Consider the following 230,686-nt stretch of genomic DNA (forward strand, 5'->3'; position numbering starts at 1 on the left):
GCGGACCCGCCCCCTCCGAGTCTCCACCACCTCTTCGAATCCATACTTACTTATCGTGGCCGTTCCCCCCCCCCACCACCCCCCCCACTTCTGGTGTGTTCACCAGCTGGACACGGTCATCGGCAGGCCGTCCCGCATGCGCAACGTGAGCATCGGCTCCGGCACCGCCGCACGTCCCGGCACCCCCGTGAGCTTCAACGCCCTGGTGACGGTGGCGAGCACGAACGTCGCCTCCATCATCCCGAGGTGGTTGCCGACGCAGTACCGCGGGCCGGCGCCGAACGGGATGTAGGCGTAGGTGGGCCTGCCCGCCGCGTCCCCCATGAAGCGACCGGGGTCGAACCTCTCGGGGTCCGGCCAGAACGCAGGGTGCCGGTGCAGCGTGTACGGGCAGATCAGCACGTCCGCGCCGGCCTCCACGCGGTATCCGCCGATGACGTCGGACTCCCTGGCCTGGCGCGGCAGGATCCACACCGGCGGGTACAGCCGCATGACCTCCTGCAGCACGGCCGACGTGTAGGGCAGGACGTGCAGGTCCTCGAACACCGGCATGCGGTCCCCCAGCGCGCCGACGACCTCGTCGTGCACAGCGGCGGCCACGTGCGGATGCCGGTCGAGCAGGTGGAACGCCCAGCTCAGCGTGCTCGCCGTGGTCTCGTGACCGGCCAGCAGCAACGTCACGAGCTCGTCGCGCATCCGGCGCCGCCCGACGGCCGGGTCCGTCTCCGCGCGGGTCGACTCGACGAGCCGCGACACCACGTCGTCGCTGCCCGACCGTGCCCCGTCGGCAACCAGCCGGTCCACCACGCGCTGCAGATCAGCCCGCGCCCGCCGGAATCTGAGCTGACGTCCCAGCGGCACCCAGGTCGGCACCGCGCTGAGCGACATCATCTCGAACATCGCCTGGTCCTGGACCGCCTCGAACGACGCCCCGAGCGTGTGGAACTCACTCAGGTCCGCGTCGAGCAACACCCGGCCGAGCACCCGCAACGTCAGCTCGGTCATCTCCGCGCGGACGTCGACGGTCTGTCCGCGCGCCGAACCCAGCCGTGCGGCCAGGTCCTCCGCCTCCTGGGCGATCACCCCGGCGTACCGCGCCATCCGCTTGGCCTGGAAGACCGGCTGGATCACCTTGCGCTGCTTGCGCCACAGCTCACCGTCGCTGGTGAGCAGGCCGTCACCGAGCGCGCGCCGGGCGTGTGTCAGGCCGATGCCCTTGACGTAGTTCGCGGCGTGGTCGGCGAGCACGTGCTTCGCGTGGTCGGGATGGTTGAAGTAGTTCAACGTCTTGGGGCCCAAGGGCAACCGCACGACGTCGCCGTAGTGCGCGGACATGGACGACATGACGCTCAGCCGGTTCCTGGCCATCTTCGCGAGCACCGCGAGGGTCGCCCGCCGCGGTGGACCAGGGGCGAGTGCCGACGTCATTCGGTCACCAGGTGCGAGACCAGGGGCAGGACACCGTTGCGCGCCGATGTCTCACCGTCCGGCGACGGCGCCCCGTAGGACACGTCGACGCCGCGTTGCCGGGCCGCCCGCACGATCGCCGGCACGGCGCGTTCGGCCAGTGCCGCGATCGTCATGGCGGGGTTCACCGTCAGCGCGCCGGGCACCGCGGATCCGTCGGTCACGAAGATGCCGGGATGCCCGCGCAGCTCGTGGTTGTCGTCCAGCGCCGAGGTCGCCGGGTCGTCGCCGATGCGGCACGACGACAGCGGGTGCACGGTGTACGCGCCCACGACGTCGTTCGTCCACGGCATCACGCGGGACATGCCGTCGCGTTCGAGGATGTCGCGCACGGCCTCGTCGGACTCGGCCCAGCCGCGCAGGGTGTTCTCGGTCGGCTGGTAGCTGATCGTGCCGCGGCCGAGCATCTGCTGGGAGATGCGGTGCGCGTTGCCGGTCGGTGGCGGCGGGCCGAAGACTCCCTCGTTGTCGTCCTCGGACATCGTGAAGACGGTGAGCCACGACTTCCACCGGCGCAGGATCTCCTTCTTCTCCACGCCGAACCAGCTCGGCCCGGTGGCGTCGGGCGCCTGGGCGAGGATGGTGCCGAGGCCGGGCGGGAAGTACAGCTGTTCCAGCGAGAACCGCGAGTACTCGGGCAGCGAGCCGTCGAGCCGGTCCCAGCTCGCGACGCACGGGCCGCGGCCGATCTGGTTGGCCTGGTAGGTGACCGCCTCGTCGACGCTGATGCCCAGCACCTCGCGCACCCTGTCCTCGTTGAGGATCGCGGTGTTGAGGCGCTCGCCGTTGCCGGAGAAGTACCTGCCGGCGGCGTGGGGCATCGCGCCGAGCGTGGGCTCGGACCGTTGCAGGATCACGGGCGTGGCACCGGCGCCGGCCGCCAGGATCACGATCTTCGCGTCGATCGTGCCGCTGCCGGTGGACACGCGGTAGTCCTCGCCGTCGATCACGTTGTAGTGCACGCGATAGCCGCCACCGTCCGTGATGGACAGTTGCTGGACCTCGTGCAGCGGCCGGATCTCCGCGCCGTGGGCCAGGGCGGCGGGCAGGTAGTTCAGCAGCAGGGAGCGCTTCGCGTCGAACTTGCAGCCGGACATCATCCAGTTGCAGTTGGTGCACAGCGCGGTGTCGATGGCGGCGGGCACCGGGTTCGCGGTGTGGCCGGCGTGGGCACAGGCCGCGCCGAAGAGTCCACCGCCGTAGGTCATCGTGTCCCAGTCGGTGGTGCTGATCGGCAACGCCTCGGCGACCCGGTCGTACCACGGTTCGAGGCTCTCCCTGGTGATCGCGGCGGGCCACATCCGCCGGCCGATCGAGCCCTGGCGGTCGAACACGAAGCGCGGCGCCCGCGGCATGGCGGCGAAGTAGACGACGCTGCCGCCGCCCACGCAGTTGCCGCTCAGGACGCTCATGCCGTCACCGACGACGAAGTCGAACACGCGGGTGGAGGACGAGCCGAGCCGGAAGTCGTGGTCGAACTCGTCCGCCTGGAGCCAGGGCCCCCGCTCGAGCACGACGACCCGCGCGCCTCCGGCCGCGAGGTGGTAGGCGGTGATCGCCCCGCCGAACCCGCTGCCGATCACCACGATGTCCGTCTGCTCCACTGTGGACGCGGTCATGCCGGGCTCCCTGAAGAAGTCGTGTCCGGGTGGCGGCGCGCGAGCGGCTTGCCATAGGTGTAGTCGGGAAAGCGCCACACCCCGTCGGGGTCCGGCGGGGCGAACCCGATCGTCAGCAGGCCGGGATGACCTGCCGCGATCGCGTCGGTGGTGTGCATGTGGGCGCCGGTGTCGAAGGCCATGTTGCTGAACAGCGCGATACCGACCCAGACCTCCTTCTCCGGGTGACCGGGTGTCGTCAGCAGCTGCACCAGGGCGGTGCGGTCCGCGAACGGCAGTGCGACGAAGGCCGGCAGCGCCGGGTCGAGTTCGACGTCGTGCTCGGCCGCGTACGTGGCCGCGTGCGTGTTCAGCAGGCCCGCGAGCGGGTCCAGCAACGCGGCCATCCCGCCTTCGGGCATGCGCAGCAGCTCGATGGCGCCGGCCGCGACGGCACCGGGACCGGCGCTCGCCCCCGCGACCGCGACGTCGTCCGGCCACCTCTTCTCGCCGGGCACGATCGTGTCCGCGAACGCCTCGAACGTCATAGTCGTGACGTCGATCTGCGGAGTCTCCGTTTCGGTGGCGGTCACGTGCGCGTCCTCCTGTCCTCTTGGGTCGGGCGAACGCCCGGCGATGGTGCGAGCAATGAATTTCACCGGCCGAACAACCCGTTCGGCGGAAGACACGGAAGGCAGTCAATGCACGACCAAGGCTTTCCGCGGACTCCATTCTCGCGAGCGTCATCCGAACGGCGCATCTCCCTGATTGCGGTCTCGATGAATTGGAGATCAACTCCCTGAGTGGGATGATCCCCATTGCGCACGGAGGGCAACAAACAGCGCGACACCCCTGGGAGCGGACCCACAACTCCAAGCGGCCCATCTCACTGGACCGCCCAGAGCAACCCGCGTTGTTCCCCCGCGCCGCACGACCGTGCGTTTTGGATATAGCCAAAACGCAGAGGCGACATAAAGGACCTCAATCGCCTACCCAGAGTGAGGAAAAGAGCAGGTCGCTATGCCGGAATCGCACCTTGCCTGGCGTTTTGCCCGCTGCTAGCTTCGGTCGGGATGATTCCAACGCACTTTCCCAACAACTGGAGAATCCACCACAGTCACCACAACGGCGGAATCGGGGGACCTAATGGACAAGCTCGGTGAACAAGCAGTGGCCAGAGTAGTGGATGCCATGCAGACGAACCTCGGCGAGCGGATAACCATCGACGACATGGCCAAGGTCGCGATGTTCAGCAAGTTTCACTTCACCCGAGTGTTCCAACGGGTTACCGGGGTTTCGCCGGCGCGTTTTCTCTCGGCGTTGCGACTGCAGGAGGCCAAGCGGTTTCTCGTGGCGACCGATCTGAGGGTCACTGAGATCAGCCACCGGGTCGGTTACAACAGTCCCGGCACGTTCAGCTCGCGGTTCAAAATCAGCGTCGGGCTCTCCCCCACCGAGTACCGCCAGCTGCGTGGCCGCACGACGCGCATCCCGGTCGACAACCGCAAGAACATCGTGCTGCGCCGCACGAGTTCGGTCAGCGGGCGGATCTACTGCCCGGCCGAGTGCGAGCCCGGTCCCACGTTCGTCGGCTTGTTTCGCGACCCGATCCCGCAGGGCGCGCCGGTCAGCTGCGCGGTGCTGCCGGGGCCGGGTCACTTCGTGCTGGAGAACGTGCCGGAGGGCGCTTGGTACCTGCTCATCCACACCGTCCCTGCGGGCAGTGAGCACACGGCAGACCGCATGCCTTCCGTGGGCTCCCACGGGCCGTTGGTCGTGTCGAGCAGCACGATGGCACACGTCGTGGACGTCGTCCTACGTCCTATGTCGGCCATCGACCCGCCAGTGCTCATGGCGTTGCTCGACGTCCGCACCACCGCGCTGGAGACTCCGCGGGCGAGCTGAGCAGGACGAGAAGAAGGCGGGTCGCCAGTGGCGGCCCGCCTTCTTCTCGTCTGGCTCAGGTACTTCAGGCCGACAGACCGGAACGCTCCAGCGCGTGGAAGGCGCCGTTGAGGAACAGCAACGCGTTGCGGCCGGCCGGGCCGTCGGTCGCGAGGAGGCGGCCGAGGAAGATCGTGTGGTCGCCGCCGTCGTAGGTCCGCCACAGCGCGCACTCGAACCGGGCGAGCGCGCCGCCGATCAGCGGCGCGTCGATCCGGCTGCCCGGCACCCAGTCCACCGCGTCGAACTGGGCACGGCCCGCCGGCCGCCACCGGCTGGCGAAGTGCCGCGCGACGTCCTCCTGGTCCGCGGCGAGCACGGACACCCCGAACGCCCCCGCGGCGGTGAGGTGCCCGTGCATGGACGCGTCCCGGCCGACGCACACGAGCACCAGCGGCGGGTCGAGGGACACGGACGTGAAGGAGTTCGCGGTCATGCCGTGCGGTGACGCGCCTCCGACGGTGACCACGGTGACGCCGGTCGCGAACGTGCCGAACACACGCCGCAGCGTCTTCGGGTCTTCGAACTCGTCCATGCAGGTCTCCCCCGTCATGATCAGGCCGCCACCGGCGCGTACCGCTCGAGCGCGAGACGCAGCGAGTCCGGCACCCGCGCCGGCCTGGTCGCGTTGTTCGGGCCGCGCATGCACGCCACCCGCTGGGCTCCCCGCGCCACGAGCTTCTCCACTCCGCCCGCGCCGATCAGGACGTAGTCGAAGCCGAACTCGACCTGCGTCTGTGCCAGCTCGACCAGCGTCATCCTGACCGCGAGCTCGTCGAACGCGGTGAGCTCGGCGTAGAACTCGCAGTCCACCTTCAGCGTGAAGAGCTTCAGGTCGTCCTGGAGCTCGGTCAGCACGTCGGGGGCGTGCCGCACCAGGAACATCTCCCGGCACCGTCCCTGCCAGCGCAGGTAGTTCACGTAGTACACGTTGCCTACGAGGTTGGTCTCCTCGAAGCCGACCGTGTGCCTGATCTCGAAGTACGACTCCACGTCAGCTCCCCTCCACCATCAGCACGGCCGCCACCACGGGACTCGCGACCCCGCGCAGCGACGTCACCAGCGTCGCGATCCGCAGTCCCGGCGCCGTGAAGACCCGCCAGCCCTGCGGCCCGCCCGGTTCCGGCGTGAGCGGTGTGTCGAGAGAGAGTCCCGCCTTCTGCAGGCACTCGACGGCCGACCACACGCGCGTGGCCGCCACCGCGAACGGCTCACCGGCCTCGGCGAGCAACGCCGCCGTGCGGTGCCGGCGACCGAGAAGCCCTTGCCACACCTGGTCCTCCTGCTCGGCTACGTCCTGCAGGTCGCAGGCCGTGGCGCGATCCGCCGCGACGCAGAGGGTGACGCCGGCGGCGTGCGACGCCGACACGATCAGCCCGCCGTCCACCTCCGGCCGTCCGTCGGACCGGTAGCGGACCTCGGTCTCCCGCCCCAGCAGCCGGCTCACCGCGAGCGCGGTGCTCCTGCGCCTGGTGGCCCGGTCGGTGCCGGGTTCGCGGTCGGGCTCCACGACCACCGCGACCCGGTGGCCCAGCAGGGGCTCGACCTCCCGCTCCAGGTGGGAGCCCAGCAACGGGGCCACCCACGGACCGGCGGATCCCTTGCGCCGCACGGCACGCAGGTGCAGGCCCTCCCACCGCTCCACGACCTCGTCGCCGTCGAACACCGCGATGTCGTAGACGTAGGTGTCGCCGTCGCGGTGCCGTTCGGTGGCACGCATCCGCACCTCGCTCGCGCCGATGCCCGCGCCCACCGGGTACAGGCGGTCGATCCGTTCCGGCAGCAGCGTGCCGTCCGGGACGCAGACCTGGTTGCCGTGCATCAACGCGTCCCGCATGCCCGGGTCGGCGAGCAGCAGCTCGGCGGGCAGGTAGCCCGCGAACCCGTCCGGGTGCGCGCTCACCGCCACGTCGGCGTCGACGTCGCGGGCGCGGGCCTCGTGGAAACGCCGCAGCCGCTGGAACCTCGCGCCCTGGAACATGGTGTCGCCGTACAGCTGGGTCGCCGGGTCGAGCGCGACGGGCGGCAACCCCGCGTCCGGGACGATCTCCCCCAGAGGCGGGGTCTTCCCATACGACAGCCTGGCCACGAAGTGGTCGGTCTCGAACGCCGTCTCCGAGCTGCGGATCGCGACGTCCACCACGTCGTCGGCGGTGACCACGGCGGCGATCCGGATCGTCGTGGACCCGCGTGGCGGCACCACGATCGGCCGCAGGAACCGGATCCCGGACAGCACGGGCGTCGACTCGTGTCCGGTGACCGCCGCGGCGACCTGGGTCATCGCCTCCATCCCGTAGACGGCGGGGAACAACAGGTTGCCGTCGAGCAGGTGGTCGGCGAGGTAGAGGTCGGTGCCCGCGTTCAGCTCGACCTCGGTGACGAGCTCGACGCCGTGGTAGCGGACCAGCGGTTTGTCCACGAACCGCAGCAGTGGCAACGGGGGCAGGTCGTGGCGCACGGTGTCGACGCCTTCGGTGCGCCCGCTGACCACGACGACTTCCGGCGTCTCGGGGTCGACGAGCAGCCGCCGCAGGATCCGGACACCCTCGTCCGGCGGGATGGGCGCGACGCCGTCCCGGGAGAGCGACTCGACCACGGCCAGCCGCTCCCCCATGCCGACACCGGACCACACCGACCACTCCAGGCACAGGGCCCGGCAGGACGGGTGGCCGTCGGCGAACTCGCGGGTGAGCGCCGCCAGCCAGTCGTTGGCGGTGCCGTAGTGCGCCTCGCCGCGCAGGCCCGAGCGGCCGATGATGCTGCCGAACGTGACCAGCAGCCGCAACGACCCCGCGTCGACGGCGCCGAGCACCGCGCGCAACCCGTCGATCTTCGGTGCCATCGTGGACCGCAGCCGATCGGCGTCCACTGTGGACAATGCGGCCGGTTCGTTGCGCCCGGCGCCGTGCAGCACGGCGGTGACCGGGCCGAGCACGGCCTCCAGCTCGCCGACAGCGGCACGCATCCGTTCCGCGTCGGTCACGTCGGCCACCGCGTAGGCGACCTCGATGCCCCTGGCCCTCATGCGGTCGAGGTTCGCGGCCAGCTCGGCATCGGCGGAGGGCTCGGACCTGCCGAGCACGGCCAGCCGCACACCCCACTCCTGCGCGAGCGAGAGCGCGCACTCGGCGGTGATCCCCTTGCCGCCACCGGTGATCAGCAGCACGTCGGTGTCGGTCAGCGGCGGGATCTCGGCGGACGGCGACACCGGCAGTGCCCGCATCGTCGGCACCGTGCGCGTCATCTGCCTGTCGTAGCGGACTTCGCTGAACGCCGTCGTCGCCAGCACCTCCGGCAGCACGACGTCGGAGCTCGCGCCTGCCGGCAGGTGCACGACGGTCACCCGCACGCCCGGCGCTTCCAGCCGCAGCGTCTTCGCCATGGCCGCCGCACCCGCGTCGTGCTGCACCAGCACGAACCTGCCGTCACCGCGTGCGGCCGCGGACTTCGCGCCCCGCAAAGCCAGCTCCAGGTGCCGTTCCTCGCACACCTCGGGCAGGCAGACGAGCACACCGTCGCCCGCCGCGCCGCGTTCGAGGTCTCGCCGCAACCGTTCCGCGAACGGGTGAGAATCCTCGGCGTAGAGCTGCCATTGGCCGTTGTCCTCGTGAGCGGCGACGGGCCGCAACGGCACCGGGTCGTCCTCCACGACGAACGCCCGTGCCCACGGTCCGGCACCCGTGACGACGGCCGCCGCGGTGTCGGTCTCCCTCGCGGTCGCGTTCAGGTCGTCCAGCGCGTCGGCCAGTTCCCGCACGGTCGCGGTGGCGAAGTTCGTCGGCGCGCTGGCGGGCGGCACGCCGAGCCGCTGGGCCGCCTCGTTGACGAGCTGGCCCACGGTGATCGAGCTGAGGTGCAGGTCGTCGAGCAGCCTGCTCTCCGGGGCGACCGCTTCGCTCGGCAGTTCGGCCCGCGCGGCGGCCATCTCGCGCAGCACGTCCACCGTGGACGTCGCGGTGCCGACCACGGTCATGCCCGCGACGGCCGTGACGACCAGGTTGCCGGCGCCGACCGACAGTTCCGGCGCCTGTTCGCACGGACTCGCGAAGAACGAGAACTCCTGGCCGACTCGCAGCGGCCGCACCAGCCGGTCCGCGAACAGGGCGGCCGGGTTCAGCGCGGCTCCGGTGACGTGCGCGGCACCGACGACGCCGAGCAGCGACACCAGCGACTCGTCGTCGGTGTCCAGCGCGACGACCGGCACCTGCCCGACGTCGGCGGCCAGCGTCGTGAGCACCCGGCCGGGACCGACCTCGACGAGCAGGTCCGCGTCCTTGGCCGCGACACCGATCGCCTGCGAGAACAGCACGGGATCGGTGATCTGGGCACGCAGCAGCTCGCGGATGTCGGTGTCGGCCGCCAGCGTCTCACCGGTCACGGTGGACACGACGTGCCCGCTGATCTCCGTGAACGTCTCGGCAGCGAGCTTCGCGTGCAACGCGTCGGCCGCCGGTGCCACGAGCGGCGAGTGGAACGCGTGCGAGACCCGCAACGCGGTGCCGCGCACGCCTTCCCGGGCCGCCGCCTCCACGGCGGCGGCCACTCCCGCGTCCGTTCCCGCCACGACCGTCTGCTTCGGACCGTTGAACGCGGCGATCACCACCGGCAGCTCGCGGACGAGTTCGCTCACCTCCTCCGCCGACGCGCCGAGGCTCGCCATCGTGCCGGAGGCGCTGTGCTCGGCCATGGTCGCACCGCGCACGGAGGCCACGCGCAGCAGCGTCCGTTCGTCGATCGCCCCTGCCCAGTGCAGCGCGGTGATCTCGCCGAGGCTGTGCCCCACCGCGACGTCCGCGGTGACACCGAGACCGGCCAGCACGCGCAACCCCGCGAGCGACCCGGTGACGATCCGCGGCTGGGCGACGGACGTGGCGACCATGTCACCGGACGTCGGCAGCGCGGCCCGTTCGTAGACCTCCCGCGCGGCCGCGAACCGCCGCCGCATCGCGCCGCCGCTGGTGCCCTGACCGGATCCCTGGCCGGGGAAGAGGAACCCGACCGTCGCCGGTTCCGTGACGTGGCCGAGGAAACCGCGGCCGTCCGGCGCGAACCACGTGACGGCACCGGAGGCGGCCGCCTCCAGCACGCGGTCGAGCCCGCGCACGGCGTCCTCGGGCGACCGCGCCACCACGGCGGCGCGGTACGGCCGGTCCGCCAGCTCGGTGTGCAGCGTCGCCGCGAGGTCACCCAGTTCCGCGTAGGACACCCGTGCCGCGAACTCGGCCAGCTCGGTCAGCCTGGCCCGCAACGACTCCGCGGACTCGGCGTCGACCAGCAGCACCTCGGCGTCCTGCGCGGCGGCGGAGATCTCCAGCGCACGGGTGTCGGGTGCCCGCAACGGCGCGGACGACTCCAGCACGACGTGGGTGTTGATGCCACCGAAACCCATGGCCGTGATGCCGGCCCGCAGCGGAGCACCGGCGGGCCACGGTTCGGCGTTGCGCAGGACCCGCAGGGTCGCCGCGTCCTCGGTCAGCACGGGGTGCGGGTCGACGCAGCCGATCGTCGGCGGCAACGTCTGGTGGTGCAACGCCAGCGCGGCCTTGATCAGACCGGCCACGCCCGCCGCCGCCTTGGTGTGGCCGATCATGCCCTTGATGGTGCTGATCGCGGCAGGGGACGCCGCCGGGTCGGCGTCCGCGCGGGCCTGCGACAACGCCCGCAGCTCGGTCGCGTCACCGACCTCGGTGCCGGTGCCGTGGCCCTCGAACAGCGGCACGGTGTCGACGCCGAACCCGGCCCGTTCGTAGGCGCGGGCCAGGGCGAGCCGGTACCCGCTCACCTCCGGCCGGGTCATGCCGCCCCAGCCGTCGGAGGAGACGCCCCAGCCGGCGACGGTCGCGTAGACCCGTTGGTGCGGCTGCACGTCCTGCTCGCGCATCAGCACGACCATGCCGCAGCCCTCACCCGGCCAGAAGCCGTTGGAGCCGCGGTCGTACACCCGCATCTCCGACCGTGCGAGCGCTCCGGTCTTGGCGAACCCGACGATCTCGAACGGGTCGATCGACAGGTCGACCCCACCGGCGACGACGACGTCGAGGTCGCCGTCCACGAGCCGGCCCGCTGCCGTCGCGACGGACAGCAGCGACGACGAGCAGGCGCCGTCGACGGTGTAGCCGCCGCCGTTGAGGCCGAAATAGTTGCAGACCCGGCCTGCGATCGTGTTGGCGAGCCCGCCGGCGAGGCTGTCCTCGTCGATGGCGGGGAACGGGCTCTTGTACGTGGCCTCCAGGTCGGCGAGGAAACCTTCCAGCTCGCTGTCCGCCCAGCCGCGGGCCTTGAGCGACGCCGCGACCGTGCGGCGCACGTACGGCCACCTCAATCGCATCAGGTTGGCTCTCGCGAACTCCCCTGTGAGCGTGTTGCCGACCACGACACCGGTGCGTTCGCGAGGAAGCCCCTCACCACCGGCGAACCCCGCGTCGCTGAGCGCCCTGCCCGCCGTGTCGAGCGCGAGCCAGTGGGTCAGGTCGGTGGAGCGGTAGGTGCTGCCCGCGATCCGGTGCGCCACGCGGTCGAACTCGTAGCCCTCGATGACGGCGGCGGTGCGGGCGTAGAAGCGGTCGGGCGTCGAGGGGTCCGGGTCCCAGTAGTCCTCCAGCCGCATCCGCTCGTCCGGGAGCCGCCGGAACGCCCTGCGACCCGCCAGCGCGTTCTCCCAGAGCTCCTCCGCCGACACCGCGTCCGGATAGCGGCAGGCCACACCGACGATCGCGATCCTGGTCATGCCGGTACGACCTCCTTGCCCAGTGTCGAGGGAGGCGAGACGACCTTGCCGTTCTCCGTGGTGCTCCCGGCTTCCTTCGCCAGCGCCTGGGCTGCCTCGTGCTGCTCACGCGCCTTGTTCACGAAGTGGATGCCCCACAGGAACATGCCGCGGATCAGGCACACCAGCGCCGTCGCGAAGAACAGGCCGTAGGCGATGTGCACGCCGGTGAAGAAGCCGTACGCGAGGGCCACGCCGCCTCCGAACGCGATCTGCGAGATCGGCTTCGACGGGCTCGTGCCGGGGTCGGTGATCATGTAGTTGGTGAACAGCACGAACGCGACGCCGGTCATGGTGAGCAGGGCGCCGGGGATCGAGGTGCCGAACAGGATTCCCCTGACCACCGACTGGACCACGAAGAAGAACAACCACGACAGGATCAGCCACATCCGGCCGGTGAGCTTCGCGTTCAGCATCGTGCCGGCGGTGACGATGATCGCCGGGATCAGCCAGTCGAACAGGCCCGTGACGTTCTCGGTGAAGTGGTAGGGCGGCACGATGCTCGCCCACGGGAAGATCAGCAGGATGATCGCGATGCCGAAGTTGGAAGGGTTCATGTAGTGCCGCAACCGGCCGCGGACCGGCGCCCGCAGCACCCACTTGGCCCCGACGGCGACGACGACGCCGAAGATCATCACCCAGACCTGGTCGTTGACGTAGATGAGCATGTTCATCGCGAGACTGGTGATGTGCGCCGGGTAGAGGAACTCCACCACGCCGCGCACCCCGTTGCCGAGGAACCTGGGTGGCCGGCCGTCCGTCCTGGCCCCGACGAGTTCGAGCCCGATCTCGACGGTGTAGCCGGTCAGCAGTGCGATGAAGGGCCAGAGCCACGGTTGCTCGAACCCGAGCACGGAGTAACCGATGATGTTGAACACCGTCATCGACATCGCGAAGTTGCGCAGTGCCTTGACGACCTTCGGGTCGTGCCGGGGCACGTTCGCCGCCACGTCCGTCACGTCCGTCACCTCTCCTTAGCCTGGGAGCCGAGTTCGATCAGGTGCCTGCCGGGGGCGAGCGTCAGCGTCTGCTCGCGGGTCTGTCCCGAGCGGTCGCGCCAGTTGAGCCGCACCTCGACGGGCCCGCCGGTCTTGCCGAGTCCGATGTGGACCTCGTGGCCGCGTTTGCCGGAGTGCCCGCCACCGCCGTCGACGTGGCCGATGAACGTGCGTCCCTCCTTGGTGGTCGCGGTGACCTGGGTGCCGACCGCGGGCGATCCGCCCTCGTGGCACAGCCGCAACGTGAGACCGCTGCCCTGCGACGGGCCGGAGTTGCGGTAGAACACCGGTTCCGCCCACTGCCGTGCCACGGCGAAGTCGAGCTTGCCGTCGCCGTCCGCGTCGCCCGTCGCGATGCCGCGGGTGGGCACCGGGACGGCGAGGCCGAGCTGGTCGGCGATGTCGACGTACCGGTCGCCGTCCTTCACGTAGAACGCGAGCCGGTGGTTGCCCCCGACGTCGTCGCCGACCGTGACGCGCGGCCAGGAGACGGGGTGGCGCAGCGCGAGGTCGTTGGCCGTGGCCAGCTCCTGCAGCTGGGGCCACCGGTTGACCTGGCCGCGGACGAAGCCGGTCGCCTGGGCGATCGCGGGTTCGCCGGAGTTGGCGAAGTCGGCGATCTTGACGTCCCAGCCCCAGCCCGACCACGCGGTGCCGGCCGGCGCGCTCACGTCCTCCCACGGCGCCTCGTTGTTCGCGAGCTTGGCGCGCAGCACGTTCCGGTCGCCGGTCTGCGACAGGAACTGGAAGTTGCTCTCCTGGATGCCGTACGACGTGGTGATGTTGCTGACGAACATGTCGTAGACGCCGTCCTGGTTGAGGTCGCCGAAGTCGACCCCCATGCCCTTGAACGAGTCGTGGCCGACGACCTTCGACTTCGGGGTGAGCGCGGTGCGCACGCCGTGCACCAGTGCCAGCTCGATGCGGCCCGGCGTGGACCTGTTGTGGTACATGCGATCCGGGCCGAAGTCGTTGGCCAGGTAGAGCTCGGGCAGCAGGTCTCCGTCGAGGTCTGCGGCCGCGGCGCCGAGTTCCCAGCCCTTGGAGGCGTCCAGGCCCTGCACGCCGTCCTGGACCTCGTAGCGGGGCACGCCCGCCGACGTGGAGTTCCAGCGCAGGAAGTAGTTCTCGCCACCGTTGTAGGCGGCTGACATCGAGTCGTTCATCTCGACCCCGCCGCTGACGGAGGGATCGAGCACGGGGCCGTGCGGGAAGTAGTTGCCGATGAAGATGTCGTCGTGGCCGTCACCGTCGAAGTCGGCGACCGCGGCGGCGTTGGTGTTCCACTGCGGACCGGTGTAGCGGCCGGACGTGGCGTTCGCACCGGGCACCAGTTCGGTGGCGGTGTAGGAGCCGGCGGTGAGCTTGTCCTGGCCGTCCCCGGCGATGTGCGCGATCGGGGTGCGGCCCCACATGTAGACCAGCAGGTCCATGCGGCCGTCCTCGTTGAAGTCGCCGGGCACGCAGCCCATCGGCGCCATCACGTCGTTCATCGGCAGGGTGCCCGGTGAGAGCGCGAACGCCTCGTAGCGCTCCTCCTTCGCGCCCGGCGCCGGCGTCACGACGACCTGGTCGATCCGCGGGTCGACGACGCACAGGTCGTTGTCGAGGCCGTCGCCGTCGAGGTCGTTCATCGCGATCGCCGCACCGACCGAGGAGATCCAGGCGTCGATGTGCTGGTAGTCCTTGTTGACCTTGCGGATCGTCTGCTGGTCGAACCCGCCGGGGAGCGAGATCGACATCGGGGTGAAGCCGTAGCCGCTCGCCACGTCGCGCTTCTCCGCCTGCGACGCAGCGGGCAGCCGGGCCATCAGGAAGGTCACCATCACGAGAACGAGCGCCAGGATTCCCGGCAGCTGTTTGCGGGTCCAGCTCACTGCTCCACACCTCCTGAGTGGACGTACTGATCGGCGAAGCCGCGCCGCCACAGCTCGTAGGCGGGCACGTCGTCCCGTCCAGGCCCGGCCGGCTTGAGTGCGCGGACCCGGTGCACGGCCTCGTCCGCGCCGGTGCCGCACAAGATGTCGGTGGCGACGTGCGTGTGGTCGACGGTCAGACCGGCGAGGGCGCGGGCTTCCGCGGCGAACGCGCTGCCCTGGGCGACCACCGCGCGGTGACGTCCCGCGTGCTCGGCGAACCAGCGCAGTTCCTCGGGTCCCGCACCGCCCGCGTAGGTCGCGGCGAGGCCCGCACCCGCGTACAGGTCGGCCCGGCGCGTGTCGGGGAAGCCATCGATCAGCTCGGCGACCTGGGCGGCGTCCGCTCCTGCGACGAACCAGAGCGCACGCCCGATGCCCTGGTCGATCGCGCGGTTCGCGTACCAGGCCGGGCCGCTGAACGGCCACGGGAAGTCAGGTTCGCGGTAGTGCCGGTGCACGTACTTCTCCGTGTGGAAGTACGCCTGGTGGAAGCCGTAGCCGTCCATCAGGAGCCACTGCAGCAGCTCGTCGTCCACCGCGAGCTTCGGCCAGCGGAACCTCGGCACGCGGGCCATCGCCCAGCCGACCCCGACGTAGACCATGTAGACGTGCTTCCCGCCGGCTCCCGCGAGGAACTCCGCCACCCGGCCACCGCCGCCGAACGGCAGCGCGTCGAGCGTGGCGAACCCCATGCCCGCGCCCTCGTAGGCGAAGCCGCGGAACTGTGGAGGCACGGTGTCGAGGAGCCGCTCCGCCTCCGCGGGTGCGCGCGCCTCGACAGCGGTCGCGAACCCGAAGAGGAAGTTCCGGCCGATGCTTTCCAGCAGTTCCTTCGAGGCTTCGTTCTTGTGGTGAAATCCACGTACTGCGAGCGTGGCCTCCGAACTCCTCGGCGTCAGCAATCGACGCCGCAAAGCGCGCAATCCCGCTTTGGTCACGATGCACTCTCCCCAACCGGACATATTCCCGACATCATTCTTTGCGTCACCGCAGCGGGATGACATCTTCCAGCATGCTCGAACACGCCTGCTTTTCTCACGCAGTGAAATGCGCTTTGATGCGACTGCGCCAGAGTTCGTATTCCGGCTCTTTCCCCGTCTCGCCGGTGGGCACGGAGGCGGTCTCGACGACGGCGACCGCGGCGGCCGGGCTCAGGTCGCTCAACGCGTGGACCGCCTGTCCGGCGCGGTCGTCGACGCAGCCGGCCGCCGCCTTGGCCATGATCGCGAGGCTCGCGCCGAGCGCCAGCTCCGGCCGCTGGTCGCCGGCCTCGGCGCGCAGCCACGCCAGGTCGTCCGGTTCGGCGCCGCCCGCGAACGTGGCGGCGAGCCCGACGCCGCTCCACAGGTCGGGCTGCCGGTGGCCGGCGAACGCCCGCACGGCGGCCGCGACGGCCTTCACGTCGGCGCCGTGGATGAACCACAGGGCGCGGCCCAGCCCCTGGTCGAAGGCCCGCGGGAAGTACGAGGGCGTGCCCTGCCACGGGAAGGGCCTGGGTGGTTCCTGCTCGGCGACCCAGCGCTTCGGGTGGAAGTAGGCGCGGTCGAAGCCGTAGCCGTCGACCGCGAGCCAGGTGATCGCCGGGTGGTAGCGCACGCCGTCGAGATCGGGCACCACCTTGCGCCACAGCGGCCGGGGCAGCCGGGCCATGGCGAACCCGATGCCGATGTAGGCGAGGAAGAGGTGTGGCAGGCCGGGGCCGCGCAACAGGTCACGGGTGCGCTTGCGGCCGTCCATCGCGTCCAGGACGGTGCACGCCATGGTCGCGCCCTCGTAGGCGAACCCGCGCAGGCCGGGCGCGACGAGCGACAACCTGCGCTCCAGCTCCCACAGGCTCCGGCAGTCGATTCCCCATTCGAATCCCGCGATCACGGTCTGCGGGATCTGCTCGAGCGCTCTGGTCGTTTCCGATTCAGGAACAGAGAATCCGCGAGCGGAGAACGTGACGTCCGCGAGTTTCGGAGTGAACACGAGTCTTCTGATGGAACCGAGCACCGTCGACATCAGCGCTCCTTTTGTCGGCTCCCTCCATCTTCGACCGAACCTGTGGCAATTTGCATCTTTCCAATTGCGGTGCAGTCAGTCGTTCTCGGCCATGAGCTCGTGGCCGAGTCTGCGGGCAGCGGTGAGCGCCACCGTGCCCAGCACCACGGACACCAGCAGCCGTTCCGCGCATTCACGCGTCGCACCGGCGCCACGCGCCTGGTCCGCCTCCGCCCGCGCGACCGTCGCCCCCGCCCTCAGGTAGGCCTCCAGCAGCGCGTCGTCCGGTGCGTGTCCCGCCAGTTCCAGGCCCGCCAGCACGCCGGCCAGCTCGGTCGCGGCGGCGTTGTCGCCCGCGACGCTCCGGCCGTCCCGGGCCAGCACCTCGTCGATGCGGTCACGCCACTTCGCCCGCGCTTCCCCGGTGGCGTCGGGCGGGGCGTCGCGGGAGATGGTGGCGAGCACGTCGGGCACGTTCCTGCCGCCGGGGCGGCCGACGAGCTCCGCGACCGCGGCGACCGACAGGCCACCGCGGTCGATGAGAGCGCGCACGACGCGGAGCCTGCGCACGTGGCTTTCGTCGTAGCGCATCTGGTTCGGCCCGGTCCGCTGTCCCGCGTGCAGCAGACCGGATCGCAGGTAGAACTTGATCGTCGGGATGCTGACCTGCGCGAGCCTGCTCAGCCCCGCGATCCGCAGGCCCGCGTCGCTCACGCCCATGGCGCCGTCGGGTACCACGGGATCAGCTCGCGCCGGGCGAGCAGCCGCACGTCCCAGTACAGGAAGGTGAAGACGCCCATGGTGATCAGCGCGACGCCCGTGATCACCGCGAGCCGCACCGGCTTCTCCGTCAGCCAGCGCCGGGCCCCGGTGCCGAGGAACGCCGCCGTCGCGACGAGCGCCAGCGCGAGCACCGCGATGTTGCCGAGCGACTGCAGGCAGAACGCGGCGGCGCCGTAGAGCGGGTTGCCGCTCTCCGCCGCGTCGCGGAACAGCTTCCGGAACAGGCCGAACGGGCGGCCGATCAGGAACCCGCCGATGAGCACGCCCATGAACACCATGGGCGCGTTGGGAAAGCGCTTCGCGATGCCGGCGAACGGGTCGCGCACCACGCCCAGCGCGGCCAGACCGAGGTAGGTCATCACCACGCCGATCACGCCGAACACGATCAGCGACTGCACGCTGCGGCCGTTCAGCGTGCCCGCGACGGCCTGCGCGGTCGAGAACTGGGGCATCGAGGTGCCCACGAGTCCGACGATCACGCCGTAGACCGCCGACACCGAGAGCATGCCGGCGGACAGCCACACCAACGGCTTCAGCGCGCCGCGGATCCGTTCGGACCGGCTGCTCGAACCGCCCAGCATCGGTGCCATCGCACCGAACGCCGCGATGTTGCACGCGGTGAAAGTGCCCGCGAGACCCGTGACGAACGCGAACGCGATGCCGGCGGCGACACCCGCGATCGGCGTGGCCTTGGCGTCCTGGCCGAGCAACGTGTTCGCGACGTTGTCCCCGATCGTCGAGTCCACGAAGTGCGCCGACCACACGACCGTCAGCCCGAAGCCCGCGAGCGCGCTCAGCAGGACGATCAGACCGGGCCTGCGTGGGAAGTGGCCGTTGACGAACGCGGACGTGGCGATGGGCCGCGCCTTGGTGAGCGCGGGTTTGTCCGTCGACATGGGTGTGCTCCTCCGCCGCCTGCATTGGTCCACAAAGGACAGGCGCTGTTGCGCCCATCACAGGATGAGTCGGGGTGGCGTCGATCGCTTATCCCAGAGTGCGGGGTTGCGCCGGGGCGGACATCGCACTCTGGGATAAGCACCCCGGCTGCGGCGAAGGCAGGCTGGTGATCGTCGTCGCGGCGAACGGGGTGCTGATGCTGGTGAGCGTGACCGGAGGGACGGGTTTCGTCGGATCGCACTCGGTCGCGGCTTTCGTCGCGGCAGGGCACCGGGTCCGGCTGCTCGCGAGGAACCCGCAAGTCGTGCCGGAGGTGCTGCGCCCGCTGGGAGTCGATCCCGCCGCCGTCGAGGTGGTCGCCGGTGCCGCGACGGACGCCGGCAGGGTCGCGGAGCTGGTGCGCGGTGCGGACGCGGTGCTGCACGCCGCGGCCGTCTATTCGTTCGACCCGCGCAGGCGCCAGGAGATGCGGCGCACCAACGTGATCGCCACCGAGACCGTGCTGGGGGCGGCGCGGCGAGCGGGGGCCGGACGGATCGTCCACGTGTCGAGCTTCGTGGCACTCGGCGGCTCGACGCTCGACGAGAACTCCGCCGTGGCGAAGTCTTCCGAGGCGTACACGGCGTCCAAGGCCGCGGCGGAGATCATCGCGCGCGACCACGACGCCGTGATCAGCTACCCGCCCGCGTTGCTCGGGCCGCACGACCCGCGGCTGGGTGACCAGACCGCACGGCTGCGGGCGACGTTGCGAGGGCTCATGCCGATCTGGCCGACCGGTGGCTTCCCGCTGGGTGATGTCCGTGACACGGCGGCGATGCACGCCCGTCTGCTCACAGGCGGCCCGCAGCGGTGCTTCGGACCGGGGCGGTTCGTCTCGACGCGCGAGTACCTGCGGACGTTGCGCGAGGTGACTGGGCGCCGGTTGCCCGCCGTGTTCCTGCCCGCCGCGGCCCTGGCGCCGGTGGGACTGGCCGCCGACGCGCTGCAGCGGGTGTGGCCGTGGCCCGTACCGGTGCAGGGCGGCGCGATCCGCACGTGCCGGAACGCTCAGCGCTTCGTCTCGTCCGAACTGGCCCGGCCGCTGGCGGAGACCATGGCCGACACCGTTCGCTGGCTGGCGGGGAGGACGGCGTGACCGACCTGTCGGAACGTGCGCTCCGGCCGATCGACCTCGTGCCGGTCGCGGTACCCCGCCCCGCGCCGGCACCGGAGTCGCGCTCGATGAAGTCCGTGCTGGACGAGTCCGACCGGCTGCGGGCACGCGTCCTCGCCGGCGACGAGAACGCCGTCGCCCGTCAGCACGCGCTCGGCAAGCACACCGCCCGCGAACGGCTCGACCTGCTGCTCGACCCCGGCTCGTTCACGGAGATCGACCTGTACCGGCGGCACCAGGCGCGGGGCATGAAGATCTCCGAGAACCGGCCGCACACGGACGGGGTGGTCGCGGGTTCCGGCACCATCGACGGACGCCGGGTCTTCGTGTACGCGCAGGACTTCTCGGTGTTCGGCGGGTCGCTCGGCGAGGCGCACGCGTCGAAGATCCACAAGGTGATGGACCTGGCGATCTCCGCCGGGTGCCCGTTGATCGGCCTGAACGACAGCGGCGGCGCCCGCATCCAGGAGGGCGTCATGGCCCTCAACGCCTACGGCGGGATCTTCCGCCGGCACGTGGCGGCCTCCGGGATCATCCCGCAGATCAGCGTAGTGATCGGCCCCTGCGCGGGCGGCGCCGCCTACTCCCCCGCGCTGACCGACTTCACGTTCATGGTGCGCGGCACGGCGAAGATGTACCTGACCGGACCCGACGTCGTCGCCGCCGTGAACGGCGAAGTGGTGACGCACGAGGAACTCGGCGGCGCGGACGTGCACGGCAGCCAGTCAGGCGTCGCGACGTTCGTGCACGACGACGAGGAGACCTGCCTCGCAGACGTGCGATACCTCGTGTCCTTGTTGCCCGCCAACAATCTCGACGGTCCTCCCTGCGACGAACCGGCCGGTGCGACCACGGACGAACGGCCGCGTCTGGCCCAGCTCGTGCCGGTCGAACCGAACAAGCCGTACGACATGCGCTCGGTCATCGCCGAGGTCGTCGACGACGGCGAGTTCATCGAGGTGCACGAACACTGGGCGGGCAACGTGATCTGCGCGCTGGGCCGCGTCGACGGCCGGACGGTGGGCCTGGTGGGCAACCAGCCGCTGGTGCTCGCGGGCGTCCTCGACTCGGCGGCGGCGCAGAAGGCGGCGCGGTTCGTGCGGTTCTGCGACGCCTTCAACATCCCGCTGGTCACACTGGTCGACGTGCCCGGCTTCCTGCCCGGCACCGCACAGGAGCAGGGAGGCGCGATCCGGCACGGCGCGAAGCTGCTGTACGCCTACTGCGAAGCCACCGTGCCCCGCATCCAGGTCATCATCCGCAAGGCGTACGGCGGTGCGTACATCGTGATGGACTCCCGTTCGATCGGCTCGGACCTCTCCCTGGCCTGGCCCACCAACGAGATCGCGGTCATGGGGGCCGAAGGCGCGGTGAACGTGTTGTTCCGCAAGGAGCTCACCGCCGCGGCCGACCCGCTGACCTTGCGCGCCGAACTGATCGCCGAGTACACGGAGCAACTCATGCACCCGTACTACGCCGCCGAACGCGGCCTGGTGGACGACGTGATCGACCCCGCGCAGACGCGGGCGGCGATCGCCCGCGGCCTCGAGATGCTGAACACGAAACGCGCCTCCGCCCCGGCGCGCAAGCACGGGAACGTGCCCCTGTGACCGCGCCCGACCACCTGCTGTACCGGCGGGTCCGGCTCGACATCGGCCTGCTGGCGACGCCGCGGGTGGCTGACGCACCGGTACCCGCGTGTCCGGAGTGGACGGTCACGGACCTGGTGGCGCACCTGCTCGAGGTGGCGGGGAACGTGGCGGCACGGCTGGGATCGCCGGTCGGCACGGCACTGCCCCGGCAACCCGGCGTCGAACTCGGCCTGCGGGAGTGGGACCGCGTCTCCCACGTCCTCGAGCCGCTCGTCGAGCTGGAGGGCCCGCGCTCGGCCGGCCGCATGGTGATGGACGCGTTCACCCACCTGCTGGACCTCCACGCCGCCCTGGACGTCCCGGCCGACCCCGATCACCCCGCCTACCGCAGCACGCTGGACCTGCTCGCCGGCGGCTTCTCCGCCTCCGTGCGGGCACACCACCTGCCGGCGTTGCGGATCGAGAGCCCGACGACGTCCTGGACGACGGGGGACGGGCCGGTGGTCCGCACTCTACGAGCCGACAACCACGACCTGCACCGCAGCCTCGCGGGCAGACGTTCCCACGCGGAGATCGCCGCTCTCGACTGGGACGGCCCGCCCGGACCGTGGCTGCAGGCCTTCACCTGGGGACCGTTCATCCCGCCTGCTGACTGAGCTCCCGCTCGGCCCGGCGCCGCGACGCCCGCACCGACCGGGCAGCCAGTTCCGGCCGATCCCCCGCTCCCACCATCAACGCGACGAGCTGAGGATCGAACAACGCCTCACCGTCGAGCGGTGCCGCCAGGTACCCGCCCAGTTCCAGGGTCACCAGTCCGTGGGTCGCGATCCACATCTGGTGGGCGACGTGCGCGACGTCGGCTTCCCCGAAGCGGCCCGCCGCGACGCAGTTCGCCACGCACTCGACGACGCCCGTCAGGGTGTACCGGCCGTGCTGGCGGTCCTCGTCCGTCAGCGAGAACCCGCTGAGCGACGCACCGCCGAACATCACGCTGTACAGGTGCGGGTTCGCCAGCGCGTTCAACCGGTACGCGCGGCCGAGCAACGCCAGGTCCGAAACCGGGTCGGACGTCGGGCGCACCGCGGTGAGGTGCTTCTGCAGCCGCTGGAAACCCTCGTGCACGATTTCCCGGACCAGGCCGCTCATGCCGCCGAAGTAGGTGTAGACGGCCATCGTCGAGGTGCCGGCCTCCGCCGCGATGCGACGTGTCGAAAGAGCCTGGGGCCCCTCGGTGGCGAGCAACGCGGCGGCGATCTCGATCAGGGCGGTGTGCGTGCGCGGGTCCGTTCGACGTGGGCTCACCTTTGACATTGTTGCATAACAGCGATATGTTTAGGACAACACTGTTATGCAATGGTCGGAGGTGCGACCGTGGAAGCACTGCTCGTCGAAGGCTCGTTGCCCGCGAACCTGCGCGGCCGGTTCCTGCAGTCCATCCCCCACCCGGCACACGGCGCCGATCCCGTCTCCATCACCGGTGTCCGCCTCTCCGACGGCACAGCGGCCTGGCACCGCGCCCGCACCGACCACTCACTGCTGGGCACCGTGCCGAGCCTCGCCCCGGCGGTGCGCGACGGCCTGCGCATCGCCCGCCCGGTGCTGGATCCGCGCACCGGCGAGTGGCACACGATCGCGACCAGGCCAGGCTCCCCCCTGGCCGAGCACGTGACGATGAGCGCCTCGGGCGCGGTGCGCCGCGGCCGTTGTTTCGTGCTCAGCGGCCCCACGCGCATCGACACCGTCGCCCTGACCCCTGACCACGTGGTCGTCTTCGACGTCTCCGTGGTGCACGACCGCGCAGCGGAACTCGTCGGCCTGCGCACCCCCTTCTCCTGGCGATCGGCCAAGCAGGCTCGGATCGGCCTCCTGCCACGACGTTCCCGCGGCAATCCCCTGTGGTTCCCGGTCTCACCGTGCTTCGTGCCGGACGCGGTCAACGCCTTCGAGAACAGCCAGGAGGTGGTGGTCGACGCACTGCGGCAGACCTCGCCCGACGGACCGCGTGAGCTGACCCGCTGGACCCTCGACCTCGGCACGGGCGAGGCGGACGAAGAGTTCCTCACCTACGCGGAATCCGCCATCGCGCGCGCTGAGGGCCACGGACGGCGGCATCACGAGATCTACGGAACCGTTGGCACCACGGTGTTCCGGTACGGCGACGGCGCCTACTCGTTCGGCGCCGGTCATCGCCTCGGCCAGCCCGCACTCGCCGGCGAGTGGCTCGTGATCCCGGTGCGTCACGGCGCTTCGAGCGACCTGGCCGTCTTCGACGCTGCCGACCTCGCCGCCGGCCCTCATTCCGTCGTCCGGTTGCCCGTCACCGTGCCGGTGGCCACCCGCACCACGTGGCAACCTCTCACCCACCCGGTCCGGTGAGACCGGGAACACTCAGGGCACGGCAACGCCTCGAGCACCGTCGCCACTGATCGCTGCGGACCCGGCATCGACTCCGGCGCGTCATCCGGAGATGGGCGATGATGCACGAGACGCGCGCGGTACATCCACACCGCCACGGCCCCGTTCCACCGCGGAGGTGCCGCATGCCGGTCGACGTCCGGCCCGAGGTGCTCGTCCGCCGGTCGCGCTCCGACGTCGCCGCGTTCATGTTCGACCCGGCCAACGATCTCCAGTGGACCGGCGGGATCACCTCCAGCCGGCCCGCGCGGCCCGGACCGCTCGTGAAGGGCGCGACCGTGGAACGCACGGCCCGGTTCCTGGGACGTGAGTTCGTCTACGGCTACGTCGTGACCGAACACGATCCGGACCGGCTGGTCGAGTTGAAGGTGGACCGGCCGTTCCCGATGACAGTGCGCTACGAACTGACGGAGGCACCAGCCGGCACGGTTGTCGCGATACGTGCCAGTGGCGCGCCGGGCAGGTTCTTCGGCTGGGCCACGCCGTTCATGGCGCGGCAGGTGCGCAAGAGCATCACCGCCGACCTCGAGCGGTTGCGCGCCTGCCTGGAGTCGTGAGGAGCAGGTCTCCCGGTTGCGGGCCGGCGACGGAAGCCGGTTCCCGCCGAATGGGTGCGCGATTACCGGGCAGTTACCGCCGCAGGCGGAGGAGTGGGGCGTCGGTGGGTGCGTCGCCCTATTCTGGATTTATGATCTGCCCAAAATGCCAACACGCCATGCACACCTTCGACCGGAACGGGATTCACCTCGAGCAGTGCGAGAACTGCCGGGGAATCTACCTCGACAACGGCGAGTTGGAGCAGATCCTGCTGTCCTACCGCACCCATCTGCAGTCGGCTGAGTTCCGTCAGACCTCCTCTCCCCTGCAGGCCCCACCGCCGTACCAGCCTGCGCCGATGTCGGCGCCGCACCACCCGGCACCGCCGTCCCACAAGAAGAAGGACGACTTCTGGGGCGACGACGATGACGACTTCTTCGGCGACGGCAGGGACTCTCGCGGGAAGAAGAAGAAAAAGGACAAGTGGGGATTTCTCGACGAAATCTTCGGCTGAGTTCCTTCCCGCAGGTTCCTGCAGAAGCGCCGCAAAGCTCAAGTGGCGCGCGATCGCGCGCCTTGGACCGAAACAACTTCGGAGTTGCAGATGTGTCGAGCCGAGCGACGCAAAAGAGCGCGCGGGCACCACACGCGCGTTCGGACCTCTTGCCGCAGCCGTGTCGCGATGGTCGTCGCATGAACAGCCGGGCGGCGGGATACGCGACGATCTTCGTGTCGTGCCTCGCGCAGCTGATCGTCACGGTGGACATGACCGTGCTGTACCTGGCGGTGCCCGAGCTGACCGTTCAGCTCGGTGCTTCCAGCGTGTCGATGCTGTGGATCGTGGACATCTACGGGTTCACGATGGCAGGCCTTCTGGTCACCATGGGCAACCTGGGCGACCGGGTGGGGCGACGAAGGATGCTGGTGTGCGGTGTCATCGCGTTCGCGGTGGCGTCCGTGCTGACGGCGTACGCGCCGACCGCTGAACTGCTGATCATCGCGCGGGCTTTGCTGGGCGTGGCAGGGGCGGCGATATTGCCCGCGACGACGTCCCTGTTGCGAGTCGTGTTCACCACGCAACGGGCTCGCACGGCCGCGGTGGGCGCCAGCGCGGGCGTTTCCGCGGCGGGCTTCGCGGTCGGGCCGATCCTCGGCGGCGTTCTGCTGAACGAGTTCTGGTGGGGTTCGGTGTTCCTGGTGAACGTCCCGATCGCCCTGTTGATCCTCGCCGCGGCCAAGTTCATACCGGAGTCGCGCGCGCCGCATCGGCTGCGACTGGATCTCGCCAGCGTGCTGCTGTCCGTGATCGGCGTGGTCTCGGTGGTCTACACGATCAAGTCCATCTTCCACGTGGGTCTGTGGCAACCGGACGTGCTGAGCGCTCTGCTCCTGGGCGTTCTCACGCTGGGACTGTTCGCGCGGCGCCAGCTGCGGCTGCCCGTTCCGCTGATCGACCTGCGGCTGTTCCGCAGCCGCGAGTTCACCGCGTCCGTGGGATCGAACCTGGTCGCGGTGTTCACCCTGTCCGCGTTCGGTTTCATCATCAGCCAGTACTTCCAGCTGGTCCTCGAATGGACACCGCTGAAGGCAGGACTCGCCTACGTACCGGGAGCGCTGGCGGCCGTGGTGGCGGGCGGCCTGCTCGCCGCGACGGCGATCAACAGGCTCGGCCGCGGCAACGCGGTGGCACTGGGGCTGGTTCTCGCCGCGATCGGTTTCGGCATGCTCGGCACCGTCCAGGCGTCCTCGCCGTACACCTTGGTCGTCGTCGCGCAGATCGCGGTCGGTGCGGGCGCGGGTCTCACCCTGACGGTCACCGGTGACACGATCCTCGGCACCGTTCCCCGAGATCGCGCCGGAGCGGCCGCCGCGATCTCGGTGACCGCGTACGAGCTCGGCGGTTCGCTCGGGATCGCCATCGTCGGAAGCGTCATCTCCGGGATCTACCGAGCGCAGCTCGTCCTACCTCAGGGTGTTCCGCAGGCGGTCGCCGAGCGAGTCCAGGAGTCGTTCAGCGCGGCCGTCGCCTCCGGCCTGCCGGAGCCGGCCGCCACAGCCGTCCAGGCGGCCGCGACCGAGGCGTACCTCGGCGGCATCCGGACGAGCATGATCTTCAGCGCCGCCATCACGGTTCTGCTCGCTCTCGTCGTCGCGAGGTTCCTGCGCGGAGTCCCCAAGGTCATCGAACAGGAAACAGCGCGCGAACAGGACTCCCCGCTCGGCACCTGAGCAGTCCGGGCCACGAAGGAAACCATGCCGAAAGTAGTGATCCCAGCAGAGCGGCGGAAAGCCGTCGGCGATGCGGTGGTTCGGATCATGATCCGAACCGGTGTCGAAGGCGCGTCCCTGCGCAACCTCGCGGACGAGACCGGACTCTCCGTCGGAGCCATCCGGCACTACTTCGAGAGCCACGACGAGCTGGTGGTCTTCACGATGCGCGAGGTCGGCCTGCGCATCAGGCAGCGAGCGGCCACCCGCTTCGGCCGACTGCCCGCCGACGGTCTCAGCAGCGCTGTGCTGGTCGCGGAACTGCTGGCCGAGCTTCTTCCGCTGGACCGGGCGCGCCGCGAGGACATGGCCGTCTGGCTGGCCTTCATCGGTGTCGCGCGGACGAAGCCCTCACTCCACGAGGTCGCGGCGGAACACCACGAGCACACGCGCCGCTTGATCAGCAGAATCCTCGACCGGGCCGTCGACCGCGGTGGACTGCCCGCGGAGCTGGATCTCGGCATCGAGTGCTTCCGGCTGAGCGCGCTGTTGGAGGGACTCACCATGCAGGCGGTCCTGCACCCGCAGCGCTCGACGCCGGATCTCCTGATGGACGTCCTGCGACGGAACGTGCACTCGCTGACGCAAAGCTGAACGCCGGGCCGCGTGGGGGTGGGACGCGGCCCGGCGTTCAGGGTTTCGCCGGGTCATCCAGCCCGGCGGTCGGTGAGGTCGAGTCCCAGCCGGCCGAGCCATGCCCGCGCCCGTTCCTGCTTCGACGCCCGCTCGGCACGGGGGATCTGCTCGGCGACGACGTCGCGGACGAGCAGGTGCCGGAACCCGTACTCGATCTCGCCGGTCTCGCTGTTGCGGCCCTGACGGCGCAGGAAGTCCCGCTGTTCCAGCAACTCCAGCGCCTTGGCGACCTCGAAGGCGTCGCGTTGACCCGTCGCGGCCACCGAGCTGGGTGACACGAGGCCACCGGTGAGTGCGGCGTCCTGCAGAACCGCCTTCACCTCGATCGGCAGCGAGTCGAGCTGAGCGGTCAGCACCCCTCGCACCGAGGACGGCACCGGCAGCGAGATCTCGTTCTGCGGCCACGACGTGCGCGGGTCTGCCACCATGCCGGCGTATTCGGTGGCGAACAGCGGGTTGCCACTGGCGCACGACACGAGCGTCTGCCACAGCTCGGACGGCAACTCCCGTGCCTGCAGCAGTGAGTTCAGCAGTTGACGAGTTCCGTTGTGGGACAACGGTTCCAGGCTGATCGTGGTCGCGTTGCGCTTGCCGCCGAACCACGAGGGCCGGCGCTGCAGCAACTCCGGTCGCGCGGTCGCGATCACCAGCAACGGCACGGAACCGGCGTTTTCGCTCAACTCCTCCACGAAGTCGAGCACCACGTCGTTCGCCCAGTGCACGTCCTCCAGCAGCACGATCAGTGGTTCGGATTCCGCGACCTCCTCCAGGAACCGCCGCCACGCCGGGAAGTCCGGCCGCACCTCGGTGCCGGGATCGTCCAGCCAGGCCAGGCTCGCGTGCAGCCGGTCGGCGAGTTCACCGACACCGACCAGCCTCACGAGGTCGGCGTGCAGGGTCGGGAAGGAGGAGAACCCGCTCACGACGTCGGCCAGCGGCCCGTAGCCGTGGTCGTCGCCGAAAGCCGTCGCGGTGCCACGAAAAGCCGGCGTGCTCGAGGTGGCGAGTTCGTTGACGAGCCGCGTCTTGCCCATGCCGGCCTCGCCGAGCACGGTCACGAAGTGCGGGCGGCGACGCGTGCGGACCTCGTCGAGAAGCCCTTGCAGCACCAGCAACTCGCGCTCGCGTTCCACGAACGGCACGGCGGCCTGCGGGCGGCGGGTCGCACCACGCGGTGACACGCACGAGATCGCCTGCCAGCCTCCCGCCGGGGCGCTGTCGTCCTCCCAGATCACGGAGTCGGCGGCGTCACGGGTCGAGTCGCACGCACGCACCGCACCCAGTGGTGCCGACGCCATCAGCTGACGGCACTGGTCGAGCAGGACACCACTGGCGGTGGGTACGCCCGTCGACGGCAGCCGCACGAGAGCGTTGCCGGTCGCCACGCCGATCTGCACCCCGGCAACGGCATCCAGCCGGCCGCGGATGGCGACGGAAGCACGAACGGCGCGGTCAGCGTCGTCCTCGGCGGTCCTGGGCACGCCGAAGAGGGCCAGGAACACGGAGCCGACGCTGCCGCCGACGACACCACCCAGCCGGGACACTTCGGCGGAGACGACGGAAGCGACCTCCTGGTGCACCGCGTCGACGTCCTCCGGGTCACCGTCACCGGCCGCGAGACCGAGCTGGGCGGACACCATCACGACGCTCACGAGCTTCCGCTCCGCGGTCGCGAGGTCCGGCGCGTCCACGACGACCGCCGGAGCGACGGGCTCCTCGGCGGGCCGCGTGATCACGACAGGCGCGCGCACGGGATCGGGGTCCTGGCCCACGGCGAGCAGATGCCTGCGTTGCACCGACGACGGAAGATCCAGCGTGGGCGTGTGGTCGAGGATCGCGCGCTCGAGTTCTTGCAACTCGCGGCCCGGTTCGAGGCCGAGTTCCGCCACCAGTGCCGCCCTCGTGCGGCGGTAGACGCTCAGCGCGTCCACCTGCCGGCCACACCGGTACAGCGCGAGCATCAACTGGCCGCCCAGCCGTTCGCGGTACGGCTCCAGCTCGATCAACGACTCGAGCTCGCCGATGATCTCCCCGTGCCTGCCGCAGGCGAGCTCCGCCTCGAAGCAGTCCTCCTGCACCGCCAGCTTCCAGTCCTTGATGGCGGTCAGCTCCGGCCAGTTGATCCCGGTCTCGGCGAGGTCCGCCAGCACCGGTCCGCGCCACAGGCCCAGTGCACTGCGGAGCACCTTCCCGGCAGCGGTCCAGTTGCCCGCGGCGAGCTCGCCCCTCCCCTGTTCGGCCAGCTGCTGGAAGCGCGACAGGTCGAGCGAGTTCTGGTCCACGCGCAGCAGGTACCCCGGCGCGTGGGTCAGCAGCATCGGGGCCCCTTCGGGGCTACCACCATGCGACGCGAGAACGCCTCGCAGCCCTGAGACGGCGTTCTGGAGCATCTTGCGCGCCGTCGGCGGGACGTCCCGTGGCCACAACGCGTGGAGCAACTTGCTCGTGGCCACCACCCGGTTGGCCTGCAACAGCAGGAACCCCAGAGCCGCGCGCTGCTTGACGCCGCCCAGAGGCACGGGTAAGTCGCCGTCGAGAACTTCCAGTGGGCCCAGCAGGTGGAATCGCATGGTTCTGGCCTCCATCAATCGTTGTCCGGACACGGAGGAGAGGTCAGCCCCAAGGGGTGTCGCCGCGCTGCGAAGAGTCTCCGTTGATCGGAAGGCCAGAAGTCCGGATGGACCGTCCCCACGGGGTGTCGGTGAATGTGACCGCACCCCAGGGCGTGTCTCCGTCGGCGGCGATGTGAGTCCACCGTGCGTCGCACTCGACGCCATCAGTCCGCCGGGTGTCGTCGGCCTGCGCGGTGCCGGCGAGGAAGGTCATCGTCAGCACCGCCGGGACAGCGGAGAGGACGAGGGCGGCAGCGGTCGCCTTGCGGAACATGTCGGTCTCCTATTGCTTGATCGGGTCTCGGCCCGAGTCGTGATGCAGCACCTCCGTGCGGCACCTGAGAGCGAAGTTAGGAGTGCCGCCCATCGTCGTTCTATCGCGAGCCCCCATCGCGTATCAATTGGCCGCGATGGCGGCGGTCAACGAGCCGATGCGTTACCGCATAACTGACTCGCCAGTCAGCCCACCGCCGATACCGCACCGCCGGCCGCAATCCGGAGAATGCGTTGCAGCACAAGCGACAACCGAAAGGCTCGGCGATCCGAACGAACAGCCTGTGCCATGCGATCCAGCGGCGATGAGGCGTTCAGACCACTCGGTGGCGGGCCGCACAATTACCGTGCAGCCGGTCTGAGCAGCGACGAGTCCGGGTAGTGCGTGGCGAGTTAATATGCGGTGACATCTTGGCCATGATCATGTCCAAGTGAGATGCGCCTTGGGGCCGAGCGCATTGCGGTGGATCGCGTATTGATACACAAGAAGATCTTGACAGCTTTCACGTCCGGCGTTAACTTCGGACAGGTCAGACGCTGGATGCGAAGATCGCTCACATCGGATTCAACTCATTCACATGACCCCCCGCAGAACCGCTTGCGCAATATCGGCTTTCCTGATCAGAAAAAGGCAAAGCGACCGACATACCGCAGATAGAGGCACGAGGGGTCGCCGATCATGAGCCTCGCCCCTGACGAGGGATTGATTTTCAAGCTGTTGGGAACGATCGAGGTGGTCGGGCCGAAAGAGCAGATATCGATGCCGCCGCGACGTCAGAGGACCGTCCTGAGCGCGTTGCTGCTCGAAGCCAATCGCGTCGTCGGGATGGACCAGCTGATCGACGCCGTCTGGGAGCACACCCCGCCGTCGACCGCGCGGGCGCAGATCCAGATCTGCGTGTCCACGCTCCGGCGGGAGTTCAAGAGAGCCGGTGTCGACGCCCAGATCGAGACCCGTCAGCCGGGCTACCTGCTGCGAGTCGCCGCGGACAAGGTCGACCTCTTCCTGTTCGAGCGCCGCGTCGCCGTCTCCGAGCTCGCCGTCCGCCAGGGCCGCCTGGAAGAGGCTTCGACGGTGCTGCGCTCGGCGTTGGCCCTGTGGCGCGGACCGGCACTCAGCGGGGCCGGTACCACGTTGCAGAACAAGGCACTGCGACTCGACGAGAAACGCCTGTCGGCGCTGGAGAACTGCGTCGAAGTCGAATTGTCGCTCGGCCGCCACCACGCCCTCGTCGACGAATTGCAGAGCATGGTGACCGAAAACCCGCTGAGAGAGCGCTCTCGCGGCCAGTTGATGCTCGCGCTCTATCGCTCCGGCCGGCAGTCCGAAGCTCTCGAGGTCTACCGCGCGGGCCGCGACCTGTTCATCGAACGCCTCGGGCTCGAACCGAGCGACCAGCTGCGCCAGCTCGAGACGGCGATCCTCACCGATGACCGGGGGCTGCGACTCGATCAGGAAGAACCGGCTCCGGCCACGGCCCACAACGTTGTGTCACCGCACCAGCTTCCGGCCACGACCTCGGACTTCATCGGCCGCCAGGACGTGGTGGCGCGTGCCGAGAGCGTGCTGTCCGGCGACAGCGCGACGATGCACGTGGTGAACATCTCAGGCAAGGCGGGCATCGGCAAGAGCGCTCTCGCGGTCCACGTGGCCCACCGCGTCGCCACCGACACCTACCCGGACGGCCAGCTGTACTGCGATCTGCGCGGTACCCAGGCCCAACCGGCCACACCGGCCGAAGTTCTCGGCCGCTTCCTCTCCGCTCTGGGCGCTGCGGGCTCGACCTTGCCCGACGGCGTCGACGAACGGGCGGACATGTACCGCAGCATGCTCGCGAAGCGCCGCGTGCTGGTCGTTCTGGACGACGCGGGCAGCGAGTCGCAGGTGCACCAACTGCTTCCGGGCTCACCGACGTGCGGCGTCATCGTCACGAGCAGGGCCCGTCTGACAGGTCTGGCCGGATCTCATTTGGTCGAGGTCGACTTCATGAACTCCGACGACGCGCGGGAACTGCTGGGGCGCATCATCGGCAGGCAACGACTGGAGAACGAACCGGCCGCCGTCCAGGCGTTGATCGACGTCGTGGGAGGGCTCCCACTGGCGCTGCGCATCATCGGCGCGCGCCTCGCCGCCCGTCCCCACTGGTCTCTCGCTTCGATGGTCGATCGTCTCGCCGACGAGCGCCATCGCCTCGACGAACTCGTGCACGGCGACATGGTCGTGCGCGTCAGCCTGTCACTCACCTACGACAGCCTCAAACCCGACGCACGCCGGGTGATGCGGCTGATGTCGTTGCTCGAAGCGGAAAGTCTCCCCGTCTGGACGGCCACGGCTCTCACCGGCGACCTGCACAACAGTTTCGACCTCGTGGAGCGCCTCGTCGACGCACAGCTGCTGGACGTGGTGGGCAGCGACGTCACGGGCCTGCCGCGGTATCGCTTCCACGACCTCATCCGCTTGTACGCCAAGGAACAGCTCGCCGCGCACGAGGCCCCGGCCACGCAACTGGCGTCCGTGGAACGGGCCGCCGGTGGCTGGCTCGCGATGGCCGAACAAGCACACCGACGCCTTTACGGCGGCGACTTCACCCTGCTGCACGGCCAAGGGAAGCGCTGGCAGCCACCCGCTCCGTACGTCGACCAGGTGCTGCAGGATCCGATGGGCTGGCTGGAAAGCGAGCGCGCGAACCTCTGCGCGGCCGTCCTGCAGACCGCGGACGCGGGCCTGGACGAGCTCAGCTGGGACCTGGCGATGACGCTCGTGACGTTGTTCGAGACCCGCAGCTGCTTCGACGACTGGCAGCACACCCACGAACGCGCCCTGGACGCCGTGCGCGAGGCCGGCAACAAGCGCGGCACCGCTGCCCTGCTGTGCTCGCTCGGCTCACTGCACCACAGCCAACGGCGCATGGACGCCTCCCGTGCCGCGCTGGAGCCCGCGCTGGAACTGTTCACCGAGCTCGACGACACCCACGGGCTGGCGTTGACGCGCCGCAACCTCGGGCTGCTGGAGTACACCGAAGGACGTCCCGAGGTCTCGCGGCAGATCTTCGAGCAGTCGCTGGCCGGCTTCAAGCGGGTGGGCGATGTCATCGGCCAGGCCCATGTCGTGTCGCACCTCGCACAGCTGTCGCTCGACCGCGGCGAGCAGGAACTGGCGTTCGGCCAGCTGGGCGAGGCCCTCGGCATGTGCCGGAAGGTCTCCAGTCCGCGGGTAGAAGCCCAGGTGCTGTACCGGCTCGGCGGTGCGATGCTCGCGCAGGGGCGGTACGACCAGGCGCAGCAGCTCATCACGTCGGTGCTCACGATGGTGCAGCGCTCCGGTGACACCGTGGGCGAGAGCTACGCGCTGCACTCACTCGGCCTGATACAAGGCCGCATGCGCATGTTCGCGGAAGCGGGGCGACTGCTGCGGCGCGCGATTCGGCTGTGCGAGGAGAACCTCGACCGGCTCGGGGCCGCGCGGATCCAGCTCGACCTCGCGCAGCTGGTGTCGCAGCGCGGGGACACGTTCTACGCCATCGCCATCGTGGAGCAGGCTCTGATGACGTTCCAGGAGCTGCGGCTCGCGTTGTGGGAGAGCAAGGCGCTGGCCGTGCTGGAGAAGATCACGGCGGAGAATCTGCTGTCGGCCGCCGGCACGTCGAACGGCGGTTGAGCACCGCCAGGCGGTGTGGACGAGAGGAATCCTCCACTCTTCCGCAACACATCGGCGTGCAAGAAAGCACTACTCAGTTCTGCGGTTACCGCGCAGTGGGCGGGAGGTGGGGTTTCATGCAATAGCCTGTTTTGCAATAGTCGTTTGGGAGGAGTTTGTTCCGATGTCGGCAAAATTATTCGCCCCGGACGTCACTCTTACTTTTGACGAGCTCGAACAGCGCGCTCTTTGCGCGGCCGACGTGCTGCGCGGCCGAGGACTCGGCCTGGGCGACCGCGTCTTGTTGAAGGTCGACAATTCCGTTTCCTACCTCAGCACGCTTCTGGCACTGATGCACGTGGGCGCGTCGGTGGTGCTCGTCGATCACCAGCAGAAGTCCGATGACACAGCGCAGGCCTGCACTCGTTCATCCGTGAAGATGGTCATCGTCGACGACGACGCTCCCATTTCGGATCATCAGGAGATCGTCCACTGCTACGAGCTCGCGGTCGGTGCGTGTGGCCGTGAACCGGCCGACGCGGCGCTGGACTTCTCGGCGTGGTGCGGGCTACCGGACAGCATCATCATGTGGTCTTCCGGCTCGACCGGCGAGCCCAAGGGCGTGGTGAAGAACGGTGCCCGGTTCCTGAAGAACCTGCAGCGGAACGCCGATCTCGTCGGACACCGTTCCGACGACGTCCTGCTCCCGCTGTTGCCGTTCAACCACCAGTACGGGATCTCGATGATCCTCATCGCGTGGCTCGTGCGGTGCTCGCTGGTCATCGCCCCGTACCGCCGGCTCGACCGCGCACTGCGGCTCGCCGGAATGGTGGGCGCGACCGTGGTCGACGCGACACCCGCCACCTACAAGAGCATTCTGAACATCGTGGAAAGGCGCGGTGCGTTCGCCGACGCCTTCAGCGACGTCCGCATGCTGTGCAGCGGTGCCGCACCACTCGACCCGGCCCTGTCCCGGCAGGCGCTCGAGGTGTACGGCCTGCCGTTGCTGGACTCCTACGGCAGCACCGAGATGGGCAACGTCGCGTTCGCGACGCCGGACAACCCGATCGGCACGGGACGACCGGTCGAAGGCATGTCGGTGCGGATCCGCGGAGAGGACGGCGCGGAGCTCCCCGCAGGCCAGATCGGTGAGATCGAGGTGCTCGACCCGGACCTCATGGAGGGGTACCTCGGACCGGAGGGCACGGTCACGCCGGTAGCGCGGGAGTGGTACGCCACCAACGACTTCGGCTATCTCGACACCGATGGGAACCTGTTCGTCGCCGGCCGCAAGACGGCCGTGCACCGCAACGGGTACACGTTGCACCCCGAGATCATCGAACACACGCTGGCCGCGCACGGCTGCGTCGCGATGATCGTGGCGTTGCCGTGTGACCGACGCGGCTCGACCCTCGTGTTCTACGTGGAGGACGAGCAGAACCGCGATCCGGCCCACTGGCGTGAGCTGATCAACACCGTCCTGCCGAAGTACGAGCAGCCGAACCGGGTGAGCGTGCTCGAGCGGTTTCCGTTGAACCGGAACGGAAAGCCGAACCGCAAGGAGCTGGAACAGCTCGCTCTCGCGAAAACCTCGTAATACCGCGGCGGCCGGCGTGCAGGGGGATCCTGCGGCGGCCTGGCCCGCCCGCGGATGCGTGACCTGCCCTCGAGCCCAGCGGTACTGGACGACGCCGCTGGGTCCTGGCGTGTCCGGACGATGCGGGCCGATCCGGTCGTGCCCTGTTTGACTCTCTCGCGTTCTGCCCGGTTCGACCGAAATCGCCAGGTCCGGCGAGGCCGTTCGGGTGCACAGATACAGCGAGACGGCCGTACTCGGAACTCCACCTGGAGTGCGTCGAAGGTCGGACATCGCGAATCGGGCGAAACCCGGGCGAAATATCACGGGTGTGCGGTATCGGCCGTCGCGTTTCACGGGTGTTTCATCAGACCGTGAGCCCGAACCTCCAGGGGAATCAACGCAGTGCGGCCGGGTTCGTGCCGGCGGACGTCGGCCTGATGGCGAAATCGCCGGCGCTGATCAACACTTTCTTCTCCGCGTACGGTCATTTCCGCGGCGAAGGGACTTTCACTCCGGACGAGCAGCAGGTCCTGTTCCTGTCCAACGCGGTGGCGAACCGCAGTGAATGGGCGGTCGCGTTTCACACGCTGGAAGCTCTCGCGGAGGGTGTCGAGCCGTCCGCCGTGGAGGCGATCCGCCAGGGCATGCTGCCGAGGAATCGGCGACTGGCGGCGCTGTCCGCGTTCACCCAGGCAGTGATCGAGCTGCGCGGACAGGTGGACGAAACGGAGCTGGCGGCCTTCCAGGCGGCAGGCTTCACGACCGAGCAGGTGCTCGAGGTGATCGCAGGGGTGGCCATTTCGGCGATGTCGAACTACGTCACCAACATCGCTCGCCCGCCCCTGGAGGACGCGGCGCTACCGCACTCCTGGAACGCCAGGGAGCTGACAGGTTTCTAGGCCGTCCCAAGGCGACCACGCACTGAGCCGCCGATGCCGGAGGCGGCGAAGCCTGCGGCATCGGCGGCGACCCGGCGTTCCGGCTCACTCGGCGACGCGAGTGCGTCCGATCCAGCGGAACACCACCTCGGTGCGCCCGTCGAGCGTGGCGCCGTCCCGTTCGAAGTGCTCGTGCCCGCCGTAGTGCGGGATCTTGACCTTCTTCTCCTCGCGGTGCACCCGCTGTGCTCGCGTCTCGTGCGGCAGGTCGGCGGGGCCGCCGTGCAGCACCGCGTCGACGAGGTGGCCGGAACTGCCGTCAGCGACGACAGCGGTGTTGGTGGTCTGCACACCCTCGGTCATGGTGGATCCCTTCGCTGGGTTCGTGAACTTCGCGTGCGACGTCCTCACTGCTGCCTGCCAGAGCTGGAGATCGACCGGGATGGGCCGGCCGCTCAGGCGGCCATCCTCCTGCGGACGACTTCCAGGATCTCCGGCACTCGGTCGTCCAGGTAGAAGTGGCCGCCGGGGTAGGTGAACAGCGCCGAGTCCGCGGACAGCTCCTGCCACGCGGCCAGTTCGGCGTGCCCGGCGCGGGGGTCGTCGATCCCGCCCAGCACCGTCAGGGGAATCGGCAACGGCGGTCCGGGGACGTGGCGGTAGGTCTCGTTCACCGTCATGTCCGCGCGCAGCAGCGGGAGGAACATCTCCAGCAGCGAGCGCTCCTTCAGCAGGACGTCCGGGAGGCCGCCGAGCGCCCGCAGCTCCCCGACGAGGTCGTCGGTGGGCAGCGCGCGCAGTTCCCTGCGAGTGTTGGGCAATTGTGGCGCCGGCCGGCCCGACACGAACAGGTGCCGGGGTGGCGGCCCGCCCTGGTCGACGATCCGCCGGGCGACCAGGTAGGCGACCAGGGCTCCGACGCTGTGCCCGAACAGGGCGTAGTCGCCGGTGAACTCACGGCCCAGCCCGCTGAGCACGTCGTCGGCCAGCGCTTCGGGATCGTGGTGCGGGGTTTCCCTTCCGCGTGCCGCGCGGCCGGGAAGCTGCACCGGGCAGATCGCCAGGTCGCCGTTGCCCGCGGCACGCCAGCCGGCGTACACCGCCGCGCTGGCACCCGCGTGCGGGAAGCAGAACAACCGGGTCCCGGTTCCGGTGCCGCCGTAGGGCAGCCACTGCCCGGTGATGCTCGCCGTGGTCACTCGACGACCACCTTCAGGTACGCGGGAGGCGGCTGGATCTGCTCGAGGCCCGACTCCAGCACCAGGCGGTTGTCGTCGCGGACGATCTCGCTGAAGCCCGCGAACGCGTAGGTCACGTACATCACGCGGTTCCGCCCGGTCTCGACGAAGTCCGCCCGCAACCTGGCACCGTCCGCCTTCGCCAGCCGCATCACGTGGTTGAGCAGCACCGTGCCGACACCGCGAGCCATCACGCGGCACGACATCAGCATCATCCGGAGGTGCCACGCCGGCTGCCCGCGCTCCACGAGCGCGAGACCGATCTTGCCGTAGCCGCCGTACTTGTCGGTGAGCGACGCGACCAGCAGCAGGTGGTCGGGCGAGGTGCGCAGCGCGTCGAGCTCGTCGTAGGAGTACGTGCGGCCGGTCGAGTTCAGCTGGTTGGTGCGGACGGTCAGCTCCTCCGCGCGCTGCAGGTCCTCCCGCCTGGCCCGGCTGATCGTGAACACCATGTCCAATGTGGACAGGAACGCCTCGTTGGTGCCGGTGTAGTCGACCTCGGCCTGGTCGCGCACCACAGCCGCGCGGTAGAGGTCGCGGCGCACACGGGACTCGTCGGTGACGAACCTCGGCCGGAACTCCTCCGAGGCCAGCTCCTCAGCGATCTGCGCACTGTCGACCGTCTTGACCGCGGGCAGCGCGTGCGCCACCTCTTCCAGCTCGAACGGCTGGTCGTCGACGAACGCGACGGCGTCCAGCCCGATGTTGAGCTCCTTGGCGATCCGCTCGACCGACTGGGACTTGGGATTCCAGTTGATCTGCGGGTACAGGAAGTACTCGTCGAGGCCTTCCGCCTTCAACCGCGCCATGGCGGCGTCGTGGTCGTTGCGGCTGGCCACGGAGTGCAGGACGCCCAGAGCGTCGAGGCGTTTGATCTCCTCCACGACCTCGGGACGCACGCGCACCGCGCCGTCCTCGAGCAGGGTGCCGTCCCACAGGGTGTTGTCCAGGTCCCACACCACACATTTGATGCGGCCGCGCTTCGGCTTGGCCGAAACGGCGACGTCCGTCTGCGTCACTGCGCCACCTCTCGATATGCCTCGGCCGCGATCGTCAGCTCCTGCACCTGGGTGCTGCCTTCGATGACCTCGGTGACCTTGCTGTCCCGGTACAGCCGCCCGACCGGGTAGTCGGGGCTGAACCCGTTGGCACCGTGGATCTGGACGGCGTCGCCCGCGGCCTGCACGGCCGCCTTGGAGGCGTGGTACTTCGCCACCCACGTGGCCATGATCGTCGCCGGGTCGCCCGCGTCGTTGAGCGCGCCCGCCCTCTCGCACAACAGCCGGCCCGCGTCGCGGGCCGTCACCATGCCGGTCATCATCTGCCGCACGTGCGGCAGATCCCGCAGCTGCACACCGCCGGCCGACCGGACCGACGTGTACTCCGCGCACGCTTCGATCGCGGCCCGGATGATGCCGACCGCACCGCACGCCACGCTGTAGCGGCCCAGGCCCAGGGCGTTGGTCATGACCGTCCCCGCCGCCCAGCCCTGCGGGCCCAGCAGAGCGGACGGTTCCAGGCGCACGCCGGTGAACTCGATCTCGGCGAGCATGCTCGCCGTGGTGCCCGACACGTGCGGCAGCGCAGTGACCCGGACGCCCGGCCGGTCGGCCTCGACCAGGAAGGTGCACATACCGCTTTCGGTCCCCGCGAACACCATGAAGAGGTCGGCGATCTGCCCGCCGGTGATCCACTTCTTCCTGCCGTCGAGGACCCACCCGTCCTGGTCCCGCACCGCCGTGGTGCCTTCCGCGGTGGCGTCACTGCCACTGCGGTCGGGTTCGGTCAGGCAGAACGCGCCGAGCTTCTCACCGCGGGCGAGCGCCCGCAGCCACTTCTCCTGCTGTGCCTGGTCGCCCCAGCGGTGCACCGACGCGCTGACCATCGAGTGCACGGTCAGGAGGCTGCGCAAGGAGGAACAGCCCCGGCCGACCTCCTCGTGCACGCGGCCGAGCGTGACCATGTCCATGGCCGCGCCGCCGAACTCCGTGGGCAGGAACGGTGCCCACAGGCCCAGTTCGGCCACACGGGACAGAACTTCCCGCGGGATCCGCTCCGCCCTCTCGAAGGTGTTGGCGTGCGGCGCGATCTCCAGATCCACGAACCGCCGGACCTCGGCGAGGCCGGCCGGTCCGCTCAGCGTCTCCGCTTTCATCACCGCTCCGCTCAGCCCACGGCGGCGGACGTCTGCCGCGCCACCAGGTCGGCCATCAGCGCGACGGACCGGAAGTTGCCCAGGTGGAGCTCCTCGTTCGGGATGCGGGTACCGAACGCCTTCTCGATGAACATCACCAGCTCCATCGCGAACAGGGAGTTCACGAAACCGAGCGCGAAGATGTCCTCCTCGTCGGAGAAGGTCACGTCGGGGAACTTGGTCGTGATGAAGGTGCGGATCCGGGTGCGGGCGTCGTTCGACATTTCTGGACCTTTCTCGACTGGAAACGCTGGAACCGAAGGGCGAGATCAGCCCATGCTCTGGTAGACGTAGAAACCCTCGCCGCTCTTGCGCCCGTGCAGACCGGCGTCGGTCATCTTCTTGAGCAGCGGGCAGGGGCGGTACTTGCTGTCGTTGAACTGCTCGTAGAGCACCTCGACGCTGTAGAGGATGGTGTCGACTCCGATGAGGTCGGCCGTTTCCAGCGGACCCATCGGGTGACCGAAGCAGCTGCGGAACACCTCGTCGACGGTCTTCGCGTCGGCGACGCCCTCGTGGACGAGGAAGGCCGCCTCGTTGACCGTCAGCATGAGCACGCGGTTGGACACGAACCCCGGGGAGTCGTTGACCGGGATCGACTTCTTGCCGATCGAGTCCAGCAGCGCGCGCACGGTGTCCTTGGTCTGCTCACTGGTGTGGTAGCCGGGGATGAACTCGCACGCGGCCTTCATCGGCACCGGGTTCATGAAGTGCACGCCCATCACCTTGTCCGGGCGCGAGGTCAGCGCGGCGAGCTTGGTGATCGGGATCGCCGACGTGTTCGCCACGAACACGGTGTCCGCCTTGCAGACGACGTCGAGCTGCGCGTACAGCGCGCTCTTGAGCTCCCAGTCCTCGGTGATGTTCTCGATCACCACCTCGGTCTCGGCGAGCAGTTCGAGCGAGGTGCCGACGGTGATCTGCGCCAGCACCGCCTCGGCGTCGACCGCCGGACCGCCGAGCATCCGGCTCAGCCGGCAGTCCAGCTCGATCTTGGCGAGCGCCTCGTCCAGCGCGTCCGGGTTGTTGTCCACCAGGACCACCTGGTGCCCGTGCTGGGCCAGGTCCTGCGCGACGCCGGTGCCCATCACTCCGGCTCCGACAACTCCGACGTTCGTCATCGCTACTCCTCGACTGCAGTGCTCGTATGGGGAAGGGGAATCGGGTCGGCCACGCCGCCCTCACGCTCGCGTCAGCGCGAAGCGGTGGGCTCGATCCAGTAGCGGTCGCGCTGGAAGGCGTATCCGGGCAGGGTCGTCTTCCTGGCTCCGCGACCGTCCTGGTGGGCACGCCAGTCGACGTCCACACCGGACAGCCAGAGCCTGCCCAGCGCGTCGGCCGCCGATTCGGTGTCCTGCCGGGGGTCCGCCTCACCGGGAAGGGTGGAGACGAGGTGGGCCCAGGACTTCTGGGGGAAGTCCGGGTGTCCGCGGAACATCGAACCCAGCGACTGTCCCGCGCCGAGCTCGACGAACGCGGTGTCCGGCCGTTCCGCTGCCAGGTGCGCGATCATGGTGGCGAACTGCACCGGGCGGCACATGTGCTCGGCCCAGTAGCCGGGGTCCCTGAGCTGCCTCTCGGTGATCGGCAGCCCGGTGACGTTGGACAGGTACGGCGTCTCGGGGGCACAGGGCTTGAGGTTCAGCCTGGCCCAGGCGGTGAGGTCCGCCGCCGCCGGCCGCAGGGCACGCGAGTGGAACGCGTGGGTGGTCCGCAGCGGCCTGGCGGGCACCCCCTCGGCGGCGAGCTTCTCGGTGAGCTGGACGACGCCCTCGGCAGAGCCCGAGACGACGATCATGCGCGGACCGTTGACCGCGGCGACGTCGACGGAGAAGACCGCGAGGTCACCGACCAGCCCGGTCAGCTCGCTCTCCGACAGCGGCACGGCGGCCATCGCTCCGGCCGGCAGCCCCGAGATCAGCTTGGCCCTCGTGGCGACCAGGGCGGTGGCCTCCTGAAGCGTCAGGCTGCCCGCGAGCGCCGCGGTGGCGAACTCGCCGACGCTGTAGCCCGCCATCACCGAGGGCTGCACACCCCAGGCCGTCATCAGCTTGCCCAGTGCGTAGTCGACCGCGAAGACGCCGGGCTGGACGACGACCGTGTCCGCGGGCCCGCCCTCGCCGGCTTCGGCCTCCGGCGCGCGGCCGAGCAGGGCGGCCAGGCCTCCTCCACCCGCTTTCCTGGCACCGACCAGGCGGGCGACGGGGTCGAAGCCGAGGTGCCCGCGGAACAGCTCGGCGCACTCGTCGATCGCCGCGCGGAACACCGGTTCGGAGGCGTACAGCCCACCGGCCATGCCGTCGTACTGCTCCCCGACGCCGGCCAGCAGGAAACCCGCTCGTCGCACGCTCACACCGTTCTCGGCGAGCACACGGGTCGGCGAGGTCAGCGCCTCCACCGCGTCGGCGCTCGACGAGACGACGGCCATTCGCCGATGTCCGAACATCCTGCGACCGCACTGCAGCGTGTAGGCGGCATCCGCCGGATCCGCCCACCGCGCGGCGTCCGCGGCCAGCCTCGTGGTCGCGGCGTCGGCCGCCTCGGCCGTGTGAGCCGACCAGACCAGCAGCTGGTGCGGACGCGCCGGCGGTCGCACGTCGTCCTCGGCCGGCGCTTCCTCGATGACGACGTGGACGTCCGCGCCGCCGTAACCGTGTGCGTTGACGCCGGCCAGCCGCGGGCGTTCGCCACGCGGCCACTCGGTCAGCTCCGTCACCACCGCGAGCCGGTCACCTGAGGCCGCCAGCCGCGCGTTCGGTGCGGAGAAGTGCACGGCGGGCGGCATCTTCTCGTGGTGCAGCGCGAGAGCCGCCTTGATCAGGCGAGCGATTCCGCCGGCCTGGTTGATGTGGCCGAGGTTGCCGTCGGTCGAGCCGAGGGTGACCCGCTCGACGCCGTCCACGCCGAAGACCTTCTGCAGCGCCATGATCTCCACGGCGTCACCGAAGGGCGTGCCCATCGCGGTCACCTCGACGTGGTCGATCTCGGCAGGGTCGACGCCCGCCACGGCCATCGCCTCGGCCATCACGGCGGTCTGCCCCGGCACACCGGGCACGCCGAACCCCTGGCGGCCGTTCCTGCCCTCGTGCAGCGCGGCCCAGCCGCGGATGACCGCGTAGATCCGGTCCCCGTCGGCCTGCGCGTCCTCGAGCCTGCGCAGCACGACCACGCCGACGCCGTCACCGGGGATCTTGCCGTTGGCACCGGCGTCGAGGACGCGGCTGACGCCGTCCGGGGAGAACTCGCCGCCCTCGCGGTAGAGGTAGCCGGGGTGCTGCGGGACGATCACCGAGACCGCGCCCGCGACGACCAGGTCCGACTCACCGGTGAGCAGGCTGCCGCAGCCGGCGGCGACCGCGGCGAGCGCGGTCGAGCTGCAGCTCTGGACGCTCACCGACGGCCCGGTGAGGTCCAGCGCGTAGGACACCCGCGACGGGAGCAGGTCCTTCTCGTTCTGCAGGACGAGGTGGTCGGGCCCGTAGGTGAGCACGGCGTCGTCGTTCTGCAGCAGGTTGGACAGCAGGTAGGTGCTCGGCGCACCGCCGGCGAACACCCCGACCAGGCCGTCGAAGCGGCCGGGGTCGACGCCCGCGTCCTCGAGCGCGTGCCAGGAGCACTCGAGGAACAGGCGGTGCTGCGGGTCGGCCACCTCGGCGTCGGACCTGCTGAAGCCGAACAGGTCGGCGTCGAACCGGTCGACGCCGGACAGCACGCCCGACGCGGCGACGAAAGCGGGATCGTCCACCAGCTGCTGCGGCACGCCGGCCGCCAGCAGCTCGGCGGGGCTCATCCTCGTGATCCCGTCCCGCCCCGCGCACAGGTCGGCCCAGAACCGGCCGATGTCAGGAGCGCCGGGGAAGTTCCCGGCCATGCCCACGATCGCGATGTCGTGGCTGGTGTCGCGTTCTGGTGTGGTCACCTGTTCCTCACCTTCGGGTTCCGGTCTGGCGCCTGCGCAGGTCTCCGGCGCGCGCCCGGCGGCGTTCACCACGGGCGGACGCGTCCTCGGCCACGTCCGCGAGGTCGGGCCCCGCCGCCGCTTCCGGCGCGGCGAGCAGGGTCGCGAACTCGGCGATGGTCGGCTTCTCGAACAACATCGCCGGCGCCAGCTCGACGCCGAGCTCCTTGCCGATGCGGCCGATCACCACCAGGCCGATCAGAGAGGTGCCGCCGAGGTCGAAGAACCGGTCGTCGACACCCACCTGCTCGAGTCCCAGGCAGGCCTGCCAGATCTCGGCCACCTGCTGCTCGGCCGGCGTGCTCGGGGCCACGTACGGGGTGCGCAGCTCCGGACGGGGATAGCGCTTGTCGTCGGACAGGTCGACCGCCGCGCCGCCCACCAGGGCGTCGAGGGAGTCGAGCTGGGCCAGTGCGGCCAGTGCGTCGGACAGCTCCAGCGACAGCACGGCCACCTGCGACTCGCCGGAGGCCACGATGCGGGACAGCAGTTCGGTCCCCTCCTCGGTCGGGATGCCGAACTCCTCGCGGAACCGCTTGGAGCTCTCCTGCATCTCGGCCGAGCCGGCGAGGCCCGCCGACGTCCAGGGGTCGAGCTGCCACGGTCCCCACGCCACCGAGACGACGCGCTTGGCGACCCCGCCGGTGTTGGCCTCCACGACCGCGAAGGAGTCGAGGAACGCGTTCGCCGCCGAGTAGTCGGTCGCGCCGACGCCCACGGTCAGGCTCGCCACCGACGAGTAGAGAACGAGCAGTTCCACCGGGTCCTCGCGCAGCGCGTCGGCCAGGGCGAGCGTGCCCGCCACCTTCGGCGCGAGCACCGCGGCCGCCTGCTCCTCGGTCTTGGTCTGCAGCAGGCCACCGCCCGCGACACCCGCCGCGTGCACGACGCCGTGCAACTCGCCGAAGTGCGACCGCACCTCCCGCACCAGTGAGGCGACCTGTGCGGGGTCGCTGACGTCGGCCTGGGCGACGAACACCTCGGCGCCCAGGGCACGCAGCTCCGCCACGGCCATGAGCACGCCGCTGGTCTTGTCGTTGACGCCCTTCTCCGCGATCCAGGAGTCCCAGGTCTCCTCCGGCGGCAACCCCTTCCGGCCGGCCAGCGCGAGCCTGGTGCCGAGCGGGGCCAGGCGCCGCGCCAGTGCCAGGCCGAGCTCGCCCAGGCCGCCGGTGATGAGGTAGACACCGCCGGGACGCCAGGCATCGGAGTCGGCGACCTCCGGCAGCCCGACCACCTCGAAGTCGCGCACCCAGCGACGGCCGTGCCGCCACGCGACCACGCCGACACCGTCCACGGTGTCCGAAGTGGACGCTGCCAGGTCGTCGAGCTCGCGCAGCGCCTGGCGGGCGTGGTCGCCGTCCGGTCCGAGGTCGGCGTACTGCGACCGGACCAGCGGGTACTCCGCAGCGATGGCGCTCGTGATCGCCGCGATGGTCGCGGCGTGCGGGTCCTTCGCGTCGCCGTCGAGGACCTCGAACCCGTTCGCGGCGAGGCTGAGCAACTCGACGCGCCGGTTGGCGCATTCCGTTCCGATGGCCTTGCCGAGCCGCATGAGGCTGTAGAAGCCGCTTTCCTGACCGGTGTCCGCGAGACCGTAGGCGTGCACGATCCGCACCGGCTCCCCGGCGGTGCCCGCCAGCAGAGCGCGATAGCCCTCCTGGCCCTGCGGCCGGGTGTGCGCGTGAACCACCTCGTGCCCGGCTTCCCTGGCCAGCGCGGCGAACCTGTCGGCGAACTCGCCCGGTTCGGCGAGGAGCACCAGTGGTCCGGCCGCGGCGGGCAGAGGGCGGCTGTTGTCGCGCCGCCAGGTGGGCACGTGGGCCTTCAGACCGTCGTACGACGGCATCCCGGCGTTCGCCGCACCGGTGGCGTTGCCCGTGAGCGCGGGCGCCGCCGAACCGGTGGTGCCGTTCTCCGTGACCTCAGGCCAGTAGCGGGTGCGTTGGAAGCGGTACGAGGGCAGCGGGACGAACACGCGGTCCGCACCGGCACCGCTCGCCCAGTCCACCGGCACGCCGTGTTCCCACAGCGCACCGAGCGCGGCGAGCCACGACCGGCGGTTCGGCTCGACCGGCAGGCTGACCACCGGCGTCCCGGATCCACTGGCGGCTACGGCGTTCGCCTGGTCCGGACCGACCTCGACGAGCACGTCCGCATGCCGGCCCAGCACCTGCAGGCCGTCGGCGATCCGATCGGACTCGTCCGCCCAGTAGGCGGCGTCACTCACCTCCGCGGCGGTCAGCACGGCGCCGGTGCGCGATGACACGACGGTGACCGCGGGCTCCGCGACCGTGGCGGGCACCGTCCCGTCCAGAGCGAGCGCCAGGCCGTCGGCCAGGGACAGCATCCCGCCCACGACCGCGGCGACGCACTCCCCCACTCCGGCGCCCAGCACGACGGCGGGCACCAGGTTCCGCGAGCCGAGCAGCCGGGCGAGGCCGTACTCGACCGCGAACACGGCGGCCCGCTCGTCGGCGTCCGCCTCGCCGTACAGCGCGCCCAGCAGGTCCACCCGCCCGTGGAGCAGGCCGGCGCACTCGTCGATCGCGGCGCTGAACGCGGGTTCGGTGCGGTACAGCTCCTCGGTGGTGCCGCGCCAGGCGCCGGGGTCCGCCGGGAGGAGAAGACCGAAGCGGCGCTTCTCCTCGACCACCGAACCGGTGACGCCCGCCCGCAGCGACGCGATGGCGTCCGCGGTGTCGCGCACCGGCAGTGCGGCCCGCACCGGCAACGCGCTGCGCCCGGCCTGGGTGGTGTGCGCGACGTCGGCCAGTTCCAGCTCCGGGTGCGCCTCCAGGTGATCGGCCAGCGCCACGGCGTTCGCGCGCAGGCTGGACTCGTTGTGTCCGGACACCGTGAGCAGCTGCCACGGCGGTCCCGATCGCGGCTCCGGACCCTGCGGCGCCGACTCCAGTACGAAGTGGACGTTCGAGCCCGACCAGCCGAACGAGCTGACGCCCGCTCGCAGCACACCGCCGGCGTCCGCGGGGAAGGGCCTCACGGTCTGCACGGGCCGGACGGGACCGTCCAGGGTGACGACCGCGTTGGGAGTGGTCATGTTCAGGTTGGCCGGGATCTCGCCGTGTTCCAGCGCCAGCACGGTCTTCACCAGACCGGCCATCCCGGCGGCGGCCAGGGTGTGGCCGACGTTGGACTTGACCGCGCCCACGTACAGCGGCTCCGGCGCGGAGCGCTCGCCGAAGACCTCCTGCAGCGCGGTGAACTCGATGGCGTCGCCGAGCTGCGTGCCGGAGCCGTGCGCCTCGACGTAGCCGATGTCGTCGGTCCGCACGCCCGCGTCGGCGTGAGCGGCGCGGATGACCGCGATCTGCGCGGCCCGGTTGGGCGCGGTGAGACCGTTGCTGCGGCCGTCCTGGTTGGTCGCCGTGCCGCGGATCAGCGCACGGACGCGCTGTCCCGGCGCGACGTCCTGGGTGCGGCGCAGGACGACCACACCGCCGCCCTCACCGATCACGTACCCGTCGGCGGACTCGTCGAAGGTCTTGGTGCGGCCGTCGGCGGCGAGCATGCTCATCTTGCAGGACTGGACGAACACCTCCGGGTTGATCATCGTGGAGGAGGCGCCGACGATCGCGATGTCGCACTCGCCGCGGCGCAGGCTCTGCACGGCCAGGTGCATGGCGCTGAGCGCGGAGGAGCACGCGGTGTCCACGGTCAGGCAGGGGCCGCGCAGGTCGAGCTGGTGCGCGATCCGGCCGGCGGCCGCGGACAGCGAGCTGCCCAGGCCGAAGTACGGGTCGTCCCCGGCCTCGGCACCGTCGGCCTCCAGCTGGCGCATGCTGTACTGGATGGTGTCGATCAGCCCGGCGAACACGCCGGTGCGGCTGCCGCGCAGTTCCTCCGCGGTCAGCGAGGAGTCCTCCAGCGCCTCCCAGACGAGTTCCATCAGCAGCCGGAAGCTCGGGTCGGTGCGGCGTGCCTCCTGCGGCGAGAGCCCGAAGAACGCGGCGTCCCAGCCCGCGATGTCGGTGACGAACGCGCCGTGCTGGGTGTAGGCCTTGCCCGGCGCGGTGCGGTCCGGGTCGAGGTAGTCGGCGGCGTTCCACCGGTTCTCCGGCGCCAGGCTGACGAGGTCCTTGCCCTGGACGAGGTTCTGCCAGTAGTCCTCGATCGTGTCGCTGCCACCGGCGAAGCGGCAGGACATGCCGACCACGGCGATCTCCTGGCCCTGCGCGGTGTTCGCGCGCACGGCGGCCTTCGTCGAGGGCTGTTCCCGCGGGCCGAGCTCGGCGAGCAGGTGTGCGGCCAGGGCGGCCGGGCTCGGGTGGTCGAAGACGATGGTGGGCGGGAGCGCGAGACCGGTCTCGGCGTTGAGGCGGCCGCGCAGCTCCACCGCGGTGAGCGAGTCGATGCCCAGCTTGGTGAACAGCTGCTGGGAGCTGACCTCGTCCTCGTGGCCCAGCACGGCGGAGGTGTGGGTGAGCACGAGCTGGTGCAGCACGCGTTCACGCTCGGCCCTGGGCATGCCGGCGAGCCGCGTCCGCCAGGCCGTGGTGACCTCGGCGCCCTCCTCCGCACGCCGCGCGTCGGCCTCGGCGATCGCCACGACCTCCGGCAGGTCGGCGAGCAGAGGGCTCGGCCGCAGCGCCGCGAACGGTGGTGCGAACTTCGGCCACTCGAACGCCGCCACGGTCAGCGCGGTCTCTTCCCGGCCGAGCGCGCGCCGCAGCGCGAGAACGCCCAGATCCGGTGCCATGGCCGGCACTCCGAGGTCGCTGAGCAACTGGTCCGCCTGACCGCTGACGCCCATGCCGACCTCGCCCCAGCGCCCCCAGGCGACGGAGGTGGCGGGGAGACCGCGGAACCGGCGCTGCTGGGCGACGGCTTCCAGGTAGGCGTTCGCGGCGCCGTACACGCTCTGCGCGGGGTTGCCGACGGACGCGGCGATCGAGGAGAACAGCACGAAGGCGTCCAGGTCGAGCCCGTCGGTGAGCTCTTCGAGGTTCCGGGTGCCGGAGACTTTGGCGCGCAACGCGTCCGTGTAGGACGTGCGGTCGATCGTCTCGATCTGCCCGATCTCGAGGACTCCCGCGAGGTGGAACACGGCGCGCAGGTCGTCGCGGACGTCGGCGACGACGTTCTCGAGCGCGTCGCGGTCGGCGACGTCGCAGGCGACGATGGAGACCTTGGCGCCCAGGTCCTCCCGCAGGGACTCAGCGCCCGGCGCGTTCCCGCCGGTGCGGGAGACCAGCACCACGCGGTCCGCGCCCGTCTCGACCAGCCAGCGGGCGACCACCCCGCCGAGACCGCCGGTGCCGCCGGTCACCAGGACGGTGCCCCGCGGCTTCCAGGAGCGCGGCGGCTCGGTGTTCTCGGCGTGCGCCAGGCGACGGCCGAACGCACCCGCCGTGCGGATCGCGACCTGGTCCTCGCCGCGAGGTCCCGCGACCACGGCACCGAGCAGCGCGCTGACCCGGTCGGACGGCTCGGCCGGAACGTCGACCAGCCCGCCCCACAACCGCGGGTGTTCCAGCGCGGCGGCCCTGCCGAAACCCCAGAGCTGGGCCTGGACCGCGGAGGCGGGCGCCTCGTGCGGGCCGGTCGCCACGGCCTGCCGCGTCACCGTCCACAAAGGAGTCTGGAGTTCACGGGCTGCCAGTTCCTGCACCAGCGACAGGGTCGCTTCGGCGCCGAAGGACAGGCCGTCGTTCTCGTGCTCGTCGAGCGCGACCAGGGAGAGCACGCCGTCGAACGCCGGGACACCGTCCAAGGCGACGGCCACGGAGGCCCGGTCGGGTGCGTCGAGCACCAGTCGTTCGACGTCGGCTCCCCGCAGTGCCGCCGCGGCGGCCTCGGTCCAGTCGGCGGACCGCGGCGAGGACACCAGCAGCCACCGTCCGGACGCCGCCGCCGAATCCGGCGTGAACGGCTTCCAGTGCACGCGGTATCCCAAAGCGTCTACTTCGGACTCGTTGGCACGGGAGCTGCGCCAGCGCGCCAGCGCCGGGAGGACGTCGTCGAGAGGGGCCTGCGCGTTGGGCAGGTCCAGCTCGGTGGCCAGTTCCTCCACGTCACCGCTCGCCACGACGGACCAGAACCGGGCGTCGTCGCCACCGGTGCCGGCCGTGCCGTCCCCGGCGTCCTCCAGCCAGTAGCGCCGCCGCTGGAACGGGTAGGTCGGCAGGGAGACGGTGCGAGCACCGGTGCCGGCCAGGTAGGCGGGCCAGTCGACGGCGACACCGTTGACGTGCAACGCGCCGAGCGCGCGGACGAGCACCTCGATCGGGTCGCGGTCCTTGCGCTGGGAGGCGGCGAACACCACGCCGTCCGGCAGTGCGGAACGACCCATCGCGGTCAGCGGGGCGTCCGGCCCCAGCTCCAGGAACGCAGTCACGCCGCGCTTGTGCAGGGTCTCGACGGCATCGGCGAAGCGGACCGCCTCGCGGGCGTGGCCGACCCAGTACGCCGGGTCGGTCAGCCTATCGGCGAGCTCACCGGTCACCGTGGAGACGACCGGGATGGTGGGCTCGCCGTAGGTGAGGTCGCGGGCGACCTCCGCGAACTCCGCCAGCATCGGGTCCATCAGGCTGGAGTGGAAGGCGTGCGAGACCTTCAGCCGCGTGGTGCGGCGGCCGGCGAACCGCTCGGCCACCGCGAGAACGGCTTTCCCGGCGCCGGACAGGACGACCGCACGGGGGCCGTTGACCGCGGCCAGGCACACGTCGTCGCCGAGGTGGGGGCGGACCTCGTCCTCGGTCGCCTCGACCGCCACCATCGCTCCACCCGCGGGCAGCGCCTGCATCAGGCGGCCTCGGGCCAGCACCAGCCGCGCCGCGTCGGCGAGGGAGAGCACACCCGCGACGTGGGCGGCGGCCAGCTCACCGATCGAGTGCCCCGCGAGCAGGTCGGGGACCACACCCCACGAGGTGACCAGGCGGAACAGCGCCACCTCGACGGCGAACAGCGCGGGCTGGGCGAACTCGGTGCGGTTCAGCAGCTCGGCGTCGTCGCCGAACACGACGTCGCGCACACCCGGCAGGTACTCGCAGACCTCGTCGAACGCGGTGGCGAAGGCCGGGAAGGCGCCGTGCAGCTCGCGGCCCATGCCGAGCTGCTGCGAACCCTGGCCGCTGAACAGCACGGCCAGTTTTCCGGTGGTGGCGAACCCGGTGATCGCCCCGGCGTCGCCGTCGGTCACGGCGCGCAGCCCGGCGATCAGCTCGTCGGGGCCGGCGCCGACGACGACCGCGCGGTGGTCCATCGCCGCGCGGGTGGTGGCCAGCGACAGCGCGATGTCCACGGGCTCGTCGGGGATCTGGTCCACGCTGGGCAGCAGCGCCGCGGCCTGGGCGCGCACCGCGGCGGGAGACGCCCCCGACAGGACGTAGGGCACCACGGCCGGTGCCTGCACCTCCCGTGGCGGCAGCGGCTCTTCCGGCGCCTGCTCCAGGATGACGTGGGCGTTGGTACCGCTGATGCCGAACGAGGACACCCCCGCGCGGCGCGGCCGGTCCGTCTCCGGCCACGGCCGCTGCTCGGAGAGCAGCGCGATCGTTCCGGCCGACCAGTCGACGTGCCCGGACGGCCGGTCGACGTGCAGGCTCGCCGGGAGGACGCCGTGCCGCATCGCCTCGACCATCTTGATGACCCCGGCGACACCCGCGGCGCACTGCGTGTGCCCGATGTTGGACTTGACCGACCCGATCCACAGCGGCTCGGTGCGGTCCTGGCCGTAGGTGGCCAGCAGGGCCTGTGCCTCGATGGGGTCACCGAGCTTCGTGCCGGTGCCGTGCGCCTCGACCGCGTCCACGTCCGCCGGCGAGAGCCTCGCGCTGGCCAGCGCCTGGCGGATCACCCGCTGCTGCGACGGGCCGTTCGGGGCGGTCAGGCCGTGGGACGCACCGTCGGAGTTGACCGCGCTGCCGCGGATCACGGCCAGCACCGGGTGGCCGTTGCGCCGGGCGTCGGACAACCGCTCCAGCACCAGCACGCCGGCGCCTTCCGCCCAGTTCGTGCCGTCGGCGCCGTCGGCGAACGGCTTGCACCGGCCGTTCGCGGCCAGCCCGCGCTGGCGGGAGAAGTCGACGAACGGGCCAGGGCTGGCCATGACCGTCACCCCGCCCGCCAGGGCCAGGGTGGACTCCCCCGTCCGCAGCGAGTGTGCGGCCAGGTGCAGCGCCACCAGTGACGACGAGCAAGCCGTGTCGATCGAGACCGACGGCCCCTGCAGGCCCAGCACGTAGGAGATCCGGCCGGACACCACGCTGCCCAGGGTCCCGGTGGCGAGGTACCCCTCGTACTCCCCCGGCACCTCGGTGAGGCGGGTGGCGTACTCGGTGTTCGTGACACCGGCGAACACGCCGGTCGCGCTGCCCTTGAGCGAGGCCGGGTCGATGCCGGCGCTCTCGACGGCCTCCCACGCGGTCTCCAGCAGCAGCCGCTGCTGCGGGTCGGTCGCCTCGGCCTCGCGCGGCGAGATGCCGAACAGCTCGGCGTCGAACTCGTCCGCGTCGTGCAGGAAGCCGCTTTCGCGGACGTAGGTCGTGCCCTGGCGCTCCGGGTCCGGGTCGTAGAGCCCGTCCAGGTCCCAGCCGCGGTTGGTGGGGAACGGCGAGACGGCGTCGCCCCCGGTGCTGACGAGGTCCCACAGCTGCTGCGGTGAACGGACCTCGCCGGGGTAGCGGCAGCTCATCGCGATGATCGCGATCGGCTCGACCTGGCGTTCCTCGGACTCCCGCAGCTGCCGACGGCTCTCCCGCAGGTCCGCCGCCATTCGCTTGAGGTAATCGACGTACTGCTCTTCGGTGGGCATCGGTCATGGCTCCTATGACGGCCGTGGCAGGTCAGCGCGTGCCGAACTCGTGGTCGATCAGCGCGAGGATGGTGTCCGGGGTCGCGGTGTCGAGATCGCTTCCGGAGGAGTCCGAGCGCTTGGCCGTCCAGGCGGACAGCAGGCGCTGCAGACGCCGGTCGACCTCGATGTCGTCCGGATCGGCGCCGGCGAGCATCGCCTCCAGCCGGCCTATCTGCTCGATCAGCGCGATGCCCGCCGGTTCGGCGGCACCGGCCAGTTCGGTGTGCAGGAACGCGGCCAGCGCGGCCGGGCTGGGGTAGTCGAAGACCAGCGTGGAGGACAGCCGCAGCCCGGTGGCGGCGCTCAGGCGGTTGCGGAACTCGACCGACGTCAGCGAGTCGAACCCGAGGTCGCTGAAACCGCGGGCGGGCTCGACGCTGTCCGCGCCCGTCCTGCCCAGGACCAGTGCGGCCTCCCGCCGGACCAGGTCGAGCAAGAACTCCTCCCGCTGAGCCGCGGTCAGCTCGGCGAGCTTGCGCAGCAGCTCACCGTCCTGCTGCGCGGTGGCCGCCCTGGCCCGCACGCGGCCGGATGCGCCGACCAGGCTGCGCAGCAACGGGGACATGGACGTGTCCGAGGCGTGGGCGCGGACCGTGGCGCGGTCGACCCTCAGCGCGAGCAGGACCGGGTGCGCGGTACCGACGGCGATGTCGAACATCGCCATGCCCTCGGAGGACGTGATCGGCGGGAAACCGCTGCGGCGCAGGCGTTCCTCGCCCTCCTCGCCGAGCCGGCCGCCCATGCCGCCCGCCCACAGGCCCCACGCGATCGAGTGGGCGGCCAGACCTTCACCGCGGCGACGGGCGGCCAGGGCGTCGAGGAAGCTGTTGGCCGCGGCGTAGTTGGCCTGTCCCGCGTTGCCCAGCACCCCGGCGGCCGAGGAGAACAGGACGAACCAGCGCAGTGGCAGGTGCCGGGTCAGCTCGTGCAGATGGCCCGCGGCGAGGACCTTGGGTCCGAAGACGCGGTCCACCCGCTCCGGGGTGAGCGCGTCGACCAGGCCGTCGTCGAGAACGCCCGCCGCGTGCACGACACCGGTCAGCGGGTGCCGGGCCGGGATGGCGCCGAGCAGGTCCGCCACGGCGTCGCGGGAGGCGAGATCGCAGGCGACGACGGTGACCGAGGCGCCCAGGCCGGTCAGGTCGGCAGCCAGCTCGGCGGCGCCCGGCGCGTCCGGACCGCGGCGGCTGGCCAGGACCAGGTGCCGGACACCGTGCTCGGTCACCAGGTGCCTGGCGAGCACGCCTCCGAGGTCACCGGTACCGCCGGTGATCAGCACGGTGCCATCCGGCTCGGGACCCCGCGGGATCGTCAGCACCAGCTTGCCGATGTGCTTGGCCTGGCTCAGGTAGCGGAACGCCTCCGGGGCCCGCCGCACGTCCCAGACGCGCGTCGGCAACGGCGTGAGCACACCGCGGTCGAACAGCTCGACCACCTCGGCCCACATCCGGGAGAGCAGTTCCAGCTCGGCCTCGATCAGGTCGAAGGGCCGGTAGAGGACTCCGGGATGCGCCGCGGCGACCTCGCCCGGATCGCGCAGCCCGGCCTTGCCCATCTCCATGAACCGGCCGCCGCGCGGCAGCAGCCGCAGCGAGGCGTCGACGAACTCACCGGTCAGCGCGTCCAGCACGACGTCGACGCCGCGCCCATCGCTGGTGGTCGTGAAGTGCTTCTCGAAGTCGAGCGTGCGGGAGTCGGCGATGTGGCCGTCGTCGAGCCCGGCCTCGCGCAGCACGTGCTGCTTGCCGGCGCTTGCGGTGGCGTAGACCTCCGCGCCGAGGTGCCGGGCGATCTGCACGGCGGCCATGCCGACGCCGCCGGCGCCCGCGTGGATCAGCACCGACTCGCCCGCGCTGAGCCCGGCCAGCTCCTTGAGCCCGTAGTAGGCGGTCAGGAACACCAGCGGGACCGAGGCCGCGGTCTCGAACGACCAGCCGTCGGGAACCCGCGTCACGTAGGCGCGGGGCGCGACGGTGACCGTGCCGACACCACCGGCCGCCACGCCCATCACGGCCTCGCCGACCGCCAGGTCCGTCACCCCGGACCCGACCTCGACCACCACGCCCGCCACCTCGTTGCCGAGGGGGCCGGGCTCGCCGTCGAACATGCCGAGCACGTTGAGCACGTCGCGGAAGTTCAGGCCCGCCGCGGCGACGGCGATCCGGACGTCGTTGGCCGCCAGCGGTTCCAGTGCCTGCGGGTACGGCTCCAGGCGCAGGTTGTCCACGGTGCCGCGGCCGGTCATGCCCAGTCGCCAGGCCGGGCCGGCCGGAACGACGAGCTCGTCCGCCGCCGGCAGCGAGGCCAGGCGCGGCGCGGCGAGCTCACCGCCGCGCAGCAGCAGCTGCGGCTCGCCGGTGGACAGGGCCGCCGCCAGGTGTGCGGAGGTCGGCTCGGCGTCGGTGTCGATCAGCACGTACCGGCCGGGGTGCTCGGACTGGGCCGAGCGCACCAGGCCCCAGACCGCGGCGGCCGCCGGGTCGGGCTGGTCCGTGCCGGCCGCGTCGCGGGTGAGCACGACCAGGGTGGTGCGGTGCAGGCGCTCCTCGGCGTTCCACCGCTGGAGCACGGCGAGGACCCTGTTCGTCTCCGCCAGCGCGGTGCCCGCCGCGTCGGCGGCTCCCGTGTGGACCGGGAGCACGACGACCGGCGGGGGCGGGACCTCGTCGTCCAGGTCGTCGGCGAAGGCCCACTCGACGTCGTGCTCACCGGAGACGGCGAGCGGTGTCCAGTCGAGGTGGAAGAGCGAGTCCAGGCCACCCGGTTCGGCCGTCCTGAACTGGTCGGCGCTGATCTGGCGCAGCAGGAGCGCACCGATGGTGGCCACCGGTGCGCCGACGCCGTCCGCGACCAGGAGCGTGACCGCGTCCGACTGGCCGGGGGTCAGCCGCAGCCGCAAAGTGGTGGCACCGATCGCGTGCAGTGCGACGTTCTGCCACAGGTAGGGAACCCGAGGACCGGAGTCCTCGTCCGCCGTGAGACCGATGGCGTGCAGACAGGCGTCGAGCAGTGCCGGGTGCAGGCCGAACTTCTCCGCGTCCTGCTGCGCCTCGCCTTCCTCGGGCAGCCGCAGCTCCGCGTAGACCTCGTCCCCGAGGCGCCAGGCCGCCCGCAGACCGCGGAACACCGTCCCGTACTCCAGGCCGTTGCGGGCGAAGGCCTCGTACACGTCGCCCAGGTCGACGGCGGCGGCGCCGCGCGGGGGCCACTCGGCGAGGTCGAAGTCCGGTGCCGCGACGGACGGGGTCAGCGTGCCGGAGGCGTGCTGGGCCCAGGTCCCCTCACCGGTGCGGGAGTGCAGGGACACCGACCGGCGGCCCGAGTCGTCCGGCGCGGCCAGCACGACCTGCAGGTCGCGCGGACCGTCCAGGAACACCGGCTCGTGCAGGGTGAGCTCCTCCAGGTGCGGGCACCCGGCCTCGTCGCCCGCGCGGAGCGCCAGCTCGACCAGCGCCGCTCCCGGCAGGATCGTGGTGCCCGCGACGACGTGGTCCGCGAGCCACGGGTGGGTGGAGAGCGAGACCCTGCCGGTGAGGATGATCCCGGACTCGTCGGCCAGTGCCACCGACGCACCCAGCAACGGGTGACGGGCGTCGGCCAGGCCCAGTCCGGCCGGATCTCCCGCGCTGGCCGCGGACTTCAGCCAGTAGCTGTCGTGCTGGAACGCGTAGGTGGGCAACTCGACCGCACGAGCACCGGTGCCTTCGTAGAACGTCCGCCAGTCCACGCGCCCGCCGCGCACGTGCAGCGCGGCGAGGGCGGTCGTCGCCGTCACCGGCTCGGAACGGCCGCTGCGCAACATCGGTACGGCGAGCACGTCCTCGTCGGGCAGAACGCGGGCGAGCATGGCGGTCAGCACCGAGTCGGGTCCCAGTTCGACGAACTTCGAGACGCCCTCGGAGCGAAGCCAGGTGATCGAGTCCGCGAACCGGACGGACTGGCGGACGTGCCGCGGCCAGTACCCCGGCGCGGTGACCTCGTCGGTGCCGGCCAGCTTGCCGGTCACGTTGGACACCACCGGAATGCTCGCGGCACCGTAGGAGACGCTCTGGGCGACCGCGGTGAACTCGGCGAGCATGTCGTCCATCCGCGCCGAATGGCACGCATGCGTCATGCGCAGCCGCTTGGTCTTGCGGCCCCGTTCGGCGAACGACTCCGCCACCGCGAGGACCGCGTTCTCGTCGCCGGACAACACCACCGCGTCCGGACCGTTGACCGCACCGATCTCGACACCGTCGATGAGCGCGGCGCGAACCTCTTCCTCTGAAGCCTGGACGCTGACCATGGCACCGCCGGCGGGCAGCGCCTCCATGAGCCTGCCGCGTGCGGCGACCATCTTCGCCGCGTCCGGCAGCGTCCAGACACCGGCCACGTGCGCGGCGGTGAGCTCGCCGATGGAGTGTCCGGCGACGAAGTCGGGACGCACGCCCCAGGACTCCAGCAGCCGGAACAGCGCGACCTCGACGGCGAACAGGGCCGGTTGCAGGTAGCTCATCCGGTCGAGCAGGTCCTGGTCGTCGCCGAAGACCACGCCGGCGAGCGACCGGTCCAGGTGCTCGTCCATCGCCGCCACCACCGCGTCGAACGCCTCGGCGTAGGCGGGAAAGGCTTGGTAGAGCTCACCGCCCATGCCGCAGCGCTGGCTGCTCTGCCCGGTGAACAGGAACGCCGTGCGGCCGATCAGCGGGGTGCCCGTGACGACGGCGGGCGAGGGCGACCCCTCCGCCAGCGCGGTCAGACCGGCCACGAGGTCGGCACGGGTCGAGCCGATGACCGCGGCCCGCCGGTCGAGCGTGGACCGGGTGGTCGCGAGCGAGCAGGCGACGTCGAGCGGATCGGCCCCGCCCGCGGCGTCGAGGACGCGGGACGCCTGGGCTCGCAGGCCGCTCTCGTTCTTGGCGGACAACACCCACGGCACCACCGCCGGAGGCGTCCGTTCGACGTTCTCCTGTTCCTCCAGGACCTGTTCGAGGATGACGTGGGCGTTGGTGCCGCTCAGGCCGAACGACGACACCGCGGCGCGGCGGGGCCGGTCGACGGCGGGCCAGGGGCGCTCGCCGGTGAGCAGTTCCACGGCGCCCGCCGTCCAGTCGACGTGGGGCGACGGCTCGTCGACGTGGAGCGTGCGGGGCAGCACCCCGTGCTTCATGGCCTCGACGACCTTGATGATTCCGGCGACTCCGGCGGCCGCCTGGGAGTGACCGATGTTGGACTTGATGGATCCCAGGTACAGCGGCTCGTCTCGGTCCTGGCCGTAGGTGGCGAGCAACGCCTGCGCCTCGATCGGATCACCGAGCCGGGTGCCCGTGCCGTGCGCCTCGACGAGGTCCACGTCCGATGTGGACAGCCGGGCGTTCGCCAGCGCCTGGCGGATCACCCGTTGCTGGGACGGGCCGCTGGGAGCGGTCAGCCCGTTGGAGGCTCCGTCCTGGTTGACGGCCGAACCGCGGACGATCGCGAGAACGCGGTGCCCGTTGCGGCGGGCGTCGGACAACCGTTCCAGCAACAGCACACCGGCGCCCTCGGACCACCCCGTGCCGTCGGCCGCGGCGGCGAAAGCCTTGCAGCGTCCGTCGACGGCCAGCCCGCGCTGGCGGGAGAACTCGACGAACGTCTCCGGCGTGGACATCACCGTGACCCCGCCGACCAGGGCCAGTGAGCACTCGCCGGTGCGCAGGGCCTGCCCGGCCAGGTGCAGTGCGACCAAAGAGGACGAACACGCGGTGTCGATGGTCACCGCCGGCCCTTCCAGGCCGAACGTGTAGGACACCCGGCCGGACAGCACGCTGTTGGACGAGCCGGTGCCCACGAATCCCTCGACGTCCTCGGACACCGACGTCAACCCGGACACGTACTCCGTGCGCATCGCGCCGGCGAACACCCCGGTAGCGCTTCCCCTCAGCGAGGCGGGGGCGATTCCGGCGCGTTCCAGCGCTTCCCACACGACCTCGAGCAGCAGGCGCTGCTGCGGGTCCATGGCCAGCGCCTCCCGCGGCGAGATCCCGAACAGCTCCGCGTCGAACCGGTCCGCGTCGTGCAGGAACCCGCCCGCGGTGGTGTACGTGGTGCCGCGGTGGTCCGGGTCGGGGTGGTGCAGCGAGCCGACGTCCCAGCCCCGGTTGTCCGGGAAACTGGTCACGCCGTCGCCGCCCCGTTCCACCAGTCGCCACAGGTCCTCCGGCGAGGCGATCCCGCCGGGATAGCGGCAGGCCATCCCGATGACGGCCAGCGGCTCGGACGCGCTCTCCTGCACCGCGTCCAGGCGGCGCCTGGTGTCGCGGAGCTCGGTCGTCAACCGCTTCAAGTAGTCGAGCGTCCGGTCGTCGCTGGTCATGCCGATTCCTCCTTGCGGCAGCGTCCTGTGTGGACGCTGCCACCAACGGAAAGGTCGAAATGGGTCAGAGTTCGTTGTCTAGCAGGGAGAACATGTCGTCCAGGGTGGCCGCCTCGAGGTCCGCCCGGTCGTCCGAGCCGGCGCGGGTCCTGTCCCGCCACAGCGCGACCAGCTGGCGCAGCCTCGTTTCCACCCGGGCCCCGTCGGTGGTCGCCGGGTCGAGCGCCGACAGCGCCGCCTCCAGGTGGGTGATCTCGCTGTCCACACCGGACACTTCGGCGGCAGTCGCGGGTACCACTTCGGCTTGGAGGAACTCGGACATGGCGTCCGGAGTCGGGTAGTCGAAGATCAGCGTCGCGGGCAGGCGCAGGCCGGTCGCCTCGCCGAGCTGGTTGCGCAGCTCGACCGCGGTCAGCGAGTCGAAGCCCAGGTCGGTGAACGCCCTGTCCGGCTCGATCGTGTCCGGCCCCGCATGACCGAGCACGGCGGCCGCCTGGCGGCGCACCACGGCGAGCAACGCCTGCCGGGCATCGGCCTGGGACAGCCCGGCCAGACGCCGCCGCAGCTCGTCCGCCTGACCCGCGGTGTCGGCCGAAGCCGACCGGCGGGCGCGCTGCGGCACCAGCGCCCGCAGCAGTGGCGGCACCGAGGCGTTCTCGGCGAGTGCCCTGAGCCTGGCCACGTCGAGCTTCACCGGCACCGTCGCCGGCGCCACCACGGACGTGGCCAGGTCGAACAGCGCGAGGCCCTCGGCCGCGGTGAGCGCACCGAAGCCCTCTCGTGCCATCCGGCCGGCGTCCGTCGCCGCACCCATGCCGTCGGCCCAGAGGCCGTAGGCCAGGGACGAGGCGGGCAGGCCCAGTGAGCGCCGGTGTTCGGCGAGCGCGTCGAGGAAGGTGTTCGCCGCGGCGTAGTTCGCCTGCCCCGGTGTGCCCAGGACGCCCGCGGCCGAGGAGAAGAGGACGAACATCGTCAGATCTCGTCCGAGGGTCAGCTCGTGCAGGTTCCAGGCCGCGTCCACCTTGGGGCGCAGGACCTTGTCCAGCCGGTCCGGCGTCAGCGAGGTGAACAGGCCGTCGTCGAGCACGCCGGCCGCGTGGACGACACCGGTCAGCACCGGGATGCCGTCCAGCAGGAGTTCCAGTGCGGACCGGTCGGCCGCGTCGCACGCGGCGACGCGGACCTCGGCGCCCAGCCCGGTCAGGTCGCGGACCAGTTCCGCCGCACCCGGCGCGTCCACGCCGCGCCGGCCCACGAGAACGAGGTCCCGCACGCCGAGCGCGGTGACCAGGTGCCGGGCCAGAACAGCGCCGAGGCCACCGGTACCGCCGGTCACGAGGACCGTTCCGCTCGTGTCGAGCACTCGCGGCACGGTCAGCACGACCTTGCCCGCGTGCTCGGCGCGACCGAGGAAGCGTGCCGCCTCGGGAGCCTCGCGGACGTCCCAGGAGCGGACCGGCAGGGGGTTGAGCAAGCCCGACTCGAACATCGTGATCAGCTCCTCCCACATCGCCGCGATCCGTTCGGTGCCCGCGTCTTCGACGTCGCACACCCGGTGAGTCACATCTGGATACTGCCCTGCGAAATCGCTCGCCGGGCGAAGATCGGCGTTCCCCATTTCCACCCATCGCCCACCGCGCGGCAACAGCCGGACCGCCGCGTCGGCGGCCTCGCCGGGGAGCGCGTCGAGGACGACGTCGACGCCGCGGCCGTTGCTGGAGGCCAGGAATCGCTGCTCGAAGCCGGGGGTCCGCGCGGAGGCGATGCGGCTGTCGGGCAGACCCGCCGCGCGCAGGACGTCCCACTGGCCTTCATCGGCCGTGCCGTAGACCTCCGCACCGAGGTGCCGGGCGATCTGGGTGGCGGCCATGCCGACGTCGCCGGCCGCGGCGTTGATCAGCACCGTCTCCCCCGCGGACAGACCGGCCAGGTCGCGCAGCGCGTACCAGGCGGTCAGGAACGCCCGCGGCACGGAAGCCGCCTGCTCGAACGTCCACCAGTGAGGGACCTTGGTGACGAACGCGCGTTCGGTGCGGACCACCGGGCCGAAACCGTTGTGCACCAAGCCCATCACCGGATCGCCGGCGCGGAGGTCAGTGACGCCCTCCCCCACCTCGACGACGATGCCCGCGGCTTCGAGGCCGAGCATCCCGGCGTCACCGGAACAGGCGCCCGCGGCACGGACGCCGATCCGGACCTCGTGTGCGGCCAGTGGCGCGGCGGCTTCCGGGAAGGGCTGGAACGTGAACTGGTCCAGGTTCTCCCCGCTCGGTGAGCCCAGCCGCCAGACGCGCTCGCCCGGCGGCGGGACCAGTTCCGGCGCGCTGCTCGCACGAAGCAGGCGGCAGGCGTGCACGACGCCGTCGCGCACCGCCAGCTGCGTCTCGTCGCCGAGGTTCGCGACCGCCGGTTCCACGTCCTGCTCGGAGGCGTCCAGCAGCACCAACCGGCCGGGGTTCTCCGCCTGGGCACTGCGGATGAGGCCCCAGACCGAGGCCGTGACCGGGCTGACCTCGTCGCCACCGCGCACCCGCACCGCCTGGTGGGTGAGCACGACGAGCTTGCCACCCGCGTCGCGGTCGTCCGCCAGCCACGCCTGAACGGTGGCGAGCGTGCTCGCCAGCACGTCGTGCACGGCGCGCGGAACCGCCTCCGCGGGCGGTTGCACCCGGAGCACCGTCACCGGTGGCGCGGTCTGCCCGGCCTCGTCGTGGTAGGCCCAGGCGACCGGGGCACCGCCACCCGCGACCGGCACCCACTCCGTCCGGAACAGCCAGTCCGAAGTGGACGGTTGAGTGCTGAGCTGCTCCTTGGAGACCTCGCGCAGCAGCAGGGATCCGACGGTGAGCACCGGTGCGCCCGCGGTGTCGGTGAGTTCCAGCCGGACCGAGTCGGCGCCGGTGGGGGTGACCGTGACGCGCACCGCGGTCGCGTTCGTGGCGTGCAGCGAGACGTCGCGCCACAGGAACGGCAGACGCGCGGTCGCCTCTCCGTCGAAGCCGAGCAGCCCGATGGGGTGCAGGGCCGCGTCGAGCAACGCCGGGTGGATGCCGAAGCGGGGCACGTCACCGTGCGCCACGTCCGGCAGCACCACGTCGGCGAAGATCTCCGCGTCCCGCAGCCAGGCGGAGGCGAGGCCCTGGAACACCGGGCCGTAGCTCAGGCCCGTGGCCTCCAGGTCGGAGTAGAGGCCTTCCAGGTCGAGGACTTCCGCATCCGCCGGCGGCCATGCGCCCGCCGCCGGGGGGAGGTTCTCGTCGGGCGTGAGCACACCCGTCGCGTGCTGCGTCCACGGTTCCTCGACGGAGGCGTCCGCCCGCCTCGAGTACACCGCGACCTCGCGCCCACCGTCCTCGGCTGATGCGCCGACGACGACCTGGACGGCCAGCCCGCCCTGGTCGGGCAGCACCATCGGCGCCGCCAGGGTCAGCTCGGCCACCCTCGGGCAGCCGAGCTCGTCGCCCGCCCGGACGGCCATCTCGACCAGAGCCGCGCCGGGCACCAGGACCGCACCGAGCACGGTGTGGTCCACGAGCCACGGCTGGGCGGTGCGGGACAGCCTGCCGAAGCAGATCAGCCCGTCCCCGTCCGGCGTGGACACGGTCGCGCCGAGCAACGGGTGCTCGGTCGTCGTCAGTCCGAGCCCGGCGGCGTCGCCGGTCACCGGACCGCTCTCGAGCCAATAACGCTCACGCTGGAAGGCGTAGGTCGGGAGCTCGGTGCGCCGGGCACCGGTGCCGGCGAAGAACGTCTCCCAGTCCACGGTCACGCCCGCCGCCACCAACCGGCCGAAGGCGGCTTCCGCGGACTGCCGCTCGGGGCGGTCCTTGCGCAGCAACGGGACGAACACCGCCGCGTCGCTCGCGCAGTCGTGGCCCATCGCGGACAGCACACCGTCCGGGCCCAGTTCGACGAACCTGGTGACGCCCGCGGCTTCCAGCGCGCGAACGCCGTCTGCGAAGCGAACGGTGTCACGCACGTGCCGGACCCAGTACCGCGGGTCGGTGAGCTCGGTCGCCGGCAGGCCGGTCACGTTCGACACGACCGGGATCGTGGGCTCCCGGTAGTCCAGTGAGCACGCGACCTCCTCGAAGCCGGCGAGCATCGGGTCCATCAGCACCGAGTGGAAGGCGTGCGAGACGGAAAGTCGCTTGGTCCGGCGGCCACGGGTGCGGAAGCTCTCGGCCACAGCCAGCGTCGGAGCCTCCACACCGGACAGCACGACCGCGGACGGACCGTTGACGGCGGCCAGGCCGACCTCGGCGGTGAGGTGCTCGCGCACCTCGTCCTCGGTGGCCTCGACGGCCACCATGGCGCCGCCGGCGGGCAGTGCCTGCATCAGCCGTCCGCGCGCCTCGACGAGCGTGGCCGCGTCCTGGAGCGACAACACCCCGGAGACGTGCGCCGCGCTGAGCTCGCCGATGGAGTGACCGGCCAGGAAGTCCGGTCGCACACCCCACGACTCGACCAGCCGGTACAACGCGACTTCCAGCGCGAACAACGCGGGCTGCGCATTGCCCGTCTGGTTCAGCACATCGGCGTCGTCGATCTCCCGGACACCCGGCAACAACGCCGCGATCTCGTCGTACGCCTCGGCGAAGACGGGGAAAGCCGCGTACAACTCACGGCCCATCCCCAGTCGCTGCGAACCCTGTCCGGTGAACAGGACGGCGAGCTTCCCGCCCACAGCGCGATCGGCCGTCACGTTCGCCGCGGGGTGCCCGTCCGCCAGCGCGGCGAGCCCGGCGCGCAGGTCGGCGGGGCCACCCGTCACGACGGCTCGGCGTTCGTGCACGGTGCGGGTGGTGACCAAGGAGTACGCGACGTCCACCGGTTCCGCGAGCTCGGCGTTGAGCAGACGCTCCGCCTGCGCCCGCAGGGCGTTCTCCGTCCGTCCGGAAAGGACGTACGGGAGCAGCGCCGGCGTCCTGACCTCTCGCGGGGCCACCGGGATGTCCGGTCCCTGCTCGAGGATGACGTGCGCGTTGGTGCCGCTGATGCCGAACGCCGACACGGCCGCACGACGGGGGCGGTCGTGCCGCGCCCACGGCCGGGCCTCGGTCGCCAGCTCGACCGCGCCCTCGGTCCAGTCCACGTGCGGGGACGGCGAGTCGATGTGCAGGCTGGCCGGGATGACCCCGTGCCGCATCGCCTCGACCATCTTGATGATCCCGGCGACACCGGCCGCGGCCTGGGTGTGCCCGATGTTCGACTTGACCGAGCCGAGCACCAGCGGCACGTCCCGGTCCTGGCCGTAGGTGGCCAGCACCGCCTGCGCCTCGATCGGGTCACCCAGCGCGGTGCCGGTGCCGTGCGCCTCGAGCGCGTCCACGTCCACAGTGGACAGTCCGGCGGCCGCGAGGGCCTGGCGGATCACGCGCACCTGGGACGGACCGTTCGGCGCGGTCAGGCCGTTCGACGCACCGTCCTGGTTCACCGCCGAACCCCTGACCACGGCCAGGACGCGGTGACCGTTGCGCTGGGCGTCGGACAACCGCTCCAGGAGCAGGAAGCCCGCGCCTTCCGACCAACCGGTGCCGTCCGCCGCCGCGGCGAACGGCTTGCACCGGCCGTCTGCGGCCAGGCCGCGCTGCCGGGAGAACTCGATGAACGGGTTCGGCGTGGCCATCACCGTCGCGCCACCCGCCAGCGCCAGGTCGCAGTCGCCCGACCGCAGCGCCTGCGCCGCGAGGTGCAGCGCGACCAGCGACGACGAGCACGCGGTGTCCACCGACACCGCGGGACCTTCCAGCCCGAAGGTGTAGGACACCCGGCCGGACAGGACGCTGTTCGCGCTGCCGGTGCCGAGCAGGCCCTCGAAGCCGTCGGGCGTGCTCGTCAGGCGGGACGCGTAGTCGTTGTACATCACGCCGGCGAACACACCGGTGGGGCTGCCCTTGAGCACCGCAGGGTCGATCCCCGCGCGTTCGAAAGCCTCCTGGGCGGTCTCCAGCAGCAGGCGCTGCTGCGGGTCGACGGTCATCGCCTCGCGGGGAGAGATGCCGAAGAACTCGGCGTCGAAGTCCGCCGCGTCGAGCAGGAACCCGCCCTCGCGGGTGTAGCTCTTCCCGGTGCGGTCGGGGTCCGGGTCGTACAGGTCTTCCAGGTCCCAGCCGCGGTCGGCCGGGAACGGCGTGATCGCGTCGGTGCCCTCCGAGACCAACCGCCACAGGTCCTCCGGCGAGCGGACGCCACCGGGGTAGCGGCAGCTCATCGCGATGATCGCGATGGGCTCGTCCGACGCGGCGGACCGCGTCACCGGGACCACCGCGGTGGCCGTCACACCGAGGAGCTCGGTGCGGACGTACTCGGCCAGCGCCAGGGGCGTCGGGTAGTCGAAGATCAGCGTCGCCGGCAGCCGCAGGCCGGTCGCCTCACCGAGCCGGTTGCGCAGCTCGACCGCCGTGAGCGAGTCGAAGCCCAACTCGGTGAACGCACGTCCCACCTCCACCGCGGCCGTGGCGCTGTGGCCCAGGACCTCGGCGACGCGCGCCCGGACCAGGTCCGTCACGTGCGTGTGCTGGTCGGCGTCGGAGAGTCTGGACAGGGTCTCCAGCAGCGCGGACACCGCCTGGGCGTTCACGGCGCTGCGCAGGCGCGGAACCCGGACCAGGCCACGCAGCACCGCCGGGATCGGCGAGGTGCGGGCGTGGGCCTGCAACGTCGCGAGGTCCAGCTTCACCGGCACCGGCACCGCCGTCCGCGCGGCGAGCGCGGCGTCGAACAGCGCCAGGCCCTCCTGCACGGACAGTGCGCCGAAGCCGTCCCGGCTCAACCGGTCCACATCGGACCCGTCGCCCATGCCGTCCGCCCACAGACCGTAGGCCAGGGAACGGGCGGGCAGCCCTTCGGCGACCCGCAGCTCGGCCAGGGCGTCGAGGACCGCGTTCGCCGCGGCGTAGTTAGCCTGACCGGGACCACCGAGGACGCCGGAGACCGAGGACAGCAGGACGAACTGGCTCAGCGGCCGGTCGCGGGTCAGCTCGTGCAGCGCCACGGCCGCTTCGGCCTTCGGGCGCAGGACGGTGTCCATCCGCTCCGGCGTCAGTGCCGTGACCACGCCGTCGTCGAGCACACCGGCGGCGTGCACGATCCCGGTCAGGTCGGGGATCGAGTCCAGCAACGCCGCCAGGGCGTCCCGGTCCGCGACATCGCACGCCTTGACCTCGGCACCCAGCTCGGCGGCGAGTTCGGCCGCGCCGGGCGCTTCCAGGCCGCGGCGGCTGGTCAGGACCAGCTTCGTGACGCCGTGCACCTCCACGAGGTGCCGGGCGATCGCGGCGCCGATCCCACCCGTGCCGCCGGTGACGAGGACGGTGCCCTCGCCCCACCCGGCCGGGTCGGCGGTGCGCGCCCGGACGAGCCGGGGCGCCAGTGTTTCGCCGTCGTGGACGCGGATCTGCGGCTCGCCCGTCGCCAGCGCCGCGGTGACGTCGTCGCCCTCGACGATGACGAACCGGCCGGGGTTCTCCGACTCCGCGCTGCGGACCAGACCGCGCACCGCCGCACCGGACAGCGACTCGTCGGTCACGACGACCAGCCGCGCGTCGGCGAACCGCTCCTCGGCGAGGAAGCCCTGGATCGCCGCCAGGGTGCTGTGCAGGACGTCCCGCGGGTCGCCCGCCGCGACGTCCAGGACCAGCGCCGCGGGAACGTCGTCGCCGGCCTCCCGCAGCGGCAGGTGCTCGACCGGAGTTCCCTGTGCGGGCACGGGAACCCAGGACAGCTCGTACAGCGGCTCGTCGGTCGAGTTCAGCTGCTCGGCGGAGGCGGCGCGGACGACCAGCGAGCCGATCGTCGCGACGGGAGCGCCGGTGCTGTCGGCGACGAGCACCGACACCCGGTCGGTACCGGTCGAGGTGACCCGGACGCGCAACGTGGTCGCACCGGTCGCGTGCAGGGTCACCGAGCCGAACGAGAACGGAAGACGGGTCCCCTCCCCCTCGATGAGGCCGATCGTGTGCAACGCCGCGTCGAGCAGTGCCGGGTGCAGGCCGAACCTGCCTGCCTGGTCGTGCTCCGCTTCGGGCAGCGCGACCTCGGCCCAGACGTCGTCGCCGGCGCGCCAGGCGGCCCGCAGGCCCTGGAACACCGGTCCGTAGACCAGTCCGGCGGCCTCGAGGTCCTCGTACACCCCGTCGAGCTCCACGGTCTCGCCCGCGGGCGGCCAGGCCGCCAGGTCGAACGCCGGGGCGGCCGTGGCGGGCGACAACGTGCCCGCCGCGTGCTCGGTCCACGACCCGTGCGCACCGCGGGAGTGCACCGACACCGGTCGCCGGCCGACGTTGTCCGCCGCGCCGACCAGCACCTGGACGTCCAGTGATCCGGACGACGGCAGCAGCAGCGGTGCCTGGACCGTCAGCTCCTCGACCGTGCCGCAGCCGGCTTCGTCGCCGGCGCGCACGACCAGTTCCAGGATCCCGGTTCCCGGCATGAGCACGGTGCCCAGCGCGGCGTGGTCCGCGAGCCACGGGTGCGTGGCCAGGGACAACCGGCCGGTGAACACCCAGCCGTCACCGTCGGCGAAGGGCACGGCCGCACCGAGCAGCGGGTGCTCGGTGGGCACGAGACCGACGGCGGAGACGTCCGCGCCCGCACCGGCGGAGGCGAGCCAGAACCGCTGGTGCTGGAAGGCCGAGGTCGGCAGGTCCACGATCCGCGCGCCGCTGCCCGCGAACACCGCGGACCAGTCGACCTGCTCACCCCCGGTGTACGCGGCGGCCAGCCCGGTCAGTGCGGACGTGGCCTCGTCGCGGTCCTTGCGCAGGAACGAGGTGAACAGGCCGTCAGCGCTGTCGGCGCCCATCGCCGACAGCACACCGTCCGGACCGACCTCGAGGAAGCGGGTGACGCCCTTGTCGTGCAGCCAGGAGACGGTGTCGGCGAAGCGCACGGTCGCCCGGACGTGCTCGACCCAGTGCTCGGGATCGGTCAGCCGGTCGGTGACGAGCTGTCCGGTGACCGTGGAGACGACCGGGATCGACGGTGCCGCGTAGGTCAGCGACTCCGCCACCGCGCGGAACTCGTCCAGCATCGGCTCCATGAGCACCGAGTGGAACGCGTGCGACACGGCCAGTCGCTTGGTGCGGCGGCCGAGCTTCTCGAACTTCTTGGCGACCTTGAGGGTCTGGGACGCCGCGCCCGAGAGCACCACGGCGTTCGGGCCGTTCACCGCGGCCAGGGAGACCTTGGGAGACAGGTGTTCCCGGACCTCGTCCTCGGTCGCCTGAACCGCGACCATCGCACCACCAGCGGGCAACGCCTGCATCAGTCGACCCCGCGCCGACACCAGCTTCGCCGCGTCCTCCAGCGACAACACACCGGCGACGTGCGCCGCCGCGATCTCACCGATCGAATGCCCGGCGAGGAAGTCCGGGGCGATGCCCCATGACCGGACAAGGCGGAACAGCGCCACTTCCAGCGCGAAGATCGCGGGCTGGGCGTTGCCGGTCTGGCCGAGCACGTCCGCGTCGGTGATGTCCCTGATACCAGGCAGGCATTCGCAGACCTCGTCATAAGCCTCGGCGAAGACCGGGAAAGCCTTGTACAGCCCGGCACCCATGCCCAGCCGCTGCGAGCCCTGGCCGGTGAACAGCACCGCCGTCCGTCCGGAGAGGACCCTGCCGGTCGTGACCGACGGCGGGGTCTCCCCTGCCGACAGCGCCGTCAGACCGGCGCGCAGCTCCTGCTCAGTGGTGCCGACCACGACGGCCCGGTGGTCGTGCGAGGTGCGCGTGGTGGCCAGCGAGAGGCCGAGGTCGGCGTGCTGACCGTCGACCGCCAGCAGCCGGACCGCCTGCTCGCGCAGTGCCTCCTCGCTGCGCCCGGAGAGCACCCAGGGCACGGCGGGGAGTTCCGCGTCCTCGCGCGGTGGCACGGGCACGTCCGGAGCCTGTTCCAGGATCACGTGCGCGTTGGTGCCGCTGATGCCGAAGGACGACACGGCGGCACGGCGCGGCCGGCCGACCTCGGGCCAGGCGCGCTGTTCGGTGAGCAGGCTGACGTCACCCGACGCCCAGTCGACGTGCGGGGTCGGCTCCTGCAGGTGCAGCGTCGCGGGGAGCACGCCGTGCCGCAGCGCCTGGACCATCTTGATGACACCGGCGACACCGGCCGAGGCCTGGGTGTGGCCGATGTTCGACTTGATCGAGCCGAGGTAGAGCGGTTCCTCGTCGCGCTCCTGGCCGTAGGTGGCGAGCAGCGCCTGGGCCTCGATCGGGTCGCCCAGCGGGGTACCGGTGCCGTGCGCCTCGACGACGTCCACAGTGGACGACGCGATGCCCGCGCTGGCCAGTGCCTGGCGGATCACCCGCTGCTGCGACGGACCGTTCGGCGCGGTCAGGCCGTTCGACGCACCGTCCTGGTTCACCGCCGAACCCCTGACCACGGCCAGGACGCGGTGACCGTTGCGCTGCGCGTCGGACAACCGCTCCAGCACCAGCACACCGACGCCTTCGGACCAGCCGGTGCCGTCGGCGTCGGCCGAGAAGGACTTGCACCGGCCGTCGACGGCGAGACCGCGCTGCCGGGAGAAGCCGATGAAGGTGTCCGGCGAGGCCATGACGGTGACACCGCCCGCCAGTGCCATCGAGCACTCGCCGGTGCGCAGCGCCTGCATCGCCCAGTGCATGGCGACCAGCGAGGACGAGCACGCCGTGTCGACCGTGACGGCGGGGCCCTCCAGACCGAGGGTGTAGGCCACGCGCCCGGACAGCACGCTGCCGGACGTGCCGGTGCCGATGAAACCCTCGACACCGTCGGGCAGCACGCCGAGACGAGCACCGTAGTCGTGGTACATCAGCCCGGCGAACACGCCGGTCTGCGAGCCCTTGAGGCCGGTCGGGTCCACCCGTGCGTGCTCCAGCGCCTCCCACGAGACCTCCAGCAGCAACCGCTGCTGCGGGTCCATCGCCAGCGCCTCGCGCGGCGAGATCCCGAAGAACTCCGGGTCGAAGTCGCCGGCGTCGTGCAGGAACCCGCCCTCCCGCGTGTAGGTCTTGCCTTGCGCGTCGGGGTCGGGGTGGTAGATCCCGTCGACGTCCCACCCGCGGTCCTCGGGGAAGCGGGTGACCCCGTCGCGGCCGTTCGTGACCAGGTCCCACAGGTCCTCCGGCGAACCGACACCACCGGGGTAGCGGCAGGCCATGCCCACGATGGCGATCGGGTCGTCGCCGAGTGCCACGGGGGCGAACGCCGGCGTCGCCGGACCGGCCAGCTCGTCGACGAACTCGGCCTGGACGAACTCGGCCAGCACCAGGGGCGTGGGGTAGTCGAAGATGAGGGTGGCGGGCAACCGCAGGCCCGTGGCCGTGTCGAGGCGGTTGCGGAGCTCGACCGCGGTGAGCGAGTCGAAACCCAGGTCGCCGAACGCGCGGTCGGTCTCGACCGCGTCCGGGCTGGTGTGGCCCAGCACCAGCGCGACCTCGGTGCGGATCAGCTCGAGCAGCTGCCGCAGCCGTTCGGCTGGGGGAAGCGCACCCAGCCGCTGGCGCAGCCCGGCACCTTCCTCCGTGCGCGCGGCACGGCGTGGACGCACCTTGACGAGGCTCCGCAGGACGTGCGGGACCACGCCGGTGGCCAACGCGGCGTCCCTGACCGCGGCGACGTCCAGCCGCATCGCGACCGGGTTCGGGTCGTCGCCCAGCGCGAGCAGGTCGAACAGCGCCAGGCCGTCCTCGGCCGACAAGGCCGCGAAACCGGCGGGACCGGCGGCCTGGCCGTGGCCCATGCCCTCGTCCCACAGGCCGTAGGCGATCGACGTCGCCGGCAGTCCTTGCGCGCGGCGATGTGCGGCCAGCCCGTCGAGGAAGCCGTTCGCCGCCGCGTAGTTCGCCTGGCCCGGCGCGCCGAGCGTGCCCGCGATCGAGGAGAACGTGACGAACAGGTCGAGATCGGTGGTCAGCTCGTGCAGGTGCCAGGCGGCCTCGGCCTTGGGACGCAACACGGCTTCGACGCGGTCACGGGTCATCGCGTCGAGCACGCCGTCGTCGAGCACACCGGCCGCGTGCACGATTCCGCGCAGCGGCTGGTCGGCGGGAACGAGAGCGAGCGCGGCCTCGAGCTGGCCGCGGTCGGAGACGTCGCACGCGGCGACCGTCACCTCCGCGCCGAGCGCCGTCAGCTCCTGCACCAGCCGGGGTGCGCCGGGGCTGTCGCCACCGGAACGGCTCACGAGCACCAGGTGCCGGACGCCGTGGTGCTCGACGAGGCGGCGGGCGACCAGTGCGCCCAGACCGCCGGTACCGCCGGTGACCAGAACGGTCCCGTCCACCGACCAGTCGTCGCTGCCGGTCGCCCTGGAGCGGACGAGCCGGGGAACCCTCAGCTCGCCGTCGGTGAGCAGGACCTCCGGCTCGCCCGTGCCGACCGCCGCGGCGACGTCACCGTCGCCGTGCACCAGCACGAACCGGTCGGGGTGCTCGGCCTGAGCGCTGCGCACGAGCCCGCTCACCGCGGCGTGTGCGGGAACGCCCGGGACCGTGCGCACGACCAGCTTGGCCTCGCGGTCCTCGGCCAGCCACGACTGCAGCAGCTCCAAGACCTCGACGGTCAGGACGTCGGCCGCACCCTCGGGAACGGCGTGGACGAACGCGTCCGCGGCGGCCTCCTGGCCGTGCGGCAGGACATCGGCCCGAGCGCCTGGGGTGACCGGCACCCAGTCCACGGTGAACAGGGCATCGCGCTCGGCCAGGTTGACCGGGCGCAGCTGCTCCTCGCTGATCTCCCTCAGCGCCAGCCGGTCGACCGAGAGCACGGGAGCGCCGGTGACGTCGGCCACCCGCAACGACAGCGCGCCCGATCCCGCCGGAGCGAGCCGCACCCGCAGCGCGGTCGCACCGGCGGCGTGCAGCGTCAGGCCGGCCAGCGAGAACGGCAGCCGTGCCTGGCCGCCGGAGAGCCCGACGGCGTGCAGCGCGGCGTCCAGCAGGGCCGGGTGCAGGCCGAACCGGCTGACGTCGGTGTCAGCGGGCAGCTCGACCTCGGCGAACGTCTCCTCACCCCGGCGCCACGCGGCGCGCAGGCCGCGGAACACCCCGCCGTAGTCCAGTCCGGCCTCGGCGAGGTTCGCGTAGAAGCCGTCGAGGTCGACCGGTGCGGCGTTCTCCGGCGGCCACGCGGTCTGCGGTTCTCCCGCCTCGTCGCCGCCGCGAGCGAGCGTTCCGAAGGCGTGCAGGGTCCATTCGTCGTCGACGCCCTCGGGTCGCGAGTGGACGGTCACTGCGCGGCGACCATCCACTTCGGACTCCGCGAGGGACACCCGGAGCTGCAGGGCCACGGTGCCGAGCACCAGTGGTGCCTGGAGAACGAGCTCCTCGACCGTGTCGCAGCCGACCTCGTCGCCCGCCCGGACGGCCAGTTCGGCGAACGCGGTGCCGGGGAGCAGGACCGTGCCCAGCACCCGGTGCCCGGCCAGCCACGGCTGTGCGTCCAGCGAGAGCCGGCCGGTCAGCACGAGTCCCCCGCTGTCCGGGAGCGTGACGGTGGCGCCGAGCAGCGGGTGGTCCAGCGCGCCGAGACCCAGGCTCGGGGCGTCGCCCGCGGCGGGCGTGGAGTGCAGCCAGAACCGCTGCTGCCGGAAGGGGTAGGTCGGCAGGTCGACGACCTTCGCGCCGCTGCCGGCGAAGTACTCCTGCCAGCCGACGTCGACGCCGTGGCTGTACAACGTGCCCACCGCGGTCACCAGCGAGGTCGCCTCGTCGCGGTCCCTGCGCAGGGACGGGACGAACACCGCCTCGACCGTGTCCTGTCCGAGCCCGGACAGGGCGGCGTCGGGACCGATCTCCAGGAACCGGGTCACGTCCAGGCCGGACAGCGTCGTCAGGCCGTCGGCGAACCGCACCGGCTTGCGCACGTGCTCGACCCAGTACTCCGGCGACGTCAGCACACCCGGCCCGACCAGGGCACCGGTCACCGTGGACACCATCGGAACCGCCGGTTCGCGGTACTCGACCGACTCCGCCACCGCGCGGAACTCGGCGAGCATCGGCTCCATCAGCACCGAGTGGAACGCGTGCGAGACCGCCAGCCGCTTCGTGCGGCGGCCGAGTTCCTTGAACTTCTCGGCGACCTCCAGAACCGGCGACGCCGCACCGGACAGCACCACGGCGTTCGGGCCGTTGACCGCGGCCAGGGAGACCTCGTCGGACAGGTGTTCCCGGACCTCGTCCTCGGTCGCCTGAACCGCGACCATCGCACCACCGGCGGGCAACGCCTGCATCAGACGACCCCGCGCGGACACCAGCTTCGCCGCGTCCTGCAACGAGAGCACACCGGCGACATGGGCCGCCGCGATCTCACCGATCGAATGCCCGGCAAGGAAATCGGGCGTCACACCCCACGACCGGACCAAGCGGAACAGCGCGACCTCAAGAGCGAAAATCGCGGGCTGGGCGTTGGCGGTCTGGCCGAGCACGTCCGGGTCGGTGATGTCCTTGATACCGGGCAGGTATTCGCAGACCTCGTCGTAGGCCTCGGCGAAGACCGGGAAGGCCTCGTACAGCCCGGCACCCATGCCCAGCCGCTGGGAACCCTGGCCGGTGAACAGGAGCGCGAGCCTGCCGGGAGCGGCCAGACCGGTGACCACGCCGGCCGCCTGGCCGGTGGCGGCGAACGCCGACAGCCCGGCGAGCACGCTCTCGTGGTCGGCACCGACCACGACGGCGCGCCGTTCGTGGGACTGGCGCGTCGTGACCAGCGAGTAGCCGACGTCCAGCAGGGACTGCGAGTTCGCGTCGGCGGCGAGTCGGCTCGCCTGCTCCCGCAGGGCCTCCTCGGAGCGGGCGGACAGCACCAGCGGCACCACCTCGGGCGGGTTCGTCTCCGTCTCCGCGGCGGTGGGTGCCGGGACGTGCTCGAGCACGACGTGCGCGTTGGTCCCGCTGAAGCCGAAGGACGACACGCTCGCCCGGCGCGGCGCACCGGTCTCCGGCCAGCCGACCTGCTCGGTCAGCAGCCGGATCGCGCCGGTGTCCCAGTCGACCTGGCCGGACGGCTCGTCGATGTGCAGGGTGCGCGGCAGCACGCCCCTGTTCATCGCCTCCACCATCTTGATGACACCGGCGATGCCCGCCGCTGCCTGCGTGTGGCCGATGTTCGACTTCACCGACCCCAGCCACAACGGCTCCCGCCGGTCCTGGCCGTAGGTCGCGAGCAGCGCCTGCGCCTCGATCGGGTCGCCGAGCCGGGTGCCGGTGCCGTGCGCCTCCACCGCATCGACGTCCGAAGTGGACAGACCGGCGTTGGCGAGCGCCTGCCGGATCACCCGCTGCTGCGACGGACCGTTCGGCGCGGTAAGACCGCTGGACGCACCGTCCTGGTTGACTGCGGAACCCTTGAGCAGGGCCAAAACCGGGTGGCCGTTGCGCCGCGCGTCGGACAACCGCTCCAGCAGCACCATGCCGACGCCCTCGCCCCAGCTGACGCCGTCGGCGCCGTCGGCGAAGGCCTTGCAGCGGCCGTCGAGCGCCATGGCCTGCTGCTTGCTGAAGTCGATGAACGGACCGGGCGTGGACATCACGGTCACACCACCGGCGAGAGCCAGCTCGCACTCACCCGAGCGGAGCGAGTGGGCCGCCATGTGCAACGCCACCAACGACGACGAGCAGGCGGTGTCGACGGACACGGCCGGTCCCTCGAAACCGAAGGTGTAGGCGATCCGCCCGGACATCATGGAGCCCGAGGTCCCGGTGCCGAGGAACCCCTCGACGTCGTCGGGAATCGTCTGCAGCTGCGAGGCGTAGTCGTGGTAGATGGCGCCCGCGAACACACCGGTCGCGCTGCCGCGCAGGTCCGCCGGCTTGAGCCCGGCCCGCTCGAACGCCTCCCAGGAGACCTCCAGCAGCACCCGCTGCTGCGGGTCCATCGCCAGTGCCTCGCGCGGCGAGATCCGGAAGAACTCCGGGTCGAAGTCACCGGCGTTCTCCAGGAAGCCGCCGACCCTCGTGTTCGAGACGCCCTGCTTGCCCGGCGTGGTGTCGAACAGCGCCGCCAGGTCCCACCCGCGGTCGTCCGGGAAGGGGGAGATCCCCTCGCGGCCCTCGGCCACCAGCGACCAGAGGTCCTCCGGTGAGCGCACCCCGCCGGGGAACCGGCAGCTCATGGCGACGATCGCGATGGGGTCGTCGGAGGCCGCGACTTGCGCCCGCACCGCGGGCGTGCCCGCCACCCCCAGCTCACCCAGCAGCTCGGCGCGCAGGAAACCCGCCAGCGCGACGGGGGTCGGGTGGTCGAAGGTCACCGTCGACGGCAGCCGCAGGCCGGTCGCCGAACTCAGGCGGTTGCGCAGCTCGACGGCGGTCAGCGAGTCGAAACCGAGGTCCAGGAAGCCGCGGCCGGGTTCGATGCCGCCCGCGGTCACGTGGCCGAGCACCAGCCCGACCTCGGTGCGGACCAGGTCCAGCAGCTCGTGGTCCTGCTCGGCCTCGGTGAGCGAGGCGAGGCGGCGCGCGAGCGAGGAGCCCCGCCCGGCACCGGACTGCGCGACGCGCCTGCCCGGTGTGCGCACGAGAGCGCCGAGAACGGCCGGCAGCGAGGTGCTCCGCGCGGAGGCCCGGAGCGCGGGCAGGTCCAGCTTGATCGGAACGGCGACGGGCGCGGCGGCCGCGAGCGCGGCGTCGAACAGCGCCAGGCCCTCCGGCACGGTGAGCGCGGGCGTACCACCGTTGCGCAACCGGGCGAGGTCGGCGTCGCCGAGCGTCTCCCCCATGCCGGCCGCCCACAGACCCCACGCCATCGACTGGCCCGGCAGGCCGAGGGCCCGCCGGTGCTCGGCGAGCGCGTCGAGGTAGGCGTTCGCGGCGGCGTAGCTGCCCTGCCCCGGTGCGCCGAGCACGCCGGCGGCCGAGGAGAAGGTGACGAACAGGGCCAGGTCGTGGTGCGCGGTCAGCTCGTGCAGGTACCGGGCGGCGTCGGCCTTCGGACCCAGCACGCCCGCCACCCGCTGCGGGGTCAGCGAGTCGATCGTGCCGTCGTCGAGCACACCCGCCGCGTGCACCACGCCGGTCAGCTCGACGCCGTCGAGCAGTGCGGCCAGCGCGTCGCGGTCCGCCACGTCGCAGGCCACGGCCGACACCTCGGCACCCAACGCGGTGAGCTCCTCGACCAGCGCCGCTGCACCGGGGGCGGCGAGCCCACGGCGGCTGGTGAGCAGGAGCTTGCGCACACCGTGGCCGGTGACGAGGTGCTTGGCCACCACGGCACCCAGGCCGCCGGTGCCACCGGTCACCAGCACGGTCTTGTCCGGCTCGGGCGCCCGTGGCATCGACAGCGCGACCTTGCCGATGTGCTTGGCCTGGCTCAGGAAGCGGAACGCCGCCCGTGCCTGGCGCACGTCCCACACCTTCACCGGAAGGGGTTCGAGCACTCCCCGGTCGAACAGCTCGACCAGGGCGGTCCACATCTGCGCCGTGCGCTCGGGCCCGGCCTCGCTCAGGTCGAACGCCTGGTAGCGCACGTCCTGGTGCAGGGTGGCCACGTCGCGGACGTCGGCCTTGCCCATCTCCAGGAAGCGCCCGCCCGGCGCCATCGTCCGCAGCGACGCGTCCACGAAGTCGCCCGCCAGCGCGTTGAGCACGACGTCGACCCGGCCGAACTGCTGCTCGAAGTCGAGCGTGCGGGACGAGGCGATGCGCTCGTCGGCGATGCCCGCCTCCCGCAGCACGTGCTGCTTGCTCTCGCTCGCCGTGCCGTACACCACGGCACCCAGGTGGTTCGCGAGCTGCGTCGCGGCCATGCCCACACCACCGGCGGCGGAGTGGATCAGGATCGACTCCCCCGCCTTCAGCTCGCCCAGATCGCACAACGCGTAGTAGGCGGTGAGGAACACCAGCGGCACGGTCGCGGCCTGCTCGAAGGTCCACCCCGCGGGCTTGCGGGTGATCATCTGACGTTCCACCACCGCCGACGGACCACCGCCACCGGCGACCAGGCCCATGACCTCGTCACCGGGTGCGAGGTCGGTCACGGACGCGCCCACCTCGGTCACGACACCGGCGAACTCGCTGACGAGCAGCCCGGCCTCGCCGCGGTACATGCCCAGGACGTTCAGCACGTCCCGGAAGTTCAGGCCCGCCGCGCGCACGGCGACGCGGACCTCGGTCGGCGCGAGCGGCTGCGCCGCCACCGGCTCCAGCACCAGGTGGTCGACGGTGCCCTGGCCCGACATGCCCAGCCGCCAGCCATCACCCGCGGGCGGGACCAGGCGGCCGGTGGTGTCCGTGGCCACCAGGCGCGGCACCAGGAGCTCGCCGTCGCGCACGGCCAGTTGCGGCTCGTCGCACGCGAGGACGGCGTCGGTGATCTCGGCGGCGTCCACCAGCGCGAAGCGGTCGGGGTGCTCGGACTGCGCGGAGCGCACCAGGCCCCAGATGGCGGCCACGGCCGGGTCGACGGCGGGATCGTCCGCTCCGGCCGAGACGGCGTCGACGGTCTGGACCAGGAGTTTCGCGGTCTCGAACCGCTCCTCGGCCAGCCACTGCTGCAGCACGCCGAGCGTGGCGAGGACCGTGCCGTGCACGTCCTCGCCGCCGGCGCGGTACACGACGACCGGCGGAACTTCCTCGCCCAGGTCTTCCCACCGCACCCAGCCGGGTGCGTCGGCGACCGCGGAGGTGACGGGGTTCCAAGCGAGCTCGTAGAGCCCGTTCTGGTCGGCGGACGTGCGGATCTGCTCGGCCGACACCGGCCGCACGGCCAGCGAACCGACCGTGGCGATGGGCGCGCCCTCACCGTCGGCGACCTGCAGGGTGATCGCGTCGGTACCCGCCGGGGACAGCCACACCCGCAGGTCGGCGGCGCCGGAGGCGTGCAGGGTCACGTCCGACCAGGCGAACGGCAGCCGGGCCTGGCCGTCGTCGGAGGCCAGGGCGTGCAGGGCGGCGTCGAGCAGCGCCGGGTGCAGGCCGAACCGGCCCGCCTGGTCCCGTGCCCGGTCGGGCAGCGCGACCTCGGCGAAGGTGTCCTCGCCCCGCCGCCACACCGCTCGCAGGCCCTGGAACGTCTCGCCGTAGTCCAGTCCCAGTGCGGCGAGCTCCTGGTAGTGGCCGTCGAGTCCGACCGCCTCCGCGCCGGGCGGTGGCCACTCGGCGAGGTCCCAGGACGTGCCGTGGCTCGCCGCGGCCAGCGAACCGGAAGCGTGCAGCGTCCACGCGCCGTCGACCGCGGCGCTGCTGGAGCGCGAGTGCAGGGTCAGCGGACGGCGGCCGGTCTCGTCCGGCGCACCCACCCACAGCTGGACGTGCACGCCCGCGTTCTCGGGCAGTACCAGCGGTGCCTGGAGGGTGAGCTCCTCAATGCCGGTGAGCCCGGTCTCGTCGGCCGCGCGCACGGCCAGTTCGACCAGCGCCGTGCCGGGCACGACCACCGCGCCCATGACGACGTGGTCGGCCAGCCACGGGTGGGTCCTGGTGGACAGGATGCCGGTGAACAGGAACCCGTCGGCGTCGGCGACCGAGACGGCGGCACCGAGCAGCGGGTGGTCCAGCGAGCTGAGGCCGAGGCCGGACGCGTCGCCCGCGGGCGTGGTGACGGGCAGCCAGTAGCGGTCGCGCTGGAACGGGTAGGTGGGCAGGCCGACCACACGGGCACCGGAGAAGTACGCGGCCCAGTCGACCAGGCCGCCGTGGACGTGCAGCTCGGCGAGAGCGGACAGGATCGTCGCGACCTCGTCGCGGTCCCGGCGCAGGGCGGGGACGAACCGGCCGTCCGCGCAGTCCTGCCCGGCGGCGGAGAGCACGCCGTCCGGGCCCAGCTCCAGGTACCGCGTGACACCGGCCGACGCCAGGGTCCTGACACCGTCGGCGAACCGGACGGCCTCGCGGACGTGCCGCACCCAGTAGCCGGGGTCGCAGATCTCCTCGGTGCGGGCGAGCTGACCGGTGACGTTGGAGACCAGGGCGATCTTCGGGGTCTGGTAGGTCACCTCGCGCACGACCTCGGCGAACTCCGCGAGCATGTCGTCCATCAGCGAGGAGTGGAACGCGTGCGAGACCGAGAGAGCCTTGGTCTTGCGGCCTGAGGCGGCGAACCGCGCGGTCATCTCGGCGACGGCGTCCGCGTCACCCGAGATCACGACCGCCTCGGGACCGTTGATCGCGGCGATGTCGACGCCGTCGCGCAGCGCGGCCCTGACCTCCTCCTCGTCGGCCTGGATCGCGGCCATGCCCCCGCCGCGGGGCAGCGCCTGCATGAGCCTGCCGCGGGCCTGCACCAGCTTCGCCGCGTCCTGCAGAGACCAGACGCCGGCGACGTGTGCCGCGGCCAGTTCGCCGACGGAGTGGCCGATCAGGAAGTCCGGTCGCACACCCCACGACTCGACCAGCCGGTACAACGCGACTTCCAGCGCGAACAACGCGGGCTGCGCGTTGCCCGTCTGGTTCAGCACTTCGGCGTCGTCGATCTCCCGGACACCGGGCAACAACGCCGCGATCTCGTCATAGGCCTCGGCGAAGACGGGGAAAGCCGCGTACAGCTCACGCCCCATCCCCAGCCGCTGCGAACCCTGTCCCGTGAACATGACGGCGAGCTGGCCGCCCACGGCCTCGCCGGTGGTGACGCCGGGCGCGCCAGAACCCTGGGCGACGGCGCGCACACCCGCGCGCAGGGAGTCGAGGTCGGTACCGGTGACGACCGCGCGGCGCTGAGCGGTCGCCCGCGTCGCGGCCAGCGAGTAGCCGATGTCGGCCGGGTCTTCGTCGACTGAGAGCAGCGCCTCGGCCTGTGCCCGCAGAGCGGCGTCGGTCCTGCCGGACAGCACCCAGGGGATTACCGCGGGCACGGGCCCGCGGTCGGGCAGCTCCGCCGGCTCCGGTGCCTGCTCCAGGATGACGTGGGCGTTGGTGCCGCTGATGCCGAACGACGACACACCCGCGCGGCGGACGCGATCGGCCGGCCAGGTGCGGTTCTCGGTGAGCAGCGAGATCGAGCCGGACGACCAGTCGACCTGCGGGGTGGGGGCGTCGACGTGCAGGCTCGCGGGCAGCACTCCGTTGCGCAGCGCGAGGATCATCTTGATCACGCTGGCGACGCCGGCGGCGGCCTGCGTGTGACCGATGTTCGACTTGACCGAGCCGAGGTGCAGCGGACGGCCCGGCTCCCGGCTCCGGCCGTAGGTGGCCTGCAGCGCCTGCACCTCGATGGGGTCGCCGAGGGTGGTCCCGGTGCCGTGCGCCTCGACGGCGTCGATGTCCTTCGCGGACAGGTGGGCATCGGTGAGCGCGGCGCGGATGACGCGCTGCTGCGACGGGCCGTTGGGCGCGGTGAGGCCGTTGGACGCGCCGTCGGAGTTGACCGCGGTGCCGCGGATGACGGCGAGGACCTGGTGGCCGTTGCGCTGGGCGTCGGACAGCCGCTCGAGCACGACCACACCAGCGCCCTCGCCCCACCCGGTGCCGTCGGAAGCAGCGGCGAACGCCTTGACCAGGCCGTCCCGGGACAATCCGCGCTGGCGGGAGAACTCGACGAAGGCGCCGGGATCCGACATCACCGTGGCGCCGCCGGACAGCGCGAGGTCGGACTCGCCCGCGCGCAGCGACCGGACCGCGAGGTGCAACGTCACCAGCGATGCCGAACACGCCGTGTCGACGGTGACCGACGGACCCTCGATCCCCAGCACGTAGGAGATCCGGCCGGACAGGACGCTGCCCGCGGTGCCGGTGCCCAGGTAGCCCTCGACGCCTTCGACGCCCCTGGGGATGTCGCGCGCGTAGTCCACGCCGTTCGTGCCCATGAACACGCCGGCGCGGCTGCCCTTGAGCGAGGTCGGGTCGATGCCGGCCCGCTCCAGTGCCTCCCACGAGGTCTCCAGCAGCAGGCGCTGCTGCGGGTCCATCGACACCGCTTCCCGCGGGGAGACACCGAAGAACTCCGGGTCGAACTCGTCGGCGTCGTGCACGAAGCCGCCGAGCCGCACGTAGCTCGTGCCCAGGTGGTCGGGGTCGGGGTCGAACAGGCCCTCGACGTCCCAGCCCCGGTTGTCCGGGAACTCGGTGATCCCGTGCCGCCCGGTGACCAGCAGGTCCCAGAACTGCTCGGGTGTGCGCACGCCGCCGGGGAAGCGGCAGCCGATTCCCACGACCGCGATCGGCTCGGCTTCCCGGTCCTCGACCTCGGCCAGGCGGTTGCGGGTGCGCTGCAGCTCACCGGTGACGCGGGTCAGGTAGTCGCGCAGCTTGGCGTTCTCATCCATTGTTGCCCCACTCATTGGTCAAGATCACGAGCGCCGGCTCAGGTGCCGAGCTGTTGGTCGATGAAGGCGAAGAGCTCGTCGTCGGACGCCTCGGTGAGGTCGGTCCGCGCCACAGCTCCGCGGGAAGGCGTTGGTGCGGCCCCGAAGTCCGCGACGAGCGCGTGCAGGCGCTCCAGGACGGCGGCGCGCGCCTCGCTGTCGTCGTCGAGGCCGCCGAGCACGTCGCGGGCCCTGTCGAGGTCGCGCAGCAGGGCGTCCGCCGCGTGCTCGGGGCCCGCCACCTCCGCCCACAGGTAGTTCGCGAGCGCCAGCGGTGTCGGGTGGTCGAAGATCAGGGTGGACGGAACCGACAACGACGCCGCCACGTCCAGGCGGTTGCGCAGTTCGACCGCGGTCAGCGAGTCGAAACCGAGCTCGCTGAAGGCGCGGTCCGGTTCGATCGTCGTGCTGCTCGGATGTCCCAGCACCTTGGCGACGACCTCGCGGACCAGGTCGAGCAGCACCCGGCGCTGCTCGGGCTCGATGAGCCCGGCGAGCCGTTCGCGCAGGTCCGGCGCCGCCGTCGGGGCGGGACCGTCCGCCTGCCGGCGGGGGATCTCCGCGAGGACCGGCGCGTGCCGCGAGGTGTCCAGGTAGGCGGGCCAGTCGAAGTCCGCCACGGTCACCGCGACGTCGCCCGCGGCCAGCGACTCGAACAGCGCGTCGACGGCGGCGCGCGGCGCCATCGGCCGCAGTCCCATCCGGCGCACGCCTTCGTCGACCGTGCCGGCCATGCCGCCCTCGGCCCACGGCCCCCACGCCACCGCCGTGGCGGGCAGCCCGTCGAAACGGCGCTGTTCGGCCAGGGCGTCGAGGTGCGCGTTGGCCGCGGCGTACGCGGCCTGGCCACCGTTGCCGAGCACCCCGGCGACCGAGGAGTACAGGACGAACGCGTCCAGTTCGAGGTGCTTGGTGAGATCGGCGAGGTGGTGGGCGGCGTCGACCTTGGGCCTGGCGACGGCGTCGAACCGCTCCGGCGTGAGACCCGCGATCAGACCGTCGTCCAGCACTCCGGCGGTGTGCACGACGACCCGCAGGTCGTCCAGCTCCGCGACGATCGGGGCCAGGGCCTCGCGGTCGGCCGCGTCGCAGGCGTGGATGCTCACCCGCGCACCGAGTCCGGCCAGTTCCGCGGCGAACTCCCGTGCTCCGGGGGCGTCCTCGCCGCGGCGTGACAACAGGACGAGGTGCTGCGTGCCCGCCTCGACCAGCCGCCTGGCCACCACGGCTCCGAGCGCCCCCGTGCCGCCGGTGACCAACGCGGTACCGCTGGTGGTCCACGTTCCGGTGACGGGCTCGGCGGCGACGAGGCGCCGGGCGTACACGCCGGACGCGCGGATCGCGACCTCGTCCTCGCCGCCGGACAGGACCTCCAGCAGCCGCGCGACGGAGCGGGCGTCCGGAACCTCCGGCAGGTCGACGCAGCCACCCCAGGAACGGGGTTGCTCGATCACCGCGACCCGGCCGACACCCCACACCTCGGCCTGCTGGGGCGAGGTGACGCGCTCCTGCCCGCCGACCGCGACCGCTCCCCGCGTGGCACACCACAACCGGGTGTTCTCCTGCAGCAGCGCCGCGGCCGCCTTGCCGTCGCCGACGAAGGCGAGGACGTTGCCCTCGCGGGCGTCGGCGGGGCTGACGACGGTGGTCCCCAGCGCTTCCGCGGCAGCCCGCGGCCAGGCGTCGTCCTGATCCGCCACGACCGTCCACGAGCCGGTCGGCTGGCCTGCCGCGGTCGGGACGGATGTCCACCGGATGCGGTGGCGCCAGTCGTTCGCACGCTGGACCGGTTCGGGCGCGAGCCAGAACCGTTCCCGCTCGAACGGGTAGGTCGGGAGGTCGACCAGCTCGGCACCGGTGCCCGCGAAGATGCCGGGCCAGCCGAGCTTGACGCCGTGGGCGAACAGGGTGGCCTGCGCCTGTGCGGCGGTGGTGACCTCGTCGCGGTTCTTGCGCTGCACGGGCAGGAACAACCCGTCGGGCACGCAGTCGGCGCCCAGCGCGGACAGCGCCGCGTCCGGGCCGATCTCCACGAAGCGGCGGACACCCGCGCTGTGCAGGGTGGCCATGCCCTCGGCGAAGCGGACGGTCCCGCGGACGTGCCGCACCCAGTACTCCGGGTCGGTGATCTGGTCAGCGGTGGCGACCGCGCCGGTGAGGTTGGAGATCAACGGGATGCGCGGCGCGGCGTACTCGACGTCACGGGCGATCTCCCGGAACCCGGCGAGCATGTCGTCCATGAGGTGCGAGTGGAAGGCGTGGCTCACCGCGAGCCGCTTGGAGCGCTCGAACCGGTCGGCCATCCGGGTGACGGCCTCCTCGTCACCCGACAGCACAAGTGACTGCGGGCCGTTGACCGCCGCGATGCTGACGCCGGGGATCAGCTCGATGTCGGCCTCCGCGGCCCTGACCGCGACCATCGCGCCGCCCGCCGGCAACGCCTGCATGAGCTTGCCGCGGGCGGCGACCAGCCTCGCCGCGTCCTCCAGCGACCACACGCCCGCGAGGTGCGCGGCGGTCAGCTCGCCGATGGAGTGGCCGAGCAGGTAGTCGGGCCGCACGCCCCACGACGTCACGAGCTCGGCGAGCGCCACCTCGAACGCGAAGAGCGCGGGCTGGGTCACCGCCGTCTGGTCGAGGGCTTCCGGCACGGTGCCGTGCACGACGTCCAGCAGGGAGAAACCGGTGTGCTTGTCGAGGTGTGCCGCCACCTCGGCGAGCTTCTCCGCGAACACCGGGTAGGCGGACAGCTCGCGTCCCATGCCGAGCCGCTGCGCCCCCTGACCGGTGCACAGGAACGCGACCTTCCCGGTGGTCCGCGTGCCGGTGACCACCTCGGGTGCCGGTGCACCGGACGCCAGGGCGGCCAGCCCTTCCTCCCCGAAGACCACCGCGCGGTGCGCGAGCGCGGCGCGGCCGGTGGCGAGGGTGAAGGCGACGTCCACGGGGTCCAGTCCGGGCACCCGGCGCACGAGGCGCTCCGCTTGCCTACGCACCGCCTCGGCGCTGGTCCCCGAGAGCACCCAGGGGACGCGGGCCATCGGTTCGGCCGCGCGCTCAGGGGCCGTCCGCGGCGGCGCCTCGCGGAGGATGACGTGGGCGTTGGTGCCGCTGATGCCGAACGACGACACCGCCGCGGTGCGCGGGTGGGCGGCAGCGGGCCAGTCGCGGTGCTCGGTGAGCAGGCGCCCGTTGCCCGAGCTCCACGAGATGGCCGGTGAGGGCTCGGTGACGTGCAGCGTGCGCGGCAGCTCGCCCCGGCGCAGCGCCTCGACCATCTTGATGATCCCGGCGGTTCCGGCGGCGGACTGGGTGTGCCCGATGTTGGACTTGATCGAGCCGAGCCAGAACGGCTCCTCGCGGTCCTGGCCGTAGGTGGCGAGCAGGGCGTCGGCCTCGATCGGGTCGCCGAGCTCGGTCCCGGTGCCGTGCGCCTCGATCACGTCCACCTCCCCCGCGGGCAACCGGGCGTCGGCGAGCGCGGCACGGATGACGCGCTGCTGCGACGGGCCGTTGGGCGCGGTGAGACCGTTGGACGCGCCGTCCTGGTTGACCGCGGAGCCCTGGATCACCGCGAGGACGTGGTGACCGTTGCGCTCGGCGTCTTCGAGCTTCTCCAGCAGCAGGACTCCCGCGCCCTCACCGAAACCGGTGCCGTCGGCGGAGGCGGAGAAGGACTTGCAGCGGCCGTCCGGGGACAGCGCGCGCTGCCGGGAGAACTCGACGTAGGTGTCGGCGATGGCCATGACGCACACACCGCCGGCGAGGGCCATCGAGCACTCGCCCGTGCGCAGCGCCTGAACGGCGAGGTGGACGGCGACCAGCGACGACGAGCAGGCGGTGTCGACCGTCAGCGCGGGCCCCTCCAGGCCGAGCGTGTAGGCCACCCGACCGGACAGGACGCTGCCCTGGGTCCCGTTGCCCAGGAAGCCCTCGACGCCTTCGGGCAGCTCCCCGACGCCGGCGCCGTAGTCGCCGTACATGAGCCCCGCGAACACACCGGTCGCGCTGCCCTTGAGGGTCGTCGGGTCGATGCGCGCGTGCTCCACGGCCTCCCAGCTGATCTGGAGCATCAGCCGTTGCTGGGGGTCCATGGCCAGCGCCTCGCGCGGCGAGATCCCGAAGAAACCGGGGTCGAAGTCGCCGGCGTCGTGCAGGAAGCTCCCCTCGCGGGAGTACGAGGTGCCGCGGTGGTCGGGATCGGGGTGGAACAGCTCGCCGAGGTTCCAGCCGCGGTCGGCCGGGAACGCCGACACCGCGTCGGTGCCGGCCGCGACCAGCTCCCACAGCGCCTCCGGCGAGTCGACGCCGCCGGGATACCGGCAGGCCATGCCGATGATCGCGACCGGCGCGTGGGCGTCGTCGACCAGCTTCCGGTTGCGCGCGGCCAGCCTGGTGCTCTCCTTGACCGACTCCCGCAGTGCGGCGACAAGTTCTTCGTTGGAGGGCATCAGGAGTTCTCCGAACCGGGGGTGAGTGACACGAACTCGTCTTCGGTGGCCGCCATGACGCGCTTCACCAGCTCGTCGGCGTCCATCTCGTCGATCAGGTCGGCCTCGATCGGCTCCTCGTCGGCGACCGGGTCGTCCACCGCGGCGACCGGCTCGGCGAGTCCCGGCAGCAGCGAGAGGACGAAGACGGCCACCGCGCGTGGCGACGGGTGGTCGAAGACGACGGTGGCGGCCAGGCGCAGCCCGAACATCGTGTTGAGCTTGTTGCGCAGGTTCACGGAGCTGAGCGAGTCGAAGCCCAGCTCGGTGAACGCGCGCTCCGCGTCGATCAGCGCTCCGGAGCTGTGCCCCAGCACGTCGGCGACCTGGTCCAGCACGGCGTCCAGCACCGCGTCCTGCCGTTCGGCCGCGGGCAGCGCTGCCAGGCGTTCGACGAGGGAGCGTTCCCGCGCCTCGCGCGAGGTCACGTTCCGCCGTCCGGCCGTGCGCACCAGGCCGCGGAGGACGGCCGGGATCTCGGTGGTGCGCGCCAGGCGGTTCAGCACGGTGAAATCGATCTTCACCGGGACGGCCAGCGCGTCGTCCACGGCCAGCGCCGTGTCGAAGGCGCGCATGCCTTCCGCGCGGTCCAGCGAGCCGAAGCCGTCCCGGCCAAGGCGGTTCACCTGTGCGTCGTCCAGGTGGACCGTCAGGCCCCGGTCCTGCTGCCACGGTCCCCAGGCGAGCGATCGCGCGGCAAGACCGCGGGCGCGGCGGTAGGCGGCGAGCGAGTCCAGGAAGCAGTTGGCCGCGGCATAGCTGCCCTGCCCGGGAGAGCCGAGGACGCCGGCTGCCGACGAGTACAGGACGAAGTGCCGCAGACCCAGGGCCTTCGTGAGTTCGTGGAGGTGCCACGCCGCGTCGACCTTGGGGACGAGCACGCCCGCGAGTCGTTCCGGGGTGATCGTGGTGACCACGCCGTCGTCGAGCACACCCGCGACGTGGACCACGCCGGTCAGCGGATGCTCGGCCGGGACACGTCCGAGCACGGCGGCGACGTCCTGCCGGTCGGCGGCGTCGCAGCGCTCCACGACGACGTGCGCGCCCAGGGCCGTCAGTTCGTCGCGCAGCTCCGCCGCTCCCGGTGCGTCGAGCCCGCGGCGGCTGGTCAGGACCAGGTGCCGGACGCCGTGCTCGGTCACCAGGTGCCGGGCGGCCAGCGCCCCCAGGTCCCCGGTGCCACCGCTGACCAGCACGGTGCCGTCCGGGTCCCACGTCGCCGGGTCGTCGGCGGCCGCGGCGGGAACCAGACGTGGCACCACCAGCTCACCACCGCGTGCGGCGACCTGGGGCTCACCGGTTCCCAGAGCCGCACCGACCGTCTCGACAGGACCGTCGAAGAGGACGAACCTGCTGGGGTTCTCCGACTGGGCGGAGCGGACCAGACCCCACACCGCGGCGGATGCGGGACACGGTGCGCCGGGATCGGTCGCGCCGCTGGTCCGCACGACCAGGGTCGCCGCGGCGAACCGGTCGTCCTCGAGCCAGGTGCGCAGGACGCCCAGCACGGTCGCGGTGAGCCGGTGGGTGTCGGCGACCGGGTCGTCGCCGGACAGCGCCGAGAACACGACGTTCCCCTCGACGGCACCGTCGGCGGCCAGCTCGGAGTAGTCCGTCCAGGGCAGGGTCTTCTGCGCCCGCGTGCCCTGCCATTCGACCGCGTACAGGTTCTCCCGCGTGTCCGCGCTCCGCAGCTGGCCCGCGGTGACGGGCCGCACGGCGATCGACTCGACGGAGATCACCGGTTGCCCGGCGTCGTCCACCGCGGACAGCGTTCCGGAGCTCCCGTCCGCGTCCGTCAACCGGACCCTCAGCGTGCGGGCACCGGTGGCGTGCAGCGAGACACCGCCCCAGGAGAACGGGAGTGCGGCGGACTCGTTCGCGCCGGGAGCCAGGAAGAGGGTGTGCAACGCCGCGTCGAGCAGGGCTGGGTGGATCGTGAAGCCGTCGGCACCGGCGTCCGGCAGAGCGATCTCGGCGAAGACCTCGCCGTCCCGCCGCCACGCCGCCCGCAGTCCCTGGAACACGGGACCGTAGCCGAAGCCGGAGTCGGCCAGGCGGTCGTAGAAGCCGTCGAGGGCGACGGGAGCCGCGCCGCTGGGCGGCCACTCCCCCGGTACCCAGTCCTCGCCGGTGGCGGTGGGCCGCAGCCATCCGTCCGCGTGGCGGGTCCACGACTGCCCCGCGGGGTGCCGGCTGTGGACGGAGATCGGGCGGCGGCCGTCCTCGTCGGCGTCACCCACGACCACCTGCAGCGCCAGGGGGACCTCCGAGCTCAGCAGCACCGGCGCGTGCAGGGTCAGTTCCTCGACCGTGCGGCACCCGACCTCGTCACCGGCGCGGATCGCCAGTTCGACCAGCGCCGCCCCCGGCACGATCACCGTGCCCATGACGGCGTGGTCGGCCAGCCAGGTGTGGGAGGAGAGCGACAGCCGTCCGGCGAACAGCGCCCCGTCCCCGTCCGCGGGCAGGATCGACGCCTCGAGCACCGGGTGCTCCGCCGAGACGAGCCCGATCGCGCTCAGGTCGGCGGGACCGTCGTCGTTCGCGAGCCAGTACGGGCTGTTCTGGAACGCGTAGGTGGGCACGTCGACGCGTCGAGCACCCGTGTCGCCGAAGAACGCCGTCCAGTCGATCCGCGCTCCGCTGATGTGCAGTCGCGCCACCATGGTGGCCAGGTCCAGGTCCTCGGCGTGGTCCTTGCGCAACGACGGGACGAACGCGGCGGCGTCCGGCCGTTCCACGATCTCCATCGCGGCGGCGGTCAGCACGCCGTTCGGGCCCACCTCGACGTAGCGGGTGACGCCTTCCCGTTCGAGCAGGCTCACGGCGTCCGTGAACCGGACCGGCTGGCGGATGTGCCGGACCCAGTACTGCGGATCGCCCACCTCACCCGCGCCGACCTGCTTGCCGGTGAGGGTGGAGATGATCGGGATGCGCGGCGCGGAGTAGGTGAGCTCCGCGGTCGCCCGGCCGAACTCGTCGAGGATGCCGTCCATCAGCGCCGAGTGCGACGCGTGGCTGACGACGAGTTTCTTGGCCTTGCGCCCTCGGTCCTTGAACCGCTGGGCGATGGCCATGGCGGTCTCCTCGTCACCGGAGATCACGACCGACGTCGGCCCGTTCAGCGCCGCGAACCCCACCAGCCCGGTCAGCTCGGGCGCGACCTCCTCCTCCGAGGCCTGGATCGCCACCATCGCGCCGCCCGGCGGCAAGGAGTTCATCAACCGGCCGCGGATCGCGACGATGCGCGCGGCGTCGGCCAGCGACCAGACGCCGGCGATGTGCGCCGCGGCGAACTCGCCGATCGAGTGCCCTGCCACGTAGTCGGGGACGACGCCGAGGGACTCCAGCAGCCGTGCCACCGAGACCTCGATGGCGAACAGCGCGGGCAGCATGTAGTCGATCCGGTCGAGCAGAGCGGAGTCCTCCGCGAACATGACCTCGCGCAAAGGCCGTGGGAGGTGGGCGTCGAACTCCGCCGTCACGGTGTCGAAGATGGCGGCGAACGCGGGGTGGGCGGCGCACAGGCTGCGGCCCATGCCCAGGTACTGCGCCCCTCCGCCGGTGAACAGGAAGGCGGTCTTGCCGCCGCTGGCGCTGCCGTGCAGGACCTGGTCGCTCCTGCCGCCGTCGGCGAGGACGGCCAGGCCGTCGAGGAGGCTGTCCCGGCCGGTGGCGAGCACGACACCGCGGTCGGCGAGCGCGGTGCGGCCGGTGGCGAGCGAATAAGCGATGTCGAGCGGGTTCGCGGCGTGGTTACCCTCCACAAAGGACCTCAGTCGCCGCGCCTGCGCCGAGAGCGCCTCGCGGTTCGTCCCGGACAACACAACGGGAACGGGCGTGTGCCTGCGGCCGTCGGGCCGGTCCTCGGCGTCCGCTTCGGCGGGCACCTCTTCGAGGATCAGGTGGGCGTTGGTCCCCGAGATGCCGAAGGACGACACGGCGGCACGGCGTGGCTGGTCCCGCCGGGGCCACGCCTGAGCTCGCGTCAGCAACTCGACGGAACCCGACTGCCAGTCCACGAACGGCGTCGGAGTGTCGACGTGCAGGGTCTTGGGCAACGTGTCGTGCTGCAACGCCATCACCATCTTGATGACGCTGCCGACACCCGCCGCGCACTGCGTGTGGCCGATGTTGGACTTCAGCGAACCCAGCCACACCGGCCGGTCGCCGGGGCGGTCCTGCCCGTAGGTCGCGAGGACGGCCTGCGCCTCGATCGGGTCGCCGAGCCGGGTGCCGGTGCCGTGCGCCTCGACCACGTCGACGTCCCTGGTCGACAGCCGGGCATCGGCGAGTGCCTGCGCGATAACGCTTTTCTGGGCCGGCCCGCTGGGTGCGGTGAGCCCGTTCGACGCACCGTCCTGGTTGATCGCCGAACCCCTGATGACCGCGAGCACCTTGCGGCCGTTGCGCCGGGCGTCGGAGAGCCTCTCGAGCATCACCATGCCGACGCCCTCGGACCAGCCGGTGCCGTCGGCGGACTCGGCGAACGACTTGCACCGCCCGTCGGGCGAGAGGCCGCGCTGACGCGAGAACTCGACGAAGACGCCGGGCCCGCCCATGATGTTCGCACCGCCCGCCAGAGCGAGGTCGCTCTCACCGCTGCGCAGTGCCTGCACGGCGAGGTGCATCGCCACGAGCGACGACGAGCAGGCGGTGTCCACCGAGACGGCGGGGCCTTCGAGCCCGAGGCTGTAGGCGATCCGGCCGGAGTGCACGGAGCACGTGGTGCCGGTGAGGAGGTACCCCTCCACGTTCAGGGCCTGTTCGTGCAGCCGCGGCCCGTACTCCTGCGACGAGACGCCGACGTACACACCGGTCTTGGTACCGGCCAGGGAGCCCGGGGCGATGCCCGCCCGCTCGATGGTCTCCCACGTGACCTGCAACAGCAGGCGCTGCTGCGGGTCCATCGCCAGTGCCTCGCGCGGGGAGATGCCGAAGAAGTCCGCGTCGAACTGGTCCGCCGTGTGCACGAAGCCACCGGTGGTCGCGTAGCTGCTGCCGGAGGCTTCCGGATCGGCGTCGAACAACCCGTCCAGGTCCCACCCGCGGTTGGTCGGGAACGCGGAGATCCCCTCCCGCTCCTCCTCGACCAGTCGCCAGAGGTCCTCGGGGCTCTCGACGTCACCGGGATAGCGGCAGGCCATCCCGATGATCGCGATCGGTTCCCTGTCGCGGGACTCCGCCTGGCGCAGGCGCGTCCTGGTCTGCTGAAGGTCCGCGGTGAGCTTCTTCAGCAGGCCGACCAGCTTTTCTTGATCCGCCATCTCACTACCTCAAAAGGAATGTTGACCAGGACAGGGGCGTGCTCGGGTCAAGACAGGGGCTTGCTCGGTCAGGAGAGGCCGAACTCTCGTTCCAGGTAGTCGACGAGCTCGTCGGCCGACGCGTCCGCCAGGTCGCCGTCCGCGGCGTCGCCCGGCCCGGCTGCCGCCGCCGAGAAGGTCGACAGCAACTCCTCCAGCCGCAGCACGATCGTCAGGTGGCCGCCGTCCCCGTCGATCGCCTGCAGGCTCGTCTCCAGCCGGTCCAGCTCCGCGAGCACGGCGGCCGAGGACAACCTGGCGGCTCCCTGGGGAGCCAGCAGCTGCTTCAGGTGAGCCGCGAGCGCGACCGTCGTGGGGTGGTCGAAGACGGCCGTCGCGGACAGCCGCACCTCCGCCGCGGTGTTGAGCCGGTTGCGCAGCTCGACCGCCGTCAGCGAGTCGAGGCCGATGTCCGTGAACGGCTTGGTCGTCTCCAGCGCCGCCACGTCGCTGTGGCCGAGGACCGCGGCGGCGTGCCCGCGGACGAGGTCGACCAGGAAGGTGTTCTGCTCCGACTCCGTCAGGGAAGCGAGCCGTTCCGCCAGCGAGGACGCCTGGGGCGCCTCGGTGACCCGGCGGGGTGTGGCGCGACCCAGGTCGTGCCACATCTGGTTGATCTCGTTGTGCTTGGCGAACTTGCGCAGTGCGGCGCGATCGAGCTTCACCGGGACGGCGACGGGCTCGTCCGCGCGGAGCGCGTCGTCGAACAGGGCCATGCCCTCGGCCGTGGCCAGTGCGCCGAAACCCTCCTGGCTCATCGCGTCCAGGTCGGCGCGGGACAGGCCGGCTCCCATGCCGTCCTCCCACAGGCCCCACGCGTGGGCCTGACCGACGTGGCCGTGGCCGCGGCGGTGCTCGGCGACGGCGTTGAGGAACGCGTTGGCCGCGGCGTAGTTGGCCTGTCCCTCGGTGCCGGTGATGCTGCTGATCGAGGAGAACACGACGAACCGCGCCAGGTCGAGGTGCCGGGTGAGCTCGTGCAGGTGCCAGACCGCGTCCACCTTCGCGCGCTGCACGGCGTCCAGCCGCGCGGGCGTGAGCGATCCGAGCAGTCCGTCGTCGAGCACACCCGCGGTGTGCACGACAGCGGTCAGCGGCCGGTCCTGCGGGATGCCGTCCAGCACGCCGGTCAGCGCCTCGCGGTCGGCGGTGTCGCAGGCGGCGATGGTCGCGGTGGCACCGAGTCCGGCCAGTTCGGCACGCAGCTGCTCTGCGCCCGGCGCTTCCGTTCCCCGCCGGCTGATCAGCAGGAGGTGGCGGATGCCGTGCTCGGTCACGAGATGACGTGCGACCGCGCTGCCGAGCGCCCCGGTGCCGCCGGTGACCAGGACCGTCCCGTCCCGGTCCATCGGCCTGGGCAGGGTGAGCACCACCTTGCCGACGTGCCTGGCCTGGCTGATGAACCGGAACGCCTCCTGCGCCTGGAAGACGTTCCAGCTCTTGACGGGCAACGGTGTGAGCTCTCCGCGTGCGAACAGCTCGTCCAGCTCCGCCCAGATCTCCGCGATCCGGTCAGGTCCGGCGTCGATCAGGTCGAACGCCCGGTAGGTGACGTGCCGGTACCGCTCCTCCAGCTCGGCGGCGTCGCGGACGTCCGTCTTGCCCATCTCCACGAAGTGGCCACCGGGGGTGACCAGGCGCAGCGACGCGTCCACGAACTCGCCCGACAGCGCGTTGAGCACCACGTCGACACCGCGTCCGACGGTCGCCGCCGCGAAGACGTCCTCGAAGTCGAGGTCACGCGACGAAGCGATGTGCAGGTCGTCCAGCCCGGCTTCGCGCAGGACGTCCTGCTTGCCGGTGCTCGCGGTGCCGAAGACCTCCGCACCGAGGTGGTGCGCGAGCTGGGTCGCGGCCATGCCGACACCGCCCGCCGCGGCGTGGATCAGGACGGACTGGCCCTTCTCGAGCCGGCCGAGGTCGCACAGGCCGTAGTACGCCGTCAGGAACACCAGCGGCACCGCGGAGGCCTGTTCGAACGTCCACCCCTCCGGCATCCGGGTGACCAGCCGGCGGTCGGCGTCGGCGACGGGGCCGATCCCGCCGATGACCAGTCCCATCACCCGATCGCCCGGACGCAGGTCCGTCACCTCCGAACCGACCTCGAGCACCACGCCGGCGGCCTCGTTGCCGATCGTCCCGGCGTCTCCGGGGTACATGTCGAGCACGGTCAGCACGTCGCGGAAGTTCAGCCCTGCGGCACGGACGCCGATGCGCACGTCACCGGGCGCGATCGGTTCCAGCACACCGGGGTTGGCCGTCAGGACCAGGTGGTCGAGCGTGCCCTTGCCCGACATCCCCAACCGCCACGCGTCCGCTCCCGGCGGGGGTGACAGCCGGTCCTTGGCCGCGGACACGATCCGCGGCGCGAAGGCCTGGTCGCCGCGCACGGCCACCTGCTGTTCTCCCGACCCGATCAGCCTGCCCAGCAGCTCGTGCCCGATCGCCGCGCCGGGTTCGGCGTCGACGAGCAGGAAACGGCCGGGGTACTCCTGCTGCGCGGTGCGGACGAGGCCCCAGACGACCGCGGTCGCCGGGTCGTCCACCGTGGAGTCGACCGCGACCGCGCCCTCGGTCACCACGACGAGCTGGGAGCTCGCGAACCGGTCGTCCGCCACCCAGCGCTGGATGACGCCGAGCATCCGGTGCGACAGCCTGCGTGCCGCTTCGGGAACGTCCACGTCGCGATCCGCCGGGACGTGAAGCACGACGTGCGCCGGAGCCCGGCCGTCGACCGCCTCGTAGTCCGTCCACTCGACGGCGTCGCCGAGCACCGCCGGTGCCCACTCCACGCGCAACGACCAGTCGGTCTGCCGCAGCGGCTGCAACCCTTCGGCGGAGATCTCCTTCAGCACCAGGGACTCCACGGTCATCACCGGCTCGCCGGCGCTGTCCGCCACCCGGATCGACCAGGCGTCACCGCTCTCCTCGCGCAGCCTGACCCGCAGTGCTCCGGCACCGGACGCGTGCAGGGTGACGCCGTTCCACACGAACGGCAGCGACAGCGGCGTTTCCTCGGCCAGGCCGATCGCGTGGAGCGAGGCGTCCAGCAGCGCCGGGTGCAACCCGTAGTCCGGGTGGCTGGTGTCGTCGGCGATCGTCACCTCGGCGAAGACGTCGTCACCCAGCCGCCACGCCGCGGTCAGCCCCTGGAACGCGGGACCGTAGGACAGGCCGGTGCGGGCGAGCTCCTCGTACCGGCCGGTGACCGCCACCGGCTCGGCTCCCGCCGGTGGCCACTCCCGGAGGTCGAAGTCCGGCGCGGGCGCGGCGGGCACCAGGGAGCCCGTGGCGTGGCGCGTCCAGGGATCTCCGGTGAGGGAGCTCGCCGGACGGGAGTGCACGCTGATGGAGCGACGACCGTCCGCGGCGGCGGGACCGATCTGAACCCGGAGGTCCACCGCGCCCGACTCCGGCAGCACCAGCGGGGTCTGGAGGGTCAGCTCCTCCACGGTGCCGCAGCGGACCTCGTCCGCGGCGCGGACGGCCAGTTCGACCAGGCACGCGCCGGGCACGATCACCTGGTCCAGCACGACGTGGTCGGTCAGCCAGCCGTGGCTTCCACGGGAGAGGCTGCCGGAGAAGAGGAACCCGTCCCCTTCCGCGAACTCGACGGCCGCGCCGAGCAGGGGGTGCTCGGCGGAGGCGAGCCCGAGCCCGGCCGTGCCGGCCTGCGTGCGCGGCGCCTCCAGCCAGTACCTCTCGTGCTGGAAGGCGTACGTCGGCAACGAAACCCGCCGGGCACCGGGGAACATGGCGTCCCAGGCGATGGGCACGCCGTGCACGTGCAACCGCGCGAGCGCCGTGGTGAACGACTTGACCTCGTCGTGCTTCTTGCGCAGCAACGGAACGAAGACGCTCTCCTCCGCGCTCTCCGCGCCCAGTCCGGACAGGGAGCTGTCCGGGCCCAGCTCGACGAACCGCGTCACCCCGAGCTCCGCGCACACGGCTACCGCGCCGGCGAACCGCACGGGCTGCCGTGCGTGCCGGACCCAGTACTCCGGTGACGTCACCTCACCCGGCCCGACCAGGGCACCGGTCACGGTGGACACCATCGGCACCACCGGTTCGCGGTACTCGATCGACTCCGCCACCGCGCGGAACTCCTCCAGCATCGGCTCCATCAACACCGAGTGGAACGCGTGCGACACCGACAACCGCGTGCACTTCCGGCCCCGCGCGGCAAGCTCCTCGGCCGCCGCCAGCACCGGACCCTCCACACCGGACAGCACCACCGAACCGGAGCCGTTGACCGCGGCCAGCGACACCTCGTCCGACAGGAACTCCGCGGCCTCGTCCTCGCCGGCCCGCACCGCCACCATCACGCCGCCGGGCGGCAGTTCCTGCATCAACCGCCCGCGCGCCACGACCAGCCGGGCCGCGTCGCCCAGCGAGAACACCCCGGCCACGTGCGCGGCCGCGATCTCCCCGATCGAGTGCCCCACCAGGAACTCCGGCCGGACACCCCACGACTCCACCAACCGGAACAGCGCCACCTCGACGGCGAACAAGGCCGGCTGCGCCATCGCGGTCTGGTTCAACGCCTCCGCATCCGAGCCGAACACCACCTCGCGCACGCCCGGCAGCAACTCGCACACCTCGTCGAAGGCCGACGCGAAGACCGGGAACTCGTCGTACAAGCCGCGGCCCATCCCTGCCCGTTGCGAACCCTGGCCGGCGAACAGGAACGCCAGCAGTCCACTGAGGACAGTGCCTTCCACCACCTCGGCGCCGGCGCCTCCGTCGGCGAGAACGTCCAGGGCCGCCAGCAGTTCCTGGCGGTCCGCTCCGGTCACGGCGGCGCGTGCCTCCAGCCCGGCGCGAGTCGTGAGCAGCGAGAAGCCGACGTCCGCCGGGGACAGGGTCGTGTCGGCGCCGACGAACGCGCTCAGCCGCCGCGCCTGCTCCCGCACCGCCGCCGGGGTCTTGCCCGACAGCACCCAGGCGGTCCTGGCGCCGGAGGTGCTCTGGGCCGTCGCGCGGGCGGGAACGTCCGCCTGGTCCGGAGCCTCGAGGATCACGTGCGCGTTGGTGCCGGAGATGCCGAACGAGGACACGCCCGCCCGCCGCGGCCGGTCGAGCGCGGGCCACGGAACCTGCTCGGTCAGCAGCGACACCGCACCGGTGTCCCACTCGACGTGCGGCGTCGGGGCGTCCACGTGCAACGTCGCGGGCAGCGTCCCGTTCCGCATGGCGAGGACCATCTTGATCACGCCCGCGGCACCGGCGGCGGCCTGCGTGTGCCCGAAGTTGGACTTGACCGAGCCCAGCCACAGCGGCGGTCGTCCGGCACGGTCCTGCCCGTAGGTCGCGAGCAGTGCCTGCGCCTCGATCGGGTCACCGAGCCGGGTGCCGGTGCCGTGCGCCTCCACCGCGTCCACGTCCGAAGTGGACAGACCGGCGTTGGCCAGCGCCTGCCGGATCACCCGCTGCTGCGACGGACCGTTCGGCGCGGTCAGGCCGTTCGACGCGCCGTCCTGGTTCACGGCGGAGCCGCGCACCACCGCCAGCACCTCGTGGCCGTTGCGCCGCGCGTCGGACAGCCGCTCCAGCACGAGCACGCCCACACCCTCGGACCAGCTGGTCCCGTCGGCGGCGGACGCGAAGGACTTGCTGCGCCCGTCGGCGGCCAGGCCGCGCTGGCGGGAGAAGTCCACGAACGTCTCGGGCGTCGCCATGACCGTGACGCCGCCTGCCAGAGCCAGCGTGCACTCCCCCGAGCGCAAGGCCTGCGAGGCCAGGTGCAGGGCGACGAGCGACGACGAACAGGCGGTGTCGACCGTGACCGCCGGCCCCTCCAGGCCCAGCGTGTAGGCGACCCGGCCGGACAGCACGCTGGCCGAGGTGCCGGTGCCGATGTAGCCCTCGACCTCTTCGGGGATCGAGCCCAGGCTGTGGGCGTAGTCGTAGTACATGACGCCGGCGAAGACGCCGGTCCTGCTGCCCTTCAGCGACGTGGGGTCGAGTCCGGCGTTTTCGAGTGACTCCCACACGACCTCCAGCAGCAGGCGCTGCTGCGGATCCATCGCCAGCGCCTCGCGCGGGGAGATGCCGAAGAACTCTGCGTCGAACGCGTCCGCCTCATGCAAGAACCCGCCTTCGCTCGCGTAGGAGGTGCCCCGGTGGTCTGGATCGAGGTGGAACAGGGTGTCCAGGTCCCAGCCGCGGTTCACCGGGAAGCCGGAGATGGTGTCCGTGCCCGACGCCACGACGTTCCACAGATCCTCGGGAGAGCCCACCCCTCCCGGATAGCGGCACGCCATGCCGACGATCGCGATCGGCTCGTCCGTCGCGGCCGAGGTGAGGACCGGAGCGGCCGGATCGGGCTCGTCGTCGGAGAGCTGGGTGTGGATGAACGTCGCGAGCGCGGCGGGCGTCGGGTGGTCGAAGACCACCGTGGCCGGAAGCCGCACGCCGACGGCGGCGCCCAGGTTGTTGCGCAGCTCGATCGCGGTCAGCGAGTCGAAGCCCAGGTCGGTGAAGGCCTTGTCCTGGTCGACGCGGTCCGCTGAGGCGTGCCCCAGCACGGCGGCGACCTGGTTGCGCACCAGGGCGAGCAGCGCCTTCTGGTCGGCCTTCGCCGTCCCCGCCCGCTGCGGGCCCGCCGCCGGCGAGGTACCGGCGGCGGTGCGCCGCGACCTCGTCCTGACCAGGCGCTCGAGCAACGGCGGGAGAAGGGCGTCGCGGGACCGTGCCTCGAGAGCGGCCAGGTCGAACCGCGCGGTGACGGTGAGTGGCAAGTCGGAGGCCAGCGCGGCATCGAACAACGCGAGGCCCTCGTGCTCCGCCAGCGCCGGGAAACCCTGCCTGGCCGCCCGGTCGGCTTCCGCCGGGGTCAGACCGCCGCCCATGCCCAGCTCCCACAACCCCCACACGAGGGACTGGGCCGGGAGGCCGGCCGAGCGGCGGTGCAGCGCCAGCGCGTCGAGGAAGCTGTTGGCTGCGGCGTAGTTGCCCTGCCCGGCACCTTCGAAGAGTCCGGACGTGGAGGAGTACAGGGCGAACAACCGCAGGTCGAGGTGACTCGTCAGCTCGTGCAGGTGCCAGGCGCCGTCGACCTTCGGGCGGAGCACGCCCTCGACGCGCTCCTCGTCGAGCGAGGTGACGACGCCGTCGGCGAGTGAGCCCGCGGCGTGCACCACGCCGACGAGCGGGCGTTCCGCCGGAATGGCTCCGATGACGGATTCCAGGGCCGCGCGATCGGCGACATCGCACGCGCTGATGGTGACGTGCGCGCCGAGCCGGGTGAGTTCGGCGCTCAGCTCGCCGGCTCCTGGCGACTCGGCGCCGCGACGGCTGGTCAGCACCAGGCTCGTCACCCCGTGGGCCGACACCAGGTGTTTGGCCAGTGCTGCTCCGAGCCCGCCGGTGCCACCGGTGATCAGGACGGTGCCGTCGTCAGGCAAAACCCGCTCGGCGCCGACCGCGGCAGGGGCGCGCACGACACGTGGTGCGAGCAGGACGCCCTCGCGCACGGCCAGCTGGGCTTCACCGCACCCGGCGGCGGCACCGACGAACTCCTCGGGGCCGTCGAGGAGGACGAACCGCCCGGGGTGTTCGGCCTGCGCCGCGCGCACCAGACCGCACACCGCGGAGGAGCCGACGTCGGTCACGTCCGGCCCGGCCGCGCCGGTGGTCACCACGACGAGACGGGATTCCGCGTACCGGACGTCGGCGAGGAAGTCCTGCACGGCCGCGAGCACGGTGCGGATGGCCTCACGCGCGCCGGCCGGACCGTCGCTCTCCGGCGAGACGAACAGGGCGAGCACACCAGGGGCGGCGTCCACCGCGCCGTAGGTCGTCCACGCCGGTGCGTCCCCGGCGGGCACGGACACCCAGTCCACTGTGTACAGACTGGTGGAGCCACCGCTCAGCGCGGCCGCGGACGGCGCACGGGACACGAGCGAGTCGACCGTGAAGACCGGCGCACCCGCCGGGTCGACGGCGTGCAGACCGACCTCGTCGGCGCTCTTGACGGTGATCCTGACGCGGAGCGACGTCGCGCCGGTCGCGTGCACCGACACGCCGGACCAGGAGAACGGCAGCCGTGCCCGCCCGTCGTCGTCACCGGCTCCGCCGAACGCGATCGCGTGCAGGGAGGCGTCCAGCAGGGCGGGGTGGACGGCGAACTCCGCCGCGGCCACCCCGGCCGGCTCCGGCAGGGTCACCTCGGCGAACACCTCGTCACCGGCGACCCACACCCCGCGCAGCCCGCGGAAGACGGGGCCGTAGGCGAGACCGGTGGCGGCCAGGTCGTCGTAGACGCCGTCGAGCGCGACCTCCCGCGTTCCGGCGGGCGGCCACGACGTCGTGGACCACTGGTGCGGTGCCGACGGCTCCACCGCCAGTGCACCGGATGCGTGCAGGACCCACTCGTCGGACCCGGACAGCCTGGAGTGCACGCTGAACGCGGACCTGCCGGCGGAGTCGACAGGGCTGGACCGCAGCTGCAGCTGCACGGAGTCGGAGTCCGCGAGCACCAGGGGTGCCTGCAGGGTCAGCTCCTCGACCGCGGCGCACCCCGCCTCCTCGGCCGCTCGCACCGCCAGGTCGAGCAGCACGGCCCCCGGGACGACGACGCGGCCGAACACGACGTGGTCGGCCAGCCACGGGTGCGTCGCGAGGGACAGCCTTCCCGTGAGCACGTGGCCTTCCCCGCCGGCCAGTGCGACGGTCGCGCCCAGCAACGGGTGGTCGCCGGGCTCCAGGCCCAGCGCGGCCGCGTCGACCGCGGCCGATCCGGAGAGCCAGAAGTGCTCGCGCTGGAAGGCGTAGGTGGGCAGTTCGACGGTGGTCGCGGACGCCGGGAACACCGCGGGCCAGTCGACCTGGGCGCCGCGCACGAAGGCGTGGCTCAACGCGCTGAGCGCCTCGATCTCCTCCGGGCGGTCGCGGCGCAGCACGGGCCGGAACAGCACGCCGGCCTCGTCCGTGAGGCAGTCGGCGGCCATCGCGGAGAGCACACCGTCGGGGCCCAGTTCCAGGCACGTCGTGACGCCGGCCGACTCGATGACCCGCACGGCGTCGTGGAACCGCACCGCCTCGCTGACGTGCGCCACCCAGTAGTCCGGTGTGGACACTTCCTCCGGGTGCACGAGACGGCCCGTGACCGTGGAGACGAACGGGATGGCCGGAGCGGAGAAGGAGAGGAACTCGAGGAGCATGCGGAACTCGTGCAGCATCGGCTGCATCAACGGGGAGTGGAAGGCGTGGCTGACGTTGAGGCGCTTGGCCTTGCCGCCCTGGGCCTGCCACCGGCCGGCGATCCCCAGGACGACGTCCTCGGCGCCGGAGAGCACGACGGAGCGCGGTCCGTTGACCGCCGCGATGCCCGCGGCGTGCTCGTGCCCGCTCAGCAGGCTCAGCGCTTCCTCTTCCGTCGCGCGCAGCGACACCATCGCGCCGCGCGCCTCGAGCTCCTGCATCAGCCGCCCGCGGGCGGCCACCAGGGTCGCGGCGTCCTCGAGGGTGAGCACCCCCGCCACGTGCGCCGCGGCGATCTCGCCGATGGAGTGCCCGCTGACGTAATCGGGCTTCAGGCCCTGCGACTCGAGCATCCGGTACAGCGCGACCTCGATCGCGAACAGCGCGGGCTGGGCGTAGGAGGTCTGGTCGATCAGGGCGGCGTGCTTGCTGCCCGCCTCGGCGAACAGCACCTCCAGCAACGGGGTGTCCAGCTGGATGTCCAGGTAGCCGCACGCGTCGTCCAGCGCACGGGCGAACACCTCGTTGCGCTCGTACAGCTCAAGCCCCATCGCACGGCGCTGGGAGCCCTGGCCCGCGAACAGGAAGGCGAGGCGGCCGGTACCCGCGACGTCCTGGAGAGCGGCGGTCGTGCCGATCACCGCGTCGAGGCCCGCCAGCAGCTCGTCGCGGCCGCGGCCGACGACGGCGGCGCGGTGGTCGAGGGCGGCGCGGGTGGTGGCGAGCGACAGCCCGACGTCGGCCGGGCTGAGCGCCGGGTCGCTGCCGACGAAGGTCTTCAGCCGTTCGGCCTGGGCGCGCAGGGCGTCCTGCGTCCTGCCCGACAGCACCCAGGAAACGGCGACGTGATCGGCGTCTTGACCGTCATCGATCCGCTCGTCCTCCGCAGCCGGGGGTTCTTCGATGATCACGTGGGCGTTGGTGCCGGAGATGCCGAAGGACGAGATCCCGGCACGGCGCGGGCGGTCCGTCGCCGGCCACGGCTGTGCTTCACCGAGCAGCGAGACGGTGCCCGCCGACCAGTCCACGTGCGGCGTCGGCCGTTCGAGGTGCAGCGAGCGCGGCAGGGTTCCGTGCCGCATCGCCATCATCATCTTGATCACGCCCGCGGCGCCCGCGGCCGCCTGGGCATGGCCGATGTTCGACTTGATCGAACCGACCCACAACGGCTTGTCCGCATCGCGCTCCCGGCCGTACGTGGCGAGGAGCGCCTGGGCCTCGACCGGGTCTCCCAGGCGGGTGCCGGTGCCGTGGGCCTCGACGGCGTCGACGTCGGCGGCGGCGAGCCCGGCGTTGGCCAGCGCCTGGTGGATCACGCGCTGCTGCGCGAGGCCGTTCGGTGCGGTCAGGCCGTTCGAAGCGCCGTCCTGGTTGATGGCCGACGCGCGCACGACCGCGAGCACGGGATGGCCGTTGCGCCTGGCGTCGGAGAGTCGTTCCAGCGCGAGGATTCCGACGCCTTCGCCCCATCCGGTGCCGTCTGCCGACTCGTCGAAGGACTTGCACCGTCCGTCCGGTGCGAGCCCTCGCTGACGGGAGAAGGCGACGAAGTTGCCGGGGGTCGCCATGATCGCCACGCCACCGGCCAGCGCGAGGTCGCACTCGCCGGACTTCAGCGAGTGCGCGGCGAGGTGCAGGGCGACGAGGGAGCCCGAGCAGGCGGTGTCCACGCTCAGGGCGGGACCTTCGAGGCCGAGGACGTACGCGATGCGACCGGACACCACACTCGTCGCGTTGCCCGTCAGCAGATGCCCTTCCGACCCTTCGGGAGCGTCCGCCAGTCGCGGACCGTACTCCTGGGGCTCCACCCCGATGAACACACCGGAACGGCTGCCGCGCAACGAGGTGGGGTCCACACCCGCGCGTTCCAGCGCCTCCCAGGAGACCTCGAGCACCAGACGCTGCTGGGGGTCCATGGCGGTCGCTTCACGCGGGGAGATCCCGAAGAACTCGGCGTCGAACTCCCCCGCCGCGTCCAGGAACCCGCCGTGCCGGCTGTAGGTCTTCCCCGCCTTGCCCGCGTCCTCGTCGTAGATCCCCTCGACGTCCCAGCCGCGGTCGGAGGGGAAGCCGGCCACGGCGTCGACGCCCTCGTCGACCAGGCGCCACAACCCCTCCGGCGAGTCGACCCGCCCCGGGAACCGGCAGCCGACACCCACGATCACCACGTCGTCGTCGTGCTCGATGAGCGGGAACGCGGACGTGGACCCGAGCGGGTCGTCACCGGCTCCCAGGCGCGTGGCCAGTGCCATCGGGCTCGGGTGGTCGTAGACGACGGTCACGGGCAGCTCGAGGCCGGTGGCCGCGACGAGACGCGCGTGGAGCTCGACCGATGCCAGCGAATCGAACCCGAGGTCGAGGAACGACCGGGTGCCGCTGCCCACCGGCGGTGCGCCGGGCACCATGTCGGCGAGAACTTCCGCGGTCACCCGCATGACGAGATCGCGCAGTGCGTGTGCCGCCTCGCCCGAGTTTCCCGCGGGCAGCTCGTTTCCCCGGTCCACCACCTCGCCGGTGGCAGGACGGAGGTCATCGAACTCGCTCAAGTGCGCACTCCCCAACTACTCCGTGGGACGTCAGTGATGGCGACCAACAATGCAAGGCGATCCCGCCAAAACGCATCGGGACGCAGAACTGCTGTAACGTAATCACAGGTCGAGCACTTGGGGGATGTGAAGATTCCATCCGACGACCACCGGGGAAGAACTCCCCCTCCACCCGGACGGATCGGCGCGGCGTGCACACCCCGGACGTGACCTCCGTAATTACTTGGCGATGACCGGGACGCGGAACCGCTCCATTACTCCGCAGACCCGCCCGACATAGGATCCATTCCTATTTCTCCGTGGCCGCAAATACAGCATCTCGCCACTGCGGCGCAGGCCGAGACCAGGTAGTTCCAAATGCATTTGGAGGCGTCGCCATGAGCCGCACAGCAGTCGTGTTCCCGGGAATGGGTCCGTCGAAGTTCGGCGATGTCGGCAGGTTCATGACGGTCAGTCCGTTCGCCCGGCGGAGGCTGGCCGAAGCGGACGCCGCGCTCGGGTATTCACTGCTCGACGAGCTGCGCTCCGGGCCCGACGAGTACAGCGCGGCACAGCAGATCGCGTTCCTGGTCAACTCCGTCGCGATGGCCGACTGGATGGAGAAGTCGCTGGGCTTCCGTCCGGACATGTGCGTCGGATCCAGCTTCGGCGAGCGCGCCGCGGTCGCCTATTCGGGAGCCATGCCGTTCGCGGAGGTCGTCAGGCTCACCGCCGAGCTGGCGCGGTGCGAGCTGGACTACTTCCGGGAGGAACACCGGGACCTGGTCAGCCAGCTGGTCGTGCGCACGCCGCAGGAACGGCTGGACGACATCCTCACCACCATGTCGCAGGACGACGAGTGGCACGAGATCTCCGGGTACTTCGACGACACCGTTCACCTCGTGACGATGCACGAGAAGCATCTCGAGGCGTTCAAGCGCAAGATCAGCGACTGCGGCGGCTACTCCTTGACCACGATGCGCCCCGCCGCTCATGCCCGTGTTCTGGCGCCGTTGCGCGCCCGGATGCGGGAAGAAGTCTTCGGGAAGTTCTCCTTCGCCGCGACGACGACGCCGATCATCTCGGACCAGGACGGCTCGCTGATCAGCGGAGGAGCCGAGGTCGGCGCGATGCTCGAGGCGTCCACCGTCAACCCGGTGCACTGGGGGCACATCCACGACCGGATGGTGAGCGAGGGCCTGACGAGGATCTGCGTGGCAGGGCCGGACTTCCTGATCCACCGGCTGGGGATCCTGAGGAAGAACTTCGACGTGGTGACGGCCGGCCCGAAGGACGCTTTGAAGTCCCGCCGACCCAGCCGATAAGCCTCGAAAGACCGATCAGAGCCCGTTTTCTGTCCCATCGGGACTAATCAGGCCTCCGCAACACCCAGGCAGGTTCGCCCTTTTTACTCGCGGCCCCATGACGTCCATGTTACACGACAAATCACCCGCAGTGCCCATCTCGTCGCTGAAAGCGACACTTTCGCTGCGTCCGCCTCCAGCGCGCTCACCACTGACCGCAGTTCCGTCACACCGCTGAGATACGACGAATCATCGAGGTTTCAAAAAATGGGATTCATGTCGATTGTCACAGAGGACGAGCCGGCCCCGACCGCGGGTTTGTCCCCGGATTTTCCCTTCGTCTACGACGACTGGCTGAACCACCGGGCCGGACTCGGTGCCGTGCCGGCAGAGCGGCACGGCACCGAGGTGGCGGTCATCGGCGGAGGAATCTCGGGCATGGTGGCCGCCTACGAGCTCATGAAGCTGGGACTGCGACCGGTCGTGTACGAGATCGAGGAACTCGGCGGGCGGATGCGCACCGTCGGGTTCGAGGGACACCCGGAACCGAGGGCGGAACTGGGATCGATGCGATTCTCGCCGTCGGCCACCCTGTTCCACTACGTGAACAAGCTGGGCCTGAAAGCCGTACCGTTCCCCAACCCGCTGGCCGACGCCACCCCCAGCACGGTCATCAACCTGCGCGGTGAAACGCACTGGGCGCGCGGTCCCGAGGACCTTCCCCTGACGTTCCAGCAAGTCTCCGACGCGTGGTCCAAGGCGTTGCACGAAAAGGCCGACCTGCCGGTCATGATGGGAGCGATGGAGCGGCGCGACATCTCCGTGATCAAGGCCTTGTGGAACCGCACGGTCCGCGAACTGGAAAACCAGTCGTTCTACGGCTTCCTGACCTCCACAGCGGCGTTCTCGTCCTTCGAACAACGGGAGATCTTCGGCCAGGTGGGCTTCGGGTGCGGCGGGTGGGACACCGACTTCACCAATTCCGTGCTCGACGTCCTGCGAGTCGTCTACACCGAGGTCGGTGACAAGCAGTACCGCATCATCGGCGGCAGTCAGCAGGTTCCGATGGGATTGTGGCGGCACGAGCCGGAAGACCTCGTGCACTGGCCCGCCGGCACCTCGCTCGCACGACTGCACGACGGAACGCCGATGCCGGGTGTGTGCAGGATCGGCCGCGGCGACGGTGGCGCCGGTTACCGGATCGAGGACGTGTCCGGCGGTGTGCGCGAGTACCCGGTGGCCGTCTTCACGGCTCAGAGCTGGAACCTGCTGTCCCGGATCCAGTGCGACCCCGATCTGTTGCCGTCCGACCTGTGGACCGCCGTCGAACGAACCCACTACATGGGCTCGTCGAAGCTCTTCGTGCTGACCGACCGCCCGTTCTGGCGCGACCGCGACGAGAGGACCGGTCGCGACGTCATGGGCATGACGCTCACCGACCGCCTGCCGCGGGGCGTCTACCTGTTCGACGACGGACCTGACGAACCCGGCGTGATGTGCCTGTCGTACACGTGGAACGACGATTCCCTGAAGGTCGCCACCCTCACCGCCGAGGAGAGGCTGGAGGTGGTCCTGGCGTCGCTCGCCCAGATCTACCCGGACGTCGACATCCGTTCGCACATCATCGCGCCGCCGGTCTCGGTCACCTGGGAGACCGAGCCGAACTTCATGGGCGCGTTCAAGTCCAGCCTCCCAGGCCAGTACCGGTACCAGCGCGCGTTGTTCACCAACTTCATGCAGGACGGGTTCGACGCGAAGCACCGCGGTTTCCTCATGGCGGGCGACGACATCTCCTGGCTGGGAGGTTTCGCGGAGAACGCCGTGGAAACGGCGTTGAACGCGGTCTGGGGCGTGATGCGTCATCTCGGCGGCGCGACCCACCCGGACAACCCCGGGCCAGGTGACCTCTTCGACGAGCTGGCGCCGGTCGTCATCTGAGACGCGTCCCAGGTCGTGGCCGGCTCGGCCAGGACCTGGGACAGCCTCAGTACAGTTCCGGCCGCCTGTCGGTGAGGTACGGGGTCTCGGCGCGGGCCTCGGCGATCAGCGACAGGTCCAGATCGGTCACCAGAAGCCCGTCCGAGGTCCCTGCGTCGATCGCGACGACCCGGCCGTCCGGTCCTGCCACCCTGGTGAGACCGCAGTACTTCAGATGACGTTCCCCGCCGGTCCAGTTGGTGTAGGCGATGAACAGCTGGCTCTCGAAGGCGCGGGCCGGCACCACCGTCTCGGCGACGAAGTGCCACGGGACCATCAGGGCGGTCGGCACCACCAGGAGCTCGGTGCCGCGCAACGCGTGCGCGCGAACCAGTTCCGGGAACTCCACGTCATAACAGATGATCAAGCCGACGGTCGTGCCGTCGACGACGGCCTGCACGACCCCCGTGTCCCCCGCGCTGAAGCTCGACCGGTCGATGTCGCCGAACAGGTGCGTCTTGCGGTAAGTGGCCAGACCCGTTCCATCGGCACCGACCACCCGCACGGAGTTGTAGACGCGTTCCCCGGCCAGCTCGGGCCAGCCGTGCACGATCGCGATACCGCACTCGGCGGCGATCCGCGCGACTTCGCCGCACATCGGTCCGCTCTCCGGCTCAGCGAGCTCACGCAGCTTCCGGCCGCCGAGGTTGTAGCCGGACAGCGACATCTCCGGCGTGACCAGCAACCGCGCGCCGGCCTCGGCGGCCTGCCCCGCGCGCACCCGCAGACGGGCGAGAGCACCCGCCACGTCGGACGGGTGCGTCGAGGCCTGCCAACAGGCGATTCTCATCGCGAACTTCCTCCTACGCCGTACGTCTCCCGCTCGCCGCGACGCGGACGCGGCGGACGAATCGTGGTCAGGAGAGGGCCGAAGACGAACCAGGCCACACCGGTGCCGGTCATGATCGGCATGGCGACCTTCCACATGAGTTCGGTCTGCTCAGGTGTGCTGACGAAAAGGACCAACGCGGCCATGATGACCATCGAGATGAGCCACGCGAGCGCGAACTTGCCGAACTGCGCCCACTCGTAACGCACCTTGGCGCGACCGTACTTCGGCGGGTGGACAGGTGGCGGACCGCCGGCGAAACGGTGGTGGAAGCGCTGGTCCGCCCACCGCATGATGCTGTGCCCGAATCCGAGGGTGAGACCGAGATAAATGGCGGCCGCCGCGTGCGGCCACGTCGCCTCGCCACCCGCGCGCAGGTCGAACACCGTCGCGACGAGCAGCACCACGTCCACGAGCGGCGTGCAGATGAGCAGCGCACCGCCGACCCTGGGGCTCCGCAGCGGATAGCGCGCGACCAGCCCGGCGAGCAGGAAGAACCAGAACCCGATCTCACATCCGATGATCAGTGCGAGGATGAAGTTCTCGCGGACGTACCCGAGGATCTCCGTCATACACCGATCGTGGCAGGACGATCTATTGTTCTGTTATCGCCTGTTCTTCCGGTGTCACCGAATGTCCCTGGGCGCGCATTTCCTCCAGTCGCCGTGCCGGCTCCTACAATTCTCAGAGAGCTCTGAGATCGGGTGGCCAGCGTGAACCGAAGTGCGTTCGTCGGCGTGCAAGGGCCCGCGTCAGTGCCGCTGGCGACCTACCAAGCACACATCCGGGTGTCGGACGGGACCGTGACCGTGACCGAAACTCTCCCACCGACATCGTCGTCACCACCGAGTCCTGGGTGGACTGCATGAATCAGAGGTGAATCCCCGGCAGGATCTCGAATATCAGGAATCCTGATATAAGGAGAATGCGCCTGCCTTGTTGAACTGTCAAGAAGGGGTCCACCTCAGAGGTCCAGCACCAGGCGGGCCGAACGGGACCGGGACACGCAGATCATCATCACGTCGCCCACCGCCCGCTCCTGGTCGGTGAGCACGGAGTCGCGGTGATCGGGTGTCCCGGCGAGCACGGCCGTCTCGCAGGTGCCGCAGGTGCCTTCCTGACAGGACGACAGCACGGCCACGCCCGCTCGTTCGACGACCTCGAGGACGGACTGCCCGGCCGGCACCCGCAGCACCGCACCGGTCTGCGACAGCTCGATCTCGAACTCGTGCCGGGGCTCTTGTGCCGCACCGGTCTTCGGCGCGAACCGTTCGACGTGGAGTGCGTCTTCCCGCCAGTCCGCACAATGCTGCTCGACGGCGGTCAGCAGGCCTTCGGGACCACAGCAGTAGACGGCGGTGTCCTCGTCCGGCTCGCCGAGCACCGCCCGCAGGTCCAGCAGGCCGTGCTCGTCCTCCGGACGGATCTCGACCTGGCCGAGGTGCTCGAGCACGTCGCGGAACGCCATGGAGGACCGCGTTCTGCCGCCGTAGAACAACCGCCAGTCGTGACCTGTCGCCTCGACCTGGGCGATCATCGGTAGGATCGGGGTGATGCCGATGCCACCGGCGATGAACAGGTAGCGCTTCGCCTCGACGAGCTCGAAGTGGTTGCGCGGCCCTCGCACCTCGATCTGCTGCCCCACCGCGAGAATGTCGTGCACGTGCTGTGAGCCGCCGCGCCCGTCCGGTTCACGGAGGACGGCGACCTGCATGATCGAGGTGTCGTCCGGGTCGCCGCACAGCGAGTACTGGCGCACCAGGTCGTCGGCGAGCACGAGGTCGACGTGGGCACCCGGTGTCCAGCCCGGCAGCGGGTCGCCGCCCGGATGCCGCAGCGTCAGGAGCACCACCCCGTCGGCGACCTGTTCCTTGTCGTCCAGCAGGAGCTTCATGTCGTGTGCCCATCGGGATGGTCGAGCAGCCACGCCCACAGCTCGACGGGATCTTCGAACTCGCGCTCGGCGGAGCAGTGGCACACCGCGCGGAGCCGGTCCGTGCCGAGCACCCAGTGGATGCGGAACACGCGGTCGCCGGTGAGCGCGTTCATGCCTTCTCGCACAGGCGCTGGAGCATCCGCCGTGCGGCGAGCCCACCGGTGTCGATGTTGATCGACAGCTCCTGGTAGCCGTCCGGCTCCTTCGCGATGACCTGCTCCAGCACGTTCAACGCCACGACGTCCTGCATGACGACGGTGCGGTTGTTCTCGGCGAGGAACGCCGAGACCTCCTCGTCCCCGAGCGCGAAATCCCGTGCCACGCACCAGAAGTCGTGCGTCGAGGACTCCGTCTCCGGCGTGATCGCGTACACGACCTCGACGTGGAACGCGTCCGGGTCGGTGCCGTCCGGGTTGGGCACGGAGCCGACCGGCGCGATGCGACTGTGCAGTTTGTACAGGCACGGCGGCGTGTACTCGATGTCCTGCCAGCGCGCGATCCTGCCCTGCAGACCGGTGGACTTGGCGTAGAACGGCGGGCATTCCGCGTCGTCCATGTGCCGCGACACGTAGACGATGCCGGCGTCCTCGTCGACCTCGGTCGTGATCGGGGTGGAGGCGACCTCCGGTGTGCCGATGTAGCCGCCGTGCAGGTAGGTCTCGTGCGAGAGGTCCAGCAGGTTGTCGACGAGCAGCTCGTACCTGGCGTTCAACGGTTCCATGCCGGCGACCGTCGTGTAGTCCGGCGAGACGAGCCACGGCGCGCGCGGGATCCGCGACGCGTCGGCGTTCGCCGGGTCGCCGATGAAGACCCACACGAACGAGTCCTGCTCGACGACGGGATAGGGCAGAAGCCGTGCGGTGCGCGGGATGCGGGTCTGGCCGGGCACGGCGACGCACTTGCCGCTCGCGTCGTAGGTGAAGCCGTGGTACCCGCAGACCACCTGGTCGTCGACGAGCCGGGAAGGCTTCTGCGACAACGGGAAACGGCGGTGCACACAGCGGTCCGGCATGGCCGTCACCGCGCCGTCGCGAGTGCGCCAGAACAGAATCGGCTCGCCGCAGATGGTGCGGGTGAACAGGTCGTGCTCGATCTCGGAACCGTAGGCCGCGACGTACCACTGGTCGCGCGGGAAGCCGGTCATCGACGCTCCTCATCCGTGGTGGGAGACCACAGAGTGGCGGAGGCCACAGCCGGCGCCGTAGAGCACTTTCCGGAAAATGGAAGTCGATCCTAATTCGACAGTGCGCGGGAGATCGCCTGGGCGCTGGTGCGCACGAGCCGCGCCAGTGCGTGCGCGGTGGTGCTGCCGTGCCGCACGACCAGCGACACCGCGGCGACGACCTCGCCCTGCCGGTCGCGGATCGGTGCGCCGACCGACAGGGCGTCCATCGTGACCTGGCGGTCACTGATCGAGAAGCCGTTCGACCGGACGTCGGCGAGCATCCGGCGCAACCGCGCCGGATCGGTGACGGTCTTGGCGGTGTACCGGGCGATCGGTCCGTTGAGCACTTCCTCCTGCACCTCGACGGGGGCGTGCGCGAGCAGGACCAGGCCGACACCGGTGGCGGTGAGCGCGAACCGGTCGCCGACGCGGGTGAGCACCGGCACCGCGTCGGAACTCGCGATGCGTTCGACGAAGACGAGCTCCGTGCCCTCCCTGACGGCGAGTTGCACGTTCTCCCTGGTGATCCGGGAAAGGTCCTCGAGGAACGGCAACGCGGCCTCGCGCAGCCCCGGACCGCGTGGCGCGAGCGAGCCGAGCTCCCACAGCCGCAGCCCGATCCGGTACAGCCCGTCCGTGCCGCGTTCGACGGCGCCCCACGCGCAAAGCTCCTGCATCAGCCGGTGCGTGGTCGACAACGGCATGCCCGCACGCCGGGCGAGATCGCTCAACGTCAGCTCGCGGCGCTCGGCGTCGAACGCGTCGAGGAGCCGCAACGCACGGCCGATCACCGGCCCCGTCGGGCCCGCGGGCCTGCCTCTTCTCGACACGCTCATCCCGCCATCTTCCCGTGCCGTTCCAGGAGAGCCGATCGAACCTGGCGTACGGGTGGTACGGCCAGGACAGCACGATCAGCCCGCGGGCTCGCCCAGGTGCCGCCGCACGTGCTCGTGGCGGAAGTGGTGGACGGCGCCGTACTGGCGGAGCACGCCGCGGCCGCAGGCGTGGTCCAGGAACTCCCCCCCAGTCGCCACGGCAGCCTGCCGCGCGCGGCCAGCGCGAGCCGGGCGGCGGTGAACCTGGCGTAGGCGCTGAACAGCGCCCAGGCGGCGGCGAAGCCGAGGGTCATGTGGACCGCGTACCAGATTCCCAGGACGGCGAACACCGCCGCGATCCCGAGCATCGTCCCGGCGCCGAGCACGACCACCGCACGGTCGGCGCGGACAGTCGCGGCGGGGCTGGTCGGGCGCGCCAGGTCGGCGAGCCCGACCAGCCCGTCGGTCCGGTCCTCGCGCTGCTGCCGCCACAGCGCGCGGACGGACCACCCGAGCAGGGACACGCCGACCACGACGAGCGCGCTCAGCACCAGTACCGAGCGAATCGTGTGCGGCAAGTCGCTCGACAGGCCGACGGCGGCCGTCAGCAGGGCGAGCAGCCCGGCGACCAGCAGGAGTCCCGTGCCCAGGCTCCGGGCGAGCACGCGCATTTCGGCTCGCAGCCTGGGGGCCGAGGCGGTGAGGGCGTGCGGGGTCTCGAGGTCGCGCACCCCTGCGAACTCCAGGTAACGGCGGTTGCTCACCAGGAACCCGAGCATCACGGCGGCGACCAGGCCAGGGAGGGGGCCGGCGTTTCCCATGATGCCGTAGCCCATGGCCGCGCCACCCGCCGCCCGGCAGGCGGGAGCGGCCCACGGCACGGAGCGGTGCAGGCGCCACCACGCGAGATCCGGCAACCCGGTCGCATCGAGGTGCCGGGCCAGGTGGGCGAACCAGCGCTGGGCGGCGGTGTGGTGCAGCCGGGTGAACGACGGCCGGGCGGACGACCGAGTCCGCCGCGGCGGGTCGTCCGGGTAGACCGCCGGGATCAGGTGGGCCAGCAGATGGGCCTCGATCGCCGCCAGGCCGGGGAAGCGGGCGCGGTCGCAGAGCTCGTCCGGGTCCTGGTCGAGCCTCTGGTGGACCACGCGGATCAGCCACACGACCAGCGGCGTCGGGACAGGTTCGGCTCGGAGCCTGGCGAACAACGGACCGAGGCGGGCGGCACCGCGCGGCACCGCCTCGGTCAGGTACTGCTCCACGTCGTCGCGGTCCGGCGGCAGCAGTTCGGCGCGGGTGGCGCACACCAGCCCGCTCCCCACCGCCTCCAGCTCCTGGTACTCCGCCAGCCCGCAGGTGACCACCAGCGGGACCGACGAGCCCAGGCGGTTGAGCGCCGCGACGGCTCGCGGGCGCAGGTCGCCGGCGATGGTCTCCAGCCCGTCCAGGACGGGCAGCACCAGGCCGACCTCGAGCAGGGCGGAGGCCAGCGTGATGCGCCGGCCGTCCACCCAGCGCACGGTCTGGCCGAGCCGGTGGTCGCGGATCAGCCTGCCGGCGAGCCAGTCGAACGCGTGCAGCTCGTCCGGGTTCCAGTCGGTGACCGGGACCAGCACGGGCACCGGGCCGCCGGCGGTCCGCGCCGCCAGCTCGTCGGACACCAGCCGGATCGCCGACACGCTCTTGCCCGAAGCCGGACCGCCGAGCACGAGCAGCCTGCGGGTCGGCACGTGCAGGCGGAAGAAGGCACCGATCCGATCGAAGGTGACACCCCCGGCGGTCAACCGGGTGGCCAGGGGACGCGGGTCGGCGAGGCCGAGGCGCTCGACCTCGCCGCGCCACAGGTCCGCGACCGAGCCGGCCAGGCGGTCCGCGGCCTTGACCAGCACCTGGCTCAGCTCCGCGTCGACCGGCGTGGTGCGGAGCAGGGCGTCACCGCTCAGGACGGCCGGGGCGGCGGGAGGTGCCAGCTCCGGTGAGACGTGGCGGGGCTGCCCGGTCAGCACCCGCAACAGCTCGTCCAGCTGGCCGGGCACGGCGTAGCAGGTCGCGGAGTGCGGCTGGAGGAACGCGGGCAGGTCGTCCGCCGAGCAGCCGGGCAGGACGACCGGCAGGATCCTCGGCAGCCACCGGGGCCGGTCCGCCGCCAGGTGCTCGCGGAGAATCGCGAGCTGGAACCGGGCGTTCCCGCCGGCCGCGCCGTCCGGCCCGGCCAGCCGCCGGTACTCGGGCGAGGCGATCGCCAGCACGAAGTCGCCCTGTTCGATCTGCTCGACCACCCAGTCGCACCAGTCCCGCCGCTGTTCGCGCTCCCACTGGTCCAGACGCACGTCGATGCCGAACTCGCTGCGCAGTCGCCGGGCGAACCGCCGGACGGTCTCGGTGTGCTCGCCGGAGTCGTCCGCGTAGGAGACGAACACTCTGGGTGATGTGGGCGCCACGGCGAACGACCCTACCGGCCGATCATGTCGACGAACTCGGCCACCGCAGCTGCACGCGGCCTCTCGTCGCCGAACGTGGAGGAGCACCGCCGGGTGCCGGCCGTCCTGACCTACCTGGCCGAGTACGGCTGATGCTCCTCCCCCTTCAGGCTCAGCCCAGCACGCAGAGCAGCGAACAGGCCTTCGCGGACGACCACTCGCTGTACGTCCGGGTGCCGTTGACCGGCGTGTACTTCGCCTTCGCCTTGTTGGTCAAGGGGAACAGCGACAGCAACGCGTAGGTCGAGCAGTACACCACTTTGGACTCACCGGGCTGCAGCGTGAACGGCCCGGTCTGGCAGGCCGGTTCCACGTCGTCGACCACGTAGGCGTCGGCGATCGGGATCGGGCCGTTGTTCGTCACGGTCACCCGCCAGTACGCCGTGGCGAACAGCAGGCCGAGGACACCCACGGGTGCTTGCTTCACCCAGGGACCGGCTCCGCCCGCCTTGCAGTTGGCCGGCGTGTGCGAGCCGCAGATCTCCTTGTTCACCACCACGTTCGGCATGCACGCCGTTCCCGGTGCGACCTGACGGGTCACCGTGTTGGACGAGAAGCCGCCGGTCGCGTCGGTCCCGTTCGCGGTGTTCGCGACGGACGTGACCGCGCAGTCCGCGGAGATCGTGGTGCGGAAGCACATCTGCGGTGCGTCGCCGTTGAACTCGATGGCCAGGGACGGCTGGTTGCCGCCGCCGAAGTCCGCGGCGTTGTTCAGCACCAGCGACGCCGTGACGGTCAGCGAGGAGGCCGTGACGCCGGTCAGGTCGACCGTGCCGTCGGGGGCGAAACCCGGTGTGGCGACGGGGTTTCCGCTTCCGTCGACGGCCTTCACGGTGGAGGCGCCGAAGTTCACGTTCGCCGGTGTCACGCCGACGAGCCGCGCCGACGTGTAGGTGGTGGTGTGCGGTTTGCCGTCGCAGTAGAACTGGGACGGGGTGAGAGACACGGAGGCGCCGCTGCGAACGCAGGGCGACGCCCCCGTGTCAGGATCCATCGAGAACAGCACGCCCGCGTCGCCCAGGCCGATCATGCAGCCGGTGGGGACGTCGTAGGCGTAGCCGTAGTCCCTGGTGTCGCCGCCGTTGACGGTCGGGTGGGTGATGCGCGAAGGCACGCCGGCACAGGACGCCCCGGTGCTCCAGTCGTGGCACACCGCCGCGCCCAGGTACGGCCCGCGCCAGATGCCGATGAAGCTGCGCACGCGGTCGCCGGTGCGGACCACCTCGGGGTTGAACGCGATCACGCCTCCTTCCAGTCCGGCCGTGGCCGACGGCGCGGGCAGGGGTGAGCCGTCGATCGCGTAGCAGGTGGTGACGTTCGACGCGCCGGTCGTGCTGGAACACGCACCGGTCTCCGCACCCGTTGTGCTGTAGGCGGTGTAGGCGTTGTAGGTGATGTTGCCGTTGGGCCCGACGGGTTTCGGGGCGGGCCAGCCCGCGCACCTGGCCGTGGTGCCGGGGTCGAAGCAGCCCAGCTGGGGAGCGCCACCGGCGGCCGGCACCGACGAGGCGAAGAGCTTGCCTCCGGCGACGGTCAGCGCGCCGTAGTAGTAGCTGCCGGTGTTGGTCCACGGCACGATCGGGGCGTAGGGCTGGCCCGCGCACGCGCTCTGGGTGGCGATCGTCCAGCACACCACGTTGCCCGAGGTCGAGGCGCCGTAGAGGTTGCCGCCGATCTGGACGAGTCCCGCCATCTCGGTCGTCTGCCCGCCGCGGGGCATCAGCGGCCAGAACCCGCAGTTGCCGGGAGCGGCGAGGTCCATGCAGGCCACGCCGATCGAGGACGCCGTGGTCGCCGAGTAGTACACGCGCGCCGGATTCGCCTCGTCGCGCACGTACTGCGGTTCGAGCGGGCTGCTGATGTCGCCGGTGTTCCCCGCGCCGAACGGGCCGGGCGCGGTGTTGAGCGGTTTCGGCCACGGACCGTCCGGGCAGGGCAGGCTCGTCGCGAGATCGGTGCACACCAGCTTGGGCACGGTGAGAGCCGCGTGGTGGTAGACGTTCCACGCCTGCAGGCGGCCGTCGGACGTGCGCTGCAGGATCGGGGTGAAGCCGTCACCACCGGTCGAGGCCGCGCTGGCCTGCACAGGTGGCGTGAGGACGCTGGAGAGCGCCTTGCCGCCGTTGCGCACGTCGGGGTGCGTGGCGGTGACCGGGTTGCCCTCGGTGCCGGTCCAGCCCGGCGGTACCTGCAGCGAGCCGGCCAGCAGGGTGTGGCCCGCGCCGATGGGGTCGGTGATCGAGGCGGGCCCGTTGGCGCCGTTCGCGTAGGACACGACCCAGGAGGCGACGTCGCCGTGGGAGGCGGGATCGGACACGCCCTGCACGGACTTGGTGAGCGTGGACGAGGGTGGCTGGGCGGCCACGGGAACGGCGGCGGTGAGCGTGCTGCCAGCGAGCACGCTCGCTAGCACCATCGCCGGCAAACGTCTTCGCACGAGCATGGTCCCTTCGGTGGCGGGGTTGTTCGGGAACTGACCGCCGACGCTAGGGACGTCCTCTGTTCGGGAAAAACCCCCTCACCCGCGTGCTCGTGATGTCTGCACCATCAGACCAATGTGCGAATGCGGAACATGTGGCCTGACAGGAGATTCCATTTCATAGTTGAATGAAGTTTCACCTGAACGCCGCTGAAGTGCCTATGCGAGAAGCGAATGCTCGCGGTGCGGGGTCCACCGCAGGTGCACGTCGCGGTCGGGCGGGTCGGCCCGCAGCAGGGACAGCCGCGGCCGGACGGCGTCGGTGCGCGCGGACGGCGGCTTGCGGCTGCCCGCGCGGTACTGGACCGGCCACTCGGCCTGGTATCCCTGTTCGGCGGCCGCGTGCAGCGTCCAGTGCGGGTCGTAGAGGTGCGTGCGGCCGAGCGCGCACAGGTCAGCGCGGCCCGCCAGCAGGATGGAGTTGACGTCGTCGTAGGAGGCGATGGCGCCGACCGCGATGACGGCCGCGCCCTCGACCTCGTGGCGGATCCGGTCGGCGAACGGCGTCTGGTAGCTGCGGCCGTACGCGGGACGTTCGTCCGCCGTGACCTGACCGGTGGAGACGTCGATCGCGTTCGCGCCGTGGGCGATGAACGCGCGGGCGATCTCCACGGCGTCGTGCTCGGTGTTCCCGCCGTCGACCCAGTCGGTCGCGGAGATGCGCACGATCATCGGGCGCTCGGCCGGCCACACGGCGCGAACGGCGTCGAACACCTCCAGGGGGAACCTCAGCCGGTTCGTCAGCGAGCCGCCGTACTCGTCAGTGCGCTGATTGGCGATCGGGGACAGGAACGAGGACAGCAGGTAGCCGTGTGCGCAGTGCAGTTCGAGCAGGTCGAACCCTGCTTCGGCACCGCGCCGGGCCGCGGCGACGAACTCCGCGGTGATCCGGTCCAGGTCCTCGCGCCCGGCCTCGGCCGGGACGGGTGATCCAGGACCGTACGGCAGCGGGGACGGGCCGATGACGTCCCAGTTGCCCTCGGGCAGCGGTTCGTCCATGCCCTCCCACATCAGGCGGGTCGAGCCCTTGCGGCCGGAGTGGCCGAGCTGCAGGCCGATGCGGGCGGTGCTCCGCTCGTGCGCGAACGCCACGATCCGCGCCCAGGCGTCGCGTTGCTCGTCGGTCCACAGACCGGTGCAGCCGGGCGTGATGCGGCCCTTGGGCGAGACGCAGACCATCTCGGTCATCACCAGTCCCGCGCCGCCCATGGCCTTCGACCCCAGGTGGACGAGGTGGAAGTCGCCCGGCACGCCGTCGACGGCGGAGTACATGTCCATCGCCGAGACGATCACGCGGTTCTTGAGTTCCAGCTGCCCCAGGCGGAACGGCTGGAACATCGCCGGGGCCGTGCTCTCGAGTCCCTGGGAGGCGGCGAAGGCGGCGTCCACGCGGTCGGCGAACTCCGAGTCGCGGGTGCGCAGGTTGTCGTAGGTGATCCGGCGCGAGCGCGTGAGCAGGTTGAAGCAGAACCGGGTCGGCTCCTGGTCCGCGTACATGCCGATGCTCTCGAACCACTCCAGGGACGCCTGGGCGGCTCGCTGGGTGGATTCGACGACGGGGCGCCGTTCGGTCTCGTAGGCTGTCAGCGCGGTTTCCACGTCACCGTGTTCGTGCAGGCACGCGGCGAGGGCGAGCGAGTCCTCCATCGCGAGTTTGGTGCCCGAGCCGATCGAGAAGTGCGCGGTGTGCGCGGCGTCGCCCACGAGGACCACGTTGCCGTGGTGCCAGCGCTCGTTGCGCACGGTGGTGAAGCTGAGCCACTTCGAGTTGTTGGCGAACACCTGGTGGCCGGCCAGCTCCTCCGCGAACAGCTCGCGGACCCGGTCGACGGCGCGTTCGTCCGAGACACCCGGCGCGAACTCCTGCGCGGTGTCGAAACCGGCGCGGCGCCAGACGTCCTCGTGCATCTCGACGATGAACGTGGAACCGCTGTCGGAGTAAGGATAACCGTGGACCTGCATGGTCCCCCACGGTGTGTCCTTGATGAAGAACTGGAACGCCTCGAAGACGCGGTCCGTGCCGAGCCACATGTACCTGTTGTGCCTGCGGTCCAGAGTGGGGCGGAAGACGTCCGCGAAGGACTGCCGCACCAGCGAGTTGACGCCGTCCGCCCCGACCACGAGGTCGTGCGACGCGCGCAGGACCTCCGCCTCGGGCGCGGGTGTCGAGAAGTGCACGACCACGCCGAGATCGCGGCACCGCCGCTGCAGCAGCCCGAGCAGTTCCTTGCGGCTCATCGCGGCGAACCCCTGGCCGCCCACGGTGTGGCTCTCGCCGCGGTGGTGGATGTCGATGTCCGTCCACCGGGCGAACCGGCTGGCCATGGCGGCGGCGAACTCCGGGTCGGCGTTCTCGATCCCGCCGAGCGTCTCGTCGGAGAACACCACGCCGAAGCCGAACGTGACGTCCGGTGCGTCGCGCTCCCACACGGTGACGTCGTGCGACGGGTCGAGCTGCTTCATCAGCGCGGCGAGGTAGAGCCCACCGGGGCCGCCGCCGACGATGGCAATCCTCATGTGAGCACCTCGTCCTCGACGATCTTGCGGAGTGTGAAGCGCTGCAGCTTGCCGCTGGCGTTGCGCGGCAACGAGGTCCGGAACCGGACCTCGCGCGGGTACTTGTAGGGCGCGATGGTGCGCTTGACGTGGTCCTGGATCTCGCGGGCCTTCGCGGCGTCGCCCGGCACTCCGTCGCGCAGCACCACGAAGGCGCACACGACCGAGCCCCGCTCGTCGTCCGGTTTGGCGACGACGGCGGACTCCAGCACGTCCGGGTGGGCGTCGATGGCCTCCTCCACCTCCGGGCCGCCGATGTTGTAGCCGGAGGAGACGATCATGTGGTCGCTGCGGGCGTGGTAGTGGAAGTAGCCGTCCTCGTCGCGGTGGAAGACGTCGCCGGTGACGTTCCAGCCGTCCACCACGTAGTCCTTCTGCCGCTCGTCGTCGAGGTAGCGGCAGCCGACGGGGCCGATGACACCGAGCCGTCCCGGCTCGCCGGGGCCGAGTTCCTCGCCGTCGGCGCCGAGCACGGTGGCGCGGTAGCCCGGCACCGGTCTGCCGGTGGAGCCCGGCCGGATGTCGTCGCCGGCGGCGGAGATGAAGATGTGCAACAGCTCCGTGGCACCGATGCCGTCGATCACCTTGAGCCCCAGCCGCTCGTGCAGCCGTTTCCAGGTCTCCCGCGGGATGTGCTCACCGGCCGACACCGCCGTCCGCAGACCGCCGAGCTTCGCCTCGACACCGTCGCGCAGGATCGCCTTGTACGCGGTCGGTGCCGTCGCGAGCACCGTGACTCCCTGCTGTTGCACGAGGTCCGCGATCTGGGCGGGCGTGGCGGTCTCGGTCAGCAGGGCGCAGGCACCGGCCCGCAGCGGGAAGACGACGAGCATGCCCAGGCCGAACGTGAAGGCGAACGGGGCGGTGCAGGCGACGAGGTCGTCCTCGGTCAGCCGCAGCACGTGCCGGCCGAAGGTGTTGTCGATGGACAGGACGTCGCGGTGGAAGTGCGCGGTGATCTTGGGCGCTCCGGTGCTGCCGGACGTGGGCGCCAGCAGCGCCACGTCGTCGGCGGCGGTGTCGACGGCGGTGAACTCCCCCGGCTTGGTCGCGGCGAGCACCTGGAGGTCGTCGTACCCGACCACGGTCAGCGCCGGAAAGGCTTGCAGGTCCTCCACGAACCGCTGGTCGGACAGGGCGATCGAAGGACGGGTCCGCTCGACGATCGGCGTGAGCTCACGGGTCCGCAACGCGGCCATGGTCGTCACCACGACACCGCCCGCCTTGAGGACGCCGAGCCACGCGGCCACGGTCCACGGGTTGTTGGGCGAGCGGAGCATGACCCGTTGCCCTGGAACGAGACCGAGTTCTTCGGTCAGCACCTGGGCCACCTGGTTGGCGCGGGTCAGCAACTCGCCGTAGGACCACGTCTCCCCCGCCGGCGTGCGCAGCGCGGGGCGGTCGCGGCCGAACCTCGCGACCGGCACGTCGATGAGCTCGGTGGCGGCGTTGAGCCTGGCCGGGTAGTTCAGCTCCGGCGTCGTGAACTCGATGACGGGCCACAGCGCCGCGGGAGGTAAGTGGTCGCGAGCGAAGCTGTCCATGGTGAAGTCCTTCCCGGGCGGCGGGTCAGGAAGCGCGGATCATGCCCTCCTGGGCAACGGTGGCGAGGTGGAGACCATCGCGGGTGAAGAAACGTCCGTACCCGAGGCCACGGCCCGCATCGGCGGCGACGGCCTCCTGCACGTAGAGGAGCCAGTCGTCGACCGGGCCCTCGCGGTGGAACCACATGGCGTGGTCGAGGCTCGCGGTGACGAGACCGGGCTTCGCCCACGGCAGGTCGAGCACCCGCAGGACGGGTTCGAGGATCGTGTAGTCGCAGACGTAGGCCAGCGCGGCGAGGTCGCGCTGGGCGCCGGTCAGGCCGTCGACCGGGCGCAGCGGGTCGAAGGGCTTGATCCACACGGCCTGGTGCGGAACCTTCTCGCCCTCCACGGCGAGGTAGACCGGGCCGGGCGCGTGCCGCATGTCGAAGCTGCGGCCACCGGACCAGTAGGCCTTCGACTCCTCGGTCATCGAGCCGCCGGAGCGTCCGGCGAGGAAGTCCGCGGAGCTGGACAACTCCTCCGGGCCGGGCAGGTCCGCGGTGAACTCGGCCCGGAAGCCACCGCCCGGCTCGCCGGCGGCGAAGTTCGCGAGGCAGGCGTAGAGGGGCTTGCCGTTCTGGTAGCCGCGGACCTGCCGCGTGCTGTAGCCACGGCCGTCGCGCAGCAACTCCACCTCGTACCGCACCTGGGCGCCGATGTCGGCCGGGCGCAGGAAGTAGCTGTGCATCGAGTGCAGCGTCTTGCCGTCGGTCACCGAACGCATGGCCGCGGCCGCCGCGGCGGCGACCAGGTCCCCGCCGTAGGCCTTGGGCCACGGGCAGGGCTGGGTGACGGCGGTGAAGGCGAGGTCGAAGTGCTCCGGCTCGGCCTTCTCCAGCGCGATGGCGTCCGTGAAGATCGCCGAGGACGGCGTGGGCGTCATCGGGTCAGCCAGTCGCGCAGGTCCTCGTCCGGCACGTCGTCCAGGTTCACGACGATGTTCTCCGGCGTCCGCGTGGTCATCCACGTGAGCGGGTTGTTGCGGTCGAGGTTGCACTCGATGTGCGGCATGAACGGCGGCACGAACACCCAGTCGCCCTCCTGCATGTCGACGTAGTCCTCGAACCTGTCGCCGAAGTAGATCCGCGCCCGGCCGGACAGCACGTAGCCGCCGGTCTCGGCCTCGCCGTGGTGGTGGGTGACCGAGCGGTAGCCCGGTTCGTTGGTGACCTTGCCGAACCACAGCTTCGTCGCCGGGGTGTGCTGGATGCTCACGCCCGAGATCCGGATCGCGCCACCGGAGTTCGCGGTGTCCGGGTTCTCGGCACCGCCGCGCGTCACGACCGGCGCGACCAGGCCGCTGGGCAGCCGGTACATCGAGTTGTCGCCGTCGAGCTGGTACTTGCTCAGGTCGGGCTCCATATCTCGTATTCTTCACGACCGTCAGATAGTGTCAATACTCATGAGGCCTGCAGCAGTGAATCCGGCCAGCCTTCCGGCGCCGCGCGGTTACTCCCACGGCACCCTGGCCGGCACCACCCTCCACCTGGGCGGGCAGACCGCTCTCGACGCCGACATGAAGATCGTTCCCGGCGGCATCGTCGAGCAGTTCCGCCAGGCGTTCAGCAACGTGCTGACGACGTTGCGGGCGGCCGGAGGCGAGCCGGAAGACCTGGTCAGCATCACGATCTACCTGACAGACATCCCGGGCTACCAGGCGCACGGCAAGGAGATCGGCAAGGTGTGGCGGGAGCTCGCCGGTCCCGTCTACCCGGCCATGGCGGGCATCGGCTGCACCGCGCTGTGGCAGCCGGAAGCCCTCATCGAGATCCTCGGCGTCGCGGTGATCCCGGAAGACCGGCTGGTCAGGCCCAGCTGAATCGATAGCGCATTCATGATCTGCGAAACGTGAACGCGATAGTCGAGGAGGTTCGTGCGTGAAGCTCGCTTCCGTGACCGTCGGCGGAGTCCGTCGCGGCGGTGTCGTCGACGGTGAGTCGATCGCGCTGCTGTCCTGCACGGTCGACGACGTCGTGCGGGGCGCTCCGGTCGAGACCGGCGAGGTCCTGCCGCTGGCCGGCGTGCGGCTGGAGTCGCCGCTGCACCGCTTCAACCGCGACATCCTCTGCACCGGCTGGAACTACTGGGACCACTTCGAGGAGTCCGAGGGCAAGCGCGAGGGGCAGGACCCGGTCTCCCGCCCGCTGCGTCCCACGTTCTTCACCAAGGGCCCCGACACGGTGATCGGCCCCACCGACGGCATCGCCTACGACCCCTCGGTGTCCCAGAAGTGGGACTACGAGGCCGAGATCGCGATGGTCATCGGGCGGGACGGCCGTTCGATCCCGGAGGAGAAGGCGCTGGACCACGTGTTCGGCTTCCTCGTCGCCAACGACGTCTCGCAGCGCGATCTCCAGCGCGCGCACGGCGGCCAGTGGCTCAAGGGCAAGAGTCTCGACGCCACGATGCCGCTCGGCCCGTGGCTGACCACCGCCGACGAAATCCACGACCTCGGCGGGCTGCGAGTCCAGTGCGAGGTCAACGGCGTGCTGCTGCAGGACGCGACCAGCGCGCAGATGGCGTTCTCCTTCGCCCGGATCATCGCCGAGCTCAGCCACGGCATGACCCTGCGCGCCGGCGACGTGATCCTGACCGGTACCCCCAGCGGTGTCGGCAACGCCCGCGAGCCGCAGGTCTTCCTGCGAGACGGCGACGTCGTCGTCACGCGCGTCAGCGGCCTGGGCGAACTGCGCAACACCGTCACGCTGACCGACCTCGGCGAGCCGGGCGTTAAGCTCGCCGGCAGCTGATCAAGGTGAGGAGAGGGCACTGAACGTCGCGGACATGACCGTGGAAGCCGCGGCTCCCGCCGGGCGTGACCGGCTCGGCCCGCTCATCATCACGATCTTCGGCCTCTACGCGCGCGGCGAGCGCAACTGGCTCTCCGTGGCCTCCGTCGTCCAGCTCATGGCCGACCTCGGCGTGGAGGGCCAGGCCGCGCGGTCCTCGATCTCCCGCCTGAAGCGCCGGGGCGTGGTCCGGGCCGAACGCCGCGACGGCGCCGGCTACGCCCTCTCCGAGTCCACGCTGGAGACCCTGGCCGAGGGCGACACCCGCATCTTCGAACGCCGCCGCGCCACCACCGAGGACGGCTGGCTCGTGGTCGTGTTCTCCGTGCCCGAGTCCGAACGCGAGAAGCGCCACGCCCTGCGCACCAGCCTGACCCAGCTCGGCTTCGGCACCACGGCCCCCGGTGTGTGGGTCGCACCGGGCAACCTGGCCACCGAGACCCGGCGCACCCTGGAGCGCCGCGGGTTGTCCGAGTACGTGGACATCTTCACGGGCCACCACTTCGCGTTCGGCGACCTGCGCTCCAAGGTCCGCGCCTGGTGGGACCTGGACGAGCTGACCGACCTGTACGCCGACTTCCTGCGGCGCCACCGCCCCGTCCTGGACGCCGGCATCACCTCACCCGAGCAGGCGTTCCAGACGTACGTGCCGATGCTCACCGCGTGGCGCCGCCTGCCGTACAGCGACCCCGGACTCCCCCTGTCGCTGCTGCCTCCCGGCTGGAACGGCGTCACGGCCGAGGCCCTGTTCGAGCAGCTCAACTCGACCCTGAGCGCACCGGCCCGCGAACACGCGCTGGCCGTGATCCACGGTCGTTAGCCCGCGTTGCTCTGCGGCTGCGGGCACTGGCCGCCGGGGGTCGTCAGCAGCTCGAAGTGCCACATCTCGTTGGCGTAGGCCTGGCACAACCCGTAGTCCGCGCCGTGCTGGATGAGCCAGTCGTCGGCGTTCGTCGGCCCGATGTCGATCGCCTTGCCCGTGACGTGCGCGGACTTGTCCGGCGGGTGCACCCACCGCCGCGCCTCCTCCTCGCTGCGGTACAGCTCCACCGCCTCGTCCAGCAGCCGCTGCTGGTGCTCCGCGCTGCGCCAGCCCGACGTCACCCGCAGCTCGACCCCGGCGAGCTTCGCGTTCGCCGCCGCCTTCCGCACGGCGGTGAGCAGCGCGGGATCGAGGTTGGCGATGGCGGCGTGCTCGCCGTCGTCCAGCGAGATGCTCTCGTTCTTCGGGATGCTGCCGTCGTCGGTCACCTTCACCTGGACGCTCGCCGACTGCGGTCCAGCGGGTGTGCAGCCCGTCACCATCACGAGCAGCAGCACGATCCAACTTCCTTTACCAGCCACGGCTTCGAGCTTTCCCGGGCGATGTCGCCGGACGGCCAGCAGTGCGTGCGCGTTGTGCAACGAACCGTCGACTGCGTAGAACGGTGATCATGAGTTCACGGATCACCGTGTGCCGCGGCTGTTGCTGCGGCACCGAGCGCAAGCACCCCGAGGTCGACCACGATTACCAGCTCGAAGTGCTGCGCGCACGGCTCGCACCGGTGCTGGTGGCCGACTGCCTGGACGCGTGCGAGGCGTCCAACGTCGTCGTCGTGCGGCCCGGCAAGGCCGCCCGCGCCGCCGGGGCGAGGCCGGTGTGGGTCGGATCCGTGCTGGACGACGACGTGGTGCAGGACGTGATCGACTGGGTCGACGCGGGCGGGCCCGGCGTGGTCCCTCCACCGCCGTCGGTGAGCGCCCGGATCGTGCCTGCTCCCGGTGGGCGCAAGAGATGAACTACGTTGGCGGGATGGAGATCTACGACATCCCCGTCCGCACGCTCGCGGGCCAGCCCGGCGACCTGAGCGCGGTGCGGGGCAAGGTGGCGCTGGTCGTCAACGTCGCCTCGCGGTGCGGCCTCACCCCGCAGTACGCGGGTCTGGAGCGGTTGCAGGAGAAGTACGGGACCGAGGACTTCTACGTGGTCGGCTTCCCGTGCAACCAGTTCGCGGGCCAGGAACCGGGCACGTCCGAGGAGATCGCCACGTTCTGCTCGGCCACCTACGGGGTGTCGTTCCCCCTGTTCGAGAAGATCGAGGTGAACGGGCCCGGCCGGCACCCGCTCTACGAGGAGCTGACGAAGCACGCGGACGCCGACGGGACCGCCGGTGACGTGAAGTGGAACTTCGAGAAGTTCCTCGTCTCGCGCGACGGACAGGTCATCGCCCGCTTCCGGCCGAGCACCGAGCCGGAGGACGCCGCGATCACCGAGGCGATCGAGGCCGCGCTGCGATAACACTGCTTTGCCGGGTCAAGTGGCCACCAGCCGGATTTCACCCGGCGACGACACACGTCCGTGCGACTTGCCGGACCGCGACTCCCGCGAGTCGCCCTTGTCGCACCAATAGATACCTTGTCGCGCCACCGCGGTCGGCGGAACGTTGAACGGGTCCGAACCCCTTCCTTTTCCGAGGCCGCCATGACGATTCTGCGCATCACCCCGACCGAGACCACCGAACTCCTCGTCCCGACCCTGCGCGAGCCGCACGCCGATCCGGGTGAACTGCTCGCCGGCCACCTCCACGCCCCGAGAAGAGGCGAGGACTCGTCAGGCCCTCTCAGAGGCGAGGGCCCGGTCATCACGCTGAGCGAACCGATCCCCGCGGAACAGATCGACGCGACCACGCCCTACGTGATCAAGGACGCGTACGGACGGGTGCTGAGCGTCCAGGACGCGGGAAGCGGCGCCTGGGAGTGGGCGTACTTCGGCGCCTACGACAGCTACTGGACCGACGTGTTCCCGCTGCAGTTCTCCGGGAAGCCGGTCGAGAAGGCCTCTTCGATCACCATGCAGGCGCGCAACTGGCCGTTGCACTCGAACGGCACCGCGACCTCGTGGGAGTACGCCCTGTGGGCGCCGTCCGACTACGGCAGCGGCTATCCGGTGATGTCGTTCTCGGCCAAGGCCGCTCAGAAGAACCCGGACGGCGTCCAGACCTACAACCTGTCGTGGAACAACAACGGAACGACCATGAGCCTGTGCGCGGACTCCGGCTCGTGGAACTGGGCGTACGTCTCGAGCTCGCACTCCGCCGCGGCGCTCACCTTCCACAAGTTCTACGTGCAGAGGACGAAGCTGGACAGCCTGTTCAGCGCCGCGTGGCCCGATGCGAGCTACGACCTGAAGCTCAACACCGGAGACCTGTACTACCAGGCCGTCACGGCCCCGCAGGTGATGGCGACCTACCACAACTCCGGACTCGCGCAGTACAGCTGGAAGGCCAACTACTTCGACTGCGACGACTTCAGCTACGTCTACAAGGGACAGTGCTCCAAGGACGCCTACGCGGTCAGCCCGGAGTACGGCTACGCGGTCGGCATCATCTTCGGGACGACGGCGAACAGCGCGCACGCCGTCAACGTCTTCATCGACACGAGCGGCACCGTTCAGGTCATCGAGCCGCAGAACGGTCAGATCGTCCAGGGCAAGAACTGGAAGGATCCCAGCGGCGCGGCGTACTCGCCCTACTTCATCCTGATGTAGACCCGTCGTGGTGCCGGCCGCACGGCGTGAAGGCGGCAGCCCTCCCGCCACAGCGTCGGATCAGGCGAAAGTCTTCGCCAGCACCGTGTTCACGTGGCCGGCGATCTCGTCGGCCGCCTCCTCCAGGGCGAAGTGCCCGGTGTCGAGCAGCACGACCTCGGCGGCGGGCACGTCCCGGCGGTAGGCCTCGGCGCCGGCGGGGATGAAGAACGGGTCGTCGCGGCCCCAGACGGCGAGAACGTGCGGCTGCCGTTCGCGCAGCCACGCCTGCCAGGACGGGTAGCGGCCGGGGTTGGTCTGGTAGTCCCACAACAAGGACTTCATGTAGTCCACCCGCCCCGGCAGGTCGAGCACGCGCTGGTCGGCCAGTGCCTGCTCGGGGTCGATGCGCCCGGGGTCCTTCGCGCCCGCCAGCCACTGGTGCCGGGTGCCCTCGAGGGTCAGGAACCAGTCGACCGTCTCGTCGTACTTCTCCTTCTCGCTCCACCAGCCGTTCAGCGCCTCGGCGCCGGGGCCGAAGCCGTCGGTGTAGGCGTTGCCGTTCTGCGTGATCACGGCCTTGACGCGCTGGTCGTGCCCGAGTGCGATCCGGAAGCCGACCGGCGCGCCGAAGTCGAACATGTAGACCGCGTAGTCGCCGATGCCGAGCAGGTCGATGACCTTGCCCGTGACCTCGGCCAGCCGGTCGAACGTCGGGTCGCCGGGCAGCGGGTCGGACAAGCCGAAGCCGGGGTAGTCGATCGCGACGACGTGCCAGTCGGACGCCAAGCGGTCGATCAGCCGCACGTAGGCGCGGGTGCTCGACGGGAAGCCGGGCAGCAGCACGATGACCGGCCTGCCCGCGTCGCCGGACTCGCGGACGAACACCTTCAGGCCGTCGACCTCGACGTGGCGGTGGCGAATCGCGGGCATGTCGCTCTCCTCGGTTTGTTCTAATGGATAGAACGACCGTATACACGTTAGGTTCCGCGCCGCAAGCTTACAGAAGGAGAATCTGCTAACGTCTCGATTGTTGCTTCAACCGTTAGGAGACGGCGTGGTCGCCACCTTGCCCGAGTTCCAGGCGGCGGGCTTCCCCATGGGTGCCGAGCCGCTCGTGGCGCTCGACCTGGTGGACACGCACGCGCTGTGCCTGGACCCGGTCCGGGACCTGCTCGAGGACGAGGCCGCGCACGCGAAGTGGTGGGCCCTGCAGGCGGATCGGCTGCCCGACGCGACGCCACCGGCGATGAGCGCGACCCGGCGGCTCCGAGCGTTGCTTCGGGAGTTGTTCGACGCCCACCTGACCGGGCGCACGCCCGACCCGGCGCTGATCGCGGACCTCAACGCCGTCGCCGCCGCGGTGCCCACGAGCCCGCGGCTGGACGGCTGGGGAGCCGAAGCGCGGGCGGGGCTCCGATGGCACGACGACTACAACGGCCACCCGGCGCTGGCCGCGATCGCGGGTGAGGCGATCCGGCTGCTGGCCGACCGGAAACGGCTGGGCGCGCTGCGCGCGTGCGCCGATCCGACGTGTTCGATGTTGTTCCTGGCGGAGAACAAGCGCCGGGTCTGGTGCGCCGCCAACGTGTGCGGCAACCGGGCCCGGGTCGCCCGGCACTACGAGCGCACGCGCGCCTGATCGAGCGTGATCTGGTCCAGCAACGCCGCCAGGTCGGCGGGCATGGACAAGAACGGCGAGTGCGACGCCGGCAGGTGGTGCACCGAGGACGCGCGAGCGGCCATCTCCTCCTGCGCCGCGGGCGGCATCGTCTTGTCGTTGTCGCACACCAGATACGTGGACGGGATCGTGAGCCACCCGGAAGCCCTGAGCCGGTCGGTCGCACAACGGGCGCTCTGCGGCCGCAGCATCCCGGCGGCACGCTCGGCCAGCACCGGGTCGACGTCGTCGTAGAACTGGGCGACGGCATCGGGCGGAGGAGGAACCAGCTCGGTTTCGAACTCCGGCAGGCCGGCGGCCTCGCTGATCGACGTGCCCGCCTCCAGCATCCACGCCGCCAGGTAGACCACGCGGGTCACGAACGCGGACCCCGCCGTCGCCTCGGTCACCGGGAAGCCACCGTAGGAATGCCCCACCACCGCGACCGGCCGGTCGATCGCCGCGAGCGCGTGCCGGATGATCTCGGCGTCCTCGTGCAGCCCGGCGGGTGTTCCCGAGCTGGGCAGATCAACGGTGTGGGCGGTGCGGCCGAGCCGCCGCAACTCCTCCGTCACGAGCTCCCAGCACCACGAACCGTGCCACGCGCCGTGCACCAGAAGGATGTCAGGTAAGTGCATCAGTTCTCCCGCCAGGAAGCCGGAATCCTCTCACGGGCGATCGAGGACGTGCTGAACGAGGTCAGTTCGTCAACGAACCCCAGCGGCACCGGCTACGTCCACACGGGACGGAATTCGACGACCGGGGCGCCCCGCCGGCGGTCAGCACGCCGAATCCCGGCTGTTCCTTCGAGCAGGCGCCGCGGCCACCCGTTCGTGCACACGGGGTAGCGTGCCGCCGCATGAGTGCGCGCTTCCAGGAACTCGACTACCGCCAGACCCCGCTGGGTGAGCTGTCCCTGCGGCGCCGGCTCGAACCCGGCACCGGCAGGGAGATCCACGAGATCAAGCTCAACGAGGAGTTCCTGATGTCGAGCCTGTTCACCGTCGCCGAGGTCGAACTGGCCCGCCTCGCACTCGCGGAACTGGCCGGGGACTCGCTGAACGTGGTCGTGGGCGGCCTCGGACTCGGCTACACGGCACAGACGGTGCTGGAGCACCCGAGCGTCGGTTCGCTGCTGGTGGTCGACGCCCTGGGCGAGGTGATCGAGTGGCATCAGCAGGGCCTGATCCCCGCCGGGAAGACGCTGGCCGCCGACGAGCGGTGCCGGTTGGTGCACGGCGACTTCTTCGCCTTGACCCGCTCCGGCGAGGGGTACGACGAGGCCGAGCCCGGCAGGCTGTTCGACGCCCTCGTCGTCGACATCGACCACTCACCACGCCACCTGCTGCACCCGTCCAATGCCGACTTCTACACCGCGGAGGGCACTCGGCGCCTCGCCGCGCTGCTCACGCCCGGCGGGGTGTTCGCGTTGTGGTCCAACGACCCGCCCGAGGCGGAGTACACCGCCACCCTCGCGGAGGTCTTCACCGACGTGCGGGCCGAGGTCGTCACCTTCCCCAATCCCCTGCAGGACAGGGAATCGACGAACACCGTCTATCTCGCGAAGCGACGTTGATCCATTCGCCGCAACCTTCGTGATCATGGTTTGGCACTCCGAGCGAACGGGAATGGGACGACTCATGATGGCGTCGTACTGGGAGACCGCCCGGACCGGTTTCCTGGCGTTCGTGGGTGTCGGGTTGCTGGTGCTCCTGCCCCTGCTCCTGTTGCACTACTTCCGATTCCGGCGGGTCGAACCGCGGCGGGCGTTCGTCCTCTACGGCCTGCTGGCCTACGGGCTGGTCGCGCTGGCGCTGATCTTCCTGCCGTTCCCGTCCGACGTGGCGAAGCTGTGCACGGGCGAGCAGATGCTGTCCACGGTCCCGTTCCAGTGGGTCACCGACATGAGCAACAACATGGCGGCGAACGGGCGTTCCGGCGTCCTCTCGATGGTGAAGTCGCAGGCGTTCCTGCAGCAGCTGTTCAACGTCGCGCTGTTCGTGCCACTGGGTGTGGTGCTGCGCAAGGCGTACCGAAAGGGCCCGCTCGCGGTCCTCGCCATCAGCCTCGGCTTGTCGCTCGCGATCGAGGTCGTGCAGTTCACCGGCAACCTCGGCTTCTACCCGTGCCCGTACCGCATCGCCGACGTGGACGACCTGATCTCGAACACCTTCGGCGGCCTGCTGGGCTGGATGATGGCGCCGGCGGCGTTCGTCGTGCCCAGGCTGCCCTCGTCCGACGAGTCGGCCGCACCGAGCGACACCGTGACCGTGCCACGCCGGATCCTCGGCCTGATCTCCGAACTCGTGCTGGTGATCGTCATCGCGAAGCTGGTGCTGAACTCGGATCCGCGCTGGGCGGTGTGCGTGCTCGTGGCGTTCCGCGTGGTGCTGCCGGCGGCGGCGAACGGGATGACGATCGGCGGAGTGCTGCTGCGCTACCGGGTCCGCGCTGAGGACGGGTCGCGCGCCAACCCGTTCCAGCTGGCCCTGCGCGAACTGCTCGGGTTCACGGGCTTCGTGGCGTACGCGACCGTCGTGTCGCCGCTCATCGGCATCGGCTGGTGGGACCTGGCCGTCGTCGCGCTGTACGTCGGCGGCGCGTTCGCCGTACCCGTGTTCCGACGCGACCAGCGCGGATGGCACGAACAGGTGGCCCGGACGAGGGACGTGTTCGCGATGCGGGAGACCGGGTACCCCGACCGCCATGACGACGTACACGCACACAGCTGAGGCGGACATCCCGGCCGACAAGCTGTTCGGTTTCCTCGCGGAGCCGCGGAACCTGCCCCGTTACTTCCCGCAGATGACCACGGCAGAACCCGAGGGCGGCGAGCAGGTGCACGTCGAGGCCGAGGTGCACGGCCACCACGTCGAGGGCGAGGCGTGGGTGCGGCCGGACGCCGGACGGCGCACGCTCGAATGGGGCGCCGAGGGCCCGGACGACTACCACGGCGAACTCCAGATCGAGGAAGTGGCGCCGGGACGTTCGCGCATCACGGTGAGCCTGCACAGCGTGCGGGAGGCACAAGGCGACGAGGTGCAGCGCGGGCTGGAGCAGACGGTCGCTGTGCTCACCCAGACCGCGGCGGCCGACGACCGGCAGACCAACTGACCTCTCAGCGCAGCTCCATCAGATCGGTGAGCTCGGCATCCGCTCACGCGCCTAGCTGGCCGGCCGGCTGCCCCGACGCCCACGCGAACCCGTCCGGGTCGGTGAAGTCGCCGGCGCCGATCATCACGATGCGGTGCGAACCGGAGCCCTCGGGCGCAACGCCGGCGTCCTTGGCGAGCGCGCGCCGCCGGTACAGCCCCAGCTTCACGGTGCCGGCCGCGGCGAACTGGACGTACACGCGGCCGAAGCTCTTCTCCACGGCGAAGCCCTGGTCGACGTAGCACTGCCTGCTCGCGGCCACGTCCGTCGCGCCGAGCAGCAGCACGACGTCGCCGATCTCTCCGGTGGCCGGTCCGGTGTTCTTCTTGGCGGAGGTCGCGACCTTCCAGATGGTGCCGTCCGGCGCCTGCACGACCCCGCCGTAACCCCACAGCGACTTCCCGGCGCGCTTGAGCACGGTCGCGCCGGCGCCGAGCGCGCCGCCGATCAGGAGGTCGACGTCCGCGGGCTGCGCCACCGTGAGGGACAGCGTGAAGCCGCGGAATCCGGTGGCCGGTTCCTGCGAGGCCCGCAGGCGCAGGCGGGTGCCGAGCCCGAAAGCGTTGGCGTAGAAGCGTTCGGCGGCCGCGAGGTCGGCCACTTCGAGGGTGATCGCGTCGAGTGAGGTCATGCCGGAAACGCTAGGCGCCGTCCTGGGGCCGTCGCTTCTCGATTCCTGACCGACTCGCGGCCTTGCGCCGGCGCAGCACCACGGTCGCCGTCACGACGACAACGGCGACGGCCGCGATCGTGCTGCCCGTGCCGACGAGCTTCCCGACCCGGCGGGCGGTCTCCCCCGCCGTCCTCCAGCACGTGTTCGCCGAGTGGAACAACAAGGCCGTCGGCTTCGTGTCGTACGGCAGCATCGGCGGCGCACGGGCCGTGGAGCACCTTCGCCTCGTCGCGGGTGAGTTGAAGCTCGCCGACGTGCGCACCAGCGTGTCGCTGTCCATGTTCACCGAGTTCACGCACTTCACCGAGTTCCACCCGTCCGGGTACCAGGCGGCCACGCTGTCCACCATGTTCGACGAGCTGGTCGCCTGGAGCAGCGCGCTCGCGCCGCTGCGCGACCGTCAGCTCACCTCGCAGCGGACCTGAGCGTCACGGCAGCAGCCGCGGCACCACCCGCACGTAGACGACCATGCCGACCACCTCGACCAGCGTCTGCGTCACCACGACGACAGCCGCGAGGTCGTCCGGCAACGCGAGCGCGAGCGGCAGCACGACCAACGAGTTGCGCGTCGCCCCGGTGAACACGATCGCGCGTCCCGAAGTCACGTCCAGGCGGAACAACCGGGCGACGGGGAGCCCGGCGAAGGCCATCACGACCAGGAAGACCACGTAGAACGGCACGACCCGCGCGACCTGCGCCAGGTCGCCACCGAGCTTCGGCACCTGCGACGCGACCACCGCGAACAGGGTCGCGGCCATCAGCGGCACCATCGTCGTGCTGATCGTGCCGATGATCCGCCCCGCCCAGGCCTGGGTGAGCCACGCCAGCGCCAGCGGGATCACGATCAGCACGACGAACGCCTCGACGAACGGCCCGGGTTCGACGACGGCCAGGCCGGAGCCGAGGAAGAGCCACAGGTAACCGGGCAACAGCACCATCTGCGCGAGCAGCAGCAACGGCGTGGCGGCGAGCAGGCTTCGGCTGTCGCCGCCCGCCAGTCCGCTGAACACGATCACGTAGTCGACGCACGGCGTGAGCAGCACCAACAACACGCCCAGCCGCACGGCCTGATCGTCGGGCAGGAACGTGAAGAGCGCCGCCACCACCAACGGCACCACCACGAAGTTCACGACGAGAGCGGCTCCGAGGAACCGGCCTGCCCGCAGCGAACGCCCGAGCTCGGCCACCGGCACCTGCAGGAACGTCACGTACAGCAGGGCCGCCAGCACGGGGTTGATGGCGTGTTCGAGCGTCGGGCCCGCACCCGGAGCGGCCCAGCCCGCCACCGCTCCCGCGGCCAGCGCGCCGAGGTAGACCGCGACCTGGTGACGTTCGATCCCCGCGACGAACCCCGGCACGACACCCTCCTGATCAGATGATCAGGAGGGTATCCCCTGGCAGGAGCCGCTCACCCCAGGCCGGCGAAGGGCAGCGGGCACGACGGCGAGTGCGAGCAGCTGACGAGGTCGTCACAACCGGCCGAGATCGCCGCACGCAGGGTGTCGCGGACCACCTCCAGGTCCGCGATCCTCGCCTCGACCTCGCCGAGCTTCACTTCGGCGCGCTCGCGCAGCCCAGGGCGGCGGGAGCCGATCGCGAGCAGTTCGGCGATCTCGTCGAGGGCGAACCCGAGCCGTTGCGCCGCCTTGATCACGCGGATCACCGTCACGGTCTCGGGCGGGTAGAGCCGATGTCCGCCGAGCGATCGTTCCGGCGGGGCGAGCAGGCCGACGCGCTCGTAGTACCGCAGCGTCTCCCTGTTCACCCCTGCCGCCTCGGCGACCTCACCGGTGCGCATGCTCACCTCTTCGCCAGCGCGTCGAGCACCTCGGCCTGCGCGTCCGGTACCGAGATCGCCAGGCTCAGGCCGCCACCGGTCGCCGTCAGCTCGAACGTGAAGAACGAGCAGCAGCCCGTCTCCCGCACCGCCAGGTCCGCCGCCCGGGCCGCGACCTCAGGTCGTGGCTCCAGGTACAGCACCAGCCGCGTCCTCGTGGAACGGTGGCGCGCGGCACCGGCGAGCAGGTCGTCGAACTGGGCTACGCGAAACGGTCGCTCTGCCGTGGGCAACGTGCACGCTCGGGGTGCCCACCCCTCTGCTTCCTTCATGATTCGACGGTAAACCCGTACCCCGGTACCGGATGCAAGGCAGGACTCGGGAAATGGCTCCGCCACCGCGTCCGGGAGCGCGGCCCGGCTAGGCGACGTCCATCCGGAGGAATTCCTTGATGCGGAGCGACTTCGGCGGGCGCTTCACGCCCTCGGCCAGTGCCGCGAACGCCTCCGCCTCGCCCACCACGCGCGGCGCGGTCACCTCGACGTCCTCGCCGTTGACCGTGAGCGTGGCATGCCCGGCCGCCATGACGTTGCGCACCCAGTCCGAACGCGATCCGTAGACCAGGACGACCAGGTAGCCGCCATCGACCGGGTGCGCCTCCATCGGGGTGCGGTAGGGCATTCCCGAGTTGCGGCCTACGTGGGTGAGCACCGCCCACTTGCCGCTCTTCAGCGCGTGCGGGTTGAACACGCGCTTGTTGATGTGGCCCCACCATCTGGGCATAGGCATGTCGGTCTCCTCTCCTGCCCCAAGACGCGATCGAGCGCCGATCTGTTGAAGTACCGTGCGCGCGTGAAGATCACCGACGACCGCGCCTTCCCCGCCGCGCTGACCGCGCTGAGCGGCGTCGACTTCCCGTGGGAGTACGACGAGAAGGCCGACGAGCCCTCGCCGGCCAACATCGACTACGAGCCGTACGAGGAGTTCGAGTCGGCCGAGGACACGGCCGACTGGCTCAGGCAGTGGACGGGCAACAAGGATCTGGACGAGGCCGAGTTCCGGCTCTTCGGGAAGGACGGCTCGGGCGGGCTGGCCGTGCTGTGGCTGGTGCGGGAGGGGCCGCTGACCGCGCAACCGGTCATGTTCTTCGGGTCGGAGGGTGCGGTCGGGCCTGTCGCCACGAACCTCGGTGAGTTCCTCTGGTTGCTCGCGGGCGGGGTGGGGCCGCACGAGGCCGTCGAGTCCGGGGCGGACAGCGGTGTGCCGAACGAGGAACTGCGTGCCGTCGCGGAGAAGTACTCCGGGACCGAGCCGCTCACACCGGCCGAGGTGCTCGCCAAGGCTCGGGCGGAGTTCCCCGGCTTCGTCGAGACGGTCGACTCCTGGTGCCGTTAGGGCTGTGCGGGGGGAACCGGTACCCGTTCCGGTTCGCCGATGGTCTACACCACTTTGCGCACGCAGGTTACGCTCGATGAACCCTGTTGTGCCGCAAGGTAAACAGGACCTCGTCCCCCGGAGGTCTGCCCTGTGAGAAAGTTCCTCGCGGCCGCACTTCTGCTCGGTGCCGCCGTCATCCCCACCGGAACGGCCGCCGCGGCCGATCCGATCTACAAGGACCCGGCCCAGCCGATCCCGGTTCGTGTCGCCGACCTGCTGGGCCGCATGTCGCTCGACGAGAAGGTCGGGCAGATGACGCAGGCCGAGCGCAACTCGGTCAGCAACGCCGACCTGACGAACTTCCGGATCGGCTCGCTGCTGTCCGGCGGTGGTTCCGCGCCCTCGCCGAACAACGCCACGTCGTGGGCGGACATGTACGACAACTTCCAGCGCGCGGCGATCGCGACGCCGCTGGGAATTCCCATGATCTACGGCGTGGACGCCGTGCACGGCCACAACAACGTCGTCGGCGCCACGATCTTCCCGCACAACATCGGCCTGGGCGCGACGCGTGATCCCGGACTGGTGCAGCGGATCGGCCGCGCCACGGCCGAGGAGGTGTCGGGCACCGGCATCGACTGGGACTTCGCGCCGTGCCTGTGCGTCGCGCGCAACGACCGCTGGGGCCGCACCTACGAGTCGTTCGGCGAGACGCCCCAGGACGCCACGTCGATGACGACGATGATCACCGGACTGCAGGGCTCGAAGCTGTCGGACTCCGGCTCGGTCCTCGCCACGGCCAAGCACTACATCGGTGACGGTGGCACGACCAACGGCACCGACCAGGGCAACACCCAGGTCACCGAGGCCGAGCTGCGCGCGACGCACCTGCCGCCGTTCCGCGACGCCATCGCCAAGGGCGTCGGCTCGGTGATGATCACCTACAGCAGCTGGAACGGCACGAAGCTGCACGGGCACAGGTACCTGATCACCGACGTGCTGAAGAACGAGCTCGGCTTCAGCGGCCTCGTCGTGTCGGACTGGAACGCAATCGACCAGATCGACGGCCAGCCCGGTTTCACCGCCGCCGAGGTGCGCGACTCGATCAACGCCGGCCTCGACATGATCATGGTGCCGACCGCGTGGCGCCAGTTCATCACCTACCTCAAGCAGGAGGTGCAGGCGGGCCGCGTGCCGATGTCGCGCATCGACGACGCCAACCGCCGCATCCTCACCAAGAAGTTCGAGCTCGGCCTCTTCGAGAAGCCGCTGACCGACCGCACGTACACGCCGACCGTCGGCAACGCCGCACACCGCGCGCTGGCCCGCGAAGCCGTGCGCAAGTCGCAGGTGCTGCTGAAGAACCAGAACGGCGTGCTGCCGCTGTCGAAGACCTCGTCGAAGATCTTCGTCGCGGGCAAGAGCGCGGACAACATCGGCTACCAGAGCGGTGGATGGACGATCTCCTGGCAGGGCGGCAGCGGTCCGGTGACGCCGGGAACCACTGTGCTGCAGGGCATCCGCTCGGCCGTGTCCGCGTCCACCACGGTGACGTACAACCGCAACGGCACCGGCATCGACGGCACGTACCAGGCCGCGATCGCCGTCGTCGGCGAGACCCCGTACACCGAGGGCGCGGGCGACCGGCCGGGCGGTCTGGGGCTCGACGCCGAGGACATCGCGACCCTGAACACCCTGCGCGCCACCGGTGTCCCGGTCGTGGTGGTGCTCGTGTCCGGCCGACCGCTGGACATCGCGGCGCAGCTGCCGCAGTGGCACGCCCTGGTCGCGGCCTGGCTGCCGGGAACCGAGGGCAACGGCGTGGCGGACGTGCTGTTCGGCGACCACAAGCCGACCGGCACGCTGCCGTTCACGTGGATGCAGAGCGCCTCGCAGCAGCCGATCAACGTCGGTGACGGCAAGGCTTCCCTGTTCGCGCACGGCTTCGGCTCGCAGTTCCCCGCCACGCAGAACGCCTACGGGATCATCGGTGCCTCGTACTACGACGAGCAGCGCGGCACGCAGGTCGAGCGGTGCACCGACTCGGGCTGCGGGCAGAACGTCGGCTACCTGACGCCGGGCGACCACGTGGCCTACGCGGACGTCGATTTCGGCGCCACACCGCCGACCTCGGTGACCACGCGGATCGCGTCCGGCTCCACGGCGAACGGCACCCTGCAGTTCCGCCTCGACAGCCCGACCGGCCCGCTGGTCGCGACCGTCTCGGCGGCGAACACGGGCGGGTGGCAGACGTGGACCAGCCGCACCTCCGCCGCGTCCGGGGCGACGGGCGTCCACCGGCTCTACCTGGTGGCGACCGGCGGCACGGGCGGTGACCTGGCGAACGTGAACTGGTTCCAGTTCGCCCGCTAGAAGCTGACGGCTGAACGGGGTTCCGGGCGGGAGCCCCGTTCAGCCTTGGCCCGCACGACACTTCGCCAAGCGCACCAGCCGAGGAACGCGAGGCCCAGCCAGACGTAGGTGTTGCCGACGAGGTGCTGCCACCAAGTCCACGCCAGCTCCTCGTCCCCCGCAGTCGGCAGAAGCCAGTGCGGGCCGACCGCGAACACCGCGCCGACCGCGATCCGCACGCGGCCCTTCAGCAGCAGCAACGCGGGCGCGATCCACACCCAGTGGTGCGACCAGGACACCGGCGAGATCAGCAGACCCGCTGCCGCGACCGCGACGAGCGCGGTGAGGTCGTCACGCAATCGCGGCAGCAGCACGATCGTCAACGCGAGCAAGGCCACCGCGCCGCAGAGCCACACGAACTCCGGGACGCCGAGCCGGAACAGCAGCCCGCGCAACGACTGGTTCGCGCTGTAGGACAGGCCGCCGACGCGCTCCGGGTCGAGCATCGCGTGGAACCAGAACTGCTTGGACTGCCCCGGTGCCAGCACCCAGCCGAGCAGGCCGCACGCCGCGAACGTCGCCACAGCGGTCAGCGCGGGCCGCCACCGCCCGCGGGACAGGAAGAACAGCACGAAGATCGCCGGGGTCAGCTTGATCGCGGCGGCCAGTCCGACCAGCAGTCCGCGAGGCCACGGGGTGCGCGGCAGCAGGCAGTCGGCGGCGACCAGGCCGAAGAGGATCAGGTTGACCTGGCCCATGTCGAGGGTGATCCGCAGTGGTTCGAGCAGCAGGCACAACGCGACCAGGCCGAAACCCGCCCACCTGCGGACCGCCGCCGTGAAGAGACCGATGCCCGCGGCCGTGAACAGAACTGCCGTGAGAGCCAGGGGAAGTGGCGCCAGAGCGCCGAACACCATCGCCGCGAAGGGCGGATAGGTGAACGGAAGTCCTCTCGGGCCGTGGAAGTCCGCGGTGTACAGGCCGGTGCCGGCGAGCCACGCCTCACCGCCGGCGAGGTACACGCGCAGATCCAGCACACCGGTGCCGAAGCTCCGCACCAAGACCCGGACGAGCAGACCGGCAACCGTTGCGCCCCAGAGGTTTCTCACAGCACAGAACACTGCTGTGCGACGAGGTTCCGCCGGATCGGCCGGAGAGCACGAAGATCATGGCCGTTGAGACGGCCCGCGGAGCGGAAACTGGCCACCTGGCCACTGGTCAGTCGGCCACCACGTGCGCACGGAACGCCCACGCGACGATCTCGACGCGGTTGCGCGCCCCCACCTTCGCCTGCACCGACGCCAGGTAGGCCTTCACCGACGACACCGAGACCTTCAGCGAGGCCGCGATCTCGTTGTTGCTCAGGCCTTTCGCCACGTGCCGCACGACGTCCAGCTCGCGCTCGCTGAGGACCTGGGCGTCGGCGTTCGCGACCGGCGGCACCGACCGGCGCAGCACCCGCAGCACCACCTGCGGTGACACCAGGACGTCACCCCTCGCCGCCGATCTGACGGCCTCGGCCAGCAGCCCGGGACTCGCGTCCTTCGTGAGGAACCCGCACGCGCCGAGGTCCAGCGCCTTGTTCAGCACCTCGTCGCTGTCGAACGTGGTGACCACCACGACGCGGGTGTGCGGGGCCAGCTGCCGCGTGACCTCCAGCCCGTCGAGCCCCGGCATCCGCACGTCCACCAGGCACACCTGCGGTTCCAGTTCGCGAGCCCGCTGGACCGCGGTGATCCCGTCCGGCACGTCGGCGACCACGCTGATGTCGGGCTGCGCCTCCAGGATCAGCCGGAACCCGGCCCGCACCATGTCCTGGTCCTCGGCGATGAGCACGGAGATCACGCACGCACCTCCAGCGGCAGCTCGGCGGTGACGAGCCAGCCCTCCCCCGTGGCACCCGCGAAGAACCGCCCGCCCAGCTCGTGCACCCGTTCCCGCATACCGACGAGCCCGAACCCGCCCGAGTGCGGAGGTGTCACCTTCCCGTTGTCCACAACGGACAGCAGGACCACGTCCGAAGTCAGCCGCACGTCCACTTCCACACTCGTCGCGCCGAGGGCGTGCTTGCGGGCGTTGGTCAGGGCTTCCTGGACGATCCGCAGCACCGACCGCCCCAGCTCCGGCCGCACGTCCGCGGTCAGCTCGACGTTCGTCCGCACCGGCAGTCCCGACCTCTCCGCGAGCCGGTGCAGGTCGGCCGCGAGGTCGGTGGTCGCGGTCGCGGCCCCGTTGTCCCGCAACGTCCTGACCATCGCGCTCATGGCCCCCAACGCGTCTGTGCCGCCCTCGACTATGCCCGGCAGCATCTCGCACGCCTTGTCCTTGTCCTGCGCCGCCACCACGAGCGCGGCCTGTGCCTGCACCAGCATGCCCGTGACGTGGTGCGCGACCACGTCGTGCAGCTCCCGGGCCATGTCGAGGCGTTCGTCCCGCCGCGCCCGCTCCTCGGCGGCCGCCGCCAATGCCGCCCGTGACCGTTCCCGCATCCGCAACAGCAGCCCGCCGGCGGCCATGATGATGCTCAGGATCAGCATCAGCTGGACGGCATCCGCGCGGGACAGCGAGATGTGCGGACGGTAGAACGCGGCGTGCTCGGTGACCACCACGAGCGCCGCGACCGACGGCACGGCCACGAGCACCGGTGTGCGCCACGCGTGCGCGAACACGAGAACCAGCACGACCGTCGACTCGGCGATCGTGTACACGGGGTGGTCGAACCACGTTTCGCCGACGCCGGGGCCGCTGATCAGGAGCAGCGCCCGGTCGAAGCCGATGATGCGTCCCGTGACCGCGAACACGACAGCGACCATGACGACGGTGGCGATGATGAGCGGTCTGCCGCGTTGTTCCCCCACGCCACCGATCGTAGGAGCAGGTCCGGCCACCCGGCCTCGACCGTCCAGCCGAGCCGGGTGGCCAAGTGGTCAGGCGGCGCCGATCGCCTCGTCCAGAACGCTGATCCCCAGCGCCAGTTCCTCCTCGGAGGCGGTCAGCGGCGGCGCGATCCGGAACACCCCGCCCATCCCCGGGATCTGCACGATGTTCATGTGCAGCCCGAGGTCCAGGCACTTCTGGGTGATCGGCGCGGACAGCGACTCGTCCGCGATCTCCAGCCCCACCAGCAGCCCACGCCCGCGGACGTCCGTCACGAGATCGTGCTTCGCGGCGATGTCCTCCAGCCCGTTGCGCAGGAACGCCCCGAGCTTCGCCGCGCGCTCGTCCAGCCGCTCCTCGACGAGCACGTCCAGCACCGTGTTGCCGACCGCGGCCACCAGCGGGTCCGACACGTGCGTGGTGAAGAACAGGTAGCCGCGGGCGTGCGCCTCCGCCTCGATCTCGGCGGACGTGATCACGGCGGCCAGCGGCAGCCCGGCACCCAGGGTCTTGGACAGCGTCAGGATGTCCGGCACCACGCCGTCGCGCTCGAACGCGTACCAGTTGCCCGTGCGGCACAGCCCGGTCTGCGCCTCGTCCATGATCAGCAGCATCCCGCGCTCGCGGCACTTCGCGGACAACGCGGCGAAGTAGCCGAGGGGCGGTTCCAGGATGCCGGCCGACGAGAGGATCGGCTCGACGATGCAGGCCGCCAGCGAGCCGACCGACTGCGCGTCGATCAGGTCGAACGCCAGGTCGAGCTGCGTCTGCCAGTCACCGGACGGCGCCGGGATCGCGAAGTTGCCGGGGGTCGCGGGCCCGTAGCCCTTGCGGCCCGCGCTGTAGGTGGCGGCAGCCGCGGCGGCGGTCATGCCGTGCCACGAGCGGGCGAACGCCACCACCTCGTACTTGCCGGTCACGAGCTTGGCCATGCGCAGCGCGGCCTCGTTCGACTCGGCGCCGGTGGTGAGCAGCTGCACCTTCGACAGCGACTCGGGCAGCGTGTCCGAGAGCCTGCGGGCCAGGTCCACGACCGGGCGGCTGAGCATGCCGCTGAACAGGTGGTCGAGGTTCGCGATCTGGCGCTGCACCGTCTCGACGATGCGCGGGTGGGAGTGGCCGAGGATCGCGCTCATCTGCCCGGACGTGAAGTCCAGGACGCGGCGGCCGTCCTCGGTGAACAGGAAGCTTCCCGACGCGCTGTCGATGATCTCCCGCGTGAACGTTCCGCCGTAGCGGACGAGGTGGCGGTCGACGTCGTCCCAGAAGGTGTCCATGGGAGAAAGCTACGAGCGGGTGAGCATCAGGTCCATCTCACAATTCCACGCTCGCTGTTCGGAAATACTGCACAGCATGACGCTCAACCCGTGGCGCCTGCGCCTGCTCAGCCAGCTCGACGCGCTGGGCACCGTGCGGGCCGTGGCGCAGGCCGCGAACCTGAGTGCTTCGAGCGTGTCCCAGCAGCTCGCGGTGCTCGAAAGCGAGACGCGCACGCAGCTGATCGAACGGACCGGGCGGCGCGTGCGCCTCACGTCGGCCGGGCTCATCCTGGCCAGGAGGGCGCGGTCGATCCTCGACCAGATGGACGCCGTCGAGGCCGAGCTGAGAGGCCTGAACGACGAGCCGTCGGGCCTCATCCGGCTCGGCGCGTTCCAGAGCTCGATCCACACGCTCGCCGTGCCCGCGATCCAGAGCCTCCACTACCCGCACCTGCACGTCGAGATCGTGGAACTGGAACCGCACGCCAGCATGCCCGCGCTGCTCGCCGCGGAGGTCGACGTGATCATCACGACCACCGACTTCGTGGAGCTGCCGGTACCGCGCGACGTCGACGTGGTGCCGCTCGGCCAGGACCCGATCGTGCTGATCACGCCGCCGAACCACCCCGCGGCGGACGTCGCCGCGTGCAAGGACGAGCCCTGGGCTTTCGACATCCCCGGCTCGTACATGGCGAAGCTCGCGACGCGGCTCTGCCGGCAGTCCGGGTTCGAGCCACGCGTGGTCGGCCGGTTCAGCAACTACATGCTCACGCTCAAGCACGTCGAGGCCGGTCTGGCGGTCGCGGTGCTCCCCGCGCTGGCCGTCGACCGCCGGTTCGACGTGGTCACGAGGGAGCTGCCGGTGACCAGAAGGATCACCGCCGCCGTGCGCCGTGACTCGCGCGCCGCGATCACCGTCGTGCTCGACGCCCTGCACACCCGGTCGCAGTCGGACGAGAGGTGATCATGAGCCGGTCCGGTTCCAGCATCTGGACGTAGTTGAGACGTCACCTAAACTCGGGAGGAGACCCGATCGAGGAGGAAACGGTGCCGCGGAAGTCAGAGCCGTTGCGAAAGCTGGGTTTTCTCACCATCGGACTGTTCGACGAGCACGATCCCGGCGCGGGTCACCGGTCCACGCTGGACGTGATCGTGCTGGGCGAGGAACTCGGGTTCGACAGCGCGTGGGTGCGGCACCGGCACCTGCAGTTCGGCATCTCGTCGCCCGTCGCGGTCCTGGCCGCCGCGACCCAGCGGACCAGCCGGATCCAGCTCGGCACCGCCGTCATCCCGCTGGGCTGGGAAAACCCGCTGCGGCTCGCCGAGGACCTGGCCACGGTCGACGTGCTGTCCGGCGGTCGGCTCAACCCCGGCATCAGCGTCGGGCCTCCGATGCACTGGGACGACGTCAAGCACGTGCTCTACCCGGAGACCGCGGACGTCGAGAACTTCAGCTACGACCGCGTGCAGCGGCTGCTGGACTTCGTGGGCGGCGAGAAGGTCGCTTCGTTCAGCGGCGTCGAGGGCATCGAGGTCTGGTCGGACCGCGTCCAGCCGCACTCGGCCGGGCTGCGCGACCGGATCTGGTACGGCGGCGGCAGTCTGCGGTCGGCGAGGTGGGCCGGCGAACACGGCCTGAACCTGCTGGCCAGCAACGTCGTGCAGTCCGAGGAGTCCGAGGACTTCGCCGAGATCCAGCGCTCGCACATCCGGACGTTCCGCGAGCACGGTGGCCGCCGCGTCTCCCAGGGCCTCGTCGTGATCCCGACCGACTCGGCCACACCCGAGCAGCGCGCCAAGTACGAGGCCTACGTCGAGGGACGCGCCGGGCGGATCGGCAAGCCGTTCGGCCCGCGCAAGTTCATGTTCGAGCGCGACCTGATCGGCACGTCCGCGGAGATCGCCGAGCAGCTGTACGCGCACCTCGCCTTCCAGGAGGTCGACGAGGTGGCGTTCGCGCTGCCGTTCAGCTTCGCCCACGAGGACTACGTGCAGATCCTCACCGACATCGCCACGAAGCTCGGCCCGGAACTGGGCTGGTCACCCGCTTAGGGCCTGTATCGAAGTCTGGTTCGATGAGAGTCGCGCTTGAGGCCCGGCTATCGCGGATCAGACTTCGATACAGGCCCTAGCGCCCACCAGGTGTCCATGCGCGGCACCGACCTCTTGTCACCCTGTTCCACGCGATCGGCGTGGAACAGGAACCCGGCGATGCCCGCCGTCCCCTGCATCCAGCCGATCCCGGGCGGCAGCAGCGGGTCGTCGTTGCGGTGCTCGGTGAACCGCCGGCACACACCGGCCCCGTCCGGGACGGCGCGCTCCACCACGACGTCGGCGAGGTGGAGCGCGAAGTCCGTGTGCTGCCCGGAGTCGAGCAGCATGTCGCCGACCCCGGCCGTGCCGCAGCAACGGCCGTCGTTGTCCCAGAAGCCCGGGTACTTCCGTTCCGGCAGGCCGGAGACGCGAATGCTGTGCAGGCAACGGCGATGCCACTCCGTCACGTCCACACCGGCCACCTCGGTCACGCCCGCGTGACGCAACGCCTGCCAGAGCAAGGAGGTTCCGGTCGGACCGTGACACCAACCGTAGGAGAACCGTTCCAGCTCCTCCAGCTGCGGAAGGCGTAGCGGGACGCGGAAGCCCTTGTCGGAGGTGTCCGCCAGCGTCACCAGGTGCGCGGCGCCGGCGGTGGCGGCCTCGACGAGGTCCGGAAGCTCGAACTCCGCACCGGCCAGGGCGAGCGCCGTCGCGATACCCGACAGGCCGTGCGAGAAGTTCGGCATCTCCGTTGGACGACACAAGACCGCACCGGTACCGCACGCCAGTTCGACCCGCCGGGCGCCTCCTCTCGTTCCGCCGGCAGGATCGCGGCAGCGACGCCGGCGAGTTCCTCCGCGCCCTCCACCCCGTGACGACGTGCCCACACGGCACCGAGCAGCACCCCGGCCGTGCCCAGCGTCAGGTCGTGAGGGCGTGCACCGTCCTGATAGCGCGGCGGGCTGTAGTGCTCGTGCGCCCAGCCGTCCGGTGTGGACAGTTCGAGCAGCCTGGCGACGGCCGCGCCGGATCCGGGAGCGTCGAGCGCGGTCAGGACCCCGATCGCACTGACCAGTCCGTCGAAGAACGAGCAGTCGGTCACGGTGCCGACGCCCGCACGCACCTGCTCCGCGATGGTGTCGGCCAGCCGTCGTTCCTCGGCGGTCCACTCGCGGACCTGACGGATCTCCGCCAGCGCGTGCGCCAGCCCGCCGACACCCGCGTACATGCCGTCGCGCTCTTCCGGAGCCAGTTCCTCGCCCACGGCTGCCGGAATCGACGCGAAGTCGTCGTAGCGCACCTGGTCCAGCACCCATCGCCAAGCGTCCTCGGCGGTCCCCCGGTACGTCCCCACCCGTCGATCATTACATTGGCGGAGGTGACTGTGCAGCGAACGCTCGCGGCCGCCGGGCTCACGGACGCGAAGACGACACCGCTGGGCGGCGGCACCTACAACTCGGTGTTCCGCGTGTCCGCCCGCGAGGGCGAGTTCGTGCTGAAGGTGGCGCCCGGCGACCAGCCCGGCCTGACCTACGAGCGGCACCTCGTGCGCACCGAGGCGATGTTCTGCACGCTGGGCTCCGCGGTCGCGCCGGTGCCGGAGGTCGTGTACGCGGACGACACCGCGCTCCTGGCCACCTGCCTGCCGGGCCGTCCCGTCTTCGGGCGGTCCGATGTCGACCGTCCGAAACTGCGCCGCGAGCTGGGGCAGGCGGTGAGGGCGCTGCACGAGGTGACCGGGCCCGGTTTCGGCTATCCCCAGCTCGGCCTGCACGACACGTGGACCGAGGCGTTCTTCGGGATGTTCGACGCGGTGCGGGCCGACGCCGAACGCTACCGCGTGCGACTCCCGACGGCCGACCTGCGCCGTCACGCCAAGGCGTTCGACGAGGTGAGGCGCCCGGCGCTGGTCCACTTCGACCTGTGGGACGGCAACGTCCTCGCCGACACCGGGCTCACCGGAGTGGTCGACGGCGAGCGGGCGTTCTGGGGCGACCCGGTCGCGGAGTTCGTGTCGCTCGCGCTGTTCGGGTCGATCGAGGACGACGCGGACCTCCTCGCGGGCCACGGCTTCGAGTTCACCGACTCGGCACGCGTCCGGCTGGCCGCCTACCAGGCGTATCTCTACTCGATCATGCTCACCGAACGCGTCCCGCGCGGCAGCACCGACCAGGAGATGGAGCGCGTGATCATGGACGCGCTGACGCGCGCACTGGGCGTTCTCGCCTGATCGCGGCGGGTGATCTGGGAGGCTGGAACCGTGCGCGTGGCATTGCTGGGCCCGACGACCGTCGAGACCGAGGACGGCACACCGGTCGACATCGGTGGTGCCCGCGTCCGCATGCTCGTCGCACGCCTTGCGCTCGACCCCGGCCGTCCGGTGCCGACGACGACGCTGATCGACGACCTGTGGGGCGAGCAGCCGCCGGCCGACGCCGTCAACGCGCTGCAGTCGCTCGTGTCGAGGCTGCGCAAGGTCTGCCCGGTCGCGCTGGAGCCCGGCGGGTACCGGCTCGGTGTGGCGACCGAGGACGTCGACGTCTTCCGGTTCGAACGGCTGCGTGCCGACGGCCGGCTGGACGAGGCGCTCGCGCTGTGGCGTGGTGACGCGCTGGCCGACGTGCGGGAGGCGCCGTTCGCCGCGCCGACGGCCGCCCGGCTGGAAGAGGCACGCCTGTCCGCGCAGGAGGACCGAGGCGAGCTCGACGTCGCCGCGCTGACCGCGATGTATGAGAAGAACCCGTTGCGGGAACGCCTGGCCGGGCTGCTGATGCGGGCGTTGTGCGCACAGGGCAGGCAGTCCGATGCCCTGCACGTCTACGCCGAGGTCCGCGGCAGGCTTGCCGACGAACTGGGGGTCGATCCCTCGCAGGAGCTGCAGGACGTCCACCTCGCGGCACTGCGCGGTGAGCTCGGGCCGCGGGCCGTGGTCGACCGGTTGCCGGTGCGGCTGACCAGCTTCGTCGGGCGCGACGACGAACTCGCGGAGATCGCCGGACTGCTCGGCGGGGCCCGGCTGGTGACGCTGGTCGGACCGGGCGGCGCGGGCAAGACGCGGCTCGCCACCGAGGTGGCGGCGCGGCATCCGTTGCACGGCAAGGGCCGTGTGTGGTTCGCGGCGCTGGCCGGCGTCCGGGCGGCGGAGGACCTCGCCGGTGCGGTGCTCAGCGCGTTCGAGGTGACGTTCGCCGGGGATCCGCGGCGGCGGGCCAGCGAGGGCATGAACCGGATCGCCGAGGTGCTCGGTGCCGGGGAGTCGTTGCTGGTGCTGGACAACTGCGAGCACCTGATCGGGGCGGCGGCCGAGTTCACCACCGAGCTGCTGCGCCGGGTGCCGAACCTCCGCGTGCTCGCGACCAGCAGGGAACCGCTCGCGATCGACGGCGAGTCGCTGTGCCCGATCGGCCCGCTCGCGGTGCCCAACGGTCAGGCGGACGTGTCCGCGTTCGGCGCGGTGCGGCTGTTCCTCGACCGGGCGAGCGCGGTGAAGCCGGCGTTCCGGCTCGACGGGTCCACTGTGGACGACGTGAAGCTCATCTGCCGCAGGCTCGACGGCATGCCGCTCGCGCTGGAGCTGGCGGCGGCGCGGCTGCGGTCGATGACGGTCCGGCAGATCACCCAGCGCCTGGACGACCGGTTCCGGCTGCTCACCTCGGGCAGCCGCACCGCGCTGCCGCGCCAGCGCACGTTGCGCGCGGTCGTCGAGTGGAGCTGGGACCTGCTGACCGAGGAGGAGCTGCTGCTGGCCCGGCGGTTCGCGGTGTTCCCCGCCGGTGCCGACCTCGCCGCCATCGAGGCCGTCTGCTTGCCGGACCCGTTCTACGTGCTCACGTCACTGGTCGAGAAGTCCATCGTGGACGTCATCGAGATCGAGGGCGAGCCGCGGTACCGGATGCTGGAGACGATCCGGGTCTACGCGGACGAACAGCTCGAGGCGTCCGGCGAGAAGCGGGAGGTCGTCGGGCGGTTCCGGCACTACTACCGCGAACTGACCGCGCGCTGGGAGCCGCTCACCCGCACCGCGCGGCAGCTCGAGGCGATCGACGTCTACGAGGCGGAGCAGGACAACGTCGTGGCGGCGTTGCGCGGGGCGATCGACGACCGCGAGGTCGAGCTGGCGGCGGACCTGCTCGGCGGCACGTTCTGGTACTGGCTCGTCAAGGGCGACAACGAGCGCGCGGAGATGTCGGTGCGCGACGTGCTCGCGCTCGGCGACCTGCTGCCCGCCGACCGCTTCGCGACGTTCCGGGCCATGCAGCTCATCATGGCCGCCGTGCCCGGGGTGACGGACTCGGAAGAGGCCGCGGCCGTCATCGAGAGCTGCGTGAACTCCGGCGCCGTCCAGAAGTACCCGTCACTCGCGATCGCGCTGCCCATGCTCGCGTTCCTCAGCCAGAACACCGAACTGGCGCGGCGCGAGGTGAAGCGGGCGGCGGCGAGCGAGGACCCGTGGGCCAGGGCGGGCGCGGAGTGGGCGCACAGCTTCATGCTGGTCGACGACGGTGACCTGGAAGGCGCGGAACAGGCCCGCGACCGCGCGTACGACCAGTTCACGGCCATCGGCGATCGGTGGGGTTCGGCGATGACGCTCGGCATGAAAGCCGCGTTCGTCTCGCACACCGGGGACAACCAGGCGGCGATCGACCTGTACCAGCGCGGCCTGGACGTGGCGACGGAGCTGCGGTCGCAGGACGACGCCGTGCAGCAGCGGTGGCGGCTCGCGGTGGAGTACGCGCGCATGGGTGATCACGGCGCGGCCGCGCGCGAGGTGGTCGCAGCCGAGCAGTTCGTCAGGGACGTCGGCAACGACCAGCTGTCCACGATGCTCAATTATGCGAAGGCCGAGGTCGCGCTGCGTGCGGGCAGGATCGAAGAGGCACGCGCGCTGAGCGTCGAGTTCAAGCAGCGCGACCTCTCGTCGTCCCTGCTCGGCACGTTCGTCACGGAGTGGGTGGCGATGCTCGACGCGCGCATCGCGATCGCCGACGGCAGGTTCGACGACGCCGAGGCGTCCGCCGCGGTGGCCGTCCAGACGACGTCCGATCGCGCCGACATGCCGGATCTCTCGACGGTGGCGGAACTCCTGGCCCAGGTGCGGCACCTGCAGGGCCGCGACGACGCCGCCCGGCGGTTGATGGAGCTCGCCCAGCTCATCCGCGGGCGGCTCGACATGGGTGATCCGGACGTGCGGCACCTCGTCGCCGAACTGGGTGAGCCCGCACCGCTGACGATCACCAAAACCGAGGCGCTGCAACGGGTGCGCGAAGAGGCGGGCCTCAGCACCGGCTGAGACCCGCCTCTGGTTCCGGTGAGATCACACGCGCTTGCGGTAGGCCCACATCGCCAGCGGGAAGAACACCGCGACCGCGCCCGCCATCCAGATCAGCGATCCGGTGAGCGGCCCGGCGATCGCGCCGCCGTTGAGCAGCCCGCGCAGCGCGTCCGACAACAGGCTCACGGGGCTGATGTCCGCCCACGCCTTGAGCCAGCCCGGCATCGTCGAGGTGCCGACGAACACGTTGCTGCCGAACGTCAACGGCATGATCAGCACGATCATGATGCCCTGCACGGCCTGCGGGGTCTTGAGCAGCATGCCCACGAACACCGACGCCCAGCAGAAGCACAGCCCGAACGCGATCGCGAGCCCCGCCGCGATCAGCAGCTCCGCCGGACCCGTCTGCACCCGGTAACCCATGACCGTGGCGACGATCATCAGCACCACGACGCACACCACGTACCGCACGACGTCCGCCAGCACCGCGCCCACCAGCGGCGCCGACCGCGCGATCGGCATCGCGCGGAACCTGTCGAAGACGCCCTTGGAGACGTCGGTGTTCAGCTGGACACCGGCGGTCATGCTCGCCTGCAGGATGTTCATCACCAGGATGCCCGGCACGAGCATCTGCAGGTAGGCGTCGGTGTTCCCGGCGAGAGCGCCACCGAAGAGGTAGGTGAACATCACCAGCAGGATGATGGGCGCGATCGTCACGTCCGCCAGCTGCTCGGGGTTCTTGCGGATCTTGAGGATTCCCCGCCAGGCCAGCGCGAAGCCGTGGCGCACTCCCCTGTCCAACGCGATGGTGCTCATACCAGGCTCCCCTCGTTCCGCTTGCCGGTGAGCGAGAGGAAGACCTCGTCGAGCGAGGGCAGCCGCAGCGCCAGTTCGTCCGCGGTGATGCCGGCCTCGTCGAGCTTGCGGACCAGGGTGGACAGCAGCACCGGGTCGTTCACCGGCGCCGTCAGCAGTCCCGTGTCGTCGTCGCGGGTCGGCCTGACCCCGGTCAGGTCACCGAGAATCCGGTGGACCACGTCGAGATCGCGCAACGACGTCGGCCGCACCTGCAGCGTCTGCCCGCCCACGCGCCGCTTCAGCTCGTCCGGCCTGCCCTCGGCCACGACGCGACCGTGGTCGAACACCGTGATCGAGTCGGCGAGCTGGTCGGCCTCCTCCAGGTACTGCGTGGTGAGCAGGACCGTCACGCCGTTCGCGACGAGCTTGCGCACCACCGCCCACACCTCGTTGCGGGCGTGCGGGTCCAGCCCGGTGGTCGGCTCGTCCAGGTACAGCACGGACGGGTTGCCGACCAGGCTGGCCGCGAGGTCGAGCCGCCGGCGCATACCTCCCGAGTACGTCTTGGCGGCCCGCCCCGCCGCGTCGGTGAGCTCGAACTGCTCCAGCAGCTCGCCCGCCCTCGCCCGCGCCCCCGCACGGGAGAAGTCCAGCAGGCGGGCCAGCAGGACGAGGTTCTCCGTACCGGAGAGGTCCTCGTCCACCGACGCGTACTGGCCGGTCAGCCCGATCAGCGACCGGACCGCCCTCGGGTCCTTCAGCACGTCGTGGCCGTGGACCGTGGCGTGTCCCGCGTCCGGGCGCAGCAACGTGGCCAGCACCCGCACCGCCGTGGTCTTGCCCGCGCCGTTCGGCCCGAGCACCCCCACGACCTTCCCCTCCGGCACCTCGAGGTCGACGCCGTCCAGCGCCTTGGTCTCCCCGTAGTGCTTGACCAGGCCTTCAGCCCTGATCGCGAGTGCCATCGTTCCTCCCTCGTGTTCAGGAGGAACTGTGCGCCGCCCCGCTGGCAGACCACGCACAGCGCGCTGTCAGCGGCTGGCAGCCATCCTGTGCACGGCCTCGGTGATGATCTCGGGAGAGGTGCCGATGTTGAACCTGACGTGGCCCGCTCCCCCGCTGCCGAACTCGGCGCCCGACATCAGGGCGACCCTGCCCCGCTCGACGAAGAACGCGGCCGGGTCGTCGCTGATGGCCCGGCAGTCGAGCCAGGCCAGGAACGTCGCCTCGGACGGTTCGTAGCCGATCCCGGGCAGGTGCTCGGTGAGCAGGTTCTTGAGCAGTTTGCGGTTGTCGTCGAGACCGGCCAGCAGGGCGTCGAGCCACTCGCCGCCCTCGCGCAGCGCGGCCGCGTGCGCGATCGTGCCGAAGTGGCTCGGCCCGTGGCTGACCTCCTCGGGCAACCGCGCGAGGTCGTCGGTGTTGGAGATCGCGACCGCCGCCCGCATGGCCGCCAGGTTCCAGCCCTTCGACGCGGACATGAGCGACATCCCGTTCTCGTCGACGCTCAGGTACGGCACGAACCCGGTGCTCCTGGAGACGAGCGGCGCGTGGATCTCGTCGGCGATCACGCGGACGCCGTACGTCTCGGCCAGCCGGGCGAGGGCCGTCAGCTCCTCGGCGGTGTGGACGGTGCCCGTCGGGTTCTGCGGGTTGCACAGCAGGTACACCGGACGGTCGGCCTTGACGTGCTGGAACGTCCACTCCAGCACGTTCAGGTCGAGGCGGCCGAGCCGCAGCGGTGCCTCGACGACCGCACGGCCCATGCTCTGGACGAACAGGTAGAACGGCGGGTACACCGGCGGGCTGACGATCACGGGGGCGCCTGGCCCGGACACCAGCTTGATCAACTCGACGATGCCGAGCATCACGTCGGACACGAGCGCCGTGCGTTCCAGCGGGAGTTTCCAGCCCCAGCGCTGTTCCGCGAACGCGGCGAGTGCCTCCTGGTAGGCGGTGCCGGCCGGGTAGCCGGTGTCGCCGAGGTCCAGTGCGTCGACGATCGCCTGTTTGACGGGCTCGGCCAGGTCGACGTCCATCTCGGCCACCCACAACGGCAGCACGTCGTCCGGGAACTGCCGCCACTTCACACTCGTGCGCCGCCGCAACCGTTCCAACGACACCTGGGCCAGCGGGTTCAGCATGAACCCCAACGTAGGTCACCCGGGATGAGCCGTCACGTCGTGCGCGGTGATCTCCTCGCCGCAGCACCGGGACCCTGAGGTTGATGAAAGCACGGGTCGAACCTGCTGTTGTTGACTACTCCCCGCCCTGGAGGACGGTGATTCTCCCGGTCGCCCGGAAGGGTTCCTGCTTCAGCGACAGTCGCCTTCTCGTGCTTGCGCACGAGCTGGTCTGACACCATCTCCACAGGCGAGCACGGCCAGCCCGGCCGCTCGTATGTTGATCGCCGCGTTGACATCCCGGTCGTGGACTGTTCCGCAACGGCACGTCCACTCCCGGATGCCGAGCGGCATTGTGCGCTGGAGCGCTCCGCACGCGGAGCACACCTTCGAACTCGGGTACCAGCGGTCGATCACGACCAATTCGCGGCCGTACCACTGGCATTTGTAGGTCAGCATGGTCCGCAGTTCCGACCAGGCGGCGTCGCTGATCGCACGGGCAAGGCTGTGGTTGCGAACCATGTTGCGCACGCCGAGGTCCTCGATCACGACCGTTTGGTTCTCACGGACGAGACGCGTACTCAGCTTGTGCAGACCATCGCTGCGACGGTCTGCGATTCGGGCGTGCACCCGCGCCACCTTGACGCGCGCCTTCGCCCTGTTGTTGGAACCCTTCATCTTCCGGGCCAGTCGCCGCTGGGCCACGGCGAGCCGCTCCCGGTCCCGACGCTCGTGGCGAGGGTTTGTCACCTTCTCCCCGGTGCAGAGGGTGACGAGGCTGGCGATGCCGGCGTCGAGCCCGACCACCTGATCGGACGTGGGCCCGTCGTGCACAGTGGTGTCGACGAGGACACTGACGTGCCAGCGGTTCGCCGCATCCCGGGACACCGTGACCATGCTCGGCTCAGCGCCTTCGGGCAGCGGCCGAGACCAACGGATATCGAGAGGTTCGGCCATCTTCGCCAAGATGAGCGTCCCGTCACGCCACCGGAACGCCGATCGGGTGTACTCGGCGGACGCACGGGACTTGCGCTTGGACTTGAACCTCGGGTACCTCGCCCGCTTGTCCCAGAACGCGACGAACGCGCCCTGCAGGTGCCGAAGGCTCTGTTGCAGCGGAACCGAGGACACCTCGGTCAGGAACGCCGACTCGGGATCTTGCTTCCACTCGGTCAACATCGCCGACGACTGCACGTAGGACACCCGGCGTTGCTCGCCGTACCAGGCGGCCGTACGGGCTTCCAGCGCCCGGTTGTAGACCAGTCGCACGCACCCGAACGTCCGGGACAGCTCGTATACCTGCTGGTCGGACGGGTAGAAGCGGTATTTGAACGCCCGCTTCACCACCCGCTCCGCCACGCTCACATGTTAGCGGCCCGCCGTGTGACGTCCCGTTTACCCCTACGCACAGGGCGGCTCCTCCCCGGCGTGAACGCCGGGGTATCCGCCGGTTTGGAAATCAGATGAAACTCCCCAGGTTGACCTCTCGACCACGAATACGCCGTGGAGGTCAACCAGGTTGCATGCCGGTGATCGTCACCCGTTCAGCGCGTGCGTCGCCGTCGCCCCTCCGTCGACCACGAACTCCCCGCCCGTGCAGTAGGCGCTGTCGTCGCTGGCGAGGAACAGCACGACGTTCGCGACGTCCTCCGGCTGCCCGATCCGGCGCAGCGCCAGCTTCTTGCCCATCGGCGAGACGTCGATCGGCCGGCCCAGGGCCTCGCTGACCATCGGGGTGTCGATGGCGCCGGGATGCACGGAGTTCACGCGGATCCCGTGCTGCCCCAGTTCCATCGCGGCGACCTTGGTCATGCCGCGGATCGCGAACTTCGACGCCGTGTACGCCACCAGGTACGGCATGCCGCCCAGGCCCTCGACCGACGACACGTTCACGATCGACCCGCCGCCGGCCTGCTTCATCGACGCCACGACCGAGCGCATGCCGAGGAACGTGCCGACCTGGTTGATGCCGATCACCCGCTGGTAGTCGGCGAGTGTCGTGTCGGCCAGGGCGGAGAAGTGCAGGACGCCGGCGTTGTTCACGAGAACCGTGATGTCACCGAATGTCGAGACGGTGAAAGCCACGGCCTCCGCCCACTCCTCCTCGGAGGACACGTCCAAGTGGCAGTACTCTGCGCCGAGTTCGGCCGCGAGTTCCTTGCCCTGGTCGTCGAGGACGTCGGTGATCATCACCCGCCCGCCCTCGGCGGCGAACCGGCGTGCCGCGGCCGCGCCCTGACCCCGGGCGGCGCCGGTGATCAGGGCGATCTTCCCGTCGAGCCGCATCTACATCATCTCGTCGGTCAGCGGCATCATCACGGTCTTGAGCTCCGTGTAGGCCTCGTAGGCGCTCTGCCCGCCCTCGCGGCCGAGGCCCGACTGCTTGTAGCCGCCGAACGGGAGGTGCGGTTCGAGCTGGAAGCCGTTGATGCCGACCATGCCGACCCGCAGGGCCTTCGAGACGCGGAACGCGCGGCGGACGTCGTTGGTGTAGACGCCGGCGCCCAGGCCGTACTCGGTGTCGTTCGCGATGCGGACGGCTTCTTCCTCGTCGTCGAACGGCACGACGGTCAGCACCGGGCCGAAGATCTCGTCACGGGCGATGGCCATGTCGTTGTTGGCGTCGGCGAAGATCGTGGGCGCGACGAAGTTGCCGGACGCGTAGTCGCCGTCGAGCCGGGTGCCGCCGGTGACCAGGCGGGCGCCCTCCTCCTGGCCGCGCTCGATGTAGCCGAGCACGCGTTCGAGCTGTTTGCCGTTGATCAGCGGGCTGGCCAGCACGGCGGGGTCGAACGGGTCGCCGAACGTCACCGCGCCCGCGAGCATCTGCGCCATCGCGATGAACTCGTCCTGGGCGTCCCGCTGCACCAAGGCCCGCGTGTGCGCCACGCACGCCTGGCCGGACAGGCCCATCGTGACCATGCCCATGCAGGTCATCGCGGCGAGGCCGACGTTCGGAGCGTCCGCGAACACGATCGCCGGCGACTTCCCGCCCAGTTCCAGGGACACGCGCTTCATCGTCCCTGCGGACGCTTCGACGATCCGGCGGCCGACGGTGCGGCTGCCGGTGAAGCTGATCTTGTCGACGCCGGGGTGGGTGATCAGCGCTTCACCGGTCGGGTTGCCGGGGCCGGTGACGAGGTTGACGACGCCTTCCGGGAGTCCGGCCTCGATCAGCAGCTCGACCATGCGGATCACGCAGAACGACGCGTACTCCGACGGCTTCACCACGACCGTGCAGCCCGCGGCCAGTGCGGGCGCAAGCTTTTGGGCGAACAGCACGAACGGTGCGTTCCACGGCAGGATCGCCGCGACGACGCCGACCGGTTCGCGGAACGTCATCGCGAGGTGGTCGCCGCCCTGGTACGGCGGCAGGGTCTGACCGCCGACCTTGTCGATCCAGCCCGCGTGGTGGTCGAAGATGTCCGCCGCGATGCCGACCGAGGTGGCGTAGATCTGGCCGAACGACAGCGGCACGCCGTTGTCGAGTGCCTGCAGTCCGCGCAGCTCGTCCGAGTGCTCCCGCAGCAGGTCGCTGTACCTGCGCAGGACCTTGATGCGCTCGCCCGCGCGGCTGCGCGGCCAGGTGCCCTCGTCGAACGCCTTGCGGGCCGCGCGCACCGCCGCGTCCACGTCCTGCACGGAGGCGACGGCGAAACTGCCGATCTCCTCGCCGGTCGCGGGGTGGTGGTGGGTCCAGGTCTCGTCCGCCTCGCGGAACTCGCCTCCGATGAGGAGCCGGCCGTCCTTGAGGCCCAGCGTCTCGCGGTGCGGTTGGACGGTGAGCGTCACAGCTCCTCCTAGAGCGACATCGTGTCCGTGCAGGCGAAAGTCCTCTGTGGATCGCGATCGGCGAAATAGCCGTCGAGATCGGTGAACGCGCCGAACTTCTGCTCGACGGTTGGCGGTGCCATCAGCGCGACCATGCCGCCGTGCACGACGAAGACCTGTCCGTTGATCTTCTCGCCGGACGGTCCGGCCAGGTGCGCCACGAACTTCGCGACGTGCTCGGGCGCCAGCGAGTCGTCGCCTTCTGGCGCGTCACCGAACACGTGCGCGGTCATCTGGGTGCGGGCGCGCGGGCAGATCGCGTTGGCGCGCACGCCGTAGCGGCTCGTGCCCCGGGCCGTCGCCACGGTCAGCGCCGCGATCCCCGCCTTGGCCGCCGCGTAGTTGGCCTGCCCCTCCGAGCCGAGCAGGAACGCCTCCGACGAGGTGTTCACGATCCGCGCGTAGACCGGTTCTCCCGCGGTCTTCGACTGCTGCTTCCACAGCGCGACGGCGTTGCGCGACAACAGGAAGTGGCCGCGCAGGTGCACCCGCACGACCAGGTCCCACTCCTCGTCGGTCATGTTGAACAACATCCGGTCGCGCAGCACGCCCGCGTTGTTCACGACGACGTGCAGCCCGCCGAACTGCTCCATCGCGGCGGTGACGAGGGCATCGGCGGTGCTCCGCTCGCCCACGTCACCCTCGACCACGACGCACTTCGCGCCCAGTTCCTCGATCTCGGCCGCAGCGGCCTCGGCCGAGCCCGGCAGGTCGTTGAGCACGATCGACGCACCGGCCCTGGCAAGTTCCAGCGCCTCCGCGCGGCCGAGCCCGGCACCCGCGCCGGTGACCACGGCGACCTTCCCCGCAAGGTCCACAAGAGACTCCCAGAAGAGATGTGTGTCAGTCGAAGAGGATGACCTGGCGGATCAACGATCCTCCGCCGCGCAGGGCTTGCAGCCCCTCGTTGACGTCTTCGAGCCGAATCCTCTTGCTGATCATGCTTTCGAGGTCCAGCCGGCCCTGCCTCCACAGCGCGATCATCCGAGGGATGTCCCGGCGGAAGTTCGCGGTCCCGTAGAACGAGCCGTGCAGCGTCTTGTCGTGCAGGAACAGTTCCTGGGCGCTGAACGACACCATCGCGTCCGCCCGGCCCGCGCCGACGACGACCGTGTGGCCACCACGCCGGGTCAGGTCCCACGCCTGGCGGATCGTCGCGGGCAGGCCGACCACGTCGAACACGTAGTCGAAGCCCATGCCGAAGTTCAGCTGGTTGTTCAGGTCCGCGACACCGTCGGGCGTCGTCGCGTGCGTCGCGCCGAACTTCTGCGCCACCTCGTGCTTCTCAAGCACCGGGTCGACCGCGACGATCCGTGCGGCGGCGGCGAGCCGGGCACCCTGGATCACCGCGACACCGACACCACCGCAGCCGATCACGGCGACGCTGGAGCCCGGTTCGACCTTCGCGGTGTTGAGCACCGCACCGACACCGGTCAGGATGCCGCACGACAGCAGCGCGGCGATCTCCCACGGCACGTCGTCGTCGACCTTCACCGCGGCATCGGCGGGCACGACCATCTCCTCGGCGAACGCGCCGAGCCCCGCGTACCCGAAGGCGGGGTTGCCACCGACGACGAACCTCGGTGACGTGAACGCCGAGATGGTGTGCACGAGGCACAGATGTGACTGGCCCGTCACGCATTGCGCGCACTTCCCGCACGGTGGCACGAAGGTGATCGCCACGTGGTCGCCGACCGCGAGCGACGTCACGGCGCTCCCGATCTCGACGATCTCACCGGCGCCCTCGTGACCGACCACGCCGGGCGTCAGGGCGGGCAGTGTTCCGTCCATTGCGGACAGATCGCTGTGGCACACCCCGCACGCCCTGATCTTGATGCGGATCTCCTGCGGCCCCACCGGGGCGGTGGTCACGTCGTCGCGGAGCTCGAGCTTGTCGTCGCCTACCTGGTTGAGCACGGCAGCCTTCACCGGTATCACTCCTCGCTGAGCTCACGGCCGAACTACCTGTCGCACACTAGAATCTGTTCTTGTTCATGACAAGGCCCATCAGCGTGAGAGGCGCAGTGCGCCCATGGGGCACGACGCGACGGCGCGTTCCGCCAGAGGCTCTTCGGCCGGAGCCAGCTCACCGTCCCGGATCTGCAGAACCTCGTCATCGTCAAGGTCAAACACCTCGGGCAGGATTGACATGCACTCCCCGTGCGCCTCGCACACCGAAGGGTCGACGCCGACCTTCATCGCGGCCTCCTGACATCAAGTAGAACTTGTTCTAGAGTAGCGGTCATGCGCATCGGTTTCACGCCCGAACAGGAGCAGTTGCGCCAGGAGTTGCGGGCGTACTTCGCCGCGCTCATGACGCCCGAACGCAGGACCGGGCTGGCCGGTGGCGGCGACTACGGCGATGCCGCCGTCTACAAGGACACCGTCCGCCAGATGGGGCTGGACGGCTGGCTGACCATCGGGTGGCCGGAGGAGTACGGCGGCCGGGCCCGCCCGATGATCGAGCAGCTGATCTTCCTGGACGAGGCCTCCGCGGCCGGTGCGCCGGTGCCGTTCCTGACGCTGAACTCCATCGGCCCGACGATCATGTCCCTGGGAACGCCCGAGCAGAAGGCGTTCTACCTGCCGAAGATCGCGTCCGGCGAGCTGCACTTCGCCATCGGCTACTCCGAACCGGAGGCGGGCACCGACCTCGCGGGCCTGCGCACGCGGGCGGTCCGCGACGGTGACGAGTACGTCATCAACGGTCAGAAGATGTGGACCAGCCTCATCCAGTACGCCGACTACGTCTGGCTGGCCTGCCGCACCGACCCGGAATCGCAGCGGCACAGGGGTTTGAGCATCATCATGGTGCCGACCACCTCTTCCGGCTTCTCCTGGACGCCCGTGCCGACCATGTCCGGGCCCACGACCAGCGCCACCTTCTACGACAACGTGCGGGTGCCCGCGGCGAACCTCGTCGGCGAGGAGCACAAGGGCTGGAAGCTCATCACCAACCAGCTCAACCACGAACGCGTCGCCCTCTGCTCGGCCGCGCCGCTGCAGACCGCGCTGCGCGAGGTTCGTCAATGGGCGGACGAAACCGGTGCCGTGAAACAGGAATGGGTGCGCCTGCACCTCGCCCGCGTGCACGCCAAGGCCGAGTTCCTCAAGCTCGTCAACTGGCGGATCGCGTCCGGTTCCGACGAGGCCCCGTCACCGGCGGAAGCCTCCGCCACCAAGGTGTTCGGCACCGAGTTCGCGACCGAGGGCTACCGCTTGCTGATGGAGGTGCTGGGCGCCAACGGGATCGTGCGCACGGGCTCCGCGGGAGCGCTGCTGCACGGACGCGTGGAACGCATGCACCGGTCGTCGCTGATCCTGACGTTCGGCGGCGGCACCAACGAGATCCAGCGGGACATCATCGCGCGGGTGGGCCTCGGGTTGCCCGCTGTGCCTCGGTAAGGAGACTCCGTGGACTTCACACTCACCGAGGCCCAGCGCGAGCTGGCCGCGCTGACCCGCAAGATCCTCGACTCGTCCGACACGCCCTGGCTCGACCTGGTCAAGTCGGGCGTCGTGCCGGAGCAGCCCGACGAGTTCGGGGTGCTGGAACAGTGCTCGGTGCTGGTCGAGCTGGGCCGCGCGGTCTCTCCCGCGCCGTACCTGCCCACGACGGTCGCGGCCTCGGCGCTCGCCGAGTTCGGCACCCCGGACCAGCGCGATCGATGGCTGACGCCGGGAACCGTGCTGTCCGTGGCGCTGGCGGAGGCCGGCGGTGTGAAGACGACGGTGCCGTTCGCTTCGGAGGCGGCCGCGTTCCTGGTGGCGCACGAGGAGCAGGTGTTCCTCGTCGAGGCGGAGGGGCTGGAGATCACCCCGCAGGAGCTGGTCGACTGCTCGGACGCGGGGTGCTTCGCGTTCTCCGGCACCGGCGAGGTGGTGCCCGGCCTGTCCCCCGACTGGTTGATCACGCGGTACACGCTGGGGTTGTGCGCTCTGCAACTCGGCGTCACCGAACGCGCTTTGGAACTGACGGCCGAGTACGCGCGGACGCGCGTGCAGTTCGACCGGCCCATCGGCAGCTTCCAGGCCGTGGCGCAACGGCTCGCTGATGCGTACATCGACGTCGCGGCGATCCGCCTGACGCTCTGGCAGGCCGCCTGGCGGCTCTCCGAGGGCCTGGACGCGGTGGAAGAGGTGGCGACGGCGAAGTTCTGGGCCGCCGACGCCGGGCACCGCGTGGCGCACACCGCCGTGCACGTCCACGGCGGTACCGGGATCGACATGAGCCACGACGTGCACCGCTACTTCACCGCGGCGAAGCGCAACGAGTTCGAGCTGGGCGGGGCGACCGCCCAGCTCCTGAAGCTCAGCGCAGCTTGGTGAGGCGTTCGACCGTCGCGTCGAACTCCGCCAGCAGGTCCGCGAGGACCTCCGCGACCGGGCGGACCTCGTTCATCCGCCCGACGACCTGACCGACCGGCATCGAGACCACGGACGGGTCGTCGGACCGGGCGATCCGCAGGTGCGCCTCGCTGACCAGGATGTTCTGCAACGGCATCGGCAACGGATCCGGTGCCTCCGCGGACGTCCACGCCTCGGTCCACCGCGTCTTCAGCAACCGCGCCGGCTTGCCGGTGTAGATGCGGGTGCGGACGGTGTCGCTGGAACCGGCGGCGAGCAACGCCTGCTGCGTGCTGGAGTTCCCCAGCGTGTACTCGGCGGTGGTCAGCCAGTACGAGCCCATCCACACGCCGGACGCACCGAGCGCCATCGCGGCGGCGGCCTGCCGTCCCGACCCGATGCCACCGGCGGCGAGCACCGGGACGTCCACGGCGTCGACGATCTCCGGCACCAGCACCATCGTCGCGACCTCGCCGGTGTGCCCGCCGGCCTCGTAACCCTGGGCCACCACGATGTCGACGCCGTTGGCGACGTGCCGCCGGGCGTGCTCGGCCTTGCCCGCCAGCGCGGCCACCGGGACACCGGCCGCGTGCACCTGCTCGATGACGTCGGTGGGCGGTGAGCCGAGGGCGTTCGCGATGAGCCGGATCGGGTGTGCCAGGGCCACGTCGACGTGCGACCGCGCGACCGAGTGCAGCCAGCCGAGCACGCCCTCGCCGCCCTCGCCGTCGGGCAGCGGTGGCACGCCGAGCTTCAGCAACGTCTGTTGCACGAACTCCTTGTGGCTCTGCGGGATGAGACTGGCCAGGTCGATCTGCGTGCCTTCCTTCGGCACGGTGGCGGGCATGACGATGTCGACGCCGTACGGCTTGCCGTCGGTGTTCTCGTCCATCCACGTCAACGCGCGGTCGAGGTCCTCCGCGTCGTTGAACCGCACGCACCCGAGGACACCGAGCCCGCCCGCCCGGCTGATCGCCGCCGCCACGTGCTCGGACGGTGTGAAGCCGAAGACCGGATGTTCGATGCCCAGTTCGTCACACAGGCTGGTGCGCATGATCCTCCACGTGGCGCTTCGCCCACTGGTAGTCGGGTTTGCCGCTGGGGGTGCGGCCGATCTCGGCGACGAGCCACAGCGACCGCGGCACCTTGTAGCCCGCGAGGGTCTCGCGGACGTGGGCGTCCAGTTCGGACAGTGTCGGTTTCGCGCCGTCGCGCGGCTGGACGATCGCGCCGACGCGCTGGCCGAGCAGGTCGTCCGGGATGCCGATCACGAGCGCGTCGAACACGTCCGGGTGCGACTTCAGCACCCCCTCGACCTCCTCGGGGAACACCTTCTCGCCGCCGGTGTTGACGCAGGTGTTGCCGCGCCCCAGCAACGTGACGTCGCCGTCCTCCTCGAACCGGGCGAAGTCGCCGGGCACGGTGAACCGCTTGCCGTCGACCTCGACGAACATCCGCGCGGTCTTCTCGGGGTCCTTGTAGTAGCCGAGCGGGATGTGGCCGCCGCGCGCCAGCTTGCCGATGGCACCGGGCTTCGGCTCCAGCTTGTTGCCGTCCTCGTCGATGACGATGGTGTCCTCGTTGAGCTTCACCTTGGTGCCGTCGGTCTTCACGATCTCCTTGGGCACCGCGCCGATGCCGGTGGACCCGGTCTCGCTCGACCCGATCGACTCCAGCAGCGTCGTGTGCGGCAGGTGCTCGTGGTACTGCTTCTTGACGGTGTAGGAGAACAACGCGGCGCTGCTGTTGAGGATGTACAGCGACGAGCCGTCGTACGTGCCGCGCTGGAACTCCTCGATCAGCGGCCGGCCCATGGCGTCGCCGGTGATGACGGCGACCTGGACCTTTTCCCTTTCGATCACCCGCCAGATCTCGGCCGGGTCGAACTTGGGCACCAGCACCACCGTGCTGCAGCTGAACAACGCGCCCAGCACGGCCCACTGCGCCGCGCCGTGGATCAGCGGCGGCAGGCACAGCCGGATGAGCCCGTAGTCCTTGCCCGCCTTGGCCTGCTGCCACTCGTCCGTCAGCCGTTCGCCGGTGACGAAGTCGATGCCGCCGCCGAGCGTGCGCCACACGTCCTCGTGGCGCCACATCACGCCCTTGGGCATGCCGGTCGTGCCGCCGGTGAACAGGATGTAGAGGTCGTCAGGGCTGCGCGGCCCGAAGTCCCGCTCGCCGGACTCCTCGGCGAGTGCCGTTTCGTAGTCGGCGCCGGCGAACTCCTCGTCCGACTCGTCGTCGATCACGACCGTGTGGCCGGGCGCGCCGACCTCCGCGACCAACGGCGAGTACCGCCGTTCGTGTACGAGAGCGGTCAGATCCGCTTCACCGAACAAGTATTGCAACTCGTTCTTGGTGTAGCGGTAGTTCACGTTGATCGCCACGGCCCGCAGCTTGTAGACCGCGAGCATGGCTTCGACGAGTTCGATCGAGTTGCGCGCGTAGAGCCCCACGTGCGCACCCTGCGTCACGCCGTTCTTTGCCAGGTGGTGAGCCAGTTTGTTGGCTCGCGACTCCAGCTCGGCGTAGGTGACCCGCTGGGACCCGCACACGAGCGCGGTCCTGTCGGGCACGGTGTCGGCGGCGTGTTCAACGAGGTCTGCGACGTTGAGGGCCATGGTACGCAAAGTAGAACGTGTTACTGTTCTGGACAATCCCCCGTGCGGTCAGACTCGATCCAGGAGGCCCGTGAATGACGACCACGACAGAACCCCATGCGGTGGTGGAGCTGGCCGGCAACGTCCTGGTCGTCACGATGAACCGCCCGGAGGTCCGCAACGCCCTGTCCGGCCCCATGCTGGCCATCATGAAGGAGGCGTGGGACAGGGTGGACTCCGATCCGGACGTCCGCGTCTGCATCCTGACCGGCGCGGGCGGCTCGTTCTGCGCGGGCGCGGACCTCAAGGCGATGACGTCCAACCACCCCAGCGAGAACGCCGGCAAGTTCGACTTCTCCGTCATCGAGCCACTGCTCAAAGGACGTCGATTGACGAAACCGCTGATCGCCGCGGTGGAAGGTCCCGCGGTCGCCGGCGGCACGGAGATCCTGCAGGCGACCGACATCCGGGTGGCCGGCGAGAGCGCGCGGTTCGGCGTCTCGGAGGCGCGCTGGGGCCTGTTCCCCCTGGGCGGCTCGGCGGTCCGGTTGCCACGCCAGATCCCCTACACGGTCGCGGCCGACCTTCTGTTGACCGGACGGCACATCCGGGCGGCCGAGGCCAAGGAGATCGGGCTCATCGGGCACGTGGTGCCGGACGGTCAGGCCTTGGACAAGGCCATGGAACTGGCCGCGCTGATCACGGCCAACGGGCCCATCGCCGTGCGGAAGATCCTGCAGACCATGCGGGAGACCGAGGTCATGCACGAGAACGAGGCGTTCACAGTGGACGCTCGGCTCGGCATGGAGGTGTTCTCCAGCGAGGACGCGAAGGAAGGCCCTCGCGCCTTCGCGGAGAAGCGCAAGCCGGAGTTCAAGGGCCGCTAGCAGGTGACGAAGTCACCCGGCGGCACCCACACCGTGCCGGGGTAGAAGATCCTGCCCTCCGGCCGGATCTGGCGGCTGAGCGCGTACAGGTGGGTGTCCCGGCCGAGTTCGGGATCGTGCGGCCAGTACTGGTCCCAGATCTCGGCCTTGCGCTGCCGCCAGTAGCCGAAGACGTTCTCCGGGTAGCTCGAGCTGTTGTAGGCCGTGTACTCGTCGCGCCGCTTCCAGGTGTTCCGCGTGCCGTCCACGAGGTTCGCCTCGGCTACGAGGATGGCGGCGGACACGTGGTCGACGTGATCGCGGCGGGGCGTGTCCCGGTGGCCGATCGTGCTGCCGGAACGGATGTAGTCCGGGTTCGCGTGGCCGATGATCGCGTGCAGCGTGCCGATGAAGCTGAACCGGTTGTAGGCCGGACGCCCGTCGATCGGGCGGGCGACGTACGGACTGTCGGTCAGCATCTTGTACAGGTCGCCATAAGGATCGCCGGACGGATCGGGACTGTCCGGGCAGCCACCAGACGCACCGTGGATGTACATGAAGACCAGCCGCACGTTGGTGCCGTTCAGCCGGTTCGTCGCCACGGGATGGCCGTTGAACCACATCTCTTCGTAGGTCCAGTTGTCGGCGACGCCTGCCGTCTCGGCGTAGGCGGCCCGCTCACCTTCGATCCGCTGGTTCGCGTAGGGGAACGCGGGCCGCGTGTGCACTTCTCCGGCGGTCAAGTAGACCACCCAGACGTTGTACCCGGCCTCGACGTCCGAGGCGATGTCGGGATTCATGAACAGCAGGTCGTCGTCCTGATGCGCGACGAACGAGACGGTCGTCCTGGTCATCGCCTGCGCGTGGGTCAGCATTGCGGCAACGAGCACAAACGAGGTCAACAAGGACAGCGCAGATCTGCGCATTGACTTTCCCCCAGGTAGAAGTCGTTGGGGGGAGACTACCGTCCTAGACGTCGTTGGCCGCGATGTATCCGAACGTCATGGCGGGCCCGATCGTCGACCCCGCCCCGGCGTAACTCCGCCCCATCACGGCCGAGCTGACGTTGCCCGCCGCGTACAGACCGGGAATCACCGAACCGTCCGGCCGCAGCACACGGGCACGCGCGTCCGTCACGAGACCGCCCTTGGTGCCGAGGTCACCGGGCACGATCTTGAAGGCGTAGAACGGCGGCGCCCACAGCGGTGCGAGGCACGAGTTCGGGAACACCGCCGGGTCCGTGTAGTAGTGGTCGTAGGCGCTGTCGCCGCGCTTGAAGTCGGGGTCCCGGCCGGTCAGGGCCTGGTTGTTGAACCGGCTGACGGTCGACTTCAGGTTCGCGCCGGGGACGCCGATGGCCGAGGCCAGGCCGTCGAGCGACCAGTTCTTCACCACGGCGCCGGACTGGTACCAGCCGTCCGGCAGCGGCAGGGTCGGTGCCACGTCGGCGAAGAGGTACCTGTTGCGGTAGTTCTGGTCGACGACGAGCCAGGCCGGGATGCACGGGTCGGCCGGGTTCTTGTCGTACATGACGTGCACGACGTCGCTGTAGGGCGCGGCCTCGTTGACGAACCGGCGGCCGGCCGCGTTGATCATCAGGCCGCCGGGCAGGGTCCGTTCGGCCAGGCAGAAGTACGGGGTGCCGGGCACCGGGATCGCGGGACCCCACCAGGCGTCGTCCATCAGGTCGAGGGCCGCACCGGCCCGCTGGCCCGCGCGGTGGCCGTCGCCGGTGTTCTCCTTCGCGCCGACCGTCCACTGTGTACCGATGGGCTGGCGCTGGTACTGGGCGCGCATGGCCGCGTTGTGTTCGAAGCCCCCCGAACCCATGATCACGCCACGCCGCGCGCGCACGGCTCCGCGCGAGGTCAGCACTCCCCTGACGGCGCCGTTCTCCACGATCAGGTCTGTCAGACCGGTGTTCAGCCAGACCGGGACGTTCGACTGCAACAGACCCGCGCGAAGGCCACCGGCCAGCGCCTGGCCCATGGTCAGCGGCTTCTGCCCGGCCAGGGCGGCCGCGGTGCCGCGCGCGAGGGCGGCGGCCGCGGTCGCCGCGCCCTTCGCGTTGACCAAGGCCAGCGCGAGCCACTTGTAGTCCGCGCCGTAGATGACCATCCCGGCCGGCGTGGCCAGGTAGGGGGCGTTCAGATTTGCCAGTTCGGCGCCGAGGACGCGGCCGTCGAGCATCTCCGGCTCGATCGAACGGCCCTTCGCGATGCCGCCGGGGTACTCCGGGTAGTAGTCGCTGTAGCCGTCCATGTGCCGGAAGCGCAGCGGGCTGTTGCGCATGACGAACGAGATCATCTGCGGCCCGTACGCCAGGTAGGCCTGCTGCCGCACGAGCGGGATGTCCCCGACGACCGCCGCCATGTACTGCGCGGCCTTCGCGGGCGTGTCCGGCACACCGGCCGCCAGGATCACCTCGTTGTTGGGGATCCAGATGCCCGCGCCGGAGCGAGCGGCCGAGCCGCCGTAGGTCGGCGCTTTCTCCACGACCACGCAGCTCAGGCCACGTTTGGCGGCGGTCAGCGCGGCGGTCATGCCGGCCGCTCCCGCGCCGACCACCACGACGTCGAACTCGCCGAGATCGGCGGAGGCGGTGGCGGGTCTGACCAGTCCGGAGGCCAGCGCGAGACCGGCTCCGGCGAGCACCTGACGGCGGTTCAGGTTCACGGGTTCACTCCAGACATCGTCTTCCGGTGGTCCCAGCTGGCGGTCTTGGTCGGGCGGAAGATCACGGCGACGCGTCGCGACATCGCCTTCCGCAACGCTTCGCGCGCTTCGGGGTCGGCGCCGACCTCGCCGAAGTTGCGTGCCACGACGGCGTCCACCACCCGGCCGAGGTCCGGCGTGAACTCGGTGACGCCCTCCATGTGCACGCCGCGCAGCTGGTCGTAGGTCTCCCCCGCCTCGGCCAGCACGCTGCAGCGCGGATCCCGCCGCAGGTTCACGATCTTCTGCGACTTGCGGTCCGTGCAGAACACGAGCTCGCCGTCCACCCACGCGAACCACATCGGTGCGAGGTGCGGCAGGCCGGTGCGGCCGATGGTGGCGACGATCAACGTCTTCTGGCCCTGGAGAAAGGTCTCGACCTCATCCGGCGTCATCCTGATGAGGTCACGCAAGGTCGCGCAGCTTTCGCTTGTAGAGCTTGCCGTTCGGATCGCGCGGCAGCTCGGCCATGTACTCGACCGTCCGCGGCAGCTTGAACTTCGCGAGACGGGTGCGCGCGAACTCCAGCAGCTCCTCGGTCAGGGCCTCGGAGGCCTCGACGCCGTCCGCGGGCTGCACGACGGCCTTGATCGACTCGCCCCAGTCCGGGTGCGGCACGCCGAACACCGCCACGTCCGCGACCTTGGGATGGCAGATCAGCTCACCCTCGATCTCCGCCGGGTAGATGTTCACGCCGCCGGAGATGATCATGTCGTTCTTGCGGTCGCACAGGAACAGGTAGCCGTCCTCGTCCAGATACCCGATGTCCTGCAACGTGAACAGCTTGCCGACGCGTGCGGCCCGGGTCTTCTCCGCGTCCTTGTGATACTCGAAGGTCGCGTCGCCCATCCGCATGTAGACCAGGCCCTGCTCGCCCACCGGAAGCTCGGTGCCGTCCTCGCCCAGGATCTTGATCTCGGACGTCGGCCACGGCAGACCGACCGATCCCGGCTTGCGCAGCCACTCCTGCGCGGTGATCGCCGTGCCGCCGCCCTCGGTGGCCGCGTAGTACTCGATCACGACCGGACCCCACCAGTCGAGCATGCGCCGCTTGACCTCCAGCGGGCACGGCGCCGCACCGTGGATCATCGCGCGCAGCGAACCCATGTCGTACTTGGCTTTCACCTCGTCCGGCAGAGCCAGCAACCGGTGGAACTGGGTCGGCACCATGTGGCTGTGGGTGACCTTGTGCTGCTCGATCAGCCGCAGCATGTCCTCCGGCGCCCAGTGGTCCATGAGCACCGCGGTGTGGCCGAGCTGGATGGAGATGACGACGAAGTTGAGCACCGCCGTGTGGTAGAGCGGCGACCCGCACAGGTGCACGTGCCCGTCGTGCGGCTTGATCCCGAAGATGCCGAAGAACCAGGCGGCGGACGGCGGCACGACGTCCGGGTCGGCGCCGGTCAGCGGCCTGCGCACGCCCTTGGGCCGGCCGGTCGTGCCGGAGGTGTAGAGCATCGGCGACCCCGTGGTGCGGCCGTCGGGCCTGCCTTCCTCGCCCTCACCGAGCATCGCCAGCGGTGTGAAGCCCGCGATCTCACCGACGGCGAACTTCGCCTCGGACGGAAGGCCTGCCGCGGCTTCGACGGCCGCCTCGGCGAACCGTTCGTGGGCGACGAAGGCCTTGGCACCGCTGTCCTGCACGAGGTACGCGACCTCGGCCCCGGTCAGGTGCCAGTTGGCCATCACGACGTAGAGGCCGGTCTGGTAGGCGGCGAAGTACACCGCCACCAGGTCGGCGCTGTTGGGCAGCATCAGCACGATGCTGTCGCCGGGTGCGAGCCCCAGGGCCCGGAACCCGCGTCCGTAGCGGTTCGCGGTGTCCGCGAGCTCGGAGTAGGTGATCTCGCGACCACTCGGATCGACCAGCGCGGTCAGGTCCGGCTGATCGGCAGCGATGTTCCAGAGTCCTGTGACCACACCCTCAAAGTAGAACGCGTTTCACCTACTGACAAGCCTCCGACAAGGCCTTGATCGAGGCAACGTCGCGGCAGCCGACGAGCAGTGTCGTGACGCCCGCCTTCTCCCACCGGCGGACCTCCTCGCGCACGTGCTCGGCGTTGCCGACGATGCTGATCTCGGCCACCAGCTCGTCCGGAACCACCTGTGCCGCCTCGTCCTTGCGCCCGGCCTGGAAGAGCCTGCCGACGTCCTGGACGACCTCGCCGTATCCCATGCGGGTGAACACCTCCGCGTGGAAGTTCATGCCGGGCGCACCCATTCCGCCGATGTACAAAGCGACGAACGGCTTCAGCATCGCCCGCACCGCCGCCGGATCGTCCGTCACGACGACCTGACAGGTCGCCGCGACCTCGAAGTTCGCCCTGCTACGAGGAGAATCCTTCTGGCGCGACTTCGCGAAGCCCTCGTCCAGCCACTCGTCGTACATGCCGGCGAGCCGTGGCGCGTAGTAGATGGCGAGCCAGCCGTCCGCGATCTCCGACGTGAGCGCGACGTTCTTCGGCCCCTCCGCGCCGAGCCAAATGGGCAGGTCAGCGCGCAGCGGGTGGGTGATGGGCTTGAGCGGTTTGCCGAGCCCCAGCGCGCCGGGTCCCTGATAGGGCAACGGGTAGTGCGGGCCGTCGTTGCGCACCGGTGCCTCACGGGCCATCACCTGACGCAGGATCGACACGTACTCCCTGGTCCTGGCCAGGGGTTTCGCGAACGGCCGCCCGTACCAGCCCTCCACGACCTGCGGCCCGGACACGCCCAGGCCGAGCACGAACCGCCCACCGGAGAGGTGATCCAAGGTCAGCGCGTGCATCGCGCAGGCGGCCGGCGTGCGCGCCGACATCTGCACGACGGACGTGCCGAGCCGCACACGCGAAGTGCCGGATCCCCACCACGCCAATGGAGTGAACGCGTCCGAGCCCCAGGCCTCGGCGGCGAACACCGCGTCGAAGCCGAATTCCTCCGCCGCCGCCACGAGTTCAGCGGCGTTCTGAGGCGGACCGGCGCCCCAGTACCCGAGCTGCAGACCGAGCTTCATGCAGCCATCTTGCCACCATTTCGAGAACCTGTTTCACTTTGATCTGTGACTCGGCCGCTGAGTGCTCCGCTCGACGTTGGCTTCGACTACACGCGCTCCCTCGGCCCGACGCTGGGCCGGTTCCTCTCGGATCTCCGCCGTCGCAAGGTGACCGGGATCCGCGGCAGTGACGGACGCGTGCACGTGCCGCCGCTCGAGTACGACCCCGTGACCGCCGAACGTCTGTCGGAGTTCGTGGACGTGGCGGCGACCGGTGTCGTGCGCGGGTGGTCGTGGATTCCCGAGCCCCTCGAAGGACAGCCGCTCGACCGGCCGTTCGCGTGGGCGCTGATCCAGCTCGACGGCGCGGACACCTCGCTGCTGCACGCCGTCGACGCGGGCTCACCGGACCGGATGGCGACCGGAACACGCGTGCGCGCAAGGTGGCGCGGCGAGCGCGTCGGCGCGATCACCGACATCGAGTGCTTCGAGATCTCCGGCGAACCGGCCGACCCGCCCGCGGAGGCCGACGACGTCACCATGGTCACCACGCCGGTGAACCTGCACTACACGCACTCGGCGTCGCCGACGGAGGACCCGTTCCTGCGCGGCCTCATGGAAGGCAGGCTGATCGCCCAGCGCTGCCCGGTGTGCGAGAAGGTCTACTTCCCGCCGCGCCCGGCCTGCCCCGTGGACGGTGTGCCGACGACGGACCAGATCGAACTGTCCGACCACGGCACCATCACTACGTACTGCGTGGTCAACGTACCGTTCCTCGGCCAGCGCATCCCACCGCCCTACGTCTCGGCCTACGTGCTGCTCGACGGCGCGGACATCCCGTTCCTGCACCTGTTGCTCGGCGTGGCGCCCGAAGACGTCCGGATGGGCATGCGCGTCGAGGCGGTCTGGAAGCCGCGTGAGGAGTGGGGCCCGACGATGCAGAACATCGACCACTTCAAGCCTTCCGGCGAGCCCGACGCGCCGTTCGACTCCTACTCCCAGCACCTGTGAGGCTCGTGTGCGTGACATTGCGGTAGTCGGCTTCGCGCAGACGCCCTGCGTGCGCGAGACCGACGGCACCACCAACGGTGTCGAGATGCTGGTGCCGATCTTCCACGAGGTGCTCGGCGGGCTCGGCCTCACCAAGACCGACATCGGTTTCTGGTGCTCGGGTTCCTCGGACTACCTGGCTGGGCGCGCGTTCTCGTTCGTCTCGGCGGTCGACGCGATCGGGGCCTTCCCGCCGATCGTCGAGTCGCACGTCGAGATGGACGCCGCGTGGGCGCTCTACGAGGCGTGGGTGAAGCTGCTGTGCGGCGAGATCGACACCGCCCTGGTCTACGGCTTCGGCAAGTCGTCGGCCGGGCAACTCCGCCGGGTCATGGCGATGCAGCTCGACCCGTACCTCGTGACACCGCTGTGGCCGGATTCCCTGGGACTGGCGGGAATCCAGGCTCGCATGGGCATCGAGAACGGTCTGTGGGACGAACGCGCGATGGCCGCCGTGGCCGCGCAGAGCCGTTCCGCCGCCCTCTCGAACCCGCTCGCCCAGCTGTCCGGCGAGGTCGACGCCGACGAACTGCTGGCCCTCCCCTACGTCGCGGACCCGTTGCGCCGCCACGACTGCGCGCCGATCACCGATGGCGCGGCCACGATCGTGCTTGCGGCAGGCGACAGAGCGCGGGAGCTGTGCGCACGTCCGGCGTGGATCACCGGCTTCGAACACCGCACCGACACGCCGTCGTTCGGCACGCGTGACCTCACGACCTCGCCCTCCGCAGTGGCCGCGGGCAAGGCGGCGGGCGCCGACGGCGTCCAGGTGGCCGAGCTGCACGCGCCGTTCACCCACCAGGAGATCCTGCTGCGCCAAGCACTCGGTCTCGGTGACGACGTGACCGTGAACCCGTCCGGCGGGGTGCTGGCGGGCAACCCGATGTTCGCCGCGGGGCTGGCGCGCATCGGCGAAGCCGCGCGCAGGATCCACGACGGCTCGGCGGCCAAGGTCCTCGGACATGCCACCAGCGGGCCGTTGCTCCAGCAGAACCTCGTCTGCGTGATGGAAGGGCGTGAGTGATGCGACCGGCAGCAGTGGTCGGCGTCGGCCAGACGCACCACGCGGCGAAGCGCCTCGACGTGTCGATGGCGGGCCTGTGCCGCGAGGCGATCGACCGTGCGATGGCCGACGCGGGCGTGGACTGGTCCGACATCGACGCCGTGGTCCTCGGCAAGGCACCGGACCTGTTCGAGGGCGTGATGATGCCCGAGCTGTTCCTCGCGGACGCGCTGGGTGCCGTCGGCAAACCGTTGCTGCGCGTGCACACCGCCGGCTCGGTCGGCGGCAGCACGGGCAACGTGGCGGCGTCACTCGTCCAGTCCGGCGTGCACGACCGCGTGCTGGCCGTGGCGTTCGAGAAGCAGTCCGAGTCGAACGCGATGTGGGCGCTGTCCGTGCCGACACCGTTCACGATGCCGGTGCACGCGGGCGCGGGCGGGTACTTCGCACCCCACGTGCGCTCCTACATCCGCCGCGCCGGCGCCCCCGAGCACGTGGGCGCGATGGTCGCGGCCAAGGACCGGCGCAACGGGTCCAAGAACCCGTACGCGCACCTCAAACAGCCGGACATCACCGTCGAGTCGGTGCAGGCCTCCACCATGCTGTGGGACCCGATCCGGTACGACGAGACGTGTCCTTCCTCGGACGGTGCCTGCGCGGTCGTGATCTCGTCCGAACCCACCTCGGGACAGGCCGCCTGGATCCGCGCGACAGCGCTGCGCACCGAGCCCACGACGTTCGCCGGACGCGACCAGGTCAACCCGCAGGCCGGTCAGGACGCCGCCAGGGCGTTGTGGAAGCAGGCGGGCATCACCGACCCGCTGTCCGAAGTGGACGCCGCCGAGATCTACGTGCCGTTCTCGTGGTTCGAGCCGATGTGGCTCGAGAACCTCGGTTTCACCGACATCGGTCAGGGCTGGAAGCTCACCGAGGCGGGCGAGACCGAGATCGGCGGCCGCCTGCCGGTGAACCCGAGCGGCGGTGTGCTGTCGTCCAACCCGATCGGCGCCTCCGGCCTGCTGCGCTTCGCCGAAGCCGCCATGCAGGTCATGGGCACCGCGGGAGACCACCAGGTCGACGGCGCGCGGGTCGCGCTGGGCCACGCGTACGGCGGTGGTTCGCAGTTCTTCGCCATGTGGGTCGTCGGATCGGAGAAGCCTTGAAGTTCACCGTCGGTATCGCCATGAGCCCGCTCGACCAGCTGACCGAGTTGGCCCGGTGCGCCGAGGAGTGCGGCTACGCCTCGATCGCGCTGCCGGACTCCCTGTTCTTCTCGGAGAAGGTGTCCGCGGACTACCCGTACACCCCGGACGGCTCCCGCATGTGGAACGCCGAGACTCCGTGGGTCGACCCGTTCGTCGCGGCCGCCGCGATGGGCGCGGTGACGTCCAGGATCAACTTCTACACGCAGGTCCTGAAGCTGGGCTCCCGCAACCCGCTCCTGCTCGCCCGCCAGGTCGGGTCGGTCGCGCACATGACCGGCAACCGCTTCGGTTTCGGCGTGGGCCTCGGCTGGTCGCCGGAGGAGTTCGAGTGGTGCGGTGTGCCGTTCAAGAACCGCGGTCCGCGCGTGGACGAGATGATCGACGTGCTGAAGCTCGTGCTCGGCGGCGGCATGGTCGAGTACCACGGCGACTACTTCGACTTCGACCGGCTGCAGATGTCGCCGGCACCCACTTCGCCGGTGCCGTTCTACGTCGGCGGTCACTCGCCGGCCGCGCTGAAGCGGGCCGCTCGTGTCGGTGACGGCTGGACGTCGGCGATGATCAAGTTCGAGGAGCTCAAGTCGGTGATCGCGCAGCTCACCCATCTCGGCTGCTTCGAGCGGCCCTTCGAGGTCCAGGCCGTGTGCATCGACCGGTTCGGGCTCGACGGCTACAAGCAGCTCGACGAGATCGGCGTGACCGACACGATCGTCGTGCCGTGGCTGTTCTACGGCGTCGGCTTCGACGGCAGCCTGCAGGCCAAGAAGGACGGACTTCGGCGCTTCGCCGACGAGGTGATCGGAGAGTTCGCGTGACCGCTGTGACTTGGACTGCGTCCAAGACCGAAACCCCCGCCCGCGTGGCCTCGTGGCGTTCCATGGAGGCCGTCTCGAACGGCCGGAAGGACGAGTGGCTGGCCCTGTTCGCCGAGGACGCCGTGGTCGAGGACCCGGTGGGTCCGTCGATGTTCGACGCCGAGGGCAAGGGCCATCACGGCAAGGAGGCGATCGCCGCCTTCTGGGATCTCGCGATCGCCAACGTGGAGCGCTTCGAGTTCGCGATGCACGACTCGTTCGCGGCGGGCTCCGAGTGCGCGAACGTGGGCACGATCAGCGCGTTCCTGCCCGGTGGGGCGCGCGTGGACACCGAGGGCGTGTTCGTCTACAACGTGGGCGAGGACGGCCTGATCAAGTCGGTGCGGGCGTTCTGGGAGACCGAACGAGCACTCGCGACCCTGCGCGTCGAGGCCTGACGCCACACAGCATGAGGCCCCTCCATCCGCAGGTGGAGGGGCCTCAGTCGTCTCTTACGCGTATTGGACGCGGAACTCCTTGATGCCGTTGAGCCAGCCCGAACGCAGCCGCCGCGGTTCCGCGACCTGCTTGATGTTCGGCATGGCGTCCGCGATCGCGTTGAAGATCAGGTCGATCTCCAGCCGGGCCAGGTTCGCGCCGACGCAGAAGTGCGCGCCGCTGCCGCCGAAGCCGAGGTGCGGGTTGGGGTCGCGGGTGATGTCGAACGTCTCCGGGCTGTCGAAGACCTCCTCGTCGAAGTTGGCCGACGAGTAGAACATCCCGATCCGCTGCCCCTGCTTGATCTCCACACCGCTCAGTTCGGTGTCGGCCATCGCGGTGCGCTGGAAGGACACCACCGGTGTGGCCCACCGGACGATCTCGTCGCCGGTCGTCGCGGGCCGCTGGTCCTTGTACAGCTCCCACTGCTCGGGGTGGTCGAAGAACGCCTTCATGCCGTGCGTGATGGCGTTGCGCGTGGTCTCGTTCCCCGCCACGGCGAGCAGGAGCACGAAGAACCCGAACTCCTCCGACGCGAGCCCCGCGCCGCCCACGTCCGCCTGGACCAGCTTCGTGACGATGTCCTCGCGCGGGCACTTCCGCCGGTCCTCGGCCATGGTCCACGAGTACCCGAGCAGCTCGGTGGCGGCGGTCAGCGGTTCGATCTCGAACTCGGGGTCGTCGTAGGCGATCATCTGGTTCGACCAGTCGAAGATCTTGCGGCGGTCGTCCTGCGGAATGCCGATGAGCTCCGCGATGGCCTGCAACGGCAGTTCGCACGCGACGTCCGACACGAAGTCGCCGCTGCCCTTGTCCAGCGCCTCCGCGACGATCCGCTCGGCGCGGGCGGCCAGGGCCTCGCGCAGGCTGTTGACCGCGCGCGGGGTGAAGCCGCGGGAGATGATGCCGCGGACCTTCGTGTGCGTCGGCGGGTCCATGTTCAGCAACAACAGCCGTTGCATCTCGATGTTGTCGCGCGGCATGTCGTCCTTGAAGCGGATGATCGCCGTGTTCTCGCGGCTGGAGAACAGCTCGCTGTTGCGCGAGATCTCCTTGACGTCGTGGTGCTTCGTCACCACCCAGAAGCCCTCGTCGGGGAACCCGCCCTGGCCCAGCGGTTTGGAGTTCCACCAGATCGGCGCGGTCTGGCGCAGTTCGGCGAACTCCTCCAGCGGCAGCCGACTCGCGTACATGTCGGGGTCGGTGAAGTCGAAGCCTTCCGGGATGCGCGGCTTGCCCACAGGCACCTCCTAGGTGGAACGCGTTCTATCTGATTCAAACACGCTTGCGGCTTGTGTTGAAGCCCCCACACGGCCAATCTGGAGCAACACAGGAACGTGTTCTAGTTCTTAGGCGGAGGAGGCTCGCGTGGGCAGTCCGGTGATCGTGGGAGCGGTGCGCACGCCCATCGGCAGGCGGAACGGCTGGTTGTCCGGCCTGCACGCCGCCGAGCTCCTCGGTGCGGCACAACGGGGACTGCTCGACCGGACGGGTCTCGATCCGTCCACCGTCGAACAGGTCATCGGCGGCACCGTCACCCAGGCGGGCGAGCAGTCGAACAACATCACCAGGACGGCCTGGCTGCACGCGGGCCTGCCGCAGACCACCGGCTGCACCACCGTCGACGCCCAGTGCGGGTCGGCCCAGCAGTCCACGCACCTCATCGCAGGCCTGATCGCGGCGGGGGCCATCGACGCCGGCATCGCGTGCGGGGTCGAGGCGATGAGCCGCGTGCCGTTGCGCAGCAACATCGGCGAGACCGGGATGCCGCGCCCCGACTCGTGGACCATCGACCTGCCCAACCAGTTCGTCGCCGCCGAACGGGTGGCGGAACGGCGTGGCATCGGGCGCGAGGAGGTCGACCGGTTCGGCGTCCAGTCGCAGAACCGGGCGCGGGCGGCGTGGGCGGCGGGCCGGTTCACCGCCGAAGTGGTGCCGGTGAAGGTCGGCGAAGATCTCGTGGACACCGACCAGGGCCTGCGGGAGACGTCGCTCGAGGCGTTGGCGGCTCTCAAACCGGTTGTTCCCGACGGCGTGCACACCGCAGGGACGTCGTCGCAGATCTCGGACGGCGCGTCGGCCGTGATGGTCGTGGACGAGGAGTTCGCCCGGGCCCACGGGCTCAAGCCACGCGCCCGGATCGTCACGCAGTGCCTGATCGGGTCGGACCCGTACTACCACCTGGACGGGCCGGTCGACGCCACCGCGCGGTTGCTGAAGCGCAGCGGGATGAAGATGGCGGACATCGACCTGTTCGAGGTCAACGAGGCGTTCGCGTCCGTCGTGCTGTCGTGGGCGGCGGTGCACCGGCCGAACCTGGACCGGGTCAACGTCAACGGTGGCGCGATCGCGCTCGGTCACCCCGTGGGCAGCACCGGCACCCGGTTGATCACGACCGCGTTGCACGAGCTGGAGCGCAGGGACGCGACGACGGCGTTGATCACGATGTGCGCGGGCGGGGCCATGGCCTCCGGCACGATCATCGAACGGATCTGAGGTCCGCGGCCGGGTACGGGGTCCGCCGGCTCTCGTGCTGGAAGCGGCGGTAGAAGTCCTTCATCACCGCCGCGACGTCGTTGTGGCGGTTGAGGATCGTCGCGACCCGTGGCGGAACTCCCTGCGAGCGCAGCTGGTACGCGAACCACATCACCAGGTGCGTGACGGTGTAGTAGCGGTCGTAGTCCTGGTTCTCGGCGAAGAACGCGATCTCCTCCTCGGACAGGTCGAACCGGGAGGAGATCGCGAGGCCGTAGTCGGCGAAGTACAGGCGTTCGCCGTCGGTCAGGATGTTCTGGAAGTGGCCGTCGAAGTGCAGCAGGCCGCGGGAGTTCATGAACTCCACCGAGGCGGCCATCTCGCGTTCGACCATCTCGCAGGCGCTTTCGAGGTCGTCCTGGCCGTTCAGCCAGTCGTGCAGGTTCTGCGGGACGTACTCCAGGAACAGCGCGATGCTCGCGGTCGACTCCTTCAGCGCCTCGATGCGGGGACCCACCTCCGGTCCCCAGTAGCCGACCGCCTGGTCCAGTTCCGCGGACAGCGTCTGGCCCTGGTGCGGCAGGACCCGCCAGTGGTACGTCAGCGGAAAGCCCTCGTGCTCGCCCGCCAGCACCCAGTCCGTCGTCATGGTGTGCACGGCCAGCTCACGCCAGGCACCGAAGCCCGCCGATCCCACCAGCCCGACGCCGTAATGGGCGTGCACGGGCAGGTCGTAGAGGTTCGCCGTCGATCCGGCGTGCCGCAGCTCCAGGTCGGTCAGCGGCAGCCGCTTCACGAAGACCGGAATCCCGCCGACGTCCGCCAACGCCGTCGGCCCGCCGATTCCCGTCCCTCTCGGCTCGGCGCGGTTCACCAGGTCACCGAGTTCGCGGTCGCTGAGCAGCGACAACGCGGCCGAGACGGTCCTGTGGGAGTCCAGACGGGTCACATGATCGAACCTACTCGGCTCCGTAGACCGGGGTCGGGTGGTCGTCGGCGACCAGCTTGCGCACGACGCTGCCCAACTCCTCCGGCGACCACCGCTCACCCTTGTCGATCTCCGGCCCGCGCCGCCACCCGTGCACGACGCAGACGCGTCCGCCGTCGACCTCGAACATCCGCCCCGTCACGTCCCCGGCCTCCTCGCTGCCGAGCCACACGACCAGCGGCGAGATGTTCTCCGGGGCCATCGCGTCGAACCCGTCCTCCGGCGCCGCCATCATGTCCGCGAACGTCGCCTCGGTCATCCGGGTGCGGGCGGCGGGAGCGATCGCGTTGACCGTGATGCCGTAGCGGGCCAGTTCGGCGGCCGCCACCAGCGTCATCGACGCGATGCCCGCCTTGGCCGCCGAGTAGTTCGCCTGCCCGACGCTGCCGAACAGCCCGGCGCCGGACGACGTGTTGATCACGCGCCCGGACACCGCGCCGCCGGCCTTGTGCACGGCACGCCAATGCGCGGCGGCGTGGTGCAGCGTCGCGAAGTGGCCCTTCAGGTGCACGCGGACGACCTCGTCCCACTCGTCCTCGCTGCAGCCGACGACCATGCGGTCCCGCACGATGCCGGCGTTGTTGACGAGCACGTCCAGTCCGCCGAACTCCGACACGGCGGTGTCGACCAGCCGTTTCGCACCCGCCCAGGTGCCGACGTCGTCGGTGTTGACGACGGCCCGCGGCCCGATCCGCTCCGCCACCTCGCCCGCGACCGCCGCGGACAGGTCGTTCACCACGACCCGTGCCCCTGCGGCACCGAACGCCAGCGCGTGGGCACGGCCGATGCCACGCCCGGCCCCCGTCACGATCACAACGCGGTTCATGAAGAGCCCCCATCGGCAGCGGTCAGGAACGCGGGTGCTTCTCCCCCGCCGTGCACGACCAAGGTCGCGCCGCTGACGTAGGACGCCAGCGGTGAAGCCAAGAACACCGCGCACGCGCCGACCTCGTGCGGTGACGCGAGACGCCCCAGCGGCACGGTCTTCGCCACGGCCTCTATCCCGGCCTCGGAGCCGTAGTGCAGGTGCGACTGCTCCGTGCGCACCATGCCGACGGCCAGCGCGTTGACCCGCACCTTCGGTGCCCACTCGACGGCCAGCGACGAGGTCAGGTTGTCGAGACCGGCTTTCGCGGCGCCGTAAGCGGCGGTTCCTGGAGACGGACGCCGGCCGCTGACGCTGCTCACGTTCACGATCGATCCGCCGGTGGCCTGGGTCTGCATGACCGCGTTCGCCGCCTGGGACACCAGCAGCGGTGCCAGCAGGTTCAGCTCGACGATCTTCGAGTGGAACCGCGGCGAGGCCTTGTCCGCCAACGCGAACGGCGCCCCGCCGGCGTTGTTCACCACGACGTCGAGCCGGCCGTGCTCGGCGGCGATCCCGGACACCAAGGTGCCCACCTGATCGGCATCCCGCACGTCACACGCCACGAACGACGCACCGTCCACCTCGGCGGGACGCCGCGCACACGTCACGACGACGGCCCCAGCGGCGAGAAACGCACGGGTGATGCCGAGACCTACACCCCGCACGCCGCCTGTCACGAGGACCACTGCTCCGTCGAGGTCCAGTTCCACATGCACCTACCCCGGTCGCTCCGGCACTGCTAAGTTACCAAGCAATCGCTTGGTTCGGAAGGCGGCTCCATGGGAATCTCCAGCAGCCACACCGAAAACGGCATCGTCGAGGTCACCGTCGACTATCCCCCGGTCAACGCCATCCCCTCCCAGGGCTGGTTCGAGCTGGCCAAGGCCATCACGTCCGCGGGTGAGGACCCGCAGGCGCGGGTGGTGATCCTGAGGGCCGAGAACCGCGGCTTCTGCGCGGGCGTCGACCTCAAGGAGATCCAGCGCGCCGAGGGCTACAACGCGCTCGTGGCGGCGAACCGGGGATGCGCCAAGGCCTTCGCGGCCGTGTACGACTGCGAGGTCCCGGTGATCGCCGCGGTGAACGGGTTCTGCCTCGGCGGTGGCGTGGGGCTGGTCGGCAACGCAGACGTCATCGTGGCGTCCGACGACGCCACGTTCGGGCTGCCCGAGGTCGATCGGGGCGCGCTCGGCGCCGCGACCCACCTGGCCCGGCTCGTGCCGCAACACCTGATGCGGACGCTGTACTACACGGCCCGCCACGTCAGCGCGCAGACGCTGCACCACCACGGCAGCGTCGTCGAGATCGTGCCGCGCGCACAGCTCGACGACGCGGCGCGCGAGATCGCCGAGGAGATCGCGAAGAAGGACACGTCGGTGATCCGCGCGGCCAAGGAGGCCATCAACGGCATCGACCCGCAGCGCGTGCACCAGAGCTACCGCTTCGAGCAGGGCTTCACCTTCGAGCTCAACCTCACGGGTGTGTCGGACCACGCCCGGCAGGCCTTCCTGGACGGAGACCATGCGCGACAAGCGAATGACAGCTGACGAGGTCGTCGGCGAGATCAAGGACGGGATGACCGTCGGCATCGGCGGCTGGGGTTCGCGGCGCAAACCGATGGCCCTGGTCAAGGCCCTGCTGCGATCCGGCGTCGAAGACCTCACCGTCGTCACGTACGGCGGGCCGGACGCCGGGCTGCTGTGCGCGGCGGGCAAGGTTCGCAAGCTGGTCTACGGCTTCGTCTCGCTCGACTCGATCCCGTACGACCCGTGGTTCAAGCGGGCGCGGGAGACCGGTGCGATCGAGGTCCTGGAACTGGACGAGGGCATGTTCCAGACCGGGCTGCGCGCCGCCGGGCACCGGTTGCCGTTCCTGCCGATCAGAGCGGGCCTCGGCTCGGACGTGCTGAAGTACGCGCCGGAGCTCAAGACCGTGCGGTCGCCCTACGACGACGGCGAGGAGTTGGTGGCGATGCCGGCGTTGAAGCTCGACGTCGCCCTGGTCCACCTCAACCGCGCCGACAAGCACGGCAACGCCCAGTACCTCGGGCCGGACCCGTACTTCGACGACCTGTTCTGCCTGGCCGCGGACCGGCGTTACGTCTCGTGCGAGCAGGTCGTGGAGACGTTCGACGGTCCGCCGCAGACGTTGCTGCTCAACCGGATGATGGTCGACGGTGTGGTGGAAGCGCCGGGTGGAGCGGGGTTCACCAGCTGCGTGCCCGACTACGGCCGTGACGAGGCCCTCCAGCGCGAGTACGCGGAAGCGGCTTCCGACCTGGAGAAGTGGCCGGGCTTCTACGAGAGGTTCCTGCGATGAGCGACATCACGCGAGCCGAGGTCTGCGTCGCGGCGTGCGCCGACCTGTTCCTCGGAGCCGGGGAGACGCTCGCCAGCCCGATGGGCCTCATCCCGTCCCTCGGTGCCAAGCTGGCCCGCCTCACCACCGAGCCCGGCCTCCTGCTCAGCGACGGCGAGGCGTTCCTGCTGACGCCCGAGTCCACTGTGGAGGGCTGGCTGCCGTACCGGAAGGTGTTCGACGTCGTCGCGCACGGCCGCCGGCACGTCGTGATGGGTGCGAACCAGGTCGACAGGTTCGGCAACCAGAACATCTCGGCCATCGGCGACCACGCGCGGCCCACCCGGCAGTTGCTCGGGTTCCGCGGCGCTCCCGGCAACACCGTCAACCACCGCACCAGCTACTGGGTGCCCCGGCACAGCACTCGGGTGCTGGTCGAGGCCGTGGACGTGGTGTCCGGCGTCGGCTACGACCGCGCGGCGGGACCGTTCCACGACGTCCACCGCGTCGTCACGAACCTCGCCGTGCTCGACTTCGACACCCCTGACCACTCGATGCGCGTCGTCTCCGTGCATCCCGGCGTGTCGGTCGACGAGGTCCAGAGGCAGACGTCGTTCCCGCTCGTCGTCCAGGACGTCACCGAGACCAGGCTCCCGACCGGCGAGGAGCTGGAGCTGATCAGGACCAGGCTCGATCCGCAGAGCAAGCGGGACGGGGAAGTCCCGCAGTGAGGACCGCGCTCACCGACCTGGCCGGCGTCCGGCACCCGGTGGTGCAGACCGGCATGGGCTGGGTCGCGGGGCCACGCCTGGTCTCCGCGACCGCCGAAGCGGGCGGGCTCGGCATCCTGGCCTCCGCCACCATGACGTACACCGAGCTCGAAGCCGCGATCAAGGAGACCCGCTCCCGCACGGCCGAACCGTTCGGCGTGAACCTGCGAGCGGACGCGCACGACGCCCCGGAGCGGATAGACCTGCTGATCCGCGAACGCGTGAAGGTAGCTTCCTTCGCGCTGGCCCCGAAACCGGACATGATCGCGAAGCTGAACGACGCCGGGGTCGTCGTGATCCCGTCGATCGGTGCGGCCCGGCACGCCGAGAAGGTCGCGAAGTGGGGCGCCCACGCCGTGATCGTGCAGGGCGGCGAGGGCGGTGGCCACACCGGTGGCGTCGCCACGACGTTGCTGCTCCCGAGCGTGCTGGACGCCGTCGACATCCCCGTGATCGCGGCCGGTGGCTTCTTCGACGGCCGAGGGCTGGCCGCCGCGCTCGCCTACGGCGCGGCCGGCATCGCGATGGGCACGAGGTTCCTGCTCACCCAGGAGAGCACGGTCCCGGACGCGGTGAAACACGCGTACCTGCAACGAGATCTGAACGGCACGGTCGTGACCACGCGCGTGGACGGCCTGCCGCACCGGGTCCTGCGGTCGGACCTGGTCGAGCACCTCGAGAAGTCCGGCCGGGTCAGCAGCCTGGCGAGGGCCGTGACCAACGCGGCCCGGTTCCGGCGGCACACCGGACTGGGCTGGCGCGCGATGATCCGCGAGGGACTGGCCATGAAGCACGGCAAGGACCTCACGTGGTCGCAGGTGATCATGGCCGCGAACACGCCGATGCTGCTGCGCGCCGGCCTGGTCGAGGGCAGGACCGACGCGGGCGTGCTCGCGTCCGGTCAGGTCGCCGGCCTGCTGGGCGACCTGCCGACGTGCGCGGACCTGATCGAGGGCATCGTCGCCGACGCCGAGGCGGCGATCGACCGGCTCAGAGCCGTTCGATGATCGTCACGTTCGCCTGACCACCGCCCTCGCACATCGTCTGCAGCCCGAACCGGCCGCCCGTCCGCTCCAGCTCGTGCAGCAACGTCGTGAACAGCTTGGTGCCGGTCGCGCCGATCGGGTGCCCCAGCGCGAGCGCTCCCCCGTTGACGTTCACCCGTCCCAGGTCGATCTTGAGCTCCTTGGCCCAGGCCAGCGCCACCGACGCGAACGCCTCGTTGATCTCGAACAGGTCGATGTCCGCGAGGGACATGCCGGCGCGGTCCAGCGCGTACCGGGTGGCCCGGATCGGCGCGGTCAGCATGTAGATCGGGTCGGATCCGCGGGCCGACATGTGGTGCACTCGCGCCCGTGGCGTCAGCTTGTGGTCGCGCACGGCCTGTTCCGACACGACCAGCACCGCCGACGCACCGTCGGAGATCTGCGACGACAACGCCGCCGTCGTGCGCCCGCCCGGCCGCAACGGCTGCAGCTTCGCCATCTTCTCCGCACTGGTGTCCGGACGCGGGCACTCGTCGGCCGCGACGCCGTTGACCGGCGCGATCTCCCGGTCGAACCGGCCCTCCTTGATCGCGGTGATCGCCCGCAGATGGCTCTGCAGCGCGAACTCCTCCATCTCGCGCCGCGACAGGTCCCACCGCACGGCGATCAGGTCGGCCGCCCGGAACTGGTTGACCTCCTCGTCGCCGTACCGGTGCCGCCAGCCCTCACACCCCTCGAACGGGCTGACCGTCATGGCCGACCCGATCGGCACCTGCGACATGTTCTGCACGCCACCGGCGACCACGACGTCGGCCGTGCCGCTCATCACCGCCTGCGCGGCGAAGTGCAGCGCCTGCTGGCTCGACCCGCACTGCCGGTCGACCGTCACGCCCGGCACCTGCTCCGGGAAACCCGCCGCCAGCCAGGACGTCCGCGCGATGTCGCCGGCCTGCGGGCCGACCGTGTCCACGCAGCCGAAGATCACGTCTTCCACGTCCGTCGGGTCGACGTCGACGCGGTTGAGCAGCGCCGTGATCACGTGCGCGCCGAGATCGGCGGGGTGCACGTGGCTCAGCTCGCCACCACGCCTGCCCGCCGGGGTCCGCACAGCCTCGATGATGTACGCCTCGGCCACGAGGGCCCTCCTTCTACGGCTTTGCTACGTCTTGGAGTTCTTCCGCCGGCCCGTGGCGATGCCGTCGAGCAGGATCGCGAGGTACTGGTCGGCCACCTCTTCAGCGGACAGCCCGCCGTCCGGCCGGTACCACCGCACGGCCACCCACACCGTGTCGCGGATGAACCGGTAAGCCACGTCGACGTCGAGGTCGGCGCGGAACACGCCCGTGCTCATGCCCTCCTCCAGCAGCACCGTCCACAGCTTGCGGAACTCCACGCTGCGGTCCTCGATGTAGGAGAACCGTTCGAGCGGCGTGAGGTGCTTGGCCTCGTTCTGGTAGATCGCGACCGCGGCGTGCCGGGTGTCGATCGCCTCGAACGACGCCACCACCAGGGCTTTCAACGTCTGCTTCGGGCCGAGGCCTGCCTCGACGACCTCCCGGTAGCGCGCGAACAGCTCGTCCAGGAACGTCCGCAGGATCTCGTCCACCATCGACTCCTTCGAGTCGAAGTGGTGGTAGAGGCTGCCGGACAGGATGCCCGCCGCGTCCGCGATGTCCCTGACCGTGGTCTGCCCGTAGCCACGCTCGGCGAACATCTTCGCGGCGAGCTCCAGCAGCTCGGCCCTCCGGCTACTCATCGGTCGTTCCTTCCTCACGGGTGCTGGCTGCTCACCGAGACGACCTCACCCGTCAGGTACGACGAGTAGTCGCTCGCGAGGAACACGATCACATTCGCGACCTCCCAGGGCTCGGCGGCGCGCCCGAAGGCCTCTCGGGACGCCAGTTCGGTCAGCAACTCCTCACTGGTGACCTTGGCCAGGAACGGGTGCGCTGCCAAGCTCGGCGCGACCGCGTTCACCCGGATGCCGTGCTCGGCCACGTCCATCGCGGCGCACCTGGTCAGCGCCATGACTCCCGCTTTCGCTGCGGCGTAATGGGCTTGACCCCTCTGGGCCCGCCAGCCGATCACACTGGAGTTGTTGACGACGACACCGCTTCGTTGGACGACCATTTGGCGTAGCGCGGCCCTGGTGCAGCGGAAGGTGCCGTTCAGCGTGACGTCCAGGACGCGGGACCACTCGTCGTCCGCCATGTCGAGCACGGACTTCTCGCCGCCGAGGCCGGCGTTGTTGACCATCACGTCGATGCGGCCGTAGCGCTCGACCGTCTCGTCGATCAGCTGCTGCACCTGCTGCTCGTTCGTGACGTCGCACGGAACGGCGTGGTCGGTGCCCAGCGCCTCGTGGGTCTCCTTGAGGCGGCGCTCGTGCCAGTCGCTGATGACCACCGTCGCGCCCTCTTCGAGGCACCGTTTGGCGGTCGCCGAGCCGATACCCGTGCCCGCCGCGGCCGTCACGACGACGATCTTGTCCTTGAGCAGGTCGTGGCCGTTCATCGCGGCAGCCCCAGGACGCGGTGGGCGATGATCTCGCGCTGGATCTCGTCGGAGCCGCCGTAGATCGTCTCCGCGCGGCTGAACAGGAACAGGCGCTGCCACTCGTTGTCGTCGATCATCGACTCGGGACCGAGCGAGTCCAGCGCGAGCTCGCCGAGCCTGCGGTGCCAGCCCGCCCAGAACAGCTTCAGCACGGACGCCTCCGGGCCCGGGTCGTCGTTCAGCGTTCTCAGCGTGTGCGAGCGCATGACGTGCAGTTCGAGCCACGCCCTGGTGAGGCGTTCGTCCTGCGGCGCCTTGGTCATGATCGCGTCGAGCTGGCGGCGGAAGCCCACCTGGTGGCCGAGCATCGCGGTGCCGCGCTCGAAACCCAGCGTGGCCATGGCGGTCTTCCAGCCCTCGCCCGGCTGACCGACCACGTTCTCCTCGGGCGTCACCGCGCCGTCGAAGAAGACCTCGTTGAACTCGGACGTGCCGGTGAGCTGGCGGATCGGCCGCACCTCGACGCCCGGCTGGTCCATCGGCACGAGGAGGTACGAGAGGCCCTGATGCCGTTGCGAGCCGGGTTCGGTGCGGCACAGGACGAAGATCCAGTCGGAGTAGTGCGCGTTCGACGTCCAGATCTTCTGGCCGTTGATCACCCACCGGCCGCCGTCGAGGGTGGCCCTGGTCTGCACGGACGCGAGGTCCGAGCCGGCGCCGGGTTCCGAGTAGCCCTGGCACCACAGCTCATCCAGCGAGCGGATCCTGGGCAGGAAGCGTTCCTTCTGCTCTGGCGTGCCGAACGCGATGAGGGTCGGGCCCAGCAGGCCCTCACCGACGATGTCGACCTTCGCCGGGGCGTCGGCCTCCGCGTACTCCTCGTGGAAGATCACCTGTTCCTCCGCGCTGCGCTCACCGGGCCAGCCCAGGCACGTCCACCCGCTCCTGGCGAGGTGCCGGTGCCATCGCAGCCGTCCCTCGAACGCCTCGTGCTCGCGGCCCGGTCCACCCAGGCCGCGCAGCTCAGCGAACTCACCGACGAGGTTGGCGGACAACCATTCCCGCACCTCGCGCCGGAAGGACTCCATGCGCCATACTCTAACCTACCAAGCACTTGCTTTGGTGGGCCCCTTGGAGGCTTCTGTGGCGGACGTTCCAAGCAGGCAAACGGTTTCAGCCGCGCTCGACCGCGCTGCTGCTTCGTACATCGACGCGGAGGCGTTGGTGGACGGGGAGGTTCGCCTCTCCTGGACCGAACTGCGTTCGGCGGTGCTGGACGCGGCGCGCGCACTCGTGGGGATGGGTGTGCGGCCGGGCGATCGGGTGGCTTTGTGCGCGCCCAACTCCGCTCACTGGGTCGTCGCGGCACTCGGGGCGTTGCGTGCGGGCGCGGCTCTGGTACCGATCAACACCCGGTTCACCGCCGCAGAGACGTTGGACGTGGTGCGGCGCAGTGCCGCGCGCGTCCTGGTCGTCGAGGGCGAGTTCCTCGGGCGTGACCGAGAGGCGGAACTGCGGGCGCTGTCGCCGGAACTCCCCGCGGTGGTGCGATTACCGGCTTCCTGGACCGCATCCGACGCAGACCTGCCCGAGCTGTCGGAGGACCAGCTGTGCGACGTCATGTACACGTCGGGCACGACCGGGCGCAGCAAAGGGGCGATGAGCGCGCACCGGCAGTCGATCGGGGTGGCCGGGGCCTGGGCCGCCTGCGGTGAGCTGACGTCCGCCGACCGCTATCTGATCGTCAACCCCTTCTTCCACACCTTCGGTTACAAGGCCGGGATCCTGGCCTGCCTGCTGACCGGGGCGACGATCGTGCCGCAGCCCGTGTTCGACGTCGTGAAGACGATGCGGCTGGTCGAACGGGAACGGATCACCGTGCTGCCGGGGCCGCCGACGATCTTCCAGGCGTTGCTCGACCACCCCGAGCGCGGCTCGTTCGACCTGTCCAGTCTCCGGCTTGCGGTGACCGGCGCCGCCGTCGTCCCCGTCGTGCTGATCGAGCGGTTGAGGGAGGAGCTGGCGCTGACCGTGCTCACCGCCTACGGGCTGACCGAAGCCGTCGTCGCCACCATGTGCCGCCCCGGCGACTCCCCCGAGACGGTCGCGCACACGTGCGGCGCGCCGATGGCGGGGTTCGAGCTCAAGCTGGGCGAACGGGACGAGGTGCTGTTGCGCGGCCCGAACGTGATGCTCGGCTACCTCGACGATCCAGAAGCCACCGCGGCTGCCGTCGACGCCGACGGCTGGTTGCACACGGGTGATGTCGGACGGATCGACGACCGCGGCTACCTCTCGATCACCGACCGGCTCAAGGACATGTACATCTGCGGCGGGTTCAACGTCTACCCCGCCGAGGTCGAGCAGGCGCTCGCCCGGCTGCCGGGGGTCGCGGAGTCGGCGGTGGTCGGGATGGCCGACTCACGACTGGGTGAGGTCGGGGTGGCGCACATCGTGACGGCACCTGGGTTTTCGTTGACGTCGGACGAGGTGATCGCCTTCTGCCGCGAGCGGCTGGCGAACTACAAGGTGCCGCGTGCCGTCGAGTTCCACCCGGCACTCCCGCGCAACGCGATGGGCAAGGTCCTCAAAACCCAACTGCGCAAGGAGAACGCGTGACAGTCTCGTATGAGCGGCGGGACGCGGTCGCCGTCGTGACCATGAACCGCCCGGAGTACCGCAACGCGCAGAACTCGGCGATGACCTACGCGTTGGACGAGGCCTTCACCCGCGCGGTGGACGACGACGAGGTCAAGGTGATCGTCCTGGCGGGCGCCGGCGACCACTTCTCGGCGGGCCACGACATCGGCTCTCCTGGACGCGATGTCGACACGTCCTTCGAGCGCAAGGCCGTGATGTGGTGGGACCACGTCGGCCGTGAGGGCGGTGACCTCCGCTTCGCGCGCGAGATGGAGGTCTACCTCGGCATGTGCCGGCGGTGGCGGGAGATCCCGAAGCCGACGATCGCGATGGTGCAGGGCGCCTGCGTGGCGGGTGGGCTCATGCTGGCCTGGGTGTGCGACCTGATCGTGGCCGCTGAGGACGCTTTCTTCGCCGATCCCGTGGTGCGCATGGGGATTCCGGGCGTCGAGTACTTCGCGCACCCGTGGATGCTCGGCCCGCGTGCCGCGAAGGAGGTGCTGTTCACCGGCGACCGCTTCTCGGCGCAGCGCGCCTACGAGTGGGGCATGGTGTCGCGCGTCGTGCCTCGCGCGGAGCTGGAATCCTCGGCTTTCGAACTGGCCGGGCGCATTTCGGCGATGCCGCGGTTCGGGCTCGCGCTGGCCAAGAAGGCGGTCAACCAGTCCGAGGACCTGATGGGCATGCGGGCCGGGATGGACTCCGTGTTCGGCCTGCACCACTTCGCGCACGCGCACAACGCCGAGGTGAGCTCCGACGCGTTGGCCGGCATGGACGCCCGTGCGATGAAGAAGGCCTCCGGCTGATGGATCTCGACCTGGACGCTGCGACACTGGAATTCCAGGCCGAGGTGCGGTCGTGGCTGGCGGCGCACGTCCGGCCACTGTCCTCGATGGACACCGCACAGGGCTTCGAGGAGCACCGTTCGTGGGAACGGCTGCTGGCCTCCGAGCGGTTGTCGGTGGTCTCGTGGCCGTCCTCGTACGGTGGCCGGGAGGCCTCACTGTTGCAGTGGCTGGTGTTCGAGGAGGAGTACCACGCTTCGGGCGCGCCCGGTCGTGTCTCCCAGAACGGCATCTTCCTGCTGGCGCCGACGTTGTTCGCGCACGGCACCGACGAGCAACGCGCCCGGATCCTGCCCTCGATGGCACGCGGCGACGAGGTGTGGGCTCAGGCCTGGTCCGAACCCGAAGCAGGATCCGACCTGGCTTCGTTGCGCAGCACGGCCGTCCGCTGCGACGGCGGCTGGCTGCTGCGCGGCCAGAAGACCTGGAGCTCGCGGGCCGCGTTCGCGGACCGGGCGTTCGGCCTGTTCCGCACCGGCACCGGCGAACGGCACCGCGGCCTGACCTACCTGCTGTTCGACCTGCGGTCCGAGGGCGTGACCGTGCGCCCGATCGCCCAGCTCGACGGCGAACCGGGCTTCGCCGAGGTCTTCCTGGACGACGTGTTCGTGCCGGACCGCGACGTCGTGGGCGAGGTCGGCGACGGCTGGCGCGTGGCGATGAGCACGGCGGGCAACGAGCGCGGCCTGACCCTGCGCAGCCCGGGACGTTTCACCGCCGCCGCGTCCCGGCTGGTGGAGCTGTACCGCAAGAACCCGGACCCGGCGCTGCGCGACCGCGTCGTGGACGCGTGGATCGGCGCGCAGGCCTACCGCCTCCACACGTTCGGCGCCCTGGCCCACCCTCCGTCCGGGCCCGCGGCCAGCGTCACGAAGGTGTTCTGGTCCGAACTGGACGTCGCCCTGCACGAAACGGCGCTCGACCTGCTCGGCGAGGTCGCGCCGGGGTGGCGGGACGGCTGGCTGTTCTCGCTGTCGGGCCCGATCTACGCCGGCACCAACGAAATCCAGCGCAACGTGATCGCCGAACGAATCCTGGGGCTGCCGCGATGATGTTCACGCTGTCGTCCGAGCAGACGGACCTGGCCGGAGTGCTGCACGGGTTCCTGGCCGCGGGGAAGACGGACCTGGCCTCGCTCGGGCTGGACGAGGTGACCGACCCGGTCGACCTCGTGGTGGTGTTCGAGGAGCTGGGACACCATGCCGTCGCAGGCCCGCTGATCGAGTCGCTCGCGGTGCTTCCGGCACTGGGCGCTGGTCCCGGCTCGGTCGCCTTCCCACCGCACGTCCCCCACGCCGTCGAAGCCGACCGGTACTTCCTGGTCGAGGGCGACATCCTCCGCGAGGCCTCCCCCACTGCCGAACTCCAGTCCGTCGACCTCGGCCGCCGTCTGGTCGTGCTCTCCCCCGGCGCGGTGCTCGCCACCGACGTCCCGGCCGCCCGAGCGTTCGACCTGGGCGTCCTGACCTGCGCGGCGCAGCTCCTCGGGCTGGGCCGCGCCCTGCTCGAACTGACCACCGCCCACGCCCAGGCCCGCACCCAGTTCGGCCGCCCCATCGGCCAGTTCCAGGCGGTCAAGCACCACCTCGCGAACGTCCTGATCGGCCTCGAGCTCGCCCGTCCGCTGGTGTTCGGCGCGGCCGTGACCATGACGCCCCGGGACGTCTCGGCCGCCAAGGTCGCCACGTCCGACGCCGCCTGGCAGGCCGCCCGCACCGCGTTGCAGGTGCACGGCGCCATCGGCTACACCGCCGAGCACGACCTGGGGCGGTTCCTGTTGCAGACCCGAGCCCTGCGCACGGCGTGGGGCAGTCCGTCGATGCACCGAGCACGCGTGCTGGAGGCGTTGTGACACCGGAACAACTCGCGTTGCGCGACGCCGTCCGCAGCCTGCTCGACAAGCACTCGGACGTCCGCGCGGCCATCGAGACCCCGCACGGCCACGACAAGGACGTGTGGACACGCCTGTGCGACATCGGCGTGCTCCCGATCCCGGAGCGGTACGGCGGTTCCGGCGCCGGCCTGGCCGAGACCCGCGTCGTGCTGGAAGAACTCGGCCGCACCCTCACCCCGTCCCCGCTGCTGGCCTCGACGCTGGCGGCCCGGGCACTGCTGGCGACGGGCAACGAGGAGGCGTGCGACCGGCTGCTGCCCCGCATCGCGGACGGGACCGCCGCCACCCTCGTCTGGCCGTGGGACAACGCCCGGACCAGCTTCAACGGCACGGCGCGCTACGTCCTCGACGGCGACCTCGCCGAAATCCTCCTCGCCACCGACGGCACCGACCTGTACGAGATCGACCTCGCCGGCGTCAGCCGCGAGCACACACCGACGATGGACCCGACCCGCCGCCTGGCCACGATCCACCTGACCGACGGCGCGGCGACCCGCCTCGGCCGCTGGTCACCCGAGGTTCGTGACGTCGCACTGTCCCTGCTGGCTGCCGAACAGGTCGGCGCCGCCGCTCGAGCCCTCGAGCTCACCGTCGAGTACACCAAGACCAGGGTTCAGTTCGGCAAGCCGATCGGCTCGTTCCAGGCTTTGAAGCACCGCATGGCGGACCTGCACGTCCTGGTGGAGACCGCACGGTCAGCCGCTTCGGCCGCGGACGACGAGGTGTCCGCGGCGGTGGCGAAGGTCTACTGCTCGGAGGCGTTCTTCAAGGTCGCCGCCGAGATGGTCCAGTTGCACGGCGGCATCGCGATCACCTGGGAGCACGACGCGCACCTGTACCTCAAGCGGGCGCACGGCAGTGGACAGCTGTTCGGCAGCCCGGCCGTGCACCTCGAACGGCTGCGGGCCAAGATCTGACCCGCTGTCCACGGGGCGCCCCAGAAGGATCTCCGAGCCGGCTGGCTGCGGCCTCTTCGGGAAAGACGGTCGACCGGGACTCGGCGCCTCGCTCAGGATGACCCGATGGCTCAAGACCTCGTGACGTTCCTCAGCGCACGGCTGGACGAGGAGACCGATCTCGCCCGACGCTGCGGCGGTGACGGATGCCGCGAGTGGACCGCTGACGGGCACACCGTCGACTTCCTCCGGGGAGAACTCGCTGGACTCCACCCCGCCATCGCCCAGCACGTGGACTCCTGACGGGAGAGCGTTGACGGCAGCGCGCTCAGGCCTGGCCCAGCACGCGCCGGAACGTCGGGCACTCCATGTGCGTCGGCGCCGTGCAGGCCGCCGCGTGCCGCAGGTCGTCGCGCATCAACGCGAGCTTCCGGATCGTCGCGTCCAGCTCGTCGGCCTTGGCCGCGAGCATCTCGCGGTTCGGCGACGGGCGGCCGTCCGGCGAGAACATCAGCAGGATCTCCTCCAGCGAGAACCCCGCCGTGCGGCAGACGCCGATCAACGCCAGTTGCTCCAGCACGGCGACCGAGAACACCCGTGCGAGGCCTTGGCGGCGCACGCAGGTGATCAGGCCCCGCTCCTCGTAGTAACGCAGGGTCGAGGCGGGCACGCCGGAGCGCCGCACCACCTCGCCGATACCGATCTCGTCCACGACACTTGACCTCAAGCCGACTTGAAGTAGGACGGTAAGAGCATGACATCTGAGGTGAACAGCGAGCAGGCGGCCTGGTGGAACGCGGCGGGGCAGGGCTGGGCGAACGTGCAGGACATCGTCGACCTGATGCTCCGCCCGTTCCAGGACCTGCTCGTCCAGGTCGCGCTCGAACGACCGCGCGAACGGGTTCTCGACGTCGGGTGCGGCACGGGTGGGGTCACGAGGGCGATCGCCGAGGCCACGGGTGCGACCTGTGTGGGCGTCGACATCTCCGAGACGATGCTCGCCGCGGCGCGTGAGCACGGACAAGCGGAGTACCTCCTGGCCGATGCCCAGGTGCACACGTTCGACGAGAGCTTCGACCTGATCGTGAGCAGGTTCGGGGTCATGTTCTTCGACGACCCCACGGCCGCCTTCCGCAACCTGCTGCGAGCCACGTCGCCGGGAGGCGAGCTGTGCTTCATCACGTGGCGCACCGCGGACGAGAACCCGTTCATGACCGCCGCGAACAGGTTCGCGGCCCCGCTGCTGCCGGACGCGCCGGTGCCGGACCCGGACGGACCAGGGCCGTTCGCCTTCGCCGACCCCGGCAAGACGCGCAAGATCCTCGAAGAGGCGGGCTGGGGCGGGATCGACATCCGTCCGGTGGACCAGGTCCGCGCCTTGCCCGAGGAGCTGCTGATTCCGTACCTGAGCAACCTCGGACCGATCTCCCGTGCGCTCAAGGCAGCCGCGGAGTCCGAACGGCCCCGGATCATGAGCAACGTCCGGGGCGCGTTCGACGGCTTCGTGCACGGGGACGAGGTGCGGATTCCGGCCGCGGTGTGGCAGGTCACCGCGCGAGTGCTGTGACCGTCGGCCTTCGCCCCGTCTTTCGACGGGCAGACGGGCACATCGTGGTGCCGGCCCCGCGTCCTCGTACTGGTTGTACGGGGGCGCGGGGCCGGTGCCGCGAGGTGTCCTGCTGAGCGCCGGAAGACGCGGTGGAGGTCGGCGGTCACAGCACTAACTCCACTCTGACTGGCGCTGCCAGGTCAGCAGGTTGTCGAGGACCTCACCGGACCAGCCGCGGGGGTCCAGTTCGGCGTGCGAGGCGTAGCGGCCGCGGTAGAACAGCAGCGGCTGCGCCTCGCGCACCGGGCCCAGTTCGACGACCGAGCCGACGACCACGTGGTGGTCGCCGGCCTCGTGCACGACCGACACCCGGCAGTCGACCCAAGTCAGCGCGCCGTCGAGCACCGGGGCGCCGGTCGGGGAAGGCGTCCACGACACGGTGGAGAACTTGTCCGTGCCCGCCCTGCCGAACACCGTCGAGACCTCGCGCTGGTCTTCCGCCAGCACGTTCACGCAGAACGAGCCGGCCGAGGCGATCGCCGCCCAGCTGCGCGAGGTCCGTTGTGGACAGAACAGCACCAGCGGCGGGTCCAGGGACAGCGCCGCGAACGCCTGACAGGCGAACCCGACAGGTCCTTCGGCCGACATGCCGGTCACCACGGTCACCCCGGTGCAGAAGTGACCGAGAACGGAACGGTAGCGGGCTCCTACTTCCGGACGCCCACGCTGAAGTCGTGTCCCCACAGGCTCACCGCCGTGCTCTCGCGTGCGATCCAGTCCTCATCGTCGACCTGCCGTCCCTCGCAACCGAACTCGACGTCGAACCCGCCGGGCGTCTTCATGTAGAACGACAGCATCAGGTCGTTCACGTGGCGGCCCAGGGTCGCCGACATGGGCACCTTCCTGCGGATCGCCCGGTCCAGCGTCAGGCCCACGTCGTCGGTGTTCTCGACCTCGACCATCAGGTGCACGATCCCGCTCGGCGTCGGCATCGGCAGGAACGCGAGGCTGTGGTGGCGCGGGTTGCAGCCGAAGAACCGCAGCCACGCGGGCGGTCCGTCGGCGGGCCTGCCGACGAACTGCGGGGGCAGGCGCATCGAGTCGCGCAGCCGGAACCCCAGCACGTCGCGGTAGAAGTGCAGCGCGGCCTCGTCGTCCGAAGTGGACAGCACGACGTGCCCGAGCCCCTGCTCCTCCGTCACGAACCGGTGCCCATACGGCGACACCACGCGCCGGTGCTCCAAGGCCGCGCCGTGGAAGACCTCCAGCACGTTCCCGGACGGGTCCTCGAACCGGATCAGCCCGTTCACGCGCCGCTCGGCCAGGTCCTCGGCCGAGCCTTCGACGTACGCGACACCGGCCGAGGCCAGCCGTTTCGCGACCTCGTCCAGCTCGGCCTCGGTGGCGGCCTCCCACCCGGAGGCCTGCAGGCGGTCCGCCGAACCCGGCACGATCACCAGCCGCGCCGGGAAGTCGTCCATCCGCAGGTAGAGCGCACCGGGAGTGGAACCCTTGCCCTCCACCATGCCGAGGACCTTGAGCCCGAACTCGCGCCACCGGTCCATGTCGGTGGCCTCGATGCGGAGATAGCCCAGCGACCGGATGCTCATCACGCCTCCGTCAGGAAGTCGAGGGCGAGCCTGTTGAACTCGTCGAACTTCTCCAGCTGCGCCCAGTGCCCGCACCCGCCGAACACGTGCAGCTGCGCACGCGGGATCAGCTTCGTCGCCAGCAACGCGCCGTCCAGCGGGTTCACCCGGTCCTCGCGGCCCCACACCAGCAACACCCGCTGGCGCAGCTTGTAGGCCTCACGCCAGAGCATGCCCTGCTCGAAGTCCGGGCCGGAGAACGACTTGCCCAGCGCGGCCATGGCGCGCAACGACTCCGGCTGCCGCGCGGCCTCGAACCGTTCGTCGATCAGCTCCTCGGTGATCAGGGACTGGTCGAACACCATGATCCGCAGGAACTCCTCGATCTTCTCCCGCGTGGGTGTCCTGGCGAACGCGCTGAGCTTGCGCACGCCCTCGGTCGGATCGGGCGAGAAGACGTTCAGCGACAACCCGCCCGGCCCCATCAACACGAGCCGACCGGCGCGCTTGCCGTGGTCCAGGGCGAACCGGACCGCCGTGCCACCACCGAGCGAGTTGCCCAGGATGTGCGCCTGCTCGACCTCCAGCGAGTCGAGCAGGTCCTTCAACGCCCTGGAGGCGAAGGAGAAGTACTGGTCGTGCTCGGCCGGCTTGTCCGACTGACCGTAGCCGGGCAGGTCGACCGCCAGCACGCGGAACGACTTCGCGAACACCGGAATGTTCGCGCGGAAGTTGCTGAGAGACGACGCTCCAGGCCCGCCGCCGTGCAGCATGACCAGTGTTTCCGCGTTGCCGGAACCGGCTTCGTGATAGTGCAACCGCACGCTCATCAACGCCTCCTCAGAACAAGCCGTCGCGGACCTGGATGCCGAGCTCGTTCTTGCCGTACAACACGAGCACGCGCTCTGGGTCGTTGGCCGCGTGCACGCGTGCGGCGTGCGCGTCGCGCCAGAACCGCGGCAACGGCAGGCCGGCGTTGATCGCCTTGCCGCCCGCGCTCTCGAAGAGCCGGTCGATCGCGGAGATCGCCCGCGCGCTGCCGAGCACCTGGTCGCGCCGGGCCCGCAGCCGCATCTCGATCGGGATCTTCGTGCCGGCGACGGCGTGCGCCCACTCGTCGTTGATGTCCTTCTCCAGCTGCCACCACGCGGTGTCGATGTCACTGGCCGCGGTGGCGATCCGCACCTGGGCGAACGGGTCGTCGACCGATTTCTCGCCCAGGTAGGCGGCCCGGACGCGCTCGCGGGTCGCGGTGACGTGCACGTCGTACGCGCCGGTCGCCATGCCGATCATCGGCGCGGTGATCGCGTACGGGTGGATCGTCCCGTACGGCATGCGGAACAGCGGGCCGGGATTGACCTCCTGGCCAGGACAGACGCACCGAGCCGTGTGGGCCATGCTCAACGTGCGGTGCTCCGGCACGAACACGTCGTCCACCACGATGTCGTTGCTGCCCGTACCGCGCAGACCGACCGTGTCCCACACGTCGTTGATCGTGTAGTCGGCGATCGGCAGCAGGAACGTCCGGAAGTCGACCGGCTTGCCCTCGTCGTTCATCACGAGGCCGCCGAGCAGCACCCACGTCGCGTGGTCGCAGCCGGAGGAGAAGCTCCACTTGCCGCTGAACCGGAAGCCGCCCTCCACGGCGGTCGCACGGCCCGTCGGCGCGTAGGAGGACGAGATCCGGGTGTCCTGGTCCTCGCCGAACACCTCGTCCTGCGCCGCCACGTCGAACAGCCCCACGTGCCACGGGTGCACGCCCAGCACGGACGCGACCCAGCCCGTGGACCCGCACGCGCTGCCGATCATCCTGACCGCGGTGTAGAAGTCGAGCGGGTGCGACTCGAAGCCGCCGTACCGCACGGGCTGCAGCATCCGGAAGAACCCGGTCTCCTGCAACGCCTTCACCGACTCCGGCGGCACCTTGCGCAGTTCCTCCGCCTCGGCCGCGCGGTCGGCCAGCGCGGGCAGCAGTTCGCGCACCTTGCCGAGGATTTCCTCGCTCATCGGACTTTCTCCCTGCTCAGCTCCAGTGCGATGTCGATCAGCTGGTCCTCTTGCCCGCCGACGAGCTTGCGTTCGCCCGCCCTCACGAGGATCTGCGCGCCGGACACGCCATAGCGTTGCGCCTGCGTGTACGCGTGTTTGAGGAAGCTGGAGTAGACGCCCGCGTACCCCATCATCAGCGCCATCCGGTCGAGCAGGCACTCCTCGGGCATGACGGGCCGGACGACGTCCTCGGCCGCGTCCACGATCTTGAAGAAGTCGACGCCTGTCTCGAACCCCAGCTTGTCGCACACCCCGACGAACGCCTCCAGGGGCGTGTTCCCCGCGCCTGCCCCGAATCCGCGCACGCTGCCGTCGATCTGCTTCGCGCCCGCCCGTGCCGCGGCAACGGAGTTCGCGACGCTCAGCCCGAGGTTCTCGTGCCCGTGGAAGCCGACCTGGGCATCGGAACCCAGCTCGGCGACCAGTGCCTCGACCCGCTCGGAAACCTGCTCCAGCACCAAAGCACCGGCCGAGTCGACCACGTAGACGCACTGACACCCCGCGTCGGCCATGATCCTCGCCTGGCGAGCCAACGCCTCCGGTGGCTGCGAGTGCGCCATCATCAGGAAGCCGACGGTCTCCAGGCCACGTTCGCGAGCCAATGCGAAGTGCTGCACGGACACGTCGGCCTCGGTGCAGTGCGTGGCGATCCGGACGATCGAGGCGCCGTTGTCCTGCGACACCAGGATGTCGTCCTTCACCCCGACACCCGGCAGCATCAGCACGGCGATCTTGGCCTGCCGGGCCGTCTCGGCCGCGACCTTGATCAGTTCCTGCTCGGGCGTGTGGCTGAAGCCGTAGTTGAACGACGACCCGCCCAGCCCGTCGCCGTGCGTCACCTCGATCACCGGCACCCCGGCGCCGTCGAGTGCCGCGACGATCGAGCGCACGTCGTCCACCGTGAACTGGTGCCGCTTGTGATGCGAGCCGTCACGCAGTGACGTGTCGGTCAGCCGCAGACTCGGACGTTGCCGCACGGGCGATCTCCTCCCCCACCTTGGTCGCGGCGGCCGTCATGATGTCGAGGTTCCCGGCGTACTCCGGCAGGAAGTCGCCCGCTCCCGCGACTTCCACGAAGATCGCCACCCGGCCGGCGTCGAACTGGGGTTCGCGCAGCAGCCGGAACCCCGGCACGTACGAACGGATGTCGGTCTCCATCCGGGCGATCGAGTCCGTGATCGGATCCGGATCGGCGTCCTCGGGAATCGCGCAGAAGATCGTGTCGCGCATGATCATCGGCGGGTCGGCCGGGTTGAGCACGATGATCGCCTTGCCGCGGCTTGCCCCGCCGATCTCCTCGATGCCCCGGCTGGTCGTGCGGGTGAACTCGTCGATGTTGGCCCGAGTACCCGGTCCCGCCGACACCGACGCGACGCTCGCGACGATCTCCGCGTACGACACCGGAACCACCCGCGAAACGGCGTGCACCATGGGAATGGTGGCCTGGCCACCGCACGTGATCAGGTTGATGTTGGGCGCGTCCTGGTGCTCGCCGAGGTTCACCGGCGGCACGACGTACGGCCCGACGGCGGCCGGTGTCAGGTCGATCGCCCGGACGCCCGCCTCGGCGTAGCGCGGGGCGTTGGCCCGGTGCACCGCCGCGGACGTCGCCTCGAAGACGACGTCCGGGAGCTCGTCCTGGCGCAGCAACCACTCCGCGCCGTCGACCGAGACCTCGAGGCCGTGATCGGCCGCGCGCCGCAGTCCCTCGCTGGCCGGGTCGATGCCCACCATCCAGCGCGGTTCCAGCACCGGCGAGCGCAGGAGCTTGTAGAGCAGGTCGGTGCCGATGTTGCCGGAGCCGACGATGGCCGCCTTCACAGAAACCACCAGTAGCTCTCGTGGCGTTCAAGCCGGGGCGAGACATCGCCTCCGCCAGAGGCGCGCTGCGCAATCCAACGGTCCGGCGTCGTACTCATCATGGCTCCCTGTAGATTGCTCTTGTGCGGACGGCATACAGGTGCCGGGCTTACCCGACCCCCGAACAAGCTGCGGTGTTCAACCGCACTTTCGGTTGCGTCCGTCTGGTGTGGAACAAGGCCTTGAGCGAACGGTGCCGCCGCTACCGTGAAGAAGGTGTGCGCACTTCGTACAACCAGACATCCGCCACACTCACGGAGTGGAAACGCACCGAGCACCTGTCCTTCCTCTCGGAAGTCTCCTCGGTGCCGCTGCAGCAGACACTCCGCCATCAGCACGCGGCGTTTCAAAACTTCTTCGCCAAGCGGGCGCGCTATCCGAGGTTCAAGTCCCGCAACGGCCGCCAATGTGCGCACTACACGCGCTCCGCGTTCCGAATGCAGAACGGCGTGCTGTCCCTCGCCAAGACCAAACTGCCGCTGCGATTCGTATGGTCGTTCGGCGGCGTGGACGTGACCAAGGTCGACCCGACGACGGTGGTTGTCACCCGAGAACCTGACGAACGCTGGTACGTCACCTTTGCTGTTGAGACCGAGACATCTACGCCCGCCACACCTGCAGGCCATGCAATCGGGATCGACCTGGGTTTGACAGACCTCCTGGTCACCAGTGACGGCCTGCGGATCGCCAATCCGCGGCACCTCGCCCGCAGGGTGCGCAACCTCGCTCGGTACCAGCGCCGAATGGCTCGCTGCAGACGGGGAAGCAACAACCGCCGTAAAGCGAAGGCCAAAGTAGCTCGCATCCATCGGAAAATTCGCAACGCACGGCAGGACTTCCTGCACCGCACGACGACGAACCTCGTGCGTTCGGCCGACTTCATCGCCGTCGAAGACCTCAACGTCGCAGGAATGAGGCGCAACAGACGTGTAGCACGCGCCATTTCCGACGCGAGTTGGGGCGAGCTCAAGCGTCAGCTGGAATACAAGTCTGCACGCACTGGCCGCACACTGGTCGTGGTCAACCGGTGGTACCCCTCGACCAAGACCTGCTCGGCATGCGGGTACCTGCTGTCTGAACTGGCTTTGTCCGCTCGGCACTGGTCGTGCCCGAGTTGCCGCGCCCGGCACGACCGGGATTTCAACGCGGCGAAGAACATCCTTGCGGCTGGTCAAGCCGTAGCCCGAAACACATCGGGTGATGCCTGTGGAGCTGATGTAAGTCGACAAGGGTCCTCCCTTCCGCGATCGGCTGTGAATCAGGAAGCCTGCGCCGTGAGGCGCAGCCCTTAGGGGTTCCTTCGCCGCAAGGTGATGGAGCAAAGTCAATCGAATTTCAGGTCTACGGAGCCGAGTCCAGCGAACTCGGCGTGGAACTCGTCACCAGGCCTCGCGTCGATGGCGCGCGTGCACGAACCGGGCAGCACGATGTCGCCGGCCAGCAACCGGACGCCGAAGCTCGCGACCTTCGCGGCCAGCCACGCCACCGCGATCGCCGGATCGCCCAGCACGGCGTCACCACGTCCTTCGGCGACGATGTCACCGTTGCGGCGCAGGGTGGCCGCGACGGCACCTATGTCCAGTTCGGACGGACGCACGCGCTCGGAGCCGAGCATGAACCCGGCCGACGAGGCGTTGTCCGCGATGGTGTCCTGCAGGCCGATCCGCCAGTTCTCGATCCGGCTGTCGATCAGCTCGATGGCCGGTGCGACGAACTCGGTGGCGTCGAGCACGTCCTCGACCGTGCAGCCCTCGCCGGGCAGATCGCGGGCCAGCAGGAACGCGATCTCCACCTCGACGCGCGGGTACAGGTACGCGGAGGCGTCCGCGGTGCCGGCCAGCTGCATGTCGTCGAGCAGGTGGCCGTAGTCGGGTTCGTCCACGCCCATCATCTGCTGCATCGCGAGTGACGAGAGCCCGACCTTGTGGCCAATCACGTCCCGGTTGCGGTGGCGGACGTTGAGCAGCTGGATCTCGTACGCGTCGACGACGTCGATGTCGGGATACAGCTCCACCAGCGGTCTGATCGGCACGCGGTCGCGTTCCGCCGCGCGCAGCAACTCGGCCGCCGCCTCCCTGGACTGGATCGTCAGCACCTGGCCTCCTTCGCTGCGTGGTGCCCTGCCCGGCGGCCCGAGAAGACGCAGTCGGCGAGCGCGAGGCCGCTGACGTAGGACTCCGAGCACACCCCGACCGCCGATCGGCCGGCCGCGTACAGGCCCGCGACTCCTCGCACCTGACCGGTGTCCTCGTCCACGACGAGTCCGCCGAGCGTGAGCATCGGGCACGGGTAGCCGAACCCCGCGCGCACCGACACGTTGATCAACGAATAGGGCGGCGTCCCGAACGGTTCGGGCGGCGCGATTCCGGCCTTGGCCGCGACCTCCTCGATCGTCGGCGCGGTGACGAGGCCGCGGCCGAGCAGGTAGCGGACCTGCCAGCGCTGGAACGGTGCCGTCTGCGTCTTCACCTGGGCGCGCGCGGTCCGCAGGATCTCGTCGTCGATCAGCAGCCAGGCCTTGCCACCGCGCTCGACGATCTCGCCCCCGATGGCCGCGCCGTAGCGGGTCGCGTCACCGAACCGCTGCCCGGCCGAGTCGACCAGGACCCCGCGCTGCAACGCGCTCGGCGGCGTGACGAACCGCCACACCGAGATCTTGTCCATGCGCGCGGTCCTGCCACCGGCGGCGACGCCGAGCCGGATCCCGCCGCCGTCGTCGCCGGGCGTGCCCAGCGCGAGGCCGCCGCGGTGGGCCGGTGCGTGCTCGTGGACCAGGGCCCGGTCGGAGATGAAGCCGCCGGCCGCGATGACCACGCCCTGCCCGGCGTGGACCACCAGCGGCCGGCCGAACCGTTCGAGCCACGCTGCCAGCCCGAACAGCCTCCTGCCCAGCGGCGGGTAGTAGAGCCAGGGTTTGGCGCCCGCCTTGGACAACGCGCTGTGCAGAACACGGGGAAGACCGGTGAGGGTCCGGCACCGGACGCCCGTCACCCGGCCGTCCGCGACGATGAGCTCGACCGCGCGGGTCTGCGGCATGATCCGCACGCCCGCGCGCTGGGCCGCCTCGGCCAAGCGGGTGAAGAAGACCTTGCCCGACGTGCCTTTCGCCCTGGTCCGATGCCCGCGCGGCGCCGGATCGGGCCAGGCGTCCTCACTGCCCGAGAGGTACAGGTAGTGGTCGTCGGTCGGGTACGAGGTCTTGAACGGCGAGACCCGCGCGTCGAACGGGACGCCCTGGTCCTCCAGCCACGCCAGCATCTTGGCGCTGTCCTCGCAGAACCGCCGCAGGGTCTCCGGCGACACCGCGTCGCGGACCTCGTGCCTCAGGTAGGAGTACATCGCGTCGACCGAGTCGGTGACACCGGCCTCGACCTGCTGCCGCGTCCCGCCGCCCGCGTAGACGACGCCGCCGGACAACGCGGTCGCGCCGCCACCGGCGAAGCGGTCCAGCACCACCACGGACGCACCGGCCGTCGCGGCCTCGACGGCGGCGCACGCGCCGGCCGCGCCAAAGCCGATGACGACCACGTCAGCGGTGACCTCCACGCAACCCTCCTGGAACAGGTTCTTGGTCAGAAACAGGTTCTTGGTGAGTCGACTTGCCTGGAACTCCTACACCATAGCGCCAAACCGCCTCAGAACTATAACCTGTTCTAGTCTGAGCTCCGGGAGGTGCGATGTACGACGTGATCGTCGTCGGCAGTGGCGCGGCAGGCATGACAGCCGCGCTCTGCACCGCTCGACACGGCCTGCGAACCCTGATCATCGAGAAGGCCGCCCACTACGGCGGCTCCACCGCGCGGTCGGGCGGCGGCATCTGGGTGCCGAACAACGCCGTGGTCGCCGCCAACGGCGTACCCGACTCGCCGGAGCGCGCCGCCACCTACCTCGCGCACATCGCTCCGGACGTCCCGGACGAGCTGCGCAAGGCGTTCCTGGACGCGGGACCGGCCATGCTGGCGTTCGTCTGCGCCCACACGCCGCTGAAGTTCCGCTGGGTCCGCGAGTACTCCGACTACTACCCGGAGGCGCCAGGAGGGCAGCCGCGCGGCCGCTCGGTCGAGCCCCTGCCGTTCAACGCGGCCCTGCTCGGCGAGGACGTCAAGGACCTCGAACCGCCCTACGTGCCGACGCCCGCGGGCATCGTGATCACCCAGACCGACTACCGGTGGCTCACCCTGATCGGCAGGCATCCGCGCGGCATCCTCACCGCCGCCAAGGTGTTCGCACGCCGGTTCCTGCCGGGCCGCCGCCTCACCATGGGCCAGGCGCTGACCGCGGGCCTGCGCGCCGGGCTCACCGCGCTGAACGTCGAGGTCAGGCTCAACACCGCGATGACCGACCTGCACCACGAGAACGGGCGCGTCGTCGGCGTTCTCGTCGGCGAGAAGGTGATCCTGGCGAAGCACGTGGTGCTGGCGTCCGGCGGGTTCGAGAACAACGAGCAGATGCGCAAGCAGCACCAGAACATCGGTACGGAGTGGACGGTGGGCGCGAAGGCCAACACCGGTGACGGCATCGAGGCCGGTCAACGAGCCGGAGCCGCCGTCGCGCTGATGGACGACGCGTGGTGGGGCCCGTCGGTCCCGCTGCCGCGCGGCCCGTTCTTCCTGCTCGCGGAACGATCGCTGCCCGGCTGCGTGCTGGTCGACAAGACCGGCCGCCGGTTCGTGAACGAGGCTGCGCCCTACATCGACGTGGTCAACGCGATGACCGGCGACACCTGGCTCGTCTTCGACCACTCCTACCGCGGCCGTTACCCGTTCTGCGGCATCCCGCCCCGGCGCCCGCTCCCCCGGCGCTGGAAGGAGTCGGTGCTCACCGCGCCGAGTCTGGAAGAACTCGCACAGGAAGCCGGCCTGCCGGAGCTCACCGAGACCGTCCGGCGGTTCAACACGCTGGCCGTCGACGGCAGGGACGTGGACTTCCGCCGCGGCGACAGCGCGTACGACCGCTACTACGGCGATCCGCGCACCAAGCCGAACCCCAACCTCGCGCCGCTGACCACCGGCCCGTTCTACGCGGTCAGGATCGTGCCCGGTGACCTCGGCACCAAGGGCGGCCTGCGCACCGACGCCCGCGCGCGCGTCCTGCGCGAGGACGGTTCGGTGATCGACGGCCTGTACGCGGCGGGCAACACCAGCGCTTCGGTCATGGGCCACACCTACGCGGGCGCGGGCGCCACCCTCGGACCGGCGATGACGTTCGGGTACCTCGCCGGCCTCGACATCTCTGGAGGAGAGCGATGACGCAGGACAGCGTGCGGCTCATCGACGCGGGCACGCCGCCGGCACGGTTCGCGCGCGGCTGGCACTGCCTGGGGCTCGCCAGCAGCTTCCGCGACGGCGAACCGCACGCCATCGAGGCGTTCGGCACGAAGCTCGTGGTGTTCGCGACCGACGACGGCAAGATCAACGTCCTGGACGGGTACTGCCGCCACATGGGCGGCGACCTCACCCAGGGCACGATCAAGGGCAACACCATCGCCTGCCCGTTCCACGACTGGCGCTGGGCGGGCAACGGCAAGTGCGTCGACATTCCCTACGCCAAACGGGTTCCGCTGCGGGCGCGCACCCGGTCGTGGATCACGCTCGAGGAGAACAAGCAGCTCTTCGTGTGGAACGACCCGCAGGGCAACCCGCCGCCCGAGCACGTCACGATCCCGCGCATCGAGCCGGCGTTCAGCGACGAGTGGAGCAACTGGACCTGGGACTCGGTGGTGATCGACAACGCGAACTGCCGCGAGATCATCGACAACGTCGTCGACATGGCCCACTTCTTCTACATCCACTTCGCGTTCCCGACGTACTTCAAGAACGTGATGGAGGGCCACGTCGCCTCGCAGTACCTGACGACGCGCGGCCGCCCGGACGTGGCGATGGGCTCGAACTACACCGGTGACGTGGAAGTCCGGTCGGAGGCCGCGTACTACGGGCCGTCCTACATGATCGACTACCTGTGGAACGACTACAAGGGCATCGAGATCGAGACGGTGCTGATCAACTGCCACTACCCGATCTCGCCGACGTCGTTCAAGCTCCAGTGGGGCGCGATCGTGAAGAAGCTGCCGGGCGTCGACGACGTCCACGCGGACAAGATCGCGGCGAAGTTCGCGCGCGGCATCGGCGTCGGGTTCCTGCAGGACGTGGAGATCTGGCAGAACAAGTCGCGGGTGGACAACCCGTTGCTGTGCGAGGAGGACGGGCCGGTGTACCAGCTGCGGCGCTGGTACGAGCAGTTCTACGTCGACGTCGAGGACGTCACCGACGACATGGTGCGGCGCTTCGAGTTCGAGGTCGACACGAGCCGGGCGATCGAGGTGTGGGAGAAGGAGGTCGCCGAGAACCTCGCACGCCAGGAGCAGGCGACGTGAGCGAGCGCGACGAGTTCCTCGTCGGTGGCATGGTGCCGGTCGGGTGCGACTGCGGCAACCGGGTGCTGGTGAAGAAGAACAGCCCGCAGCACACGAGCGTGCAGTGGCTGTCCGACACCCGTGACTGCCCTGAACTGTGCGGCGCGCGGGCGGCGCTCGTGCCGACGTGCCTGCGGTTGCGCGACAGCATCGAGAAGGCCGTGCGCGAGGGAACGCTGGAGGTCGCCGATGGCTGAGGTGCACCGGCTGCGGGTCGACGCCGTGATCGAGGAGACCGCCGACGCGCGCTCGTTCGTGCTGTCGGGCACCGACTTCGCGGTGAGGCCCGGCCAGTTCCTGACCGTGCGGGCCGGTGACGTGGCGCGCTGCTACTCCCTGTCCAGCGCGCCGGGTGAGCCGTTGAAGATCACGGTCAAGCGGACGCCGGACGGGTACGGGTCGCACTGGATGTGCTCGTCGCTGACCGCCGGGATGGAACTGGACGTGCTCGCACCGGCCGGGGTGTTCACGCCCTCGTCGCTGGACGGGTCGTTGCTGGCGTTCGCGGCCGGGAGCGGGATCACGCCGGTCATGTCGATCATCCGGGCCGTGCTGACCCAGGGCTCGGGGCGGGTGTTCCTGGTGTACGCCAACCGGGACGAGGCTTCGGTGATCTTCGCGGGAGAGCTTTCCGGGCTGGCTCGTCAGCACCCGGATCGGCTGACCGTCGTGCACTGGTTGGAATCGGTGCAGGGACTGCCTTCCGCGGCAGGGCTGCGGGCGTTCGTCCGCGATTGTGACGAGGCGTTCGTGTGCGGACCTGGTCCGTTCATGGAGGCCGCGCGCAAGGCGTTGCACGACGTGCCGGTCGTGCACGTCGAAAAGTTCGTGTCGCTGTCCAGTGATCCGTTCTCGGCCGTGGTCCCGGTGGCCGACGACCGGCCGGACGCCGTCGTCGAGGTCGAGTTGGACGGTGAACGGCACCGGATCCCGTGGCCCGCGCGGACGAAGCTGCTCGACCTGTTGCTGGAGAAGGGACTCGACGCGCCGTACTCGTGCCGCGAGGGTGCCTGCAGCGCGTGCGCGTGCCGGCTGGTCGAGGGCGAGGTCAAGATGCTCAACAACGACGTGCTCGACTCCGAGGACATCGCCGAGGGCATCGTGCTGGCGTGCCAGTCGGTTCCGGTCACCGACACCGTGAAGATCACCTACGAGTGAGGGGCGCCTGATGCCGATCGATCCTTCCGTCGCCGTCGGGGCGGAGCTTCCCGAGGTGAATTTCTCCTGGACCGAGTCCGACGTGCTGCTCTACCACCTGGCGCTGGGGGCGACCGAGCTCCGTTACGTCTACGAGCAGGGCCTGCGGGTGTTGCCGACGTTCGGCGTGGTGGCGCCGCGCTTCCACGAGACCGCGCCACCCGCCGTGTCGTTCCCCGGTGTCGACATCGATCTGGCCCGGGTTCTGCACGGCACGCAGGAGATCACCGTGCACGCTCCGCTGCCGGCCGAGGGTGAGGCCGTGCTGCGGACGCGGATCGCGGACGTGTGGGACAAGGGCAAGGCGGCGGTCATCGTGCAGGAGTCGACGGCCGTGACGCCGGACGGGACCGCGCTGTACACGACCCGGTCCAGCATCTTCGCTCGTGGCGAGGGCGGGTTCGGCGGGGAACGCGGGCCTTCGGGCAAGGTCGAGGTGCCTGAACGCGCGCCGGACTTCGTGATCGAGACGCCGACGCTGCCGCAGCAGGCGTACCTCTACCGGCTGTGCGGTGACCGCAATCCGCTGCACGCCGATCCCGAGTTCGCGCGACGGGCCGGGTTCGACGCGCCGATCCTGCACGGGCTGTGCACGTACGGCGTGGTGTGCAAGGCGGTGATCGACGCCGTGCTCGACGGGCCGGAGCAGGTGGCGTCGTTCGGGGCGAAGTTCGCGGGCGTGGTGTTCCCCGGCGAGACGCTGACCACGCAGGTGTGGCGGGACGGTCCGCGGCTGGTGCTCACGACTTCCGCCGGGGACCGTCCCGTTCTCGCCGACGCGGTGCTGGGGCGTGTCCTGTAAGTCCGTCCGCGACAGTCGCGGCCGAGGGCCCCGGAGACGGCACCGCCGCAACGCCCGAATACGCCCGGTATGAGGCCGTCGCGGCGGCACCGCCTCCGGGTCTCTCGACCGTGACTCTCATCGAACGGACCTACGGGACACGCCCTCACCTTGACCGAGGACCAGGCCGCTGGTCGGGACGCCGGTGCCGGCGGTGACCAGCACGTGCTCGACGCCGGCGACCTGGTTCACCGCGGTGCCGCGGATCTGGCGCACCGCCTCGGCGATGCCGTTCATGCCGTGCAGGTAGGCCTCGCCGAGCTGGCCGCCGTGCGGGTTGAGCGGAAGCGTCCCGTCCAGTTCGAGCGCACCGGACGCGACGAAGTCCTTGGCCTCGCCGCGTCCGCAGAAGCCCAGTTCTTCCAGTTGGACCAGGACGAACGGCGTGAAGTGGTCGTAGAGCACGGCGACGTCCACATCGGACGGACCGATGCCCGACCTCTCCCACAGTCCCCTGGCCACCACGCCCATCTCGGGCAGCCCGGTCAGGTCGTCGCGGTAGTAGCTGGTCATCGTGAACTGGTCCGCGCCGCTGCCCTGCGTCGCCGCCCTGACGTGCGCGGGCCTGTTCGGCAGGTCGCGGGCGCGTTCCGCCGACGTGACCACGAGCGCGACCCCGCCGTCGCTCTCCTGGCAGCAGTCGAGGAGCCGGAGCGGTTCGGCGATCCAGCGCGACGACTGGTGGTCGTCCAGCGTGATCGGCCGGTCGTGAAACCACGCGTGCGGGTTCGTGGCGGCGTGCTTGCGGTCGATCACCGCGATCCGGCCGAAGTCCTCGCTCGTGGCGCCGTACTCGTGCATGTACCGGCGGGCGAACATGGCGACCATCGCGGCCGGCGTGCCCAAGCCCATCGGGTACGACCAGCTGTTGTCGATGTTGGCCGCGGCCGCCGTCTGGACCTGCCCGAACCGGTGCCCGGAGCGTTCGTTGAACGCCCGGTAGCAGACGACGACCTTCGCCGCGCCGGTCTCGACGGCCATCGCGGCCTGCTGGACCGTCGCACACGCCGCGCCGCCGCCGTAGTGCACGCGGCTGAAGAACGTCAGCTCCGGGATGCCCAGCTCGCGCGCGACCGCGATCTCGGCGTTGGTGTCCATGGTGAAGCTGACCAGGCCGTCCACATCGGACGGTTCGAGGCCGGCGTCGCCGAGGGCGGCTCTGACGGCCTCGGCGGCGAGCTGGAGTTCGCTGCGGCCCGAGTCCTTGGAGAAGTCCGTCGCGCCGATCCCTGCGATCGCGGCGTTCACGCGGGCACCTCGATCTTCACGGTTCCGGTGACGTGGTCGCCGTGCGCCGTCCGGCCGACGACCTCGATGATCAGGTCCTGCTGCTCGCGTCCGACGACCTGGCCGAAGAACTTCAGCGTGTCGTAGGCGAAGCAGGGCGCGCCGAGCTTGATGTTCACCTGCCGCACCAGCGCCTCCGGGCCCGCCCAGTCCGTGACGTAGCGCTGCACGAGGCCGGTGGTGGTGAGGATGTTGATGAAGATGTCCTTCGAGCCGCGCTGGACCGCGAGGTCGCGGTCGTGGTGGACGTCCTGGAAGTCACGGGTGGCCAGCGCGGTGCTGATCACGAACGTAGGGGTGGCCTCGACGTGCCACTCGGGCAGGGAATCACCGATCCGCACGGGGCCTCCAGCTGGGCATCGTCAGCTCGTCGTCGACCTTGGTGAACACGACCTCGACCGGCAGCCCGACGCTCGGCTCACCGTCCAGTTCGCCCAGCATCCGCACGCCCTCGTCCAGTTCGACCAACGCGATGACGAACGGCGTCTGCTTGCCGGGCACCTGCGGGTGGTGGTGCACGACGTAGCTGTAGACCACGCCGCAACCCTCCGAGACGAGGTACTTCGGCTTGGTGGCACCGCATTCCGGGCACATCGGGCCTGGAGGGTGCCGCAGGAGACCGCACCCGCCGCACCGCTGGATGCGCAGCTCGCCCTGCCGGGTGCCTTCCCAGAAGTACTCGGTGTCGCGGTTGACCGACGGCCGGATCGCCTGGGCCTTCGGGGCTTCCGGCTTCGGTTCGGGCTTCTGCGCGGGCTTGTACTTCAGCACCCGGAACCGCATCTCGGCGACGGCCTCGTCCCCGGCCCACCAGGTGCTCCGGGTCGTCACGAACCAGCCTTCACCAAGGCCCGTCTGCTTCGGCCCGGTCACGTCCTCCAGGCTCGTCGTGATCGACAGGTGCTCGCCGACCTCGAGGTACCGGTGATAGGTCTGGTCGCTGTTCGTCGCGACCACGGAGGTGTACCCGGCCTCGTCCAGGACGGCCATCATCGCGCCGAGCGGGTCGTCCACCGCGCGTTGGCCGCGCAGGCCGGCCATCGTCCACACCTGGACCATCGCGGGCGGCGCGACCTCGGTGTAGCCGGGGTGTTCGTCGCCGATGGCCTCCAGCCAGTTGTTGATCATCGGCAGGTTGACCGGGTCCCGCGCCAGCCGCGGTGCGCATTCGCCCTGTTCGGCGATGCGGGCGGCCTCCTTCTCGATGTCGATCATCGCACCACCCTCGGCAGACCGAGCCCGATGTTCGCGATCAGCTCGCGCTGGATCTCCTGCACTCCCCCGCCGAACGTCAGCACGAGGTTGCGCCGGGCCTGGACGTCCAGCCACTTCGTCAGTTCGGCTGGAGCGCCGTGGCGGCCGACCAGCTCTTCCAGCAACCGGCCGACGTGCTGGGTCCGGTCGGCGGCGAACACCTTCGTCGCCGAGGCGTCCGCGACCTCGATCTCGCCACTGGCGACCTGCCAGTTGAGCAGCTCGTTCACGCGGTGGACCGCCCGTGCCTCGGCCAGCGCCCGCCGCACGTCGGGTTCGTCGAGGAGCTGGCGTTCCGAGGCCCAGCCGTGGACCCGCTCGACCAGGGCACCGAGCCGGCCGGACGGGCCGAGCATCACGCGTTCGTGGTTGAGCTGCGTCGTGATCAGCCTCCAGCCCTTGTTCTCCTCACCGACCCGGCGGGCTTCGGGCACGCGGACGTCGTTGTAGTAGGTGGCGTTGACGTGGTGCGCGCCGTCGCAGGTGATGATCGGTGTCCAGGAGTAGCCGGGGTCGGTGGTGTCGACGATCAGGATCGTGATGCCCTTGTGCCGCGAGTCCGGCGCTCCGGTGCGGCAGGCCAGCCACACGTAGTCCGCGTCGTGGCCACCGGTCGTGAAGGTCTTCTGCCCGTTGACGACGTAGTGGTCGTCTTCGCGGACGGCCTTGGTGCGCAACGCGGCCAGGTCCGTGCCCGCGTCGGGCTCGGTGTAGCCGATGGCGAAGTGCAGGTCGCCGCTGAGGATCTTCGGCAGGAAGAAGTCCTTCTGCTCCTGGGTTCCGTACGTCTGCAGCGTCGGTCCGACGGTCTGCAGCGTCACGTACGGCAGCGGGACGTCCGCGCGGGCGGCCTCGTTGACGAAGATCTGCTGCTCCACCGGGCCGAACCCCAGGCCGCCGTACTCCTCCGGCCAGCCGACGCCGAGCCGTCCGTCCCGCCCGAGTCTTCTGACCAGCTCGCGATACGTCTGGCCGTGCCGTTCGGTGAGCATCGCCTCGCGTTCGGCGGCGGACATGACGGTCGCGAAGTACTCGCGGAGCTCGTCGCGCAGCTTGCGCTGCTCCGCGGTGAGGTCAATGAACATCGATGGCTCCCAAGCGGTGCTCCACTCCGCCGACGAACCGCGTCAGCTCCTTGGCCATGCCGTAGTAGCGGTGCATCGGGTAGGTGATGTCGAGCCCGAGGCCGCCGTGCAGGTGGTGGCAGGTGTGCACGGCCGGCAGGGTCTCCGCCGCGAGCCAGTAGGCAGCCGTGTCCAGGTCGGTGTCGTCGAGGCTCCACGCGGCGGTCAGCGCCGCCAGGTGCAGGGTGCGCGAGGCGATGTAGACGTCCGCGACCAGCAACGCGGCGGCCTGGAAGGTGGCCAGCGGTTTGCTGAACTGGTGGCGGGTGCCGACGTGCTTCACGGTGAGGTCGAGGGCTCCGGCCAGGACGCCGTCCGCCATTGCGCAGGCTCCGGCGAGCGCGAACCGGCGGATGCCGTCCTCCGCGCCTACCAGCAGTTCACCGCGGGCGCCTTCGAGTCGCACGATGCCGTCCGATGTGGACAGACCGGGTTGCGCCGGATCGACGACGAACACGCCGGTGTTCGTGCTGACCAGGATTCGGCTCGCCTCCGCGGCGTACGGCACGTTGATCTTCACGCCGAAGATGCCGTCCGGCCCTGCCGTGGTCTCCGGTTCAGCGGGCAGGGGCCGTGACGGTTCGCTCAGCGCCGCCGTCAGCACCCCGTGCTGTTCGGTCACCAGCGGCAGCAAGGCGTCCTGCTGCTCGGCGGTGCCGTACCGCACGATCGGCAGCACCCCCAGCGCGAGCGTGGCCAGCGCCGGGACGTCCACCGCCCGCCGGCCGACCTCGGTGAGCAGCACGGCCGTCTCCAGCACGCCGAACCCGTCGCCACCGAGCCGTTCCGGAACGGCCAGGGCCAGCAACCCCGCCTCTCCCAACGCCTTCCAGGGGGTGGCGCTCTCCCTGCCCAGCACGTCGGCCGCCAGGGCGGCGATCTCCTGCTGGGTCTCGTCGAGCTGGAAATCCATCTAGCGCTCCCTCGGTAAGCCGAGAATCCGCTCGCCTGCCAGGTTCATCAGCACCTGCGTCGTCCCGCCCGCGATGCTCAGGCAGCGGCTGAGCAGGAACTCGTGCATCTCGCCGCTGTCCACGGCGGCGTCCGGCCCGAGCAGGTCGACCGCGAACTCGGCGACGTCCTGCCGCTGCCGCACCCCGACGAGCTTGCGCACGCTGGACTCCGCGCCCGGTTCCTGTCCGCCCAGCACCCGCAGGCTCGCCCGCAGGTCCAGCACCGACACCGCGAGTCCCTGCGCCACCAGCGCACCCAGCCGTTCCGCGTGGTCAGGAGCGGCCGGGGACTTGAGGGCCTGCTCGAGAGGCTCGCCGAGCGACGAGCCCATCGCGACGCGTTCGTTCGCGAGGGTCGTGCGGGCGAGCCGCCAGCCGTCGTTCACCGCGCCGACCACGCAGTCGTCCGGCACGAACACGTCGTCCAGGAAGACCTCGTTGAACCGGGCGTCACCGGTGATCTCCCGCAACGGCCGCACGTCGATGCCCTCAGACCGCATGTCGACCAGGAAGTAGGTGATGCCCTTGTGCTTCGGCACGCTGGTGTCCGTGCGGGCCAGGCAGATCGCCCAGTCGGCCTGGTGCGCGAGCGACGTCCAGACCTTCTGACCGGTGAGTTTCCAGCCACCGTCGGTTCTGAGAGCCTTGGTGCGCAACGACGCCAGGTCCGAGCCGGCCTCGGGTTCGCTGAACAGCTGGCACCAGGTCAGCTCACCGCTCAACGTCGGCGGCACGAACCGTTCCTGCTGCTCGGGTGTTCCGTGCCGGAGGATCGTCGGCCCCGCCCAGCCGCCGATGACCAGGTCCGGCCTGCGCACCCCGGCACGGGCGAACTCGCTGTCGATCACCATCTGCCGCGCGGGCCCGGCGTCCTGCCCGTACGGCTTCGGCCAGTGCGGCACCAGAAACCCGCTGCTCGCCAGCCGTTCCCGCGCAGCGGCGGGATCGAGTCCGGCGATCTCCTCCGCGAACGTGCGCACGTCCGGATCGGACTCGACCTGGACGGCGAGCGACCGGCGCGCACCGGCCAGCGCCAGCTCGGCGACACGCCGGCGCCACCGTGCGACACCTCCCGCGAGCTGTTGCAGCGCCAAGGCCCGGCGCAGGTAGCGGTGGGCGTCGTGTTCCCAGGTGAAGCCGATTCCGCCCAGCACCTGGATGCAGTCCTTGGCGTTGCGGACGGCCGCGTCGAACGCGACGGCACCCGCCACCGCGGCCGCCAGCGGATGCTCGTCGTCACCGACCGACCGCGCCGCGTCCCAGGCGACCGACGACGCCTGCTCGGCGCGGCACAACATCTCCACGCAGAGGTGCTTCACGGCCTGGAACGACCCGATGACACGCCCGAACTGCTGGCGCTGTTTCGCGTACTCCACAGCGGTGTTGAGACACCAGGCGGCGACCCCGCTCGCCTCGGCGGCCATCAGCGTCACCGCGAGATCGGTCGGGTCGGCCACCGCCTCGCCCGGCTCACCGACCACCACCGACCCGAGCGAACGTGAGTGGTCCACGGCTTCCAGCGCGGCGACGGTCGCCTGCCCGACGGGCACGAGCGTCCAGTTGTCCGTTTTGAGCAACAGATGCGTCGCTTCGGCGGCACCGACCACGTGGTGGGACGAGAACCCGAACCCGGCGATCCCGTCGAAATCGGGGAACAGCACCGACACCAGCGCCGTGGGCAGCAACGGCCCGGGTACGAGGTTCTCGGCCGCCCGCTCCAGCATCACCGCGAGATCGGTGACCGTGCCGCCCTCCCTGGTCACCTCGAAGAACCCGACCTCGACGAGATCCGCCCACTCGTTCCCGGCGGCGTCCACGCTGTCGCGTAGCGCTCGCTGGTCCCCGGTCGTGGCGATCGGCATGCGGCCTCCTCCAGTACATGAAGAAGTTTATAGAACGTGTTCTATTTCCGGCAACAGATCATGGCTGCCAAACCGATCGAGTATGATGCGAACGCAGCTGCAACACGTTCCAGGAGGATCATCTCCGTGTCACCTTCGAAGTCGCGCACGGACGCGCTCATGGCGGGCGACGAGCTCAGCTCGGCCGCCCAGCGCGAGCGTCGCAAGCGGATCGTCGACGCGACCATCGCGCTGGCGTCCAAGGGCGGGTTCGACGCCGTCCAGATGCGCGCGGTGGCCGACCGGGCGGACGTCGCGCTGGGCACGTTGTACCGCTACTTCCCCTCGAAGGTCCACCTGCTCGTCTCGAGCCTCGCCGTCGAGCTGGAGCGCGCCCAGGAGAAGATGGACCGCACCACCGTCCCCGGCGACTCGCCGTACGAGCGCGTGCTGTTCGTGCTGGGCCGCATCACCAGGGGCCTGCAGCGCAACCCGCACCTCACCGAGGCGATGACGCGCGCGTTCACCTTCGCCGACGCCTCCGCGGGCGCCGAGATCGACAAGGTCTCCTGGCTGATGGAGAGCATGTTCACGAAGGCGATGAGCGACGAGGCGCCGACGGACGAGCAGAAGGCCATCGCCCGCGTCATCGGCGACGTGTGGCTGTCGAACCTGGTCGCCTGGGTCACCCGCCGCGCCACGGCCACGGACGTCGCGAACCGCCTCGAACTCACGGTCCGCCTGCTGCTGAAGTGAGTCCTCCCGCGGGATGACCCGCGGGTCACACCGCCGAACGATGCCGGCGCACGCGCCCGCCACTACCGTCTGTCCTATGAAGACGCTCGCGGTCGTCCTCGCCGCACTGGCCCTGGTGGGCGGCGGAACGGTGCTGCTGGTGAACCACCACGGCGGCTGGACGACGCTGACCGGCAAGGCCTGGGCCATCACCTACGAGGTGTCGGCGCAGCCCGCCGAGACGCTCGTGGAGGTGACGTACTCGGAGTCGGCCACGCGCTACCGCAAACAGACACCCCGGATCGTCACGACCGAGAAGCCGCTGCCGTGGTCCTTCGAGGTCGTGATCAACGCCGGCGAGAGGGCGCAGGTCTCCGCCACGCCCAAGGCCGATCAGGTGCTGACGTGCCGCATCCTGCTGGACGGGGTGAAGGAGCTCGCGTCGGCGACCGGCAAGCCCGGCGGGACGGTCAGCTGCGACTCCGTGACCGGTACCTGATCACCGGCGGTACCACGACGATCGTGAGGACCGCCATGACCACGTAGGTCCACGGTTCTTCGATCCCGAGCACGGCCATGGCGGCCCCCACCACGAACCCGAGCAGGATCAGACCGAGCACGATCAGCGCCTGTTCTCCGCCTCGCGACACGGAAGCCGCCCCTTCCCCCGCGCCGGCACCCCCACGTACCGGCGATCTCCCTCCGGATCGGCCGGTCGCGGCCCACGTCAAACCCGGGCTCAGTTGCGCGTTGTCGTCGTGGGCAGGACGAGGTTGCCGGGGCAGGGCGACGTCAGCTGCGGCCAGCCGTCGAGGTACCGGTTCCACTCCTCACGGGAGATCCGGAGGCCGGAAACCTCGTTGCACACGGCGTTCGCCGCGTTCTGCGGATCGAGGTGCCACTGCCTCAGCGTGGTGTCCTCGCCGGCGGTCATCAGCGACGTGCCGTGGAACTCCATCTTCACGATCTTGTCGCTGGTGAACTCGGCGGCCTCCTTGAAGAGGTCCCACACGAAGACGCGTCCGTCGTCGCCCGTGCTGGCCCACTGACGTTGCCCGTTGGCGGCGATGGCCGTCACCGGGCCGCTGTGCGCGGTGACGGCGTGCCGCTCCCGGCCGTCGTGCAGGCTCCAGACCCTCACCTCCCCCGCGGCACCACCCGTCAGGAGGAAGCCGGGGCTGCCGGTCAGATGCCCGAAGCTGACCGGTGCCCCGCCGGGATGGGTGATGTCCCGCAGCGGTGCCGAAAGATCCGCCGTCCTCCAGACGTGGATCACCGCGCCCTCCACGGTGATCAGCATGTCCGAGGTCATCGTGTCCGAAGTGGACAGAACGCCGCGGCTACCCGGCACCGTGGCGAGGAGCCGCGGAGCCCAGGGATCCGCCAGGCTCCACAGCGCGGTCGAGGTGTCGCCGGAGGTCAAGAGCGTCTGCCCGTCCAGGCTGAAAGCGCTGCCGGAGAACCGTCCCGGAAGCGTTGCGAGCTCCCCGCCCGAGGACCACAGCCGGACGACCTGCTCACGGTCGACGGTCGCGAAGTGCCTGCGCTCCCGGTCAGCGCTCGCCTGGACGCCCCCGCGCAACGGTTTCCCGAGGCCGGGTACCCGTGTGGTGTCCGCCGCCTGGTTCGTGAGCAGATCGGCGGCAGCGACGCCGAGGGCCACGTTCTGCCGTACAGACGGAGTGTGCGGCATCTCGGCGACCTTCTCGCCGTCCTTCCCGGCCACGACGCCTGTCGCCATGGCGGTGGACTGGATGAGCGCGTCCCGCGTCGCCGGCGACTTGTCCAGCTGGTATCCGGCGAGCGCGACGTGCGCCGCCAGCTCGGGGCTGGTGCCGACCAGCCGCATCGCCTCCGCCGCGGCCGAGTTCGCCCGCGACACGGTCCCCGCGCGTTCGTCCGAATAGTTCCTGAAGGTGAGCATGCCCAGCATCAGGACGATCAGCAGCGCCAAAGCACCCTGGAGCAGCATGAACGTGCGTGACCGCCGGGACGAGCGCTGCGTGCGCGCGTACTCCTCCTCGTCCGCGGCGACACTCTCGTCGAGGAACGCCTGCTCGTTGCTGTTCAGTGGCGGGTTGGTCTCCCACGACCAGTCCGCCAGCACTTCGAGCCGTGCGCCGCGCAGCAGCGAACCACGATCACGTCCGTGCCGTTCCCACGTCGCCGCCGCCTCGGTCAGCTCGCGATGCAGCCGTTGCCCGTCACGGTCGTGCGCCAGCCAGTCGCGCAGCCTCGGCCACGAGCGGATCAGCGCCTCGTGCGTGATCTCGACACCTTCGCGGGTGCGGGTCACCAACCGCGCGGCGGTCAGGCTTTCCAGGACGGTGGTCATGGCGGCGCCGTCGTCGATCTCGGCCATCGCGACGCGGCGTTTGGTGTCCTCGGTGCCATCGCCGAGGGCGCAGAGCCGCAGGAACAACGCCCTGGCGATCTCCTGCTCCTCCTCGTCGAACCGGTCGAACACCGCGTCGGCACTCTGCGCGAGAGCGCCCTGCAGGCCGCCCGTGTTCTGGAAGGCGGCCGTGGTCAGCGCGTTGCCCTGACGCCTGCGCCACGTCTCCAGCAGAGCGTGTGACAGCAACGGCAGCATGCCCGCGTGGCCGTGCACCTCGCTGACCAGTGTGGCGACCAGCGCGTTGTCGACCGTGCACTGCGCCGCGCGGGCGGGCTGGACGATGCAGCGCCGCAGTTCGTCCGGTGTCATCGGGCCCACCGTGACCATCGCGTCCTGCATGGCCTCGACCAGTCCGGCGTGGACGCCGCAGCGGCCGTAGAAGTCGGCTCGCACGCCGATCAGCACACGGGCGCTCTTCCTGGCGGCCAGGAGCACGGTGAGGAACCTTTCCCGCTCCTCCTGGTCCTGGCACAGGGTGAAGATCTCCTCGAACTGGTCGACGACCAGCACCGGTTCGCCGTCGAGCTGCCGCATCAGCAACGCCACGTCGTCCGGCTGTGCGACGAGATCGCCGTGGACGGACGGCGCGCTCAGGCCTGCCGCGCGGGCGAGCCGCACGGCGAGTTCTTCGAGCGGATGCGCTCCCGGCGTGAAGAGCAGGACGGGGCCGGGCAGCCGGGGAACGAGGCCTGCGCGCAACACCGACGACTTGCCCGATCCGGACGGGCCGAACACGGCGAGAAATCGGTTCCGCGCGACGCGGCGTTCCAGATCCGCCACCAGTTTCTCGCGTCCGAAGAACCGGTCGGCGTCCGCGACCTCGTAGGCCGGCAATCCGCGATAAGGCGGTTCTCCGCTTTCCTCGCAAGGCGCGGGAGTGGCGTTCCTCTCCTCGGCGGCCAGCGAATGCCAGCGCCGCTCCCATTCATCCTCGTCACCGCCGCAGGCCTGCACGAACGCGCGCGTGACCGCGAGGCTGGGCAGCCTTTTCCCGCCGGCCGCGTCGGACAGGGCCGATGCCGAGTAGTGCGTCCGCCGGGCCAGCTCCCGATAGGTCGGGGCGTTCGCCTTGTCTCTGAGCAACCGCAGGTCGACCGCGAAATCGACGAGAGCCGACCCATCACGTTCCAGCGGACTTTCCCGGCGCGGCACCGCACTCCTTCGAGAGTTGAACGGCGCCGATTCTCCGGAGATTGTTGTCAGGTGTCCAGGACCGAGGCGGGCCCAGGTGGGTGACCTGGGCCCGCCGGTGGTCAGACGTTGTCGGTGTGCGTGACGCCCGCGGTGCGGTAGTCCTGCACCGCGGTCTTCACCTGGGCCGGGCTCAGCACCTGGTCCTTGGCGAAGTACACGTAGTCGACCTCCTGCTGGTAGGCGCGTTCGGCACTGCTGCCCTGCAGGCCGCCCGAGATGAACCAAAGGTTGAAGTTGATCGACATCGGCGTCTCCGGGTAGTACTTGTCGCCGTGGTCGGCGACGAGGTTGCCGTCGATGTAGTACTTCACCCGGCCGTTCGCGACCTGGAAGACGAGGTCGTGCCAGCCGTTGTAGCTCTGCCGCTGTTCGTTGTGGATGTTGTCGGCGACCCAGGGTTCGTTCTGGTAGGTCTCCCAGGTGGTCTCGTACATGACGTTGGCCGGCTCGCCCCAGCCGCCGTTGGGCAGGTACTCGAAGTCGATCTCGCCGTAGTTCGGGGCCATCGGCGCGTCGAGCGGGGTGATGGTGAAGAACGTCTGCACGACGTGGTCGCCGTCCGGGCCGAAGACCGGCGCGTCGCTGAACTTCACCCTGGAGGCGTAGGTGCCCTCGAAGAACTTGCGCTGGTGGAACATCTCGGTCTGCTTCGCGGCGGAGCCGTTGTTCCACGAGTCGAGGCGCATGACCTTCTGGCCGTCGACCGTCGGGAACGTGACGCGCGAGGCGTCCCACTCGGCGCCGGGGACACCGGGGCCGCCACCGCCCGAGCGGACGGTCCAGCCGCGCTGGCTGATCCGCGAGTCACTCGAGTTGTTGTACGCGAAGTCGTCGAACAGCTTGGGGCCGTTGGGGTTCGGCGCTGTCGTCGTGGTCGTCGTGGTGGTGGGCGGGCTCCCGCCGGGCGGCGTGCCCCACAGCAGCGTGCCGCCGCGGTGGACGGTCACCCTGTTCCACGCCGAGTAGGTGCTCTCACCGCGGAACGAGTAGTCGTCGGTCTGCGTGATCGGGCCCCAGTTGGTGCGGTAGAAGCGGAGTTGCAGGTCGCCGGAGTCGGCGCCGGGGTTCAGCGCGCCCGCGCCGGAGGTGAAGCCGACCTGCAGGTAGCGGTCGGCCGGGCCGCCGGTCAGGGTGCCGAACTGGCCGGTCACGTTGCCGCAGCCGCGCACGGCCCACGAGCAGGCGAACCGGTAGCCGACGTCCGGGGTGTCGCTCTTGAAGTAGTAGCGGATCTTCACGTCGGACAGCGGCACGCTCGTGGTGCCCGAGTTGACCAGCTTGAACCACGGTTCGGCCTGGTCGGTCGTCGCACCGGACGCGCTGGTCCGGTACTGGGCGGTGATCGCGTCGGCGGCGAACGCGTTCGGTGCGACGGCCAGCGCGGCCACCGCCAGTGCCGCGCAGGACGCGGCTAGGAGTGCTCGCAACGTTCTCTCCTCATTTCGGCAGGGACGGACAGGGCGGCGAGCCTGGACGAGTGGAGGCGCATCCGGGTGGTGAAGCCCTCCCACTCGGGGCGCTGGGACCAGAGGGTGTCGGCCAGCGCGGCAAGACGGGGAAATGCCAGGTATTCGAGGTGGTCACGGGAGCGGACGTGCTCGGTCCACAGCTGGCACTGGGCGCCGAGCACGCCGCCGGGCAGCGGCACGTGGTAGACGTCGCGGGCCGTCACGACGAACCCGGGCTGGCCGGGTGGTTCGTGCGGGCCGTCCGACTGCGGGTAGTCGAGGTAGGTGGAGGTGTGCGGGGCCATCACGACGGGCTGGCCCCGGTCCAGTGCCTTGGCGGCCTGGGTCTCGTCCTTCCACGGCATGAGGACGGAGCGAGGATCGCCGGTCGGTTCCCACGCGGCCGGGACGCGGCCCCGGTCGAGCAGGTACTTGCCCGCCTGGCGGAGGAACTGGCCGTGGACGTCCTCCGGCAGCAGGCACTCGTCGCCGCCGAGGTGGACGTGCTCGCCGGGGAACACCTCCAGCACCTCGGCCAGCACCTCGCGGACGAAGCCCAGCGCGTGCAGCCCGAACGCCGCGTCGCTGATGCCCCAACGCGTCCACACGGGCAGTGCTTCGGGCGCGATGCCCAGATCGGGGTAGGCGGCCAGATCGGGATAGGCGGCCAGTGCGGCGCGGGCGTGGCCGGGCATCTCGATCTCCGGCATGATCCGGACGCCGCGCTCGGCCGCGTGCGCGACCAGCCCTTCGAGCTCGGTGCGGGTGTAGGTGCCGCCGTGCGGGACGCCGTCGCCGTTGGTCTCGGTGCGCCAGCCACCGATCGAGGTCAGCAGCGGGTGCGCGGGCACCGGCATGCGCCAGCCCTGGTCGTCGGTCAGGTGCAGGTGCAGGACGTTGAGCTTGTGGAACGCCATCAGGTCGATGAACCTGCGCAGCACGTGCACCGGCTGGAAGTGCCTGGCCACGTCGAGCATGAACCCGCGCCACGGCAACCTGGGCACGTCCCGGATGTCGACACCGGGCAGCGTCCAGTCCACATCGGACGTTCTGCTCGACCGGAGTGCCTCCGCCGGGAGCAGCTGCCGGATGGACTGCACGCCCTGGGCCAGGCCGTTCGCCGTGCCGGCGCGCAGCATGACGCCGTGTTCGTTGACGGTCAGCGCGTACCCCTCCGCGCCGAGTCCGACGAGCTTGGCGTCCAGGGCGATGAGGACCTGGCCATGGTCGGCGATCGGCAGCGGAAGTCCCGTGGCGGGTCTGAGCAGTGCGCGGAGCAGTCGCGCCGCGGGCTCGGCGCCGGGCGTGACGCGCACGCTCGTGCCGCAGTCCAGCGTGAACCCCCTGCTGCGGCGCACGATCCTGGTCGGGAGTGGAACGATCACCCTTTCACCGCCCCTCCGACGATGCCGGTGGTGACCCGGCCCTGCAACACGATGAAGATCAGCAGCACCGGCAGCATGAACAGCGTCGACGCGGCCATGGTGGCTCCCCAGTCGGTGCCGAAGGTGTTGTTGAACGAGGACAGCCAGACCGGCAGCGTGCGGTCGTCCTGGTCCTTGATGATCAGCACGTTGGCGAAGGCGAACTCGTTCCACGCGGTGATGAACCCGAACAGCGAGGTCGCCAGCAGACCCGGTGCGAGCAAGGGGAACACGACCTTGCGGAACGCCTGCCCGCGCGTGCAGCCGTCGACCTGCGCCGCCTCCTCCAGGTCGACCGGGATGGCGGCGAGGAACCCGCGCAGCGTCACGATCGTGAACGGCAGCGTCATCATGAAGTAGACGAGCGTGAGGATCCAGAGCGTGTCGAGCATGCCGGTGTCCCTGGCGATGACGTAGATCGGGATGAGCAGCGCCTCCCACGGCGTCATCTGCGCGACGAACACCATCAGCACGAACGCCCTGCGTCCCTTCCACCGCAGCCGCGCGATCGCGAACGCCGCGAGCAGGGCGACCAGCAGCGCGAGCACCACCGCCCCGCCCGCGACCAGGAGACTGTTGCGCCAGAACGAGAAGAACCCCTTCGCGGCGATCGCCGTGCCGAAGTGGTCGAACGTGATCGGGATCGGCAGGAACGTCGGTGTGGCGCTCTGGATGTCCTTGGTCGGCTTGAACGCGGTGAGCACCATCCAGTAGACGGGGAACACCGAGAGGACGAACACGACGAGTGCCGCCGTGGTGCGCGAGATCCGGCCGATCATGCTTCCCGCTCCTGCCGGTAGAGCTGGCGGAAGTACGCCAGCAGTGCGAGCACGAGCAGCACCACCATGAGCATCGACACGGCCGCGCCGAGGTCGTAGCGCTGCAACGACTGCGCGACCTGGAAGGCGTAGACCGGCAGCGTCGTCGTGGCCTGGCCGGGACCGCCCTGGCTGATCACCCAGATCTGCACGAACGCCTTGACGACCCAGATCACCTCCAGGCACGTGATCAGCCCGAACATGGCGCGCAGCATCGGGAAGGTGATGGTCGAGAACACCCGCCACCCGCCGGCGCCGTCGATGCGCGCGGACTCGTACAGCTCCTGCGGCACGGTGATCATCGCCGCGTACAGCGACAGGGCGGCGAACGGGATCGACTGCCAGACGATCAGCGTCACGAGGATGCCGAACGTCGCCTCGCCGTCCGCGAACCACGTGTAGTCGCGGTACTCCTCGAAGCCCAGCGCGACCAGTGCCCAGTTCACGACGCCGAGCCGCGACTGGAAGAGCCACTGGAACACCGTGGTCGCCGCGATGATCGGAGTCGCCCAGGTGAGCACGAGCCCGCCCATCACGAGGAGCCGGAGCCACTTGCCGAGGCGGACGAGCAGCAGCGCGACCAGCGTCGACAGCACCATGATCAGCACGACGTTGATCGCGGTGAACCACAGCGTCCGCCTGACCACGGCCCAGAACTCGGGGTCGGACAGCACCTTCACGTAGTTCGCGAGACCGACGAACTTCGCGTCGCCGCGCACCAGTTGCGGCAGCCCGAACTCCTGCATCGAGATGATCACGTTGCGGATCAACGGGTACAGCAGCAGGTACGCGGTGGTGAGCAGGGTGGGTGCGATCAGCAGGTACGGCAGGACGGGTCGTCTGCGGCGCTTCGGCGGGGCCGGTGCGGTGTCCTGCACCGGCCTCTCGGCGAGGAGTGTCATTTGCCTGAGTTGAGGGCTTGGGTGATCACTTCGTCGGCCTTCGCCGCGGCCGTCCGGGGATCGGCTCCGGTGAGGACCGCGGTCTGGAACTCCTTGATCGGGTTGCGGGCCTCGACCGCCGCCCAGTTCGGCGAGTTCGGAGTGGCGAACCCGTTGGCCGCACCGGCCGCCATCGCCGCCGTGCCGGGGTCACCGCCCACCGAGGACGCGAGCGACTTGCGGTTCGGCACGTAGTTCATCGCTTTCGCGAGCTCCACCTGCCACTTCTCGCCGGCGAGCGCCTTGACGACCTCGTACGCACCGTCCTGGCGCGAGGACGCCAGCGGGACGATCAGGTCGGAGCCGCCGGTGAACACCGCGCCGGGCTTGTCCGCCGTCTTGCCGGGGATCGGGAAGAAGCCGATCTTGCCTTCCAGCGCCGGGTTGGCCTTCGTGACGAGTTTCGCCGCGCCGGGCACCGCGATGAACTGCGCGACCTTGCCGCCCGCCACGACGTCCGTCTGCTGCGGCTTGGCCTCGTCGGAGTCCTTCGGACCGTCGCCGAGCGCCTGGAGCCGCTTGTAGAAGTCCATGCCCGCCAACGCCTCCGGCGTGTTCAACGAGCCCTTCCACCTGTCGCCGTCCTGCTGCGCGAGGTCGCCGCCCTCGTCCCAGACGAACCCGGACAGCGTGTACCAGTTCTGGCCGGGCAGGTAGATGCCCTGCTGGTCACCCTGGTCGAGCTTGGCGGTGGCGGCGAGCCACTCCTCGCGCGTCTTCGGGGGCGTGACCTGGGCAGCCTCGAACAGGTCCTTGCGGTAGATCACGACCCGGTTGGCCGCGTAGAACGGGATCCCGAACTGCTTGCCGTCCACCGAGCCCGGCTCGCTCAGACCGGGAATCCAGTCGTCGCCCTGCAGTTCCGCCTTCTTGGCCGACAGGTCGGTGACGCCCTTGCTGGCCACGTACTGGGCGACCTGCGTGTTGCCGACCTCGATCACGTCGGGCGGATCGGTGCTGGCCAGGGCACTGGTCACCTTCTGCGTGATGCCGTTCCACTCCTGGATCTGGATGTTCAGGTCGAGGTTCGCGTGCTCACGTTCGAACTCGGTCTCGAACTTCGACACGAACTCCTCGGTGGCCGTGTCCTTCATGAGCCACACGGTGATCTCCTGCTTCTCACCTCCGCCGGCGGACGAACCGCAGGCGGACAACGTGAGCGCCAGGACGAGTAAGGCAGCGGAGCGCGACACGACTCACCTCTCGCTGGGATGTGACCAATTGGTCAGGTCCGATGGGAGTGGGTAGAAAGTGGCATAGACCACTTCTCAGGTCAATAGCCAGCTCGCAAGCGTGAGAGCGCTCTCGATCTTCACCGGACTGGTTACTTACCAGTGGTATGACATACTGGCCGCCGACGAAGCGGAGAGGCATGGCCGAAGCGATCCTGAAGCGCGAGCGCGTCCGCGACCACCTGCTCGAACTCATCGAGACCCACCCGGCGGGCGCACCGATCCCCGCCGAACGCGTGCTGTGCCAGCAACTCTCGGTCTCGCGCCCCACCGTCCGCTCGGCCGTGGAGGAACTGGTCAACACCGGCCTGCTCGTCCGCCAGCACGGCCGGGGCACCTTCGTGGCGCGCGCCAAGATCACCCAGGAGATGGTCTCCGACACGGGATCCATGTCCCTGCCCCAGGCCTCGGGCACCTGGTCGTCCCGCGTGCTCGAACACGCCCGCGTCGCCGCCGGCGCCAGGGTCGGCCGCCGCCTGCACCTCTCCCCCGCCGCCGAGATCCACTACATCGCCCGCCTGCGCCTGGTCGACGGCGAGCCGATGGCCGTGGAGTACCTGCACGTGCCGGCCGCGGTGGCGCCGGCGCTCACGTTGCACGACATGGAGTCCGGCGACTTCTACGACCGGCTGCGCGAGCACGGCGTCCACGTTTCCGAGGCCGTGCAGTCGATCGAGCCCACCGTCGTGAACGACTCCGAGGCCTCGCTGCTCGGTGTTCCCGTGCTGGCACCGGCCTTGCTGTTCGAGCGGCTGACCACGGACGCCGAGGGCCGGCAGGTCGAGTACGTGCACTCGATCTACCGCGGCGACCGGTACCGGATCGTCTCGCGGCTGACGCTCGGGGCCTCGCCGCGCAACGCCGTGGACGTGCAGGCACGGGTCAGCGGTAGCCCGTTCTGATCACATGAACCTGGTGCTCTGCCTGTCGACGAAGTTCTGGGCCTTCTCCAGGGTGTGCGAGGCGTAGGTCCCGCTGGCGCGCGCGTCGAGCAGCGCGTTCTGCTGCGCGTCCGCCATCATCCGCTGCAGCTCGAAGCGTTGGTGCATTGACTCGTCGGGGTCCTGCTCGGTGAGCTTCTTCTCGATGCCCTCGCTCATCGCGATGATCCGCTCCAGGGTCTGTTCCAGCAGGTGCTCGTCGAACGGCTCCCCGTTCTCGCGGCACAGCGCCGAGCTCTCCAGCAGCGTCCGGCTCGCCGTCACCAGTTCACCCGCCAGGCGGGCGTACTCGCGGCGCTCGTGGTCCTCGTCGTTGCCGCGGATGCCCAGCCACCTGATCACCAGCGGCAGCGAGCCGCCCTGCACGACCAGCGTGAGGATCGCGACGGTGAACGCGATCAGGATCAGCTCGGAGCGGTACGGCAGGTCCTCGGGCAGCGTCTGCGCCGCCGCCACCGTCACCACGCCGCGCATTCCCGACCAGGCGAGCACCGCGCCGCCGCGCCAGCTGAGACCTTCGCTCGCGTAGAACGCCACGTCGGCCTGTTTGCGTTGCAGCATCCGGATCCCGCGGTCGTACCGCTTCTCCTCGCCGGGCGTCGGGCCGCGCGCGGTGAAGCGATCCACAAAGGACTCCAGCTTGCCGGTGAACGCGTCCGCGCGGCGTTGCTGGCGGCGCAGCAGGGCGATCACCGGGATGGTGAACGCCACGCGCAGCACGACCAGCGCCACCGTGGCCAGCACGCCGAGCACGAGCGCCCGCGCCACCTCGTCGTCCGCCACGGCACCGATGACGGACGTGAGCTCGAAGCCCATCAGCAGGAAGACGCCGTTCTCCAGCAGCAACTGGATGGTGCGCCAGTTCGTGCGTTCCGAGATGCGGTCGTGCGCGGTGAACCTGCGCGCGCTCTGGTGCCCGGTGATCAGCCCGGCCACGACCACGGCGATCACGCCGGACGCGTGCACCTCCTCGGCCGGGATGAACGCCAGGAACGGCACCACGTAGGAGATCGCGGTCGTGAGCACCGGCTGACCCTGGATCCGCGCCCGCGCCCACACCGACACGATGCCGACGGCGGCACCGACCGCGACGCCCGCCGACACGGCGTAGGAGAAGTCACCCAGCGCGCTGCCGAACGACACACTGGCGGTGATCGCGACGATGGCCGTGCGCAGCAGCACGAGCGCGGTCGCGTCGTTGACCAGCCCCTCGCCTTCGAGGATCGTGACGAGGCGGGGTGGCAGGCCGAGCTTCTTGCCGATCGACGTGGCGGCGACCGCGTCCGGCGGGCTGATCACCGCGCCGAGCGCGAGCGCGGCGGCGAACCCGATCTCCGGCAGCAGCCACCAGATCAGCAGGCCGGTGCCGAACGCGGACACGACCACGAGCAGCACCGACAGCGCTCCGATGGTCGCGAAGTTGCGCCTGAAGTCGACCACCGGCACGTTCACCGCCGCCGAGTACAGGATCGGCGGCAGCACGACCACCAGGATCCACTCGGGTTCGACGACCAGGTGCGGCGCACCCGGCAGCTGACTGCAGCCCATGCCGACGAGCACGAGCAGCACGGGTGCCGCCACGCCCAGTTTGGGCGCGACGTACGACACCACCACGATGATCAGCACGGCCGCGACGGCGAGCAAGGCCCATTCCTGCATGACGTGCAGTTTGTCTGATCGGGACGGACCTCGCCCGCGCAGCCACGCCGGTCAGGAGGCGGGTAGCACGTGCTGCCCGTCACCGTCGGTGCTCAGGCACAGCGAGCAGATCTCACCGCCGAGAGCACTGGCCGTCATGTCCGGCCGCTCGTACGACTCCCCGCACACCACGCAGTCGTACCGCGTCGCGCTCGGGTTGCCGTCCTCGTCGAGCATCGGCTCCGCGATGCCGTCGTCGGTGCGGCGCAGGTAGAACCGGCCGCGCGTGAGGACCGCGAGCAGCGGCGTCAGCACGATCGGGATGCCGACCGCGACCAGCGGCGAGTACGGCTGGACCGCCGCGCCGAACAGTCCGAAGTAGACCGAGATGGAGAGGATCGACGAGGCGAGGAACGACCCGACGCCGACCGGGTTCACCGCGAACAGCATGCCGCGGCGGAACTCCGGCTGCTTGGGCGACAGCTTCAGCAGGTACTTGTTGATCGCGATGTCCGCCGCGACCGTGACGACCCACGCCATCGCGCAGTTCGAGTAGAAGCTCAGCAGGTTGTTCAGGAAGCTGAACATGTCCGCTTCCATCAGCACCAGCGCGATCGCGAGGTTGACCAGCACGAACACCAGCCGCCCCGGATAGTGCGTCGTGACGCGGGTGAAGGAGTTCGTCCACGCCAGCGACCCCGAGTAGGCGTTGGTGACGTTGATCTTCACCTGGCTCAGCACCACGAGCACCAGCGCCAGCGGGACCACCAGCCACGCCGGCATGAACTGCTTGAACACCCCGGTGAACTGCTCGATCGGCTCCACCGCCGCGACCTTGCCGACGGCGTCGAGCACGTAGATCGCCATGAAGGCGCCGATCGCCTGCTTGAGCGCCCCGAACACCACCCAGCCCGGACCGGCCATGATCATCGACGTCCACCACGCCCGGCGGTTCGCGGCGGTGCGCGGTGGCATGAACCGCAGGTAGTCGATCTGCTCGCCGATCTGCGCCATCAACGACAGGCAGACGCCCGCCCCGAGCATGACCGCCGCGGTGTTGACGCCGCTGTCGCCGTACGCGAGCCAGCGGCCCACCGAGCCCGGGTCCGCGATCACGAGGTAGAGCAGCGGCGCCACCATCAGCAGCAACCACAACGGGTTCGTCCAGCTCTGCAGCTTCGCGAGCACCCTCATGCCGTAGATCACCAGCGGGATGATCACCAGTGTCGACGCGAGGTACCCCAGCCACAGCGGCAGGCCCAGCGCGTACCGCAGGCCCTGCGCCATGATCGAGCCTTCGAGCGCGAAGAAGATGAACGTGAAGCTCGCGAAGATCACACTGGTGATCACCGAGCCGTAGTAGCCGAACCCGGACCCGCGGGTGATCAGGTCGAGGTCGATGTTGTACCGCGCCGCGTAGTAGGCCAGCGGGAACCCGGTCACGAAGATGACGATCGCCGCGAACCCGATGGCCAGCAGGGCGTTGCCCGTACCGTGCGCGAGGCCGATGCCCGCGCCGATCGAGAAGTCCGCCATGTAGGCGATGCCGCCCAGCGCGGACGCCCCGACGACGGCGGGCGTCCAGCGCCGGTACGTCCTGGGCGCGAACCGAAGGGTGTAGTCCTCAAGCGTCTCTTTGGACGCCACAGGAGCCGGAACGCGCTCCACCGCCTCGTCAAGGGTCATGGACCTCGACGCTAGGAAGTCCGCGTTTCAGCGGGCCACACCGCTTGTGACGGGCCGATTACGCTATGTTCACCTGCCATGTGGCGTTCATGAAGGAACGCAGGCTCGCCGACGAAGGGGCCGCCGAGGCGTGGACCGCGCGGGCCGCCACCATCTCCACGGCGGAGGTCGCCGCGTCGAAGGCACGGCACGAACGGATTCTCGACAGCGTCACCGAGGCATTCGCGGACAGCCCGGAACGCCACGGTATCGACGTTGACGAGCTAGAAGCCCTATAGGCCCTATCCGCCAGTCTCGTCTGGGACAGTTGCGGCCGAGGCCCCGGAGACGGCACCGCCGCGAATCCCGAACACGCCTGGCACCGCCTCCGGGACTCTCGACCATGACTCTCATCGAACGGACCTGAGGACAGGGCCTACCTCTCCAGGCTCCAGATCCGCACGGACTTGTCGTCACCACCGGCCGCGATCCGCTTGCCGTCCGGCGAGAACGCCACCGTCTGGATCTGCCCACCCGAACCGATCACCGTGGCGTGGATCTTCTTGGACGCCACGTCCCACAGCTGCACGAAGTTGCCCTGTCCCCAGGTCGCGACCGTCTTGCCGTCCGGGTGGAACAGCGCGCTCGAGAGGGTGAGGCCGTCGTCGGCGCGCGGGAACACCGCCTTGCTCTGGCCGGACTGCACGTCCCAGAGCTGCATGCTGTTCCTGCCGTCGCCGTCGACGACCGCCAGGGTCTTGCCGTCGGGCGAGAACGAGCCGCCGTCGCCGGTCGAGTCGTTGATGGTCTTGACCGTCTTGCCCGTCGCGGGGTCGACGATCTTGATCTCCTGGTACTTGTTGCCCGCGTAGGCGAGCAGCTTGCCGTCCGGGCTGAACGACAGCTCGCTGCTGCCCCGAGCCTCGGTCAGGCCGATCTTGACCTTGCGCGTCGCCACGTCCCAGACCAGCAGGCGGCCGGTGTGGGTGATGCCGACGAGCGTCTTGCCGTCCGGGTGGAAGCGCAGGGTCTTCATGATGGAACGGCTGTCGTCCAGGCCGCCGATCATCGAGCGGTCGGCGATGTTCCACAGGTACGTGGTGAAGTCGCCGGTGCGGTTGCCGCCCGCCGCGAGGATCTTGCCGTCCGGGCTGATCGCGACCGCGCACGCCGACGCGCCGCCGGGGCCGTCCGGGTTCTGGACGGTGCCGATGAGCTTGTTCGTCGTGGTGTCCCAGATGCGGACGAGGGCACCTCCGTCGCCCAGGCCGTCCTCGGCGCTGGCGAGAATTCTGCCGTCCGGGCTCCACGCGACCGACGACACCGATTCCTTGTGGTCGACCAGCTGGACGTGCTCGGTGAACTCCTGCGGACGTCCCGGCTCGGACACCTGCGAGGTCGTCGGCTGCTCGGAGCCGCCCTCCTTGTGCGAGGCCGCCTTGTTGTCACCGGTGGACGGCAGTTGCGCCGCCTCGCCGTCGTTCTTCCTGGAACCGAGCCACCACGCGGTGCCGCCGCCGACCGCCACGACCGCGCCGACGCCGGCCAGCAGCGCCGTGCGTCTGCTGACGCCGGACTTCGCGGGGACGGGCAGCACGACGGGCACGCCGGCGAGCATGGCGAGCGCCTGGTCGACCGTCGCGCGGTCGGCGGGGTTCTTGCGCAGCAGGGCGCCGAGCAGGGACGCGAGGTGCCCGGCGCGCTGCGGGGGCGGCGGGTCCTGGGTGAGCAGCATCGACAGGGTCGTCATGAAGTCCTGGCCCTGGTACGGCGGCCTGCCCTCGACGGCGGCGTACAGGGTCGCGCCGAGCGACCACAGGTCCGTGGCCGGGGTGATCGGCGCGCCGGTGCCCTGCTCGGGCGCCATGTACGCGGGCGTGCCGACGATCGAGCCGTCGGTGGTCAGCGGGACGTCGCCGGTGAGCCTGGCGATGCCGAAGTCCGTGATCACGACCCGGTCGCCGGACAGCAACACGTTGGCGGGCTTGAGATCGCGGTGCACGATCCCCGCCTGGTGCGCCACCCGCAACGCGCTCAGCATCGACGTGGCGATGTACGCGACCTGGTCGGGCGGTAGCGCGCCCTGCGACCTGATGGCGTCGGACAGCGAGCCGCCGCGGACGAACTCCATCACGATCATCGGGGTGCCGTTGTACTCGACCACGTCGTGCACGGTGACGATGCCGGGGTGGTTGAGCTGACCGGCGAGCTGTGCCTCGCGCATCGCGCGCTGGCACAGCAACGCCCGCTGCTGCGCGTCGAGCCCGGCGGGCAGCAGCAGCTCCTTGATGGCCACCTCACGACCGATGACCTCGTCACGGCCGAGCCACACCCGGCCCATGCCGCCGGTGCCGATCACCTGAACGAGCCGGTAGCGCTGCGCCACCAGACTTCCCGTCGCATCTGTCACGGCGCGCAGCTTAGATGGGGGAACACGCTCCCATGACGGTAACCGGCAAGTTCGCAGTCCGATGAAACTGTTGGCAGCAAAGAAACATCATGCGCACTCAATCGGTCGACAATGGACTTGTCCCTAGTGGACTTTCGCGACCTCGATTCCGACCGAGCCGAACATCCGCAGCTTGCGCGTCCTGGTCGGCTCGGTGGTGAATCCCGCCGCGGCGATCCGCTTCGGCACGGCGTCGCCGACGTTGTCGAGCAGGTGGTCCTTCATCGGTCCGTGGTCGTGGAACACGGCGTCGGCGAGCACCAGCACGCCGCCGGGCCGCAGCACGCGCCGGATCTCGGCGAGCATCTCGTCCTTCGACGGGGTGTCGAGGTGGTGCAGCATCAGGCTGGAGAAGACCACGTCGAACGAGGCGTCGGGGAACGCGAGCTCCTGCGCGAACCCCTTGTCCAGCTTCGCCCGCAGTCCCGCACGGCGCAGTTTGCTCTCCGCCCGCGCCAGCATCTTCAGGTCGGGGTCGACGCCGAACAGTTCGACGTCCCGATGGCGCTTTCCGGTGGTCCGCAACAGGTTTCCGGTGCCGCAGCCGACGTCCAGCACGCGCTGTCCGGCCCGCAGCGCGGCCGCCGCGACCATCTCGCCGTGCACGCCGACGAGCCCGGACACCAGGTGCACCACGTCGTAGAGGGGCAGGAGGTAGTGCTTGCCCATGCCCGGCAGGTAGTCCCGCTCCTGGGACGATACTTCGGTCATGTGTTGATTCTCGCTGCTGACAGAGCAGTATTTCTGTGCCGATCCACGGTTTGAATGGGACGATTTGACGGTGCGAACCCAGCGGACACCCCTGCAGGGCGACGAGCCCGCCCAGTACGCCTGGCGGCCGGCTCCCGGCGAGCTGTCCGTGGCGGTCGTTCCGCTCGGGCACGGCGAGGAGTTCGACGGCGCGCACGAGGCCCATTCCCACGACTTCCCCGGCATCGCCTACTTCGAGACGGCCGGCGGCGTGGTCCGCCACGGCAGGCAGACCAGGCAGGTCGAGGCCGGCGACCTGTTCGTCATCGCGCCCGGCGACGTGATGGGCCAGGCCCGCAGCGACGACCTCCTCGGCGCCCGCGGCTGGGGCGTCTTCTTCACCGCCGACGCGCTCGGCCCGGAGACCCCCGGCGCGCACCTGGCGTGGCGCACGCACCCGCTGCTGTTCCCGTTCGTCCACGGCCGCGCGACCGGCGCGTTGCGGCTCAAGGTCCCCCAGGAGCAGCGGGCCGGGTGGACCGCTCGCATCGAGGCGCTGCACGACGAACTGCGGCACCGCGGCGACGGCTACCGCGAGGCCGTGCCGGCGCACCTGACGCTGCTGCTGGTCGGCGTGTCGAGACTCGCCGCGGACGTCGTCGGCGACCTGCGCGAGAACGCCGAACCGCTGCTGGCCGAGGTGTTCGACGTGATCGAACGGCGCTACCCGGAACAGTTGTCGCTGCGCGAGGTCGCCGCCGCGGTCAGCATCTCCCCCGGCCACCTGACCTCGACGGTGCGCAGGCGGACCGGGCGCACGGTGCAGGAGTGGATCACCGAGCGCCGGATGGTCCAGGCGCGGCGGCTGCTGGCCGTCACGGACCTGCCGGTCGGCGACATCGGGCGGCAGGTGGGCTTCTCGGACGCGGGCTACTTCGCGCGGACGTTCGGCAAGCTGCACGGGATGAGCCCCACGCGATGGCGGCAGTTCAACCACCTGAACGCCCGCTGAACTCCTGCGGACGGCCTGTCGATCACCAGTCGTTTCGTCGTATTCGTCCCTCTGTGCCGTGGCACTGTCGTGACCATGACCGGCGGGACGCCCACGATGAACGACA

The 230,686-nt window shown here is 70.4% G+C and carries 167 protein-coding genes and 1 pseudogene (1 of these 168 cut by a window edge); 64 read left to right on the forward strand and 104 right to left on the reverse strand.

Annotated elements, in window-relative coordinates; all coding sequences use genetic code 11:
* Positions 1-99: 99 nt before the first annotated feature.
* From AB0M48_RS00005 to AB0M48_RS00015, 3 genes are read right to left on the reverse strand one after another with little or no spacing between them, the layout of a single operon-like run.
* The gene (locus AB0M48_RS00005; protein ID WP_363834526.1) at positions 100-1,428 is read right to left on the reverse strand and encodes a cytochrome P450; all 1,329 of its coding nucleotides are present in this window, start codon (positions 1,426-1,428) and stop codon (positions 100-102) included.
* Complete coding sequence (locus AB0M48_RS00010; RefSeq protein ID WP_363834528.1) at positions 1,425-3,086, reverse strand: GMC family oxidoreductase; 1,662 nt, start codon at positions 3,084-3,086, stop codon at positions 1,425-1,427. Before AB0M48_RS00010 ends, AB0M48_RS00005 begins: the two co-directional genes overlap by 4 nt.
* A complete protein-coding gene (locus tag AB0M48_RS00015; protein ID WP_319984013.1) occupies positions 3,083-3,613 on the reverse strand; it encodes a DUF5987 family protein in 531 nt (176 codons plus the stop codon). Before AB0M48_RS00015 ends, AB0M48_RS00010 begins: the two co-directional genes overlap by 4 nt.
* A gap of 643 nt (positions 3,614-4,256) precedes the next feature.
* Here AB0M48_RS00015 and AB0M48_RS00020 point away from each other — a divergent pair.
* Positions 4,257-4,970 carry an AraC family transcriptional regulator gene (locus AB0M48_RS00020; RefSeq protein WP_363834530.1) on the forward strand — a complete coding sequence of 238 codons (714 nt, stop codon included), beginning with the start codon at positions 4,257-4,259 and terminating at the stop codon, positions 4,968-4,970.
* 64 nt (positions 4,971-5,034) lie between these two features.
* Here AB0M48_RS00020 and AB0M48_RS00025 read toward each other — a convergent pair whose 3' ends face one another.
* The 9 genes from AB0M48_RS00025 to AB0M48_RS00065 all read right to left on the reverse strand — a co-directional run bounded on the left by AB0M48_RS00025 (position 5,035) and on the right by AB0M48_RS00065 (position 18,354).
* Positions 5,035-5,544 (reverse strand): flavin reductase family protein, encoded by a 510-nt coding sequence (locus AB0M48_RS00025; protein ID WP_363834533.1) that lies wholly within the window; start codon positions 5,542-5,544, stop codon positions 5,035-5,037.
* 20 nt (positions 5,545-5,564) lie between these two features.
* A complete protein-coding gene (locus tag AB0M48_RS00030) occupies positions 5,565-6,002 on the reverse strand; it encodes an acyl-CoA thioesterase (RefSeq protein ID WP_363834536.1) in 438 nt (145 codons plus the stop codon).
* Between the two features lies 1 nt (position 6,003).
* Positions 6,004-11,736 carry a type I polyketide synthase gene (locus tag AB0M48_RS00035; RefSeq protein WP_363834539.1) on the reverse strand — a complete coding sequence of 1,911 codons (5,733 nt, stop codon included), beginning with the start codon at positions 11,734-11,736 and terminating at the stop codon, positions 6,004-6,006.
* Complete coding sequence (locus AB0M48_RS00040; RefSeq protein ID WP_363835876.1) at positions 11,733-12,665, reverse strand: enediyne biosynthesis protein; 933 nt, start codon at positions 12,663-12,665, stop codon at positions 11,733-11,735. Before AB0M48_RS00040 ends, AB0M48_RS00035 begins: the two co-directional genes overlap by 4 nt.
* A 74-nt stretch (positions 12,666-12,739) precedes the next feature.
* Entirely contained in the window at positions 12,740-14,599 is a 1,860-nt protein-coding gene (locus AB0M48_RS00045) for a VCBS repeat-containing protein (protein WP_363835877.1), read from the reverse strand.
* 47 nt (positions 14,600-14,646) lie between these two features.
* Positions 14,647-15,630, reverse strand: a complete 984-nt coding sequence (locus tag AB0M48_RS00050; RefSeq protein WP_363834541.1) for a DUF1702 family protein — start codon at positions 15,628-15,630, stop codon at positions 14,647-14,649.
* A gap of 97 nt (positions 15,631-15,727) precedes the next feature.
* Positions 15,728-16,696, reverse strand: a complete 969-nt coding sequence (locus AB0M48_RS00055) for a DUF1702 family protein (protein WP_363834543.1) — start codon at positions 16,694-16,696, stop codon at positions 15,728-15,730.
* A 75-nt stretch (positions 16,697-16,771) separates the two neighbouring features.
* Positions 16,772-17,413, reverse strand: a complete 642-nt coding sequence (locus tag AB0M48_RS00060; protein WP_363834545.1) for a MerR family transcriptional regulator — start codon at positions 17,411-17,413, stop codon at positions 16,772-16,774.
* On the reverse strand, positions 17,386-18,354 hold the full coding sequence (locus tag AB0M48_RS00065; protein WP_363834548.1) for a hypothetical protein: 969 nt from the start codon (positions 18,352-18,354) through the stop codon (positions 17,386-17,388). The genes AB0M48_RS00060 and AB0M48_RS00065 overlap by 28 nt, the downstream gene beginning before the upstream one ends.
* Positions 18,355-18,521: 167 nt before the next feature.
* Between AB0M48_RS00065 and AB0M48_RS00070 the strand changes: the two genes are divergently transcribed.
* The 3 genes from AB0M48_RS00070 (at position 18,522) to AB0M48_RS00080 (ending at position 21,756) form a co-directional block, all read left to right on the forward strand.
* Positions 18,522-19,490, forward strand: coding sequence for an NAD-dependent epimerase/dehydratase family protein (locus tag AB0M48_RS00070; RefSeq protein ID WP_363834549.1), 969 nt, complete (start codon positions 18,522-18,524; stop codon positions 19,488-19,490).
* Positions 19,491-19,576: 86 nt separating this feature from the next.
* Positions 19,577-21,118, forward strand: a complete 1,542-nt coding sequence (locus AB0M48_RS00075) for an acyl-CoA carboxylase subunit beta (RefSeq protein ID WP_363835878.1) — start codon at positions 19,577-19,579, stop codon at positions 21,116-21,118.
* A complete protein-coding gene (locus AB0M48_RS00080; RefSeq protein ID WP_363834553.1) occupies positions 21,115-21,756 on the forward strand; it encodes a maleylpyruvate isomerase N-terminal domain-containing protein in 642 nt (213 codons plus the stop codon). The genes AB0M48_RS00075 and AB0M48_RS00080 overlap by 4 nt, the downstream gene beginning before the upstream one ends.
* On the opposite strand, the gene AB0M48_RS00085 is transcribed toward AB0M48_RS00080, so the two are convergent.
* Positions 21,737-22,402 (reverse strand): TetR/AcrR family transcriptional regulator, encoded by a 666-nt coding sequence (locus AB0M48_RS00085; protein WP_363834555.1) that lies wholly within the window; start codon positions 22,400-22,402, stop codon positions 21,737-21,739. The genes AB0M48_RS00080 and AB0M48_RS00085 overlap by 20 nt on opposite strands.
* A 69-nt stretch (positions 22,403-22,471) precedes the next feature.
* Between AB0M48_RS00085 and AB0M48_RS00090 the strand changes: the two genes are divergently transcribed.
* The 5 genes from AB0M48_RS00090 to AB0M48_RS00110 all read left to right on the forward strand — a co-directional run bounded on the left by AB0M48_RS00090 (position 22,472) and on the right by AB0M48_RS00110 (position 26,914).
* Positions 22,472-23,476 (forward strand): carotenoid oxygenase family protein, encoded by a 1,005-nt coding sequence (locus AB0M48_RS00090; RefSeq protein WP_363834558.1) that lies wholly within the window; start codon positions 22,472-22,474, stop codon positions 23,474-23,476.
* A 164-nt stretch (positions 23,477-23,640) separates the two neighbouring features.
* Positions 23,641-24,072 carry an SRPBCC family protein gene (locus AB0M48_RS00095; protein WP_363834560.1) on the forward strand — a complete coding sequence of 144 codons (432 nt, stop codon included), beginning with the start codon at positions 23,641-23,643 and terminating at the stop codon, positions 24,070-24,072.
* Between the two features lie 104 nt (positions 24,073-24,176).
* Complete coding sequence (locus AB0M48_RS00100) at positions 24,177-24,566, forward strand: zf-TFIIB domain-containing protein (protein ID WP_363834562.1); 390 nt, start codon at positions 24,177-24,179, stop codon at positions 24,564-24,566.
* Between the two features lie 179 nt (positions 24,567-24,745).
* Complete coding sequence (locus AB0M48_RS00105; protein ID WP_363834564.1) at positions 24,746-26,281, forward strand: MFS transporter; 1,536 nt, start codon at positions 24,746-24,748, stop codon at positions 26,279-26,281.
* A gap of 24 nt (positions 26,282-26,305) precedes the next feature.
* A complete protein-coding gene (locus tag AB0M48_RS00110; protein WP_363834567.1) occupies positions 26,306-26,914 on the forward strand; it encodes a TetR/AcrR family transcriptional regulator in 609 nt (202 codons plus the stop codon).
* Between the two features lie 53 nt (positions 26,915-26,967).
* Here AB0M48_RS00110 and AB0M48_RS00115 read toward each other — a convergent pair whose 3' ends face one another.
* Together AB0M48_RS00115 and AB0M48_RS00120 are read right to left on the reverse strand one after the other, a co-directional pair.
* On the reverse strand, positions 26,968-29,526 hold the full coding sequence (locus tag AB0M48_RS00115) for a BTAD domain-containing putative transcriptional regulator (RefSeq protein WP_363834569.1): 2,559 nt from the start codon (positions 29,524-29,526) through the stop codon (positions 26,968-26,970).
* Between the two features lie 43 nt (positions 29,527-29,569).
* A complete protein-coding gene (locus AB0M48_RS00120) occupies positions 29,570-29,842 on the reverse strand; it encodes a hypothetical protein (RefSeq protein ID WP_363834571.1) in 273 nt (90 codons plus the stop codon).
* Between the two features lie 759 nt (positions 29,843-30,601).
* Between AB0M48_RS00120 and AB0M48_RS00125 the strand changes: the two genes are divergently transcribed.
* The 3 genes from AB0M48_RS00125 (at position 30,602) to AB0M48_RS00135 (ending at position 35,956) form a co-directional block, all read left to right on the forward strand.
* Positions 30,602-33,499 (forward strand): BTAD domain-containing putative transcriptional regulator, encoded by a 2,898-nt coding sequence (locus tag AB0M48_RS00125; protein WP_363834574.1) that lies wholly within the window; start codon positions 30,602-30,604, stop codon positions 33,497-33,499.
* Between the two features lie 163 nt (positions 33,500-33,662).
* Entirely contained in the window at positions 33,663-35,075 is a 1,413-nt protein-coding gene (locus tag AB0M48_RS00130; RefSeq protein ID WP_363834576.1) for a class I adenylate-forming enzyme family protein, read from the forward strand.
* Positions 35,076-35,428: 353 nt separating this feature from the next.
* On the forward strand, positions 35,429-35,956 hold the full coding sequence (locus AB0M48_RS00135) for a carboxymuconolactone decarboxylase family protein (RefSeq protein WP_363834579.1): 528 nt from the start codon (positions 35,429-35,431) through the stop codon (positions 35,954-35,956).
* An 84-nt stretch (positions 35,957-36,040) separates the two neighbouring features.
* On the opposite strand, the gene AB0M48_RS00140 is transcribed toward AB0M48_RS00135, so the two are convergent.
* The 13 genes from AB0M48_RS00140 to AB0M48_RS00200 form a co-directional block, all read right to left on the reverse strand.
* On the reverse strand, positions 36,041-36,298 hold the full coding sequence (locus tag AB0M48_RS00140) for a DUF5988 family protein (RefSeq protein WP_363834582.1): 258 nt from the start codon (positions 36,296-36,298) through the stop codon (positions 36,041-36,043).
* Positions 36,299-36,390: 92 nt separating this feature from the next.
* The gene (locus AB0M48_RS00145) at positions 36,391-37,134 is read right to left on the reverse strand and encodes an alpha/beta fold hydrolase (RefSeq protein ID WP_363834584.1); all 744 of its coding nucleotides are present in this window, start codon (positions 37,132-37,134) and stop codon (positions 36,391-36,393) included.
* Positions 37,131-38,192 (reverse strand): HAD-IIIC family phosphatase, encoded by a 1,062-nt coding sequence (locus tag AB0M48_RS00150; protein ID WP_363834586.1) that lies wholly within the window; start codon positions 38,190-38,192, stop codon positions 37,131-37,133. Before AB0M48_RS00150 ends, AB0M48_RS00145 begins: the two co-directional genes overlap by 4 nt.
* Entirely contained in the window at positions 38,189-39,328 is a 1,140-nt protein-coding gene (locus tag AB0M48_RS00155) for an acyl-CoA dehydrogenase family protein (RefSeq protein ID WP_363834589.1), read from the reverse strand. The genes AB0M48_RS00150 and AB0M48_RS00155 overlap by 4 nt, the downstream gene beginning before the upstream one ends.
* 11 nt (positions 39,329-39,339) lie before the next feature.
* The gene (locus tag AB0M48_RS00160; RefSeq protein ID WP_363834592.1) at positions 39,340-39,591 is read right to left on the reverse strand and encodes an acyl carrier protein; all 252 of its coding nucleotides are present in this window, start codon (positions 39,589-39,591) and stop codon (positions 39,340-39,342) included.
* Between the two features lie 45 nt (positions 39,592-39,636).
* Positions 39,637-40,488: a 3-hydroxyacyl-CoA dehydrogenase NAD-binding domain-containing protein gene (locus AB0M48_RS00165; RefSeq protein WP_363834594.1), complete on the reverse strand. Its 852-nt coding sequence runs from the start codon at positions 40,486-40,488 to the stop codon at positions 39,637-39,639.
* A 71-nt stretch (positions 40,489-40,559) separates the two neighbouring features.
* The gene (locus AB0M48_RS00170; RefSeq protein ID WP_363834597.1) at positions 40,560-43,286 is read right to left on the reverse strand and encodes a type I polyketide synthase; all 2,727 of its coding nucleotides are present in this window, start codon (positions 43,284-43,286) and stop codon (positions 40,560-40,562) included.
* Between the two features lie 7 nt (positions 43,287-43,293).
* Positions 43,294-52,101, reverse strand: a complete 8,808-nt coding sequence (locus AB0M48_RS00175) for a type I polyketide synthase (RefSeq protein ID WP_363834599.1) — start codon at positions 52,099-52,101, stop codon at positions 43,294-43,296.
* Between the two features lie 31 nt (positions 52,102-52,132).
* Complete coding sequence (locus AB0M48_RS00180; protein ID WP_363834602.1) at positions 52,133-58,477, reverse strand: type I polyketide synthase; 6,345 nt, start codon at positions 58,475-58,477, stop codon at positions 52,133-52,135.
* A gap of 64 nt (positions 58,478-58,541) precedes the next feature.
* Positions 58,542-80,660, reverse strand: coding sequence for an SDR family NAD(P)-dependent oxidoreductase (locus AB0M48_RS00185; RefSeq protein WP_363834604.1), 22,119 nt, complete (start codon positions 80,658-80,660; stop codon positions 58,542-58,544).
* Between the two features lie 38 nt (positions 80,661-80,698).
* Entirely contained in the window at positions 80,699-85,150 is a 4,452-nt protein-coding gene (locus AB0M48_RS00190; protein WP_363834607.1) for a type I polyketide synthase, read from the reverse strand.
* Positions 85,150-90,459, reverse strand: coding sequence for a type I polyketide synthase (locus AB0M48_RS00195; protein WP_363834610.1), 5,310 nt, complete (start codon positions 90,457-90,459; stop codon positions 85,150-85,152). The genes AB0M48_RS00190 and AB0M48_RS00195 overlap by 1 nt, the downstream gene beginning before the upstream one ends.
* A gap of 68 nt (positions 90,460-90,527) precedes the next feature.
* Positions 90,528-102,248 carry an SDR family NAD(P)-dependent oxidoreductase gene (locus AB0M48_RS00200; protein WP_363834614.1) on the reverse strand — a complete coding sequence of 3,907 codons (11,721 nt, stop codon included), beginning with the start codon at positions 102,246-102,248 and terminating at the stop codon, positions 90,528-90,530.
* A gap of 377 nt (positions 102,249-102,625) precedes the next feature.
* Between AB0M48_RS00200 and AB0M48_RS00205 the strand changes: the two genes are divergently transcribed.
* A complete protein-coding gene (locus AB0M48_RS00205; protein ID WP_363834617.1) occupies positions 102,626-103,552 on the forward strand; it encodes an acyltransferase domain-containing protein in 927 nt (308 codons plus the stop codon).
* Between the two features lie 255 nt (positions 103,553-103,807).
* Complete coding sequence (locus tag AB0M48_RS00210) at positions 103,808-105,469, forward strand: FAD-dependent oxidoreductase (protein ID WP_363834619.1); 1,662 nt, start codon at positions 103,808-103,810, stop codon at positions 105,467-105,469.
* Positions 105,470-105,515: 46 nt separating this feature from the next.
* Here AB0M48_RS00210 and AB0M48_RS00215 read toward each other — a convergent pair whose 3' ends face one another.
* The 12 genes from AB0M48_RS00215 to AB0M48_RS00270 form a co-directional block, all read right to left on the reverse strand.
* Positions 105,516-106,298: a carbon-nitrogen hydrolase family protein gene (locus AB0M48_RS00215; RefSeq protein WP_363834622.1), complete on the reverse strand. Its 783-nt coding sequence runs from the start codon at positions 106,296-106,298 to the stop codon at positions 105,516-105,518.
* Positions 106,295-106,909, reverse strand: coding sequence for a hypothetical protein (locus AB0M48_RS00220; RefSeq protein WP_363834624.1), 615 nt, complete (start codon positions 106,907-106,909; stop codon positions 106,295-106,297). The genes AB0M48_RS00215 and AB0M48_RS00220 overlap by 4 nt, the downstream gene beginning before the upstream one ends.
* A 392-nt stretch (positions 106,910-107,301) precedes the next feature.
* A complete protein-coding gene (locus AB0M48_RS00225) occupies positions 107,302-108,231 on the reverse strand; it encodes a PDR/VanB family oxidoreductase (RefSeq protein ID WP_363834626.1) in 930 nt (309 codons plus the stop codon).
* Complete coding sequence (locus AB0M48_RS00230; RefSeq protein WP_363834629.1) at positions 108,228-108,386, reverse strand: hypothetical protein; 159 nt, start codon at positions 108,384-108,386, stop codon at positions 108,228-108,230. Before AB0M48_RS00230 ends, AB0M48_RS00225 begins: the two co-directional genes overlap by 4 nt.
* A complete protein-coding gene (locus tag AB0M48_RS00235) occupies positions 108,383-109,417 on the reverse strand; it encodes an aromatic ring-hydroxylating dioxygenase subunit alpha (protein ID WP_363834631.1) in 1,035 nt (344 codons plus the stop codon). Before AB0M48_RS00235 ends, AB0M48_RS00230 begins: the two co-directional genes overlap by 4 nt.
* A gap of 89 nt (positions 109,418-109,506) precedes the next feature.
* Entirely contained in the window at positions 109,507-110,274 is a 768-nt protein-coding gene (locus AB0M48_RS00240) for an IclR family transcriptional regulator (protein WP_363834632.1), read from the reverse strand.
* Entirely contained in the window at positions 110,271-112,694 is a 2,424-nt protein-coding gene (locus AB0M48_RS00245) for an SEFIR domain-containing protein (protein WP_363834635.1), read from the reverse strand. Before AB0M48_RS00245 ends, AB0M48_RS00240 begins: the two co-directional genes overlap by 4 nt.
* A 151-nt stretch (positions 112,695-112,845) precedes the next feature.
* Entirely contained in the window at positions 112,846-115,134 is a 2,289-nt protein-coding gene (locus AB0M48_RS00250; RefSeq protein ID WP_363834638.1) for a hypothetical protein, read from the reverse strand.
* Positions 115,135-115,371: 237 nt separating this feature from the next.
* A complete protein-coding gene (locus tag AB0M48_RS00255; RefSeq protein WP_363834641.1) occupies positions 115,372-117,729 on the reverse strand; it encodes a bifunctional salicylyl-CoA 5-hydroxylase/oxidoreductase in 2,358 nt (785 codons plus the stop codon).
* The gene (locus tag AB0M48_RS00260) at positions 117,726-119,312 is read right to left on the reverse strand and encodes an AMP-binding protein (RefSeq protein WP_363834643.1); all 1,587 of its coding nucleotides are present in this window, start codon (positions 119,310-119,312) and stop codon (positions 117,726-117,728) included. The genes AB0M48_RS00255 and AB0M48_RS00260 overlap by 4 nt, the downstream gene beginning before the upstream one ends.
* Positions 119,313-119,337: 25 nt before the next feature.
* On the reverse strand, positions 119,338-120,237 hold the full coding sequence (locus AB0M48_RS00265) for an acyl-CoA thioesterase domain-containing protein (protein WP_363834646.1): 900 nt from the start codon (positions 120,235-120,237) through the stop codon (positions 119,338-119,340).
* Entirely contained in the window at positions 120,234-120,716 is a 483-nt protein-coding gene (locus AB0M48_RS00270) for a cupin domain-containing protein (protein ID WP_363834649.1), read from the reverse strand. The genes AB0M48_RS00265 and AB0M48_RS00270 overlap by 4 nt, the downstream gene beginning before the upstream one ends.
* Positions 120,717-120,756: 40 nt before the next feature.
* Between AB0M48_RS00270 and AB0M48_RS00275 the strand changes: the two genes are divergently transcribed.
* Genes AB0M48_RS00275 through AB0M48_RS00285 form a run of 3 tightly spaced genes read left to right on the forward strand, consistent with a single transcriptional unit; the run spans position 120,757 to position 122,963 of the window.
* On the forward strand, positions 120,757-121,173 hold the full coding sequence (locus AB0M48_RS00275; protein ID WP_363834652.1) for a RidA family protein: 417 nt from the start codon (positions 120,757-120,759) through the stop codon (positions 121,171-121,173).
* A 58-nt stretch (positions 121,174-121,231) separates the two neighbouring features.
* On the forward strand, positions 121,232-122,104 hold the full coding sequence (locus tag AB0M48_RS00280) for a fumarylacetoacetate hydrolase family protein (RefSeq protein WP_363834654.1): 873 nt from the start codon (positions 121,232-121,234) through the stop codon (positions 122,102-122,104).
* A gap of 34 nt (positions 122,105-122,138) precedes the next feature.
* Positions 122,139-122,963 (forward strand): PaaX family transcriptional regulator C-terminal domain-containing protein, encoded by an 825-nt coding sequence (locus AB0M48_RS00285; RefSeq protein WP_363834657.1) that lies wholly within the window; start codon positions 122,139-122,141, stop codon positions 122,961-122,963.
* Here AB0M48_RS00285 and AB0M48_RS00290 read toward each other — a convergent pair.
* Positions 122,960-123,463: a M15 family metallopeptidase gene (locus AB0M48_RS00290; protein ID WP_363834660.1), complete on the reverse strand. Its 504-nt coding sequence runs from the start codon at positions 123,461-123,463 to the stop codon at positions 122,960-122,962. The two genes, AB0M48_RS00285 and AB0M48_RS00290, sit on opposite strands and share 4 nt — an antisense overlap.
* Before the next feature lie 113 nt (positions 123,464-123,576).
* Between AB0M48_RS00290 and AB0M48_RS00295 the strand changes: the two genes are divergently transcribed.
* From AB0M48_RS00295 to AB0M48_RS00305, 3 genes are all read left to right on the forward strand, one after another.
* Positions 123,577-123,921: a hypothetical protein gene (locus tag AB0M48_RS00295; protein WP_363834662.1), complete on the forward strand. Its 345-nt coding sequence runs from the start codon at positions 123,577-123,579 to the stop codon at positions 123,919-123,921.
* Between the two features lie 14 nt (positions 123,922-123,935).
* Positions 123,936-124,421 carry a glutathione peroxidase gene (locus tag AB0M48_RS00300; protein ID WP_363834664.1) on the forward strand — a complete coding sequence of 162 codons (486 nt, stop codon included), beginning with the start codon at positions 123,936-123,938 and terminating at the stop codon, positions 124,419-124,421.
* A 183-nt stretch (positions 124,422-124,604) separates the two neighbouring features.
* Positions 124,605-125,669 (forward strand): lectin MOA-related protein, encoded by a 1,065-nt coding sequence (locus tag AB0M48_RS00305; RefSeq protein WP_363834667.1) that lies wholly within the window; start codon positions 124,605-124,607, stop codon positions 125,667-125,669.
* A gap of 60 nt (positions 125,670-125,729) precedes the next feature.
* Here the strand turns inward: AB0M48_RS00305 and AB0M48_RS00310 are convergent, their stop codons facing one another.
* Positions 125,730-126,581: an alpha/beta hydrolase gene (locus tag AB0M48_RS00310; protein WP_363834671.1), complete on the reverse strand. Its 852-nt coding sequence runs from the start codon at positions 126,579-126,581 to the stop codon at positions 125,730-125,732.
* A 124-nt stretch (positions 126,582-126,705) separates the two neighbouring features.
* Between AB0M48_RS00310 and AB0M48_RS00315 the strand changes: the two genes are divergently transcribed.
* Positions 126,706-127,290 (forward strand): ABATE domain-containing protein, encoded by a 585-nt coding sequence (locus AB0M48_RS00315; RefSeq protein WP_363834673.1) that lies wholly within the window; start codon positions 126,706-126,708, stop codon positions 127,288-127,290.
* On the opposite strand, the gene AB0M48_RS00320 is transcribed toward AB0M48_RS00315, so the two are convergent.
* A complete protein-coding gene (locus AB0M48_RS00320) occupies positions 127,269-127,946 on the reverse strand; it encodes an alpha/beta fold hydrolase (RefSeq protein ID WP_363834675.1) in 678 nt (225 codons plus the stop codon). The genes AB0M48_RS00315 and AB0M48_RS00320 overlap by 22 nt on opposite strands.
* Before the next feature lie 221 nt (positions 127,947-128,167).
* On the opposite strand from AB0M48_RS00320, the gene AB0M48_RS00325 reads away from it, so the two are divergent.
* The 3 genes from AB0M48_RS00325 to AB0M48_RS00335 are packed head-to-tail and all read left to right on the forward strand — an operon-like array spanning position 128,168 to position 130,422.
* Complete coding sequence (locus tag AB0M48_RS00325) at positions 128,168-128,884, forward strand: spermidine synthase (protein WP_363834678.1); 717 nt, start codon at positions 128,168-128,170, stop codon at positions 128,882-128,884.
* Positions 128,885-128,936: 52 nt separating this feature from the next.
* Positions 128,937-130,040 (forward strand): VanZ family protein, encoded by a 1,104-nt coding sequence (locus AB0M48_RS00330; RefSeq protein ID WP_363834680.1) that lies wholly within the window; start codon positions 128,937-128,939, stop codon positions 130,038-130,040.
* A complete protein-coding gene (locus AB0M48_RS00335; RefSeq protein ID WP_363834683.1) occupies positions 130,015-130,422 on the forward strand; it encodes an SRPBCC family protein in 408 nt (135 codons plus the stop codon). The genes AB0M48_RS00330 and AB0M48_RS00335 overlap by 26 nt, the downstream gene beginning before the upstream one ends.
* A gap of 43 nt (positions 130,423-130,465) precedes the next feature.
* Here the strand turns inward: AB0M48_RS00335 and AB0M48_RS00340 are convergent, their stop codons facing one another.
* The gene (locus AB0M48_RS00340) at positions 130,466-131,092 is read right to left on the reverse strand and encodes a glyoxalase (protein WP_363834686.1); all 627 of its coding nucleotides are present in this window, start codon (positions 131,090-131,092) and stop codon (positions 130,466-130,468) included.
* A 62-nt stretch (positions 131,093-131,154) separates the two neighbouring features.
* On the opposite strand from AB0M48_RS00340, the gene AB0M48_RS00345 reads away from it, so the two are divergent.
* On the forward strand, positions 131,155-131,559 hold the full coding sequence (locus AB0M48_RS00345; protein WP_363834688.1) for an NAD(P)H-dependent oxidoreductase: 405 nt from the start codon (positions 131,155-131,157) through the stop codon (positions 131,557-131,559).
* Positions 131,560-131,562: 3 nt separating this feature from the next.
* Here the strand turns inward: AB0M48_RS00345 and AB0M48_RS00350 are convergent, their stop codons facing one another.
* From AB0M48_RS00350 to AB0M48_RS00365, 4 genes are all read right to left on the reverse strand, one after another.
* Positions 131,563-132,492, reverse strand: a complete 930-nt coding sequence (locus tag AB0M48_RS00350) for a bile acid:sodium symporter (protein WP_363834690.1) — start codon at positions 132,490-132,492, stop codon at positions 131,563-131,565.
* 50 nt (positions 132,493-132,542) lie between these two features.
* Complete coding sequence (locus AB0M48_RS00355; protein WP_363834692.1) at positions 132,543-132,932, reverse strand: MerR family transcriptional regulator; 390 nt, start codon at positions 132,930-132,932, stop codon at positions 132,543-132,545.
* Positions 132,933-132,934: 2 nt separating this feature from the next.
* The gene (locus tag AB0M48_RS00360) at positions 132,935-133,243 is read right to left on the reverse strand and encodes a hypothetical protein (protein WP_363834694.1); all 309 of its coding nucleotides are present in this window, start codon (positions 133,241-133,243) and stop codon (positions 132,935-132,937) included.
* Between the two features lie 88 nt (positions 133,244-133,331).
* Positions 133,332-133,700 carry a nitroreductase family deazaflavin-dependent oxidoreductase gene (locus AB0M48_RS00365; protein ID WP_363834696.1) on the reverse strand — a complete coding sequence of 123 codons (369 nt, stop codon included), beginning with the start codon at positions 133,698-133,700 and terminating at the stop codon, positions 133,332-133,334.
* Positions 133,701-133,763: 63 nt separating this feature from the next.
* Between AB0M48_RS00365 and AB0M48_RS00370 the strand changes: the two genes are divergently transcribed.
* The 3 genes and pseudogenes from AB0M48_RS00370 (at position 133,764) to AB0M48_RS00380 (ending at position 136,661) form a co-directional block, all read left to right on the forward strand.
* The gene (locus AB0M48_RS00370) at positions 133,764-134,306 is read left to right on the forward strand and encodes an SMI1/KNR4 family protein (protein ID WP_363834699.1); all 543 of its coding nucleotides are present in this window, start codon (positions 133,764-133,766) and stop codon (positions 134,304-134,306) included.
* Positions 134,307-134,438: 132 nt separating this feature from the next.
* Positions 134,439-136,247: pseudogene (locus AB0M48_RS00375) on the forward strand (glycoside hydrolase family 3 protein); the annotation flags it as partial.
* A gap of 27 nt (positions 136,248-136,274) precedes the next feature.
* Positions 136,275-136,661 carry a carbohydrate-binding protein gene (locus AB0M48_RS00380; RefSeq protein WP_363835879.1) on the forward strand — a complete coding sequence of 129 codons (387 nt, stop codon included), beginning with the start codon at positions 136,275-136,277 and terminating at the stop codon, positions 136,659-136,661.
* On the opposite strand, the gene AB0M48_RS00385 is transcribed toward AB0M48_RS00380, so the two are convergent.
* From AB0M48_RS00385 to AB0M48_RS00400, 4 genes are all read right to left on the reverse strand, one after another.
* Positions 136,658-137,749, reverse strand: coding sequence for a glycosyltransferase 87 family protein (locus tag AB0M48_RS00385; protein WP_363834702.1), 1,092 nt, complete (start codon positions 137,747-137,749; stop codon positions 136,658-136,660). The two genes, AB0M48_RS00380 and AB0M48_RS00385, sit on opposite strands and share 4 nt — an antisense overlap.
* Positions 137,750-137,858: 109 nt before the next feature.
* Positions 137,859-138,485, reverse strand: coding sequence for a response regulator transcription factor (locus AB0M48_RS00390; RefSeq protein ID WP_319983652.1), 627 nt, complete (start codon positions 138,483-138,485; stop codon positions 137,859-137,861).
* Positions 138,482-139,498 (reverse strand): histidine kinase, encoded by a 1,017-nt coding sequence (locus AB0M48_RS00395; RefSeq protein ID WP_363834705.1) that lies wholly within the window; start codon positions 139,496-139,498, stop codon positions 138,482-138,484. The genes AB0M48_RS00390 and AB0M48_RS00395 overlap by 4 nt, the downstream gene beginning before the upstream one ends.
* 69 nt (positions 139,499-139,567) lie before the next feature.
* On the reverse strand, positions 139,568-140,794 hold the full coding sequence (locus AB0M48_RS00400; protein ID WP_363834708.1) for an aspartate aminotransferase family protein: 1,227 nt from the start codon (positions 140,792-140,794) through the stop codon (positions 139,568-139,570).
* Between the two features lie 76 nt (positions 140,795-140,870).
* On the opposite strand from AB0M48_RS00400, the gene AB0M48_RS00405 reads away from it, so the two are divergent.
* Both AB0M48_RS00405 and AB0M48_RS00410 read left to right on the forward strand, forming a co-directional pair.
* Positions 140,871-141,740 carry a LysR substrate-binding domain-containing protein gene (locus AB0M48_RS00405; protein ID WP_363834711.1) on the forward strand — a complete coding sequence of 290 codons (870 nt, stop codon included), beginning with the start codon at positions 140,871-140,873 and terminating at the stop codon, positions 141,738-141,740.
* An 83-nt stretch (positions 141,741-141,823) separates the two neighbouring features.
* Positions 141,824-142,828 carry an LLM class flavin-dependent oxidoreductase gene (locus AB0M48_RS00410; protein ID WP_363834714.1) on the forward strand — a complete coding sequence of 335 codons (1,005 nt, stop codon included), beginning with the start codon at positions 141,824-141,826 and terminating at the stop codon, positions 142,826-142,828.
* A gap of 47 nt (positions 142,829-142,875) precedes the next feature.
* Here the strand turns inward: AB0M48_RS00410 and AB0M48_RS00415 are convergent, their stop codons facing one another.
* Positions 142,876-143,559 (reverse strand): lanthionine synthetase LanC family protein, encoded by a 684-nt coding sequence (locus AB0M48_RS00415; protein WP_363834716.1) that lies wholly within the window; start codon positions 143,557-143,559, stop codon positions 142,876-142,878.
* On the reverse strand, positions 143,442-144,113 hold the full coding sequence (locus AB0M48_RS00420) for a hypothetical protein (protein ID WP_363834718.1): 672 nt from the start codon (positions 144,111-144,113) through the stop codon (positions 143,442-143,444). Before AB0M48_RS00420 ends, AB0M48_RS00415 begins: the two co-directional genes overlap by 118 nt.
* 78 nt (positions 144,114-144,191) lie before the next feature.
* Between AB0M48_RS00420 and AB0M48_RS00425 the strand changes: the two genes are divergently transcribed.
* Both AB0M48_RS00425 and AB0M48_RS00430 read left to right on the forward strand, forming a co-directional pair.
* A complete protein-coding gene (locus AB0M48_RS00425) occupies positions 144,192-145,043 on the forward strand; it encodes an aminoglycoside phosphotransferase family protein (protein WP_363834720.1) in 852 nt (283 codons plus the stop codon).
* 30 nt (positions 145,044-145,073) lie between these two features.
* Positions 145,074-148,103 carry a BTAD domain-containing putative transcriptional regulator gene (locus AB0M48_RS00430; RefSeq protein ID WP_363834721.1) on the forward strand — a complete coding sequence of 1,010 codons (3,030 nt, stop codon included), beginning with the start codon at positions 145,074-145,076 and terminating at the stop codon, positions 148,101-148,103.
* A gap of 24 nt (positions 148,104-148,127) precedes the next feature.
* Here AB0M48_RS00430 and AB0M48_RS00435 read toward each other — a convergent pair whose 3' ends face one another.
* From AB0M48_RS00435 to AB0M48_RS00475, 9 genes are all read right to left on the reverse strand, one after another.
* Positions 148,128-148,901 (reverse strand): ABC transporter permease, encoded by a 774-nt coding sequence (locus AB0M48_RS00435; RefSeq protein ID WP_363834724.1) that lies wholly within the window; start codon positions 148,899-148,901, stop codon positions 148,128-148,130.
* Positions 148,898-149,848: an ATP-binding cassette domain-containing protein gene (locus AB0M48_RS00440; RefSeq protein ID WP_363834726.1), complete on the reverse strand. Its 951-nt coding sequence runs from the start codon at positions 149,846-149,848 to the stop codon at positions 148,898-148,900. The genes AB0M48_RS00435 and AB0M48_RS00440 overlap by 4 nt, the downstream gene beginning before the upstream one ends.
* A 66-nt stretch (positions 149,849-149,914) precedes the next feature.
* Positions 149,915-151,027 (reverse strand): aminotransferase class I/II-fold pyridoxal phosphate-dependent enzyme, encoded by a 1,113-nt coding sequence (locus AB0M48_RS00445; protein WP_363834728.1) that lies wholly within the window; start codon positions 151,025-151,027, stop codon positions 149,915-149,917.
* A gap of 171 nt (positions 151,028-151,198) precedes the next feature.
* On the reverse strand, positions 151,199-152,365 hold the full coding sequence (locus AB0M48_RS00450; protein WP_363834731.1) for an RNA-guided endonuclease TnpB family protein: 1,167 nt from the start codon (positions 152,363-152,365) through the stop codon (positions 151,199-151,201).
* 177 nt (positions 152,366-152,542) lie between these two features.
* Positions 152,543-153,292, reverse strand: coding sequence for a glucose 1-dehydrogenase (locus AB0M48_RS00455; protein ID WP_363834734.1), 750 nt, complete (start codon positions 153,290-153,292; stop codon positions 152,543-152,545).
* Positions 153,293-154,798 (reverse strand): aldehyde dehydrogenase family protein, encoded by a 1,506-nt coding sequence (locus AB0M48_RS00460; RefSeq protein WP_363834737.1) that lies wholly within the window; start codon positions 154,796-154,798, stop codon positions 153,293-153,295.
* A gap of 8 nt (positions 154,799-154,806) precedes the next feature.
* Positions 154,807-155,655, reverse strand: a complete 849-nt coding sequence (locus AB0M48_RS00465) for an SDR family NAD(P)-dependent oxidoreductase (RefSeq protein ID WP_363834739.1) — start codon at positions 155,653-155,655, stop codon at positions 154,807-154,809.
* 25 nt (positions 155,656-155,680) lie between these two features.
* Positions 155,681-156,766, reverse strand: coding sequence for a Zn-dependent alcohol dehydrogenase (locus tag AB0M48_RS00470; protein WP_363834741.1), 1,086 nt, complete (start codon positions 156,764-156,766; stop codon positions 155,681-155,683).
* Positions 156,767-156,844: 78 nt separating this feature from the next.
* The gene (locus AB0M48_RS00475; RefSeq protein ID WP_363834743.1) at positions 156,845-157,036 is read right to left on the reverse strand and encodes a ferredoxin; all 192 of its coding nucleotides are present in this window, start codon (positions 157,034-157,036) and stop codon (positions 156,845-156,847) included.
* A gap of 45 nt (positions 157,037-157,081) precedes the next feature.
* Here AB0M48_RS00475 and AB0M48_RS00480 point away from each other — a divergent pair, with 45 nt between their 5' ends.
* Together AB0M48_RS00480 and AB0M48_RS00485 are read left to right on the forward strand one after the other, a co-directional pair.
* Positions 157,082-158,242 (forward strand): acyl-CoA dehydrogenase family protein, encoded by a 1,161-nt coding sequence (locus AB0M48_RS00480; RefSeq protein ID WP_363834746.1) that lies wholly within the window; start codon positions 157,082-157,084, stop codon positions 158,240-158,242.
* 9 nt (positions 158,243-158,251) lie between these two features.
* Positions 158,252-159,166: an acyl-CoA dehydrogenase family protein gene (locus AB0M48_RS00485; RefSeq protein WP_363834749.1), complete on the forward strand. Its 915-nt coding sequence runs from the start codon at positions 158,252-158,254 to the stop codon at positions 159,164-159,166.
* Here the strand turns inward: AB0M48_RS00485 and AB0M48_RS00490 are convergent.
* Together AB0M48_RS00490 and AB0M48_RS00495 are read right to left on the reverse strand one after the other, a co-directional pair.
* Positions 159,150-160,238: a nitronate monooxygenase family protein gene (locus AB0M48_RS00490; protein ID WP_363834752.1), complete on the reverse strand. Its 1,089-nt coding sequence runs from the start codon at positions 160,236-160,238 to the stop codon at positions 159,150-159,152. The two genes, AB0M48_RS00485 and AB0M48_RS00490, sit on opposite strands and share 17 nt — an antisense overlap.
* Positions 160,219-161,805, reverse strand: coding sequence for an acyl-CoA synthetase (locus AB0M48_RS00495; protein WP_363834755.1), 1,587 nt, complete (start codon positions 161,803-161,805; stop codon positions 160,219-160,221). Before AB0M48_RS00495 ends, AB0M48_RS00490 begins: the two co-directional genes overlap by 20 nt.
* A 74-nt stretch (positions 161,806-161,879) precedes the next feature.
* Between AB0M48_RS00495 and AB0M48_RS00500 the strand changes: the two genes are divergently transcribed.
* Entirely contained in the window at positions 161,880-162,671 is a 792-nt protein-coding gene (locus AB0M48_RS00500) for a crotonase/enoyl-CoA hydratase family protein (RefSeq protein WP_363834760.1), read from the forward strand.
* On the opposite strand, the gene AB0M48_RS00505 is transcribed toward AB0M48_RS00500, so the two are convergent.
* The 5 genes from AB0M48_RS00505 to AB0M48_RS00525 form a co-directional block, all read right to left on the reverse strand.
* Complete coding sequence (locus AB0M48_RS00505; RefSeq protein ID WP_363834764.1) at positions 162,668-163,525, reverse strand: PIG-L family deacetylase; 858 nt, start codon at positions 163,523-163,525, stop codon at positions 162,668-162,670. The genes AB0M48_RS00500 and AB0M48_RS00505 overlap by 4 nt on opposite strands.
* 94 nt (positions 163,526-163,619) lie before the next feature.
* Positions 163,620-165,326, reverse strand: a complete 1,707-nt coding sequence (gene kstD, locus AB0M48_RS00510) for a 3-oxosteroid 1-dehydrogenase (protein WP_363834767.1) — start codon at positions 165,324-165,326, stop codon at positions 163,620-163,622.
* The gene (locus AB0M48_RS00515; protein WP_363834772.1) at positions 165,323-165,778 is read right to left on the reverse strand and encodes a pyridoxamine 5'-phosphate oxidase family protein; all 456 of its coding nucleotides are present in this window, start codon (positions 165,776-165,778) and stop codon (positions 165,323-165,325) included. Before AB0M48_RS00515 ends, kstD begins: the two co-directional genes overlap by 4 nt.
* Positions 165,771-167,285, reverse strand: a complete 1,515-nt coding sequence (locus tag AB0M48_RS00520; RefSeq protein ID WP_363834777.1) for an acyl-CoA synthetase — start codon at positions 167,283-167,285, stop codon at positions 165,771-165,773. The genes AB0M48_RS00515 and AB0M48_RS00520 overlap by 8 nt, the downstream gene beginning before the upstream one ends.
* Before the next feature lie 25 nt (positions 167,286-167,310).
* Positions 167,311-168,354, reverse strand: a complete 1,044-nt coding sequence (locus AB0M48_RS00525; RefSeq protein ID WP_363834780.1) for an LLM class F420-dependent oxidoreductase — start codon at positions 168,352-168,354, stop codon at positions 167,311-167,313.
* A gap of 45 nt (positions 168,355-168,399) precedes the next feature.
* Here AB0M48_RS00525 and AB0M48_RS00530 point away from each other — a divergent pair, with 45 nt between their 5' ends.
* From AB0M48_RS00530 to AB0M48_RS00550, 5 genes are read left to right on the forward strand one after another with little or no spacing between them, the layout of a single operon-like run.
* A complete protein-coding gene (locus tag AB0M48_RS00530; protein ID WP_363834783.1) occupies positions 168,400-169,344 on the forward strand; it encodes an OB-fold domain-containing protein in 945 nt (314 codons plus the stop codon).
* Positions 169,345-169,351: 7 nt separating this feature from the next.
* Entirely contained in the window at positions 169,352-170,407 is a 1,056-nt protein-coding gene (locus AB0M48_RS00535; protein WP_363834786.1) for a thiolase domain-containing protein, read from the forward strand.
* Positions 170,407-171,549: a thiolase domain-containing protein gene (locus AB0M48_RS00540; RefSeq protein WP_363834789.1), complete on the forward strand. Its 1,143-nt coding sequence runs from the start codon at positions 170,407-170,409 to the stop codon at positions 171,547-171,549. Before AB0M48_RS00535 ends, AB0M48_RS00540 begins: the two co-directional genes overlap by 1 nt.
* Positions 171,546-172,406 carry a TIGR03619 family F420-dependent LLM class oxidoreductase gene (locus AB0M48_RS00545; protein WP_363834792.1) on the forward strand — a complete coding sequence of 287 codons (861 nt, stop codon included), beginning with the start codon at positions 171,546-171,548 and terminating at the stop codon, positions 172,404-172,406. Before AB0M48_RS00540 ends, AB0M48_RS00545 begins: the two co-directional genes overlap by 4 nt.
* Positions 172,403-172,843, forward strand: coding sequence for a nuclear transport factor 2 family protein (locus AB0M48_RS00550; protein ID WP_363834795.1), 441 nt, complete (start codon positions 172,403-172,405; stop codon positions 172,841-172,843). The genes AB0M48_RS00545 and AB0M48_RS00550 overlap by 4 nt, the downstream gene beginning before the upstream one ends.
* A 54-nt stretch (positions 172,844-172,897) precedes the next feature.
* On the opposite strand, the gene AB0M48_RS00555 is transcribed toward AB0M48_RS00550, so the two are convergent.
* Positions 172,898-174,124 (reverse strand): cytochrome P450, encoded by a 1,227-nt coding sequence (locus AB0M48_RS00555; protein ID WP_363834797.1) that lies wholly within the window; start codon positions 174,122-174,124, stop codon positions 172,898-172,900.
* 127 nt (positions 174,125-174,251) lie between these two features.
* On the opposite strand from AB0M48_RS00555, the gene AB0M48_RS00560 reads away from it, so the two are divergent.
* Positions 174,252-175,379: a steroid 3-ketoacyl-CoA thiolase gene (locus AB0M48_RS00560; RefSeq protein ID WP_363834801.1), complete on the forward strand. Its 1,128-nt coding sequence runs from the start codon at positions 174,252-174,254 to the stop codon at positions 175,377-175,379.
* On the opposite strand, the gene AB0M48_RS00565 is transcribed toward AB0M48_RS00560, so the two are convergent.
* Genes AB0M48_RS00565 through AB0M48_RS00575 form a run of 3 tightly spaced genes read right to left on the reverse strand, consistent with a single transcriptional unit; the run spans position 175,363 to position 177,930 of the window.
* The gene (locus AB0M48_RS00565) at positions 175,363-176,307 is read right to left on the reverse strand and encodes a hypothetical protein (protein WP_363834804.1); all 945 of its coding nucleotides are present in this window, start codon (positions 176,305-176,307) and stop codon (positions 175,363-175,365) included. The genes AB0M48_RS00560 and AB0M48_RS00565 overlap by 17 nt on opposite strands.
* 10 nt (positions 176,308-176,317) lie before the next feature.
* Positions 176,318-177,172 (reverse strand): SDR family oxidoreductase, encoded by an 855-nt coding sequence (locus AB0M48_RS00570; RefSeq protein ID WP_363834807.1) that lies wholly within the window; start codon positions 177,170-177,172, stop codon positions 176,318-176,320.
* Complete coding sequence (locus AB0M48_RS00575) at positions 177,169-177,930, reverse strand: SDR family oxidoreductase (protein ID WP_363834809.1); 762 nt, start codon at positions 177,928-177,930, stop codon at positions 177,169-177,171. The genes AB0M48_RS00570 and AB0M48_RS00575 overlap by 4 nt, the downstream gene beginning before the upstream one ends.
* 63 nt (positions 177,931-177,993) lie before the next feature.
* Here AB0M48_RS00575 and AB0M48_RS00580 point away from each other — a divergent pair, with 63 nt between their 5' ends.
* The 4 genes from AB0M48_RS00580 to AB0M48_RS00595 are packed head-to-tail and all read left to right on the forward strand — an operon-like array spanning position 177,994 to position 181,289.
* Positions 177,994-178,761: an enoyl-CoA hydratase family protein gene (locus AB0M48_RS00580; RefSeq protein ID WP_363834812.1), complete on the forward strand. Its 768-nt coding sequence runs from the start codon at positions 177,994-177,996 to the stop codon at positions 178,759-178,761.
* Positions 178,736-179,533 (forward strand): CoA-transferase, encoded by a 798-nt coding sequence (locus AB0M48_RS00585; protein ID WP_363834815.1) that lies wholly within the window; start codon positions 178,736-178,738, stop codon positions 179,531-179,533. Before AB0M48_RS00580 ends, AB0M48_RS00585 begins: the two co-directional genes overlap by 26 nt.
* Positions 179,530-180,243 (forward strand): CoA-transferase, encoded by a 714-nt coding sequence (locus tag AB0M48_RS00590; protein WP_363834818.1) that lies wholly within the window; start codon positions 179,530-179,532, stop codon positions 180,241-180,243. The genes AB0M48_RS00585 and AB0M48_RS00590 overlap by 4 nt, the downstream gene beginning before the upstream one ends.
* Positions 180,240-181,289 (forward strand): nitronate monooxygenase, encoded by a 1,050-nt coding sequence (locus tag AB0M48_RS00595; protein ID WP_363834822.1) that lies wholly within the window; start codon positions 180,240-180,242, stop codon positions 181,287-181,289. Before AB0M48_RS00590 ends, AB0M48_RS00595 begins: the two co-directional genes overlap by 4 nt.
* On the opposite strand, the gene AB0M48_RS00600 is transcribed toward AB0M48_RS00595, so the two are convergent.
* Genes AB0M48_RS00600 through AB0M48_RS00615 form a run of 4 tightly spaced genes read right to left on the reverse strand, consistent with a single transcriptional unit; the run spans position 181,273 to position 184,852 of the window.
* The gene (locus AB0M48_RS00600; RefSeq protein WP_363834825.1) at positions 181,273-182,403 is read right to left on the reverse strand and encodes an acetyl-CoA C-acetyltransferase; all 1,131 of its coding nucleotides are present in this window, start codon (positions 182,401-182,403) and stop codon (positions 181,273-181,275) included. The genes AB0M48_RS00595 and AB0M48_RS00600 overlap by 17 nt on opposite strands.
* A 24-nt stretch (positions 182,404-182,427) precedes the next feature.
* Complete coding sequence (locus tag AB0M48_RS00605; protein ID WP_363834828.1) at positions 182,428-183,024, reverse strand: TetR/AcrR family transcriptional regulator; 597 nt, start codon at positions 183,022-183,024, stop codon at positions 182,428-182,430.
* A gap of 14 nt (positions 183,025-183,038) precedes the next feature.
* Positions 183,039-183,782, reverse strand: a complete 744-nt coding sequence (locus AB0M48_RS00610; RefSeq protein WP_363834831.1) for an SDR family oxidoreductase — start codon at positions 183,780-183,782, stop codon at positions 183,039-183,041.
* Positions 183,779-184,852 (reverse strand): acyl-CoA dehydrogenase family protein, encoded by a 1,074-nt coding sequence (locus tag AB0M48_RS00615; protein WP_363834835.1) that lies wholly within the window; start codon positions 184,850-184,852, stop codon positions 183,779-183,781. Before AB0M48_RS00615 ends, AB0M48_RS00610 begins: the two co-directional genes overlap by 4 nt.
* Before the next feature lie 55 nt (positions 184,853-184,907).
* Here AB0M48_RS00615 and AB0M48_RS00620 point away from each other — a divergent pair, with 55 nt between their 5' ends.
* The 6 genes from AB0M48_RS00620 (at position 184,908) to AB0M48_RS00645 (ending at position 190,342) form a co-directional block, all read left to right on the forward strand.
* Positions 184,908-186,383: a FadD3 family acyl-CoA ligase gene (locus tag AB0M48_RS00620; RefSeq protein ID WP_363834838.1), complete on the forward strand. Its 1,476-nt coding sequence runs from the start codon at positions 184,908-184,910 to the stop codon at positions 186,381-186,383.
* Positions 186,380-187,210 carry an enoyl-CoA hydratase gene (locus AB0M48_RS00625; RefSeq protein ID WP_363834840.1) on the forward strand — a complete coding sequence of 277 codons (831 nt, stop codon included), beginning with the start codon at positions 186,380-186,382 and terminating at the stop codon, positions 187,208-187,210. Before AB0M48_RS00620 ends, AB0M48_RS00625 begins: the two co-directional genes overlap by 4 nt.
* Positions 187,210-188,301 (forward strand): acyl-CoA dehydrogenase family protein, encoded by a 1,092-nt coding sequence (locus AB0M48_RS00630; RefSeq protein WP_363834842.1) that lies wholly within the window; start codon positions 187,210-187,212, stop codon positions 188,299-188,301. The genes AB0M48_RS00625 and AB0M48_RS00630 overlap by 1 nt, the downstream gene beginning before the upstream one ends.
* On the forward strand, positions 188,298-189,101 hold the full coding sequence (locus tag AB0M48_RS00635) for an acyl-CoA dehydrogenase family protein (protein ID WP_363834845.1): 804 nt from the start codon (positions 188,298-188,300) through the stop codon (positions 189,099-189,101). Before AB0M48_RS00630 ends, AB0M48_RS00635 begins: the two co-directional genes overlap by 4 nt.
* Positions 189,098-190,060, forward strand: coding sequence for an acyl-CoA dehydrogenase family protein (locus AB0M48_RS00640; protein WP_363834847.1), 963 nt, complete (start codon positions 189,098-189,100; stop codon positions 190,058-190,060). The genes AB0M48_RS00635 and AB0M48_RS00640 overlap by 4 nt, the downstream gene beginning before the upstream one ends.
* 105 nt (positions 190,061-190,165) lie before the next feature.
* Positions 190,166-190,342, forward strand: a complete 177-nt coding sequence (locus tag AB0M48_RS00645; protein ID WP_363834851.1) for a hypothetical protein — start codon at positions 190,166-190,168, stop codon at positions 190,340-190,342.
* Positions 190,343-190,367: 25 nt separating this feature from the next.
* Here the strand turns inward: AB0M48_RS00645 and AB0M48_RS00650 are convergent, their stop codons facing one another.
* On the reverse strand, positions 190,368-190,751 hold the full coding sequence (locus AB0M48_RS00650) for a helix-turn-helix domain-containing protein (protein ID WP_363834854.1): 384 nt from the start codon (positions 190,749-190,751) through the stop codon (positions 190,368-190,370).
* Between the two features lie 42 nt (positions 190,752-190,793).
* Here AB0M48_RS00650 and AB0M48_RS00655 point away from each other — a divergent pair, with 42 nt between their 5' ends.
* Positions 190,794-191,606, forward strand: coding sequence for a class I SAM-dependent methyltransferase (locus AB0M48_RS00655; RefSeq protein ID WP_363834857.1), 813 nt, complete (start codon positions 190,794-190,796; stop codon positions 191,604-191,606).
* 153 nt (positions 191,607-191,759) lie between these two features.
* Here AB0M48_RS00655 and hsaB read toward each other — a convergent pair whose 3' ends face one another.
* The 6 genes from hsaB to AB0M48_RS00685 are packed head-to-tail and all read right to left on the reverse strand — an operon-like array spanning position 191,760 to position 197,056.
* Positions 191,760-192,332: a 3-hydroxy-9,10-secoandrosta-1,3,5(10)-triene-9,17-dione monooxygenase reductase subunit gene (gene hsaB / locus AB0M48_RS00660; RefSeq protein WP_363834860.1), complete on the reverse strand. Its 573-nt coding sequence runs from the start codon at positions 192,330-192,332 to the stop codon at positions 191,760-191,762.
* Positions 192,296-193,198, reverse strand: coding sequence for an iron-dependent extradiol dioxygenase HsaC (gene hsaC, locus AB0M48_RS00665; RefSeq protein WP_363834863.1), 903 nt, complete (start codon positions 193,196-193,198; stop codon positions 192,296-192,298). Before hsaC ends, hsaB begins: the two co-directional genes overlap by 37 nt.
* The gene (hsaD, locus tag AB0M48_RS00670; RefSeq protein ID WP_363834866.1) at positions 193,198-194,007 is read right to left on the reverse strand and encodes a 4,5:9,10-diseco-3-hydroxy-5,9,17-trioxoandrosta-1(10),2-diene-4-oate hydrolase; all 810 of its coding nucleotides are present in this window, start codon (positions 194,005-194,007) and stop codon (positions 193,198-193,200) included. Before hsaD ends, hsaC begins: the two co-directional genes overlap by 1 nt.
* 10 nt (positions 194,008-194,017) lie before the next feature.
* Positions 194,018-195,184, reverse strand: coding sequence for a 3-hydroxy-9,10-secoandrosta-1,3,5(10)-triene-9,17-dione monooxygenase oxygenase subunit (hsaA, locus tag AB0M48_RS00675; RefSeq protein ID WP_363834869.1), 1,167 nt, complete (start codon positions 195,182-195,184; stop codon positions 194,018-194,020).
* Positions 195,181-196,203: a 4-hydroxy-2-oxovalerate aldolase gene (gene dmpG / locus AB0M48_RS00680; protein ID WP_363834872.1), complete on the reverse strand. Its 1,023-nt coding sequence runs from the start codon at positions 196,201-196,203 to the stop codon at positions 195,181-195,183. Before dmpG ends, hsaA begins: the two co-directional genes overlap by 4 nt.
* Positions 196,157-197,056: an acetaldehyde dehydrogenase (acetylating) gene (locus AB0M48_RS00685; RefSeq protein WP_363834875.1), complete on the reverse strand. Its 900-nt coding sequence runs from the start codon at positions 197,054-197,056 to the stop codon at positions 196,157-196,159. Before AB0M48_RS00685 ends, dmpG begins: the two co-directional genes overlap by 47 nt.
* A gap of 164 nt (positions 197,057-197,220) precedes the next feature.
* Between AB0M48_RS00685 and AB0M48_RS00690 the strand changes: the two genes are divergently transcribed.
* A complete protein-coding gene (locus tag AB0M48_RS00690) occupies positions 197,221-198,378 on the forward strand; it encodes an RNA-guided endonuclease TnpB family protein (RefSeq protein WP_363834878.1) in 1,158 nt (385 codons plus the stop codon).
* Positions 198,379-198,410: 32 nt separating this feature from the next.
* On the opposite strand, the gene AB0M48_RS00695 is transcribed toward AB0M48_RS00690, so the two are convergent.
* Positions 198,411-199,181: a 2-keto-4-pentenoate hydratase gene (locus AB0M48_RS00695; protein WP_363834881.1), complete on the reverse strand. Its 771-nt coding sequence runs from the start codon at positions 199,179-199,181 to the stop codon at positions 198,411-198,413.
* Positions 199,175-200,632, reverse strand: a complete 1,458-nt coding sequence (locus AB0M48_RS00700) for an FAD-binding protein (protein WP_363834884.1) — start codon at positions 200,630-200,632, stop codon at positions 199,175-199,177. The genes AB0M48_RS00695 and AB0M48_RS00700 overlap by 7 nt, the downstream gene beginning before the upstream one ends.
* A gap of 131 nt (positions 200,633-200,763) precedes the next feature.
* Between AB0M48_RS00700 and AB0M48_RS00705 the strand changes: the two genes are divergently transcribed.
* The 5 genes from AB0M48_RS00705 to AB0M48_RS00725 are packed head-to-tail and all read left to right on the forward strand — an operon-like array spanning position 200,764 to position 205,497.
* Entirely contained in the window at positions 200,764-202,335 is a 1,572-nt protein-coding gene (locus tag AB0M48_RS00705; RefSeq protein ID WP_363834887.1) for an FAD-dependent oxidoreductase, read from the forward strand.
* Positions 202,332-203,459: a Rieske 2Fe-2S domain-containing protein gene (locus AB0M48_RS00710; protein ID WP_363834889.1), complete on the forward strand. Its 1,128-nt coding sequence runs from the start codon at positions 202,332-202,334 to the stop codon at positions 203,457-203,459. The genes AB0M48_RS00705 and AB0M48_RS00710 overlap by 4 nt, the downstream gene beginning before the upstream one ends.
* A complete protein-coding gene (locus tag AB0M48_RS00715) occupies positions 203,456-203,695 on the forward strand; it encodes a hypothetical protein (protein WP_319983731.1) in 240 nt (79 codons plus the stop codon). The genes AB0M48_RS00710 and AB0M48_RS00715 overlap by 4 nt, the downstream gene beginning before the upstream one ends.
* Entirely contained in the window at positions 203,688-204,656 is a 969-nt protein-coding gene (locus AB0M48_RS00720) for a ferredoxin--NADP reductase (protein WP_363834893.1), read from the forward strand. Before AB0M48_RS00715 ends, AB0M48_RS00720 begins: the two co-directional genes overlap by 8 nt.
* Positions 204,657-204,666: 10 nt before the next feature.
* Positions 204,667-205,497 (forward strand): MaoC/PaaZ C-terminal domain-containing protein, encoded by an 831-nt coding sequence (locus tag AB0M48_RS00725; RefSeq protein WP_363834896.1) that lies wholly within the window; start codon positions 204,667-204,669, stop codon positions 205,495-205,497.
* A gap of 117 nt (positions 205,498-205,614) precedes the next feature.
* Here AB0M48_RS00725 and AB0M48_RS00730 read toward each other — a convergent pair whose 3' ends face one another.
* Genes AB0M48_RS00730 through AB0M48_RS00755 form a run of 6 tightly spaced genes read right to left on the reverse strand, consistent with a single transcriptional unit; the run spans position 205,615 to position 212,016 of the window.
* A complete protein-coding gene (locus AB0M48_RS00730; protein WP_363834899.1) occupies positions 205,615-206,784 on the reverse strand; it encodes a lipid-transfer protein in 1,170 nt (389 codons plus the stop codon).
* Positions 206,781-207,164: a MaoC family dehydratase gene (locus tag AB0M48_RS00735; RefSeq protein WP_363834902.1), complete on the reverse strand. Its 384-nt coding sequence runs from the start codon at positions 207,162-207,164 to the stop codon at positions 206,781-206,783. The genes AB0M48_RS00730 and AB0M48_RS00735 overlap by 4 nt, the downstream gene beginning before the upstream one ends.
* Positions 207,151-208,035 (reverse strand): OB-fold domain-containing protein, encoded by an 885-nt coding sequence (locus tag AB0M48_RS00740; RefSeq protein WP_363835880.1) that lies wholly within the window; start codon positions 208,033-208,035, stop codon positions 207,151-207,153. The genes AB0M48_RS00735 and AB0M48_RS00740 overlap by 14 nt, the downstream gene beginning before the upstream one ends.
* Positions 208,035-209,162 (reverse strand): acyl-CoA dehydrogenase family protein, encoded by a 1,128-nt coding sequence (locus AB0M48_RS00745; protein ID WP_363834905.1) that lies wholly within the window; start codon positions 209,160-209,162, stop codon positions 208,035-208,037. The genes AB0M48_RS00740 and AB0M48_RS00745 overlap by 1 nt, the downstream gene beginning before the upstream one ends.
* On the reverse strand, positions 209,152-210,114 hold the full coding sequence (locus AB0M48_RS00750; RefSeq protein WP_363834908.1) for an acyl-CoA dehydrogenase family protein: 963 nt from the start codon (positions 210,112-210,114) through the stop codon (positions 209,152-209,154). The genes AB0M48_RS00745 and AB0M48_RS00750 overlap by 11 nt, the downstream gene beginning before the upstream one ends.
* Positions 210,115-212,016 (reverse strand): acyl-CoA dehydrogenase family protein, encoded by a 1,902-nt coding sequence (locus AB0M48_RS00755; RefSeq protein WP_363834910.1) that lies wholly within the window; start codon positions 212,014-212,016, stop codon positions 210,115-210,117.
* Positions 212,017-212,175: 159 nt separating this feature from the next.
* Here AB0M48_RS00755 and kstR point away from each other — a divergent pair, with 159 nt between their 5' ends.
* On the forward strand, positions 212,176-212,751 hold the full coding sequence (gene kstR, locus AB0M48_RS00760; protein ID WP_266037289.1) for a cholesterol catabolism transcriptional regulator KstR: 576 nt from the start codon (positions 212,176-212,178) through the stop codon (positions 212,749-212,751).
* A 76-nt stretch (positions 212,752-212,827) separates the two neighbouring features.
* Complete coding sequence (locus AB0M48_RS00765) at positions 212,828-213,229, forward strand: MmpS family transport accessory protein (protein ID WP_363834913.1); 402 nt, start codon at positions 212,828-212,830, stop codon at positions 213,227-213,229.
* On the opposite strand, the gene AB0M48_RS00770 is transcribed toward AB0M48_RS00765, so the two are convergent.
* The 7 genes from AB0M48_RS00770 to AB0M48_RS00800 form a co-directional block, all read right to left on the reverse strand.
* Complete coding sequence (locus AB0M48_RS00770; protein ID WP_363834916.1) at positions 213,201-213,380, reverse strand: hypothetical protein; 180 nt, start codon at positions 213,378-213,380, stop codon at positions 213,201-213,203. The genes AB0M48_RS00765 and AB0M48_RS00770 overlap by 29 nt on opposite strands.
* A gap of 89 nt (positions 213,381-213,469) precedes the next feature.
* Positions 213,470-216,280, reverse strand: a complete 2,811-nt coding sequence (locus AB0M48_RS00775) for a helix-turn-helix domain-containing protein (RefSeq protein WP_363834920.1) — start codon at positions 216,278-216,280, stop codon at positions 213,470-213,472.
* Between the two features lie 101 nt (positions 216,281-216,381).
* A complete protein-coding gene (locus tag AB0M48_RS00780) occupies positions 216,382-217,749 on the reverse strand; it encodes a cellulose binding domain-containing protein (protein WP_363834923.1) in 1,368 nt (455 codons plus the stop codon).
* Entirely contained in the window at positions 217,734-219,155 is a 1,422-nt protein-coding gene (locus tag AB0M48_RS00785; RefSeq protein ID WP_363834926.1) for a beta-N-acetylhexosaminidase, read from the reverse strand. Before AB0M48_RS00785 ends, AB0M48_RS00780 begins: the two co-directional genes overlap by 16 nt.
* Positions 219,152-219,973, reverse strand: coding sequence for a carbohydrate ABC transporter permease (locus tag AB0M48_RS00790; protein WP_363834930.1), 822 nt, complete (start codon positions 219,971-219,973; stop codon positions 219,152-219,154). Before AB0M48_RS00790 ends, AB0M48_RS00785 begins: the two co-directional genes overlap by 4 nt.
* Positions 219,970-220,914, reverse strand: coding sequence for a sugar ABC transporter permease (locus AB0M48_RS00795; RefSeq protein ID WP_363834933.1), 945 nt, complete (start codon positions 220,912-220,914; stop codon positions 219,970-219,972). The genes AB0M48_RS00790 and AB0M48_RS00795 overlap by 4 nt, the downstream gene beginning before the upstream one ends.
* A complete protein-coding gene (locus tag AB0M48_RS00800; RefSeq protein ID WP_363834937.1) occupies positions 220,911-222,146 on the reverse strand; it encodes an extracellular solute-binding protein in 1,236 nt (411 codons plus the stop codon). Before AB0M48_RS00800 ends, AB0M48_RS00795 begins: the two co-directional genes overlap by 4 nt.
* A gap of 179 nt (positions 222,147-222,325) precedes the next feature.
* Between AB0M48_RS00800 and AB0M48_RS00805 the strand changes: the two genes are divergently transcribed.
* Positions 222,326-223,087 carry a GntR family transcriptional regulator gene (locus AB0M48_RS00805; protein ID WP_363834941.1) on the forward strand — a complete coding sequence of 254 codons (762 nt, stop codon included), beginning with the start codon at positions 222,326-222,328 and terminating at the stop codon, positions 223,085-223,087.
* Here AB0M48_RS00805 and AB0M48_RS00810 read toward each other — a convergent pair whose 3' ends face one another.
* Entirely contained in the window at positions 223,088-224,785 is a 1,698-nt protein-coding gene (locus AB0M48_RS00810; protein WP_363834944.1) for a sodium:proton antiporter, read from the reverse strand. It lies immediately after the preceding gene.
* A 51-nt stretch (positions 224,786-224,836) separates the two neighbouring features.
* Positions 224,837-226,450, reverse strand: a complete 1,614-nt coding sequence (locus AB0M48_RS00815) for an allantoin permease (RefSeq protein ID WP_363834946.1) — start codon at positions 226,448-226,450, stop codon at positions 224,837-224,839.
* A gap of 65 nt (positions 226,451-226,515) precedes the next feature.
* On the opposite strand from AB0M48_RS00815, the gene AB0M48_RS00820 reads away from it, so the two are divergent.
* Positions 226,516-226,728 carry a hypothetical protein gene (locus AB0M48_RS00820; RefSeq protein WP_363834949.1) on the forward strand — a complete coding sequence of 71 codons (213 nt, stop codon included), beginning with the start codon at positions 226,516-226,518 and terminating at the stop codon, positions 226,726-226,728.
* A 137-nt stretch (positions 226,729-226,865) separates the two neighbouring features.
* Here the strand turns inward: AB0M48_RS00820 and AB0M48_RS00825 are convergent, their stop codons facing one another.
* Both AB0M48_RS00825 and AB0M48_RS00830 read right to left on the reverse strand, forming a co-directional pair.
* A complete protein-coding gene (locus AB0M48_RS00825; RefSeq protein ID WP_363834951.1) occupies positions 226,866-228,839 on the reverse strand; it encodes a serine/threonine-protein kinase in 1,974 nt (657 codons plus the stop codon).
* Between the two features lie 123 nt (positions 228,840-228,962).
* Complete coding sequence (locus tag AB0M48_RS00830; protein WP_363834954.1) at positions 228,963-229,589, reverse strand: methyltransferase domain-containing protein; 627 nt, start codon at positions 229,587-229,589, stop codon at positions 228,963-228,965.
* A 70-nt stretch (positions 229,590-229,659) separates the two neighbouring features.
* Between AB0M48_RS00830 and AB0M48_RS00835 the strand changes: the two genes are divergently transcribed.
* Complete coding sequence (locus AB0M48_RS00835; protein ID WP_363834957.1) at positions 229,660-230,580, forward strand: AraC family transcriptional regulator; 921 nt, start codon at positions 229,660-229,662, stop codon at positions 230,578-230,580.
* A gap of 96 nt (positions 230,581-230,676) precedes the next feature.
* Positions 230,677-230,686, forward strand: the start of a protein-coding gene (locus tag AB0M48_RS00840; protein ID WP_319984022.1) for a GtrA family protein. Its footprint extends 455 nt past the window's final position; only the first 10 of its 465 coding nucleotides appear in the window; its start codon is at positions 230,677-230,679; its stop codon lies off the right edge, out of view.

Source organism: Lentzea sp. NPDC051208 (assembly GCF_040682435.1).
GTDB lineage: Bacteria > Actinomycetota > Actinomycetes > Mycobacteriales > Pseudonocardiaceae > Lentzea > Lentzea kristufekii.

Coding starts and splice junctions, on each gene's coding strand:
- kstR (WP_266037289.1), top strand. CDS start 212,176: ATGGCGGGCGACGAGCTCAGCTCGGCCGCCCAGCGCGAGCGTCGCAAG.
- AB0M48_RS00810 (WP_363834944.1), bottom strand. CDS start 224,785: ATGCAGGAATGGGCCTTGCTCGCCGTCGCGGCCGTGCTGATCATCGTG.
- AB0M48_RS00590 (WP_363834818.1), top strand. CDS start 179,530: ATGAGCGACATCACGCGAGCCGAGGTCTGCGTCGCGGCGTGCGCCGAC.
- AB0M48_RS00120 (WP_363834571.1), bottom strand. CDS start 29,842: ATGTTCCGCAAGGCGACCGCTGCCGCCCTCGTCCTCTCCGCTGTCCCG.
- AB0M48_RS00495 (WP_363834755.1), bottom strand. CDS start 161,805: ATGGCCCTCAACGTCGCAGACCTCGTTGAACACGCCGCCGACACCGTG.
- AB0M48_RS00525 (WP_363834780.1), bottom strand. CDS start 168,354: ATGAAGCTCGGTCTGCAGCTCGGGTACTGGGGCGCCGGTCCGCCTCAG.
- AB0M48_RS00490 (WP_363834752.1), bottom strand. CDS start 160,238: ATGCGCACCAGCCTGTGTGACGAACTGGGCATCGAACATCCGGTCTTC.
- AB0M48_RS00165 (WP_363834594.1), bottom strand. CDS start 40,488: ATGACGAACGTCGGAGTTGTCGGAGCCGGAGTGATGGGCACCGGCGTC.
- AB0M48_RS00320 (WP_363834675.1), bottom strand. CDS start 127,946: ATGCACTTACCTGACATCCTTCTGGTGCACGGCGCGTGGCACGGTTCG.
- AB0M48_RS00405 (WP_363834711.1), top strand. CDS start 140,871: ATGACGCTCAACCCGTGGCGCCTGCGCCTGCTCAGCCAGCTCGACGCG.
- AB0M48_RS00635 (WP_363834845.1), top strand. CDS start 188,298: ATGATGTTCACGCTGTCGTCCGAGCAGACGGACCTGGCCGGAGTGCTG.
- AB0M48_RS00710 (WP_363834889.1), top strand. CDS start 202,332: ATGACGCAGGACAGCGTGCGGCTCATCGACGCGGGCACGCCGCCGGCA.
- AB0M48_RS00205 (WP_363834617.1), top strand. CDS start 102,626: ATGAGCCGCACAGCAGTCGTGTTCCCGGGAATGGGTCCGTCGAAGTTC.
- AB0M48_RS00570 (WP_363834807.1), bottom strand. CDS start 177,172: ATGAACCGCGTTGTGATCGTGACGGGGGCCGGGCGTGGCATCGGCCGT.
- AB0M48_RS00260 (WP_363834643.1), bottom strand. CDS start 119,312: ATGGACAGCTTCGCTCGCGACCACTTACCTCCCGCGGCGCTGTGGCCC.
- AB0M48_RS00115 (WP_363834569.1), bottom strand. CDS start 29,526: ATGCGATTCCACCTGCTGGGCCCACTGGAAGTTCTCGACGGCGACTTA.
- AB0M48_RS00325 (WP_363834678.1), top strand. CDS start 128,168: ATGAGTGCGCGCTTCCAGGAACTCGACTACCGCCAGACCCCGCTGGGT.
- AB0M48_RS00105 (WP_363834564.1), top strand. CDS start 24,746: ATGAACAGCCGGGCGGCGGGATACGCGACGATCTTCGTGTCGTGCCTC.
- AB0M48_RS00300 (WP_363834664.1), top strand. CDS start 123,936: ATGGAGATCTACGACATCCCCGTCCGCACGCTCGCGGGCCAGCCCGGC.
- AB0M48_RS00215 (WP_363834622.1), bottom strand. CDS start 106,298: ATGAGAATCGCCTGTTGGCAGGCCTCGACGCACCCGTCCGACGTGGCG.
- AB0M48_RS00220 (WP_363834624.1), bottom strand. CDS start 106,909: ATGACGGAGATCCTCGGGTACGTCCGCGAGAACTTCATCCTCGCACTG.
- AB0M48_RS00355 (WP_363834692.1), bottom strand. CDS start 132,932: ATGCGCACCGGTGAGGTCGCCGAGGCGGCAGGGGTGAACAGGGAGACG.
- AB0M48_RS00755 (WP_363834910.1), bottom strand. CDS start 212,016: ATGCCGATCGCCACGACCGGGGACCAGCGAGCGCTACGCGACAGCGTG.
- AB0M48_RS00055 (WP_363834543.1), bottom strand. CDS start 16,696: ATGTCGACGGTGCTCGGTTCCATCAGAAGACTCGTGTTCACTCCGAAA.
- AB0M48_RS00795 (WP_363834933.1), bottom strand. CDS start 220,914: ATGACACTCCTCGCCGAGAGGCCGGTGCAGGACACCGCACCGGCCCCG.
- AB0M48_RS00305 (WP_363834667.1), top strand. CDS start 124,605: ATGACGATTCTGCGCATCACCCCGACCGAGACCACCGAACTCCTCGTC.
- AB0M48_RS00045 (WP_363835877.1), bottom strand. CDS start 14,599: ATGGTGACCTTCCTGATGGCCCGGCTGCCCGCTGCGTCGCAGGCGGAG.
- AB0M48_RS00005 (WP_363834526.1), bottom strand. CDS start 1,428: ATGACGTCGGCACTCGCCCCTGGTCCACCGCGGCGGGCGACCCTCGCG.
- AB0M48_RS00830 (WP_363834954.1), bottom strand. CDS start 229,589: ATGACCGAAGTATCGTCCCAGGAGCGGGACTACCTGCCGGGCATGGGC.
- AB0M48_RS00705 (WP_363834887.1), top strand. CDS start 200,764: ATGTACGACGTGATCGTCGTCGGCAGTGGCGCGGCAGGCATGACAGCC.
- AB0M48_RS00040 (WP_363835876.1), bottom strand. CDS start 12,665: ATGTCGATGACGGTGTTCAACATCATCGGTTACTCCGTGCTCGGGTTC.
- AB0M48_RS00095 (WP_363834560.1), top strand. CDS start 23,641: ATGCCGGTCGACGTCCGGCCCGAGGTGCTCGTCCGCCGGTCGCGCTCC.
- AB0M48_RS00605 (WP_363834828.1), bottom strand. CDS start 183,024: ATGAGTAGCCGGAGGGCCGAGCTGCTGGAGCTCGCCGCGAAGATGTTC.
- hsaA (WP_363834869.1), bottom strand. CDS start 195,184: ATGAGCGAGGAAATCCTCGGCAAGGTGCGCGAACTGCTGCCCGCGCTG.
- AB0M48_RS00360 (WP_363834694.1), bottom strand. CDS start 133,243: ATGAAGGAAGCAGAGGGGTGGGCACCCCGAGCGTGCACGTTGCCCACG.
- AB0M48_RS00655 (WP_363834857.1), top strand. CDS start 190,794: ATGACATCTGAGGTGAACAGCGAGCAGGCGGCCTGGTGGAACGCGGCG.
- AB0M48_RS00225 (WP_363834626.1), bottom strand. CDS start 108,231: ATGAAGCTCCTGCTGGACGACAAGGAACAGGTCGCCGACGGGGTGGTG.
- AB0M48_RS00630 (WP_363834842.1), top strand. CDS start 187,210: ATGGATCTCGACCTGGACGCTGCGACACTGGAATTCCAGGCCGAGGTG.
- AB0M48_RS00765 (WP_363834913.1), top strand. CDS start 212,828: ATGAAGACGCTCGCGGTCGTCCTCGCCGCACTGGCCCTGGTGGGCGGC.
- AB0M48_RS00275 (WP_363834652.1), top strand. CDS start 120,757: ATGAGGCCTGCAGCAGTGAATCCGGCCAGCCTTCCGGCGCCGCGCGGT.
- AB0M48_RS00230 (WP_363834629.1), bottom strand. CDS start 108,386: ATGAACGCGCTCACCGGCGACCGCGTGTTCCGCATCCACTGGGTGCTC.
- AB0M48_RS00440 (WP_363834726.1), bottom strand. CDS start 149,848: ATGGCACTCGCGATCAGGGCTGAAGGCCTGGTCAAGCACTACGGGGAG.
- AB0M48_RS00010 (WP_363834528.1), bottom strand. CDS start 3,086: ATGACCGCGTCCACAGTGGAGCAGACGGACATCGTGGTGATCGGCAGC.
- AB0M48_RS00445 (WP_363834728.1), bottom strand. CDS start 151,027: ATGCTGAACCCGCTGGCCCAGGTGTCGTTGGAACGGTTGCGGCGGCGC.
- AB0M48_RS00480 (WP_363834746.1), top strand. CDS start 157,082: ATGCGCATCGGTTTCACGCCCGAACAGGAGCAGTTGCGCCAGGAGTTG.
- AB0M48_RS00255 (WP_363834641.1), bottom strand. CDS start 117,729: ATGAGGATTGCCATCGTCGGCGGCGGCCCCGGTGGGCTCTACCTCGCC.
- AB0M48_RS00455 (WP_363834734.1), bottom strand. CDS start 153,292: ATGCGGCTCGACGGGAAGATCGCCCTGATCACCGGCGCCGCCCGGGGT.
- AB0M48_RS00435 (WP_363834724.1), bottom strand. CDS start 148,901: ATGAGCACCATCGCGTTGGACAGGGGAGTGCGCCACGGCTTCGCGCTG.
- AB0M48_RS00285 (WP_363834657.1), top strand. CDS start 122,139: ATGACCGTGGAAGCCGCGGCTCCCGCCGGGCGTGACCGGCTCGGCCCG.
- AB0M48_RS00580 (WP_363834812.1), top strand. CDS start 177,994: ATGGGAATCTCCAGCAGCCACACCGAAAACGGCATCGTCGAGGTCACC.
- AB0M48_RS00075 (WP_363835878.1), top strand. CDS start 19,577: ATGAAGTCCGTGCTGGACGAGTCCGACCGGCTGCGGGCACGCGTCCTC.
- AB0M48_RS00365 (WP_363834696.1), bottom strand. CDS start 133,700: ATGCCTATGCCCAGATGGTGGGGCCACATCAACAAGCGCGTGTTCAAC.
- AB0M48_RS00585 (WP_363834815.1), top strand. CDS start 178,736: ATGCGCGACAAGCGAATGACAGCTGACGAGGTCGTCGGCGAGATCAAG.
- AB0M48_RS00610 (WP_363834831.1), bottom strand. CDS start 183,782: ATGAACGGCCACGACCTGCTCAAGGACAAGATCGTCGTCGTGACGGCC.
- AB0M48_RS00195 (WP_363834610.1), bottom strand. CDS start 90,459: ATGGCGGATCAAGAAAAGCTGGTCGGCCTGCTGAAGAAGCTCACCGCG.
- AB0M48_RS00110 (WP_363834567.1), top strand. CDS start 26,306: ATGCCGAAAGTAGTGATCCCAGCAGAGCGGCGGAAAGCCGTCGGCGAT.
- AB0M48_RS00745 (WP_363834905.1), bottom strand. CDS start 209,162: ATGTTCATTGACCTCACCGCGGAGCAGCGCAAGCTGCGCGACGAGCTC.
- AB0M48_RS00330 (WP_363834680.1), top strand. CDS start 128,937: ATGGGACGACTCATGATGGCGTCGTACTGGGAGACCGCCCGGACCGGT.
- AB0M48_RS00400 (WP_363834708.1), bottom strand. CDS start 140,794: ATGGACACCTTCTGGGACGACGTCGACCGCCACCTCGTCCGCTACGGC.
- AB0M48_RS00310 (WP_363834671.1), bottom strand. CDS start 126,581: ATGCCCGCGATTCGCCACCGCCACGTCGAGGTCGACGGCCTGAAGGTG.
- hsaC (WP_363834863.1), bottom strand. CDS start 193,198: ATGAGCATCCGGTCGCTGGGCTATCTCCGCATCGAGGCCACCGACATG.
- AB0M48_RS00140 (WP_363834582.1), bottom strand. CDS start 36,298: ATGACCGAGGGTGTGCAGACCACCAACACCGCTGTCGTCGCTGACGGC.
- AB0M48_RS00415 (WP_363834716.1), bottom strand. CDS start 143,559: ATGCCGAACTTCTCGCACGGCCTGTCGGGTATCGCGACGGCGCTCGCC.
- AB0M48_RS00180 (WP_363834602.1), bottom strand. CDS start 58,477: ATGACCAGCGACGACCGGACGCTCGACTACTTGAAGCGGTTGACGACC.
- AB0M48_RS00210 (WP_363834619.1), top strand. CDS start 103,808: ATGTCGATTGTCACAGAGGACGAGCCGGCCCCGACCGCGGGTTTGTCC.
- AB0M48_RS00815 (WP_363834946.1), bottom strand. CDS start 226,450: ATGACCCTTGACGAGGCGGTGGAGCGCGTTCCGGCTCCTGTGGCGTCC.
- AB0M48_RS00190 (WP_363834607.1), bottom strand. CDS start 85,150: ATGCCCTCCAACGAAGAACTTGTCGCCGCACTGCGGGAGTCGGTCAAG.
- AB0M48_RS00185 (WP_363834604.1), bottom strand. CDS start 80,660: ATGGATGAGAACGCCAAGCTGCGCGACTACCTGACCCGCGTCACCGGT.
- AB0M48_RS00790 (WP_363834930.1), bottom strand. CDS start 219,973: ATGATCGGCCGGATCTCGCGCACCACGGCGGCACTCGTCGTGTTCGTC.
- AB0M48_RS00335 (WP_363834683.1), top strand. CDS start 130,015: ATGACGACGTACACGCACACAGCTGAGGCGGACATCCCGGCCGACAAG.
- AB0M48_RS00540 (WP_363834789.1), top strand. CDS start 170,407: ATGCGACCGGCAGCAGTGGTCGGCGTCGGCCAGACGCACCACGCGGCG.
- AB0M48_RS00720 (WP_363834893.1), top strand. CDS start 203,688: ATGGCTGAGGTGCACCGGCTGCGGGTCGACGCCGTGATCGAGGAGACC.
- AB0M48_RS00160 (WP_363834592.1), bottom strand. CDS start 39,591: ATGTCGAACGACGCCCGCACCCGGATCCGCACCTTCATCACGACCAAG.
- AB0M48_RS00295 (WP_363834662.1), top strand. CDS start 123,577: ATGAGTTCACGGATCACCGTGTGCCGCGGCTGTTGCTGCGGCACCGAG.
- AB0M48_RS00155 (WP_363834589.1), bottom strand. CDS start 39,328: ATGAAAGCGGAGACGCTGAGCGGACCGGCCGGCCTCGCCGAGGTCCGG.
- AB0M48_RS00240 (WP_363834632.1), bottom strand. CDS start 110,274: ATGAGCGTGTCGAGAAGAGGCAGGCCCGCGGGCCCGACGGGGCCGGTG.
- AB0M48_RS00725 (WP_363834896.1), top strand. CDS start 204,667: ATGCCGATCGATCCTTCCGTCGCCGTCGGGGCGGAGCTTCCCGAGGTG.
- AB0M48_RS00340 (WP_363834686.1), bottom strand. CDS start 131,092: ATGACCTCACTCGACGCGATCACCCTCGAAGTGGCCGACCTCGCGGCC.
- AB0M48_RS00500 (WP_363834760.1), top strand. CDS start 161,880: ATGACGACCACGACAGAACCCCATGCGGTGGTGGAGCTGGCCGGCAAC.
- AB0M48_RS00265 (WP_363834646.1), bottom strand. CDS start 120,237: ATGACGCCCACGCCGTCCTCGGCGATCTTCACGGACGCCATCGCGCTG.
- hsaD (WP_363834866.1), bottom strand. CDS start 194,007: ATGAGCGTGCGGTTGCACTATCACGAAGCCGGTTCCGGCAACGCGGAA.
- AB0M48_RS00820 (WP_363834949.1), top strand. CDS start 226,516: ATGTTCACCTGCCATGTGGCGTTCATGAAGGAACGCAGGCTCGCCGAC.
- AB0M48_RS00025 (WP_363834533.1), bottom strand. CDS start 5,544: ATGGACGAGTTCGAAGACCCGAAGACGCTGCGGCGTGTGTTCGGCACG.
- AB0M48_RS00035 (WP_363834539.1), bottom strand. CDS start 11,736: ATGACCAGGATCGCGATCGTCGGTGTGGCCTGCCGCTATCCGGACGCG.
- AB0M48_RS00805 (WP_363834941.1), top strand. CDS start 222,326: ATGGCCGAAGCGATCCTGAAGCGCGAGCGCGTCCGCGACCACCTGCTC.
- AB0M48_RS00505 (WP_363834764.1), bottom strand. CDS start 163,525: ATGCTGACCCACGCGCAGGCGATGACCAGGACGACCGTCTCGTTCGTC.
- AB0M48_RS00475 (WP_363834743.1), bottom strand. CDS start 157,036: ATGAAGGTCGGCGTCGACCCTTCGGTGTGCGAGGCGCACGGGGAGTGC.
- AB0M48_RS00020 (WP_363834530.1), top strand. CDS start 4,257: ATGCAGACGAACCTCGGCGAGCGGATAACCATCGACGACATGGCCAAG.
- AB0M48_RS00175 (WP_363834599.1), bottom strand. CDS start 52,101: ATGCCCACCGAAGAGCAGTACGTCGATTACCTCAAGCGAATGGCGGCG.
- AB0M48_RS00065 (WP_363834548.1), bottom strand. CDS start 18,354: ATGTCGACGGACAAACCCGCGCTCACCAAGGCGCGGCCCATCGCCACG.
- AB0M48_RS00130 (WP_363834576.1), top strand. CDS start 33,663: ATGTCGGCAAAATTATTCGCCCCGGACGTCACTCTTACTTTTGACGAG.
- AB0M48_RS00750 (WP_363834908.1), bottom strand. CDS start 210,114: ATGGATTTCCAGCTCGACGAGACCCAGCAGGAGATCGCCGCCCTGGCG.
- AB0M48_RS00270 (WP_363834649.1), bottom strand. CDS start 120,716: ATGGAGCCCGACCTGAGCAAGTACCAGCTCGACGGCGACAACTCGATG.
- AB0M48_RS00615 (WP_363834835.1), bottom strand. CDS start 184,852: ATGGAGTCCTTCCGGCGCGAGGTGCGGGAATGGTTGTCCGCCAACCTC.
- AB0M48_RS00125 (WP_363834574.1), top strand. CDS start 30,602: ATGCCGCCGCGACGTCAGAGGACCGTCCTGAGCGCGTTGCTGCTCGAA.
- AB0M48_RS00645 (WP_363834851.1), top strand. CDS start 190,166: ATGGCTCAAGACCTCGTGACGTTCCTCAGCGCACGGCTGGACGAGGAG.
- AB0M48_RS00235 (WP_363834631.1), bottom strand. CDS start 109,417: ATGACCGGCTTCCCGCGCGACCAGTGGTACGTCGCGGCCTACGGTTCC.
- AB0M48_RS00015 (WP_319984013.1), bottom strand. CDS start 3,613: ATGACGTTCGAGGCGTTCGCGGACACGATCGTGCCCGGCGAGAAGAGG.